General features: G+C 63.4%; 220 protein-coding genes, 1 tRNA gene, 2 pseudogenes and 1 riboswitch (1 of these 224 cut by a window edge). Of the genes and pseudogenes, 85 read left to right on the top strand and 138 right to left on the bottom strand.

The genetic code is table 11. The annotated features are described in order from the left end of the window. From ACX36O_RS05670 to ACX36O_RS05660, 3 genes are all read left to right on the top strand, one after another. Positions 1-1,385, top strand: the 3' portion of a protein-coding gene (locus ACX36O_RS05670; RefSeq protein ID WP_371686419.1) for a cytochrome D1 domain-containing protein. 154 nt of this gene lie to the left of the window's left edge; the window shows 1,385 of its 1,539 coding nt (coding positions 155-1,539); its start codon lies off the left edge, out of view; it ends in the stop codon at positions 1,383-1,385. 38 nt (positions 1,386-1,423) lie between these two features. After that, positions 1,424-2,128, top strand: a complete 705-nt coding sequence (locus ACX36O_RS05665; protein WP_213360410.1) for a Crp/Fnr family transcriptional regulator — start codon at positions 1,424-1,426, stop codon at positions 2,126-2,128. 72 nt (positions 2,129-2,200) lie between these two features. Further along, positions 2,201-2,461, top strand: a complete 261-nt coding sequence (locus tag ACX36O_RS05660; RefSeq protein WP_213360408.1) for a sulfurtransferase TusA family protein — start codon at positions 2,201-2,203, stop codon at positions 2,459-2,461. 134 nt (positions 2,462-2,595) lie between these two features. Here the strand turns inward: ACX36O_RS05660 and cobA are convergent, their stop codons facing one another. Next, a complete protein-coding gene (cobA, locus tag ACX36O_RS05655) occupies positions 2,596-3,423 on the bottom strand; it encodes a uroporphyrinogen-III C-methyltransferase (RefSeq protein WP_213360405.1) in 828 nt (275 codons plus the stop codon). Positions 3,424-3,569: 146 nt separating this feature from the next. Here cobA and ACX36O_RS05650 point away from each other — a divergent pair, with 146 nt between their 5' ends. The 6 genes from ACX36O_RS05650 (at position 3,570) to ACX36O_RS05625 (ending at position 9,292) form a co-directional block, all read left to right on the top strand. Beyond that, positions 3,570-3,995: a c-type cytochrome gene (locus ACX36O_RS05650; RefSeq protein ID WP_213360403.1), complete on the top strand. Its 426-nt coding sequence runs from the start codon at positions 3,570-3,572 to the stop codon at positions 3,993-3,995. Between the two features lie 43 nt (positions 3,996-4,038). Next, complete coding sequence (locus ACX36O_RS05645; RefSeq protein ID WP_213360401.1) at positions 4,039-5,499, top strand: cbb3-type cytochrome c oxidase subunit I; 1,461 nt, start codon at positions 4,039-4,041, stop codon at positions 5,497-5,499. A 108-nt stretch (positions 5,500-5,607) separates the two neighbouring features. Then, positions 5,608-6,243: a cytochrome c oxidase subunit 3 gene (locus ACX36O_RS05640; RefSeq protein WP_371686366.1), complete on the top strand. Its 636-nt coding sequence runs from the start codon at positions 5,608-5,610 to the stop codon at positions 6,241-6,243. Positions 6,244-6,303: 60 nt separating this feature from the next. Further along, complete coding sequence (locus ACX36O_RS05635; protein ID WP_213360396.1) at positions 6,304-6,567, top strand: cytochrome C oxidase subunit IV family protein; 264 nt, start codon at positions 6,304-6,306, stop codon at positions 6,565-6,567. Positions 6,568-6,603: 36 nt separating this feature from the next. After that, positions 6,604-7,407 carry an AAA family ATPase gene (locus ACX36O_RS05630; protein ID WP_488360178.1) on the top strand — a complete coding sequence of 268 codons (804 nt, stop codon included), beginning with the start codon at positions 6,604-6,606 and terminating at the stop codon, positions 7,405-7,407. 25 nt (positions 7,408-7,432) lie between these two features. Next, positions 7,433-9,292: a nitric oxide reductase activation protein NorD gene (locus ACX36O_RS05625; RefSeq protein ID WP_488360177.1), complete on the top strand. Its 1,860-nt coding sequence runs from the start codon at positions 7,433-7,435 to the stop codon at positions 9,290-9,292. 44 nt (positions 9,293-9,336) lie between these two features. Here ACX36O_RS05625 and ACX36O_RS05620 read toward each other — a convergent pair whose 3' ends face one another. The 12 genes from ACX36O_RS05620 to uvrB form a co-directional block, all read right to left on the bottom strand. Further along, complete coding sequence (locus ACX36O_RS05620) at positions 9,337-10,698, bottom strand: TAXI family TRAP transporter solute-binding subunit (protein ID WP_371698885.1); 1,362 nt, start codon at positions 10,696-10,698, stop codon at positions 9,337-9,339. 174 nt (positions 10,699-10,872) lie between these two features. Beyond that, a tRNA-Val gene (locus ACX36O_RS05615) sits at positions 10,873-10,947 on the bottom strand. Between the two features lie 66 nt (positions 10,948-11,013). Next, complete coding sequence (gene dnaQ, locus ACX36O_RS05610) at positions 11,014-11,736, bottom strand: DNA polymerase III subunit epsilon (RefSeq protein ID WP_213360386.1); 723 nt, start codon at positions 11,734-11,736, stop codon at positions 11,014-11,016. A 64-nt stretch (positions 11,737-11,800) separates the two neighbouring features. Then, positions 11,801-12,139, bottom strand: a complete 339-nt coding sequence (gene fdx, locus ACX36O_RS05605; protein WP_213360385.1) for an ISC system 2Fe-2S type ferredoxin — start codon at positions 12,137-12,139, stop codon at positions 11,801-11,803. Between the two features lie 18 nt (positions 12,140-12,157). After that, positions 12,158-14,029, bottom strand: a complete 1,872-nt coding sequence (hscA, locus tag ACX36O_RS05600; RefSeq protein WP_488360176.1) for a Fe-S protein assembly chaperone HscA — start codon at positions 14,027-14,029, stop codon at positions 12,158-12,160. Positions 14,030-14,185: 156 nt separating this feature from the next. Beyond that, positions 14,186-14,713, bottom strand: a complete 528-nt coding sequence (hscB, locus tag ACX36O_RS05595; RefSeq protein WP_213360382.1) for a Fe-S protein assembly co-chaperone HscB — start codon at positions 14,711-14,713, stop codon at positions 14,186-14,188. Positions 14,714-14,719: 6 nt separating this feature from the next. Continuing rightward, the gene (iscA, locus tag ACX36O_RS05590; protein ID WP_213360380.1) at positions 14,720-15,043 is read right to left on the bottom strand and encodes an iron-sulfur cluster assembly protein IscA; all 324 of its coding nucleotides are present in this window, start codon (positions 15,041-15,043) and stop codon (positions 14,720-14,722) included. Between the two features lie 72 nt (positions 15,044-15,115). Further along, positions 15,116-15,508 carry a Fe-S cluster assembly scaffold IscU gene (gene iscU, locus ACX36O_RS05585; protein ID WP_213360379.1) on the bottom strand — a complete coding sequence of 131 codons (393 nt, stop codon included), beginning with the start codon at positions 15,506-15,508 and terminating at the stop codon, positions 15,116-15,118. Then, positions 15,495-15,920, bottom strand: a complete 426-nt coding sequence (locus tag ACX36O_RS05580) for a hypothetical protein (protein ID WP_213360378.1) — start codon at positions 15,918-15,920, stop codon at positions 15,495-15,497. The genes iscU and ACX36O_RS05580 overlap by 14 nt, the downstream gene beginning before the upstream one ends. Beyond that, complete coding sequence (locus tag ACX36O_RS05575; protein WP_213360377.1) at positions 15,920-17,134, bottom strand: IscS subfamily cysteine desulfurase; 1,215 nt, start codon at positions 17,132-17,134, stop codon at positions 15,920-15,922. Before ACX36O_RS05575 ends, ACX36O_RS05580 begins: the two co-directional genes overlap by 1 nt. A 51-nt stretch (positions 17,135-17,185) precedes the next feature. Then, on the bottom strand, positions 17,186-17,725 hold the full coding sequence (locus ACX36O_RS05570) for a Fe-S cluster assembly transcription factor (RefSeq protein ID WP_213360375.1): 540 nt from the start codon (positions 17,723-17,725) through the stop codon (positions 17,186-17,188). A gap of 237 nt (positions 17,726-17,962) precedes the next feature. Beyond that, positions 17,963-20,062 (bottom strand): excinuclease ABC subunit UvrB, encoded by a 2,100-nt coding sequence (uvrB, locus tag ACX36O_RS05565; RefSeq protein ID WP_250130989.1) that lies wholly within the window; start codon positions 20,060-20,062, stop codon positions 17,963-17,965. Positions 20,063-20,374: 312 nt separating this feature from the next. On the opposite strand from uvrB, the gene ACX36O_RS05560 reads away from it, so the two are divergent. From ACX36O_RS05560 to ACX36O_RS05550, 3 genes are all read left to right on the top strand, one after another. Continuing rightward, positions 20,375-21,571, top strand: coding sequence for an amino acid aminotransferase (locus ACX36O_RS05560; protein ID WP_213360373.1), 1,197 nt, complete (start codon positions 20,375-20,377; stop codon positions 21,569-21,571). A gap of 335 nt (positions 21,572-21,906) precedes the next feature. After that, complete coding sequence (locus ACX36O_RS05555; protein ID WP_488360175.1) at positions 21,907-23,769, top strand: polyhydroxyalkanoate depolymerase; 1,863 nt, start codon at positions 21,907-21,909, stop codon at positions 23,767-23,769. Between the two features lie 85 nt (positions 23,770-23,854). After that, positions 23,855-24,568 (top strand): RnfABCDGE type electron transport complex subunit B, encoded by a 714-nt coding sequence (locus ACX36O_RS05550; protein ID WP_488360174.1) that lies wholly within the window; start codon positions 23,855-23,857, stop codon positions 24,566-24,568. Positions 24,569-24,574: 6 nt separating this feature from the next. On the opposite strand, the gene ACX36O_RS05545 is transcribed toward ACX36O_RS05550, so the two are convergent. The 10 genes from ACX36O_RS05545 to scpA form a co-directional block, all read right to left on the bottom strand. Then, positions 24,575-25,084 carry a VOC family protein gene (locus ACX36O_RS05545; protein WP_213360370.1) on the bottom strand — a complete coding sequence of 170 codons (510 nt, stop codon included), beginning with the start codon at positions 25,082-25,084 and terminating at the stop codon, positions 24,575-24,577. 39 nt (positions 25,085-25,123) lie between these two features. Further along, complete coding sequence (locus ACX36O_RS05540; protein WP_213360369.1) at positions 25,124-26,350, bottom strand: cytochrome P450; 1,227 nt, start codon at positions 26,348-26,350, stop codon at positions 25,124-25,126. 14 nt (positions 26,351-26,364) lie between these two features. Continuing rightward, positions 26,365-27,135, bottom strand: coding sequence for a dethiobiotin synthase (bioD, locus tag ACX36O_RS05535; RefSeq protein WP_488360173.1), 771 nt, complete (start codon positions 27,133-27,135; stop codon positions 26,365-26,367). A gap of 11 nt (positions 27,136-27,146) precedes the next feature. Further along, complete coding sequence (bioF, locus tag ACX36O_RS05530; RefSeq protein WP_250130987.1) at positions 27,147-28,358, bottom strand: 8-amino-7-oxononanoate synthase; 1,212 nt, start codon at positions 28,356-28,358, stop codon at positions 27,147-27,149. Then, positions 28,352-28,651 (bottom strand): DUF167 domain-containing protein, encoded by a 300-nt coding sequence (locus tag ACX36O_RS05525; RefSeq protein WP_213360366.1) that lies wholly within the window; start codon positions 28,649-28,651, stop codon positions 28,352-28,354. The genes bioF and ACX36O_RS05525 overlap by 7 nt, the downstream gene beginning before the upstream one ends. Before the next feature lie 66 nt (positions 28,652-28,717). Next, complete coding sequence (gene pncA / locus ACX36O_RS05520; protein ID WP_213360363.1) at positions 28,718-29,362, bottom strand: bifunctional nicotinamidase/pyrazinamidase; 645 nt, start codon at positions 29,360-29,362, stop codon at positions 28,718-28,720. Between the two features lie 73 nt (positions 29,363-29,435). Next, entirely contained in the window at positions 29,436-31,496 is a 2,061-nt protein-coding gene (locus ACX36O_RS05515) for an acetyl-CoA carboxylase biotin carboxylase subunit (protein ID WP_213360361.1), read from the bottom strand. A 48-nt stretch (positions 31,497-31,544) separates the two neighbouring features. Next, positions 31,545-33,077 carry an acyl-CoA carboxylase subunit beta gene (locus tag ACX36O_RS05510; protein WP_213360358.1) on the bottom strand — a complete coding sequence of 511 codons (1,533 nt, stop codon included), beginning with the start codon at positions 33,075-33,077 and terminating at the stop codon, positions 31,545-31,547. 83 nt (positions 33,078-33,160) lie between these two features. Next, positions 33,161-34,186, bottom strand: a complete 1,026-nt coding sequence (meaB, locus tag ACX36O_RS05505) for a methylmalonyl Co-A mutase-associated GTPase MeaB (RefSeq protein WP_213360355.1) — start codon at positions 34,184-34,186, stop codon at positions 33,161-33,163. A 97-nt stretch (positions 34,187-34,283) separates the two neighbouring features. Further along, the gene (gene scpA / locus ACX36O_RS05500) at positions 34,284-36,458 is read right to left on the bottom strand and encodes a methylmalonyl-CoA mutase (protein WP_213360352.1); all 2,175 of its coding nucleotides are present in this window, start codon (positions 36,456-36,458) and stop codon (positions 34,284-34,286) included. Between the two features lie 262 nt (positions 36,459-36,720). On the opposite strand from scpA, the gene ACX36O_RS05495 reads away from it, so the two are divergent. Next, on the top strand, positions 36,721-37,422 hold the full coding sequence (locus ACX36O_RS05495; protein ID WP_213360351.1) for a GntR family transcriptional regulator: 702 nt from the start codon (positions 36,721-36,723) through the stop codon (positions 37,420-37,422). A 29-nt stretch (positions 37,423-37,451) separates the two neighbouring features. Here the strand turns inward: ACX36O_RS05495 and ACX36O_RS05490 are convergent, their stop codons facing one another. Continuing rightward, on the bottom strand, positions 37,452-38,750 hold the full coding sequence (locus tag ACX36O_RS05490; protein ID WP_250130986.1) for a Glu/Leu/Phe/Val family dehydrogenase: 1,299 nt from the start codon (positions 38,748-38,750) through the stop codon (positions 37,452-37,454). 158 nt (positions 38,751-38,908) lie between these two features. On the opposite strand from ACX36O_RS05490, the gene dnaG reads away from it, so the two are divergent. Next, positions 38,909-40,903, top strand: coding sequence for a DNA primase (gene dnaG, locus ACX36O_RS05485; protein WP_371698809.1), 1,995 nt, complete (start codon positions 38,909-38,911; stop codon positions 40,901-40,903). A 34-nt stretch (positions 40,904-40,937) separates the two neighbouring features. Here the strand turns inward: dnaG and orn are convergent, their stop codons facing one another. Then, positions 40,938-41,573, bottom strand: a complete 636-nt coding sequence (orn, locus tag ACX36O_RS05480; RefSeq protein WP_213360348.1) for an oligoribonuclease — start codon at positions 41,571-41,573, stop codon at positions 40,938-40,940. A gap of 103 nt (positions 41,574-41,676) precedes the next feature. Here orn and ACX36O_RS05475 point away from each other — a divergent pair, with 103 nt between their 5' ends. Together ACX36O_RS05475 and rsgA are read left to right on the top strand one after the other, a co-directional pair. After that, the gene (locus ACX36O_RS05475) at positions 41,677-42,960 is read left to right on the top strand and encodes a M48 family metallopeptidase (protein ID WP_213360347.1); all 1,284 of its coding nucleotides are present in this window, start codon (positions 41,677-41,679) and stop codon (positions 42,958-42,960) included. A 4-nt stretch (positions 42,961-42,964) separates the two neighbouring features. After that, positions 42,965-43,942 (top strand): ribosome small subunit-dependent GTPase A, encoded by a 978-nt coding sequence (rsgA, locus tag ACX36O_RS05470; protein WP_213360346.1) that lies wholly within the window; start codon positions 42,965-42,967, stop codon positions 43,940-43,942. 7 nt (positions 43,943-43,949) lie between these two features. Here rsgA and ACX36O_RS05465 read toward each other — a convergent pair whose 3' ends face one another. The 3 genes from ACX36O_RS05465 to rplS form a co-directional block, all read right to left on the bottom strand. Then, positions 43,950-45,002, bottom strand: a complete 1,053-nt coding sequence (locus ACX36O_RS05465; protein WP_213360345.1) for a cobalamin biosynthesis protein — start codon at positions 45,000-45,002, stop codon at positions 43,950-43,952. An 89-nt stretch (positions 45,003-45,091) separates the two neighbouring features. Beyond that, on the bottom strand, positions 45,092-45,865 hold the full coding sequence (locus ACX36O_RS05460) for a CoA pyrophosphatase (RefSeq protein WP_488360172.1): 774 nt from the start codon (positions 45,863-45,865) through the stop codon (positions 45,092-45,094). A 153-nt stretch (positions 45,866-46,018) separates the two neighbouring features. Then, the gene (gene rplS, locus ACX36O_RS05455) at positions 46,019-46,396 is read right to left on the bottom strand and encodes a 50S ribosomal protein L19 (protein ID WP_091816450.1); all 378 of its coding nucleotides are present in this window, start codon (positions 46,394-46,396) and stop codon (positions 46,019-46,021) included. A gap of 299 nt (positions 46,397-46,695) precedes the next feature. On the opposite strand from rplS, the gene ACX36O_RS05450 reads away from it, so the two are divergent. After that, entirely contained in the window at positions 46,696-48,762 is a 2,067-nt protein-coding gene (locus ACX36O_RS05450; RefSeq protein ID WP_488360171.1) for a bifunctional 2',3'-cyclic-nucleotide 2'-phosphodiesterase/3'-nucleotidase, read from the top strand. 154 nt (positions 48,763-48,916) lie between these two features. Here the strand turns inward: ACX36O_RS05450 and ACX36O_RS05445 are convergent, their stop codons facing one another. Beyond that, entirely contained in the window at positions 48,917-51,070 is a 2,154-nt protein-coding gene (locus ACX36O_RS05445) for a c-type cytochrome (RefSeq protein WP_371698813.1), read from the bottom strand. Between the two features lie 441 nt (positions 51,071-51,511). After that, on the bottom strand, positions 51,512-52,039 hold the full coding sequence (ppa, locus tag ACX36O_RS05440; RefSeq protein ID WP_213360338.1) for an inorganic diphosphatase: 528 nt from the start codon (positions 52,037-52,039) through the stop codon (positions 51,512-51,514). A 227-nt stretch (positions 52,040-52,266) separates the two neighbouring features. Here ppa and prfB point away from each other — a divergent pair. Next, positions 52,267-53,389, top strand: a protein-coding gene (prfB, locus tag ACX36O_RS05435) for a peptide chain release factor 2 (protein WP_371687142.1) whose coding sequence is annotated in 2 segments (ribosomal slippage) — positions 52,267-52,347 and positions 52,349-53,389 — 1,122 coding nt in all. Because the reading frame shifts where the segments join, the coding sequence is not laid out codon by codon here. A gap of 174 nt (positions 53,390-53,563) precedes the next feature. Further along, positions 53,564-56,269, top strand: a pseudogene (gene pepN / locus ACX36O_RS05430) (aminopeptidase N). A gap of 178 nt (positions 56,270-56,447) precedes the next feature. On the opposite strand, the gene infA reads toward pepN, so the two are convergent. Together infA and ACX36O_RS05420 are read right to left on the bottom strand one after the other, a co-directional pair. Further along, positions 56,448-56,708 carry a translation initiation factor IF-1 gene (gene infA / locus ACX36O_RS05425; protein WP_213360331.1) on the bottom strand — a complete coding sequence of 87 codons (261 nt, stop codon included), beginning with the start codon at positions 56,706-56,708 and terminating at the stop codon, positions 56,448-56,450. Between the two features lie 355 nt (positions 56,709-57,063). Further along, positions 57,064-57,546: an Lrp/AsnC family transcriptional regulator gene (locus ACX36O_RS05420; RefSeq protein ID WP_213360329.1), complete on the bottom strand. Its 483-nt coding sequence runs from the start codon at positions 57,544-57,546 to the stop codon at positions 57,064-57,066. A gap of 168 nt (positions 57,547-57,714) precedes the next feature. Here ACX36O_RS05420 and hppD point away from each other — a divergent pair, with 168 nt between their 5' ends. The 4 genes from hppD to ACX36O_RS05400 are packed head-to-tail and all read left to right on the top strand — an operon-like array spanning position 57,715 to position 61,145. Beyond that, on the top strand, positions 57,715-58,803 hold the full coding sequence (gene hppD / locus ACX36O_RS05415; RefSeq protein ID WP_213360327.1) for a 4-hydroxyphenylpyruvate dioxygenase: 1,089 nt from the start codon (positions 57,715-57,717) through the stop codon (positions 58,801-58,803). A gap of 22 nt (positions 58,804-58,825) precedes the next feature. Beyond that, on the top strand, positions 58,826-59,125 hold the full coding sequence (locus ACX36O_RS05410; protein ID WP_213360325.1) for a 4a-hydroxytetrahydrobiopterin dehydratase: 300 nt from the start codon (positions 58,826-58,828) through the stop codon (positions 59,123-59,125). Between the two features lie 32 nt (positions 59,126-59,157). Further along, positions 59,158-60,078 (top strand): phenylalanine 4-monooxygenase, encoded by a 921-nt coding sequence (gene phhA / locus ACX36O_RS05405; protein WP_371699208.1) that lies wholly within the window; start codon positions 59,158-59,160, stop codon positions 60,076-60,078. Between the two features lie 35 nt (positions 60,079-60,113). Beyond that, entirely contained in the window at positions 60,114-61,145 is a 1,032-nt protein-coding gene (locus ACX36O_RS05400; protein ID WP_371698788.1) for a class 1 fructose-bisphosphatase, read from the top strand. 135 nt (positions 61,146-61,280) lie between these two features. Here ACX36O_RS05400 and ACX36O_RS05395 read toward each other — a convergent pair whose 3' ends face one another. Genes ACX36O_RS05395 through ACX36O_RS05380 form a run of 4 tightly spaced genes read right to left on the bottom strand, consistent with a single transcriptional unit; the run spans position 61,281 to position 66,462 of the window. Next, positions 61,281-62,399: an ABC transporter permease gene (locus ACX36O_RS05395; RefSeq protein ID WP_488360170.1), complete on the bottom strand. Its 1,119-nt coding sequence runs from the start codon at positions 62,397-62,399 to the stop codon at positions 61,281-61,283. A 4-nt stretch (positions 62,400-62,403) separates the two neighbouring features. Further along, positions 62,404-63,543: an ABC transporter permease gene (locus tag ACX36O_RS05390; RefSeq protein WP_488360169.1), complete on the bottom strand. Its 1,140-nt coding sequence runs from the start codon at positions 63,541-63,543 to the stop codon at positions 62,404-62,406. Next, the gene (locus ACX36O_RS05385; protein ID WP_488360168.1) at positions 63,540-65,414 is read right to left on the bottom strand and encodes an ATP-binding cassette domain-containing protein; all 1,875 of its coding nucleotides are present in this window, start codon (positions 65,412-65,414) and stop codon (positions 63,540-63,542) included. Before ACX36O_RS05385 ends, ACX36O_RS05390 begins: the two co-directional genes overlap by 4 nt. A 4-nt stretch (positions 65,415-65,418) precedes the next feature. Continuing rightward, positions 65,419-66,462 carry an HlyD family secretion protein gene (locus ACX36O_RS05380; protein ID WP_488360167.1) on the bottom strand — a complete coding sequence of 348 codons (1,044 nt, stop codon included), beginning with the start codon at positions 66,460-66,462 and terminating at the stop codon, positions 65,419-65,421. 105 nt (positions 66,463-66,567) lie between these two features. Between ACX36O_RS05380 and ACX36O_RS05375 the strand changes: the two genes are divergently transcribed. Further along, entirely contained in the window at positions 66,568-66,891 is a 324-nt protein-coding gene (locus ACX36O_RS05375) for a c-type cytochrome (RefSeq protein WP_213360315.1), read from the top strand. Between the two features lie 90 nt (positions 66,892-66,981). Here ACX36O_RS05375 and acs read toward each other — a convergent pair whose 3' ends face one another. Beyond that, positions 66,982-68,976 carry an acetate--CoA ligase gene (gene acs, locus ACX36O_RS05370; RefSeq protein WP_488360166.1) on the bottom strand — a complete coding sequence of 665 codons (1,995 nt, stop codon included), beginning with the start codon at positions 68,974-68,976 and terminating at the stop codon, positions 66,982-66,984. Between the two features lie 310 nt (positions 68,977-69,286). On the opposite strand from acs, the gene ACX36O_RS05365 reads away from it, so the two are divergent. Beyond that, the gene (locus ACX36O_RS05365) at positions 69,287-69,568 is read left to right on the top strand and encodes an oxidative damage protection protein (RefSeq protein WP_213360310.1); all 282 of its coding nucleotides are present in this window, start codon (positions 69,287-69,289) and stop codon (positions 69,566-69,568) included. A gap of 35 nt (positions 69,569-69,603) precedes the next feature. Further along, a complete protein-coding gene (gene mnmC1 / locus ACX36O_RS05360) occupies positions 69,604-71,412 on the top strand; it encodes an FAD-dependent 5-carboxymethylaminomethyl-2-thiouridine(34) oxidoreductase MnmC1 (protein WP_488360165.1) in 1,809 nt (602 codons plus the stop codon). Here mnmC1 and dut read toward each other — a convergent pair. Continuing rightward, positions 71,396-71,851, bottom strand: coding sequence for a dUTP diphosphatase (dut, locus tag ACX36O_RS05355; protein ID WP_488360164.1), 456 nt, complete (start codon positions 71,849-71,851; stop codon positions 71,396-71,398). The genes mnmC1 and dut overlap by 17 nt on opposite strands. Before the next feature lie 265 nt (positions 71,852-72,116). Here dut and efp point away from each other — a divergent pair, with 265 nt between their 5' ends. From efp to ACX36O_RS05340, 3 genes are all read left to right on the top strand, one after another. Next, positions 72,117-72,671, top strand: a complete 555-nt coding sequence (efp, locus tag ACX36O_RS05350) for an elongation factor P (protein ID WP_091816406.1) — start codon at positions 72,117-72,119, stop codon at positions 72,669-72,671. 126 nt (positions 72,672-72,797) lie between these two features. Continuing rightward, on the top strand, positions 72,798-73,733 hold the full coding sequence (locus ACX36O_RS05345) for an LOG family protein (RefSeq protein ID WP_213360307.1): 936 nt from the start codon (positions 72,798-72,800) through the stop codon (positions 73,731-73,733). An 86-nt stretch (positions 73,734-73,819) separates the two neighbouring features. Further along, entirely contained in the window at positions 73,820-74,098 is a 279-nt protein-coding gene (locus tag ACX36O_RS05340; RefSeq protein WP_213362830.1) for a hypothetical protein, read from the top strand. Positions 74,099-74,172: 74 nt separating this feature from the next. On the opposite strand, the gene ACX36O_RS05335 is transcribed toward ACX36O_RS05340, so the two are convergent. Together ACX36O_RS05335 and ACX36O_RS05330 are read right to left on the bottom strand one after the other, a co-directional pair. Further along, complete coding sequence (locus ACX36O_RS05335; protein WP_488360163.1) at positions 74,173-75,810, bottom strand: DNA recombination protein RmuC; 1,638 nt, start codon at positions 75,808-75,810, stop codon at positions 74,173-74,175. Positions 75,811-75,828: 18 nt separating this feature from the next. Then, positions 75,829-76,824, bottom strand: coding sequence for a 2-hydroxyacid dehydrogenase (locus tag ACX36O_RS05330; RefSeq protein WP_488360162.1), 996 nt, complete (start codon positions 76,822-76,824; stop codon positions 75,829-75,831). Positions 76,825-77,201: 377 nt separating this feature from the next. Between ACX36O_RS05330 and ACX36O_RS05325 the strand changes: the two genes are divergently transcribed. Then, entirely contained in the window at positions 77,202-77,768 is a 567-nt protein-coding gene (locus ACX36O_RS05325) for a phasin family protein (RefSeq protein WP_213360304.1), read from the top strand. Positions 77,769-77,931: 163 nt separating this feature from the next. Here the strand turns inward: ACX36O_RS05325 and ACX36O_RS05320 are convergent, their stop codons facing one another. Then, the gene (locus tag ACX36O_RS05320) at positions 77,932-78,927 is read right to left on the bottom strand and encodes a patatin-like phospholipase family protein (RefSeq protein ID WP_371698785.1); all 996 of its coding nucleotides are present in this window, start codon (positions 78,925-78,927) and stop codon (positions 77,932-77,934) included. A gap of 235 nt (positions 78,928-79,162) precedes the next feature. Between ACX36O_RS05320 and ACX36O_RS05315 the strand changes: the two genes are divergently transcribed. Further along, a complete protein-coding gene (locus ACX36O_RS05315; RefSeq protein ID WP_213360303.1) occupies positions 79,163-79,921 on the top strand; it encodes a 3-hydroxyacyl-CoA dehydrogenase in 759 nt (252 codons plus the stop codon). Positions 79,922-80,188: 267 nt separating this feature from the next. Beyond that, a complete protein-coding gene (locus ACX36O_RS05310) occupies positions 80,189-80,797 on the top strand; it encodes a hypothetical protein (RefSeq protein ID WP_371687089.1) in 609 nt (202 codons plus the stop codon). 15 nt (positions 80,798-80,812) lie between these two features. Here ACX36O_RS05310 and ACX36O_RS05305 read toward each other — a convergent pair whose 3' ends face one another. Next, positions 80,813-82,438 (bottom strand): 3-(methylthio)propionyl-CoA ligase, encoded by a 1,626-nt coding sequence (locus tag ACX36O_RS05305; RefSeq protein WP_213360298.1) that lies wholly within the window; start codon positions 82,436-82,438, stop codon positions 80,813-80,815. 179 nt (positions 82,439-82,617) lie between these two features. Here ACX36O_RS05305 and ACX36O_RS05300 point away from each other — a divergent pair, with 179 nt between their 5' ends. The 6 genes from ACX36O_RS05300 to ACX36O_RS05275 all read left to right on the top strand — a co-directional run bounded on the left by ACX36O_RS05300 (position 82,618) and on the right by ACX36O_RS05275 (position 88,591). After that, positions 82,618-84,093 carry a protein adenylyltransferase SelO gene (locus ACX36O_RS05300; RefSeq protein ID WP_213360297.1) on the top strand — a complete coding sequence of 492 codons (1,476 nt, stop codon included), beginning with the start codon at positions 82,618-82,620 and terminating at the stop codon, positions 84,091-84,093. Positions 84,094-84,220: 127 nt separating this feature from the next. Next, a complete protein-coding gene (msrB, locus tag ACX36O_RS05295; RefSeq protein ID WP_213360296.1) occupies positions 84,221-84,667 on the top strand; it encodes a peptide-methionine (R)-S-oxide reductase MsrB in 447 nt (148 codons plus the stop codon). A gap of 52 nt (positions 84,668-84,719) precedes the next feature. Continuing rightward, positions 84,720-85,262, top strand: coding sequence for a septation protein A (locus tag ACX36O_RS05290; RefSeq protein ID WP_213360295.1), 543 nt, complete (start codon positions 84,720-84,722; stop codon positions 85,260-85,262). A 114-nt stretch (positions 85,263-85,376) separates the two neighbouring features. Next, the gene (locus tag ACX36O_RS05285; RefSeq protein WP_213360294.1) at positions 85,377-85,655 is read left to right on the top strand and encodes a BolA family protein; all 279 of its coding nucleotides are present in this window, start codon (positions 85,377-85,379) and stop codon (positions 85,653-85,655) included. Between the two features lie 34 nt (positions 85,656-85,689). After that, positions 85,690-86,502: a SurA N-terminal domain-containing protein gene (locus ACX36O_RS05280; protein WP_213360292.1), complete on the top strand. Its 813-nt coding sequence runs from the start codon at positions 85,690-85,692 to the stop codon at positions 86,500-86,502. A 121-nt stretch (positions 86,503-86,623) separates the two neighbouring features. Next, entirely contained in the window at positions 86,624-88,591 is a 1,968-nt protein-coding gene (locus ACX36O_RS05275) for a peptidase U32 family protein (RefSeq protein WP_213360290.1), read from the top strand. A 30-nt stretch (positions 88,592-88,621) separates the two neighbouring features. Here the strand turns inward: ACX36O_RS05275 and ACX36O_RS05270 are convergent, their stop codons facing one another. Beyond that, positions 88,622-88,984, bottom strand: coding sequence for an excalibur calcium-binding domain-containing protein (locus tag ACX36O_RS05270; protein WP_213360288.1), 363 nt, complete (start codon positions 88,982-88,984; stop codon positions 88,622-88,624). Positions 88,985-89,017: 33 nt separating this feature from the next. Between ACX36O_RS05270 and aat the strand changes: the two genes are divergently transcribed. Then, the gene (gene aat / locus ACX36O_RS05265) at positions 89,018-89,776 is read left to right on the top strand and encodes a leucyl/phenylalanyl-tRNA--protein transferase (RefSeq protein WP_371687095.1); all 759 of its coding nucleotides are present in this window, start codon (positions 89,018-89,020) and stop codon (positions 89,774-89,776) included. 28 nt (positions 89,777-89,804) lie between these two features. Here aat and ACX36O_RS05260 read toward each other — a convergent pair whose 3' ends face one another. Together ACX36O_RS05260 and ung are read right to left on the bottom strand one after the other, a co-directional pair. After that, positions 89,805-90,287, bottom strand: coding sequence for a GNAT family N-acetyltransferase (locus ACX36O_RS05260; RefSeq protein WP_213360284.1), 483 nt, complete (start codon positions 90,285-90,287; stop codon positions 89,805-89,807). 4 nt (positions 90,288-90,291) lie between these two features. Next, positions 90,292-90,975: a uracil-DNA glycosylase gene (gene ung, locus ACX36O_RS05255; protein WP_371687096.1), complete on the bottom strand. Its 684-nt coding sequence runs from the start codon at positions 90,973-90,975 to the stop codon at positions 90,292-90,294. A gap of 82 nt (positions 90,976-91,057) precedes the next feature. Here ung and ACX36O_RS05250 point away from each other — a divergent pair, with 82 nt between their 5' ends. Both ACX36O_RS05250 and ACX36O_RS05245 read left to right on the top strand, forming a co-directional pair. After that, positions 91,058-91,786 (top strand): arginyltransferase, encoded by a 729-nt coding sequence (locus tag ACX36O_RS05250; protein WP_488360161.1) that lies wholly within the window; start codon positions 91,058-91,060, stop codon positions 91,784-91,786. A 69-nt stretch (positions 91,787-91,855) separates the two neighbouring features. Next, a complete protein-coding gene (locus ACX36O_RS05245) occupies positions 91,856-92,668 on the top strand; it encodes an IclR family transcriptional regulator (protein WP_488360160.1) in 813 nt (270 codons plus the stop codon). Between the two features lie 92 nt (positions 92,669-92,760). On the opposite strand, the gene ACX36O_RS05240 is transcribed toward ACX36O_RS05245, so the two are convergent. The 16 genes from ACX36O_RS05240 to ACX36O_RS05165 all read right to left on the bottom strand — a co-directional run bounded on the left by ACX36O_RS05240 (position 92,761) and on the right by ACX36O_RS05165 (position 107,589). Continuing rightward, the gene (locus ACX36O_RS05240) at positions 92,761-94,839 is read right to left on the bottom strand and encodes a serine hydrolase (protein WP_371687100.1); all 2,079 of its coding nucleotides are present in this window, start codon (positions 94,837-94,839) and stop codon (positions 92,761-92,763) included. A 406-nt stretch (positions 94,840-95,245) separates the two neighbouring features. Further along, positions 95,246-95,437 carry a 2-hydroxymuconate tautomerase gene (gene thmT, locus ACX36O_RS05235; protein WP_091816366.1) on the bottom strand — a complete coding sequence of 64 codons (192 nt, stop codon included), beginning with the start codon at positions 95,435-95,437 and terminating at the stop codon, positions 95,246-95,248. A gap of 13 nt (positions 95,438-95,450) precedes the next feature. After that, positions 95,451-96,239 carry a 2-oxo-3-hexenedioate decarboxylase gene (gene dmpH / locus ACX36O_RS05230; RefSeq protein ID WP_213360274.1) on the bottom strand — a complete coding sequence of 263 codons (789 nt, stop codon included), beginning with the start codon at positions 96,237-96,239 and terminating at the stop codon, positions 95,451-95,453. Next, positions 96,236-97,273, bottom strand: a complete 1,038-nt coding sequence (dmpG, locus tag ACX36O_RS05225; protein ID WP_488360159.1) for a 4-hydroxy-2-oxovalerate aldolase — start codon at positions 97,271-97,273, stop codon at positions 96,236-96,238. Before dmpG ends, dmpH begins: the two co-directional genes overlap by 4 nt. Before the next feature lie 22 nt (positions 97,274-97,295). Next, the gene (locus ACX36O_RS05220) at positions 97,296-98,207 is read right to left on the bottom strand and encodes an acetaldehyde dehydrogenase (acetylating) (RefSeq protein ID WP_371687102.1); all 912 of its coding nucleotides are present in this window, start codon (positions 98,205-98,207) and stop codon (positions 97,296-97,298) included. 34 nt (positions 98,208-98,241) lie between these two features. Continuing rightward, positions 98,242-99,024 carry a 2-oxopent-4-enoate hydratase gene (gene dmpE / locus ACX36O_RS05215; protein WP_488360158.1) on the bottom strand — a complete coding sequence of 261 codons (783 nt, stop codon included), beginning with the start codon at positions 99,022-99,024 and terminating at the stop codon, positions 98,242-98,244. Positions 99,025-99,037: 13 nt separating this feature from the next. Continuing rightward, a complete protein-coding gene (locus ACX36O_RS05210) occupies positions 99,038-100,498 on the bottom strand; it encodes a 2-hydroxymuconic semialdehyde dehydrogenase (protein WP_371687104.1) in 1,461 nt (486 codons plus the stop codon). A 251-nt stretch (positions 100,499-100,749) separates the two neighbouring features. Beyond that, positions 100,750-101,175 carry a GlcG/HbpS family heme-binding protein gene (locus tag ACX36O_RS05205; RefSeq protein ID WP_213360267.1) on the bottom strand — a complete coding sequence of 142 codons (426 nt, stop codon included), beginning with the start codon at positions 101,173-101,175 and terminating at the stop codon, positions 100,750-100,752. After that, the gene (locus ACX36O_RS05200; protein ID WP_213360266.1) at positions 101,175-102,101 is read right to left on the bottom strand and encodes a catechol 2,3-dioxygenase; all 927 of its coding nucleotides are present in this window, start codon (positions 102,099-102,101) and stop codon (positions 101,175-101,177) included. The genes ACX36O_RS05205 and ACX36O_RS05200 overlap by 1 nt, the downstream gene beginning before the upstream one ends. Before the next feature lie 45 nt (positions 102,102-102,146). Beyond that, on the bottom strand, positions 102,147-102,470 hold the full coding sequence (locus ACX36O_RS05195; RefSeq protein WP_213360265.1) for a 2Fe-2S iron-sulfur cluster-binding protein: 324 nt from the start codon (positions 102,468-102,470) through the stop codon (positions 102,147-102,149). Positions 102,471-102,796: 326 nt separating this feature from the next. After that, positions 102,797-103,858, bottom strand: coding sequence for an NADH:ubiquinone reductase (Na(+)-transporting) subunit F (locus ACX36O_RS05190; RefSeq protein ID WP_213360263.1), 1,062 nt, complete (start codon positions 103,856-103,858; stop codon positions 102,797-102,799). Between the two features lie 109 nt (positions 103,859-103,967). Beyond that, positions 103,968-104,324 carry a phenol hydroxylase subunit P4 gene (locus ACX36O_RS05185; RefSeq protein WP_488360157.1) on the bottom strand — a complete coding sequence of 119 codons (357 nt, stop codon included), beginning with the start codon at positions 104,322-104,324 and terminating at the stop codon, positions 103,968-103,970. Positions 104,325-104,395: 71 nt separating this feature from the next. Next, positions 104,396-105,943: an aromatic/alkene/methane monooxygenase hydroxylase/oxygenase subunit alpha gene (locus ACX36O_RS05180; RefSeq protein WP_488360156.1), complete on the bottom strand. Its 1,548-nt coding sequence runs from the start codon at positions 105,941-105,943 to the stop codon at positions 104,396-104,398. Between the two features lie 39 nt (positions 105,944-105,982). Next, on the bottom strand, positions 105,983-106,252 hold the full coding sequence (locus ACX36O_RS05175) for an MmoB/DmpM family protein (RefSeq protein WP_213360256.1): 270 nt from the start codon (positions 106,250-106,252) through the stop codon (positions 105,983-105,985). 25 nt (positions 106,253-106,277) lie between these two features. Then, complete coding sequence (locus ACX36O_RS05170) at positions 106,278-107,270, bottom strand: aromatic/alkene monooxygenase hydroxylase subunit beta (protein WP_213360254.1); 993 nt, start codon at positions 107,268-107,270, stop codon at positions 106,278-106,280. Positions 107,271-107,301: 31 nt separating this feature from the next. Continuing rightward, entirely contained in the window at positions 107,302-107,589 is a 288-nt protein-coding gene (locus ACX36O_RS05165) for a phenol hydroxylase subunit (RefSeq protein WP_213360253.1), read from the bottom strand. 281 nt (positions 107,590-107,870) lie between these two features. On the opposite strand from ACX36O_RS05165, the gene ACX36O_RS05160 reads away from it, so the two are divergent. Both ACX36O_RS05160 and ACX36O_RS05155 read left to right on the top strand, forming a co-directional pair. Next, complete coding sequence (locus tag ACX36O_RS05160) at positions 107,871-109,625, top strand: sigma-54-dependent Fis family transcriptional regulator (RefSeq protein WP_213360251.1); 1,755 nt, start codon at positions 107,871-107,873, stop codon at positions 109,623-109,625. Between the two features lie 17 nt (positions 109,626-109,642). After that, entirely contained in the window at positions 109,643-110,398 is a 756-nt protein-coding gene (locus ACX36O_RS05155; protein WP_488360155.1) for a GntR family transcriptional regulator, read from the top strand. A gap of 41 nt (positions 110,399-110,439) precedes the next feature. Here the strand turns inward: ACX36O_RS05155 and ACX36O_RS05150 are convergent, their stop codons facing one another. The 6 genes from ACX36O_RS05150 to ACX36O_RS05125 all read right to left on the bottom strand — a co-directional run bounded on the left by ACX36O_RS05150 (position 110,440) and on the right by ACX36O_RS05125 (position 117,501). Next, the gene (locus ACX36O_RS05150) at positions 110,440-111,981 is read right to left on the bottom strand and encodes a 2-isopropylmalate synthase (RefSeq protein WP_488360154.1); all 1,542 of its coding nucleotides are present in this window, start codon (positions 111,979-111,981) and stop codon (positions 110,440-110,442) included. A 207-nt stretch (positions 111,982-112,188) separates the two neighbouring features. Next, entirely contained in the window at positions 112,189-113,064 is an 876-nt protein-coding gene (gene pssA / locus ACX36O_RS05145; protein WP_488360153.1) for a CDP-diacylglycerol--serine O-phosphatidyltransferase, read from the bottom strand. A 57-nt stretch (positions 113,065-113,121) separates the two neighbouring features. Further along, positions 113,122-113,766: a phosphatidylserine decarboxylase gene (locus tag ACX36O_RS05140; protein ID WP_213360243.1), complete on the bottom strand. Its 645-nt coding sequence runs from the start codon at positions 113,764-113,766 to the stop codon at positions 113,122-113,124. A 157-nt stretch (positions 113,767-113,923) separates the two neighbouring features. Beyond that, positions 113,924-114,940, bottom strand: coding sequence for a ketol-acid reductoisomerase (ilvC, locus tag ACX36O_RS05135; protein ID WP_213360240.1), 1,017 nt, complete (start codon positions 114,938-114,940; stop codon positions 113,924-113,926). Positions 114,941-115,081: 141 nt separating this feature from the next. Further along, a complete protein-coding gene (gene ilvN, locus ACX36O_RS05130; RefSeq protein ID WP_213360238.1) occupies positions 115,082-115,573 on the bottom strand; it encodes an acetolactate synthase small subunit in 492 nt (163 codons plus the stop codon). A 155-nt stretch (positions 115,574-115,728) separates the two neighbouring features. Further along, positions 115,729-117,501: an acetolactate synthase 3 catalytic subunit gene (locus ACX36O_RS05125; protein WP_213360237.1), complete on the bottom strand. Its 1,773-nt coding sequence runs from the start codon at positions 117,499-117,501 to the stop codon at positions 115,729-115,731. Positions 117,502-117,981: 480 nt separating this feature from the next. Between ACX36O_RS05125 and ACX36O_RS05120 the strand changes: the two genes are divergently transcribed. The 3 genes from ACX36O_RS05120 (at position 117,982) to ACX36O_RS05110 (ending at position 119,688) form a co-directional block, all read left to right on the top strand. Further along, positions 117,982-118,554, top strand: coding sequence for an RDD family protein (locus ACX36O_RS05120; RefSeq protein WP_213360236.1), 573 nt, complete (start codon positions 117,982-117,984; stop codon positions 118,552-118,554). Further along, complete coding sequence (locus tag ACX36O_RS05115) at positions 118,539-118,967, top strand: diacylglycerol kinase (protein WP_213360235.1); 429 nt, start codon at positions 118,539-118,541, stop codon at positions 118,965-118,967. Before ACX36O_RS05120 ends, ACX36O_RS05115 begins: the two co-directional genes overlap by 16 nt. Positions 118,968-119,118: 151 nt before the next feature. Further along, a complete protein-coding gene (locus tag ACX36O_RS05110) occupies positions 119,119-119,688 on the top strand; it encodes an LOG family protein (RefSeq protein WP_213362650.1) in 570 nt (189 codons plus the stop codon). Positions 119,689-119,730: 42 nt separating this feature from the next. Here the strand turns inward: ACX36O_RS05110 and ACX36O_RS05105 are convergent, their stop codons facing one another. The 4 genes from ACX36O_RS05105 to ACX36O_RS05090 all read right to left on the bottom strand — a co-directional run bounded on the left by ACX36O_RS05105 (position 119,731) and on the right by ACX36O_RS05090 (position 124,888). After that, positions 119,731-120,069 (bottom strand): P-II family nitrogen regulator, encoded by a 339-nt coding sequence (locus tag ACX36O_RS05105; protein ID WP_213360234.1) that lies wholly within the window; start codon positions 120,067-120,069, stop codon positions 119,731-119,733. A gap of 74 nt (positions 120,070-120,143) precedes the next feature. Beyond that, positions 120,144-121,862, bottom strand: coding sequence for an NAD+ synthase (locus ACX36O_RS05100; protein WP_213360232.1), 1,719 nt, complete (start codon positions 121,860-121,862; stop codon positions 120,144-120,146). A 163-nt stretch (positions 121,863-122,025) separates the two neighbouring features. Further along, positions 122,026-123,450 carry a GTPase/DUF3482 domain-containing protein gene (locus tag ACX36O_RS05095; protein ID WP_488360152.1) on the bottom strand — a complete coding sequence of 475 codons (1,425 nt, stop codon included), beginning with the start codon at positions 123,448-123,450 and terminating at the stop codon, positions 122,026-122,028. Beyond that, positions 123,443-124,888 (bottom strand): DUF2868 domain-containing protein, encoded by a 1,446-nt coding sequence (locus ACX36O_RS05090; RefSeq protein WP_488360151.1) that lies wholly within the window; start codon positions 124,886-124,888, stop codon positions 123,443-123,445. The genes ACX36O_RS05095 and ACX36O_RS05090 overlap by 8 nt, the downstream gene beginning before the upstream one ends. A 282-nt stretch (positions 124,889-125,170) precedes the next feature. Between ACX36O_RS05090 and ACX36O_RS05085 the strand changes: the two genes are divergently transcribed. The 5 genes from ACX36O_RS05085 (at position 125,171) to ACX36O_RS05065 (ending at position 131,666) form a co-directional block, all read left to right on the top strand. After that, positions 125,171-126,340 (top strand): GNAT family N-acetyltransferase, encoded by a 1,170-nt coding sequence (locus ACX36O_RS05085; protein ID WP_488360231.1) that lies wholly within the window; start codon positions 125,171-125,173, stop codon positions 126,338-126,340. 101 nt (positions 126,341-126,441) lie between these two features. Then, positions 126,442-126,933: a Fur family transcriptional regulator gene (locus ACX36O_RS05080; protein WP_213360221.1), complete on the top strand. Its 492-nt coding sequence runs from the start codon at positions 126,442-126,444 to the stop codon at positions 126,931-126,933. Between the two features lie 128 nt (positions 126,934-127,061). Next, positions 127,062-129,158: an AAA family ATPase gene (locus tag ACX36O_RS05075; protein ID WP_488360150.1), complete on the top strand. Its 2,097-nt coding sequence runs from the start codon at positions 127,062-127,064 to the stop codon at positions 129,156-129,158. 44 nt (positions 129,159-129,202) lie between these two features. Then, positions 129,203-130,714 carry a DUF2779 domain-containing protein gene (locus ACX36O_RS05070; protein WP_213360216.1) on the top strand — a complete coding sequence of 504 codons (1,512 nt, stop codon included), beginning with the start codon at positions 129,203-129,205 and terminating at the stop codon, positions 130,712-130,714. Beyond that, positions 130,707-131,666, top strand: coding sequence for a helix-turn-helix transcriptional regulator (locus tag ACX36O_RS05065; RefSeq protein WP_488360149.1), 960 nt, complete (start codon positions 130,707-130,709; stop codon positions 131,664-131,666). The genes ACX36O_RS05070 and ACX36O_RS05065 overlap by 8 nt, the downstream gene beginning before the upstream one ends. A 202-nt stretch (positions 131,667-131,868) precedes the next feature. On the opposite strand, the gene ACX36O_RS05060 is transcribed toward ACX36O_RS05065, so the two are convergent. From ACX36O_RS05060 to rph, 4 genes are all read right to left on the bottom strand, one after another. Beyond that, the gene (locus ACX36O_RS05060; RefSeq protein WP_488360148.1) at positions 131,869-132,789 is read right to left on the bottom strand and encodes a PP2C family protein-serine/threonine phosphatase; all 921 of its coding nucleotides are present in this window, start codon (positions 132,787-132,789) and stop codon (positions 131,869-131,871) included. Between the two features lie 180 nt (positions 132,790-132,969). Then, positions 132,970-134,172, bottom strand: coding sequence for a radical SAM family heme chaperone HemW (gene hemW, locus ACX36O_RS05055; protein ID WP_488360147.1), 1,203 nt, complete (start codon positions 134,170-134,172; stop codon positions 132,970-132,972). A 12-nt stretch (positions 134,173-134,184) separates the two neighbouring features. Further along, entirely contained in the window at positions 134,185-134,799 is a 615-nt protein-coding gene (rdgB, locus tag ACX36O_RS05050) for an RdgB/HAM1 family non-canonical purine NTP pyrophosphatase (RefSeq protein ID WP_488360146.1), read from the bottom strand. Between the two features lie 9 nt (positions 134,800-134,808). Next, positions 134,809-135,543 carry a ribonuclease PH gene (gene rph / locus ACX36O_RS05045; RefSeq protein ID WP_371686351.1) on the bottom strand — a complete coding sequence of 245 codons (735 nt, stop codon included), beginning with the start codon at positions 135,541-135,543 and terminating at the stop codon, positions 134,809-134,811. 210 nt (positions 135,544-135,753) lie between these two features. Between rph and ACX36O_RS05040 the strand changes: the two genes are divergently transcribed. The 7 genes from ACX36O_RS05040 (at position 135,754) to ACX36O_RS05010 (ending at position 141,747) form a co-directional block, all read left to right on the top strand. Continuing rightward, entirely contained in the window at positions 135,754-136,713 is a 960-nt protein-coding gene (locus ACX36O_RS05040) for a YicC/YloC family endoribonuclease (RefSeq protein ID WP_213360199.1), read from the top strand. 19 nt (positions 136,714-136,732) lie between these two features. Continuing rightward, positions 136,733-137,371, top strand: a complete 639-nt coding sequence (gmk, locus tag ACX36O_RS05035; protein ID WP_213360197.1) for a guanylate kinase — start codon at positions 136,733-136,735, stop codon at positions 137,369-137,371. A 21-nt stretch (positions 137,372-137,392) separates the two neighbouring features. Next, positions 137,393-137,596 carry a DNA-directed RNA polymerase subunit omega gene (gene rpoZ, locus ACX36O_RS05030; RefSeq protein WP_213360194.1) on the top strand — a complete coding sequence of 68 codons (204 nt, stop codon included), beginning with the start codon at positions 137,393-137,395 and terminating at the stop codon, positions 137,594-137,596. 184 nt (positions 137,597-137,780) lie between these two features. Beyond that, entirely contained in the window at positions 137,781-139,994 is a 2,214-nt protein-coding gene (locus ACX36O_RS05025; protein ID WP_250130982.1) for a RelA/SpoT family protein, read from the top strand. Between the two features lie 65 nt (positions 139,995-140,059). Beyond that, positions 140,060-140,707, top strand: coding sequence for an FMN-binding negative transcriptional regulator (locus tag ACX36O_RS05020; RefSeq protein ID WP_213360190.1), 648 nt, complete (start codon positions 140,060-140,062; stop codon positions 140,705-140,707). Between the two features lie 93 nt (positions 140,708-140,800). After that, entirely contained in the window at positions 140,801-141,238 is a 438-nt protein-coding gene (locus ACX36O_RS05015; protein WP_213360189.1) for a CopD family protein, read from the top strand. A gap of 110 nt (positions 141,239-141,348) precedes the next feature. Next, entirely contained in the window at positions 141,349-141,747 is a 399-nt protein-coding gene (locus ACX36O_RS05010) for a nuclear transport factor 2 family protein (protein ID WP_488360145.1), read from the top strand. Positions 141,748-141,756: 9 nt separating this feature from the next. Here the strand turns inward: ACX36O_RS05010 and greB are convergent, their stop codons facing one another. The 3 genes from greB to thiS all read right to left on the bottom strand — a co-directional run bounded on the left by greB (position 141,757) and on the right by thiS (position 143,440). Further along, on the bottom strand, positions 141,757-142,311 hold the full coding sequence (greB, locus tag ACX36O_RS05005; protein ID WP_488360144.1) for a transcription elongation factor GreB: 555 nt from the start codon (positions 142,309-142,311) through the stop codon (positions 141,757-141,759). A gap of 87 nt (positions 142,312-142,398) precedes the next feature. Then, positions 142,399-143,184, bottom strand: coding sequence for a thiazole synthase (locus ACX36O_RS05000; RefSeq protein WP_213360186.1), 786 nt, complete (start codon positions 143,182-143,184; stop codon positions 142,399-142,401). A gap of 4 nt (positions 143,185-143,188) precedes the next feature. Further along, positions 143,189-143,440: a sulfur carrier protein ThiS gene (thiS, locus tag ACX36O_RS04995; protein WP_488360143.1), complete on the bottom strand. Its 252-nt coding sequence runs from the start codon at positions 143,438-143,440 to the stop codon at positions 143,189-143,191. A 144-nt stretch (positions 143,441-143,584) separates the two neighbouring features. Then, positions 143,585-143,698: riboswitch (TPP riboswitch) on the top strand. 72 nt (positions 143,699-143,770) lie between these two features. On the opposite strand from thiS, the gene thiC reads away from it, so the two are divergent. From thiC to ACX36O_RS04975, 4 genes are all read left to right on the top strand, one after another. Further along, positions 143,771-145,663 (top strand): phosphomethylpyrimidine synthase ThiC, encoded by a 1,893-nt coding sequence (gene thiC, locus ACX36O_RS04990; protein ID WP_488360142.1) that lies wholly within the window; start codon positions 143,771-143,773, stop codon positions 145,661-145,663. An 80-nt stretch (positions 145,664-145,743) separates the two neighbouring features. Then, positions 145,744-145,938 carry a YgaP family membrane protein gene (locus ACX36O_RS04985; RefSeq protein WP_323030879.1) on the top strand — a complete coding sequence of 65 codons (195 nt, stop codon included), beginning with the start codon at positions 145,744-145,746 and terminating at the stop codon, positions 145,936-145,938. Between the two features lie 10 nt (positions 145,939-145,948). After that, positions 145,949-146,302 carry a carboxymuconolactone decarboxylase family protein gene (locus tag ACX36O_RS04980; protein WP_323030878.1) on the top strand — a complete coding sequence of 118 codons (354 nt, stop codon included), beginning with the start codon at positions 145,949-145,951 and terminating at the stop codon, positions 146,300-146,302. A gap of 138 nt (positions 146,303-146,440) precedes the next feature. Further along, positions 146,441-147,661, top strand: a complete 1,221-nt coding sequence (locus ACX36O_RS04975; protein ID WP_488360141.1) for an FAD-dependent oxidoreductase — start codon at positions 146,441-146,443, stop codon at positions 147,659-147,661. A 91-nt stretch (positions 147,662-147,752) separates the two neighbouring features. Here the strand turns inward: ACX36O_RS04975 and ACX36O_RS04970 are convergent, their stop codons facing one another. Beyond that, the gene (locus tag ACX36O_RS04970; RefSeq protein ID WP_323030876.1) at positions 147,753-148,367 is read right to left on the bottom strand and encodes a class I SAM-dependent methyltransferase; all 615 of its coding nucleotides are present in this window, start codon (positions 148,365-148,367) and stop codon (positions 147,753-147,755) included. Beyond that, positions 148,367-148,687 (bottom strand): heavy metal-binding domain-containing protein, encoded by a 321-nt coding sequence (locus tag ACX36O_RS04965; RefSeq protein ID WP_488360140.1) that lies wholly within the window; start codon positions 148,685-148,687, stop codon positions 148,367-148,369. Before ACX36O_RS04965 ends, ACX36O_RS04970 begins: the two co-directional genes overlap by 1 nt. 235 nt (positions 148,688-148,922) lie before the next feature. On the opposite strand from ACX36O_RS04965, the pseudogene ACX36O_RS04960 reads away from it, so the two are divergent. Beyond that, a pseudogene (locus ACX36O_RS04960) lies at positions 148,923-149,024 on the top strand (IS481 family transposase); the annotation flags it as partial. A 73-nt stretch (positions 149,025-149,097) separates the two neighbouring features. Here the strand turns inward: ACX36O_RS04960 and ACX36O_RS04955 are convergent. The 14 genes from ACX36O_RS04955 to ACX36O_RS04890 form a co-directional block, all read right to left on the bottom strand. Continuing rightward, a complete protein-coding gene (locus ACX36O_RS04955; RefSeq protein ID WP_488360139.1) occupies positions 149,098-149,640 on the bottom strand; it encodes a hypothetical protein in 543 nt (180 codons plus the stop codon). A gap of 70 nt (positions 149,641-149,710) precedes the next feature. Continuing rightward, positions 149,711-150,067 (bottom strand): hypothetical protein, encoded by a 357-nt coding sequence (locus tag ACX36O_RS04950; RefSeq protein WP_323030870.1) that lies wholly within the window; start codon positions 150,065-150,067, stop codon positions 149,711-149,713. A 467-nt stretch (positions 150,068-150,534) separates the two neighbouring features. After that, the gene (gene tnpC / locus ACX36O_RS04945) at positions 150,535-152,088 is read right to left on the bottom strand and encodes an IS66 family transposase (RefSeq protein WP_488360230.1); all 1,554 of its coding nucleotides are present in this window, start codon (positions 152,086-152,088) and stop codon (positions 150,535-150,537) included. 80 nt (positions 152,089-152,168) lie between these two features. After that, positions 152,169-152,501 carry an IS66 family insertion sequence element accessory protein TnpB gene (tnpB, locus tag ACX36O_RS04940; RefSeq protein ID WP_213362054.1) on the bottom strand — a complete coding sequence of 111 codons (333 nt, stop codon included), beginning with the start codon at positions 152,499-152,501 and terminating at the stop codon, positions 152,169-152,171. After that, positions 152,498-152,890 (bottom strand): IS66-like element accessory protein TnpA, encoded by a 393-nt coding sequence (tnpA, locus tag ACX36O_RS04935; RefSeq protein WP_488360138.1) that lies wholly within the window; start codon positions 152,888-152,890, stop codon positions 152,498-152,500. Before tnpA ends, tnpB begins: the two co-directional genes overlap by 4 nt. Before the next feature lie 331 nt (positions 152,891-153,221). Continuing rightward, entirely contained in the window at positions 153,222-153,959 is a 738-nt protein-coding gene (locus ACX36O_RS04930) for a hypothetical protein (RefSeq protein WP_488360137.1), read from the bottom strand. Positions 153,960-154,249: 290 nt separating this feature from the next. Beyond that, positions 154,250-154,912, bottom strand: a complete 663-nt coding sequence (locus ACX36O_RS04925) for an HNH endonuclease (RefSeq protein WP_488360136.1) — start codon at positions 154,910-154,912, stop codon at positions 154,250-154,252. Positions 154,913-154,987: 75 nt separating this feature from the next. Continuing rightward, positions 154,988-155,515, bottom strand: a complete 528-nt coding sequence (locus tag ACX36O_RS04920; RefSeq protein WP_488360135.1) for a hypothetical protein — start codon at positions 155,513-155,515, stop codon at positions 154,988-154,990. A 75-nt stretch (positions 155,516-155,590) separates the two neighbouring features. Further along, positions 155,591-156,088, bottom strand: coding sequence for a TspO/MBR family protein (locus ACX36O_RS04915; protein ID WP_488360134.1), 498 nt, complete (start codon positions 156,086-156,088; stop codon positions 155,591-155,593). 114 nt (positions 156,089-156,202) lie between these two features. Then, positions 156,203-156,682, bottom strand: coding sequence for a cupin domain-containing protein (locus ACX36O_RS04910; RefSeq protein ID WP_488360133.1), 480 nt, complete (start codon positions 156,680-156,682; stop codon positions 156,203-156,205). A gap of 94 nt (positions 156,683-156,776) precedes the next feature. Then, entirely contained in the window at positions 156,777-157,325 is a 549-nt protein-coding gene (locus tag ACX36O_RS04905; RefSeq protein WP_488360132.1) for a hypothetical protein, read from the bottom strand. Between the two features lie 573 nt (positions 157,326-157,898). After that, positions 157,899-158,396 (bottom strand): TspO/MBR family protein, encoded by a 498-nt coding sequence (locus ACX36O_RS04900; protein ID WP_488360131.1) that lies wholly within the window; start codon positions 158,394-158,396, stop codon positions 157,899-157,901. A 184-nt stretch (positions 158,397-158,580) separates the two neighbouring features. Further along, a complete protein-coding gene (locus tag ACX36O_RS04895) occupies positions 158,581-159,192 on the bottom strand; it encodes a hypothetical protein (protein ID WP_488360130.1) in 612 nt (203 codons plus the stop codon). 95 nt (positions 159,193-159,287) lie between these two features. Beyond that, positions 159,288-159,872, bottom strand: coding sequence for a hypothetical protein (locus ACX36O_RS04890; RefSeq protein WP_488360129.1), 585 nt, complete (start codon positions 159,870-159,872; stop codon positions 159,288-159,290). Positions 159,873-159,985: 113 nt separating this feature from the next. Between ACX36O_RS04890 and ACX36O_RS04885 the strand changes: the two genes are divergently transcribed. Further along, the gene (locus ACX36O_RS04885) at positions 159,986-160,987 is read left to right on the top strand and encodes an integron integrase (protein ID WP_488360128.1); all 1,002 of its coding nucleotides are present in this window, start codon (positions 159,986-159,988) and stop codon (positions 160,985-160,987) included. Between the two features lie 105 nt (positions 160,988-161,092). Here ACX36O_RS04885 and aceA read toward each other — a convergent pair whose 3' ends face one another. Next, positions 161,093-162,409 carry an isocitrate lyase gene (gene aceA / locus ACX36O_RS04880; RefSeq protein WP_091817939.1) on the bottom strand — a complete coding sequence of 439 codons (1,317 nt, stop codon included), beginning with the start codon at positions 162,407-162,409 and terminating at the stop codon, positions 161,093-161,095. 566 nt (positions 162,410-162,975) lie between these two features. Here aceA and ACX36O_RS04875 point away from each other — a divergent pair. Beyond that, on the top strand, positions 162,976-163,899 hold the full coding sequence (locus ACX36O_RS04875) for a DMT family transporter (RefSeq protein WP_323030868.1): 924 nt from the start codon (positions 162,976-162,978) through the stop codon (positions 163,897-163,899). Positions 163,900-163,979: 80 nt separating this feature from the next. On the opposite strand, the gene rraA is transcribed toward ACX36O_RS04875, so the two are convergent. After that, a complete protein-coding gene (gene rraA, locus ACX36O_RS04870; protein WP_323030867.1) occupies positions 163,980-164,480 on the bottom strand; it encodes a ribonuclease E activity regulator RraA in 501 nt (166 codons plus the stop codon). 260 nt (positions 164,481-164,740) lie between these two features. Between rraA and ACX36O_RS04865 the strand changes: the two genes are divergently transcribed. Continuing rightward, the gene (locus tag ACX36O_RS04865; protein WP_371686967.1) at positions 164,741-165,040 is read left to right on the top strand and encodes an SWIB/MDM2 domain-containing protein; all 300 of its coding nucleotides are present in this window, start codon (positions 164,741-164,743) and stop codon (positions 165,038-165,040) included. Between the two features lie 104 nt (positions 165,041-165,144). On the opposite strand, the gene ACX36O_RS04860 is transcribed toward ACX36O_RS04865, so the two are convergent. After that, positions 165,145-165,732 carry a Spy/CpxP family protein refolding chaperone gene (locus ACX36O_RS04860; protein ID WP_371686966.1) on the bottom strand — a complete coding sequence of 196 codons (588 nt, stop codon included), beginning with the start codon at positions 165,730-165,732 and terminating at the stop codon, positions 165,145-165,147. A 175-nt stretch (positions 165,733-165,907) separates the two neighbouring features. Then, positions 165,908-168,505 (bottom strand): ATP-dependent chaperone ClpB, encoded by a 2,598-nt coding sequence (gene clpB, locus ACX36O_RS04855; protein ID WP_488360127.1) that lies wholly within the window; start codon positions 168,503-168,505, stop codon positions 165,908-165,910. 119 nt (positions 168,506-168,624) lie between these two features. On the opposite strand from clpB, the gene ACX36O_RS04850 reads away from it, so the two are divergent. Both ACX36O_RS04850 and ppsR read left to right on the top strand, forming a co-directional pair. Beyond that, positions 168,625-169,215 carry a hypothetical protein gene (locus tag ACX36O_RS04850; RefSeq protein ID WP_371686964.1) on the top strand — a complete coding sequence of 197 codons (591 nt, stop codon included), beginning with the start codon at positions 168,625-168,627 and terminating at the stop codon, positions 169,213-169,215. 64 nt (positions 169,216-169,279) lie between these two features. Then, on the top strand, positions 169,280-170,110 hold the full coding sequence (gene ppsR / locus ACX36O_RS04845; RefSeq protein ID WP_488360126.1) for a posphoenolpyruvate synthetase regulatory kinase/phosphorylase PpsR: 831 nt from the start codon (positions 169,280-169,282) through the stop codon (positions 170,108-170,110). 10 nt (positions 170,111-170,120) lie between these two features. Here the strand turns inward: ppsR and ACX36O_RS04840 are convergent, their stop codons facing one another. Further along, entirely contained in the window at positions 170,121-171,224 is a 1,104-nt protein-coding gene (locus ACX36O_RS04840) for a patatin-like phospholipase family protein (protein WP_488360125.1), read from the bottom strand. Between the two features lie 241 nt (positions 171,225-171,465). On the opposite strand from ACX36O_RS04840, the gene ACX36O_RS04835 reads away from it, so the two are divergent. Both ACX36O_RS04835 and ACX36O_RS04830 read left to right on the top strand, forming a co-directional pair. Continuing rightward, entirely contained in the window at positions 171,466-171,912 is a 447-nt protein-coding gene (locus ACX36O_RS04835) for an RNA-binding S4 domain-containing protein (protein WP_213360161.1), read from the top strand. A gap of 8 nt (positions 171,913-171,920) precedes the next feature. Beyond that, positions 171,921-172,586: a Smr/MutS family protein gene (locus ACX36O_RS04830; protein ID WP_213360159.1), complete on the top strand. Its 666-nt coding sequence runs from the start codon at positions 171,921-171,923 to the stop codon at positions 172,584-172,586. Positions 172,587-172,658: 72 nt separating this feature from the next. Here the strand turns inward: ACX36O_RS04830 and ACX36O_RS04825 are convergent, their stop codons facing one another. The 6 genes from ACX36O_RS04825 to hisB form a co-directional block, all read right to left on the bottom strand. Beyond that, positions 172,659-173,081 carry a group II truncated hemoglobin gene (locus tag ACX36O_RS04825; RefSeq protein ID WP_213360157.1) on the bottom strand — a complete coding sequence of 141 codons (423 nt, stop codon included), beginning with the start codon at positions 173,079-173,081 and terminating at the stop codon, positions 172,659-172,661. An 18-nt stretch (positions 173,082-173,099) separates the two neighbouring features. Further along, the gene (locus tag ACX36O_RS04820) at positions 173,100-175,787 is read right to left on the bottom strand and encodes an ABC transporter permease (RefSeq protein WP_488360124.1); all 2,688 of its coding nucleotides are present in this window, start codon (positions 175,785-175,787) and stop codon (positions 173,100-173,102) included. 164 nt (positions 175,788-175,951) lie between these two features. Then, positions 175,952-176,812 (bottom strand): D-hexose-6-phosphate mutarotase, encoded by an 861-nt coding sequence (locus ACX36O_RS04815; RefSeq protein ID WP_371686959.1) that lies wholly within the window; start codon positions 176,810-176,812, stop codon positions 175,952-175,954. A gap of 9 nt (positions 176,813-176,821) precedes the next feature. Beyond that, a complete protein-coding gene (hisA, locus tag ACX36O_RS04810) occupies positions 176,822-177,571 on the bottom strand; it encodes a 1-(5-phosphoribosyl)-5-[(5-phosphoribosylamino)methylideneamino]imidazole-4-carboxamide isomerase (protein ID WP_213360152.1) in 750 nt (249 codons plus the stop codon). 52 nt (positions 177,572-177,623) lie between these two features. Then, positions 177,624-178,271, bottom strand: coding sequence for an imidazole glycerol phosphate synthase subunit HisH (gene hisH / locus ACX36O_RS04805; RefSeq protein ID WP_213360151.1), 648 nt, complete (start codon positions 178,269-178,271; stop codon positions 177,624-177,626). Beyond that, positions 178,271-178,882 (bottom strand): imidazoleglycerol-phosphate dehydratase HisB, encoded by a 612-nt coding sequence (hisB, locus tag ACX36O_RS04800; protein WP_213360150.1) that lies wholly within the window; start codon positions 178,880-178,882, stop codon positions 178,271-178,273. Before hisB ends, hisH begins: the two co-directional genes overlap by 1 nt. A 259-nt stretch (positions 178,883-179,141) precedes the next feature. Here hisB and hisC point away from each other — a divergent pair, with 259 nt between their 5' ends. Continuing rightward, positions 179,142-180,224, top strand: coding sequence for a histidinol-phosphate transaminase (gene hisC, locus ACX36O_RS04795; protein ID WP_213360149.1), 1,083 nt, complete (start codon positions 179,142-179,144; stop codon positions 180,222-180,224). 159 nt (positions 180,225-180,383) lie between these two features. Next, on the top strand, positions 180,384-180,941 hold the full coding sequence (locus ACX36O_RS04790) for a superoxide dismutase family protein (protein ID WP_488360123.1): 558 nt from the start codon (positions 180,384-180,386) through the stop codon (positions 180,939-180,941). Positions 180,942-181,128: 187 nt separating this feature from the next. Here ACX36O_RS04790 and hisD read toward each other — a convergent pair whose 3' ends face one another. From hisD to apbC, 7 genes are all read right to left on the bottom strand, one after another. After that, on the bottom strand, positions 181,129-182,451 hold the full coding sequence (gene hisD / locus ACX36O_RS04785) for a histidinol dehydrogenase (protein WP_371686956.1): 1,323 nt from the start codon (positions 182,449-182,451) through the stop codon (positions 181,129-181,131). A gap of 4 nt (positions 182,452-182,455) precedes the next feature. Further along, positions 182,456-183,121 carry an ATP phosphoribosyltransferase gene (gene hisG, locus ACX36O_RS04780; protein WP_213360144.1) on the bottom strand — a complete coding sequence of 222 codons (666 nt, stop codon included), beginning with the start codon at positions 183,119-183,121 and terminating at the stop codon, positions 182,456-182,458. 25 nt (positions 183,122-183,146) lie between these two features. Continuing rightward, positions 183,147-184,427, bottom strand: a complete 1,281-nt coding sequence (gene murA / locus ACX36O_RS04775; protein ID WP_488360122.1) for a UDP-N-acetylglucosamine 1-carboxyvinyltransferase — start codon at positions 184,425-184,427, stop codon at positions 183,147-183,149. A 51-nt stretch (positions 184,428-184,478) separates the two neighbouring features. After that, the gene (locus ACX36O_RS04770; protein WP_213360142.1) at positions 184,479-184,721 is read right to left on the bottom strand and encodes a BolA family protein; all 243 of its coding nucleotides are present in this window, start codon (positions 184,719-184,721) and stop codon (positions 184,479-184,481) included. Between the two features lie 27 nt (positions 184,722-184,748). Continuing rightward, positions 184,749-185,489: an ABC transporter permease gene (locus tag ACX36O_RS04765; protein WP_250131105.1), complete on the bottom strand. Its 741-nt coding sequence runs from the start codon at positions 185,487-185,489 to the stop codon at positions 184,749-184,751. Between the two features lie 80 nt (positions 185,490-185,569). Further along, positions 185,570-186,517 (bottom strand): ABC transporter ATP-binding protein, encoded by a 948-nt coding sequence (locus tag ACX36O_RS04760; RefSeq protein ID WP_213360140.1) that lies wholly within the window; start codon positions 186,515-186,517, stop codon positions 185,570-185,572. 51 nt (positions 186,518-186,568) lie between these two features. Continuing rightward, the gene (gene apbC / locus ACX36O_RS04755; protein ID WP_488360121.1) at positions 186,569-187,669 is read right to left on the bottom strand and encodes an iron-sulfur cluster carrier protein ApbC; all 1,101 of its coding nucleotides are present in this window, start codon (positions 187,667-187,669) and stop codon (positions 186,569-186,571) included. Positions 187,670-187,945: 276 nt separating this feature from the next. Between apbC and metG the strand changes: the two genes are divergently transcribed. Together metG and ACX36O_RS04745 are read left to right on the top strand one after the other, a co-directional pair. Beyond that, positions 187,946-190,102: a methionine--tRNA ligase gene (gene metG / locus ACX36O_RS04750; protein ID WP_488360120.1), complete on the top strand. Its 2,157-nt coding sequence runs from the start codon at positions 187,946-187,948 to the stop codon at positions 190,100-190,102. A 51-nt stretch (positions 190,103-190,153) separates the two neighbouring features. Beyond that, positions 190,154-191,887 (top strand): SulP family inorganic anion transporter, encoded by a 1,734-nt coding sequence (locus ACX36O_RS04745; RefSeq protein WP_488360119.1) that lies wholly within the window; start codon positions 190,154-190,156, stop codon positions 191,885-191,887. Between the two features lie 6 nt (positions 191,888-191,893). Here ACX36O_RS04745 and bamE read toward each other — a convergent pair whose 3' ends face one another. After that, positions 191,894-192,427, bottom strand: coding sequence for an outer membrane protein assembly factor BamE domain-containing protein (bamE, locus tag ACX36O_RS04740; RefSeq protein WP_213360130.1), 534 nt, complete (start codon positions 192,425-192,427; stop codon positions 191,894-191,896). A 127-nt stretch (positions 192,428-192,554) separates the two neighbouring features. On the opposite strand from bamE, the gene ACX36O_RS04735 reads away from it, so the two are divergent. Further along, entirely contained in the window at positions 192,555-192,761 is a 207-nt protein-coding gene (locus ACX36O_RS04735; protein WP_213360127.1) for a DUF3460 family protein, read from the top strand. Between the two features lie 96 nt (positions 192,762-192,857). After that, positions 192,858-193,655, top strand: a complete 798-nt coding sequence (locus ACX36O_RS04730) for a segregation and condensation protein A (RefSeq protein WP_213362645.1) — start codon at positions 192,858-192,860, stop codon at positions 193,653-193,655. A 102-nt stretch (positions 193,656-193,757) separates the two neighbouring features. Here ACX36O_RS04730 and ACX36O_RS04725 read toward each other — a convergent pair whose 3' ends face one another. The 5 genes from ACX36O_RS04725 to ACX36O_RS04705 all read right to left on the bottom strand — a co-directional run bounded on the left by ACX36O_RS04725 (position 193,758) and on the right by ACX36O_RS04705 (position 197,338). After that, positions 193,758-194,891 carry a succinylglutamate desuccinylase/aspartoacylase family protein gene (locus ACX36O_RS04725; protein ID WP_213360124.1) on the bottom strand — a complete coding sequence of 378 codons (1,134 nt, stop codon included), beginning with the start codon at positions 194,889-194,891 and terminating at the stop codon, positions 193,758-193,760. A 57-nt stretch (positions 194,892-194,948) separates the two neighbouring features. Next, positions 194,949-195,983: an NAD(P)H-dependent glycerol-3-phosphate dehydrogenase gene (locus ACX36O_RS04720; protein ID WP_213360120.1), complete on the bottom strand. Its 1,035-nt coding sequence runs from the start codon at positions 195,981-195,983 to the stop codon at positions 194,949-194,951. Positions 195,984-196,112: 129 nt separating this feature from the next. Then, the gene (secB, locus tag ACX36O_RS04715) at positions 196,113-196,577 is read right to left on the bottom strand and encodes a protein-export chaperone SecB (RefSeq protein ID WP_213360117.1); all 465 of its coding nucleotides are present in this window, start codon (positions 196,575-196,577) and stop codon (positions 196,113-196,115) included. A gap of 74 nt (positions 196,578-196,651) precedes the next feature. Then, the gene (gene grxC, locus ACX36O_RS04710; RefSeq protein ID WP_213360113.1) at positions 196,652-196,912 is read right to left on the bottom strand and encodes a glutaredoxin 3; all 261 of its coding nucleotides are present in this window, start codon (positions 196,910-196,912) and stop codon (positions 196,652-196,654) included. Between the two features lie 66 nt (positions 196,913-196,978). After that, positions 196,979-197,338, bottom strand: coding sequence for a rhodanese-like domain-containing protein (locus tag ACX36O_RS04705; RefSeq protein WP_371699368.1), 360 nt, complete (start codon positions 197,336-197,338; stop codon positions 196,979-196,981). Positions 197,339-197,518: 180 nt separating this feature from the next. On the opposite strand from ACX36O_RS04705, the gene gpmA reads away from it, so the two are divergent. From gpmA to ACX36O_RS04690, 3 genes are all read left to right on the top strand, one after another. Then, the gene (gene gpmA, locus ACX36O_RS04700; protein ID WP_213360108.1) at positions 197,519-198,262 is read left to right on the top strand and encodes a 2,3-diphosphoglycerate-dependent phosphoglycerate mutase; all 744 of its coding nucleotides are present in this window, start codon (positions 197,519-197,521) and stop codon (positions 198,260-198,262) included. 207 nt (positions 198,263-198,469) lie between these two features. Further along, entirely contained in the window at positions 198,470-200,011 is a 1,542-nt protein-coding gene (locus tag ACX36O_RS04695) for a S41 family peptidase (protein ID WP_488360118.1), read from the top strand. 72 nt (positions 200,012-200,083) lie between these two features. After that, positions 200,084-200,839, top strand: a complete 756-nt coding sequence (locus ACX36O_RS04690; protein ID WP_213360104.1) for a HesA/MoeB/ThiF family protein — start codon at positions 200,084-200,086, stop codon at positions 200,837-200,839. Between the two features lie 4 nt (positions 200,840-200,843). Here the strand turns inward: ACX36O_RS04690 and ACX36O_RS04685 are convergent, their stop codons facing one another. Then, positions 200,844-201,404 carry a thermonuclease family protein gene (locus tag ACX36O_RS04685; RefSeq protein ID WP_488360117.1) on the bottom strand — a complete coding sequence of 187 codons (561 nt, stop codon included), beginning with the start codon at positions 201,402-201,404 and terminating at the stop codon, positions 200,844-200,846. 167 nt (positions 201,405-201,571) lie between these two features. Here ACX36O_RS04685 and ACX36O_RS04680 point away from each other — a divergent pair, with 167 nt between their 5' ends. Beyond that, entirely contained in the window at positions 201,572-201,946 is a 375-nt protein-coding gene (locus tag ACX36O_RS04680) for a response regulator (protein ID WP_488360229.1), read from the top strand. A gap of 29 nt (positions 201,947-201,975) precedes the next feature. Here the strand turns inward: ACX36O_RS04680 and ACX36O_RS04675 are convergent, their stop codons facing one another. Beyond that, positions 201,976-202,608, bottom strand: coding sequence for a response regulator (locus tag ACX36O_RS04675; protein ID WP_371686969.1), 633 nt, complete (start codon positions 202,606-202,608; stop codon positions 201,976-201,978). A 109-nt stretch (positions 202,609-202,717) separates the two neighbouring features. Here ACX36O_RS04675 and ACX36O_RS04670 point away from each other — a divergent pair, with 109 nt between their 5' ends. The 4 genes from ACX36O_RS04670 (at position 202,718) to ACX36O_RS04655 (ending at position 205,777) form a co-directional block, all read left to right on the top strand. Further along, positions 202,718-204,061: a sensor histidine kinase gene (locus ACX36O_RS04670; RefSeq protein ID WP_213360099.1), complete on the top strand. Its 1,344-nt coding sequence runs from the start codon at positions 202,718-202,720 to the stop codon at positions 204,059-204,061. Between the two features lie 129 nt (positions 204,062-204,190). Further along, a complete protein-coding gene (locus tag ACX36O_RS04665; RefSeq protein ID WP_488360116.1) occupies positions 204,191-204,559 on the top strand; it encodes a glycine zipper domain-containing protein in 369 nt (122 codons plus the stop codon). 176 nt (positions 204,560-204,735) lie between these two features. Next, entirely contained in the window at positions 204,736-205,113 is a 378-nt protein-coding gene (locus tag ACX36O_RS04660; RefSeq protein ID WP_213360094.1) for a hypothetical protein, read from the top strand. Continuing rightward, on the top strand, positions 205,106-205,777 hold the full coding sequence (locus tag ACX36O_RS04655) for a hypothetical protein (RefSeq protein WP_213360091.1): 672 nt from the start codon (positions 205,106-205,108) through the stop codon (positions 205,775-205,777). Before ACX36O_RS04660 ends, ACX36O_RS04655 begins: the two co-directional genes overlap by 8 nt. Before the next feature lie 90 nt (positions 205,778-205,867). Here the strand turns inward: ACX36O_RS04655 and ACX36O_RS04650 are convergent, their stop codons facing one another. The 18 genes from ACX36O_RS04650 to ACX36O_RS04565 form a co-directional block, all read right to left on the bottom strand. Beyond that, positions 205,868-206,290 carry a BLUF domain-containing protein gene (locus ACX36O_RS04650; RefSeq protein ID WP_213360088.1) on the bottom strand — a complete coding sequence of 141 codons (423 nt, stop codon included), beginning with the start codon at positions 206,288-206,290 and terminating at the stop codon, positions 205,868-205,870. 44 nt (positions 206,291-206,334) lie between these two features. Further along, positions 206,335-207,042 (bottom strand): GTP cyclohydrolase I, encoded by a 708-nt coding sequence (gene folE / locus ACX36O_RS04645; protein WP_371686952.1) that lies wholly within the window; start codon positions 207,040-207,042, stop codon positions 206,335-206,337. Positions 207,043-207,151: 109 nt separating this feature from the next. After that, on the bottom strand, positions 207,152-207,964 hold the full coding sequence (locus tag ACX36O_RS04640; RefSeq protein ID WP_213360084.1) for an endonuclease/exonuclease/phosphatase family protein: 813 nt from the start codon (positions 207,962-207,964) through the stop codon (positions 207,152-207,154). A gap of 15 nt (positions 207,965-207,979) precedes the next feature. Continuing rightward, a complete protein-coding gene (aspS, locus tag ACX36O_RS04635; RefSeq protein WP_213360082.1) occupies positions 207,980-209,788 on the bottom strand; it encodes an aspartate--tRNA ligase in 1,809 nt (602 codons plus the stop codon). Between the two features lie 49 nt (positions 209,789-209,837). Continuing rightward, entirely contained in the window at positions 209,838-210,578 is a 741-nt protein-coding gene (locus tag ACX36O_RS04630; RefSeq protein ID WP_213360079.1) for a DUF502 domain-containing protein, read from the bottom strand. A gap of 21 nt (positions 210,579-210,599) precedes the next feature. Beyond that, complete coding sequence (locus tag ACX36O_RS04625) at positions 210,600-210,872, bottom strand: FmdB family zinc ribbon protein (protein ID WP_213360077.1); 273 nt, start codon at positions 210,870-210,872, stop codon at positions 210,600-210,602. A 190-nt stretch (positions 210,873-211,062) separates the two neighbouring features. Further along, positions 211,063-212,535 carry a high affinity choline transporter 1 gene (locus ACX36O_RS04620; RefSeq protein ID WP_213360075.1) on the bottom strand — a complete coding sequence of 491 codons (1,473 nt, stop codon included), beginning with the start codon at positions 212,533-212,535 and terminating at the stop codon, positions 211,063-211,065. 182 nt (positions 212,536-212,717) lie between these two features. Next, entirely contained in the window at positions 212,718-214,289 is a 1,572-nt protein-coding gene (gene ubiB / locus ACX36O_RS04615) for a ubiquinone biosynthesis regulatory protein kinase UbiB (RefSeq protein ID WP_213360073.1), read from the bottom strand. Beyond that, positions 214,286-214,873 (bottom strand): hypothetical protein, encoded by a 588-nt coding sequence (locus ACX36O_RS04610; RefSeq protein WP_371686949.1) that lies wholly within the window; start codon positions 214,871-214,873, stop codon positions 214,286-214,288. Before ACX36O_RS04610 ends, ubiB begins: the two co-directional genes overlap by 4 nt. A gap of 59 nt (positions 214,874-214,932) precedes the next feature. Next, complete coding sequence (locus ACX36O_RS04605) at positions 214,933-215,934, bottom strand: Tim44 domain-containing protein (protein WP_371686948.1); 1,002 nt, start codon at positions 215,932-215,934, stop codon at positions 214,933-214,935. 89 nt (positions 215,935-216,023) lie between these two features. Then, entirely contained in the window at positions 216,024-216,755 is a 732-nt protein-coding gene (ubiE, locus tag ACX36O_RS04600; RefSeq protein WP_091818034.1) for a bifunctional demethylmenaquinone methyltransferase/2-methoxy-6-polyprenyl-1,4-benzoquinol methylase UbiE, read from the bottom strand. Between the two features lie 61 nt (positions 216,756-216,816). Beyond that, positions 216,817-217,245 (bottom strand): gamma-butyrobetaine hydroxylase family protein, encoded by a 429-nt coding sequence (locus ACX36O_RS04595; protein WP_371686947.1) that lies wholly within the window; start codon positions 217,243-217,245, stop codon positions 216,817-216,819. A gap of 30 nt (positions 217,246-217,275) precedes the next feature. Then, on the bottom strand, positions 217,276-217,866 hold the full coding sequence (gene recR / locus ACX36O_RS04590) for a recombination mediator RecR (RefSeq protein WP_371686946.1): 591 nt from the start codon (positions 217,864-217,866) through the stop codon (positions 217,276-217,278). 16 nt (positions 217,867-217,882) lie between these two features. Further along, entirely contained in the window at positions 217,883-218,218 is a 336-nt protein-coding gene (locus ACX36O_RS04585) for a YbaB/EbfC family nucleoid-associated protein (RefSeq protein WP_091818040.1), read from the bottom strand. 58 nt (positions 218,219-218,276) lie between these two features. Further along, positions 218,277-220,535, bottom strand: a complete 2,259-nt coding sequence (gene dnaX, locus ACX36O_RS04580) for a DNA polymerase III subunit gamma/tau (protein ID WP_488360115.1) — start codon at positions 220,533-220,535, stop codon at positions 218,277-218,279. A gap of 50 nt (positions 220,536-220,585) precedes the next feature. Further along, positions 220,586-220,729, bottom strand: coding sequence for a DUF2474 domain-containing protein (locus tag ACX36O_RS04575; protein WP_213360065.1), 144 nt, complete (start codon positions 220,727-220,729; stop codon positions 220,586-220,588). Position 220,730: 1 nt separating this feature from the next. Then, a complete protein-coding gene (cydB, locus tag ACX36O_RS04570; protein ID WP_213360063.1) occupies positions 220,731-221,738 on the bottom strand; it encodes a cytochrome d ubiquinol oxidase subunit II in 1,008 nt (335 codons plus the stop codon). Between the two features lie 15 nt (positions 221,739-221,753). Further along, entirely contained in the window at positions 221,754-223,175 is a 1,422-nt protein-coding gene (locus ACX36O_RS04565; protein ID WP_488360114.1) for a cytochrome ubiquinol oxidase subunit I, read from the bottom strand. Between the two features lie 115 nt (positions 223,176-223,290). Here ACX36O_RS04565 and ACX36O_RS04560 point away from each other — a divergent pair, with 115 nt between their 5' ends. Continuing rightward, positions 223,291-224,682, top strand: coding sequence for an aminotransferase-like domain-containing protein (locus ACX36O_RS04560; RefSeq protein WP_488360113.1), 1,392 nt, complete (start codon positions 223,291-223,293; stop codon positions 224,680-224,682). The last annotated feature ends 71 nt before the right edge of the window (positions 224,683-224,753 follow it).

Genomic DNA, 224,753 nt, shown 5'->3' with positions numbered 1-224,753 from the left:
AGCCCGCCGAAGTACTGCGCGTGATCCGCGAAGGCCGCCCCGCCACGCAGATGGCAGGATACGCCGGAAAACTCAGCGAACCCGAAATCCAGGGCCTGGCGCGCTGGGTCCAGCAGCCCCCCGCCAAGCCGGTCGGCTGGACCGCGGCCGAAATGCGCGCCTCGCACCGCGAGTTCGTCAAGCCCGACTACTCCGACAAGGTCAAGCCCGCCTTCAAGGTCAATGATCCGCACAACCTGTTCGTGGTGGTGGAAGCCGGCGACCACCATGTCAGCGTGATCGACGGCGACACCTTCACCCCCATCACGCGCTTCCAATCGCATTTCGCGCTGCACGGCGGCCCGAAATTCACGCCGGATGGCCGCTTCGTCTACTTCGCCAGCCGCGACGGCTGGGTCAGCCAGTACGACCTGTACACGCTGAAGAAGGTGGCGGAAATTCGCGTCGGCATCAACACGCGCAACGTGGCGGTCTCCTCCGACGGCAAGTGGGTGCTGGCCGGCAACACCCTGCCGCAGAATCTGGTACTGCTGGACGCACGCGGCCTCAAGCCGGTGCGCACCTACCCGGTGAAGGACCGCGAAGGCAAGTCTTCTCGCGTCTCCGCCGTGTATGACGCCGCCCCCCGCAACAGCTTCGTCGTCGCCCTCAAGGACGCCCCCGAACTCTGGAGCATCTCCTACGACCCCAAGGCCGAGCCCTTCTACTCCGGCTTCGTGCACGATTACAAGATGAAGGAAGGCATCCCCACCAAGGGCTTCCTCAATCCGCGCGTCACGCCGCTGCAGATGGTGCTGGACGACTTCTACTTCGACCCCGACTACAAGTACGTCATGGGTGCCTCGCGCGACGGCAAGGCGCAGGTCATCTCGCTGGTCTCGCGTGGCAAGGTCGCCGAGCTGCCGTTGCGCGGCATGCCGCACCTGGGCTCGGGCATCACCTTCAAGGCCAACGGCCGCCTCTACATGGCCTCCACCAACCTGAACACGCCCACGGTCACCGTGATCGACATGCAGAGCTGGAAAGTGGCCAAGGAGATCCCCATCCCCGGCCCCGGCTTCTTCCTGCGCAGCCATGAAGACACCCCCTACGCCTGGGTCGATTCCATGATGTCGCCGACGGCGAAAGACACCATCTCCATCATCGACAAGCGCACGCTGGAAGTCGTGCGCCAGCTCAGGCTGCGCCCCGGCAAGACCAACGCCCACGTCGAATTCACGCGCGACGGCCGCTACGCGCTGGTCAGCATCATGGAAAATCCCGGAGAACTGGTCATTGTCGACGCAAAGACCTTCCGCGAGGTCAAGGCATTGCCCATGTCCAAGCCGATTGGCAAATACAATGTCTACAACAAGGTCACGCGATCGGAGGGCACCAGCCACTGATTGGCGGCCAGTCCCAACCCCCCTGTCAGATCCGAGGCATGAGAAAAGAAGTCGACGTCCGCAAGCTGGTTCGCTACCAACCCCTGTTCCAGGAGCTGAACGACGCCCAGATCGAGTCCCTCATGCCCGGCATCCGGGAAATCCGCATCGAAAAAGGCCGCGACCTGTTCCACCGCGACGACCCCTGCGACGGGCTCTGGCTGGTGGTCTATGGCCGCGTCAAGCTCTTCATCACCTCGCCGCAGGGCAACGAGAAGGTCATCGAGATCGTGCAGACCGGCCAGAGCTTCGGCGAAGCCGTCATGTTCCTGCGTCGCCCCTATCCGGTCAGCGCCCATGTGCTCGAAGACAGCATGCTGCTGCACGTGAGCGAGAGCGTGATTTCCGACGCCATCGAAACCGACAAGTCCTTCGCGCGCCACCTGCTGGCCGGCCTGTCCATGCGCCTGCACACCTTCGTGCAGGACGTGGAGCGCTACTCCATGGAAAACCCGCTGCAGCGCGTTGCGGGCTATCTGGTACAACTGAGCGAGACGCCGGAAGCAGAGGCTTTCACCGTCAGCCTGCCCGTCAACAAGAACCTGATCGCTTCGCGCCTGAGCCTGGCACCCGAGACCTTCTCGCGCGTGCTCAACCAGCTCACCACGGCCGGCTTCATCCAGGTCGACGGCAAGGACATCACCGTCAGCAACCCCTCGGGCATGCTGCTGTTCGCACAAACCTCTGCCAAGACCAAATCCTGACCCCTGCCGGATGTCCGGCAGGTCCGGGCCATCCAGCCCACCAGCCAATAACAACATTCCCCGGGAGCCTCCATGACTGACAGCCACGCATCCGAACCGGTCAAGCCGATCGACCTGCGCAAGTTGCCGCCGCCAGAACCCATGCTGGTCATCATGGACGCCATTGCCGACCCCGTGCCCGCCTGCGGCTACTGGGCCTTCCTGCTGCCGCGCTTTCCGCAGCCGCTGGTGTCCATGCTGGCCGATCGCGGGCTGGATTATCGCGTCGAGCCCGAGGAGAATTACGACGGCGTGCTGATGCGCATCGCGCCAGAATTTCCCGAGGAAGACTGACGGGGCGCGCACGCGTGTCCAACATAAAGCGGCGCCACTGTTCCGCCTGCCGATTGCCGCCAGCCGAGTGACCGTGTGCTGCGCTGGGCGGTCATCCGCCCGAACACTCCGAGCAGGGCAAGCAAGCTGGCTGCTCAGGCCATTTCCGGCATGCCCCGCTTCGCCTGCTCGATCAGCGGGTAGAGATCCCCATGCAGCGTCACCACGCTGCCGATGATCAGCAGCACCGGCGACTCCAGTCCTGAGCCTGCCAGCGTCTGCGCCAGCGCACCCAGCGTGGTCGTCACCACGCGCTGCTGCGGCGTGGTGGCACTGGCCACAGCCGCCACCGGCGTTTCGGCAGCGTGGCCGTGCGCCATCAGCTCGGCCGCAATGCGCGGCGCCTCGCCCAAACCCATGTACACCACCAGCGTGGACGCCGGGTTGAGGTGGCGCACCCATTCCAGATCATCACAGTCCTTCTTGCGGTGTCCCGTCACGAAACTCACCATCTGCGCATGATCGCGGTGCGTGAGCGGAATGCCGGTGCTGGATGCCGCCCCCATGGCCGCCGTCACACCCGGCACCACCTCGCAGGGAATGCCCTCGCTGGCCAGTTCCTGCATCTCCTCGCCGCCGCGGCCGAACATGAACGGATCGCCGCCCTTGAGGCGAACCACCCGCAAGCCCTTACGCGCCTTGTTGACAATCATGCGGTTTGTCTCTTCCTGTGGCAACATATGCCTGTTTGCACGCTTGCCTACGCAAATGCATTCGCACCGTTCGGGAATCAAGTCGAGGATCTCTTGCGAAACCAGCAGATCGTAAAGCACCACGTCTGCCTCGCGCAGCCGCCGTAGCGCCCGCAGCGTCAGGAGCTCCGGGTCGCCCGGGCCTGCTCCTACCAGGCTGACCAGCGGCCCCGATTCGGGCCGCGAAGCACCGGTGGTCTCCACTGTGCATGCATTCTTGGTGTTCTTCATGAATAACCATCCTTGTACTGCCGATTTCGAGGCTCCAGTGTACAAACGGACCGGCCGGTTTTTGATTGATTGGGGTCAATGCCTCCGGAGCCGCGTGAAACTTACATTACATCGTGTTGCAAAGGCACTTACAGAAAGGATGTGGCATGGCAGCTAGCTTCACCAAGTCGACGGCCCGTAATATCTTTTACGGCGGATCGACGTTCTTCTTCCTGCTCTTTCTGGCACTCACATTCCAGACCGAGCGGAGCTTCCCCCAGTACGACAACCGCGCCGCCATTACCGACCAGGTGGTGCGCGGCAAGAAGATCTGGGAAACCAACAACTGCATCGGCTGTCACACCATGCTGGGTGAAGGCGCGTACTTCGCGCCCGAACTCGGCAACGTGTACCCGCGCCGTGGTCCCGAGTTCATCAAGGCCTGGATGAAATCCCAGCCGAGCAAGGTTCCCGGCCGCCGCCAGATGCCCAACTTCCACCTGACCGACGCCCAGCTCGACGATCTGGTGGCATTCCTGAAATACAGCTCCGAAATCAAGACCCACAACTGGCCGCCCAACAAGGAAGGCTGACCCCCGGTCCGGAACTATTCTTTAAACGATTGAGGAGAAAAGCATGACAAGCGTAACCTTGCCTGTGGATGCCGAAAGACTGGCACCCGTGGCGCCGGCCGACGTGGCTCCCAGCCCGGCCAAAGTTAAGTACGCCTCACAGGCGGTCGCCAAGCCGTATTTCATCGCCGCCATCGGCCTGTTCGTCGGCCAGATCATCTTCGGCCTGATCATGGGCGCGCAGTACATCTGGGGCGACTTCTTGTTCCCGGCGATTCCGTTCAACATCGCCCGCATGGTGCACACCAACCTGCTGATCGTGTGGCTGCTGTTCGGCTTCATGGGCGCAGGCTACTACCTGATTCCCGAAGAGTGCGAACGCGAGTTGCACAGCCCGAAACTGGCGCTTGCGCTGTTCTGGATCTTCCTGGTTGCCGGTGCGCTGACCATCGTCGGCTACCTGATGGTGCCCTACTCCACGCTGGCCGAGATGACCGGCAACGACCTGCTGGCCACCATGGGGCGCGAGTTCCTGGAGCAGCCGCTGATCACCAAGATCGGCATCGTGGTCGTGGCCCTGGGCTTCCTGTACAACCTGTCCATGACCATGGCCAAGGGTCGCAAGACCACCATCAGCCTGGTGATGATGATCGGTCTGTGGGGCCTGGCCATCTTCTTCCTGTTCGCGTTCTACAACCCGCACAACCTCGCCCGTGACAAGTTCTACTGGTGGTGGGTGGTGCACCTGTGGGTGGAAGGCGTGTGGGAACTGATCATGGGCGCCATGCTGGCCTTCGTGCTGGTGAAGGTGACCGGCGTCGACCGCGAAGTGATCGAAAAATGGCTGTACCTGATCATCGCCATGACGCTGATCTCCGGCATCATCGGTACCGGCCACCACTACTTCTGGATTGGTACGCCCGGCTTCTGGCTGGTGTGGGGTTCCGTGTTCTCCGCCCTGGAGCCGATCCCCTTCTTCATGCTGACGATCTTCGCCTTCAACGTGGTCAACAAGCGCCGCCGCGAGCACCCCAACAAGGCCGCCGTGCTGTGGGCTCTGGGCTGCGCCGTGATGGGCTTCCTGGGCGCCGGCGTGTGGGGCTTCCTGCACACCCTGTCCTTCGTCAACTACTGGACGCACGGTACGCAGATCACTGCCAGCCACGGCCACATGGCCTTCTACGGTGCCTACGCCATGGTCGTGATGTGCATGATCTCCTACACCATGCCCATCATCAACGGCCGCGAAGCCAACAGCAACCGGTCGCAGATCTGGGAAATGTGGGGCTTCTGGCTGATGACCGTCTCCATGGTGTTCATCACCCTGTTCCTGACGGGCGCCGGCATCGTGCAGGTCTGGCTGCAGCGCTATAGCGACACGCCGCTGAACTTCATGATGACGCAGGACAAGATCGTGATCTTCTACTACCTGCGCCTGATTGCCGGCTTCACCTTCCTGGCTGGCCTGGGTGCCTATGTCTGGAGCTTCTTCAACGGAGGCGAGAAAGCCAAGGCCCTGCGCTGATCACCGGATTTTCACCCAGCCGCTTTCCGGGGCGGCTTTGGGGCGGCGCGGCAACGCCGCCCCTTTTTATTTCTGCCGGGCCATGCTCCGGCTTTCAGGAGGCATTGCATGCAGTCCGACGCAAGGTCCACCCCCCTTCCCCCCGACACCACGCCCCCGGCTCCACGCCGTATCCCCGGCGAACGCCACATCCCCGGCGACATGGCGATGTGGATCTTCATCATGATCGAGCTGGCCGTGTTCGGCTTCTTCTTCGGTGCCTATGCCTGGTCGCGCGCGAAGCAGCCCGAAGTCTTCCTGCAGGGCCAGGCGCAACTGGATCTGACGCTGGCCCTGATCAACACCGTGCTGCTGATTCTCGGCAGTGCCGCTGCCGCCTGGGCCGTATCGCTGGCCACGCGGCCGCAGGCGCAGCCGGCTCAGGTACGCAAGGCGCTGATGACGGCGCTGGCCTTCGGCGCCGGCTTTCTCATGCTGAAAATGACCGACTTCGTGGTGAAGCTCAATGCCGGCTACGACATGGCCACCGACGACTACTGGATGTTCTATTTCTCGCTCACCTTCTTCCACTACCTCCACGTCATTCTGGGCATGGTCTTTATCGGCATGGTGTGGGTGCGCCTGCGATCCGTGGCAAGCTGCGGCGAAGAGCAGGCCTACTGGGTGGAAACCGTGGCGTCCTACTGGCACATGGTCGACCTCGTCTGGCTGGTGCTGTTTGCACTGGTCTACATCGCCCACTGAAGCCCCGTTTTCTTCGCCGGCGTCAATGCGGCGCCTGCCTGTTCAGGAGATAGTGCCCCCATGCGCAGTTCCAGTTTTCCCGTCGGGATCGCCATCATCACGGCGATTCTGCTGACCCTCACGGGCGTCGCGGCCTTTCTTGCCGAGTCCGGCATTGCCTGGCCCTTCCGCCTTGGCATCGTCGCCCTGGCCATGGCCTGGATCAAGGGCTTTCTGGTGGCCGAGCATTTCATGGAATTGCGCCACGCCCCGCTCTACCTGCGCCTTTTCGTGCAACTCTGGCTCGCGCTGGCCTGTGGCGGCCTGATGCTGGCCTTCTGGTGAACGCCGGCGCTTCGCAACGATTATGGAGTACCCCTGATGAACGCCATGAACGAACCCGTCTTCGATATCCCCTACTACCAGCCCACCGGCCAGGAATGCGAATTGTTCGAGGAGGCCTGGAAGCAGCACCTGCCCATGCTGATCAAAGGCCCCACCGGCTGCGGCAAGACCCGTTTCGTGGCCCATATGGCAGCGCGCCTGAAGCTGCCGCTGTACACCGTCAGCTGCCATGACGACCTCACCGCTGCCGACCTGATCGGCCGCCATTTGATCACCGCCGGCAGCACCGTGTGGTGCGACGGCCCGCTCACGCAAGCCGTACGCACGGGCGGCATCTGCTATCTGGACGAAGTGGTCGAGGCGCGCAAGGACACCACCGTGGTGCTGCACCCGCTCACCGATGACCGCCGCATCCTGCCGATCGAGCGCACCGGCGAGGTGCTGCATGCACCCGACAGCTTCATGCTGGTGGTGTCGTACAACCCCGGGTACCAGCACGTGCTGAAGACGCTCAAGCCGTCCACGCGCCAGCGTTTCGTCGCCATGTCCTTCGATTTTCCGCCGCCGCAGGTGGAAATCGGCGTGGTGCAGCAGGAAGGCGGCGTGAGCGCCGAAGTGGCCCAGCGCCTGGTCGGCCTGGCCACCAGCCTGCGGCGCCTGCAGGGCTACGACCTGGAAGAATCGGTCAGCACGCGTCTGCTGGTGTACGCCGCCAAGCTGATCGCCGCCGGCATGCCGCCGCGCATGGCCTGCAGCGCCGCGCTGGTCGAGCCGCTGTCGGACGAAGCCGATACGGTTGCCGCACTGCAATCCATTGTCGACACGCAGTTTCCGGCCTGACTGATCGCCTGAAGGAAGTACGGCCATGGAAGAGAAAGTCGGCAGCTGGTGGGACTCACTGATCCGGAAAGCCGCCTATCGCGGCTATCCGCAGGCCTCCGTGCGGCTGGACAGCATGGAAAAACTCGCGCCGGTATTTTTCCGCGCCATGGGCGGCAACCCTGCGCTGGGCCTGCGCAGCACGGTGGGTACCGAGCACCAGGGCAAGCGCTCCTTGCTGGAACGCATCGCCGGCACCAATGACCGGGTGGAACTGGCGTGGGCCGACGACAAATCGCTCTTCCTGCCCGAGCAGATCGATCTGTTTCCGCAGAAGGATCTGAACCGCAAGCTGTACTTCTGGCTGCTGGCACTCAGCGCCGAATACGTGCCCGAGCTGAGCGAAGCCCGAAGCGACTGGTTGCGCACCAACCAGGAGGCCACGCAGCGCTGCCTGACGGCCATGCCCGGGCTGGCAGAGGTGTATCGGGAACTGGTAGCAGCCTATCTTCCGCTGCGCGGCAACCTGGCCATGATGCCGGCCGCCCAGGCCGACACGGAAAAGGCCATCCGCGCGGCGCTGGAGCATCCTGGCCAGCCCGTCGCAACCCCGGTCAACAGCCTGGAAGGTATCATGCCGGTGCATCTGTGGTCGCACCCTGCGCCGCCGTCCATGCCGACACCCCAGCGCAAAAGTGACGACGAGGATACCGACCCCGAAGCAGTCCAGCACCAACAGGCCGAGTCGAAGAAGAAGCGCCGCTACCGCGCCAAGCAGGCCGAGCAGGACGAGCGCAAGAACGGCCCGCTGATGATTTTCCGCGCCGAATCCATCTTCACTTGGGACAATTTCGTCAAGGTGAACCGGCACGACGACGATGACGAGTTGGGCGACCTGCGCGCCGCCGACGATATGGACGAACTGGCCATTGCGCGCGACACCAAGAAGCGCTCCTCCCGCCTCAAGCTCGATCTGGACCTGCCGGCCAGCGACTATGATGACACGCCGCTCGGCCCCGGCATTCTGCTGCCCGAGTGGAATTACCGCACCCAGCAACTGGTGCCGGAACATTGCTGCGTGCAGCCCATGCTGCCGAAGAACTCGCACCCCACCGAGCTGCCGGAACGCCTGCAGCGCAGCGCACACCGCCTGCGCCGCCAGTTCCAGGCGCTGGCACCGCAGCGCAACCGCCGCTTCGGCCAGATCGACGGCATGGACCTCGATCTGGATCGGGTAGTGCGCTTCTTTACCGAAGTGCAGTCCGGCAAGGCCGAATCCACCGGCAACTTCTATCTGGATACCCCGCGCAATGAGCGCAGCCTCGCCTGCCTGCTGCTGGCAGACGTGTCGCTATCGACCGAAGCCTGGGTCGGCAAGGGCCAGCAAGCCAGCTCGGTGATCGATGTGGTGAAGGACAGCCTGATGCTGTTTGCCGAGGCGCTGCAGGCCTCGGGCGATGCGTTTGCGCTGTACGGTTTTTCGTCGCTCAAACGCAAGCAGGTGCGCTACCTCACGCTCAAGGGCTTTGACGAATCCTACAACGAAGTCACGCGCGGCCGCATTGCTGCCCTGACTCCGGGGTTCTACACCCGCATGGGCGCGGCCATCCGCCAGTCCACGGAGATCCTGCTCAAGCAACCCGCGCACAAGCGCCTGCTGCTGCTGGTGACCGATGGCAAGCCGAATGACCTGGACCACTACGAAGGCCGCTACGGCATCGAGGATACGCGCCAGGCCGTCCTGGAAGCGCGCAAGGCCGGGCTGGTGCCCTTCTGCGTGACGATCGACCGCGAGGCGGGCGAATACCTGCCGCACCTGTTCGGCACGCACCATTACGTGGTGGTGCCGGATGCGACGCGCCTGCCCAAGGTGCTGACACGGCTGTATTCGACGCTGTCGCAGTAAGCGCCAGCATGTCCAAGCGGTTGTGACCGGCCCTGTGCCGAGCCCTAGCGCCGCAACGCCTCCCGAATTTTGGCCTCGAGCTCCATGCTGGCCGTCAGCAGCGTGCCGAACTTCTGCTTTGCGCCCTGAGGCAGCCACATGGATCGCAGCCGCTCCTGCAGGGCGTGCACCCGCTTGAGCAATGCCAGCAAGTCGCTGCGCCCGCGTGCCCGGCTCAGTGCCGCTTCCAGTTCCAGCAGATCGTGATAACGCTCGCTCTCCAGTGCCGAGTAATACAGGCTGCGGTTGTTCGGCAAACTCTTGAACAAGGGGAACAGCAGCCCCAGCAACGCCAGCAGCCCCAGCCAGGCCGAGTCGATCAGCGTGGCCAGCCAGTATGGCAGGTAATTCCAGGCCGTGGGCAAGCCGCTCTCGTAGTAGCGCCGCGCCACCTTGCCATGCTCCAGCCCATCCCTCGCCAGCACCGGAAAATCCCCCGGTTCCGTAAACGGATCGAGTTCCTCCGCCGCAAGACGCCGGCTGATGTCCAGCAGCAGATACTTGGTTGCGCTGTGCAGTTCAGGTCGCACCACCAGCGTCATGGTGCCCGCCACCATATGGATATCCTGCGCCGGCAAGGGCGGCTCCAGCATGGCCGTACCGGACGGCATCACCACCGGATAGATATTCGGTTCCAGCCTGGCATGGCCATCCATGTGGGAAAAATTCCACATCCCCAGCCCCCGATTGCGCAGCAAGGCCTGCACATGACCCGCCTCATAGCTGGACGCAAGAAGTCCCGCATCCACCGCCCCCGATTGCAGCGCTGCCACCATCTCGGCATTGCTCAGCGGCACCGTCTCGATGGACTGCCGGATCTCGGGCGCCAGATGCTCCATCAGGCGCCTTGCCATCAGCTGCGTACCGCTTCCCGACGAGCCGATCGCCACCCGCTTGCCGCGCAAGGCGGTACCCAGGCTCTCCCCGGACACCACGGACGGACGATGGAACAGCCACAGCGGCTGGTAGGCAACGCTGCCCAGGCTTTCCACCTCCTTTACCGGCGGCAGTCCCGCCTGCGAAAAACCCACCTCCGCCCGATCCTCGCTCACCAGCCGCAGATTGTCGGGGGCGCCCTGGGAATCGACAAACTCCACCTTGACGCCCGTCAGCGCCAGCTCCGCTGCATAGCGCCGGGCCATGGCCTCGATGCCGGAATCCGGCTGTCCCCTGGCGATACGCAGCGTATCGGGCGGAAACGGCAGCAGCAGGAAGGCCAGCACCAGCAACACAGCCAGCGGCACCAGCCACAGCACCCACTCCCGCCGCATCACCCACAGCGTCGCCATGACTTCGTGCCGCACGGCATTGCCCAGATAGCGCCCGATGCGCGGGTTTTCCTGGCGGGGATGGTTGTCTGCGCTCATACACCCTCTTTGTGCGCCTTGCTGGCGTCTTGTCTGAAGCACAGCCGTTTCTGCCGGTCCAGGGTTTGGAGATGGAAGTGAGGCAATACTACACGCAGCATCCCGCCTGCCGATGTCGCCGGGATTGCGCGCCAAAGAAAAAGGCACCTGATGTCGCCATCAAGTGCCTTTACATGGTGGGTGATACATGGATCGAACATGTGACCCCTGCCGTGTGAAGGCAGTGCTCTACCGCTGAGCTAATCACCCTTGTCTTGTTTGCCGCTGAAGAACTTGTGTTCGTCAACCGCTGAAGCCGCTATTATGGCACGGTTTTCAGCTTGTCTGCAAGCCCGTCGAAATTTTTTTCCAGATGGTCTTGTCGCCACTGGCCTTGTCGATCACCAGCAACATGGCGGCATGCGCCTCCAGTTCATGCGCACTGGCGCGCAGCACCGGCAGCTGGATGCCGCTCAGATCCACCAGCACCGCACCCGGGCCCTGGCTGTCGTCGCCCGGCCCCGTCTCCATCATCAGTGATTCCTGCCCGCGCGTGAGGCTGATGTATACATCCGCCAGCAGCTCCGCGTCCAGCAAGGCGCCGTGCAGCGTACGGCTGGAGTTGTCGATGCCGAAACGGTCGCACAGCGCATCCAGCGAATTGCGCTTGCCCGGAAACTGCTCCTTGGCCAGCGCCAGCGAATCGACTACGCCGGTCACATGCGCGCGGAACGGATCGCGGCCCAGCAACTGCAGTTCGTGGTCCAGAAAGCGCGTATCGAACGCCGCGTTGTGGATGATGACTTCCGCATCCTGCACATAGGCGAGAAAGTCCTCCACGATCTGCGCAAACTTCGGCTTGTCGCTCAGGAACTCGGTCGTCAGCCCGTGCACCCGCAGCGCGCCCTCCTCGCTGTCGCGCTCGGGGTTGATGTACAGGTGCAGGTTGTTGCCGGTAAGCTGGCGGTTGATCAGCTCCACGCAGCCGATCTCGATGATGCGGTTGCCGTCGGAAACTTCCAGGCCGGTGGTTTCGGTGTCGAGAATGATCTGGCGCATGGGGCAATGATAAGGGCTGCACGCGGCAGCCCTGGGTGAAACATGCAGGGTGAGTACCCGCCGCTCAGTGGTTTTCCTTGGCGTGGTTGATCGAGTACTTGGGGATCTCGATCGTCAGGTTCTGCGTGCCCACCATGGCCTGGCAGGACAGGCGCGAGTTGGGCTCCAGGCCCCAGGCACGGTCCAGCATGTCTTCCTCGCACTCGTCCTGCTCGCTCAGGCTGTTGAAGCCCTCGCGCACGATGACGTGGCAGGTGGTGCAGGCGCAGACCATGTCGCAGGCGTGCTCCATGTTGATGTTGTTGTCCAGCAGCCCCTGGCAGATGGTGGTGCCTGTCGGGATCTGGACTTCGGTGCCCTCGGGACAGTATTCCGCGTGGGGCAGGATCTTGATGATAGGCATGGGTGCCGCTCCTGAAAATCAGATTTCTTCGATATTGTGGCCGGCCAGCGCCTGCTGGATGCCGCGGTTCATGCGCATGGCGGCAAAGGCTTCGGTGCCGGTAGCCAGCGCCTTGGTGGCTGCCTCGATGTCGGCTGGCTGGCTGCCCTTGGCCGTTTCCTGCAGGGCCACGATCAGCCATTCGATGGACTGGCGTTCGGCTTCTGTGAGCAGGTCGCCATCGGCCGCCAGGGCGCTGCGCGTTGCCAGCACCATGCGGTCGGCATCGACGCGGGCCTCTGCCAGCGCACGCGCGGCCATGTCCTGTTCGGCGGTAGTGAAGCTTTCCTGCAGCATGGTGGCGATGGCGTCATCGCTCAGGCCGTAGCTCGGCTTGACCTCGATGCTGGCCTCCACGCCACTGCCCTGCTCGCGGGCGCTCACGTGCAGCAGGCCGTCGGCATCCACGGTAAAGGTCACGCGGATGCGCGCTGCACCGGCCGCCATGGGCGGAATGCCGCGCAGCGTGAAGCGCGCCAGGCTGCGGCAATCCTGCACCATGTCGCGCTCGCCCTGCACCACGTGCAGGCTCATGGCGGTCTGGCCGTCCTGATAGGTGGTGAAATCCTGCGCCATGGCCACCGGAATGGTCTGGTTGCGCGGGATGATGCGCTCCACCAGCCCGCCCATGGTCTCGATGCCCAGCGAGAGCGGAATCACGTCCAGCAGCAGCAATTCGCCGTTGGTGCTGTTGCCGGCCAGCTGGTTGGCCTGGATGGCGGCGCCCAGCGCCACCACCTCGTCGGGATTCAGGTTGGTCAGCGGCGTGGTGCCGAAGAAGCGGCCCACGGCCTGCTGGATGTGCGGCATGCGGGTGGAGCCGCCCACCATCACCACGCCCTGCACATCCGACGGCAGCAATTGCGCATCGTGCAGCGTGGTCTGCACCACCTGCATGCAGCGCTGCGTCAGGGCTGCGGTAGCGGCGTCGAAGTCCGCACGGGTAACGGTCTGCTGCAGCGTTCCGGTGGACAGCTCGGCGATGAACTCTGCGCTTTCGCTTTCCGTCAGCGCATGCTTGCAGGCTCGCGCCGCCACCATCAACGCCGCGCGGTCTTCGGCAGTGCCGACCGACACGCCGGCGCGCTCCAGCACCTGTTGCACCAGCGCGCGATCATAGTCATCACCGCCCAGCGCGGAATCGCCGCTGGTGGCAATCACCTCGAACACGCCTTGCGCCAGGCGCAGGATGGAAATATCGAAGGTACCGCCGCCCAGGTCGAACACGGCATAGACGCCTTCGCTGGCGTTGTCCAGCCCGTAGGCAATGGCCGCCGCGGTCGGTTCGTTGATCAGGCGCAGTACCTGCAGGCCGGCCAACTGGGCCGCATCCTTGGTCGCCTGGCGCTGGGCGTCATCGAAATAGGCCGGCACGGTGATCACGGCACCGTACAGGTCGTCATTGAAAGTATCTTCCGCGCGATAGCGCAGCGTAGCCAGAATCTCGGCGCTCACCTCCACCGGAGATTTGTCGCCGCCGCGCGTGCGGATGCGCACCATGCCCTTGGCCGGATCCTCTGCCACAAACTCGTAGGGCAGATGCTCGCCATGGCTGGCGCGGATATCGTCCAGGCTGCGCCCCATGAAGCGCTTGACCGACACGATGGTGTTCTGCGGATCATCTGCCAGATGGCGCAAGGCCTCGGCGCCGATCTGGCGGCCACCGTTGTCCAGATAGCGCACCGCCGAAGGCAGAATCACCTTGCCATCCGCATCCGGCAGGCACTCGGCCAGGCCGTGGCGCATGGAGGCCACCAGCGAGTGCGTGGTGCCCAGGTCGATGCCGACGGCAATGCGCCGCTCGTGCGGATTGGGCGATTGCCCGGGTTCGGAGATCTGGAGGAGTGCCATAAAGAAACTGTTTCTGTGCAACGCCGGTTTGCGCTGCACGAGGGGAAAACCGGCCGCCTTCTGGAGGCAGGCCGTATTGTCCCAGACTTGGAGCCCCGCCCCACCCTGCCCATCGGCAGCCTTACCGGCGGTGCGTGAATGCCACCGACAGAACGATCAGCCCTGCTGCAATTGCTGCTGCAACTGCCGCTGACGCACTTCCTGTGCAAACTTCTGGATGAACATCATGCGGCGCACCAGCGCAGCCGCGGCGGGCATGTCCTGCTGTTCGTCGATGGCGCTCGTCACCTGCTGCAATGCATCGCGCCGTGCCTGTTCCACTTCGCCGGCCAGGCTCTGCAAGGCTCCTGCATCGTCCGCATCATCCAGCGCCTCGCGCCATTCCATCTGCTGCATCAGGAAGTCCGCCGGCATGGCCGTGTTGCTGTGCGCTTCCACCGGCACACCCGCCAGTTCGCACAGATAGGCCGCGCGCTTGAGCGGATCCTTCAGCCGCTGGTAGGCTTCGTTGATACGCACCGACCACTGCATGGCCACCCGCTGCGCCGCAGCCCCCTGCGCCACGAAGCGGTCCGGGTGCACCTGGCGCTGCAGCGTCTTCCAGCGCTGGTCCAGGTCGGCCAGATCCAGCTGTTGCCGAAGCGGCAACTGGAACAGTTCGAAATCGTTGTCCTGCAGGTTCATGCTGCGTCAGACGCGGAAGCTCTCGCCGCAACCGCAACGGTCGCGCTCGCGCGGATTGAGAAACTTGAAGCCCTCGTTCAGGCCTTCGCGCACATAGTCGAGCTCAGTGCCGTCGATGTACGACAGGCTCTTCGGATCGACCAGCACTTTCACGCCGTGCTGTTCGAAGATCACGTCTTCCGGCTCGGCCTCGTCCACATATTCGAGCTTGTAGGCCAGGCCGGAGCAACCCGTGGTCTTCACGCCGAGGCGCACTCCCAGACCCTTGCCGCGTTTGGTGAGCGAGCGGTTCACGTGGCGGGCCGCCGCTTCAGTCATTGTGATTGCCATGTCTTTGTCCATTGCAGAAGCCCACCCAAAGGGCAAGCCGCCAGTCAGATCGCGCTGTTCCCGTTCAGGAAATCAGGCAGTTGCGTCGTGCTTCTTCTTGTAGTCGTTCACGGCCGCCTTGATGGCGTCTTCCGCCAGGATGGAGCAGTGCACTTTCACCGGTGGCAGTGCCAGTTCTTCGGCAATCTGGCTGTTCTTGAGCGCCGCGGCCTCGTCCAGCGTCTTGCCCTTGACCCACTCGGTCACCAGCGAGCTGCTGGCAATGGCAGAACCACAGCCATAGGTCTTGAAACGCGCATCCTCGATCACGCCGGTGCTCGGGTTGACCTTGATCTGCAGCTTCATCACGTCGCCACAGGCCGGTGCACCCACCATGCCGGTACCGACGGACTCGTCGGACTTGTCAAAGGAGCCGACGTTGCGGGGGTTCTCGTAGTGGTCGATGACCTTGTCACTGTATGCCATTTTTTCTCTCCAGATATTTGCCCAGCGGGATGGATTCATACTTCCGCCAGACGGTGCCGCTGCGGTCATCGCCGTAGCGAAAGCTCAGCCAGATGCGGTCGCCCGCCCGGGGCAGCTTGGTGTTGTCATTGGTGCGCACATCCAGGCTCACCCACAGGGAGTCGCCGGTGCGGAACTGCTTGCTGCATTCCACGTCGTTGCGCACGGTGTTGTCGTCCTTCACCTGCTGCAGTTGCACACGCACCATACGCTCGTTGAGCGGCTGCTGCTGCACCTGCTGCACCTTGCCGGCGAGCAGGCAGGCCACCTGGGTGGAAGCCTGCGCGGGCTGCGCCATCCACGCGCCGGCCAGCAGCACCACCGCCGGGGCGGTGCGCAGCAACGCGCGTGGGGCAAGGACGAGGTGGCTCATCAGTGGGCCGCCCATTCGATGGTGCTCAGGTCGATGCCTTCCTGGTGCATCTCCCACAGCGGGCTCAGTTCGCGCAGCTTGGCGACGTTTTCCTTGATGGTATTGATCGCATAGTCCACCTCCTCTTCCGTCGTGAAACGGCCAAAGGTCATGCGCAGGCTGCTGTGCGCCAGCTCGTCGCTGCGGCCCAGGGCGCGCAGCACGTAGCTGGGTTCCAGACTGGCGCTGGTACAGGCAGAGCCGCTGGACACCGCCAGGCCCTTGATGCCCATGATGAGCGACTCGCCCTCGACGAAGTTGAAACTCATGTTCAGGTTGTGCGGCACGCGGTGCTCCATGTCACCGTTGACGAACACCTGATCGATGCCGCTCAGACCGTCCAGCAGACGTTTCTGCAGACGGGCGGCATGCTCGTGGTCCTTCTGCATCTCTTCGCGTGCGATGCGGAAGGCCTCGCCCATGCCCACGCACTGGTGGGTGGGCAGCGTGCCGCTGCGCATGCCGCGCTCGTGGCCACCGCCGTGCATCTGCGCCTCGATGCGCACACGCGGCTTGCGGCGCACGTACAGAGCGCCAATGCCCTTGGGGCCATAGGTCTTGTGGCTGGCCAGGCTCATCAGGTCGATCGGCATGGTCTTCACGTCGATCTCCACCTTGCCGGTGGCCTGCGCCGCGTCCACATGGAACACGATGCCCTTCTCGCGGCACAGTGCGCCGATGGCCGGAATGTCCTGGATCACGCCGATCTCGTTGTTCACGAACATCACGCTGATCAGGATGGTGTCGGGACGGATGGTGGCCTTCAGCACGTCCAGATCCAGCAGGCCGTTTTCCTGCACATCCAGATAGCTCACTTCAAAGCCCTGACGCTCCAGCTCGCGCATGGTGTCCAGCACGGCCTTGTGCTCGGTCTTGACGGTGATGAGGTGCTTGCCGCGGCTCTTGTAGAAGTGTGCAGCGCCCTTGATGGCCAGGTTGTCGGATTCGGTCGCGCCGCTGGTCCAGACAATCTCGCGCGGATCGGCGCCGATCAGTTCGGCCACCTGTTCGCGCGCCTTCTCGACAGCCGCTTCGGCTTCCCAGCCCCAGGCATGGCTGCGCGAGGCCGCGTTGCCGAAATGCTCGCTGATCCAGGGAATCATGGCTTCGGCCACGCGCGGGTCCACCGGCGTGGTGGCGCCGTAATCGAGGTAAATGGGGAAATGAGGCGTCATTGTCGTACTCGTGATTGCAGAAGAGCGGGCCCGCGAAGGCCCGCATTGTATTTATTTGGAAAGCGGCACGGTGCCCAGGGCGAAAACCGAGTTGGGCGCATTCACGCGCACCGGCTTGAGCACGGGCGCGGAAGAGATGGCGCGCTTGATCATGGGCTTGTCCTCGATGCGCACGCCCTTGGCGATCTGTTCGTCCACCAGCTTCTGCAGCGAGACGGAGCGCAGGAAGTCGAGCATGCGGTCGTTCAGGCTGGTCCACAGGTCGTGCGTCATGCAGGGGCCGTTGTTCTCGCCCATGCAGTTGGCCTTGCCGCCGCAGCTGGTGGCATCGAGCTGCTCGTCCACCGACACGACAATGTCGGCCACGGTGATGTCGCCCGCCTTGCGCGCGAGCGTATAGCCGCCGCCCGGGCCACGGGTGGATTCGACCAGTTCATGACGGCGCAGCTTGCCGAACAGCTGCTCCAGATACGACAGCGAAATCTGCTGGCGCTGGCTGATGGCGGCCAGTGTCACCGGGCCGCCGCTCTGACGCAGGGCCAGATCGATCATGGCGGTAACGGCGAAGCGTCCTTTGGTGGTAAGTCGCATGGCATTCTCTCTGTTGAAGGGTGAGCGGGCAGCCTGGGGCCGGCGTGCGGCCGGGCTGAAATAGCCTCTAACCCGACTATTTAGGTCAAGTATAACCGATAACCTTGTACCTTGCTAGGGTACAAGGTGATTTTTTGCCATCCGGGCGACAAAGGACCGGTTCCGCGCTCCAAACATGGCGTCGCGTACGCCGCTCCGCGTGTGCCATCCACGCGCCTCGGAAGCGCGCATGTGCCCTCAATTGACCACGTCGTGCCCCGCCCCGCCCAGCACGCGCTCGCGCAGCGCCGCCAGCTGGTCGCGCGTACGCGCCGCCTGCTCGAACTCCAGGTTCTTCGCGTGCTCCATCATCTGCCTCTCGAGCCGCTTGATTTCCTTCGCCAGATCCTTCTCGCTCAGCTCTTCGGCATAGGCGCGCTGCATTTCCTGCTGCTGCGCCGCCTTGCTGGCCTTTTCGCTGTAGACGCCATCGATCAGGTCGCGCACCTGCTTGACCACGCTGCGCGGCGTGATGCCGTGCGCCTCGTTGAAGGCCATCTGCTTGGCACGGCGACGCTCGGTCTCGGAAATGGCGCGCTGCATGCTGTCCGTGATGCGGTCGGCATACAGGATGGCCTTGCCGTTCACGTTGCGCGCGGCGCGGCCGATGGTCTGGATCAGGCTGCGCTCGCTACGCAGAAAGCCTTCCTTGTCCGCATCCAGAATCGCCACCAGCGACACTTCCGGAATATCCAGTCCCTCGCGCAGCAGGTTGATGCCCACCAGCACATCGAAACTGCCCAGGCGCAGGTCGCGGATGATCTCGACGCGCTCCACGGTATCCACGTCACTGTGCAGATAGCGCACCTTCACGCCGTTCTCGGTCAGATAGTCGGTCAACTGCTCGGCCATGCGCTTGGTCAGCGTGGTGATCAGCACGCGGTCGCCCTGCTCCGTGCGGTTGCGGATTTCCTGCAGCACATCGTCCACCTGGCTGGTGGCCGGGCGCACTTCCACTTCGGGATCGACCAGGCCGGTGGGACGCACCACCTGCTCCACCACCTGGCCCGCATGGGTCTTTTCGTAGTCCGCCGGCGTGGCCGAGACGAACACCACCTGCCGCATCTTGCGCTCGAATTCCTCGAACTTGAGCGGCCGGTTGTCCAGCGCACTCGGCAGGCGAAAACCATACTCCACCAGCGTGGTCTTGCGCGAACGGTCGCCGTTGTACATCGCGCCGAGCTGGCCGATCATCACGTGGCTCTCGTCCAGGAACATGACGGTATCAGCCGGCAGATAGTCGGTCAGCGTGCTCGGCGCCTCGCCCGGCAGCGTGCCCGCCAGATGGCGTGAGTAGTTTTCAATGCCCTTGCAGTGCCCCACTTCGGCCAGCATCTCCAGGTCGAAGCGCGTGCGCTGCTCCAGCCGCTGCGCCTCCACCAGTTTGCCTTCGTCGTAAAAGTACTTCAGACGATCCGCCAGCTCCAGCTTGATGCCCTCCACGGCGCTCAGCACCTGCTCGCGCGGCGTGACGTAATGGCTGCTCGGATACACCGTAAAGCGCGCCAGTTTCTGCCGCACCTTGCCGGTGAGCGGGTCGAACAGCTGCAGCGTCTCGATTTCGTCATCGAACAGCTCGATGCGCAGCGCCAGTTCGCTGTGCTCGGCAGGAAACACGTCGATGGTGTCGCCCCGCACGCGGAACTTGCCGCGCGTGAATTCCATCTCGTTGCGCTGGTACTGCATGCGCACCAGCTGCCCGATGATGTCGCGCTGGCTGTACTGGTCACCGGCGCGCAGCGTCATGATCATGCGGTGGTAGCTCTCGGGCTTGCCGATGCCGTAGATGGCCGAGACGGTCGCCACGATCACCACGTCGCGCCGCTCCAGCAGGCTCTTGGTGCAACTCAGTCGCATCTGCTCAATGTGCTCGTTGATCGCGCTGTCCTTCTCGATGAACAGGTCGCGCTGCGGCACATAGGCTTCCGGCTGGTAGTAGTCGTAGTAGCTCACGAAGTATTCCACCGCGTTCTTCGGAAAGAACTCGCGGAATTCGCTGTAAAGCTGCGCCGCCAGCGTCTTGTTCGGCGCAAACACGATGGCCGGACGGCCCAGGCGGGCAATCACGTTGGCCATGGTGAAGGTCTTGCCCGAGCCGGTCACGCCCAGCAGGGTCTGGTAGGCCTCGCCATCGTGGATGCCCTCCACCAGTTCGTTGATGGCCGTGGGCTGGTCGCCTGCCGGCGGATACGGCTGGAACAGCTGGAACGGCGAATCGGGAAACTGCACGAACTCTCCCGCAGGTGCGGTAGCCTGGGCGGGATCGGCAAGGATTTCGGTGTGGGGGCTTGCGGACATGGCAATCAGGTGGGGACCAAACGTGCAATGTAAAGCATCCGGCCCGCACGGATGCCGGCAATCGCATGGAAGGCCACACAGCATCGCCCGGATCCCCGGCGCGCGCTGGCTGTCGACTGTGATCCGTGCCAGCCAGCGTTTTGCCGTGCCGCCACAGGTGCGCCCTGCTCCTGCGATTAAGTTGCCCCATCCTCCACGCCGCGCTTTTCGAATGACAGGCCACGCTCTTACAATAGAAAAGTTGTCCGCAATACTGCTGCGAGTGTGGTGTGCGGGCCTGTTTTCTCCCCAAACACCAGCCAGAGGTACCTCATGTCCCTTTTCTCCGCCGTCGAAATGGCCCCCCGCGACCCGATCCTAGGCCTGAACGAACAGTACAACGCCGACACCAACCCCAACAAGGTCAACCTGGGCGTGGGCGTGTACTTTGACGACAACGGCAAGCTGCCCCTGCTGCAGTGCGTGCAGGCTGCAGAGAAGGCCATGATGGACAAGCCCGCCGCCCGCGGCTACCTGCCGATCGACGGCCTGGCCGCCTACGACAACGCTGTCAAGGCGCTGGTGTTCGGCGCCGACAGCGCCGTGGTCAAGGACGGCCGTGTGGCCACCGTGCAGGCCCTGGGCGGCACCGGTGGCCTGAAGATCGGCGCCGACTTCCTGAAGAAGCTCAACCCCAACGCCAAGGTGCTGATCAGCGACCCGAGCTGGGAAAACCACCGCGCCCTGTTCACCAACGCCGGCTTCACGGTCGAAACCTATGCCTACTACGATGCCGACAAGCTGGGCGTGAACGTCGACGGCATGCTGGCCAGCCTGAACGCGGCCGAAGCCGGCACCATCGTGGTGCTGCACGCCTGCTGCCACAACCCCACCGGCTACGACATTACCCCCGAGCAGTGGGACAAGGTCGTTGAAGTGGTCAAGGCCAAGGGTCTGGTTGCCTTCCTCGACATGGCCTACCAGGGCTTCGGCCACGGCATCGCCGAAGACGGCGCCGTGATCGGCAAGTTCGTGGCCGCCGGCCTGAACTTCTTCGTCTCCACCTCCTTCAGCAAGAGCTTCAGCCTGTACGGCGAGCGCGTAGGCGCCCTGAGCGTGGTGTGCGAGAGCAAGGAAGAAGCCGCCCGCGTGCTGAGCCAGCTCAAGATCGTGGTGCGTACCAACTACAGCAACCCGCCCACGCATGGCGGCACCGTGGTTGCCACCGTGCTGAACAACCCCGAGCTGCGCGCCCAGTGGGAGCAGGAGCTGGGCGAGATGCGCACCCGCATCAAGGCCATGCGCCAGGCCCTGGTCGACGGCCTGAAGGCTGCCGGCGTACAGCGCGACATGTCCTTCATCACCAAGCAGATCGGCATGTTCAGCTACTCCGGCCTGACCAAGGACCAGATGGTGCGCCTGCGCAACGAGTTCGGCGTGTACGGCACCGACACCGGCCGCATGTGCGTGGCTGCGCTCAACAGCAAGAACGTCGCCTACGTCTGCGAGAGCATCGCCAAGGTGCTGTAAGGCGCTCCTGTGCCACAGCCGCAAAGCCACCGTCCGCAAGGCCGGTGGCTTTTTTTCATGGTGCTGGCATCGACAAGCTGCACTTTCGCCCGCCGCTTCGGCGGGCCAGATCCGGCTTTATATCAATTACATGAAACTCATGTGACAGAACCGCGTGATTCTTCGCATGACCGTGCCAAAAACTAGGGTTGCTGCTATGGTGCAGGGGCAAAACGCAGTTGCAAAATGTGACATTGCTGCGCCTGCATCCGTAGTGGATACAGTCTGACAGCTGGCATTTGATAATTACTGATAAAATTGCTGCACTGCAGCATTACACGCCCGAAGGTTTCTCCATGCTTTACCAGATCTACGAGACTCAACGTTCTCTGATGGAACCGTTCGCGGAACTTGCCCTGGCGGCATCCCGCATGTTCACCAATCCCGTGCTCCCGTTCAGCCACGCCCCGGGTGCCAACCGCATGGCGGCCGGCTACAACCTGCTGCACCGTCTGGCCAAGGATTACGAAAAGCCCCGCTTCGAAATCGAATCGGTGGACGTGGACGGCGCCGAAGTCACCATCCATGAGCGTGTCGAGATCAACAAGCCCTTCTGCGAACTGCGCCGCTTCAAGCGCTACGCCGACGACACCGAAACCCTGGAAAAACTGCTGCGCAACCCGGTCGTGCTGATCGTGGCGCCGCTCTCCGGCCACTACGCCACCCTGCTGCGCGACACCGTCCGCACCATGCTGAAGGACCACAAGGTCTACATCACCGACTGGAAGAACGCGCGTGACGTGCCGCTGTCCGAAGGCGGCTTCAACCTGAACGACTATGTCAACTACGTGCAGGAATTCATCCGCTATCTGCAGAAGGAAAACGGCGAGTGCCACGTTGTGAGCGTGTGCCAGCCCACCGTTCCGGTGCTGGCGGCCGTTTCGCTGATGGCTTCGCGCGGCGAGCAGACCCCTGCCACCATGACCATGATGGGCGGCCCGGTGGATGCCAGCAAGTCCCCCACCGCCGTGAACGATCTGGCCGTCAAGCGCAGCATCGAGTGGTTCGAGAACAACGTGATCTACCGCGTGCCCTCCGGCTATCCGGGCGAAGGTCGCCGCGTGTATCCCGGCTTCCTGCAGTTCGCCGGCTTCGTGGCCATGAACCCCAACCGCCACGCCACCAGCTACTACGACTACTTCAAGGATCTCGTTCGCGGCGATGGCGAAAGCACGGAAGCGCACCGCAAGTTCTACGACGAGTACAACGCCGTGCTCGACATGGATGCCGAGTATTACCTGGACACCATCGAGACCGTGTTCCAGGAGTTCAAGCTGGTCAACGGCACCTGGGACGTGAAGGGCGTGGACGGTCAGATCGAGCGCGTGCGCCCGCAGGACATCACCAGGACGGCCGTGATGGCGATCGAAGGCGAACTGGACGACATCGCCGGCCTCGGTCAGACCCAGGCATCCCTGGAAATGTGCACTGGCGTTCCGGACAGCGAAAAGCTCTATTACGAAGTCAAGGGTGCCGGCCACTACGGCATCTTCAGTGGCCGCCGCTGGCGCGAAATGGCCTACCCGGTGCTGCGCGACTTCATCCTGAGGCACCACAGCGGCATCGTCACCGCCAAGCGCCGCAGGGCCTCGCAACCCAACCTGGATGACCTGGCCAAGCGCGAGGAAATCTACGAACAGCTGCAGCTGGCCCACGAATCGGCCTACAAGCAGCCGGGTGCAGCGGTTACCGAAGCAGCCGTTCCGGCCGCCGAGCCGGCTCCGCAGGCGCGCACCACCACGCGCAAGGCGGCCGCAAAACCGGCAGCCAAGCCCGCAGCCACCCGCACGCGCAAACCGGCTGCCAAGGCCACCGTGGCCGAAACGCCTGCTGCTCCTGCAAAGACCGCTGCCCAGACAGCCTCTGCTGTGGCAGGCGAAGCGGTGGCCAAGGCCGCTGCCGCAGTCGCAGCGACCCAGGCTCCCGAAACCACCCAGGGCGCAGCCGGCAACGAGGCCGCTGCCAAACCCGGGCGCACGGCTGCCGCCACGCCGCAGGCAGACAGCAAGCCCGCTTCTGTCGAAGTGCCGCCGCAGCAGGCAGCCAGCAGCGCCCTCCTCCAGCAGGCGGACGCTGACAAGCCGGTCACCACCTGGCGCCACCCTGGTGCTGCCGAGGAACAGACCGAGCAGGCCCTGGCAGACAGCCAGCAGTCCTGATCTGCCCTGATCCCGACCGCCAAAGCCCGGTGCCGATGCACCGGGCTTTTTCCATTCCGGCCTGTCGGAAAGGCATAATTCCGCCATGCCATTGCAGCCCCCCGTTTCTCCCGACCTGTCCGTTCCGCTTTCCGGCCACGCGCTTGCCGTGCATCGCGTGCTGCCGCAAACCCAGTGCCAGCGCTGCGGTTATCCGGATTGCGCCGGCTATGCGCAGGCCGTGGCAGACGGCAGCGCCGACATCAACCAGTGCCCGCCCGGCGGTGAAGACGGCATTCGCCGCATTGCGCAAGCGCTGGGCGAACCGGCGCGCGCCGAAGGCGTAGCACTGAATCCGGAATTTGGTGCCGAGGGACCGATGACGGTTGCCGTCATCGACGAGAACTGGTGCATCGGCTGTACGCTGTGCATCAAGGCCTGCCCGACCGATGCCATCCTGGGCAGCAACAAGCGCATGCACACGGTGATCGAGCCCTTTTGCACCGGCTGCGACCTGTGCGTGCTGGCCTGCCCAGTCGACTGTATTGCGATGGAGCCCGTCAGCGGCACGCTCACGGGCTGGGATGCCTGGTCACCCGCGCTGGCGGAGCAAGCGCTGCAGCGCTATGCCTTTCACCAGTTCCAGACGGCACGGGCGGAACAGGAAAACGCCGCCCGGCTGGAAGACAAGGCGCGCCACAAGCTGGCGCACCTGGAAGAACAAAGCCAGCACACCGACCCGGCCGTGCTGGACAAGAAACGCGCCATCATCGCAGCCGCGCTGGCCAAGGCCAAGGCGCGCCGCGAAGGGCAAGGCTGACAGAAATCAGCAGCAGCCGTTGGCCAGCGCCGCAAAGGCCTTGACCACCTCTTCGGGCGCCTGCACCAGCTCGATCAGCACGCCTTCACCGCCGATGGGCAGTTCTTCATTGCCCTTGGGGTGGATGAAGGTGATGTCGAACCCGGCAGCGCCCTTGCGGATGCCGCCCGGGGCAAAACGCACGCCCTGCGCCGTCAGCCATTCCACGGCCACCGGCAGATCGTCGATCCACAGGCCGATGTGGTTGAGCGGCGTGGCGTGCACGGCCGGCTTCTTCTCGGGATCCATGGGTTGCATCAGGTCCACTTCCACCTTGAACGGGCCGCTTCCGATGGCGCAGATGTCCTCGTCCACGTTCTCGCGCTCGCTCTGGAAGGTGCCGGTCTTTTCCAGGCCGAACATGTCCACCCACAGGGTCTGCAGGCGCTCCTTGCTCGGGCCGCCGATGGCGATCTGCTGGATGCCCAGCACCTTGAACGGACGCGGGCTGCCTTTGGCGATGGGGGCTGTGGTCATGGGTTTTTCTCCTTGTTGCATGGTTTGCTGGTTCATATTTTAAGTAGTGCCCTGCACCGGCAGCGACAGAATCCCGCGATACACCGGATTGCCATTGCGTACCACCGGCCCGGCCTGTACCAGGTCGGGGCGCTTCTGCACCAGCTGGGTGAACAGGGTCTGGGCTTCCATCTGGGTCAGCGCCGCGCCGATGCAGATATGGGCCCCACTGCCGAAGGACAGCGCTCCCGGATTGGCACGACGCACGTCGAGGCTTTCGGCCTGTTCATGGCGGCGCGGATCATGATTGGCCGAGCCGATCAGCGGCAGCACCAGATCGCCGCGGCGCAGCGGCTGGCCGTGCAGCACCATGTTGCTGATCACGCGGCGGCCGGTCCACTGCACGGGGCTGTCGAAGCGCAGCAGTTCGCGCACGGCTCCTGGCACCAGCGCCGGGTCCTGGCACAGCAGCTCCCATTGGTCGCGGTGCTCCATCAGCACCAGCATGCCGTTGCCCAGCAGGTTGCGTGTGGTTTCGTAGCCGGCAAACAGCAGCATGGCGCATTGCGCCAGCAATTCCGTGTCCGACGTGATGCGGCCATCGTCACGCGCCTGCACCAGTTCGGTGACCAGATCGTCCTCGGGCTTGCGGCGCCGGCGCGGCAACAGGTCCTGTTCGAAATAGGCGGCCATTTCCAGCAGGCTTTTCTGCGCCACGCGCGCCTGCTCGGCAGTGGGCTTGACGGCCCCGATAAAGGCCGCCAGATCGTCTGCCCAGCGCATGAAATCGCTTTCGAGCGCAAGATCCACGCCCATGATGCGCGCGATCACACGCACCGGCAGCGGGCGCGCAATGCGCTCCATGAAATCAAAGGTTTCCGCTGCCGGCAGCGCATCGACCAGCTCGGCCGCAAACTGCGCAATCTCGGGCTGCAGGGCCTGCAAGCGCTGCGGGCGGAATGCCGGCATCAGCACCTGGCGCAGGCGCGGGTGCTCGGGCTGGTCGAGGAACAGCAGCGCCCGCGCAAACAGGCGCTGGAACGGACCCAGCGCGGCCCGGTCACCTTCGGCCACATCCATCACCCAGCCACCGGTGCGCTGGGCCGACAGGCGCGGGTCGCGCAGGGCGGCCTCCACATCGGCATGGCGCGTCAGCAGCCAGGCGCCGCCAAAAAAGGCGTCGCTCCACACAATCGGTGCCGCCTCGCGCCAGAGCGCATAGGTGGCATAGGGGTTCACATCAAAGTCCGGCAGCAGTTCTGCAGGTTGTTCAAGTACGGCACTCATGGCAAGGGTATTGTCTACCGGTTCAGGGTTTTCACGGAGTTTGCTTCCGGAGAAACCTGTGGTTCCTGATCGAGCGTAAACACGCGGCACAGCTGCCGGGTATCCAGATTGTCGGCCACTGCATCGGCCGTTAAGGGTGTCAGGTACGGCACCACCCCCAGGCAGGGGGCGTCGAAGCGACGCTCCATCTGCTGCGTCAGGGTCTGCAGGTTTTCCTCGAAGAACGGCATGGACGGCTGCACGCTGTTGGCCACCCAGCCCGCCAGCGTGAGTCCGCGGGCGCACACTGCTTCGGCCGTGAGCAACGCATGGTTGATGCAACCCAGGCGCATGCCCACCACCAGCACCACGGGCAGGCCCAGATCGGTCATCAGGTCGGCACTGTCCCAGTCGTCACCGAGTGGCACGCACAGGCCTCCGGCGCCCTCCACCACCACGCGGTCGGCCAGCGGGGCCAGCGCATGGGTACCCGCATGCAGCGCAGTGCGATCAATCTGGCGACCTTCGCGCTCCGCCGCAATATGCGGCGCACAGGCAAGCCGGAACTGCGCTCCGCAAATCTGGTCAGCCTCCAGAGCTACTGATGCTGCTGCCTGCAGTTCGCGCACATCCTCGTTCGACCAGCGGCCATCTGCATCCTGCTCCATGCCCGCCGCCACCGGCTTGTAGCCGGCGGACCGCACGCCCTGGCGCGCCAGCCAGCGCAGCAGCCCGGCAGTGATGCGCGTCTTGCCAACCTCGGTATCGGTCCCGGTGACAAAACAGCCGCGCAGGACGGGTTTCACCGTCACATCCATCACAACTTTTCTCGCGATTCTTCGAGCAGGCCGTTCAGCACGCCAAGCAGACGATCCAGCTGTTCGCCGGTATGGGCAGCGCTGAGCGTGAAACGCAGCCGCGCCGTCCCCGCAGGCACCGTGGGCGGACGGATGGCCGGCACCCAGATGCCCGCGCGCTCCAGCGCCGCAGACAGACGCAAGGCCTCGGCATTGCTGCCCACCACCAGCGGCTGGATCGCCGTGGACGACTCCGGCAGGCTCCAGTGCGGATGCGCCGGCAGCAAGGCAGCCAGCCCTGCACGCAGGCGCCCGATCAGCGCCTGCAGGTGCGCCCGTCGCGCCATGCCCTCCTCCGACTCGACCAGCACCATCGACGCCAGCAGCGCCTGCGCCAGCGAGGGCGGCATGCCGGTGGTGTAGATGTAAGGCCGCGCACGCTGCACCAGCCAGTCGATGATGGTTTCATGCGCCACCACCACGGCACCGCCCACGCCCATGGCCTTGCCCAGCGTACCCATCCAGATCAGGCGTTCGCTGTGCAGGCCGAAATGTTCCAGGCTGCCATGTCCGTGCGCTCCCAGCACGCCCAGTGCATGGGCATCGTCGATCACCAGCCACGCATCGTAGGCCTCGGCCAGACGCAGCAGCGCCGGCAGGTCCGCGATATCGCCATCCATGCTGAACACTGCATCGGTCACGATCAGCTTCACCGGCGTGCTGCAGCGCTGCAGCAGGCGCTCCAGCTGCTGCACATCGCCATGGGGATAGCGCCGCACCTCGGCCTTGGCCAGACGGCAGCCGTCGATCAGCGAGGCATGGTTCAGCTTGTCGGCAAGAATGGTGGTGTTGCCGTCGCCCAGCGCCGTCATCAACGCCATATTGGCCATGAAGCCACTGCCAAACAGCAGCCCCTGTGCCTGCGGAATATGGGCTTGCTGCCACCGCGCAAAGGCGTTTTCCAGGTCCTCGTGCACCTGCATGTGTCCGCTCACCAGATGCGAGGCTCCGCTGCCGGCACCCCAGCGCTGCGCGCCTTCCGCCAGGGCCTGAATCAGCACTGGATGCTGTGCCAGGCCCATGTAGTCGTTGCTGCAGAAGGACAGCAATTCGTCCTGTTGTCCCGCCAGCCGCTGCTCCGGTCCGCAGGGCATCTGCACGACGCGACGCCGTCGCTGCAGGCCTTCGCCCGCCAGCCGGTCCAGCTCCTCACGCAAGTGCGCAATCAACACGTTGTTTCTCCACGCAATCGGGCCAGCAAGGCCTGGCCCTTGTTCAAGGCTGCCGCATCGGCAAATGCCACCGCCAGCACCTTCTGCCGTCCTGCCGCGCCGTGCAGCAATTCCACCTGCTTGCGCACCACGCCGAAAGTCTCGGCCGCCCAGGCGATCAGCGCCTCGTTGGCCTTGCCATCCACCGGTGGCGCGCCCAGGCGGACGCGCAGCGCGTCGCCATACAGGCCGGCGGCCTCTGTGCGCTTGGCCCCTGGCGTGGCGTGGATGGCAATCTTGAGAATGTGGGACATGCAGGAGGATTCAGTCAACAGGAGGCGGTTGCAGCCACAGCAGCGGCCGCATTCCGTGCAGCAAGTTCAGCCAGTCAGGTCCGCAGAGAGGATGCGCTGCACCCCTGCTGCCTCCATGTCGGCCCTGGCCCTGGCCAGCGAGCCGTCCAGATCGATGGCACGGCAGGCATCCTCGATCACGGTCGCTGCAAAACCGGCCTTGCGCGCATCCAGTGCGCTCCAGGCCACGCAGTAATCCGTTGCCAGCCCGCACAGGTACACATGGCGGATGCCGCGCGCCTGCAGATAGGCGGCCAGGCCGGTCGTCGTCGTGCCGTCCGCCTCGACAAAGGCAGAGTAGCTGTCCACCTCGCGATGAAAACCCTTGCGGAGGACGAGCTGCGCCTGCGTCACGCGCAGGCCGGCATGCAGTTCGGCATCGGGTGTGCCCTGAACGCAATGCGTGGGCCACAGCACCTGCGTGCCGTAGGGCAAGGCAATCGTCTCGAACGGAGCGCGCCCCGGATGGTTGGCAGCAAAGGACACATGGTCCGCCGGATGCCAGTCCTGCGTGAGCACGGCATTGGCAAACAGCGGCGCCACACGGTTGATCACCGGCACCACGGCATCGCCGTCGGCCACTGGCAGCCCGCCACCCGGCATGAAGCCGTTCTGGGCATCCACCACCAGCAGGCAGCAGCTTTCATCGATGCGGGATTGCGAACTGGGCATGGCCACCTCCCCCTCGGGCACGCTACAAAAACAAAAGGCCGGCGCTCGCGCGCCGGCCACCACGGGCTACAGCTTACTCGAATTCAACGATCGGCTGGTCCACCCACAGGCTTTCGCCTTCCTTGGCCATGATGGCCTTCACCACGCCGTCGGCAGTGGCGAACAGGATGTTTTCCATCTTCATGGCTTCGATCACGGCCACGCGCTCGCCCGCCTGCACCTTCTGGCCGGGCTGCACAGCCACGTTCACCAGCAGGCCCGGCATGGGCGACAGCACGTACTTGCTCATGTCTGGCGGTGCCTTGTAGGGCATCAGCTTGTGCAGTTCGGCCGTGCGCGGGTGCATCACCACGGCATCGATCTGGGAACCGTTGTGCGTCACGCGGGTAGCCAGCGGATTCTTGTGGTTGCCGCGCTCCATCTGCAGCACGAAGGGCTCGCCGTTGACCATGCCGGTGATGCGGGAATCGCCCAGCATGTACTCGGCCAGCACCTCGTACACGCGCTCGCCTTCGGGCGTATGCACAGTCACGGTGCTGGGCTTGCCCAGTTCCACTTCGCCCAGATCCACAGCGGTGTAGGTGTTGTTGCCGTCCTTGTCCAGCGTGCAGACCACGAACTCGCGGCTGGGCAGGCGCTTGTAGCCTTCCCAGAACTTGCCCTGCAGGCCCTGTGCACGGTTGCGGTACCACATGTGCAGGCGCGCAGCCATGGCCACCATGAAGTACGGATCGGAGTGCGGCACGTCTTCGGAACGGAAGCCGTCGGCGTAGTTCTCGGCGATGAAGCCGGTATTGAAATCGCCGCTCACGAACTTGGGATGTGCCAGCAGCGCGGCCTGGAACGGGATGTTGCTCTGCACGCCCTTGATCACGAAGCCGTTCAGGGCTTCACGCATGCGCGCGATGGCGTCGTTGCGGTCCTTGCCGTGCACGATCAGCTTGGCGATCATGGAATCGTAGTACATGGAGATTTCGCCGCCATCGACCACGCCGGTGTCCACGCGCACGCCATAGTCGGTCGTGGCTTCGCCCTGGAACAGGTTCTGCTCCGGCGGCACAAAGCGCACCAGACGGCCAGTCGAGGGCAGGAAGTTGCGGAAGGGATCCTCGGCGTTGATACGGCACTCGATGGCCCAGCCTTCCTTCTTGACATCAGCCTGGGTCACGGTCAGCTTTTCGCCGGCCGCCACGCGGATCATCTGCTCGACCAGGTCGAGGCCGGTGATCAGTTCGGTGACGGGGTGCTCCACCTGCAGGCGGGTGTTCATTTCCAGGAAGTAGAAATCCTGGTTCTTGCCGACCACGAATTCCACCGTACCGGCAGACTGGTACTTCACGGCCTTGGCCAGTGCCACAGCCTGCTCGCCCATGGCCTTGCGCGTTTCGTCGCTGATGAAGGGGGACGGAGCCTCCTCGATCACCTTCTGGTGGCGGCGCTGGATCGAGCACTCGCGCTCGTTCAGGTAGATCACGTTGCCGAAGCTGTCGCCCAGCACCTGGATCTCGATGTGGCGCGGCTGCTCGACGAACTTCTCGATGAAGACGCGGTCGTCGCCGAAGCTGTTGCGGGCCTCGTTACGGCAGGAAGCGAAACCTTCGTGTGCTTCCTTGTCGTTGAAGGCCACGCGCAGGCCCTTGCCGCCGCCGCCGGCGGAGGCCTTGATCATCACCGGGTAGCCGATGCCCTTGGCAATCTCGACGGCCTGCTCGGGCGTGTCGATCGGGTCGTTGTAACCGGGGATGGTGTTGACCTTGGCTTCGTTGGCCAGCTTCTTGGAAGCGATCTTGTCGCCCATGGCGGCAATGGCCTCAAACTTGGGACCGATGAAGGCAATGCCCTCTTCCTCGCAGCGGCGGGCAAAGGCCTCGTTCTCGCTCAGGAAGCCATAGCCGGGGTGGATACCCTGGGCGCCGGTGGCCTTGGCAGCCTCGATGATCTTGTCAGCCAGCAGATAGGACTCGCGGGAAGGCGGCGGGCCCAGGCGCACGGCCTCGTCGGCCATCTGCACGAAGCGCGCGTCCTTGTCGGCGTCGGAATACACCGCCACGGTGGCGATGCCCATTTTCTTGGCAGTGGCGATCACGCGGCATGCAATCTCGCCGCGGTTCGCAATCAGGATTTTGGTAAACATGAAGTGCTCTTCCAATAATGAATTCGAAACGGTTCGCGGTGGGACGGATTACAGCGGAATGTTGCCGTGCTTGCGCCACGGGTTTTCCAGCTTCTTGTCCTTGAGCATTGCCAGGCTGCGGCAGATGCGCTTGCGCGTTTCGTGCGGCTGGATCACGTCGTCGATGAAGCCACGGGCACCGGCCACGAACGGGTTGGCAAAACGGGCCTTGTACTCGGCTTCGCGCGCGGCCAGCTTCTCGGGATCGTTCTTGTCTTCGCGGAAGATGATTTCCACCGCACCCTTGGCGCCCATCACGGCGATCTCGGCGTTCGGCCAGGCCAGGTTGACGTCGCCGCGCAGGTGCTTGGAAGACATCACGTCATAGGCGCCGCCGTAGGCCTTGCGGGTAATGACGGTGATCTTCGGCACCGTGCACTCGGCGTAGGCGTACAGCAGCTTGGCGCCGTGCTTGATGATGCCGCCGTATTCCTGGCTGGTGCCGGGCATGAAGCCGGGCACGTCCACGAAGGTGAGGACCGGAATGTTGAACGCATCGCAGAAACGCACGAAACGCGCGCCCTTGATGGAGCTCTTGATGTCCAGGCAGCCGGCCAGCACCAGCGGCTGGTTGGCCACGATACCGACCACGTTGCCGTCCATGCGGGCAAAGCCGATCACGATGTTGGCTGCATAGTCAGGCTGCAGCTCGAAGAATTCGCCATCGTCCACGGTCTTGGTGATGAGCTCCTTCATGTCGTAGGGCTTGTTCGCGTTGTCGGGAACCAGGGTGTCCAGGCTCTTGTCGGCGCGATCGACCGGATCCAGCGTCGGGCGGTAGGGAGCCTTTTCGCGGTTGTTGGACGGAATGTAGTTGTACAGGCGGCGCAGCATCAGCAGCGCTTCCACGTCGTTCTCGAAGGCCAGGTCGGCCACGCCGCTCTTGCTGGTGTGCGTCACGGCACCGCCCAGCTCCTCGGCCGTCACGGACTCGTGCGTCACGGTCTTGACCACTTCGGGGCCGGTCACGAACATGTAGGAGCTGTCCTTGACCATGAAGATGAAGTCGGTCATGGCAGGGGAATACACCGCACCACCGGCACAGGGGCCCATGATCATGGAGATCTGCGGCACCACGCCGGAGGCCATCACGTTGCGCTGGAACACCTCGGCATAGCCGGCCAGGGAGGCCACGCCTTCCTGGATGCGGGCGCCGCCGGAGTCGTTCAGGCCGATCACCGGCGCACCGACCTTCATGGCCTGGTCCATCAGCTTGCAGATCTTCTCTGCATGGGCTTCGGACAGGGCGCCACCGAACACGGTGAAATCCTGGCTGAACACGAACACCAGGCGGCCATTGATGGTGCCGTAGCCGGTCACCACGCCGTCGCCGGGGATGTGGTTCTCGTCCATGCCGAAGTCGGCACAGCGGTGCTCCACGAACATGTCCCATTCCTCGAAGCTGCCACTGTCGAGCAGCACCTCGATGCGCTCACGTGCGGTCAGCTTGCCCTTCTTGTGCTGGGCGTCGATACGCTTCTGGCCGCCGCCCAGGCGGGCCGCAGCACGCTTCTGTTCGAGTTGTTCAAGGATTTCTTTCATCACAAGTCCTTCTGAAAGGTTGCATTAACTAAATCAAACTGGTTGGCGCCCGCCCTGGGGGCAAGCGCCGCAATTCCTGCGGATTACTGCCCCGCCTGGCCCTGGAATGCCTGCAGCAACTGGCGCGCGGCCGTGGATGCAGCCATCTTGCCGTCGCGCACCTGCTCGGTGAACTGCGGCAGGGTGTCTCGCACGCCGGCATTCTGGCGGAATGCCTGCTTGAGGCCGGCATCGATGCGTTCCCACATCCATGCGAGCGACTGATCCTGACGCCGCTGGCCGATATGGCCGTTGTCGGCATTGATCTGGCGGTACTCCTGCACCGTATTCCAGAAATTATCCACCCCGCTGCCCTGCAGAGCACTGATCTGGAGCACTTTAGGCTGCCATTGTGCTTTCTGGCTGGCAGCATCATGGGCGCCATGCTCGGGATTGCCGTGCATGGCGAACAGGCGCAGGCTGGAGGTAATCTGCGCCTGCGCGCGCGTGGCGGCCACCGGGTCGATGTCCGCCTTGTTGATGACGACCAAATCGGCCATCTCCATCACGCCTTTCTTGATGGCCTGCAGGTCGTCACCCGCATTGGGCAGCTGCAGCACCACGAACATGTCGGTCATGTTGGCCACGGCGGTTTCGCTCTGGCCCACACCCACGGTCTCGATGATGACCACGTCGTAGCCGGCGGCTTCGCACACCAGCATGGCTTCGCGCGTCTTCTCGGCCACGCCGCCCAGGTTGCAGCTGCTCGGGCTCGGGCGGATATAGGCGTTGATCTCGGTGCTCAGGCGCTCCATGCGGGTCTTGTCGCCCAGAATGGAGCCGCCGGACAGGCTGGAGGACGGATCGATGGCCAGCACGGCCACTTTCAGGCCCTGCCCGATCAGGTACAGACCCAGGGATTCGATGAAGGTCGACTTGCCGACGCCGGGCACGCCGCTCAGGCCCAGCCGGAAGGCTTTGCCGGTATGGGGCAGCAAGGCGGTCAGCAGCTCGTCGGCCAGCACGCGATGGTCGGGGCGCGTCGATTCGAGCAGCGTGATGGCTTTCGCCACTCCGCGCCGCTCGCCACGCACCACACTCTCCGCCATCTGCGGGACATTGATTTGCATGAACTCTCTTGTCCAGAAACTAGGTGGCAAGAAGCCAGGCGATGGCCTGGCCGCGTAACAGACCGGGCAGCGCAGGCGCCGCCCGGAGTTGTCGATCTCAGGCGTTGGCCTTCTTGATCTGCTCCAGCACGTCCTTGGCGCTGGCCGGGATCGGCGTGCCGGGGCCATAGACGCCCTTCACGCCGGCTTCGAACAGGTAGTCGTAGTCCTGGCGCGGAATCACGCCGCCGACGAACACCACGATGTCGTCCGCGCCCTGGTCCTTCAGCGCCTTGATGATGGCCGGCACCAGCGTCTTGTGGCCGGCAGCCAGCGTGGACACGCCCACGGCATGCACGTCATTCTCGATGGCTTGGCGTGCACACTCTTCCGGCGTCTGGAACAGCGGGCCGATGTCCACGTCAAAGCCCAGGTCGGCAAAGGCGGTAGAGACCACCTTGGCGCCGCGGTCGTGACCGTCCTGGCCCAGCTTGGCGATCATCACGCGCGGACGACGGCCCTGCTGCTCGGCGAATTCGGCGATTTCGGACTTGAGCTTTTCCCAGCCCTCGGCGGAGTCATAAGCGGCAGCGTACACACCAGTCACCTTTTGCGTATCCGCACGATGGCGGCCAAACACCTTCTCGAGGGCGTCAGAGATTTCGCCACCGGTGGCGCGCAGGCGCGCGGCCTTGATGGACAGGTCCAGCAGGTTGCCCTGGCCGGATTCGGCAGCGGCAGTCAGCGCGTCCAGCGCGGCCTGCACGGCAGCGTTGTCACGCGAAGCCTTGATGCTGTTGATGCGGGCGATCTGCGCCTCGCGCACCTTGACGTTGTCGACTTCCAGGATGTCGACGTTGTCTTCCTTGGCCAGCTTGTACTTGTTGACGCCGACGATGACGTCCTTGCCGCAGTCGATGCGCGCCTGCTTCTCGGCAGCGGCGGCCTCGATCTTGAGCTTGGCCCAGCCGCTGTCCACGGCCTTGGTCATGCCGCCCATGGCGTCCACTTCCTCGATGATCTTCCAGGCGGCATCTGCCATTTCCTGGGTCAGCTTTTCCATCATGTAGGAACCGGCCCAGGGGTCGATCACGTTGGTGATGTGGGTTTCTTCCTGAATGATCAGCTGCGTGTTGCGGGCAATGCGGGCGGAGAATTCGGTCGGCAGCGCAATCGCCTCATCGAGCGCGTTGGTGTGCAGCGACTGGGTGCCGCCGAACACGGCTGCCATGGCCTCGATGGTGGTGCGCACCACGTTGTTGTACGGGTCCTGCTCGGTGAGCGACCAGCCGGAAGTCTGGCAGTGCGTGCGCAGCATCAGGCTCTTCGGGTTCTTGGGGTTGAACTCCTTCATGATGCGGCACCACAGCAGACGTGCGGCGCGCATCTTGGCGATTTCCAGATAGAAGTTCATGCCGATGGCCCAGAAGAAGGACAGGCGGCCGGCGAAGGCGTCCACGTCCATGCCCTTGGCCAGCGCCGTCTTCACATACTCCTTGCCGTCGGCCAGCGTGAAGGCCAGCTCCAGCGCCTGGTTGGCGCCCGCTTCCTGCATGTGGTAGCCGGAGATCGAGATCGAGTTGAACTTGGGCATGTTCTGGCTCGTGTACTCGATGATGTCGCCGATGATTTTCATCGACGGCTGCGGCGGGTAGATGTAGGTGTTGCGGACCATGAACTCCTTGAGGATGTCGTTCTGGATGGTGCCGCTGAGCTTGTCCTGCGAAACGCCCTGCTCTTCGGCCGCCACCACGTAGCCGGCCAGCACGGGCAGCACGGCGCCGTTCATGGTCATGGAGACGGACACCTTGTCGAGCGGGATGCCGTCGAACAGGATTTTCATGTCCTCGACGCTGTCGATGGCCACGCCGGCCTTGCCCACGTCACCGGTGACGCGCGGATGGTCGGAATCGTAGCCGCGGTGCGTGGCCAGGTCGAACGCCACGGACACGCCCTGCCCGCCGGCAGCCAGTGCCTTGCGGTAGAACGCGTTGGATTCTTCTGCGGTGGAAAAGCCCGCGTACTGGCGGATGGTCCAGGGGCGCACCGCGTACATGGTGGCCTGCGGGCCGCGCAGGAAGGGCTCGAAGCCGGGCAGCGTGTTGGCGTAGGGCAGATCCTTGATGTCCTCGGCCGTGTACAGCGGCTTGACCGTAATGTGGTCGGGCGTGATCCAGTTCAGCGCATTGACATCGCCGCCGGGTGCCGACTTGGTTGCAGCCTTGTGCCAGTCTTCCAGCGTGCTGCTGGCGAAGACGGGAGCTTGGGAGGAGGTTTGGTCTGACGATGCCATAACGACGTTCCTTCTGGTACTAAATCTAAGGGCCCTGTTTACTGAACACCCCGCTCCGGCACGCAGGCACAAGGCCGCGAACGCTAGCAAGGGCTGGCACAAATAGGCATGGCACGACTGCAGTCGGCGTTTACCCGCATGACTGCATGTCTGTGCGTATGCTACCCATCCTTACCAAGGGCAACAATTCATAATTATGAATGCAAAATCCTCCATCACGCTTACAATCCGAGCGTAACCGTCATCTAAATTTCACATTCGCATGCAGAGTACTGCCCGTCCCTTCCAGCGTTCGGCGGCCGACGTCCGGCCGGGCTCGGCACGTCCGCTCTATGCCGAGGTGGCGGACCTGTTGCGCCAGCGCATCCTGCAGCAGAAACTGATGCCCGGCGCCTGGATCGACGAGATGAAGCTGGCCGAGGAAATGGGCATCAGCCGCACGCCGATGCGCGAGGCCATCAAGGTGCTGGCGGCCGAAGGCCTGGTCACCATCAAGGTGCGGCGTGGCGCCTATGTGACAGAAATCCCCGAGGACGAGGTGCGCGAAATCTACCACCTGCTGGGCCTGCTGGAAAGCGACGCGGCCGCCGATGTGGCGCGCACGGCCACGGAGTCCGAATTGCAGCACCTCACGCGCCTGCATCAGCAGCTGGAAGCCCAGGGGCGTCAACTGGTGGAGCTGCCCGGCGATACCGCGCTGATCGACCAGTTCTTTGCCACCAACCAGGCGTTTCACCAGTTCCTGCTCGATGCCAGCCGCAACCGCTGGCGCACCCAGATCGTGAATGACCTGCGCAAGGTGATGCAACTGGGCCGCCACCACTCCCTGTTCAAGCAGGGGCGGGTGCAGCAGTCCATGGAAGAACATGCGGCCATCCTGCTGGCGCTGGTGGCACGCGATCCGCAGGCGGCGGCCCAGGCCATGCGCATGCACTTCGCGCAAGGCCTGCAGGCGATTGGCTGAGCGGCGGGCGCCGCTCCCCGTCTACCCCATCAAGGATACAGGCCGCGCATTTCGCGGGCCTGCAGGATGCGTGTGCATGCCACGATGAAGGCCGCCGTGCGCAGGCTGACATTGTGCTCGCGTGCCGTCGCCGCCACAGACTTGTAGGCCTCGCGCATGATACGCGTGAGGCGCTGGTTGATTTCGTCCTCGTTCCAGAAGAAGTTGGAGAAATCCTGCACCCATTCGAAGTAGGACACCGTCACGCCGCCGGCGTTGGCCAGCACGTCGGGCACCATGTGGACGCCGTTTTCCTGCAGGATGTCGTCCGCCTCGGGCGTGGTCGGGCCGTTGGCGCCTTCCACCACCACCTTGGCACGCACGGTGCCGGCGTTGCCGGCATGCAACTGGCCTTCCAGAGCCGCCGGAATCAGGAATTCGCATTCCAGCGCCCAGAACTCTTCCGGCGTGATGTTGGTCGCGGCAAAGCCTTCCAGGCTGCCGTTCTGTGCCACATGCGCCAGCGCCGCCGGGATGTCCAGGCCTTGTTCGGCATACACCGTGGCCTTGTGGTCCTGCAAGGCAATCACCTTGGCGCCCGCTTCATGGAACAGGCGTGCCGCCGTTCCGCCTACGTTGCCGGCACCCTGCACCACCACGCGCGCACCCTTGAGTTCCATGCCCAGGTCGTGCGCCGCTTCGCAGGTGACCACGAACACGCCGCGGCCGGTGGCATCGCGGCGGCCCAGGCTGCCACCCAGCGAAATCGGCTTGCCGGTAACAACGCCGGTGGCTGTTTCGCCGAGGTTGACGGAATAGGTGTCCATCATCCAGGCCATGACCTGCTCGTTGGTGTTCACGTCCGGCGCGGGAATGTCCTTGCTGGGGCCGATGATGATGCCGATCTCGCTGGTGTAGCGGCGCGTCAGGCGCTCCAGCTCGCCACGCGACAGCTGGCGCGGATCGACACGGATGCCACCCTTGGCACCGCCATAGGGCACGTTGACGGCCGCGTTCTTGATCGACATCCAGGCCGACAGCGCCATCACTTCGGACAGGGTCACGTCCTGGTGGAAGCGCACGCCGCCCTTGCCGGGGCCGCGGGAAATATTGTGCTGCACGCGATAGCCTTCGTAGTGCATGATGCGGCCGTCGTCCATCTCGATCGGCACATCCACCACCAGGATCCGCTTAGGCCTCTTGAGCGTCTCCACCCAGCGCGACAGGTGGCCCAGGTAGGGCGTGACGCGGTCGACCTGGCGCAGGTAGGTGTCCCAGGGACCGAGATGGGCCGGATCCAGATAGGACGGCAGCGCGTGGGCGGATTGTGCGGACAATTGTTCTGTCATTTTGCGAAGTCTCCTTGTATGTAACACCCTCTCGTGAAGGGCTTTGCCAGTATGCCAAAGCGGTTTGCGCAAAGCGATTGAAATTACGCAAAGAGCCCTTCCGCACCATGGGCATCCGCGGCGGCAACCCGGCCGCGCCCACCCTATAAAATCCCCGCATGGCAATTCCCCACGGCTTCATCCAGGATCTGCTCGCCCGCGTCGACGTGGTCGAGGTGGTGGGCCGCTACGTGCAATTGCGCAAGACGGGGGCCAACTTTCTCGGGCTCTGCCCCTTCCATGGCGAGAAATCGCCCTCCTTCACCGTCAGCCCGACCAAGCAGTTCTACCACTGCTTCGGCTGCGGCAAGAACGGCGATGCCATCCGCTTCCTGATGGAGCACAACGGCATGAGCTTCGTCGAGGCCGTGCAGGATCTGGCCCAGCAGCATGGCCTGCAGGTGCCCGATGACCATGCCAGCCCGGAAGAGCGTGCGCGTGCCGCCGAGCGCAAGCAGAAGCAGGCCACGCTGACCGACGTGCTGGAAAAGGCCTGTGATGACTACCGCAAGCAGCTGCGCACGGCGCAGGTGGCCATCGACTATCTCAAGCAGCGCGGGCTGACAGGCCGCATCGCGGCCCGCTTCGGCCTGGGCTATGCCCCGCCTGGCTGGCACCACCTGGCCAGCGTGTTTCCCGATTACACCGAGCCGCTGCTGGAAGAAGCCGGCCTGGTGATCCGGCACGAGAAAGACGGGGAGCATGGCGAAGACAAACGCTATGACCGCTTCCGACATCGCGTCATGTTCCCCATCAGGAATATCAAGGGTGAATGCATCGGTTTTGGCGGGCGCGTGCTGGGCGACGACAAGCCCAAATACCTGAACTCGCCCGAAACGCCGGTCTTCAGCAAGGGGCGCGAGCTGTACGGTCTGTACGAGGCACGCGATGCCTTGCGCGAGCAGGGTTTTGCCCTGGTGACCGAAGGCTATATGGACGTGGTGGCGCTGGCCCAGCTCGGATTTGCCAATGCCGTGGCCACGCTGGGCACGGCCTGTACGCCCGACCATATGCACAAGCTGTTCCGCTATACCGATCAGGTGGTGTTCAGTTTCGACGGCGACAATGCCGGGCGCCGGGCCGCGCACAAGGCGCTGGTAGCCGCCCTGCCCTATGCCACCGACACACGCAGCATCAAGTTCCTGTTTCTGCCGCCCGAGCACGATCCCGACAGCTATATCCGCGCCCATGGGCCGGAAGCATTTGCCGCGCTGATCAGGCAGGCGACGCCGCTGAGCGTGTTCCTGCAGCAGGTGGGCAGCGAGGATTGCGATCTGGATTCGGCCGAGGGGCGTGCCCGCATGGCGAGCCAGACACGGCCGCTGTGGCAGGCGCTGCCGGAAGGGGCACTGCGCAGCCAGCTGCTGGCCGAGCTGGCGGCCAGGACGCAATTGCAGGTGGACGAGTTGCGTTCGCTCTGGCAGACCCAGGCGGCCCACGCCAGCCCGGCGCCACGACGGCATGAGGAGCCTTCCAGGCCGCCCGAGTTTTCCGGCGATTACGGCACTCCGCCATCCTCGCAGGAGCCGCCCTGGATGCAGGGAGGCTGGGATGCTCCCGAACCTGCCTCCCGCCAGCGCAGCTGGACACCGGGCCGCTCCGGCACCGGCGGCGCCAAACGCTCCGGCAGCTGGAACCGCAACTCTTCGCCACCGGCACCGCGCGGCCGCGTGCGCCCCACCAGCGGTGCCGACCATGCCTTGCGCCTGCTGCTGCTGCACATGCCGCTGTGGGAGTCGCTGCCGCCGGACAGCCATGCCCTGCTCTGCGGCCTGCCGGCCCCGCACGGTCCGCTGTTCGTCTGGCTAGACAGCCAGTACCAGGAACATGGCGCCCTGGCCTGGGGTGCACTGGAACAGGCCCTGCCGCAGGCGCCGTTCGGGGACACAGGACTGAGTCTGGTGAAACAGTATCAGGCGCTGGGCCTGTCGCCCGAACTGCAGGAAGTGCGGGTGGACCTGCGCTCGGCCTTGCGCGGCCTGCAACTGGAAGAACTCAAGCGCCAGGAAACCCAGGCAGCGCAGGAAGGCGATCTGGCACGCATGCGGCAACTGCAGCAGCAGCGCGCTGCGCTGTCCGGGCCGCCCGGACAGGAAGAAGCGGATCGCGACTGAGCCCGCCAGCGCGCACTGGCCGCCAACGCAGTGATCAGGCGGCGCCTTCCTGCACCGGTGTGGCCGCCTCCAGGCGCAGGAAAGTATCCCGGTAATAAACCAGTTCCTGGATCGATTCCTCCACATCGGCCAGCGCCGTGTGCTTCTGGTGCTTCTTGAAAGCCGCGTGCAGTTCGGGGCGCCAGCGGCGGGCCAGCTCCTTGAGCGTGCTCACATCCAGGTTGCGATAGTGGAAATACGCCTCCAGTCTGGGCATGTACTTGACCAGAAAGCGCCGATCCTGCCCGATGGTGTTGCCGCACATGGGCGACTTCGATTTGCTCACGTACTTCTTGATGAACGCCAACAGCTGCTTCTCGGCATCGGCCTCGCTGGTGGTGCTGGTCTTGACCTTTTCCGTCAGGCCGCTGCGGCCATGCGTGCCCTTGTTCCAGGCATCCATGGCATTGAGCACCGCATCGTCCTGATGGATCACCACCACAGGGCCGGGCACGCGAATGGACAGATCCGGGCTGGTGATGATGACGGCAATCTCGAGCAGTCGCTCCTTCTCCGGGTCCAGGCCGGACATCTCGCAGTCGAGCCAGATCAGGTTGTCATCGTTCTTGGGCAGGTGAGGCACGGGCTCGGCCGGGGTTTCGGCAGTGGCAGGCAGATGGTCGGATTTCATCCCCGTATTGTCTCGCAAGCGGGACGGTTTCGGCGCCTGCATTGCTGCGGCAACCAACTGTTTGATACGCGCCGGGAGCCTGTCGGCCGTTACACTTGCGGGCATGGATGCCCAACTCTTCGATATCAGTTACCTGAACGGCTTTACCGGACTGTTCGTGATCGTTCTGCTGGCCGGACTGCTGGTGCGCTTCTGGCTGGCCACACGCCAGATGCGCCACGTAGCCTGGCGCCGCGAACAGGTTCCGGAAGCATTTGCCGGCGTGATCAGCCAGGCCGCCCACCAGAAAGCCGCTGCCTACACCATCGCCAAGAACCAGTTCGACCTGTGGCAGTCGGTGTATTCGGCCGCCATCCTGATTGGCTGGACGCTGCTTGGCGGACTGGCGCTGCTCAACTACACCCTGTTGAGCCGCATCGAGCACCCGATGTGGCAGCAGCTGGCCCTGCTGGCGGGCTTCTTCCTGATCAACGGCCTGCTGGAGTTGCCGCTGGGCTGGTACCAGACTTTCAGACTGGAAGAGCGCTTTGGCTTCAACAAGAGCACGATCGGCCTGTGGCTGGCCGACCTCGTCAAGGGGACGTTGATGGCTGCCGTGATCGGCCTGCCACTGGCCGCCCTGTTCCTGTGGCTGATGCAGCAGGCCGGCAGCCTGTGGTGGCTGTGGGCCTGGGGCATCTGGGTGGTGTTCAACCTGCTGCTGATGGTGATTTTCCCGACGTTCATCGCGCCGCTGTTCAACAAGTTCAAGCCGCTGCAAGACGGCGAACTGGCCCAGCGCGTGAAGGCGCTGATGCAGCGCTGCGGATTCAACGCCAAGGGGCTGTTCGTGATGGATGGCAGCAAGCGCAGTGCGCATGCCAACGCCTACTTTACCGGGCTGGGCAGCTCCAAGCGGGTAGTGTTCTTCGATACGCTGCTGGCTCGCCTGCAGCCGGACGAGGTGGAGGCCGTGCTCGCCCATGAGCTCGGCCATTTCCACTTCCGCCATATCGCCAAGCGCCTGGTCGCCATGTTCGCATTGAGCCTGGCCGCCTTTGCCCTGCTCGGCTGGCTCTACAGCAGGGTGTGGTTCTACACCGGTCTGGGGGTGGTGCCCAACATGATGTCGCCTAACGCCGCGCTGGCGCTGATCCTGTTCATGCTGATGGCACCGGTGTTCAGCTACTTCCTGTCGCCGTTGATGGCGCAGCTCTCGCGCAGGCACGAGTTCGAGGCCGATGCCTATGCCGTGCGCCAGACCGGCAAGACCGCCCTGCCCGCCGCCCTGCTCAAGCTCTACGAGGACAATGCCTCCACGCTCACGCCGGATCCGCTGTATGTGAAGTTCTACTACTCGCATCCTCCCGCCAGCGAACGGCTGGCACGCATGGCGCAGGCGGCCTGAGACCATGGCCAGGCCCTCCCGCTCCCGCAACGCGCCCGCCGCCTCAAACGCCTTGCAGCAAGGTCTGGTGGTTTCCAGCCATGGCCGTCACAGCGTGATCGAATGCCCGGACGGCAGCCGCCGCATCGTGCATCCGCGCGGCAAGAAGAACCAGGCCGTGGTAGGCGACCGCATTGCCTGGGCGGCGCAGCCCGAGGGCCAGGGAGACGACGGCACCATCGAGCGCGTGGAAGAGCGCCGCAACCTGTTCTACCGGCAGGACGAGATGCGCACCAAGGCCTTTGCCGCCAATATCGACCAGGTGCTGGTCTGGCTGGCGGCCGAGCCGGAGTTTTCGCACAAGCTGCTGGCACGGGCCCTGATCGCGGCCGAAGCGGCCCATATTCCTCCGCTGATCGTGCTGAACAAGTCCGATCTGGGTGAACTGCATGCGCGCGGCTGGGAACGGCTGGCGCCCTACCGCGCCATGGGCTACCCGGTGCTGGGCCTGTCGCTGGCGGATGCCGGGCACCGCCCGGACGATGCCGCGCTGCAGGCGCTGCGCGAGGCACTGCAGGGCAAGGCGACGCTGGTGCTCGGCCCCTCCGGCACAGGCAAGAGCACGCTCATCAACTGGCTGCTGCCCGGCGCCAATGTGCAGACGGGAGAAATCTCGCAGGCACTCAATTCGGGCAAGCACACCACCACGAGCACGCACTGGTACTGGATCGGCCGCGACAACCAGACCGCCGTGATCGACTCACCGGGCTTTCAGGAGTTCGGCCTGCACCATGTGCAGCCGACCGATCTGGCCTCCTACATGCCGGACCTGCGCCAGCATGTGTCGCAGTGCAAGTTCTACAACTGCACCCATCTGCACGAGCCGGGCTGCGGCGTGCTGGCGCAGGTAGGCGCACCGCTGGACGATGGCGGCATCCATCCCTTGCGGCACAAGTTTTATGCCGAGCTGTTCGCGGAACGGGTGGCGGACCAGCGTTATTGATCCGGCCTCAGCTGACCCAGGAAGTAAACCCCACCAACGCAATCAGGCCGCCCCACATCAGGATGGCGCGCCAGACCAGGCCGACCAGCAATTGCAGGTGCTGCATGCCCACGGTGATCGCCGCCGGTGCAGCCTGCGTGACCTGCGGCGCTCCATAGGCCTCCACGCCCGTTTCCGAAACGCCGTCCTCTGCCACCGCGGCATCACGCTCGCGCCCGGCAGGTGCGGGCAGGCGTGCCAGATCCTGCTGGTTGTCCAGCGCCAGCGGCCAGGGCAGATCCACCGCACCCATGGCCGATGCCAGCACCACAGCTTCGGCATCGGTGCTGGCGATGGTGCCGGGGGTACTGGCCGCCTGGCGCCAGTTGTCCACCGCCTGCTCGAAGTTGCCGGCTACTGCAAAGCTCGCAGCCGTGGCCCGGGCAGGAATCCAGTTGATCCAGTTCCAGGCGGCCTGCGCCTGATCCGGCAGCCTGTCGGCCATCTGGCCATCGCCGGCATTGCGCTGCTCGCGCCAGTAGCGCGCCACGTATTCGGACGCGCGGAACAGCACGGCACCAGCCGGGCCCAGCCCCAGGGCCGCCCCGATCAGGAAAGCCACCAGCACGCCGAATACATGGCGATGCGCATCGAGCACGGCATGCTCGATCACCTGCCGCATGATGCCGCTGCGCGGCAGATGTGCCGTTTCCACACTCTTCCACTCCGCCAGCAACTGGCGTGCACGGATTTCGTCGCCCATGTCCAGCGCGTCACGGATACCCGTGATGTGATGGCTGAACTGGCGGAATCCCAGGGTGACGAACAGCACTGCCGTGCTCCACAGCCACGCCAGCAACCAGCCCGCTTCATGCAGGGTGGCATAGACGAGCGCGACCATGATGGTGGGCAGCGCCACGGCTGCCCCCCAGGCCAGCCAGCCCTGGCCGGGCTTGCCGGCGGTCAGGTTGCGCGCAGCCCAGTCCGCCAACTGGCGGTAGAGGTGGTAGACCGGGTTGTGCAGGGGCAATGGATAGACCTGCTCGATCAGCAGGGCACAGACGATTGCAAAGAATGCCATGGAGCGTAGAAAGCGATCATTGACGCGGGACCAGGCCCGCAACTATCCGGCAGGATAGCACCGATTTCGGCATGACGCGTGAAGGCCGCTCATGCGGCAAGAAAGCGATACAGATTGCGCAAGATGCCGGCAGTTACGCCCCAGATGTAACGTTCGCGCCCCGCCTGCAGGTCGTAATACGGCATGGAAAACCACTCGCGCCGGTGGTTGTGCGCCGGCTGCCACTGATGCAGGCGGTGATGCTGCGGATCCATCAGGAAATCCAGTGGAACGGTGAACACTTCGTCCACCTCGAAGGGATTGGGGGCAAATTCGAGCGTGGGCGGCAGCACGGCCACGACCGGCGTCACGTGGTAGCCGGTGCCGGTGATATACATCGGCAGCTGGCCCAGCACCTCCACGCCCTCCGACGGCACGCCGACCTCTTCATGGGCCTCGCGCAAGGCCGCAGCCACGGCATCCGGGTCTTCGTCGTCGATCTTGCCACCGGGAAAGGCGATCTGGCCGCCATGCGATCGCAGGTGCGGCGTGCGCTGCGTGAGCACCACGCGCAGGCCGGATGTGGGGGCCGTGATCTCGGGCGGCTGCCAGGGCTGCAGGCCGATCAACACGGCAGCATCGCGCGGCGAATGCTCCTTCGGATACAGCTCGCGGCGCAGTTCCTGCTCCCAGGGGGGCGGCTCGGCAAAGCGCTGCTGCAGCGCCGGCACGGACAGGCGCTCGCCCGGCACCGCGATCTGACGGTGCACGTTCTCGGTCGCCTCCTGCCATATCGGCACGTCGCGCGGATCGAAAATGCCCGGCTGCACGGCGCGGTCATTGTCGGGAGAAACTTCCTGGGACTTCTTTGTGGAGCTTGTCATTGATGCCACCCTGGATACCCCGCTGCCAGGCGGCTGGCACGGAGCACTTGCGCCACACAGTGTAGCGCCAAGAAAAAACCGCTTGCAGCACAGGGCGGCAAGCGGTTCCTTCTGCGGCTGCACGAGGCAGCCACAATGCCAGGTTGCGACAGATTACTCTGCAGCGACCTTGACGCGAGACGGCAGCTTTTCCTTGATGCGGGCCGACTTGCCGCTGCGCTCGCGCAGGTAGTACAGCTTGGCACGACGCACGTCACCACGGCGCTTGACTTCAATACCGGCAATCAGCGGGCTGTAGGTCTGGAAGGTACGCTCCACGCCTTCGCCGCTGGAGATCTTGCGCACGGTGAAGCCGCTGTTCAGGCCGCGATTGCGCTTGGCAATCACCACGCCTTCGTAAGCCTGCACACGCTTGCGCGTGCCTTCAACCACGTTCACGGACACGATCACGGTATCGCCGGGGGCGAACTCGGGGATTTTCTTGCCGAGACGCTCGATCTCTTCTTTTTCCAGGGTCTGGATCAGGTTCATTGTCAGTTCCTAATGCTTTCCGATCGTATTCAAGCTGCACAAAAGGCCTCTTCACACAACCATCACGGCGATGGCTGGCTGCTGCTGGCGGCTCCTGCCTGACAGGATGGCTCGCCCAGCGAGGCGGCTAACAGAGGATCGAAACCGCGCATTATAGTCCGGCCTCGCGGTACCGGTCAAGAAAAAGCGCAATGTTGGCGCGCAGATACAGGCTGCGTCATGGGCGTGCCATGAAAGCTTCAATGAAGCTTCACATGCGCTTTCTAGACTGCGGACTTTTCCCGTCATGGAGTCGCCCGATGCCCCTGCCCCAATCCCTGTTCCGCTGGGTCCTGCCCCTCGCCACTGCTGCCGTACTGGCAGCCTGCGGTGGCGACAGCAACACCTCCGAGAAACCTGTTCCGGCACCGCAGATCGCCGATGGCACGCGTGCCACGGTAGCGCTGCTGGAAACCAGCGACCTGCACAGCAACATCCGCAGCTACGACTATTTCAAACTCGCCGAAGACCAGAGCTACGGTTTCGAGCGAACCGCCACGCTGATCCAGCAGGCGCGCAGCGAATTTGCCAACAACGTGCTGCTGGACAATGGCGACACCATCCAGGGCACGGCATTGGCCGACTACGAGGCCACGGTCAACCCCGTCAGCTGCGAGCAGACCCTGTCGATGTACAGGGTCATGAACCATTACAAGTACGACGTGGGCACGCTGGGCAACCATGAGTTCAACTACGGCCTGCCGTTCCTGAGCCAGGTGCTGGGCGGCGGCCTGAACGTGGGCGGCGTCGACCCCGGCCAGAAGTGCAAGGGCCCCGAGTTTCCCATGGTGCTGGCCAATGTGTACAGCCTGAAGACAGGCCAGCCGCTGGTGCAGCCCTACACCATCCTGCAGCGCGAATTCACCGCCACCACGCCCGATGGCAAGACCGTGAAAGTGCCGGTCAAGGTCGGCGTGATCGGCTTCACCACGCCCGGCATCATGAACTGGGACAAGCGCTTTGTGGAAGGCAAACTGCGCATCGACGGTGCCGTAGAAACGGCGCAGAAATACCTGCCCGAAATGCGGCAGAAAGGCGCCGACGTGGTGGTGGCACTGGTGCACGGCGGCCTGAGCAGTGTCCCCTACTCTGCCACGATGGAAAACCCGGCGCTGCATCTTTCCAAGGTGCCCGGCATCGATGCCATGTTCATGGGCCACTCGCACAGCCTGTTCCCCGATCGCGGCGCCAACCCCGCCTACACCATGGAAGGCGTGGACAACGCCGCCGGCACCATCCATGGCGTGCCGGCTACCATGCCCAGCTTCTGGGGCAAGGCACTGGGCGTGATCAAGCTCGAACTGGTGCGCGATGCCAAGGCCAAGGCCTGGGTGATCGACAAGAGCAAGACGCTGGTCGAGGCGCGCGAGACCGTGACCGAGCGCGATGCCAAAGGCAAGGCCACCGCCTATGTGGCTCCCGATCCGAAGGTAGCCGAACTGGTGGAAGCGCAGCATCAGGCCACCATCACCTACGTGAAAACACCCATCGGCAGCTCCGACTTCCGCATGAGCACCTACTTCGCCGACGTGGGAGACCCGACCGCCATCCAGATCGTGAGCCAGGCACAGCAGGACTACGTGGCCCGCTACGTACAAGCCAACCTGCCGCAATACAAGGATCTGCCGGTGCTGTCGGTGAGCGCGCCGTTCAAGTCCGGCTTTGGTGGCGGTGCCGACTTCACCGATGTGGCAGCCGGCCCGATTGCCATCTACAACGCGGCTGACCTCTACCTGTACCCCAACACGGTCTATGCCGTGAAGGTGACCGGCAGCGAGATCAAGGGCTGGCTGGAAGGCGCTGCCAAGCGCTTCAACCGGATCGACCCTGCCGTGGCCACGCAGCAGAAGCTGATCAGCACCTTCCCCGGCTACAACCACGACATGTTCACCACGCCGGACGTGAGCTATATGGTCGATGTGACACAGCCGGTCGGCCAGCGCATCGTCGACCTGCAATACAAGGGTGCCCCGATCGACCCGGCAGCCAGCTTCATCATTGCGACCAACAACTACCGCGCCACCAGCGGCAAGACCTTCATCGCCGCCCTGGATGGCCGCTCGACCATCTATGCATCTCCCGATGCCAACCGCGATGTGCTGATCCAGTACATCAAGCAGGTGCAGAGCATGACGCGCGCCGCCAATGGCAGCGCCCGCAGCTGGCGCTTCAAGCCGGTGGCGATTGCCGGCAAGGTGGTATTCAGCTCCGGCCAGGACAAGCTGCAACTGGCAGTGGATGCGGGCCTGAACAACATCATGCTCGAGCAACAGGACGATGGTTCGGGCAAGAACATGTCGCTGTACAGCATCGACCTGAGCAAGTAAGTCGGGAGACCGCATCCCTACGCGCACGAAAAAGCACCCCATGAAAACCTGTCTCATGGGGTGCCAATGCGCGCCGGAAACCGGCTGGCAGGGGACTTGTGTGTTGGCCCAGTTGGCAAGTCACGCAAGACTGCCACCCGTCCGGAGAACACACTCAGTAGCGTGCGTCAGCCGGCTTGCCGCCCTTCGGCCAGTCCTTCACCTTGTCCGGGAAGTCCGGGCGCGGCATGTGGCTGAAGTATTCGGCCACGTCCACGGCTTCCTGGTCCGTCAGGCCACCCTGGCCCAGCGGGAACTTGCCATGGAAACCGATCGGCATGTTGCGCTTCACGAAGGCGGCAGCCGTGTAGGTACGGGCCATGCCGGCACCGATGTTGAAGGACATGTCGCCCCACAGCGGCGGGTAGACCCACTTGCCGGCCGCGTCCTTGATGCCTTCGCCATCGGCTCCGTGGCAGGCTGCGCACTGGTTGTCATAGATACGCTTGCCGTTGTCCACATTGGGCTTGATGTCGCGGCTGATCTTGCCGACACCACGGCCTTCCACCTTGTCTTCCGGCTTGGTTTCGCGCTTCATCCAGTCGAAATAGGCCACCATGGCTTTCATCTCTTCGGACTGCAGCGGCAGCGGCTTGCCGTTCATCGAGCGGCGGAAGCAGCCGTTGATCCGGTCTTCCAGCGTGATATCCCGGCCGGCACGTGCGCCATAGCTCGGGAAGAAGGCAGACACGCCCACGTACGGAGAGCCATCGGCCACCGTACCTGCGTTCATGTGGCAGCTGGTGCAGTTGAGCGCGTTGCCCACGTTCTTCGGCAGCAGTTCATGCGTCTGGATGTTCAGGCGCGCGCCCTGCACCAATTGGTCGGCGTTCTTTTCCTTCAGCATGTCGGCCAGGCGCGGGGTCTCGAACTTGCTCTGGTCCACCTTCACGTCCAGGCTCTTGCGCAGGGATGCCACATCCTTGGCGGTAATCTCCTTCGATGCCTGGCCCCAGCTGGAGCGGGTGAAGTTCAGGATTTCCGCGATTTCCTCATCGTTCAGGCGGGCGAAGCCGGGCATGGTCCAGACGCGGGCATGTGCCATGGTCTGGGCCGACCTGGAGCCGGTCAGCATGATGTGAATCAGCGTCGACGGGTCTTCCGACTGCAGAGTAGCGTTGCCGGTCAGCGGCGGGAACACGTTCGGTACGCCGTTGCCATTGGTGCGGTGGCAATCCACGCAGAACTGCAGGTAGCCGAGGCCGCCGCGCGTGGTGTGGATGGAGGCCGGAATGCCGCCTGTTGTGGCAACAGCAGCGCCCGATGCCGGCGTGGACGCGCCTGCAGCAGGAGCCGATGCGCCCGGAGCGCCCATGCCGGAAGCGCCGCCGGCAGCAGCCACCACCATCGGCTTGTCATGCTTGCCGGGCGGCAGCGCCTTCAGGAAGGTACCGATGGCGCGCAGGTCTTCGTCCGTCATGTACTGGGTGCTGTGCTGCACCACGTCCACCATGTTGCCCGAGACGGAGCCGTAGCTGTTTTGGCCGGTCTTGAGCATCTTCACGGTTTCGTCCACTGTCCACAGGTTGCGCAGGCTCAATGCGCGCCAGCCTTCCACCGTCTCGCCGGCGAGGAAGTATTCGCCCTTGGGGCCGGTTTCGGTCATGGTCTTTTCCTGGAAGCCCCAGCCACGCGGGGTATGGCAGGCGCCGCAGTGGCCGAGACCCTGCACCAGATAGGCGCCACGCTGGTAGAGCGGGTCCTTGCCGGCATCGGCCTGGTACGGAGTGTCATCCAGGAACATCCAGTTCCAGAGCTTCAGGCCCCAGCGCTGGTTGAACGGGAAGCCCAGGCCCAGCGGCTCGTTCGCCTGATGGACCGGTGCCACGCCCTTCATCAGGTAGGCATACAGATCCTGCATGTCGTCCTGCGTCATCTTGGCATAGGAAGGGTACGGCATAGCCGGATACAGGTTGTGCCCGTCGGCAGCCACGCCCTTGCGCATGGCGCGGTCGAACTGTTCGAAGGTGTACTTGCCGATGCCGGTTTCGGGATCGGGCGTGATGTTGGTGGAGTGCAGCTGGCCGAATGGCGTTTCGAGCGCCAGACCGCCTGCCATGGGCTTGCCGCCCTTGGCGGTGTGGCAGGCCACGCAATCGCCGAGGCGCGCCACATAACGCCCGCGCTCGACCTGCGCGCGCGTGGCGGGATCCATGTTGGCGGCGTAATTGGCCGGAAGGTCATCGATCACCGTGGGCGCCACGGCATTGACGGTGGGCGCTGTGACCACCATGGCCGAAGCGGCCGAGGCCGGGGCTTGTGCCGCCATCGAAGCGGCTGCGGTCGGCAGCGACGCGGGTGCGCTGGCTACCGATGCCGCAACAGCGGCCGCCGAAGCCGCACCGGCGGGAGCGGGAGCAGAAGCTGCAGGTGCGGAGGCCGATGTTCCCACACCCTGCGCGACCGCAAGGGCTCCACCCAGCGCCAGCGGTAAAACCGCCAGGACAAAACGTCTCATGAAACTCTCCTTCAAATCTCCAACTGCTTGAGAAAGAAGGGGCAGACACGACAAGGCGGTCGTGTACTTACCCGCCAGGCATCACTTGGATGACATGTGCCAGCATACCTTCAGTTTCATGACAAACAAACTGTACGAGCATGCAAATCCGCCGCGAGTTTGCGCCACCTCAAAGGAGCAGGATGTTGAGCGGAAGGCAGGTACGAAAAAGGCGCCCGCAGGCGCCCTTGGCAAGAATCGAATGGATTCCGATCAGCCCTTGTAATTGGCCACGCCGTCGGTCACTTCCTTGGTGGCGGCTTCCAGGCCTTCCCAGCCCAGCACCTTGACCCACTTGCCCTTTTCCAGGTCCTTGTAGTGCTCGAAGAAGTGGCTGATGGTCTGCAGCGTCAGCGGGTTCAGGTCTTCCAGCTTGTTGATGTGGTTGTACTGCGGGCAGATCTTGGCGGTGGGCACGGCCAGCACCTTGCCGTCCACGCCGGCTTCGTCTTCCATCTTCAGGATGCCCAGCGCACGGCAGGGAACCACCACGCCGGCCTGCAGCGGAAACGGGGTCATCACCAGCACGTCGACCGGGTCGCCGTCGCCGGACAGGGTTTGCGGCACGTAGCCGTAGTTGACCGGATAGTGCATGGCGGTCGTCATGAAACGATCCACGAACACGGCGCCGGATTCCTTGTCGACCTCGTACTTGACCGGTGCGGCATCTGCCGGAATCTCGATCACGACGTTGAAGGCTTCGGGCAGCTTGGAACCGGGAGTCACTTTGTCGAGGGACATGGGATTTCTCTTTCGTTAAGGATGAAACTGGAAGAAATGTAATCGATTGATTTTAGCCGAAACCTCCCTACGGCTGGCTTACGGCTGCATACGCCGGCACGGCAAAGCATGCGACAATAGCCCTCTTGCTGCCGCGCTGACGGCAGCCCCTCATCCTGCCTGCTGCCATGGATGCGGCAGGCCCGCCATCCGGGGCCTTCGCCCCTACAAAATACAAGGAAGATTTCATGGAAGCAGAACGCATCAACGCCATTGGCACCGCCCTGGAAGACCTGTCCGAGCGGACGCAGGAACTACGGGGGTATCTTTGACTACCCTGCCAAAGCCGAACGCCTGAGAACCGTCAACGCTGCGCTGGAAGATCCCGCGGTCTGGAACGATCCGAAAAAAGCCCAGGAGCTGGGCAAGGAAAAGAAATCGCTCGATGACGTGGTCGTCGTGCTGGACGAGCTCACGCAGGAACTGGCAGACAGTACCGAGCTGTACGAAATGAGCTGCGACGAAGACGACTACGCCAGCCTCGAAGCGATCGAGGCCGACGTTGCCGCGATCACCGAGCGCGTGGAAGCGCTCGAGTTCCGCCGCATGTTCAGCCAGCCGGCCGACCCGAACAATGCCTTCCTCGACATCCAGGCCGGCGCCGGCGGCACCGAGGCCTGCGACTGGGCCGGCATGCTGTTGCGCCAGTACGTGCGCTATGCCGAACGCAAGGGCTTCAGCGTCGAGATCCAGGAAGAAACCCCGGGCGATGTGGCCGGCATCAAGAGTGCCAGCCTGAAGATCGACGGCGACTACGCCTTCGGCCTGCTGCGCACCGAAACCGGCGTGCATCGTCTGGTGCGCAAGAGCCCGTTCGACTCCTCGGGCGGCCGTCATACCAGCTTCGCCAGCATCTTCGTCTACCCGGAAATCGACGATTCGATCGAGATCGAAGTCAACCCGGCCGATGTGCGCGTGGATACCTACCGTGCCTCCGGCGCGGGCGGCCAGCACATCAACAAGACCGACTCCGCCGTGCGTCTCACGCACGTGCCCACCGGCATCGTGGTGCAGTGCCAGGACAGCCGCAGCCAGCACAGCAACCGCGACGTGGCCTGGCAGCGCCTGCGCTCGCGCCTGTACGAGCACGAAATGCGCAAGCGCATGGAAGAGCAGGAAAAACTGGAAGCCAGCAAGAGCGACGTGGGCTGGGGCCACCAGATCCGCAGCTACGTGCTGGACAACAGCCGCATCAAGGACCTGCGCACCAACGTCGAAATCAGCAACACGCAGAAGGTGCTGGACGGCGATCTCGATGCCTTCATCGAAGCCTCGCTGAAGGCCGGCGTGGGCAGCGTAAGACCCGCCTGATACAGTGATCCCGTCGCAACCATGATCCGCTCACGGCGGATCATGGCATTTCATGGAGTGGCCGCAACGCCAGTGGCACGTGCGCCTCTCACCGGGTTTGCCTGTGGCACACCCCATCCCTTTCATGTCCTGACGCCATGTGCAGGGCACTGAGTATGACCGGAGATTTCACCAATGTTCCGCGAAGCCACCACCCCCTCCCCCACCATCTACCGCCACGATTACCAGGCACCGGCGTTCTGGATCGACACGGTAGACCTCACTTTCGACCTGGACCCGGCCAAGACGCGCGTGCTGAACAGGATGACGCTGCGCCGCAACCCCGATGTGCCGGCACAACCGCTGCGCCTGGATGGCGAGGAGCTGAACCTGGCGCGTGTGCTGGTCAACGGCCAGGGCACGTCCTTCAAGCTGGAAGGCGGCCAGCTGGTGCTGGAGAACCTGCCCGAAGGCAGCGAGCCGATCGCGCTGGAAATCTTCACCACCTGCAACCCCAGCAAGAACACCGAGCTGATGGGCCTGTACACCAGCGAAGGCGGTTTCTTCACGCAGTGCGAGGCGCAGGGCTTCCGCCGCATCACCTACTTCCTGGATCGCCCCGACGTGATGGCCACCTACAAGGTCACGCTGCGCGCCGACAAAAAGGCGTATCCGGTGCTGCTTTCCAACGGCAACCTGCTGGAACAGGGCGAGCTGGAAGATGGCCGCCACTTCGCCGTCTGGCACGACCCGTTCAGGAAGCCGAGCTACCTGTTCGCGCTGGTGGCAGCCCAGCTGGTGGCACGCGAGCAGCGCATCGTCAGCCGTGGCGGCAAGGAGCACCTGCTGCAGGTGTTCGTGCGCCCCGGCGACCTGGACAAGACCGAACACGCCATGCAGGCGCTGTTGCAGAGCATCGCCTGGGACGAAGCCCGTTTTGGCCTGGCGCTGGATCTGGAGCGCTTCATGATCGTGGCCACCAGCGACTTCAACGCCGGCGCCATGGAGAACAAGGGCCTGAATATCTTCAACACCAAGTACGTGCTGGCCAAGCCTTCCACCGCCACCGATGAGGACTATGACGGCATCACCAGCGTGATCGGGCATGAGTACTTCCACAACTGGACCGGCAACCGCATCACCTGCCGCGACTGGTTTCAGCTGAGCCTGAAGGAAGGCCTGACGGTATTCCGCGACCAGGAATTCAGCGAGGATCTGGCCGGCAGCCCGAGTGCGCGCGCCGTCTGCCGCATCGGCAACGTGCGCGGCCTGCGCGCCGTGCAGTTCAGCGAGGATTCCGGCCCCATGGCCCATCCGGTACGCCCCGACCAGTACCAGGAAATCTCCAATTTCTACACCGCCACCGTTTACGAAAAAGGCGCCGAGGTGGTGCGCATGTACCAGACGCTGGTGGGCCGCGACGGCTTCCGCAAGGGCATGGACCTGTACTTCCAGCGCCATGACGGCCAGGCCGTGACCTGCGACGACTTTGCCCAGGCCATGGCCGATGCCAATCCGGACAGCGCCCTGGCAAGCCGCCTCGAGGTATTCAAGCGCTGGTACAGCCAAGCCGGCACACCCACGCTGCATGCGCGCAGCAGCTACGATGCCGCCGCGCAAACCTGCACGCTGACGCTGCGTCAGACCTGCCCAGCCACGCCCAATCAGCCGGCCAAGCAACCCTTCCTGATTCCGGTACGCATGGGCCTGATCGGCCGTAGCGGCCAACCCCTGCCGCTGCAACTGCAGGGTGATGCCGCGCCGCCCCTGCTGGAACGGGTACTGGTACTGGATGATGCAGAAGCCAGCTTCACCTTCACCGGCATCACCGAAGAACCGGTGCCCTCGCTGCTGCGCCAGTTCTCGGCACCCGTCTGGCTGGAGCTGGAGGGCGAAGACGAAGCCGCCCAGCTGCACCGCCTGGCGCATGACAGCGACGCCTTCAACCGCTGGGAAGCTGCCCAGCGCCTGATGATGACGCAGGCCGTGGCCGCCGTGCAGGCCACCGAGCCGCCTGCACAGGTCCTGAATGCCTCCACGCTGGAAGCCTTGCGTGCCGTGCTGCGCAACCCGGCGCTGGATGCCGCCTTCAAGCAGCTGGTGCTGACCCTGCCGGATGAGCTGGAAATCGCGGAAGAACTCGACACCGTCGATCCGCAGCGCATCAAGCTGGTGAGCGAGGCGCTGTGCCAGCAAGTGGCACACGCGCTTGCCGAAGACTGGCTGGCGCTGTACGAGGCCCACGAGGATACCGGCGCCTATGTGCCCGAACCGGTCAGCGCCGGCCGCCGCGCGCTGGCCAGCCTGGCGCTGGAAAACCTGTGCCGCATCGCACGCGATACCGGTGACGTGGTGTGGCCGGGCAAGGCCTACCAGCGCTTCAAGGATGCTGCCAACATGACCGACCGCATCGGCGCCCTGCGCGCACTGCTGGAAGGCCAAAGCCCGCTGGCCGCGCAGGCGCTGGAGCGCTTCCACGCCATGTTCCAGAACGAGCCGCTGGTGCTGGACAAATGGTTCCGCCTCCAGGCCACGCGCAACGACCTGGACGGCAAGGTGCTGGCCCAGGTGCGCGCGCTGCTGCAACACAAGGATTTCCAGCTCTCCAACCCCAACCGCGTGCGCAGCCTGATCACCGCGTTCTGACATGCCAACCCGGGCGCCTTCCACCGCAGCGATGCGGCGGGCTATGTGTTCTGGGCCGACCAGGTGCTGGCGCTCGACGGCATCAACGCCCAGATCGCCGCCCGTCTGGCGCGTGCGATGGACCACTGGAAGCGTCTGGCCGAACCCTACCGCAGCGCCGCATGCGAGGCGATCCGCCGCGTGGCCGCCAAGCCGGACCTGAGCGCCGATGTGCGCGAGGTGGTGACGCGCGCGCTGCAGGACAGCGCGGTGTGAGGGGGTAACGAGCCAGCGTCATTGGTGAGCGTTCAAGGGACAAGCTCCATCGGACTTGCTGCGCGCTCCGCCCTTGCCCCTCCTGGCGTCAAGCCAGCCATGGCTGGAAACCTGAAAAAAAATGGCCCGGAATTTTTCGGGCCATTTGCTTGCGCAGTGTATCCCTGCGCTGAAGCGATCAACGACGACGCGGAGCGCCACCGCCACCACCGGAGCGCGGCTCCAGGCGACGGAAGGTGATGCGGCCCTTGTCCAGATCGTAGGGCGACAGCTCCAGCAGCACGGTATCGCCTGCCAGAATGCGGATGTGGTGCTTGCGCATCTTGCCGCTGGAGTAGGCAATGATGGGGTGACCATTTTCCAGCGTGACGCGATAGCGCGAATCGGGCAGGACCTCGTCGACCTTGCCTTCCATCTCGATCAAATCTTCCTTGGCCATAGTTACCTCCTTGCCTATGCTTGAAAACTGGCCGGGCAGCGCTTTGTGGGCACGGGCCGGCGAAAACCATCCATTGCCGCTCTCAGCCGAATTGCAGGCAGCCAATGGAAAAACGGGTAAACACATGATGGCCGCTGCAGCAATGCGTGGTGCAGGGCCGGCGCGCGACGGTGTGCGGAATCAGGGTTGGCGGTGCGTGAAACGCGCCAAACGGATGGAGAAGGTGGCGCTTCCCGATCTGTGGTTCATGCGCGCAATGGCGCGGCACACCGCTTGCATGCCGCCTCAATCGGCGCTGCAATACGCGGTATCTTTAAATTTTACATCTTTCGTACCTAGCTGTCAAGGCCGCCACTCACACCGGCAGTGCCGTGGTGCGCTTGACCCAGTCCAGCACGAAGCTGGTACGGCAATCCTGCACGCTGGGATGCTTGAGCAGGGTTTCCAGCACGAAGCGGGAATAGTGCTGCATGTCGGCCACCACCACGCGCAACAGATAGTCCATTTCGCCCGAGAGCGCCGCGCATTCGACCACCTCCGGCCAGGTCTGCACGGCAGCGCGGAAGGATTCCATCGGGTCGCGCCGCTGGCTGTCGGGCTGGCGGGCGATGCGCACGTTGAGATAGGCGGTCAGGCCCAGACCGACGCGGGCCGGATCCAGCACGGCCACGTAGCCGTCGATGGCACCGCCCTCCTCCAGCTTGCGCACGCGGCGCAAGGCGGCCGAAGGCGACAGTTGCACCTGCTCTGCAAGCTGATCGAAGGTCATGCGCCCGTCTTGCTGCAGTGCACGAAGAATGCGCCTGTCGATATTGTCGATATCGGATTCGTTGCCCATACGACGAATTATGCAGGAAATCTGCAATCCGCACAGCATTCACGATGGATTTTGCAACAATCCTGCGCGCCCATACCCCTACAGTGCATAGGTTCGTGCAGCGAATGCCACCCATTCGCATCGCCAGACGCATGCACACTAGGCAAAACACAAAAGCAGGAGACAACAATGGCAGATCTTTTCGACAACCCGATGGGCCTGATGGGGTTCGAATTCGTGGAGTTCGCATCGCCCACGCCGGGCGTGATCGAGCCCGTGCTGGAGAGCATGGGATTTACCGAAGTGGCGAAACACCGCTCCAAGGATGTGGTGCTGTACCGCCAGGGTGACATCAACTTCATCGTCAACCGCGAACCGCGCAGCGTCGGCGCCTATTTCGCCGCCGAGCATGGCGCCAGCGCCTGCGGCATGGCCTTCCGCGTGAAGGATTCGCACCACGCCTACCAGCGCGCGCTGGAGCTGGGCGCGCAGCCGGTGGACATTCCTACCGGCCCGATGGAGCTGAAGCTGCCTGCCATCAAGGGCATTGGTGGCGCCCCGCTCTATCTGATCGACCGCTTCGAGGATGGCAAATCCATCTACGACATCGACTTCGTCTTCCATGAAGGCGTCGACCGCCATCCGAAGGGCCATGGCTTCCGCCTGATCGACCACCTGACGCACAACGTGTACCGCGGCCGCATGGAATACTGGGCCAAGTTCTACGAGAAGCTGTTCAACTTCCGCGAGATCCGCTACTTTGACATCAAGGGCGAATACACCGGCCTGACCTCCAAGGCCATGACGGCGCCGGACGGCCTGATCCGTATTCCGCTGAACGAGGAATCGTCCAAGGGCGGCGGCCAGATCGAGGAATTCCTGATGCAGTTCAACGGCGAGGGAATCCAGCACATCGCCCTGCTGACGGACGACCTGCTGCCCAGCGTGGACGCGCTGCGCAAGGCCGGCGTGGAGCTGATGACGGCCCCGCCCGCCACCTACTACCAGATGCTGGACGAGCGCCTGCCCGGCCACGGCGAAAACCCGGCCGAGCTGCAGGCTCGCGGCATTCTGCTCGATGGCAGCACGGGCGAAGGCCAGCGCCGCCTGCTGCTGCAGATCTTCTCGCAGACGCAGTTCGGCGGCCCGGTGTTCTTCGAGTTCATCCAGCGCAAGGGCGACGAAGGCTTTGGCGAGGGCAACTTCAAGGCCCTGTTCGAGTCCATCGAACGCGACCAGATCCAGCGTGGAGTGGTCGGCGAAAAAGCCACTGCCTGAAACCCAGTATGAGGAGTACGCCATGCAACCCCTGACCACCGACCAGATCGCTTCCGCCGCCCTGCCCGACTGGAGCTACAGCTCCGAGCGCGGCGGCTGCCTGAGCCGCAGCTTCGTGTTTGCGGACTTCGTGCAGGCCTTCGGTTTCATGACCCAACTGGCGCTGCACGCCGAGAAGATGAACCACCATCCCGAGTGGAGCAATGTCTACAACCGCGTGGATATTGTGCTGACCACGCACGACGCGGGCGGCCTGACCGAGCGCGACGTGACGCTGGCCCGCATTGCGGATGGCCTGGCACGGCAGTTGCTGCCCGCCTGATGAACTGAGTCCCTCTTTCCTGGAGGCTTGCCATGATGGAGCCCCGACCCGCAAGCTATTCCGGTGCCGAACCCGTGCGCACCAAGCACGGCCTGGCCGCCGGCGATGCCGCTGCACCCCCCAGTGCCGACTGGACCATCGACCAGGGCTGGTCGGCCTATACCGAAGCCGAGCACGCCGTCTGGAAGACCCTGTTCGAGCGTCAGACGCGCCTGCTGCCTGAACTGGCCTGCGATGCCTTCGTGCAAGGCATGCGCGCCCTGCCACTCGAGCCCGACCGCATCCCCGATTTCCGCCGCCTGAGCGAGGTGCTGATGCGCAAGACCGGCTGGCAGATCGTGGCCGTGCCGGGTCTGGTGCCGGACGATGTATTTTTCGACCACCTGGCCAACCGGCGTTTTCCATCCGGCAACTTCATCCGCAAGCCGGACGAGCTGGACTATCTGGAAGAGCCCGATGTGTTCCACGACGTGTTCGGCCATGTGCCCATGCTGATGCACCCGGTGATGGCAGACTTTATCCAGGCCTACGGTCAGGGCGGCCTGCGCGCGCAAAGCCTCGGCAAGCTGCCGCAACTGGCGCGGTTGTACTGGTATACGGTGGAGTTCGGCCTGGTCATGCAGGAAGGCGCGCCGCGCATCTATGGCGCCGGTATCGCCTCGTCCTTTACCGAAAGCCGGTTTGCCGTGCAAAGCCCCTCGCCCAACCGCATCGGCTTCGAGCTGGAACGCGTGATGCGCACCAATTACCGCATCGACGATTTCCAGGAAAGCTACTTCGTGCTCGACAGTCTGGACGACCTGCTGCACCTGGCCGATGTGGATTTCGAGCCGCTCTACCAGCGCCTGGGCGAAGGGCCGGAATATGCGCCCGGCATGGTGTTGCCGCAGGACCGCGTGATCCAGCGCGGTGACGGCAGCTACCATGCCGCACGCCGTGGGGAAAATTTATAATCGGAGGGTTTATACCAACCTGAAACGAGTTCTCCATGCCCTCACGCATCAGTCTGACCCGCTATCTGGTCGAACAACAACGCCTGCACAATCGCATCCCAGCCGAGTTGCGCCTGCTGCTCGAAGTGGTGGCACGCGCCTGCAAGCGCATCAGCCATGCCGTCAACAAGGGTGCGCTGGGCGAGGTGCTGGGCACGGCCGACAGCGAGAACGTGCAGGGCGAGGTGCAGAAGAAGCTCGACATCATCGCCAACGAGGTGCTGATCGAGGCCAACGAATGGGGCGGCCACCTGGCGGCCATGGCTTCCGAGGAAATGGACAGCATCTACGTGGTGCCCAACCGCTTCCCGCAGGGCGAATACCTGCTCATGTTCGATCCGCTGGACGGCTCCAGCAACATCGACGTGAACGTGAGCATCGGCACCATTTTCTCGGTGTTCAAGAAGCACCATGATGATCCCACCCTGATCGACCCGGTGTGCGAGAAGGATTTCCTGCAGTGCGGTAATCAGCAGGTCGCCGCCGGCTACTGCGTGTACGGCCCGCAAACCACGCTGGTGCTGACTGTGGGTGACGGCGTGGCCATGTTCACGCTCGATACCGAACTGGGCAGCTTCGTGCTGACCCAGGACTGCGTGAAGATTCCGGAAGACACCAAAGAGTTCTCCATCAACATGAGCAACATGCGCCACTGGGATGCCCCGGTCAAGCGCTACATCGACGAATGCCTGCAGGGCAAGGAAGGCCCGCGCGGCAAGGATTTCAACATGCGCTGGGTGGCCAGCATGGTGGCCGATGTGCACCGTATCCTGACCCGTGGCGGCATCTTCATGTACCCCTGGGACAAGCGCGAGCCCTCCAAGCCGGGCAAGCTGCGCCTGCTGTACGAAGCCAACCCCATGAGCTGGCTGGTGGAACAGGCCGGCGGCGCCGCGGTGAACGGTCAGCAGCGCATTCTGGATGTGCAGCCCGGCGCGCTGCACGAGCGCGTGAGCGTGATTCTGGGCAGCAAGAACGAGGTGGAGCGCGTGCAGCAGTACCACCTGGAGGCTGCGCAACAGGGCTGATGGCCTATTGAAAGCCGCAGGAGAGGGTCGTCTTGGGACGGCCCTTTTTGTTTCATGCCTCTGACTACCGTCCGAATCCAGCGGAACCACACACGCTGGATTCGGGCTGCGCTTGTCATCTGACCGTGCAATACCTCACTGCATCCGGTGCCGGAACAACCAGGCCGCCCCCGGCAAGGTCAACACAGCCATCAGCATCAGCGGCCAGATATCGCGCCACACGGCCGCCAGCCCCGCCCCTTCCAGATACACCCGCTGGATCAGCTCGATCGCATAGCGTACCGGATTGATCAGGGTGAGCGTCTGCATCGCCTCCGGCATGTTGCGGATGGGCGTGGCCAGCCCCGACAGCATGATCATCGGCAGGATCAGCAGGAAGGTATACAGCATGGCCTGCTGCATATTGGCCGAGAACGCAGACAGCGCCAGCCCGATACCCACGCTGGCCAGGGTAAACAGGAACACGCCCAGCAGCAGCACCACCGGACTGCCGGCCATCGGCACCTGGAACCAGAAGCGCGAGATCAGCACCACCAGAATCGCCTGCATCATGCCCGCCAGCACCGGCGGCACGGCCTTGCCGATCATGATCTGCGCGGGCGATAGCGGCGTGACCAGCAGCTGATCGAAGGTACCCTGCTCGCGTTCGCGCGCCACCGACATGGCTGTGAGCAGCAAGGTCTGCAGGATGCTGAGCGTGGCAATCAGTCCCGGCAGAAACTGCCAGCGCGTTTCCAGTTGCGGGTTGAACCAGGCACGCGTCTCGATGCGCAAGGGCTCGGCCACACCGCCATGGTCCTGCCGCCACTGCGCATTGAAGGACTGCACCGCCGCCTGCGCGTAGCCCATGGCGACCGCCGCCGTGTTGCTGTTGCGGCCGTCCAGAATCAGCTGCACCGGCGCCGTCTCGCCCGCATGCAGTTGCTGGGCAAAGCGCGGGCCGATGTGCAGGACCAGCATCACGCGCTCGTCGGTGATCGCATCGGCGATGGCGTTGGCATTGGCGAGATTTTCGGTGCGCACAAAGGTGCCGCCGCCCTCGAAGCGCGCCACCAGCGCCGCCGATTCGGCACTGCGGCTTTCATCCAGCAAGGCGTAGCTGGCGCGCGTGATGTCGTAGGTGGCCACGTAGCCGAACAGCAGCGATTGCACGATCACCGGCATGAACAGCAGCAGCCGGCTGCGCGGATCCTTGACGATGGCCAGCAGCTCCTTGCGGCACAGGTAAAGCAGAGACAGTATCCAGTCACGCATGGCTCTATCCCTTCAGTTGCTTGCGCGTATGGCGCAGCGCCAGCAGCAGGAACAGCGCGGCATAGCCTGCCAGCACCGCCGAGTTTTTCAGAATCACCGGCCAGACATTGCCGGCCAGAAACAGGTTCTTGAGCAACTCCACGTAGTAGGTCGCCGGCAGCAGCTGGCCGATCAGCCTCACCACCGTAGGCACGCTGCGCAGGTCGAACAGAAAACCCGACAGCATCAGCGCCGGCAGAAAGCTCAGCAGCAGCGCCAGCTGGCTGGCCAGGAACTGGCTGCGCGTGATCGACGAAATCACCAGCCCCATGCCCAGCGCCACCAGCAGGTACAGCATCGACACCCCCAGCAGGATGGGCAAGGAACCATGCACCGGCACATGAAACAGCCAGCGCGCCGCGCCCATGCACAGCACCAGCCCCACCATGCCAACGCCGAAATACGGAATGATCTTGCCCAGCAGGATCTCGATCGGCCGCACCGGCGTGACGAACAGCGACTCCAGCGTGCCGCGCTCCCATTCGCGCGCCATTACCAGCGCGGTGAGAAAGGCGCCCACCAGCGTCATGATGATCACCACCAGCCCCGGCACCAGATACCAGGTGCTGCTGTTGGCCGCGTTGAACCAGACGCGCGGCTCGATGCCGGCCTGGCCGATGCGCCCGGGCAGCGTGGCGGGATCGGCACCGGAGCGGTCCAGCTGGCGCAAGGCCGCCTGCGACAGCGCGGTGTGCACATAGCCCATCACCAGCCGCGCGCGGTTGGCATCCACTCCATTGACGATCAGCTGCGCACTGCCCTGCCCGGCCTGCGCGCGGGCCGCATAATCCGGCGGAATCTGCACGATGGCGTCCACCTGCTGGGCATTGAGCAATTGCTCGGCCTGCGCCATGCTGCGCACCACCACCGGATGCAGGATCGGGCTGCCGCCCAGGCCCGCGATCAGTTCCTGGCTGGCCGAGGAGCTGTCCTGCAGCACCACCGCCACCGGCGCATCGCGCACATCCATCGACAGGCCGTAGCCGAACAGCAGGATCAGGATGATGGGCAGGCCCATGCCCACGCCCAGGTTGCCGGGGTCGCGCAGCAGTTGCCGCACTTCCTTGCGCACCAGGGCCCAGATGCGGCGCCAGAAGCCGTTCATGCCGCCACCTCCACCTGCCGTCCCGCCTCGCGGCGCCGCTGCTCGACGATGGCGATGAAGGCGCTGTCCATGTCGCTCACTGCCGCGCCTCCGGCTGCCGCCTGCTCGCGTACCTCGCGAGGAGTGCCCAGCGCCAGCATCCTGCCGGCATCCTGGATCAGGATGCGATCGCAGTATTCAGCCTCTTCCATGAAATGCGTGGTCACCACGATGGTGGTGCCCTCCTGTGCCAACCGCGTGATGCGGCGCCAGAAGTCGCGACGCGCCGCCGGATCGGCGCCGCTGGTGGCTTCATCCAGGAACAGGATCTCCGGCTGGTGCAGCAGCGCCGCGGCCATGGCCAGGCGCTGCTTGTAGCCTCCGGGCAGCTTGCCGGCCATCTGGTCGAGCTGGACCTGCAAGCCGAACTCCTCCACCACGGCCGCCATGCGCCGGCGCAGCTCTGCGCCAAACAGGCGATATGCGCCGCCAAAAAACTGCAGGTTCTCGCGCACCGTCTGGTCGCCATACAGGGAGAACTTCTGCGCCACGTAGCCGACGTGGCGGCGCGCCTCTGCGCGGGCGGTGCGCAGGTCCACACCTGCCACACGCAAGCTGCCACTGCTGGCTGGCAGCAAGCCACAGAGCATGCGGAAGGTGGTGGTCTTGCCGGCACCGTTCGGGCCGAGCAGGCCGAATATCTCGCCGCGATGCACCTCGAAAGTCGTATGGTCCACCGCAACGAAATCGCCAAAGCGGCGCACCAGATCATGCACTTCGATCACTGCAGAACCCGTCTGCTGCGGTACATGCGGGCCCGAATCTCCCGCTTCGCCCAGTTGCTCCATCGCGGAAACACCGTTCAAAAACGACTCCTGCTCCGGCGCGACGCCAGACTCGGCGGGTGCGCCAGCGACCACCTTCGCAACGTGTCCAGCATCCCCCTTGTGGCGCAGCATCAGCATGAAGGCATCTTCCAGCCTTTCCGGCACGCGCTCCACGGCCACTACCGGCAAGCCGGCAACTCCGCGCTCCATATCCACCCGATCGGCACGCAACCAGCGCACATCGCCGCCCTGCGGCACGGCATCCATGGTCGCCGACAAGTCCATCAACTGCGCCTGCAACAGCCGTGCCGGCAAGCCCTGCCGCGGCTTGGCCATCCACACACGCCCCTGCGCCGGCAAGCGCAACTCGCCGGGACTGCCCTGCGCCAGCACCTGCCCCTGATGCAGCACCACCACCTGCTCGCAACGCTCTGCTTCATCCAGATAGGAGGTACTGATGACCACGCTCAGCTTTTCCTCCTGCACCAGCTGCTGCACGATCTGCCACAGCTCGCGGCGCGACAACGGATCAACGCCAACGGTAGGCTCATCCAGCAACAGCAGTTCCGGCGAGCGCACCAGCGTGCAGGCCAGACCCAGCTTCTGCTTCATGCCACCCGAGAGCTTGCCCGCCAACCGTGCAGTGAACTGCGTCAGGTCGGTCATGTGAAGCAAGCGCTCATAGCGACGGCGCCGCTCGTCCAGCGGCACCCCGTGCAGGTCGGCATACAGATCGAGGTTCTCCTGCACCGTCAGATCTTCATACAGGCCGAAACGCTGCGGCATGTAGCTGATACGGTCCTGCACCTGCTGCGACTGCGTGACAGGATCGAGCCCGAGCACGCGCAAAGTGCCCCCATCAGCCGGCATCAGCGCCGCAGCCAGCCGCAGCAGCGTGGTTTTGCCTGCACCGTCCGGCCCGACCAGCGCCACCAGGCTGCCATGCGGCACCTGCAGGCTCACGTCGGCCAGTGCATGCACTTCGGGCTCGCCCTTGCGGCCGCCAAAGCGCTTGTACACCCCGCGCACGTCCAGCGCGAAGTCGGGCAATGCTTGCGCTGTCATGGGTTTACTTTCCGGATGCCGCCACCCCAGGCGCGCCCTTCAGGTCAATCGTCACGGTAGCGGGCATGCCCAGCCGCAACTGGTTCTGCGGATCCTGCGCATGTACGCGTACCTCATACACCAGTGCGCTGCGCAACTCCTCGGTCTGCACCGTCTTGGGCGTAAATTCGGCCACCGAGGCGATATAACCCACCCGCCCCGCCAGCGGCTGTTGCGGCGCACTGTCGATGCGGACCCGCGCGGCCATGCCCTCGCGCACCTTGCCCAGTGCCGGCTCGGGCACATACACGCGCACCCATTTGGCATCATCGAGCGCCAGGGCATACACCGGCTTCTGCGGCGAAGTCAGGTCGCCCACTTCCTGCAGGCGGCTGCGGATCACACCGCCGCTGGGCGCCAGCAGCCGCGTGTCCTCCAGATTGCGGCGCAGCAGATCAAGCTGCGCCCGGGCCGCATCGGTCTGCGCCGATGCTTCGGCAATATCCTCGGTGCGCGCCCCGGCACGCAGCAAGGAACTGGCCTGCCGCGCGGAATCCCGCCGGGCCTGCGCCATTTCCAGCCGTGCACGCGCCGCATCGATCTCGTTACGGCTGACCGCTTCGCCGGCACTGCCGGCATTGGATTGCTGCATGCGTCGCAATTGCTTGCCGGCCAGATCCACCTCGATCTCGGCCGCACGCACATTGGCATTGGCCTGCGCCAGCTCCTGCGGGCGCGCGCCTGCCTTGAGCTTGCGTACCAGCTGCTCGCGCGCGGCCAGTTGCGCCTCGGACTGCTTCACCTGCAACGCCAGCGTGGTACTGTCCAGCTCGCCCAGCAACTGCCCCTGCTGCACCCGCTCGCCTTCACGCGCCGGCAGGCTGGCAATGCGCCCACTGCCATTGAAGGCCAGCGACACCTGGCGCATGTCCACATTGCCCTGCAGCACCAGGGTGTCCGGATCCTCGCCCTGGCTGCGGCCATTGAAATACCAGAATCCGCCCGCCACCAGCGCCAGCCCCACGGCTGCGGCCATCAGCAATTTCTTCTTCGAGGCAGTAGGCTCCATGCGGGCTCCAGCTAGCTTGCGACAGACTTTAGTCTAACCTCCTGCATGCAGCGAAGCAGATTCACTAGAATGGAAGCAACGGGCATTACCACAAGGAGTCACCCCATGAAGCAAGCAAGCGCCTGGCTGATGGCTGCAGTATTCGGCACCCTTCTGGCTGCACAGCCCGCACAGGCCGCCGACGAACTCAAGCTCGCCACCTCCCGCAACTGCATGACCTGCCACACCGTGGAGCGCCGCGTGGTCGGGCCTTCGTACAAGTCGGTGGCGCAGAAATACCGCAATGATCCCGCAGCGGTCGACAAGCTCGCGCCGTTGATTCGTGCCGGTGGCAGCGGCAGCTTTGGCGCCGTGCCCATGCCGGCCAGCCCTCAAGTGACGGATGCCGAGGCGCGGCGGCTGGCGGTGTGGATTCTCGGCCTGAAGTAAACCCATGAATGACAAAGCCACCCTTGCGGTGGCTTTGTCGTGGCTGATTGTCCGTCCCGCCACAGCATGGCGGGATGGGCACTTCATCGATCAGTAGGCATCACCCAGCTGATCCAGAATCGCCGGGTTCTCCAGCGTGGACGTATCCTGCGTGATGGTCTCGCCCTTGGCCAGGCTGCGCAGCAGGCGGCGCATGATCTTGCCGGAGCGGGTCTTGGGCAGGTTGTCGCCGAAGCGGATGTCCTTGGGCTTGGCGATGGGGCCGATCTCGTGGGCCACCCAGTCGCGCAGCGCCTTGGCGATCTTCGGAGCCTCTTCGGCAGACGGACGGCCCTGTTTGAGCACCACGAAGGCGCAGATGGCTTCGCCGGTCAGGTCGTCGGGACGGCCCACCACGGCAGCTTCGGCCACCAGGTCGCTCTTGGCCACCAGGCAGGATTCGATTTCCATGGTGCCCATGCGGTGGCCGGAGACGTTCAGCACGTCGTCGATACGGCCGGTGATGCGGAAGTAGCCACGGTCTTCGCTGCGCACGGCGCCGTCGCCAGCCAGGTAGGCACCCTGCAGTTCTTCGGGGAAGTAGCTCTTCTTGAAGCGCTCGGGGTCACCCCAGATGGTACGGATCATGGACGGCCAGGGACGCTTGATCACCAGGATACCGCCAGAGCCGTTGGGCAGCTCATTGCCGGCCTCGTCGACAATGGCAGCCGTGATGCCCGGCAGCGGCAGCGTGCAGGAACCCGGCACCAGCGGCGTGGCGCCCGGCAGCGGCGTCATCATGTGGCCGCCGGTTTCGGTCTGCCAGAAGGTGTCCACGATCGGGCAGCGCTCGCCGCCGATGTTCTTGTAGTACCACATCCAGGCTTCGGGGTTGATCGGCTCGCCCACGCTGCCCAGGATACGCAGGCTGGACAGGTCGAAGTTCTTCGGATGGACGGCCTCGTTGCTGTCGGCTGCCTTGATCAGCGAGCGGATGGCGGTGGGAGCCGTGTAGAAGATGGTGACCTTGTGGGCTTCGATCATCTTCCAGAAGCGGGAAGCGTCCGGATAGGTGGGCACGCCCTCGAACACCACCTGCGTGGCGCCGGCAGCCAGCGGGCCGTAGGTAATGTAGGTGTGGCCGGTAATCCAGCCGATGTCGGCAGTGCACCAGAACACGTCTTCGGGACGCACGTCGAAGGTCCACTGCATGGTGGTGTTGGCCCACAGGATGTAGCCGCCGGTGCTGTGCTGCACGCCCTTGGGCTTGCCGGTGGAACCGGAGGTGTAGAGCACGAACAGCGGATGCTCCGCGCCCACGGACACCGGCTCGCACACGGTGCTCTGGCCTTCCAGCACCTGGCTGAAGGTCTTGTCACGGCCTTCGACCATGTTGCACGGGGTGGCCGTGCGCTCGAACACCAGCACGCTCTTCACGCACTCGGTGCCGCCTTCGGCCAGGGCCTCGTCCACGATGGACTTGAGCGGCAGTTCCTTGCCGCCACGCATCTGGTAGTTGGAGGTGATCACGCAGACGGCGCCGGCGTCAACAATGCGCTCGTGCACGGCCTTGGCAGAGAAGCCGCCGAACACCACGCTGTGGGTGGCGCCGATACGGGCGCAGGCCTGCATGGCAACGATGCCCTCGATGGTCATCGGCATGTAGATGATGACGCGGTCGCCCTTCTTGACGCCTTCGGCCTTGAGCGCATTGGCAAACTGGCTGACGCGCTCCAGCATCTCCTTGTAGGTGACCTTGGTGACCTTGCCGTCGTCGGCTTCGAAGATGATGGCGGTCTTGTTCTCGACCGGCGTGCCCATGTGCTTGTCCAGGCAGTTGGCGGAAGCGTTCAGCTCGCCGTCTTCGAACCACTTGTAGAACGGCGCGTTGGATTCGTCCAGCACCTTGGTGAAGGGCTTGGTCCAGACCACGTTTTCGCGCGCCAGGCGTGCCCAGAAGCCTTCATAGTCTTTTTCTGCTTCGTCGCAGAGTGCCTGATAGGCTTCCATGCCCTTGATGCGCGCACCTTCCATGGTGGCTTCGGAAGGGGGAAAAACGCGGTTTTCGACCAAAACGGACTCAATCGATCCAGGCTGCGCTGTCATATATGTCTCCTCGCATTAGGGGGTGTGTTCAATACTGTGCGGGTTGTTTCCCGCATCACCAAGCAATGTGCATGCTAGCACTTACATTCCTCTTACTCTTCTATTGACGTAAACGTCAATACAAGTACAAACCCTTGAGATTTCCCCTGTTCCGAGGCTGTGCGGCTGACTGGCTTCCCCGCCTGTCCCTTGATTGCAGGCATCTCCCGACAGGATGCAAGCCCCTGCCCGCCTCAAGGCTGCCCGGGCCCGGCTTAAAATGCCCCATCCGGCCGGCTGTGCGGCCAATCACACATATTGAGGAGTTTCCATGACTCGCATGGTTCAATGCATCAAGCTGGGCAAGGAGGCCGAAGGCCTGGATCGCGCCCCCTACCCCGGCGAACTCGGCAAGCGCATTTTCGACAACGTGAGCAAGCAGGCCTGGGCCGACTGGATCCGCCACCAGACCATGCTGGTGAACGAAAACCGCCTGAACCTGGCCGACGCCCGCGCCCGCCAGTACCTGGCCCGCCAGATGGAAAACCACTTCTTCGGCGCCGGCGCCGACCAGGCCGCAGGCTACGTGCCGCCGACGCAGGAAGAATCCTGATTCTCCGGAGGCCCGCCTGAACACCCTGCTGCCCCATGTCCCATAGCCTCTGCCTGTCCGTACCGGACATCGCGCTGTTTCTGGATTGGTGGCAGCAGCATCGCGCCGCAGCAGGCATCCATCATTTTGTCTGGCAAGCCGACCGGCTTCCAGCATGGAGCGAGGTGGCCCGTGCCATCGAAGCGCGTCTGGGCGCGGATGGGGAACCGCTGGCCCGGCAGCTGCAGGCGCACTGGTGGGGGCTGATTCCCGGATGGCATCGTCTTCCACTGGAGGATGAGCGGCTGATCCTCCAGCTCGCGCTGGTGCCCGTGCGCGAGGCACTGGCAGGCTGTACCGGTGTTTTCGATTCCATCCACGCAGGCTCGGGGCTATTCCGCACGCCCGGGCTTGAGCCAGCACATCTGGCCGCTGCACTTGCCGCACTCAGCCGGCATGGCACGCGGCTGCATCTCGGCACCGCATCCTGTCCTGCAGACATCGCGGATGCTGTGCATGCTGCCGACATCACAGACGCCGACTGGCGCCACGCCCTGCGCAGCAAAGGATGGCAAACGGCCGACGGCCAACCGAATGGATACTTTTATAGCCCGCACTGGATAGATGAAAGTTCCCGATCCAGCGTTGTACCATCAACTGCCATCGTTATCGGCGCAGGTCTGAGCGGCGCTGCCAGTGCCTGGAGCCTGGCGCGCCGCGGCTGGGAGGTCACCGTGCTGGATGCCGGCCCGGCACCGGCTGCCGGCGCGTCCGGCCTGCCCGTGGGCCTGGTCGTGCCGCACACCTCGGCCGACGACACGCGCATTTCCCAGATCAGCCGGGCCGGCGTACGCTGCATGCTGCATCGTGCCGAGGCGCTGCTGGAGCCGGGCCTGGAATGGTCGCAAGGCGGTGTGCTCGAACACTGTGTGGATGGCGACAGCAAACTGGCCCGCGCCTGGCAAGCGCCGGATGCCCCCGGCGCCCTCCGGCCCAGCAGCGAATGGGCGCACCGCGCCAGCCCGCAAGACATCGCCCAAGCCTGCTTGCCCCAAGACATCACCGCCATCCTGCATCCCGGTGCTGCCTGGATCAAGCCGGCAGCACTGGTGTCCGCATTGCTCAGGCGTCCGGGCATCCGCTTTCAGGGCAACGGCCGCGTCGCCGCCCTGCAGCGCGCGGATAGCGGACTCTGGCAGGCGCTGGACGCCGACGGCCAGGTGCTGGCGCAGGCCCGGCATGTCGTCATTGCGGCGGCCTACCATTCTTCGGCGCTGCTGCAGCAACTCGCTGCAGCGTCAGGCCAACCGGCGTGCACGGACGCGCCGTTCGGCATCGCCTTCAAACCCCTGCGCGGGCAGATTGCCTGGGGCTGGCAGGACGATCTGCCCCACCCGGATGCCCTGCCGCCCTTCCCCGTCAACGGCAAGGGCAGCATGGCTGCACACATTCCCCACGCCACGCCGGAGCGGCAGGGGCCGATGTGGATTACGGGATCAACCTTCAATCGCGGCGATACCGACCCCAGCCCGCGCGAGAGGGACATGGGCGAGATTCTGGCCAAGCTGCAGATCCTGCACCCCGCTGCCGGCAAGGCGCTGGCCCCGGCCTTCGCCCAGAGCCAGGCCCGTGCCTGGGCCGGCGTGCGCACCACGCTGCCGGACCGCCTGCCCGTGGTCGGGCCGCTGCCTGTTCCGGGCCTGGAAGGCATCTCGCTCTGCGCGGGCATGGGCGCACGCGGGCTGGCGCTTGCCATGCTCTGCGGCGAACAGCTGGCCGCGCTGCTGCACGACGAACCCTGGCCGTTGGAGCACAAGCTCGGCCAGATGCTGTCGGCCAGCCGCTGGCTCAGGAACGCCCGGTAGAACCGTAGCCCCCCTCGCCCCGCGCACTCACATCTGCAAATGCGTCCACCACATTGAAGTGCGCCTGCATCACCGGCACGATCACCAGCTGTGCAATGCGCTCCATCGGCTCGATGGTGTACGCGGTGTCCGTGCGGTTCCAGGCGCTTACCATCAGCTGGCCCTGGTAATCGCTGTCGATCATGCCGACCAGGTTGCCCAGCACAATGCCGTGCTTGTGGCCCAGCCCCGAGCGCGGCAGGATCATGGCTGCATAGCCCGGATCCTGCAGGTAGATGGCCATGCCGGTGGGCACCAGTTGCCAGGCATTGGGTTGCAAGGTGAGCGGCGCATCGAGGCAGGCGCGCAAATCGAGGCCCGCGCTGCCGGCCGTTGCGTAGGCAGGCATTTGCGTTTTCAGGCGTTCATCCAGCAATTTGAGATCGACGTGCAGGGACATGGCGGGCAATGACAAGGAAAAAACAAAAACGCTATTGTGCCTGCGCGCCAATAGGACTGCGCGATGCGGCATGACCCTGATCAGGCATTGGCGCCTCGCGCGGCTGCGGCTGGCTCGCCCCTCCATTTGCGGCTAGAATGAGCGCCTGCAGTAAAAACCCTGCATCTTCAGCCGTGCGCGAGCCTCTGCAGATTCCCGCCATGGCCTACGCCGCCAGCATGCTCCGGGCATGCCTTGATGCGGCACTAACCTGATACACCTGAACATGAAAATCGCTCAAGAAATCCGCGCCGGCAACGTGATCATGCACGGCAAAGACCCGATGGTCGTGCTGAAAACCGAATACGCCCGTGGCGGCCGCGGCGCTGCCACCGTCCGCATGAAGCTCAAGAGCCTGCTGAGCAACTTCGGCACCGAAGTGGTGTTCAAGGCTGACGACAAGATCGACAACATCGTGCTCGACAAGAAAGAGTGCACCTACAGCTACTTCGCTGATCCCATGTACGTGTGGATGGACACCGAGTACAACCAGTACGAAGTCGAGTCCGAGAACATGGGCGACGCCCTGAACTACCTGGAAGAAGGCATGGAAGCCGAAGTGGTGTTCTACGAAGGCAAGGCCATCTCCGTCGAACTGCCCACCAGCGTCGAGCGCGAAATCACCTGGACCGAGCCCGCCGTCAAGGGCGACACCTCCGGCAAGGTGCTCAAGCCCGCCAAGATCGCGACCGGCTTCGAAGTCGGTGTGCCGATCTTCGTGGCCCAGGGCGACCGCATCGAGATCGACACCCGCACCGGCGAATACCGCAAGCGCGTGTAATGGCGCTGCAGGCTGGCCCTGCAACCCGGCAAGAAAGGCTTTCCGTGTGACGGGAGGCCTTTTTTGTTTGTGTACACTGGAAATCAAGCCGGCGCGTGCCGGAACACCCGGAACAAGAAGGACATTATGAAGAACAAGGGCAACCTGAGCGAACAGCGGCTGGCACATGCCTGGGAGGAACTCCAGGAACTTGCAGACCAAGGCATCGCCCTTCCCCCCGAATCCAACCGCCTGGCCTTTGCCGATCCCGAATTCCTGCTGCGGCGCGAAACGCGCAGCATCCGGCTGCAGATCGAGATGCTCAAGCCCGAGCTGGAGCTGGAGCGCCGGCAGATCGACCACACCGTCGTCGTCTATGGCAGTGCACGCGTGCCCTCGCCCGAGTTCGCCGCCCAGGTCATTGCCGCTGCCGAACGCACCGGCGATGCCGCCTCGCTGGCCCAGGCCGAGCGCTGGCGGCGCGGTGCAGCGTCATACGAAGCGGCACGGCAATTCGGCCGCCTGGTAGCCGAATACAGCGTGGGCAAGCCGCGCCAGAGCCATGTCTACATCTGCACGGGTGGCGGCCCCGGCATCATGGAAGCGGCCAACCGCGGCGCCAGCGAAATGGGCGAGCCCACCATCGGCCTGAACATCACGCTGCCGCACGAGCAGCAGTCCAACCCCTATGTCACCCCGGACCTGAACTTCAAGTTCCACTACTTTGCGCTGCGCAAGATGCACTTCATGGTGCGCGCCGTGGCGCTGGTGGTGTTTCCGGGCGGTTTCGGCACGCTGGATGAACTGTTCGAGGTGATGACGCTGGTGCAGACGCGCAAGTCGGCCCAGGTGCCCATCGTGCTGTATGACAGTGCCTACTGGAAGAAACTGCTCAACCTGGAGCTGCTGGCCGAGGAAGGCATGATTTCGCCGGAAGATCTGAACCTGCTCACCTATGTGGACACACCGGAAGATGCCTGGCGCGAGATCCGCGATTTTTACCTGGCCAAGTGTTCCGATCCCAAGAAGGTCGCAGTCGCCAACGGCCCCTGCCTGGTGTTCAACTCTCACGAGCCGGCCTGATACAGGCTGCGACAAGGTTTGCAAGGATCTACAGCACATTCCGGAAAGGGCGCAACAATACAGCCATAACCGGAAAGGAGCACACCATGAAAACGATTGTGTCTGCGCTGCCCCTGGCGGCGCTACTGCTGCTTGGCGGTTGCGCAGTATCGCTGGGCGATCCCTACTACGATGGCAGTTACGGCGCCGGCAACGGCTCGCACTGCCCGCCGGGACAAGCCAAGAAAGGCAACTGTCTGCCAGGGGGCGGCTTCTGCCCTCCAGGGTTGAAAAAACAGGGGCGCTGCGGACCTTCGACGGGTAGCGGCGCGGTGGTTGTCGACCCCGGCATCCGCGTTGAGCCTGTGCGGGTGGAGGTGCGTTAAAAGACGCCGACTCCAGACCATGCAAGCGCCCGCAATAGCGGGCGTTTGCACGTGAGAACGCCCCAATTCCGGATTCAGTCTGCGTCTTCGTCGGTAGCCGTCAGACTGGTGCCGGCTTGCGGCAACCCCAGAATGCCCTGTGCTTCCGGCTCCGGCAGCGCCTCGGCGCTGCGCAGACTGCGGTGCATGGCACGGTTGCGTCGCTCGGCTTCGTCCAGCGTGTTGAGCACGGTCTGGGTCTGCTTCTTGACTTTGGCGAGCACGTCGCCGAACTTGCCGAACTCGGTCTTGACGGCGCCCAATACCTGCCACACCTCGCTGCTGCGCTTTTCCAGCGCCAGCGTCTTGAAGCCCATCTGCAGCGAGTTGAGCATGGCCATCAGCGTGGTCGGGCCGGCCAGCGTGATGCGGTGGTCGCGCTGCAGGCTTTCCATCAGGCCGGGGCGGCGCAGCACTTCGGCGTACAGGCCCTCGGTTGGCAGGAACAGGATGGCGAAGTCGGTGGTGTGCGGCGGCGCGATGTAACGCTCGCTGATGGACTTGGCCTCCATGCGGATGCGTGCCTCCAGCTGGCGCGCGGCCAGTTCGGCACCTTCGGCGTCGGCACGGTGCTGGGCAGACAGCAGGCGTTCGTAATCCTCGTTCGGAAATTTGGCATCGATCGGCAGCCAAAGGGGCGTGCCATCCTCGCTCTTGCCTGGCAGGCGGATGGCGAAATCCACTGCGTGGCGGGCGTTGGGGTGCACGGTGACTTGCGCGGCATACTGGTCGGGTGCAAACACCTGCTCCAGCAAGGCGCCCAGTTGTGCCTCGCCGAACATACCGCGCGTCTTGACGTTGCTGAGCAGGTGCTTGAGGTCGCCCACGCCCTGGGCCAGCGTCTGCATCTCGCCCAGGCCCTTGTGCACCATCTCCAGCCGGTCGGCCACCTGGCGGAAGCTCTCGCCCAGGCGCTGGTGCAACGTGGACTGGAGCTTTTCGTCCACGGTCTGGCGCATTTCGTCGAGCTTGGCGCTGTTGGTGTGCTGCATCTGCGCCATCTGCGTTTCCAGCGTGCCGCGCATTTCCTGCAGGCGGCGCGCGTTGGATTCGCTCAGGGCATCGAGCTGGCTGGTGAGCGTGTCGGACACCTGCTTCTGCATACTGGCAAGGCCGCCCTGCACGCCCTGCAATTGCTGCTGCAGCAACTGGGCGTTTTCGGCCAGACGGGACTGCAGCGTGCTGTGCAGCGTTTCGCCCACCAGGCTGCGCACCTGGTCGAGCTGCTGCGCATTGCCCTGCGCCAGGCGAGTAATCTGCTCGTCCAGCGTGCTGCGTACCTCGTTCATGCGCTGCTGGTTGCCTTCATGCAGGCTGGCCAGGCGCTGGTTGAGCGTGTCCTGCACGATGCGCTCCATCTGCGCCAGCTGCTTGGCAAAGCCCTCGAGCTGCGCCCCCTGCGTACGTGCAGACTCGGCGGCATGCTGCACCAGCGCGCCCTGGAAGGTACCCAGCGTCTGCGCGTGCTCCTGCCGGCTGGTGCGCGCCGTCTCGGCCAGCTCGCGGCGCAGCTCACGCTCCAGCCGCTCATTGCTTTCGCCGATGCGGTCGTCAAGCGCATCGCGCAGCGACTCCAGCGCCTCGCGCTGCGGACGGTCATCGGGCTTGCGCAATAGCAGGACCAGCAGCAACAGCAGGTTCAGGCCCAGCAGGATCAGGGCCACGGTCAACATCAGGGATTCGGACATAACTCAGCGGGTCAGCACTTCGGGGTTGAGCGGCGTGAGCGCCTCGCCGCGCGTGAAAAAGGCAATCAGGTTGTCGGCCGCCAGATTGGCCATGGCGCGGCGCGTGGCCTCGCTGGCACTGGCGATATGCGGAGTGAGCACCACATTGTCGAGCGTGAGCAGATCGGGATGCACCTGCGGCTCGCCCTCGAACACATCGAGGCCGGCAGCGGCGATCACGCCTTCGCGCAAGGCACGGGCCAGTGCCGCATCGTCCACGATGCCGCCGCGCGCGATGTTGATCAGGCTGGCGCCTGGCTTCATCTGGCGCAGTTCGGCCATGCCGATGCTGTGGTGGGTGCCGGCCGAGTAAGGGAGCACCAGCACCAGGTGGTCAGCCTCGCGCAGCAGGGTTTCGCGCGAGACATAGCGCGCCCCGCACGCCTGCTCGGTGGCGGCATCGAGCTGGCTGCGGTTGTGGTAGATCACCCGCATGCCGAAGCCGTGCGCGCCGCGGCGGGCAATGGCCTGGCCGATGCGGCCCATGCCGAGGATGCCCAGCGTGCTGCCATGCACGTCACAGCCCAGCAGGGTGTCGTAGCGCCATTTGGTCCAGTGGCCGTCCCGCAACCAGCGCTCGGCCTCGGTCACGCGGCGTGCGGTGGCGAGCAGCAGGGCAAAGCCGAAATCGGCCGTGGTTTCGGTGAGCACGTCGGGAGTGTTAGTAGCCAGAATGCCGCGCGCCGTCAGCGCCGGCAGATCGAGATTGTTGTAGCCCACCGCCATGTTGGCGCACATGCGCAGACCGGGGCTGCGTGCAAGCAGTTCGCCGTCGATGGCCTCGGAGGGGGTGGTGAGCACGGCGGCACAGCCTTGCAGGCGGTCACCCATCTGCTCGCGCGTCCACAGCGCGTCCTCCGGGTTGTCGATGACCTCGAAATGCTGGCGCAGGCGATCGACCACATCGGGAAAAATGGCACGCGTGACCAGCAGGCGCGGTTGCGGTGAGCTTGTATGCATTGGAAACAAGGTTTGTGCTGGCGCGATTACGCCGCTATATATATGGGTCAGCCACAGGCATGGCCTGCGCGTGATCATAACGGAGCGTCTGGAGCCACTCAGGAATGGCACTCCTTCAGCCTGTGCCCGGGCAGGCGCCGCACATCCCGCATCCGCCCGCCACTTCAATACAACTTGTTGCAATTTGACCGCAGCTTTTTTGCTGCGCTGCACAAAAAGATATTGCAATGCAGCAAACTGGTCTTATACTAGAGCCCATGTTGCAGTGCAACAAAAGTGCCGGCGAGGGCTGCGACGCATGGCACAGGGGCTGAAAGGCCCCACCAACAAGCGCAGTGTTATTTTCACCTGTAGTGTAATTTTTTGGAGGAACTCCCATGCTGACCGCTGAACAAATCGCCGCCGCCCACAAAGCCAACCTGGAAACCCTGTTTGGTCTGACCAACAAGGCTTTCGAAAGCGTCGAGAAGCTGATCGACCTGAACGTGAACGCTGCCAAGGCCGCCCTGACCGACGCCGCTCAAACCACCCAGGCTGCCATGAACGTGAAAGACGCTCAGGAACTGCTGGCCCTGCAAGCTTCCCTGTTCCAGCCCCTGGCCGAGAAGACTGCTGCCTACAGCCGTCATCTGTACGACATCACTTCCGGCGCTGCTGCTGAATTCACCAAGGTTCTGGAATCCCAGGCTGTTGAAGCCCAGCAAAAAGTGAACGCCGTTGTGGACAACATGAGCAAGAACGCTCCTGCTGGTTCCGAAGCTGGCGTGGCCATGATGAAGAACGCCGTTTCCGCTGCCAACTCTGCTTTCGAATCCGTGCAGAAGGCCGTGAAACAAGCTTCCGACGTTGCTGAAGCCAACTTCAACGCCATGACCAACACGGCCATCAACGCCACCAAGACGGCCGCTGCTGCTGCCAAGAAGCCTGCTGCTCCCCGCGCCTGATAGGCCCTGAGCAAGACTGGCTGGCCAGATGCCAGCCAGCACAACAAGTTGTCTCCTTGTGTCTCGTTACCGGTGCAATGCCGGACTAGCAGATGCAATTTGCCCCACCTCGGTGGGGCATTTTTTTTGTCTCAAAGGTCTGGCGGCAGCACAGGGATGCGCCTCACACCCCTTTCGCAAGCAGGGCGCGGATCCGCGGCAAAGCCTGGCGCATGGCAGCGCGGCCGGCCTCGATCGAGCGCTCGCGGTTGCTGAAATCCGCACTGGAAACACCCGCCAGCGCCGGACGCAGCACCACATCAGCGTTTTTCAGTTCATTGGTATTGATGTTGCGCCCCATGATGGAGAAGGTTTTCAGCACCACCTGGGCCTGGCTACTGGCCGCTTCGGCCGTCGGCTCGCTGCTGATGTCGATGGCCACCACCACCTCGCCGCCAAGCTGGCGCGCATAGTTGACCGGCACCGGCGCCACCAGACCGCCATCCACATATTCGCGGCTGCCGATGCGCACCGGCTCGAACACGCCCGGCACGGCACTCGATGCGCGCACCGCCTGCCCGGTATTGCCACTGCGAAACAGGATGCCCTGCCCCGATTTCAGATCCGTCGCCACGATGCCCAGCTTGACCGGCATGGCCTGGATCGGGCGGTTGCCCACCTGCTGGTTGATGAAGCGCTCCAGCGCCGCTCCGCGCAGCAGGCCCCGGTTCAGGAAAGGCACCTGCCAGTCGGTAATGGCGTTCTTGTCGAGCGCCTGGGCAGCATCGCGTAGCGCCCTGCCGCGCAAGCCGCTGGCGTAGATGGAGCCGACCACGCTGCCCGCCGAGGTGCCGACCACGATGTCGGGCCGGATGCCGGCTTCTTCCAGCACTTCCAGCGCCCCGACGTGGGCGAAGCCACGTGCCGCGCCGCCCCCCAGGGCCAGCGCCAGACGCGGCTTGCGCCGGGCGACCGGCGGGGCCGCGGGCTTTTGCGGGCTCGGTGCCGGCGGCGCGCTGCCGCAAGCCGTCAGGCCAAGCAGTGTCGCCGCGCCCATGCTGCCTCCCAGCAGACGCAGGGCCTGGCGGCGTTGCAGGTGGAGATGCAGGGAATCAGCAGACGGCACTTCGGATGGCGACATGGCGGTAAATACAGAGGGATTCTGGATCGGACATGGCATGGTAAGCCGCCGGCAATTCACCGTGCAAGCAAAAGTAAACAGCCGCCTGTGCCGCCTACAATGATCCTGCGCGGATGAAAGCAGCGGCGGCCGCAGTGCAAGCCCTGCCCCGCTCCGCGTGCGGATCCGGAATTTTTCTCGCGTACGGCCCCGCGTTCGCCCTACAATGCGGTATTCCGTTGACGTCAACGTCAACCACAGCGACCCCATTTCAATTCGACATAAGGAGCTCGACATGGAGATTCAAGGCAAGTCTTTCATCGTGACCGGCGGTGCTTCCGGCCTGGGTGAAGGCACGGCGCGCATGCTGGCAGCCAATGGCGGCAAGGTCGTCATCGCTGACATGAACGAAGAGCGCGGCCAGCAAGTGGCGCAGGAAATCGGTGGCGTGTTCGTCAAGGCCAACGTGGCCGACGAGGCCGATGGCCGCAAGGTGGTGGAAGCTGCCACGGGCCTGGGCAAGCTGATGGGTCTGGTGAACTGCGCCGGCATCGCTCCCGCCGAGAAGATCGTCGGCAAGAAAGGCCCGCACAGCCTGGAGCTGTTCCAGAAGGTCATCACCGTCAACCTGATCGGCTCCTTCAACATGATGCGCCTGGCGGCCGAAGCCATGAGCGCCAACGAGCCTGAAGCCACCGGCGAGCGCGGCGTGATGATCTCCACCGCTTCCGTGGCCGCCTTCGAAGGCCAGATCGGCCAGGTGGCCTACAGCGCCTCCAAGGGCGGCGTGGTGGGCATGACGCTGCCCATTGCCCGCGATCTGGCCCGTACCGGCATCCGCAACATGACCATCGCTCCGGGCATCATGGGCACGCCCATGCTGTTCGGCATGCCGCAGGAAGTGCAGGATTCGCTGGCTGCAATGGTGCCCTTCCCCAGCCGTCTGGGCCGTCCCGAAGATTTCGCCAAGCTGGCCAAGCACATCTTCGAAAACGACCTGCTGAACGGTGAGGTGATCCGTCTGGATGGGGCGATCCGCATGGGCATGAAGTAATCTCGCCCAGGCTCGAGAGGAACGGCGCTGCGGCGCCGTTTTTCGTGCCTGCGCCGCTGTCCTGATGTGTTGCTTTCCTGCCGCGGGCATGCCTGGGCTATTCGTAAGCAATAGCAGCTACACCGGCGGCCATGCAACATTCATCGGTGGCAACCGTTAACGGCCTGGCAATTGGTTACGTATGGTCAACGCCTGGCTGGGTTGCGCCGTCTCCAAGGGCCCACAATCGGGTTGGGCGCCTGTATGGCGCAGCAGAAGGAGACCTCCATGAACATCCGTCATTCGATTGCCACCGCGCTGGTGGGCGCAGCCAGCCTGTTGGGCCTGGGGGCTGCCCAGGCGCAAGTCACGGTCAACGCCAATCCCTGGTACAACAACATCACCGTCGGTGCGCCCCTTACCCAGGGCGTGTACGGCCAGATCGTGCTGGGCGACGCCGCGGTGCCGCCGCCGGTTTACAGTTCGCGCCCGGTCATCATCCACCGCACTGCCGTCGGCTACGACCCGATGTACCTGTACGTGCCGCCGGGCCACCGCAAGAAGTGGAGCAAGCACTGCAGCCGCTACAACGCCTGCAACCGGCCGGTGTACTTCGTGAATGCCGCCTCGCCGCGTGCCTATGCGATCCATCGCCCGGGCAGCAGGGTGATCGTGCGTGATCCGGTGGTGGTGCATCGTCCGGTGGTGATCCGCGACCGGGACGACGGCCGCTACGACGAACGTCGCGAGCGCCGTGAAGTGCGCCGCTACCGCAACGAATACGAGCGCCAGTACCGCAGCAATGATCGCCGCCACAAGGGCTGGGAGCGTGGCAACGAAGGCCGCGGCAAGCAGCTGGGCTGGGACCGTGGTCGCGGCAATCCGCACCGCGACTGATCTCGCCTGCCCTGCTTACAGCGAGGGCAGCTTGTAGTCGCCCAGCATCTGCCGCACCTTGGTCTTGAGCATCTTGCCGGTGGCGCCCAGCGGAATGGCGTCGACAAACACCACGTCATCCGGGATCTGCCACTTGGCGAGCTTGTCTTCGTAAAAGGCCAGCAGTTCCTCGCGCGTGAGCTGCGCATCGGGCTTGAGCGCCACTACCACGATGGGGCGTTCGTCCCATTTGGGATGCGGCATGCCGATGCAGGCGGCCATGGCCACGGCCGGGTGGCCCATGGCGATGTTTTCCACGTCGATGGAGCTGATCCACTCGCCGCCGGACTTGATCACGTCCTTGCTGCGGTCGGTAATCTGCATGAAGGCGTCCGGGTCGATGGTGGCCACGTCGCCGGTGTGGAACCAGCCGCCGTCGATGACGGCCGATTTGTCGAACTTGAAGTAGCGCTCGATCACCCAGTTGCCGCGCGCCATCAGGTTGCCGTAGGTGGTGCCGTCATGCGGCAGGTCTTCGCCGTTTTCGTCGATGATCTTCAGGTCGACCCCGAACACCGGGCGGCCCTGCTTGGCCAGCAGGCGGCGCTTTTCCTCGGCCGGCAGGGACTCGTTCTTGAGCTTGAGTGTGCTCAGTGCGCCCAATGGCGACAGCTCCGTCATGCCCCAGGCATGGATCACGCGCACGCCCAGTGCGGCAAAGGCGTCGATCATGGCCGGCGGGCAGGCCGAGCCACCGATCACCGTGCGTTTCAGGCTGCTGAAGCGCAGGCCCTTGGATTGCACGTGCATCAGCAGCATCTGCCAGATGGTGGGCACGCCGGCACTGAAGGTGACCTGCTCGGCCTCGATCAGGTCGTACAGCGACTTGCCATCGAGCTGCGGGCCCGGGAAGACCACCTTGCAACCCGTCATCGCCATGCTGAAGGGCGTGCCCCAGGCATTGACGTGGAACATGGGCACCACAGGCATGACGGCATCGCGCGAACTCAGCGCCATGGCATCGGGCATGACAGCAGCGTAGGCATGCAGGATGTTCGAGCGGTGCGAATACAGTGCACCCTTGGGGTTGCCGGTAGTGCCGCTGGTGTAGCACAGGCCGCTGGCGGTGTTTTCGTCGAGCTGCGGCCAGTCGTAGTCGGTATTCTGGTTGGCGATCAGCGCTTCGTAACTCGCCAGGTTCGGAATGCCGCTGTCGGCTGGCAGTTTGTCGGCATCGCACAGGGCAATCCAGTGCTTCACCGTGGGGCATTGGCCGTGAATCAGCTGCACCAGCGGCAGGAAGCTCATGTCGAAGCAGAGCGCTTCGTCTTCGGCGTGGTTGACGATCCAGGCCATCTGCTCGGGATGCAGGCGCGGGTTGATGGTGTGGATGACCCGGCCGGTGCCGCTCACGCCGTAGTACAGCTCCAGGTGGCGGTAGCCGTTCCAGGCCAGGGTGCCGACGCGGGCATCGGCGGCCAGGCCGAGGCCATCGAGCGCATGGGCCAGCTGGCGCGAACGCCGTGCCGCATCGGCCCAGGTGTAGCGGTGGATGTCCCCCTCCACCCGGCGCGACACGATTTCGGTATCGCCGTGGTTGGCTGCCGCAAATTCGATCAGCGACGATTGCAGCAGGGGTTGGTTCTGCATCAGGCCCAGCATGTCTGTCTCCTTGTAGGTGTTTCGGGTCTCACAAGGCATTGTGCCCGCAAAAATGCGCACGACCGCAGGGGATTTCATGGAATCGTGTGAACATGCGCGCCGGTGTCCACCCGGCCTACCCCTTGGCGGCAAAGCCCTGCCCCGCCTCACGGACTTGACAGCTCCCGCACAATCGACACATGTCCGAACACGCGCCACACCCCTCTTCGCAAGCCACATGGCAGCCCGGCCTGGGAGCCTTGGGCGAGGCCTTCGTCACCTTCCTCAATCCGGTACCGCTCACGCAACCGCACTGGATCGCGCACAGCCCTGCGGCTGCCGCCTGGCTGGGCCTGGACGAAGCCTGGCTGGCGCAGGACGATGCGCTCAAGCTGTTCTCGGGCAATGCCCTGCCGGAAGGCGCGCGGCCTTGGGCCAGCGTGTACAGCGGTCACCAGTTCGGCGTGTGGGCCGGCCAGCTGGGAGACGGACGCGCACTGACCCTGGGCGCCCTGCCCGCTGCCGACGGCACGCTGCAGGAAATCCAGCTCAAGGGCAGTGGCCTGACCCCCTACTCCCGCATGGGGGATGGCCGTGCGGTGCTGCGTTCCTCGATCCGCGAGTTCATCGCATCGGAGGCCATGCAGGCACTGGGCATTCCCACCACGCGCGCGCTGTGCCTGACGGGGTCGCGCGATCCGGTCTACCGCGAGCAGGTGGAAACCGCCGCGGTGGTGACGCGCTTTGCCCCCAGCTTTGTGCGCTTTGGCCACTTCGAACATTTCGCCTCGCGCCAGCATGACATCCCCCTGCGCACCCTGGCGGATTACGTGATCGAACAGTTCTACCCGCACTGCCGGCAGGCGGCCAACCCCTACGCAGCGCTGCTGCAAACCGTTGCCGAAGGCACGGCCGACCTGATCGCCCAATGGCAGGCCATCGGCTTCTGCCATGGCGTGATGAACACCGACAACATGAGCATGCTGGCACTCACGATCGACTACGGCCCCTACCAGTTTCTGGATGCCTACGATCCCGGCCATATCTGCAACCACAGCGACGAGCGCGGCCGCTACGCCTACGACCAGCAGCCCGATGTGGCCTACTGGAACCTGTATGCACTGGGCCAGGCCCTGCTGCCGCTGATCGGCGAAGTGGCCGATGCCAAGGCCGCGGTGGACGTGTACCCGGCGCGGCTGGCAGAGAGCATGGCCAGCTGCTGGGCCGCCAAGCTGGGCCTGCTGGACCCGGCCACTGCGACCGGACTGCTGCAACCCCTGCTGAAACAGCTGAGCGTGAACCAGGCCGACTTCACGCTGTTCTGGCGACGCCTGTCGCTGGCGGTGGCCGCAGGCAAGGCGGACTTTGACGGCGTGCGCGCTCTGCTGATGCGCGGCGATGCCCTCGACCCCTGGCTGGCAGACTATCTGCGCGCCCTGGACGAGCATGCCCTGCCCGACACCGGCGCCGCCATGCTGCGCGCCAATCCGGCCGTGGTGCCGCGCAACTATCTGTGCCAGAACGCGATTGCCACGGCCGAGAAAGGCGACTTCGCGGAAATCCACCGGCTGCTCGAGGCCTGTACCACACCATTCGACACACGCTGGGACGAACACCCCTATGCCGGACTGCCGCCCGACTGGGCAGCGGGCATTTGCGTGAGCTGCTCCTCGTAAGCCGCTGCCCCGGCCACCATGCCCTGGCAGCTCTCAGGGCTACCCTGCAGCATGGCTGCCATCAAAACCCTCTACACTCGGCGCATGCGGGCACCATGCCCGCCCACTACAACCAGGAGACAAGGTCATGGAATTTCCGGTCCAGAAAACCCCGATCGAATGGGAAGCCGTGCTCAACGCCAAGAACGCCGAGCCCGTCGCCATGCAGGTCACCCGTTTTGCGGCGACCGAACATCCGTTTACCGGCATCTACACCGACCACTATGCCGAAGGCGTATACCGCTGCATCTGCTGCGACCAGCCCCTGTTTGCCAGCGCCACCAAGTTCGATGCCGGCTGCGGCTGGCCGAGCTACTACCAGCCCATCAGCGCCGAAGCAGTGGTCACGCGTGAAGACACCAGCCATGGCATGGTGCGCACCGAAGTGCTGTGCAGCAACTGCGGCGCTCACCTCGGCCATGTGTTCCCCGACGGGCCGCAGCCCACGGGCGAGCGCTTCTGCATCAACTCGGCTTCGCTCGAATTCGTGCCCCTCGGTGAGCCCGGCCAGGACGTGGATCCGCAATACCCGTAACCTTGCGCAAGACCTGTGCGCATGCCGCGCGCAGGCCGCATAATGGCTGCCGATGAAACAACTGCTCGACTTTCTCCCCATCGTCCTGTTCTTCGCAGCCTACAAGCTGTACGGCATCTACACCGCCACCGCGGTGCTGATGGCGGCGACCACGGCGCAGATGGCCATCCTCTACTTCATCGACCGCAAGCTCGGCACCATGCACAAGGTGACGCTGGCGCTGATCCTGGTTTTCGGCACGCTCACGCTGGTGCTGCAGGATGAACGCTTCATCAAGTGGAAACCCACCGTGCTGTACGGCGCCATGGCGCTGGCTCTGGCCGTGGCCCTGTGGGGCATGCGCAAGAATGTGCTGCAACTGATGCTGGGCACCCAGCTCAATCTGCCGCAACCCGTGTGGCACCGCCTGACCGTGGCCTGGATCGGCTACTGTCTGTTCATGGCCGCCATCAATGCCTATGTGGCCGTGTATTTCAGTACCGAGCAGTGGGTGAACTTCAAGCTGTGGGGCTATGTGTTTCCGCTGATCTTCCTGGTGGGGCAAGGGGTCTATATTTCGCGCCACTGGCAAGGGGACAACAGCCTGCCGCGCTGATTGTGCGACCGTGGTTTTCTGCGACTTCCGCCATGAATGATCGTCGCAGGCCTTGACCATCCGGCATCCCTATCCTGCCTGCCATTGTTCACAACCCTGCAACAAGTTCCTCCCATGAATGACTTCACCATCCCCACCGCCGCGCTGCTCCAGTCCCGCCTGGAACAGGCCCTGCAGCCCACCGTGCTCGAAGTGATCGACGAAAGCGGCCACCATGCCGGACATGCCGGTGCCAATGGCCTGGGCTATGGCACCCACTTCCGCGTGCGTGTGGCTGCGCCGGCTTTTTCCGGCAAGACACGTGTGGCCTGCCACCGGCTTGTGTATGATGCACTGCAACAAGAAATTACCGCGGGGCTGCATGCGCTGGCCATCGAAATCGTGCGCGACTGAAGCAGCCCCTGTCCTGATCTAGCGAGTTTTCACCATGTCTTTCCGTCTTTCCGCCCTGATCGGCGCCCTGCTGCTGGCCGCCTCCGTTGCCGGCCACGCCCAGAACCTGGCCATCGTCAATGGCAAACCCCTGCCCAAGGCCCGTTTCGATGCCGTGATGGCCAGCATGAAGGAGCGTGCCGCCCAGATGGGCCAGCCGCTGCCCGCCGGCATGGAGGAACAGGTCCGCCAGAAGCTGATCGGCGATGCCGTGATGGTGCAGGTGGCCGAGCAGCGCGGCCTGCATCGCACGCCGGAATACCGCCAGCAGATGGATGGCGCACGCAGCATGATCCTGTCGGGTCTGCTGGCCGAGCAGTACCGCAAGCAGAACCCGGTGTCGGACGCAGCCGCCAAGGCGGAATACGACAAGATCGTCGCCGGTCTCGACCCGGCCGCCAAGGAGCAGGTGCCGCCCTTCGAGCAGGTGAAGCAACAGGTCAAGGATGATCTGGCCGAACAGCAGGTGGGCAAGCTGGAGGCGGAGCTGAATGCCAAGAACGTGACGCCGGTGCAGGCAGCCGTGCAGCGCGGCCTGCAGCTTACGCCTGAATACCGCAACCAGATGGACGGCGCCCACGGCATGGTGCTGATGGGCCTGCTGTTCCAGCAGTACGGCAAGAACAATCCCGTCTCCGACGCCGATGCCAAGGCCGAATACGACCGCATCGTGGCCGGCATGGGCCCCGCGGCGCACGGCCAGGTGCCGCCGTTCGAGCAAGTCAAGCAGGAAGTGAAGGACGGCATGGTCGAGCAGCAGATGGTCAAGCTGCAGGACGAACTGCGCGCCAAGGCCCGCATCCACTGAATCCCTTGACGGAGCGCCGGGCCAAAGCCCGAGTGCTATCGTTTTTCCGGGCGAATCGCTACCATTGGCGCTTCGCCCTTTCCGTTTTTGCCGCGCGCCCTCGCTGGCGTGCCGATTTGCCATGCTCCCGCACCAGCTCGAACTGCTCAGCCCCGCCCGTGACGCCGATATCGGCATCGAGGCCATCAACCATGGCGCCGATGCCGTCTACATCGGCGGCCCGGCCTTTGGCGCGCGCGTGAACGCCGCCAACAGTGTGCAGGACATCGCCCGCCTGGTACAGCACGCCCACCGCTACCATGCGCGCATCTTCGTCACGCAGAACACCATCCTGCGCGACGACGAGCTGGAGCCGGTGCGCAAGCAGATCTGGGAACTGTACGACGCGGGCGTGGATGCGGTCATCATCCAGGACATGGGCCTGCTGGAAGTGGACCTGCCGCCGATCCAGTTGCATGCCAGCACGCAGGCAGATATCCGCACGCCGGAGAAGGCGCGCTTTCTGCAGGATGCGGGTTTCAGCCAGATCGTGCTGGCGCGCGAGCTGGATTTGGAGCAGATTGCCGCCATCCGCGCCGCGACACGGCCGGAGACGATCCTGGAATACTTCGTGCACGGCGCGCTGTGCGTGGCCTACAGTGGCCAGTGCTATATCAGCCATGCCAGCACCGGCCGCAGCGCCAACCGGGGCGACTGCAGCCAGGCCTGCCGCTTGCCCTGGCAGGTGACGGACAGCCAGAACCGCATCGTGGCGCATGACAAGCATGTGCTCTCGATGAAGGACAACGACCAGAGCGCGAATCTGGCCGCGCTGGTGGACGCGGGCGTGCGCAGCTTCAAGATCGAGGGGCGCTACAAGGACATGGGTTATGTGAAGAACATCACCGCCCACTACCGCAAGCTGCTAGACGAGCTGCTGGAGCAGCGTCCCGAACTGGCGCCCGGCAGCAGCGGCCGCACGCGCTTTGCCTTCGAGCCCGATCCGCGCCAGAACTTCAACCGCGGCAGCACCGACTATTTCACCCACGGCCGCCAGCAGGACATCGGCGCCTTCGACAGCCCGAAGAACCCCGGCCAGCCCATCGGCTACGTGCTGCAAGTAGGCAGCAACAGCGTGGACCTGATGACGGACGACCACGCCACCGAACTGCACAACGGCGATGGCCTGTGCTATTTCGACCTGCACAACAATCTGGTCGGCCTGCAGATCAACCGTGCCGAAAGCCTGGGCAAGCCGGGGCAATGGCGGGTGTTTCCCAAGGATCCGGTGGCGGGCTTCAAGGATCTGCGACGCGATACGGTGGTGAACCGCAACCGTGACATGGAATGGGTGCGCTCACTGGAGCGCCCGAGCGCCGAGCGCCGCATCGGCTTGTGGCTGCGGCTGGAAGACACAGCCGATGGCGTGCAACTGGTGCTGAACGATGCCGACGGTTTCAGCGCCACGGCGCAGCTGGTATGCGACAAGACCCCGGCGCGCGATGCTGCCAAAGGGGAACAGGCCTTGCGTGACAACCTGGGCAAGCTCGGCACGACCATTTATGAAGTCGAACATCTGGACATCGCCACCGCACAACCCTGGTTTATTCCCGCCTCTCAGGTCAACGCACTGCGCCGCCAGGCTGTGGAAGCGCTGGACGCTGCGCGCCTGCAGGGCTGGCAGCGTCCGCAGCGTGCAACGCCGGTCGAACCGCCGGCGCCGTATCCGGAAGACACCCTCACCTATCTGGCCAATGTGTTCAACCACAAGGCGCGCGACTTCTATGCGAAGCATGGCGTGCAGGTGATTGCCGCCGCCTACGAAGCGCACGAGGAAGAGAACGAAGTGCCTTTGATGATCACCAAGCACTGCGTGCGCTACTCGCTCAGCCTGTGCCCCAAGCAGGCCAAGGGCGTGAAAGGCGTGCAGGGCCAGGTGCGTGCCGAGCCGCTCACCATCACCCACGGCGACCAGAGCTACACCCTCAAGTTCGACTGCAAGCCCTGCGAGATGCACGTGATGGGCAAGCTGCAACCGCATATCAAGCGGCGTGGCGTGGTGCCGGCGGGAGAGCTCGCGGAAGTGCCGGTGCGGTTCTTCAGGGGGTGACGCGATAGTTCCGCGGAGTAGGCAGCGGCACTACTCGCATGCCACCCCGTCGCCATCCCGATCCAGCCTCCGCGCATAGCCGGGTTCGCCAGCGCGAATGGCTGCCGCACCTGCCGCCCTGGCAGCGGCGCAATTCGGGTAATACACCCGACTGCCGGCAGGCGCAGCGCGGCGGGGCGATGGTTCGGCCATGAAGCGCTGAACGCCGGGACCCGCCGAGCCACCCGTGCCCAAGGCCGGGTTGCGAGCGCCTCCACCACCGCGATGACAGTGGTAGTCCCCCGTCTTGCGGTTGTGGTGGCAACCCTGGGCATCCAGGCCGCCACCATGGGCTTCGGCATCCGTGCCGGAAAGCAGGAACAGCATTCTCGCCAGTACATAGCGCAAAACCATGGCGTTAGGATAACATCGCTTTACAAATCGCCCATGACCTACCACCCCAAGACCACCCTGCCCTGGCTCGAGCCGCACCAGCCCTTTCCCCCCGTGGAGCAGGCGCTGCAGGACGATACGCCCTGGCCAGGTCTGCTGGCGGCCGGCGGCGTGCTGGATGCCGATACGCTGGAACAGGCCTATCGCCAGGGGATTTTTCCGTGGTATAGCGACAACCAGCCCATTCTGTGGTGGAGCACCGATCCGCGCATGGTGCTGCGGCCGGACAACTTCCGTCTGCACCGGTCGCTGCGCAAGACGATCCAGCGCTTTGCGGCATCGCCGCAGTGCGAAATCCGCATCGACACGCAGTTTGCGGACGTGATGCGTGCCTGCGCCGGCCCGCGGGCGCATCAGTCCGGCACCTGGATCACCGACGATGTGCTGGACGCCTACACCGCCTTGCACCGGCGCGGGCTGGCCCACAGCGTCGAGACCTGGGTCGACGGCACGCTGGTGGGTGGCCTGTACTGCGTGGCGCTGGGGCGGGCCGTGTACGGCGAAAGCATGTTCACCCGTGTGCCCGATGCCTCCAAGATTGCGCTGGCCGCACTGGTGGCCCTTTCACGCACGCATGGCGTGGAGATGATCGACTGCCAGCAGGAAACGGCCCATCTGGCCAGCCTGGGCGCCAGCGCCATTGCGCGCGAGGTCTTTGTGGAGTCCATTGCGCAGGCGCAGCAAAAGCCCGCCATGCAGTGGCAGTTCAGCGCCCGGCTATGGGGTAGCCTGCTGCAGAAAATCCAGCAATAACATGGTGTTACCGATGGTTTCCGACAAATTACATCAACCTGCGCAACTTGCGTCCGCCAGTGACGGCAAAGCCCTGACACTGGTAGAAGTGCATGATGCGCTCGAACTCCGGCAGCGGCGGCGTGGTGACTTCCACGCGGCGCCAACCCTGGTTGCGGGCGAGTGCAAAAATGCCGGCCAGCAGCTCGCGGCCCACGCCTTTTTCGCGCCATTCGGGCTTGACGAAGAGTTCGGTAATCGTCCCCAGCGCACCGCCAGCATACAGCGCATGGCCTTCGAACAGACCGGCAAAGCCGATCTGCTCGCTGCCCGAATCGGCTACCAGCACGCGGTAGCTGCCGCGCTCGAGCAGGTTTTCCAGATGCCGGCGCACCGGAAGCGGCTCGACCTCGAAATCCAGGTCATGGGTGGCGAGCTGGATTTCCTGCAGCAGCTTGGCTGCCATGCCGGTCAGGGCCGGAATGTCGGCTTCGACGCCCTTGCGGATGCGGATGGGGGGTTTTGTCTCCATGGTTTTATACCTGCCAGTCGATAGGCGCCAGACCCTGTTGCTGCAACCAGGCATTGGCGCGGGAAAAATGCCGGCATCCGAAAAATCCGCGATACGCCGATAGCGGCGACGGATGCGGCGCTTGCAGCACGAGGTGGCGCTTTCTGTCGATGAACGCGCCTTTTTTCTGTGCGTGGCTGCCCCATAGCAAGAATACCAGCCCTTGACGGTGATCGTTGAGCTGTCGCACCACGCGATCGGTAAAGGTTTCCCAGCCCCAGTTGGCATGCGAGTGCGCCTGTCCGGCCCGTACCGTGAGTACGGCATTGAGCAGCAGCACGCCCTGCTCCGCCCAGTGCTGCAGGTAGCCGTGGCGCGGAATCGCGAAACCGGGAATATCCTCGGCCAGCTCCTTGTAAATATTCTGCAGCGAGGGGGGAATATCGACCTCGGGCCGCACGGAAAACGCCAGCCCGTGTGCCTGGCCCTCGTTGTGGTACGGATCCTGGCCGAGAATGACGACACGCACCCGGTCGAACTCGGTGGCGGTGAAGGCGCTGAACACATCGGCCGATGGCGGGTAGATGGTCTGCCCTTCTGCCCGCGCCTGCTTCACGCGCTGCCACAGTTGCTGGAAATAGGGCTGCTGCCTTTCGGCACCGATGGCATCGTGCCAGGTGTGCAAGGCCGTGTCAGCGGTGGGTGTCATCAGGGAGTCCATAGACTGCATCATAAAGCGCCTGCACACGCTGAAACAGCGCATGCGCCCACCTTGCGCTACCATTATCGCCATGTCCGACCTGCGTTGCCCGCCCCTGCCGGAACGCGTACTCCAGTTGTACGCCACGGCCGCCTATCCCTGCAGCTATCTGCCCGAGCAAACCGCCCGCTCGCAAGTGGTGGTGCCCCTGGATGTGGTGGATACCGACATCTACGCGCAACTGATTGCCAAGGGCTTTCGCCGCAGCGGCAGCACCACCTACCGGCCCTGGTGCGACAACTGCAGCGCCTGCGTGCCGCTGCGCGTGCCGGTGGCGGATTTCCGGCCCAACCGCAGCCAGCGCCGGGCGCAACGCCAGCACCAGAATCTGACGGTGCGCCTGCTTCCCCTGCAGGAATACCCGGACCATTACGCGCTTTACCGCGACTACCAGCTCGCGCGCCACGCCGGCTGTGGCATGGACAAGGACGATCCAGAGGACTACCGGAGCTTCATCCTGCAGAGCCCGGTAGATGCCATGCTGGTGGAATTCCGCCAGGGCGATGTGCTGAAGATGGTGGCCCTGGTGGATGTGCTGCCGGATGCGCTGTCGGCCGTGTATACCTTCTACGCCGATGACGCGGGCGCGGCCTATGGCACCTATGCGGTGCTGTGGCAGATTGCGTTTGCGCAGCAGACAGGCAGGCGCCATGTGTATCTGGGCTACTGGATCGCCGAGAGCCGGAAGATGCAATACAAGACACGCTTTCGGCCCTGCGAGGTGCTGGAGCGAGATGTCTGGCTCACGCACCTGCTGTAGGCAGGACATGATTTCACATAGTAGAATTGAGTTGCTTTCACACAAACGGAAAGCAGCGAAGTAAATATCATGTCCGACACTCCTCTCCCCCACGTGCCTGATCCCGCGTACGCTGCAATCAGCGTTCAGGTACTGCAGCGCATGTTCGCCCTGCTCGACATTGTTGCCTCACGCGACGAACCCCTCAGCCTGAAGGAAATCAGCGAAAAGGCAGGACTGCACCCCAGCACCACGCACCGCATCCTGAATGACCTGGTGATCGGCCGCTTTGTGGAACGGCCGGATACCGGCAGCTACCGTCTGGGCATGCGCTTTCTGGAGCTGGGTAATCTGGTGAAGGCGCGCCTGAGCGTGCGCGATGCAGCCGTGAGTGTGATGCGCGAACTGCATCGCCAGGTCCAGCAGCCGATCAACCTGAGCGTGCGCCAGGGAGACGAGATCGTGTATATCGAACGTGCCTTCAACAGCGAGCGCTCCGGCATGCAGGTGGTGCGCGCCATTGGCGGCCATGCGCCGCTGCACCTCACTTCCACCGGCAAGCTGTTCCTGTCGATGGACGACCCGCAGAAGGTACGCGCCTATGCCACGCGCACCGGCCTGCAGGGCAATACGCGCAACAGCATCACGCAGCTGCCGCAACTGGAGCGCGAACTGAGCCATGTGCGCCAGTCCGGCGTGGCGCGCGACAACGAGGAACTGGAACTGGGCGTGCGCTGCATGGCGGCCGGCATCTACAACGACCAGGGCACCATGATCGCCGGCCTGTCGATTTCGGCTCCGGCGCATCGCATCGATGAAAGCTGGATCGAGAAACTGCGGGATGCGGCCAACCAGATTTCGACATCGATTGGCTATCGGGGCAAGGATTTGATGCGGCGCTGAGCCTGTTTCCGGCCCGGGAAGATGGCCCCATGAAAAACACCCCAAAAGCGGCGTACGCGTTTGGGGTGTTTGTTTTTTGAGGGGGCGCTGAATCAGTAGGCCTGTGCCACCACGCCGCCGTAGCTGCGGCTGCCGCCGCGGCCCAGGTTGTTCTGCACCCAGTAGCGGATGGATTCGGCATCCTTCACGCGCAGCGAGCTGTTGTTGGAATCGAGCAGCACGATGATGACGTTGCGGCCATCGATGTTGCTCTGCATCACCACGCAGCGGCCGGCTTCGGAGATGTAGCCGGTTTTCTGCAGGCCGATGTTCCAGTTGTTGCTGTGCACCAGGCGGTTGGTGTTGTTGAAGCGGCGGGTTTGGCCGGCCACATCGAACGACTGGCCCGGATGCGTGGTGTAGCTGCGGATCAGCGGGAAGCTGTAGGCGGCGCGGGTGAGCAGCGCCAGGTCGCGGGCGCTGGAGCGATTGCCGCTGTTCAGGCCGGTGGGTTCGACGTAGTTGGTGTCACGCATGCCGAGCATGGTGGCGCGCATGTTCATGGCGCGCACGAAAGCAGGCATGCCACCCGGATAGGTGCGACCCAGCGCATGGGCCGCACGGTTTTCGCTGGACATCAGCGCCAGGTGCAGCAATTCCTGTCGGGTGAAACTGCTGCCCACCGACAGACGCGAACTGCTGCCCTTGAGCTGGTCGACATCGTCATAGGTGATGGTGATGCGCTCATCCATGGGCAGTGCGGCATCCATGGTGACCAGCGCCGTCATCAGCTTGGTGATGGAGGCAATGGGAGACACCTGGCCACCGTTCTTGTTCAGCAGCACTTCGCCGGTGTTCTGGTCCATGACGAGGGCCACGGCCGAGTTGAGTGCCAGCGGCGAGCCGGCGGTGCTCATGCCGCGGATCTGGCCCAGCGTGTTGTTGGCGGGGACGGAGACGCGCACGAAGTTGGAGCGGTCGACCGGCGCCACACGCTGCACGGGCGCAGCGCTTGCGATCAGCGAAGCGGCTACCGGGGAGCTGCTCTGCGCCACATAGGAGCGCGTGACCGGCGCACGTGCGGGGGTGGCTTGCGGTGCAATCAGCGCCGCCGCGACCGGAGAGTCGGGGTTGGGCGTATACACGTAGGGACGGTTGGGAACGCTTTCCACCTCGCTGCCGATCAGGGCTGCGGCCACGGGCGACGAGGCGCTGACTGTGCTGGTCTTGCGCACTGGAGCCGCGCTACGAACCGGTGCCGGGGCAGCCGCAACCGGCGTGGTCATGGCTGGCGCAGCCACCGGAGTGGATGGCACATAACTCACGGGAGCGGGGGTGAGGCTGCTCTGAACGGTAGCCGGGGTGGCAGCCACGGCAGGAACTGCAGCGGCCGCGGCAACTGCAGTTGTACCAGCCACGGCAGCGGGAGTCATCACGCGCACGCCGGCACTGCGTTCGGCGGCCAGCGTGGCAATACGGTCTTCCTCGAGGGCGCGCTCGCGGGCGTCGCGCGCTGCAGCCATGCGCTTCTGGCGCGCCAACTCCTGCTGGCGCTCCTGCCGGGCGATTTCCTGCTGGCGCTTTTCGCGGGCGATCTGCTCCAGGCGGGCCTGCTCGGCTGCTTCTTCTTTTGCCTTGCGTTGCGCCTGCAGGCGCTTGTCGCGGGTGGAGTCGATGCGCTTCTGGCGGGCTTCCTCCTCGGCATCCAGACGCGCCTGGCGTTCTGCCTTGATGCGCTCGGCCTTGGTCAGCTTGCGGCCCTTGGGACCGAGCTCTTCATCGGCAGTGCCCTTGAGCTTGCCGGCGATCTTGTTGGCGGCCCTGGAAGATCTCGTTTCGTCATCGGCGGCCTTGGCCAGCTTGGCAGCCTTGCCCTTGCGGCCGGCGGGTGCAGCCTCTTCCACTTCAGCCTTGGCGTTGCGGCCGGCCTTGGCATTGGCCAGCTTGAGTTTCTTGCCGCGGGGCGAGGCTTCTTCCTCGTCATCCAGCGGCTTGGCCAGGCCCTTGACGTGCTTGACCTGCAACACCGACTTGTCCTTGGCGGCGGCGCGCTTGAGCACTGCTGCCCGGGTTTCGTCTTCACGGCTGGCCTTGGTCTTGACCTGCTTGACAGCCACCTTGGCCGGCGCCGGGCGCTCGGTTTTTGCCTCTACCGGCAGGGCCACGGCAACGCACGCGGCTCCAACGAACATGGCGCTCTGTGACAAGTATTTCGAAATACCTCTGGTCACAAATTCTGTTGGTGTAGACATGGCGAAGTCCTGCTCTTTGATAATCACGCGAATGCCGTAAGTTTACACCCCTGGAAAATCCGCACAATATCAACGACTTGGTGGGACTACTTAATTTCCCCTTTATTTTGTAATAAAAAGCCACCATCTTCTTGCAAAACGCTGACAACTGCTGGCAGACAAAGAAGAAAAGCCATTCCGGCAGCACTTTACAAGCGGGGTGTAAGTACTTGTTTTTGCTGCACCGCATCACCCTCGTGAAAGTACCGGAACGACAAAAAAAATCCGCATGCAGGCAAAGCCTGTCATGCGGAGTGAAAAGCATGGCGGACAAGCCATGCTGCAGATTGCCCTGTGCAGGTGCTTGTCAGCGGCCCAGATCCTTGGCGCTGACTCCGGCGATGCCCCAGTTTTCCTTGGGCACGTCGTGAATCCAGACGCGCACGTTCTGCTGGGGTGCACCCACCGCTTCCACCAGAGCCTGCGTGACTTTCTCGATCACGGCTTTCTTCTGCTCTTCGGTGCGGCCTTCAATCATGTAAATCTGTGCGAACGGCATAAGGTTCTCCTTGTCAGACGAAACGCAGGCTGCAGGAGCCCATGCCCTGCACGCGCAGCGTCACATTGTCGCCGGCCTTGACGGCCACGGCTTCGGTGATGCCGCCGGACAGGATCATGGTGCCGGCAGGAATTTCCTCGCCACGTGCGCCCAGGTGGTTGGCCAGCATGGCAATGGCTGCGGCCGGGTGGCCCAGCACGGCAGCGCCGGCGCCGAAGGCCATGGGCACTCCGTTCACTTCCAGCACGATGCCGGTGGTGCGCAGGTCCAGCCCTTCCACGCCAACCGGCTGGCCGCCGACGACGAAGCGGGAGGCCGAGGTGTTGTCGGCGATCACGCTCTTCAGGTCGAACTTGAAGTCGCGGTAGCGGCTGTCGATCACCTCGATGCCGGGCATGACGAAATCGGTGGCAGCCAGCACGGCGCCGATATGGCAGCCGGGGCCTTTCAGCGGGGCCTTGGTGACGAAGGCGATTTCGGGCTCGACCTTGGGATGGATCAGTTCAGACACCTTGACTTCACCTCCGTCCTGCACGGTGTAGTCGTCGGTCATGAATCCGAACACGGGCACTTCCACGCCCATCTGCTTCATTTTGGCGAAGCTGGTCAGGCCGGCTTTCAGGCCGACGACCTTGAGGCCGCGGGCCAGCTTGCGCGCGCGGATCTCGTCCTGGATCGCGTAGGCATCATCCCAGTCCATGTCGGGATGCTGCTCGGTGATCTTCAGCGTGTCCTGCTGGTTGAGCTGGCAGTTGTCCAGGTGCTCGGCGAGTTGCTTGATGGTGTTCTGGTCGAGCTTCATGCCTGGGCCTCCTTGCGCTGGCGTGCCATGGTCATGGCGGTGTCTTCGATCATGTCTTCCTGGCCGCCGACCATGCCCTTGCGGCCGAGTTCGACCAGGATGTCGCGGGCGGGAATGCCGTATTTCTGGCTGGCGCGCTTGGCGAACAGCAGGAAGGAGCCGTACACGCCGGCGTAGCCCAGCGTCAGGGCATCGCGATCGATGCGGATCGGGAAGTCCATGATCGGGAACACGCGGTCTTCGGCCACGTCCTGGATCTTGGCCACGTCCACGCCGGTTTCGATGCCCATGCGGTCGCACACGGCCACCAGCACTTCCATCGGGGTGTTGCCGGCACCGGCGCCCAGGCCGGCAGCAGCGGCGTCGATGCGGTTGGCACCGGCTTCGATGGCAGCGATGGAGTTGGAAACGCCCATGGCCAGGTTGTGGTGGCCGTGGAAGCCCAGTTCGGTCTCGGGCTTGAGCGCGGCACGCACGGCGGCGATGCGCTCCTTGACCTGGTGCGGCAGCAGATAGCCGGCCGAGTCGGTCACGTAGATGCAGTTGGCACCGTAACCTTCCATCAGCTTGGCCTGCTGGATCAGCTTGGCGGAGTCGGCCATGTGGGCCATCATCAGGAAGCCGACGGTGTCCATGTCCATCTTGCGGGCCATCGTGATGTGCTGTTCGCTCACGTCGGCCTCGGTGCAGTGGGTGGCCACGCGGATGGTGTGCACGCCCAGCTCACGCGCCATTTTCAGGTGGTCGACGGTGCCGATGCCGGGCAGCAGCAGCGCGGAAACCTTGGCCTGCTTCATCAGCGGGATCACGGCGCTCAGGTATTCCTCATCGGTGTGGGCGGGGAAACCGTAGTTGACCGAGCTGCCACCCAGGCCGTCGCCGTGCGTCACTTCGATCAGCGGAATGCCGGCTTCGTCCAGACCGGTGGCGATGTCCTTCATCTGCTCCAGCGACATCAGGTGACGCTTGGGGTGCATGCCATCGCGCAGCGTCATGTCATGCAGGGTGACTTTCTTGCCTTTGAGTTGTTCCATCTGTATTTCTCCTTGATCGGGCTCAGGCAGCCACGGGTTCGAGCGTGAGCTTGCCCGCCAGGATTTCCTCGGCAAACATTTCGGCGGTGCGGGCGGCGGCGGCGGTCATGATGTCCAGGTTGCCGGCGTACTTGGGCAGGTAGTCGCCCAGGCCTTCCACTTCCAGGAAGACGGAGACACGGTTGCCGTCGAACACGGGGCCGTTGACCAGCTTGTAGCCCGGCACGTATTTCTGCACTTCCTTGATCATGTCATGGATCGAAGCGGTGATTTTTTCCTGATCGGGCTCTTCTTCCGTCAGGCAGTGCACGGTATCACGCATGATCAGCGGCGGCTCGGCCGGGTTGATGATGATGATGGCCTTGCCCTTCTTGGCGCCGCCCACCTTCTCGATGGCACCGGCGGTCGTGCGGGTGAACTCGTCGATGTTCTTGCGTGTGCCGGGGCCGGCGGACTTGCTGGACACAGTGGCCACGATCTCGCCGTAGGCAACAGGCTGCACGCGGGAGATGGCCGCTACCATGGGGATGGTGGCCTGGCCGCCGCAGGTGACCATGTTCACGTTCATTTCACGCTTGCCGACATGCTCGACCAGGTTGACCGGCGGCACGCAGTACGGACCTATGGCGGCGGGCGTCAGGTCGATCATCAGCGCGCCTTCGGCGTTGACCTTGCGGCTGTTTTCGGCATGCACGTAGGCGCTGGTAGCGTCAAAAACGATCTGCACGCCATCGGCCTTCATGTGGGGAATCAGGCCATCCACGCCTTCGGCGGTGGTCTTGATGCCCATGTCCTTGGCACGCTTGAGACCGTCGGATTCAAGGTCGATGCCCACCATCCACACGGGTTCGAGCACGGGGCTGCGCTGGAGCTTGGCCAGCAGATCGGTACCGATGTTGCCGGGGCCGATCAATGCACACTTGATTTTTGCCATTTCGGATTTCCTTTGAGTATCTTGTAGGGGACTGTCAGCCAAAGCGCACCGAGCAGGAGCCGATCCCGCCAATGCTGACGCGGAAGTTGTCGCCAGCAGCGCAGGGAAACATGGCGGCCAGCGCACCGGACAGCACCACTTCGCCCGCCTTGAGCGGCACGCCCAGGCTGCCCAGCGTGTTGGCCAGCCAGGTGATGGCATTGACCGGCGAGCCCATGGCCGCCGCGCCGGAACCGGTGGCGATGATCTCGCCGTTCTTCTCCAGCACCATGCCGCAGGTGGACAGGTCGACCTTGCGCGGGCTGACCGCGTTGTCGCCCAGCACGAACAGGCCGCAGGAGGCGTTGTCAGCGACGGTATCCTGGATCTTGATCTTCCAGTCGCGGATGCGCGAATCGACGATCTCGAAGCAGGGAATAACGGCCTCGGTGGCGGCCAGGATGTCGGCATTGGTCAGGCCCGGGCCCATCAGGTCCTTCTTCAGCAGGAAGGCGATTTCGCCTTCGGCCTTGGGCTGGATCATGCGGCTCATGGCGATGGTTTCCCCCTCGTTCACGATCATGCGGTCGGTCATGTAGCCGAAGTCGGGCTGGTACACGCCCAGCATGTTCATCACGGCACGCGAGGTCACGCCGATCTTCTTGCCGACGATGGTCTCGCCATCGGCAACGCGGCGGTCGGTCATGCGCTTTTGCACCTGGTAGGCGTGCTCGATGGTCATCTCCGGGTATTTGTCGGAAATCGGATCGATCACGGTGTTGGCACGCAGCGCCTCAAACAGGCTGTCGCCCAGTTGTTCAATCAGTTTGGCTTCCATTTGTTGTTTCCCCTCAGAACTTCACCATCACGTTGCGCAGCTCGGTGTAGAACTCGAGCGAGTGCACCCCACCTTCGCGGCCAATGCCGGACTGCTTGGAGCCACCGAAAGGCGTGCGCAGGTCGCGCAGGAACCAGGCATTGATCCAGCACAGGCCCACTTCGATCTGGTGCGCCAGACGGTTGGCACGGCTGATGTCCTGCGTGAAGATCGCGGTGGCCAGGCCGTAGCGGTTGGCGTTGACCTTGCCCAGCACTTCCTCTTCGCTGTCGAAGGGGCTGATGTGGCAGCAGGGGCCGAAGATTTCTTCCGTCACCACGGTAGCGGTTTCGGGCAGGCCGGTCCAGATCGTGGGCTGCACCCAGGAGCCGCCCTTCAGCTCTTCCGGCATATCGGGCACGCCGCCGCCGGTCACGATGGTGGCGCCTTCGTCCTTGGCCGTCTTGTACAGGCCGAGGATCTTGTTCTGGTGTTCCTTGCTGATCACCGGGCCGATCTTGGTGTCCTTTTCAAACGGCAGGCCGGGCTTCATGCTCTCTGCGCGCTCCTTCAGGGCGGCAACCACCTTCTCGAAGATCGGACGCTCGACGTAGACGCGCTCGGTGCCCAGGCAAACCTGGCCGGCGTTCTCGAAGCAGGAGCGGGTCAGCGTGTCGATGGCAACCTGGAAGTCGCAGTCGGCAAACACCACGGCGGCGTTCTTGCCGCCCATTTCCAGGGAGACAGGACGTACGCCGTCAGCGGCAGCCTTCATGATGGCGGAACCGGTGCGGGTCTCGCCGGTAAAGGTAATGCCGTTCACATCGGGGTGGCTGGTCAGGAAGGCACCGGCGGAATCCGGGCCGAAGCCGTGCACCACGTTGTACACGCCCTTGGGCATGCCGACGGCGTTCATCACCTCGCCCAGCAGCGTGGCGGTGGCGGGCGTTTCTTCGGAAGGCTTGACCACCACGGTGTTGCCGCAGGCCAGCGCCGGGCCGACTTTCCAGGTCATCAGCAGCAGCGGCAGGTTCCAGGGGCAGACCACGGCAATCACACCGCGCGGCACGCGCACGCCGTAGCTCAGTGCTGTCTTGCCGTCGGGCGTGCGCATGTTGAACGACTCGGTCGCCGTGCTCTTGATGGTGTCGATGAAGATCTGGAAGTTGGCCGCACCGCGCGGGATGTCGATGTGCGAAGCCAGCGTGGCGGGCTTGCCGGTGTCGGCAATCTCGGCTTGCAGGAAGTCGTCGAAGCGGCGGTTGATTTCACCGGCCACGGCATCGAGCAGCTTGCTGCGCTCGACCACGGACATGCGGCCCCAGTCGCCCTTGAGGGCAGACTTGGCGGCAGCCACGGCAGCGTCCACTTCCGGACGGCCGGCTTCGTAGATCTTGCCGATCACCTGGCCGTTGACCGGGTTGATGTCGTCAAACATCTTGCCGCTGACGTTCTTGACGTATTCGCCATTGATGAAGTTCAGGAATTCTTTCATATACCCTCTCGACTTGAATGCAAAAAACATGTTCGCCTCAACTGCCTAAGCAGTCCTGATGCGTCGAAGCACCGAGCCACCGCGGATGTGCCGAAGCTCGTGGAATCCGCTGTGCAGGCGATTCCTCTGCGTCAAGGCAAGCTCCCTAACAGGGGGCTTGCCTGGACGGGCTCGGCGGGCGAGCCACCCAGGTCGTGTTGATCAAGGCGTGCACCGCATCCCTGCCGGATCGGGATCAAACTCTCGTTGGATCAAGCTTCCATCCCGATTGCGCGTAAACCTGCCCTGGCACAGGCTTCGTCCTGTTCAGCAGAGCCGCCCGACACGCCGATGCCACCGATCAGCACACCGCCCTGACGGATCGGCACGCCACCACCAAAGGCCACCAGGCGCGGGCGGTGCGCAATGGTGCGCAGCGCTTCGTCCTCCGCAAAGATGGCCGGCCATTGGGAGGTCGGAAAGCCGAAGCTCGCCGCCGTATAGGCCTTGTCGATGGCGATCTCGATGGAGTGCAGGAAAGCCCCCGGCATGCGCAGAAAGCCTGCCTGCACGCCGCTGCTGTCTGCCAGCGCCACGTTGATGCGGATACCCAGCGATTCGGCATGGGCCACGGCAGCATGCAGGGCAGTTGCCGCGGCCTCGGCCGTCAACACGAATTGCTGCACAGCCACCTGCATCAGGTCACCACGCTCAGGAAGGCGTCGTTCAGCTTGCGATCATGGTAGAAGATGCCGCGGCCGACTTCTTCCCAAGTCCAGGTAACCGGGTGCATGTCGGGATAGTGGTCGTAACCACCGCAGAACACTTCCAGGCGGTTGCCGGACGGGTCGAAGAAGTAGATCGTCGTGCCCTGGGTAATGCCGTGGCGGGTCGGGCCGATGTCGATGGAGACGCGGTTGCGGCTCATGATGTCGGCCGCGCGCAGCACCTGCTCCCAGCTTTCCAGCAGGAAGGACACATGATGCAGCTTGCCGTCTTCGCCGTGGCGCACCATGGCGATGTCGTGCGCCTTGGCGCTGCAGGTCAGCCAGGTGGCCAGGTCGGTCTGGCCGTCTTCCAGCTTGACGCGCTCGACCAGCGTGAAGCCCAGCACCTTTTCGAACAGTTCGCGGTTGCCGTCGATGTCGCCACCGTAGATCAGCGCGTGGTCCATGCGAATCGGGCTGATGCCCTTGTACTCGATCACTTCCACTTCCGGATCGGTGTAGCCGTGGCCGTTGCCGACGTCCTTCTTCTCGGCATACAGCTCGAGGGTGTGGCCGGTGGGCAGCTGGAAGCGCACGCGCTCTCCGGTTTCCAGCATCTCGCCGGCAGGAATGCGCTCGGTCTTCACGCCATGGGCCTGCAGCTTTTGGTCGAGGTCGTCCAGCGTAGCCTTGTCGAGCACCTTGAAGGCGAAGAAGTCGATGCCGGCACGATCGGCCTGACGCAGGATCACGCTGTTGTGATCACGCTCCTGGCGCGTCTTGAAGTAGACGCGGCCCGAGCTGTCGCGCCCGGTTTCCACAAGGCCCATCACCTCGGTATAGAACTTGACGGATTCGTCCATGTCGAGAACGCGAATCTGGGCATGGCCCGGACGCAGCACACCAGTCATTGCCATGATTTGTCTCCTGTTGGCTTTAGTGATAGTTAAAACGGTTGTCAATCACGCGCCGCCGGGCTGGCGGCACACGTTCTTCTTCATCTTGCCCACCACCGACAGCGTGAGGTCGCTGGTGGGCTTGACGCGGCAGGACAGCAGGCAACCCTGCTGTTCCTCTTCCTCGGTCACGTATTCCCGGCTCATCACGCGCTTGGTGAAGCTTCCTTCGGAAATGTGCACCTTGCACACCCCGCAGCCCCCATTGCGGCACCCCACCGGAATCCCCCTCTTGCCCAAGGCCTCCATGCCTTCCAGCAAGGTGCGGCTCTCGAGGCAGCGGAAGGTTTCGCCGGTTTCGGCAATCGTGACCTGGTAATACGTGGCCATGTCTCTCTGCTTTCGGGCCGGATCCGTCCGGCCTCTTGTGTTGTCTCTTGCATGCCCTTGCCTATTGACTCGGGTCGATGGAAGCAATTCTAGAAGCAGCACATGCATTCCATTCAAAAATCTCGATATTCAAGGGAAAGCCCCTAGTGTTCGATGGATTACAGAGGAAAGCGAGCAGTGCTCTTCAGGCTTTTGTTTATTATTTGATAAATAAAAAATGGTGTTTTTTATTAATTGATAACGTTTGACCCCTATGTAAAACAGATTTTCGAGCTTTTCTGCAAGGTCTTATGAGAGGTTTGCATGAAATCTCGATATTTAATGCTCTACAGCTTGCGGAACAGCGGGCTGCGCACCTGCTGCGCATCGGCCGCAGAGATGAACTTCTCGGTGTAGATGTCGCGCTCGAACAGGCGCCCCTGCATCAGCGTGGCAATGCAGGCCTCGATCATCATTGGCGGGCCGCACAGATAGGCCTTGCGGCCACGGAAGTCGTTCTCGAAGTGCGCCTTGGCCGCCTCGTGCACGAAGCCGCGTGCCCCCTGCCAGCCGCTGCCATCCGGCTCATTGCTCAGCACCGGCACATAGGTGAAGTGCGGATGGCGCTCGGCCAGTGCGCGAAACTCGGCATCGTGATACAGCTCGGACTGGTCGCGCGCGCCGTTCACCAGCACGATGGGCAGCTCGCTGTTCTCGGCCAGCAGGTCGAGAATCATGGAACGCGGGCTGGACAGGCCGGAGCCGCCGGCCAGGAACAGGCTGGGCTGGTTCTCGCTCTTGCGCACGAAGAAGCGTCCGTAGGGGCCGGAGAATGTCACCGTGTCGCCCTGCTTGAGTTGCTCGTGCACCCACGCTGTCCCCTTGCCCCCCACCACCTGGCGGATGTTGAGTTCGATCTCGTTACCGTCCTGCGGTGCACTGGCAATCGAGAAGGCGCGCGAAGCGGTCTCGCCCGGAATGTTCAGATTGATGTACTGGCCGGCCTGGAACTGGATGTTCCGCCCTTCCGGCAGCTTGAGCCACACGCCCTTGATGGTGGGCGTGAGGTTTTCGATGCGCGAGACGGTGGCGGTGTAGTCGTGCACCGGCAGGTTCTGCGCATCGACCTCTTCCTCGATCTCGGCCTCGATCGTCACGTCCGATTGCAGCGTCGCGCAGCAGGCCAGGCATTTGCCTTCCTCACGCTCGTAGTCCATCAGGGCAAAGTTGCTGGCTTCGCCATGGTCGATCTCGCCATCCGTCACCTGGATCTTGCAGGTGGCGCACAGGCCGTGACAGCAGGCGTGGGGAATGTACAGGCCGGCACGCAGCGCGGCATCCAGGATGGTCTGACCCTCTTCCACGTCAAGGGTCTGACCGATGGGTTCGATGGTGAGTTGATAGCTCATGATGCAAGACTGGCAAACAGCACGGACGCTGGGCGGCCGCGGAAATAAAAAGAGGCAGGGCTGCGTCTGACGGCCGCCCTGCCTGACAGGCCCTCTGGCGAGAAAAATGTCAGAAGTAGGAACCGCCCAGGCCGGTCAGGCCCGGAGTGCGGAAGCGGATCACGTCCTTGTGGCCCAGGCCGTTCTCGGCCATGGACTTGTCGTTCTCGGGCTTCCACGGCTGGCCAGACTTGAACCACTCGGTGGTGGTCCAGTCGATCCTGGCGAAGTCGGGATGCGCGCTGTACATGCCGGGCAGCATGTTCTTCACCAGGTCGCCGAACTTCATGTCGGGCGGCACCGGCACGCAGAACGGCGCGCAGAACATCTTGTGGTCTTCCCAGCCGATGTAGAGCAGCGGTGCGGGAAACTTGTCCGCCGTATCCTTGGCGGGAAACTCATAGGTGGTAAGGGCAGCAACGGCCATGGTCTTTCTCCGGAATTCAACAGTTGGTCTCGGTGCGGACTGCCGCCGCAAGGCAGGCAGTCCGCAGGCCATCAGTTCTTGGTGGCCATCTCGCGCCACATCTCGAAGTTCCTCTTGTCTTCGGAATCGGCGTAATCCATGTTGTCGCGGCCCTGCTCCATGCGGTACCAGCGCAGCACCTCGGCCAGCGGGTTGAAATCGGGCTTGGTCGGATCCGCGTCGGGCTCGAAGCAGTTGCCCTGGTAGATCTGGTGCACCGGCAGCCAGCTCTGGCTGTACTTCTCCGGCTCGTCGTCGAAGATGTCCTTGCAGCCGTCGGAGCAGAAGTGGTACTTCATGCCGTGGTAGGTGCTCTCGCGGTAGGCCACCTTGGTCGGATCATCCGGTTCGGTGAAGAACATCGGGATCTGGCAGGTCTGGCAGAGCATCGGCAGCGTGGTGTTGTAGAAGCGGCGGCCAGCCTTCTGCTCTTCGGTGTAGTGCTCCCACAGCGGACGATAGTACTTGTCGAAGGTGTCCGGATACTTGGCAGACAGCCAGTCCATGTCTTCCTTGCTCGGCACCCAGGTGTGGAACGGAGCGGCCGCGCCATAGTTGTAGAACACGTTCCAGGCCTGGTGGCTCAGGTGGTCCTTGTCCTTGCAGGCCTGCTCCCAGCCCTTCGGCACCTTGATGCCATAGCGTGCCAGGTCGTTGAACAGCGCACCGCCGTTCTGCTCGGCATACACTTCCCAGGCCTCTTTCCAGCTCATCACGCGCTTGGGCAGCATGTAGTCCATCATCATGGCGACCAGCGTCAGCACGCGGTAGCCGCGCCAGAACCACTTGTCCATCCACTTCTGCACGATCGGCAGGTTGTCCGGATCCTGTTCCAGGATGAACTTGATCATCTCCAGGCCCAGCGTCATGTGGCGGGATTCGTCGGACTGGGCCGAGAAGCCGAAGGCCATGGCGCCCATGTCGCCGTTGTAGGCGGCCCCGGAAATGAAGGGCACGAACAACAGGTTGGTCAGCACGTACTCGAACGCGAAGCCGATGGCAACCATGAACTCGAACGGGCCGGCAGAGACGGCATCATCAAAGAAGCTCTTGGGCACCGACAGGTACCACACGCGGTCGTGCTGGTGGCGCCAGTTCTGGAAGCCGTTGTAGTGCTTGTTGTAGTTGGAGAGCGAATGCACCTGCGTCTGGAAGTGGCGGATCTCGTCCACCGCCTGCATCTGGCAGGCCACGCGCGGGCCGGCGCCGGCAAACTGGCGGCCGACGTGGGCAAAGCCGCGGTGCGCCATGTATTCCAGCGGGGAAACCCCGGTCAGGAATAATTTCAGCGAGTTGATGTATCGCGCATCCGTTACGCCCAAGTGGCCATTGTTCTGGTTGAACGCATCGATGATGGCGTAGAGCTTGCGCTCCTTCTCGGCCTGGTACTTCCAGTATGCATCCATCGTCATGCGGAAGGGATCCTCGAACTTGCTCCAGTCGTGGATCTTGATGCCTTCGTACGTCAGGTACGGGAACACGTCTTCCGGCTTCTGGTAGGTGGGGGTCCAGTCCAGATCGCGCGTCATCAGGTTGTAGCGTTCCTTCAGGCTCAGCTTTTTCTTGACAATCATGTCCATGGGAATGTCTCCGTTCTAATAGGGTGAGGCGGTTGCGGCTCAGTTGCCCCAGCTCAGGGCGAACTGGTCTTCGTCTTCGTCGATGTGGCCGCTGAGCGTGATCAGGTTGACGTGCAGTTCCTGCAGGTCGAAATCGCGGCCCATTTCCTGCTCAATGCTTTCGCGCTTGATGACCAGGCGGTTGGGGCAGTCCACCTTCACCATGGCGGGCTGTTCGTTGAGGATGGCGTCCGGGTTGTCGGCCATGATGGCGTCGACGATGGCGCGGGTTTCCTCGTTTTTCTGCAGGGCGATGAATACGTTGGACATGGGTTTGCTTCCGGTAAGAGGTTGATCAGGCAGGAATGCCGGCCTTGGCCATGCGCGCATTCAGGGCAGCGCCCACGTTGTCGAGGGCTGCACCGCCCTGCTCGCCCAGGGCGATGCGTGCCACGGGCTCCAGCGCGGTACGGGCGCGGGCATGCCACTTGGCCAGCCACTCGCGCAGTTGCGCCTTGTTGGCATCGCTTTCGGCAGCGCTCACCTTCATCACGGCGTCGACCCACTTGTTGGTGTCGTCGAACCACTCGGCCTGGAAGCGCGTCAGCATGGACACCACCGGGCCGGCCTTGGCGGTCAGCGCCTTGTCGACTTCCTTGTAGGCCAGCGCAAACAGCATGCCGTCCAGCACCACGTTCTGGGCCACGAACAGTTCGAACCAGTCTTTCAGCACCAGCGTGTCTTCCACATAGCGGCGCAGCTCCTGCCACTCGGGCGCTTCCAGCCAGGCCTTCTTGGCCGCTTCCAGTTCACCCTGGTGGCCGAGCAGCAGGCCCAGGCGCGTCAGGTACTGGGCAATGCCGAGCTGGTCCATGCCGGAATACAGGCAGGGCTGGGTGATGGCGGTGCCGAAACCGTAGGCGCAGATGGCAGAACCGTTCATGTTGGCGCCCCAGGCCACGTGGCGCAGCGGCAGGTAAAAATCGAGTGCCAGCTTGCGGGCGTCATCGTTGTAGGTATCGGCCAGGCCGCGCGTCTCGACGAACTCGAAATCGGCCTCGGCGGTTTCCTGCATGCGGGCACGCGCCTGGGTGTAGGTGCCGTAGTAGAGCTGGCGCGGATCCTTCAGCGCATACCAGTCCTTCATCACGATGGCGGTGCGGCTGGCGTCGAACAGCTCATACTCGGGCGCCCAGGTCGGGCGGTAGTGGAAGCTGGCCGAGGGCTGCACGTCCATCGTCGCTTCCAGATAGCGCGACGCGGGCTTGTCTGCACCCTGGCGCGCCGCGATGTTGTTGAAGGTCTGCCGCAGCGGCGTGATGCTGACGGTGCGAAGATCGATCTGCATGTGCGTTGTCTCCTGGTTGCTTTCGTGAAAATCAAGGCTCGTGACGGAAATGACGATCGCGCGCCGCGCGCAGGTTCCAGTCCCATTCGTGCTCCTGGCTGCCCTGCTCCGCGTCCTCCAGTCCGCCCACCGTGGGCGTCACGCCCTGGTCGGTGCAGAACTGCTCGAACTCGGCGCGCGCCATCACCATTTCCACGTACAGGTGCGGCTCGCCCACCGCAAACTCGAACTCGACCATGCCGTTTGCATGCTCTTCCCTGATGCGCACATAGCGCTTGCGGGTGTCGAAGGAATCGGGGGTGGTGTTTGTCTGTTCCATGCCGCAAATTCTAGGAATGGGGGCTGCGGAAGACCTTTTAATCTCGATATTCAGGGGAAAGTCCCTAAGCGGAGCTGGCTTCACTTCATTGATCGGCAATATGACGACAATTGCGGCTGATGATTTCGGCCAGCACATCAGCATCAGTTGATCAAATAATCAATTTTTTCGCGCAAATCGCTTAAAATTCAGGCAAACAGGACGCACCCGTGATTTCTTCCCGGGCCTGCAGGGGATTGCCATAGCCCTTCATATCTCGATATTCGGAGACAATGCCTTTCATGGCCTCACCTCCCAAGCTCCCGCCCGACCACGACCTGCGCCAGCTGCTGCGCTTCTCGCTAGACGAGGGCAGCATCTGGCTCGGCTCGCGCCGCATGGTGCTGGTGCATGCCGAATCCCTGGGCCGGCTGCGCAAGGCCCTGCTGGCCCGCCTCGGCCGCGACGAAGCACGCAGCATGCTGCTCAGCACCGGCTTCAGCTCCGGCCTGCGCGACGCCGAATTCGCCCGTCAACTGCGTGGCGGCCAGTCGGGCGACGACATCTTCCTGGTCGGTCCCCAGCTGCACATGATCGAAGGCGCCGCCCAGGTGCGCCCGGTCAGGCAGGAGATCGACAGGGACAGTGGCCAGTTCGTGGGCGAATTCACCTGGCACCATTCCTGGGAAGCCTATGCCCACCTGCAGATGATGGGACGCTCCGACGAGCCGGTCTGCTGGCTGCTGCTGGGCTACGCCAGCGGCTATACCAGTGGCTTCATGGGCCGGCTGGTGCTGTTCCAGGAAACCGGCTGCGCTGCCACCGGGGCGCCGCATTGCCACATCCTGGGCAAGTCGGCGGAGCTGTGGGACGAAGGGGCGCAGGTGTTCCAGCTCTACGACGTGGAGCAGCTCGAATCGCTGCTGCAGGCCAGCGGCCGCCGCATGGCCGATCCGCTCACCCCAGGCCTGCACCAGCCCATGGACAGCGGCCCGACCACCACCGTGATCGATCCCGCGGCCGACCTGTCGCAGACCATGGGCGAATACGGCCTGCTGCCAGCCCAGCTCACCATGCTGGAGCGCGCCGCCCACGCCGGCATCCCGCTGCTGCTGCAGGGCGAATTCGGCACCGGCAAACAGACGCTGGCGCGCCGCCTGCACAAGCTCGCGGCCAGCGGCAGGCCCTTCGTCATGCTGGACTGCCAGGGCCTGGATCCTGATGCACTCGACATCCAGCTGTTCGGCGAGAAGATGCGCAGCGACCTGGGCAGCACCATGCACGCCGCCACCCATGCACTGGCCGGCACCACCGGGCGCACCGGCCGCATCGAGCAGGCCGAAGGCGGCATGCTCTACCTGCACAACATCGAACACCTGCCGCTGTTGCTGCAGGACAAACTGCTCGATTTCCTGCGCCACGGCGAATTCCTGCGCCATCAGGGCCAGATGCCCGTGGCAGCCCACTGCCAGCTGATCGCTGCCAGCTCCGCCAATCTGGAGCAGCTGGCCCAGCAAGGCCAGTTCCGCCGCGAACTGCTGCTGCGGCTGCAGACCGTGCAGGTTACGCTGCCTCCCCTGCGCGAGCGCATGCACCAGCTGCCGGTACTGGCCGAAACCCTGCTCATGCAGTATGCCGCCAAGTACAAGGCACTGCCCCCTTCCCTGAGCGAGCATGCGCTGCAGACGCTGATGCACCAGCCCTGGGCCGGCAACCTGTCCGAGCTGGGCCGCGTGCTCGAGCGCGCCGTGCTGCTCACCGGCGGTCAGGACATGATCGACACGCGCCACCTGTTCCCGCTCATGCCCGAGCATCCGCACACCGCCCTTACCCGCCACGGAAGCCTGACCGAAGTCGATGTGCGCCGGCTGCCGGGCGAGCTGTGCGCCACCCTGCTTTCCAGCGGCGTCACCCTGCCCGACATCGAATCCCAGTTGCTCGAGTTTGCCGTGCAACAATCACGGGGCAATCTGGCCGCAGCCGCGCGCCAGCTTGGCCTGACGCGCCCGCAACTGGCCTATCGGCTGCAACGCAGCGCCCAGAATCCCTCTTCCTGAAGCCAGCGAGCCTCACCATGACTTTCGTTGCCTCCCAGCATTACCTGACCCAGACCGAAGCTCCCGCACCGCGCACCCTGGTCGAAAAAGCCTACCGAGCCATGCGCGCCGACATCATCGAGGGCCGCCTGCCACCGGGCTACAAGCTGCGCGTGGAGCATCTCAAGGAAGACTACGACGTCGGCGCCGGTACGCTGCGCGAGGCGCTGTCGCTGCTGGTGTCCGATGCCCTGGTCTATGCTGAAGGCCAGCGCGGCTTCCGCGTCAGTCCGATCTCGCTCGACGATCTGGAAGACCTGACCAACCAGCGCGTGCTGCTCGAAACGGAAGCACTGCGCCAGTCCATCCGGCACGGCGATGCGCGCTGGGAAGCCGAGCTGCGTGACTCCTACGATGCGATGACACGCCTGCGTGACAGCAGCGGTCATATCGACACCCAGCAATTCGAGCAATGCAACAAGCGTTTCCACGAGGCGCTGATTGCCGGCTACCATTCGCCGTGGACCAAGTACCTGCTCGGCCTGCTCAACCGCCACTCCGAGCGCTACCGCTACATGACGCTGCAGCTGGTGGCCGAACACACGGTCGAGCGCAATGTGGACGAGGAACACGAAATCATCTTCCGCGCCGCCATCGCCCGCCGGGATGCCCGCGCCGCGCTGGCGCTGGAAACCCATGTCCGCACCACCTGCGACCTGATCCGCCAGGTGGCGCGCAGCCAGGCGCTGCCGGGGTTCGAGGACGCGAAAACCCAGCTGCTCGCCAGGGAATGAAACAACACGGCCCCCGCTGTCGAAGCGGAGGCCGCGTCAAATCAAACGCCCTGCGCGTGCACGCGCTCGACCTTGCTGTGCAGCTTGTTCAGCGCGCTCAGGTAAGCCTTGGCCGACGCCACCACGATATCAGGATCGGCACCCACGCCGTTCACGATGCGGCCGGCCTGCTGCAGCCGCACCGTCACCTCGCCCTGGCTTTCGGTGTTGCCGCTGATGGCGTTCACCGAATACAGGATCATCTCGGCACCGCTCTTCACGTGCGACTCGATGGCCTTGAGTGAGGCATCGACCGGACCGTTGCCGGTCGCCTCGCCCTTCACTTCCTTGCCTTCCACGGTGAACACCACGCTCGCGCTCGGCTGCTCGCCGGTCTCGCTGTGCTGCGCCAGCGACACCAGACCGTACTGCTCCTTCTCGGCAGTCACGCTCTCGTCGCCCACCAGCGCGATGATGTCCTCATCGAAAATCTCGCTCTTGCGGTCAGCCAGTTCCTTGAAGCGGGCAAAGGCGGCGTTGATTTCGGCTTCGCTCTCGAGCTCGATGCCCAGCTCCTGCAGGCGCTGCTTGAAGGCATTGCGGCCGCTGAGCTTGCCCAGCACGATCTTGTTGGCGCTCCAGCCCACATCCTCGGCGCGCATGATCTCGTAGGTGTCGCGCGCCTTCAGCACGCCATCCTGGTGAATGCCGCTGGCGTGGGCGAAGGCGTTGGCGCCCACCACCGCCTTGTTCGGCTGCACCACGAAACCGGTGATCTGGCTCACCATGCGGCTGGCCGCAACGATCTGCTGCGTGTCGATGTTGACGTTCAGGCCGAAATAGTCGCGGCGCGTCTTCACCGCCATCACCACCTCCTCGAGCGAGCAGTTGCCGGCGCGCTCGCCCAGGCCGTTGATGGTGCATTCCACCTGGCGCGCGCCGCCAATGGTCACGCCGGCCAGGCTGTTCGCCACGGCCATGCCGAGGTCGTTGTGGCAGTGCACGCTCCAGATCGCCTTGTCACTGTTCGGCACCTTTTCGCGCAGGCTCTTGATGAAATTGCCGTACAGCTCGGGCACGGCATAGCCCACGGTGTCGGGAATGTTGATGGTGGTGGCACCCTCGTTGATCACCGCCTCGCACACGCGCGCCAGAAAATCCAGGTCGCTGCGGTAGCCATCCTCGGCGCTGAACTCGATATCGGCCATCAGGTTGCGCGCAAAGCGCACCGAACGGCGGGCCTGCTCCAGTACCTCTTCGGGCGACATGCGCAGCTTCTTCTCCATGTGCAGCGGGCTGGTCGCGATGAAGGTGTGGATGCGGCCACGGTTGGCGTTCTTCAGCGCCTCGGCCGCGCGGCTGATGTCGCGGTCATTGGCGCGCGACAGCGAGCACACGGTCGAATCCTTGATGGCGTTGGCAATCGCCTGCACGCACTCGAAGTCGCCGTTGGAGCTGGCCGCAAAACCGGCCTCGATCACGTCCACGCGCAGACGCTCCAGCTGACGGGCGATGCGGATCTTCTCGTCGCGCGTCATGGAAGCGCCGGGCGACTGCTCGCCATCGCGCAAGGTGGTATCGAAAATGATGAGTTGGTCGGTCATGGAAAGCCCCTTGGGTGATGAAGTTTGGTGGTCCGCTGCCACCTGCCACGATGCAAAAAACAAAAAGCCCGCTGCAGGTGCAAACGGGCTCAGTGTGAGAGGTTTTTGCGCGCGCTACTTACCCCGCCCGTCGGACGTCAGCCAGTAGCAGGGATAGTGCAAAAACCTTCATGAGATTCAATGTAGCACAATTCTTGCGGCGCTGCATCAATCGTGCAGGCCTTTTTCGTCCGGCTCATCGGTGGATGTGGCAACGATGCTCACATACTGCCCCGTCGCCTTGCGCCACACATACAGCACATAGCCGCTCAGCGCATACAGCACGAACAACAGGAACAGCATGGTCGGCGGCTCGATGCTGATCACGGCCATCAGCAGCACCACACCGATCAGCAGCGCAAACGGCACGCTGCGCTTGCCACCGAAATCCTTGAAGCTGTAGTACGGCACATTGGTCACCATGGTCAGTCCGGCCAGCAGCGTGATGGCGAACATGAACCAGGACAGGTCGGTACGCACGATGCCGCCGCCGGTAAACAGCTCGATAAAGGCCTTGAACCACGGAACATCGCGGTGCGCGTTGATGATTTCATTGGTCAGCCAGATAAAGCCGGTCACCAGCGCCGCCGCTGCGGGTGACGGCAGCCCCTGGAAGTAGCGCTTGTCCACCACACCAGTGTTGACGTTGAAGCGCGCCAGGCGCAGCGCTGCACAGGCACAGTAGACAAAGGCAGCGATCCAGCCCCAACGGCCCAGCGGGCGCAGCGCCCACTCGTAGGCAATCAGCGCCGGCGCCGCGCCGAAGCTCACCATGTCGGAGAGCGAGTCCATCTGCTCGCCAAAGGCGCTCTGCGTATGCGTCAGGCGCGCCACACGGCCATCGAGGCTATCGAGCACCATGGCGGCAAACACGCCAATGGTGGCCAGATCGAAGCGGCCGTTCATGGCCATCACGACGGAATAGAAACCGCCGAACAGTGCCGCCAGCGTAAACAGGTTGGGCAGCACATAAATGCCCTTGCGGCGCTTGCGCACCGGCTGCCCCTGTGCTTCCTGTTCCGGGTCGATCGGAAAAATATCCATGCTGCTCCTGGGTTGGTCGCGGAAGATGCCTGGCAAGGACATCAGCGAACCTGCATCTTACAGGACGGCCAGAATCGTGGTCGTGGCCGACACCTTGTCGCCCGGCGCCACCTTGGGCTGCGCCGTCAACGGCAGATACACATCCACGCGCGAACCGAAACGGATGAAGCCGTAGCGCTGGCCGCGCGTCAGCACATCGCCGGGCTTGACGTAGCACAGGATGCGTCGGGCAATCAGGCCGGCCACCTGCACCAGCGTGATGGTCGTGCCATTGCTGTCGATCACCACCGCATTGCGTTCGTTCTCGGTCGACGCCTTGTCCAGATCGGCGTTGACAAAGGCACCGGGGAAATACTGCACCTTGGTCACGGTGCCGTCGACCGACGCACGGTTGCTGTGAACGTTGAACACGTTCATGAACACGCTGATCAGCAGCGCATCACGGTCGGCGTAGGGATCGCGCACCTTCTCGACCTTGACGATGCGGCCATCGGCCGGCGACAGCACGGCATTGGCATCCTGCGGGATCGGACGCGCGGGATCGCGGAAGAACTGGATCACGAAAGCGGCGATCAGCCAGAACGGCAGCGCCGCGCCACCGCCAAATACGGCATGCACCAGCAGCGCCACGACCAGGCTGCCACCGATGTAGGGCCAGCCTTCGCGCGCCAGAATGGGGTGAGGATAGTTGTTGTTGCTCATTGTGCAATGATCCCATGAAAGTGCCTGCCCCACCAGAGGGAGGCTGCAGAAACGCGAAAAGCCACCGAAGTGGCTTTTGCTGCCCATCCGACCGCGGCACGGGCCGCAGAGGATGGGTATTGTGCACGATCTGCAGACCGTGCAACGCAGGAACCAATCAGTTCTTGCTCTGGTCCACCAGCTTGTTCTTGGCGATCCAGGGCATCATGCCGCGCAGCTGGTTGCCAACGATCTCGATCTGGTGCTCGGCGTTCTGGCGGCGGCGGGCCGTCATGCTGGGGTAGTTCAGGCGGCCTTCGTTGATGAACATCTTGGCGTATTCGCCGTCCTGGATGCGCTTGAGCGCAGCGCGCATGGCCTTGCGGGACTCTTCGTTGATTACCTCGGGGCCGGTCACGTACTCGCCATACTCCGCGTTGTTGGAGATGGAGTAGTTCATGTTGGCGATGCCGCCTTCGTACATCAGGTCGACGATCAGCTTCAGTTCGTGCAGGCACTCGAAGTAGGCCATTTCCGGAGCGTAGCCGGCTTCTGTCAGGGTTTCGAAGCCCATCTTCACCAACTCGACGGCGCCGCCGCACAGCACGGCCTGCTCGCCGAACAGGTCGGTCTCGGTCTCTTCCTTGAAGTTGGTTTCGATGATGCCGCCCTTGCCGCCGCCGTTGGCCATGGCATAGGACAGGGCCAGGTCACGGGCCTTGCCGGACTTGTCCTGGTAGATGGCGATCAGGGACGGCACGCCGCCGCCCTTCAGGTATTCGGAACGCACGGTGTGGCCGGGGCCCTTGGGAGCGACCATGATCACGTCCAGGTCAGCGCGCGGCACGACCTGGTTGTAGTGCACGTTGAAGCCGTGGGCAAAAGCCAGCGTGGCGCCCTGCTTGATGTTGGGCTCGACGTTGTTCTTGTACACCTCGGGGATGTTCTCGTCCGGCAGCAGGATCATGACCAGATCGGCGGCCTTGACGGCGTCGTTGACTTCCATCACGGTCAGGCCGGCCTTGGCGACCTTGTCCCAGGAAGCACCGCCCTTGCGCAGGCCGACCACCACTTTCACGCCGCTGTCGTTCAGGTTCTGGGCGTGGGCGTGGCCTTGCGAGCCGTAGCCGATGATGGCAACGGTCTTGCCCTTGATCAGGCTCAGGTCACAGTCCTTGTCGTAGAAAACTTTCATCGCTATCTCCAAAAATCAGAATAAGGTGGCGAAACGCCCTTCGGAAGGCTCAGGGCGAACAATCGATGCTTTCGCCGATAGAAGCCGTCTGCGCTGAGCCCACCGAGGCGCAGACAGCCAAACTTGTCTATTGTAGGACGCTCAGACGCGCAGGATGCGCTCGCCGCGGCCCAGGCCACTGGAGCCGGTACGCACGGTTTCCAGAATGGCGCTGCGTTCGATGGCGTTCAGGAAGGCATCGTTCTTGCTCTTGTCGCCGGTCACCTCGATGGTGTAGCTCTTGTCGGTGACGTCGATGATGCGGCCACGGAAGATGTCGGCCATGCGCTTCATCTCCTCGCGCTCCTTGCCGACGGCGCGCACCTTCACCATCATCAGCTCGCGCTCGATGTAAGCGCCTTCGGTCAGGTCGACGACCTTCACGACTTCGATCAGGCGGTTCAGATGCTTGGTGATCTGCTCGATCACGTCATCGGAGCCGGAGGTTTCGATGGTCATGCGCGACAGGCTCTCGTCCTCGGTCGGCGCCACGGTCAGGCTCTCGATGTTGTAGCCGCGGGCAGAGAACAGGCCCACCACGCGCGACAGCGCGCCGGCTTCGTTCTCCAGCAGGATGGCAATGATGTGTTTCATGATGGTTTCCTCTTTTCGCTGCCCTCCCCCGCAGCCGGTAAGCGGCGGGCTTGGCAGGCAATAGATTCACTCGGACAAATAAATTCGGGGCAACCGGGCGGGCCGGAACGGGCTGAGCGTGCAGCCCGCACAGGCAGCGCCCGGCGGCAAATGGCTTACAGCTCTTCCGAGCCCAGCAGCATCTCGGTGATGCCCTTGCCGGCCTGCACCATCGGGAACACGTTCTCGGTGGGATCGGTGCGGAAGTCGAGGAACACGGTGCGGTCCTTCAGCTTCTTGGCTTCGCGCAGCGCCGGTTCCACATCCTTCGGATCCTCGATCAGCAGGCCCACGTGGCCATAGGCCTCGGCCAGCTTGACGAAGTTGGGCAGCGCGTCCATGTAGCTGTGGCTGTAGCGGCCGGAATATTCGATTTCCTGCCACTGGCGCACCATGCCCAGGTAGCGGTTGTTCAGCGCCACGATCTTGATCGGCGTTTCGTACTGCAGGCAGGTGGACAGTTCCTGGATGTTCATCTGCACCGAGCCTTCGCCCGTCACGCAGTACACATCGGCCTGCGGCTTGGCCAGCTTGATGCCCATGGCGTAGGGAATGCCCACGCCCATGGTGCCCAGACCGCCGGAGTTGATCCAGCGGCGCGGACGGTTGAACGGGTAGAACTGCGCCGCGAACATCTGGTGCTGACCCACGTCGGACGTGATGTAGCAATCGTCGTCCCTGGTCATCTCGTACAGCGTCTCGACCACTTTCTGCGGCTTGATCACGTCCTTGTTGTCGCGGTCGTACTTCAGGCAGTCGGTCTTGCGCCACTTGTTGACGGTTTCCCACCAGGGAGCCACCGCCTCGGGGTTGGGCTTGACTTCGGATTCGTTGATGGCGTTGAGCAGCTCGACCAGCACATCCTTCACGTCACCCACGATCGGCACGTCGACCTTGACGCGCTTGGAGATGACAGACGGATCGATGTCGATATGGATGATCTTGCGCTCATTCTGCGCGAAGTGCTTGGGGTTGCCGATCACGCGGTCGTCGAAACGGGCGCCCACGGCCAGCAGCACGTCGCAGTGCTGCATGGCGTTGTTGGCCTGCACCGTGCCGTGCATGCCCAGCATGCCCAGGAATTTCGGATCGCTGGCCGGATAGGCGCCCAGGCCCATCAGCGTGCTGGTGCAGGGTGCGCCCAGGGTATCGACCAGGGTGCGCAGTTCGTCGCAGGCGTTGCCCAGCAGCACGCCACCACCGGTGTAGATGTAGGGACGCTTGGCGTTCAGCAGCAATTGCAGCGCCTTGCGAATCTGGCCGCCGTGGCCCTTGCGCACCGGGTTGTAGGAGCGCATGGCAACCGTCTCGGGGTAGCCGTGCCAGGCCACTTTCTGGAAGGACACGTCCTTGGGCACATCGATCACGACCGGGCCGGGACGGCCGGTGCGCGCGATGTGGAAGGCGCGCTTGACGACGCTCGGGATGTCCTTGGGATCCTTCACCAGGAAGTTGTGCTTGACCACCGGGCGCGTGATGCCCACGGTGTCGCATTCCTGGAAGGCGTCCTGGCCGATGGCGCCGGTCGGCACCTGGCCGGCGATCACCACCAGCGGAATGCTGTCCATGTAGGCGGTGGCAATGCCGGTGACAGCGTTGGTCAGACCGGGGCCGGAAGTGACCAGCGCCACGCCCACTTCACCGGTGGCACGGGCAAAACCGTCGGCCGCGTGCACGGCTGCCTGCTCGTGACGCACCAGCACGTGCTGGATGGTTTCCTGCTTGTACAGGGCGTCGTAGATGTAGAGCACGGCGCCGCCGGGGTAACCCCAGAGATGCTTGACGTTCTCGGCCTCGAGGCACTTGATGAGGATTTCGGCGCCCATGAGCATGGGAGCGCGGGAAGAGGAAGACTTGGCTGCTGCAGCCGTATTCTGTTGGATATCCATGTGATGAACCTTTGTGATTTTCTATACAGAAAAACCTTGGGTGCCTCTCGGCGGCATCCTTGTGAGATGGCTTCGAGACTTAAGGCCAAAGCCATGGGCGCTTCTTGTAACGCGCCGGACAGTGACCCGTTTGCCGAATGAGTTGTGCAGAGCGTCATTATGGCATTGCTGCAATGCAAAAGTGAAAAATTTTTACAAATCAGGAGCTTGGGCAAGCTGCCCTCCGGCTTGCGATGCGCAGATGCGACATGGGTCTGCATGCCGGGCTGCCCGATCACCTGCGCCGTGCGGGCGTCGTGCGCACCTGGGTGGGCATCGAAACGCACGGATCGCAAACCGCCCCGGCAGGAAACATTCCCGCAATCGCCCGATCGTCTGGCAGTTTCACCGGGTGCCGCTATACTCGCGCGAGTCCTCTGCCCAGCCTGTTTTGTGCCCGCTGGCGCAGCTTGTGCCCATCGCGCCAGCGCCTGAACCTGAATGAACGCCTCCTCCCTTCCCGCCGCCGGCCAGCCGGCTCCCCCGCTCTCGCTGCAGGCTCCGCCGCTGTGGCGCCGTCTGTCCTGCTGGCTGTATGAAGGCATGCTGCTGTTCGGCGTGGTGTTCCTGGCCGGCTACCTGTTCAGCGCGCTCACGCAGACGCGCCATGCCCTGCAGAACCGGCATGGCCATCAGATCTTCCTGTTTCTGGTGCTGGGCGCCTATTTCGTCTGGTTCTGGAGCAAGGGCCACACCCTGGCCATGAAGACCTGGCACATCCGCATCGTCGACCGCCTGGGCCAGCCCATCAGCAAGCTGCGTGCCCTGGCGCGCTACCTGCTGAGCTGGCTCTGGGTGCTGCCGCCACTGGGCGTGCTGTCGGTGACGCGCCACTGGCAGGAATCGCCCGGCCTGGCTACCGCTGCCTTCATGCTCTGGGTGGTGTTCTGGGCCCTGCTCAGCCGCGTACTGCCGCAGCGCCAGTTCCTGCACGACGTGCTGGCCGGCACCTACCTGATCCACCAGGCTCCGCCGCCCAAGGCCGAGCAGACGCGCAAATGGTGGCAGCTGTGATCGAGAAAATTCCCAAGCCCGATCCACGCCAGCACCCGCAGAAGTCGCGCCGCGGCCTGTCGCGGCTGTGGCATGCCACGCTCTACTCCATCGACGGGCTGAAGGCCGCCATCCGCGAATGCTCGGCCTTCCGCATGGAGCTGACGCTCGCAGCCTTCGGCATTCCGCTCTCGTTCCTGGTGGGACGCACCTGGGTCGAGATGGTGATTCTCTCCGGCTCGCTGGTGGCTCTGCTGGTAATCGAACTGCTCAACAGCGGCATCGAGGATGCAATCGACCGCATCGGCTACGAACTGCACCCGCTGGCCAAGCGCGCCAAGGATTTCGGCAGCGCTGCGGTGTTTCTGGGCAGCGTGTTTTGTGGCATCGTGTGGCTGTCGATGGTGGCGATCCGGCTGCATGCGCAGTTCTGATGCGGGGTGACTTGTCATGGATTGCCCCACCGCCGACCTGCAGTGCTGAACAGTCTGCCTCCTTGCGCCATTCCATTTTCCTGCGAGAAAAATCATGCATCCGTCCTCTCCCAGTGCACCCGCTCCTGCCCAGTCCGCCGGCGTGCGCTCCATGTTTGCCGATCCGGAACCGCGGTTTTCGGTGTGCGTGTATTGCGCCTCGCAGCCGGGCGAGAATGAGGCGTTCCGCACCACGGCGCGCGAAGTAGGCAGCTGGATCGCGCGCAATGGCGGCCAGCTGGTGTACGGCGGCGGCCATACGGGGCTGATGGGCATCGTGGCCGATGGCGCTCTGCAGGCCGGCGGCCGCGTGGTGGGCGTGATTCCGAAGGCGCTGGTGGAGCGCGAGTGGGCACACGAGGGCTGCACCGAACTGCACATCGTCGAGACCATGCACCAGCGCAAGCACATGATGGCCGAGCGCTGCACCGCTTTCCTGGCGCTGGCGGGCGGCATCGGCACCTTCGAGGAGCTGTTCGAAGCCTGGACCTGGAAGCAGCTGGGCTATCACAACAAGCCGGTGGCGATTCTCAACACCGGGGGCTATTACGACGATCTGCTGAAGTTTCTGGGCGGAGCAATCCGCCACGGCTTCATGCGCGACCACCAGATGGACATGATCCACGTCGGCACCGAGGTGGAGCCGACGCTGCGCTACCTGGCTGGCGGGGCTGCGGCCTGATCAGGCCGCTGGAACGCGTAGCCCTGCTGCCAGCATCAACGCTCAGACGGCGGTTTCGTCCTGCTCGCCGGTACGGATGCGGATGATGCGCTCGACCGGCGTGACGAAGATCTTGCCGTCACCAATCTTGCCGGTACGCGCCGCGCCAACGATGGCATCGACGCAGGCATCGACATCTTCAGCCTTGACCACCACCTCGATCTTCACCTTGGGCAGAAAGTCGACCACATATTCGGCGCCGCGGTACAGCTCGGTATGGCCCTTCTGGCGGCCGAAACCCTTCACCTCGGTCACGGTGAGGCCGTTGACACCGCATTCAGCCAGTGCCTCGCGGACTTCTTCCAGCTTGAACGGCTTGATGATGGCGGTGATCTGTCTCATGAAAAAATGCTCCTCGAAGTGCGGCAGCAAGCCGCAACTGGCATTGTGCAATAAAACGGCAGCCCTCGAACAGCTCAGGGCGTTTCACGGAAGCCGTTGATCAGCGGATAGCGCCAGTCCTTGCCGAAGCTGCGGTGCGTGATGCGAATGCCGATCGGCGCCTGCTGGCGCTTGTACTCGTTGATGCGGATCAGGCGCGTGACCTTCTCGACGGCGGCCTGGTCCAGCCCCTGGGCCACGATGTCGGCCAGCGGCACGTCATTTTCCATGTAGCGCATGACGATGGCGTCCAGCACTTCGTAGGGCGGCAGGCTGTCCTGGTCAGTCTGGTCGGGACGCAGTTCGGCGCTGGGCGGACGCGTGATGATGCGCTCGGGAATCGGGTTACTGCCGGTGCCGAAGGGGTCGTTGGCGTTGCGCCAGCGCGCCAGCGCAAACACCTGGGTCTTGAGCACGTCCTTGATCGGGCCGAAACCGCCAGCCATGTCGCCGTAGAGCGTGCTGTAGCCCGTGGCCATCTCGCTCTTGTTGCCGGTGATCAGCACCAGCGAGCCCATCTTGTTGGAAATCGCCATCAGCAGCGTGCCGCGGATACGGGCCTGGATATTTTCTTCTGTGGTGTCTTCCGGGCGGCCCTCGAACAGCGGCGCCAGTGCGGACTTGAAGGCCTCGAATGGGGGCAGGATGGCGATTTCGTCGTAGCGCACGCCCATGCGTCCGGCCATGTCGCGCGCGTCGATCAGGGAGATATCAGCCGTGTAGGGTGACGGCATCATCACGGCGCGCACATTGTCGGCGCCCAGCGCATCGACGGCAATCGCCAGCACCAGCGCCGAATCCATGCCGCCGGAAAGACCGAGCACCACCTGCTTGAACCCGCTCTTGCGCACATAGTCGCGCGTACCCAGCACCAGCGCCTGCCAGACCTCGGCACTGCTGTAGGCGTACTGGTACGGCGGCAGGCCGATCAGGCCGTCGCGTTCGGCCTCGGGCGTAGTCTCGCCCTGCAGGCGAACGGCGGCACCGGCCTGCGGCTCGAGCGTGAGCATCCAGTTCTGCTCGACGAAGCTGCGGGCGCGGCCGGCCAGGCGACCGTCTGCCTGCATGGCAAAGGAGCCGCCATCGAACACAACTTCGTCATGGCCGCCGACCATATGGGCGTAGATGATGGGGGTGCTTATTTTCTGGCTTAGTGCAGACTGACGTTTCTCCCGATCGCGCGCTTTGCCCATGTGATAGGGAGATGCATTCATGATCGCAATCACCTGCGCGCCCGCAGCCAAGGCAGCCTGGGCCGGCTCGTCGAACCAGCCGTCCTCGCACACCAGCAGGCCGATGCTCACGCCTTCCACCTCCAGCACACAGGGCTCGGTACCCGGCGTGAAGTAGCGCAGTTCATCGAATACCTGGTAGTTGGGCAGCTTCTGCTTGGCCACGCTGGCAATGCGCTGGCCGGCGCGCAGAGCGGTAACGCGGTTGGTGTGCTGCGGTAGGCTCACGCAGCGCGTGCGGTAGTCGGCGTTGCCAGTGGGGTGGCCCACAACCACCGTCAGATCAGGAAGGTCCGCCAGTTGGGCAGCGATTTCGTCCACCGTTTTTTCGCAGGCCTGGATGAAGGCAGGACGCTGCCACAGGTCGCCGGCAGAATAGCCGCAGACGGACATTTCTGCCGTCAGCACCAGGCGTGCACCCTGGGCGTAGGCTGCGCGTGCGGCATCAACGATGGCACGCGCGTTGCCGGACAAGTCGCCCACGACGGGGTTGAGCTGGGCTACACAGACAGTCAGGGACATGGTGATTCTTCTTCGAGAAAGGAAGGAGCTGCGCAGGGTGGCAGCGTTTTGACGATTATGGCTTAGGGAGTACCGGGCATCCGTGCAGGAATCGCTGCCGGAGCAGACGAGATAGCTGGCCCCCGGTTTGGCACACGGCGGACTGGCGGGCTCGATACATGGCTCAGGATTCCAGCCGCGGCAGCACATCCTGCAAGGCGCGCGCCGTGTCGGCCAGGCATTCCTCGCGGTCGCCCTGCCCTTGCCAGGCGTTGCGCCAGCCGCGGCTGCTGCCCTCCCATTCGGGATGCCCGCGTGCGGGAGTGAGTGCGCGCAGCACCGGGAACAGGCTTTCGGCCAGCGAGCGGTCATGTTCCGTATCTGGCTGATCGAGGTAGTGCACCTTGTCCATGGCGGCATGGCCGCGATGTTCGAGCGCCTGCAATAGCAGCAGCAGCTGGTCGGCAAGCACGACCAGCACGGTGTCTTCCAGGGTGAGTTCCTGCACGCCCTGCATGCGGTTTTCGAGCTTGCGCCACAGGGGGCGCCAGCCCTGGCTGGCCAGGCCGCCCAGGGTCGCGCCCAGCGTGGTGGCAGCGCCGAACGACAGACCGGCTAGGGCCACATCGGCGACCACGCCCAGGCCAGCCCCGACCATGGCGCCCAAGCCCAGCTTCTTGCCCGCCTCCATCAGCACTTCAGGGTTGAACAGGTCATCCTCCCAGCGGCCCTGCAGGCCGGGCAGGCTTTCCAGTTCGGCATCATCGGGGCGGAAGGCGAAGACGGCCAGCAGTTCATCCACGGCCTTGCGGCCGCGCTTGAGCACATCTGCCTGGAAGGCGCGGACGAAAGCCGCCTGCTGCACCGGATCGGAAAAGGCCTCGGCATCGAGTTCGCGCCGCATGGCGGCCAGATCAACCAGCGCGCCGGCGACGCTGCGGCAGGCGGCCTGGCGGCGCTCGGCCTGCTCCTGGGCAAGCCAGTGGACAATCTCGTTGAGTTGCTCTCGGCGCGGGCGCAGCAACGTCGCCAGATCGCCATAGAGCATGCGCTCGGCGCCGATGAAAGGCGCCACGGCATCGAACTCGACCTGGGCGTGCAGGTTGGCATCCAGCAGCGCCTGGCGCCATTCTGCCTGCCGGCTGTTGGCTGCGGCGACGAAGTTCAGCACCGGCATGACCGGGCGGGCGCAGTAGGTGAGAATCTCGAATTCGGCCCGGTACTTGGGCAGCACGGCTTCGCGGCTGTCAATCACGTACATGGCGGCGTCGGCTTCGTCGAGCAGCGCGCGCAGCACCTTGGCCTCCTGCTCGAACACGCCGCGCGCCTCGGGACCGGCCAGGAAGGCGCGCACGCGCTCGGGGCGCGTGCTGCCGGGCAGGCTGTTGAGATAGTCGAGCAAGGCAATGGAGTCTTCCAGGCCCGGCGTATCGAAGAAGCGCACCGCGGTCTGGCCGTGCATGCGCAGGTCGATGCTTTCGGCGTGGCGCGTGGTGCCGGGGCGGTCGGACACTTCGCCAAAGTCGACGTTGCGCGTCAGCGTGCGCAGCAGCGAGGTTTTGCCGGCGTTGGTGTGGCCCACTACGGCGATGCGGATCGGATCAGTCATGGTGGGAATTATCTTCACCGGAATGCGCGCCCGCCAGCCAGGCATCAGCTGCGGCCATGTCGACAAATACCGGAATTTGCGGGAATCCGCTGGCTTGGAGCCAGGCTTGCCAGCGGTCGGTGCTGCCGGTGCCGGTGCCGGTCAGCAGGATGGCGGTGCGGCTGGCAGTGGCGGCGGCCTCGCGCAGGAAGCGGGCCGTGCCGCGATCCGGGCTGCTGGCGCCCCAGGTGGCGATCAGCAGGGCATGGGGGCGCTGCTCGAGCAGGCGCTGGACCACGGCTGTGCGCTCGAGGCTGCTGCCGGCGATGCGTTCCAGCCATTGCACGGCGGGATGCCAGGCGGGCTGCCAGCGCTCCGGTGGCCAGGGCTGCTCCGGCGGCAGTTCGAAGCCCACCAGCGCGGGGGCGCCGGGCTGCGTCACGGGGGGCAGGACGTGCGCTGCGTGGCCGGAGCCGGCTCGCTCCGGATCTACCACCACGGCCGCGTCGAGTGCATCGAAACGGGCCAGCAGGCGGCGCACATAAGGATCGGAGCTGTCCAGCGCCAGGCGTCGCTGCCCGGCCTTCCAGGCCAGCCAGCACAGCAGCACCAGCAACAAGCGCGGCAGCAGGCCATAACAGAACACGCAGCCCATCAGCCACCAGGCCCAGGCCCGTTGGTCGCTTTCCAGACCGCCGCCGGCCGCGCGCACGGCGGCCGCATCGGGGACAGGGAAACCCAGTTGCGCCGGCAGCCAGCCGGTGACGTGCACAAACTGCTCGAAGAATGCCGGACTGAGAATGGTGGTTTCCCAGCTCAGGCGGTAGGCATGGAAAGAGAAGCCGAACCACAGCGCCAGCAGGATCAAACCGAAAGCCAGCGCCCAGATGGCGTGGCTGAGCAGGCCAAAGGCCCAGGGCGCCAGCCGGAAACGCTGCAGCACACGCCTTACGCCCTGCAGCAATGCCGCCGCATGCGGGCCGCGGTCCAGCGGCATTCTGGCGGTAAGTCGCAAGGCCAGCGCACCCAGCGACCAGCCCGAGCCCACCGCACTGCCCGATCCGGCATAGGTCCAGATCACGCCCAACACCCACAACACCAGCATCAACGCATGCGGCCCCAGCACGGTCACGAACGCGGCCATGGCATTGATGGAGCGCCCTTCGCCCATCACGGTCTGTGCCAGCCCCCAGGCCGACAGCGCCATCGCTCCGGCCAGACCCGGCATGACCCACAGGCCCAGATGGCGCCAGCGTTCCCATTCGGCGGGCAGTCCCAGACGCTGGCCCAGCAGCCAGGCGCGCTCAAGCACGCGCTCCATGCGATCGCTGCGCGCGGCATGGGCCGCCGGCAGGATGGCGCTGTCGTCCAGCGGGCCATCGGACTCGATTGCCTGGATGGCATGCGCCACGCCGAGGCGGGCGAGCGGCGATGCGGAGGGCGGCACACTCGTCACCATGCGCAAGACACTCCTTGAAGCAGGGCCAGTGCGAAAAAACCCCAGTGGTCTCGGTCAGGAAACAGGATGCGGATAATGCGTGGCATGACGAATGGGCGACTACACATCGACGACACTTCCGGGGCTGACGCAAGCACGGCGCAGGCTCCGGAGCGTCCGGATGCGATCCATTATGGCGCACAAACCCGGCGCGTCCTGGAGCGTCTGCAGGGCGTGGTCGCCGCAGAATCCGGAGGCCGTCTGGAGTTGCAACTGGTGCTTGATCCGGCAGACATCGAGGCCATGGCCTGGGATGGTCTGCTCGCCGTGCAGCAGTCGCCCACCCCATTCACGCGGCATGCCTATCTGCACGCGCTGCAGGCCAGTGGCAGTGCCACTGCCGAAACGGGCTGGCAAGCGCTGTTTCCCCTGCTCTGGCTGCAGGGTGCGCAAGGCCGCAAGCTGCTCGCAGCCTGCCCGCTCTATGTCAAGTCGCATTCCTATGGCGAATATGTGTTCGACTGGGCCTGGGCGCGCGCTTATGCCGAGCACGGCCTGGAGTACTACCCCAAGGCCCTGATTGCAGTGCCGTTCACGCCCGTTCCGGGCAGCCGCCTGCTGGCGCAATCGGCGCACTGGCGGCTGGCGCTGCTGGAGGTGGTGCATGCGCTGTGTGTGGATTACGGACTCTCCAGCCTGCATCTGCTGCTGGGAGACGACGCCGACCAGGCCGCAGCGCGGGAGCATGGGCTGATGCTGCGCGATGGCGTGCAGTTTCACTGGCAGAACCGTTCGCAGTTGCAGCCGGATGCCACCGACTGGAAAAGCTTCGATGACTTCCTCGCCAGCCTGCGCCAGGACAAGCGCAAAAAGATCCGCGCCGAGCAGCGCAAAGTGCGGGAAGCCAGCGTGCGATTTCGCTTGGAGCAAGGCAGGGACATTCAGGCCGGGGACTGGGCGTTTTTCTACCGCTGCTACAGGCGCACCTATCTGGAACACGGCAATGCGCCCTATCTGACCCCTGCCTTCTTTGCCCGAATGGCAGACGCCATGGCGGAAAACTGGCTGCTGTTCATTGCCGAGCGGGATGGTGAGCCCATCGCCTGCAGCCTGATCGGCCTGCATCTGGACGACGGGGGCCGGCCGCAAGTCGCCTACGGCCGCTACTGGGGCGCGCTGGAGCGCGTGGATTGCCTGCATTTCGACGCCTGCTACTACCAGCCGCTGCAGTGGTGCATCGCCCATGGCGTGCAGCGTTTCGAAGGCGGTGCACAGGGAGAACACAAGATGGCGCGGGCCCTGGTGCCCTCGGCCACCTGGAGTGCGCACTGGCTGGCACATCCAGGATTTGCCAAGGCGGTGGAGCGCTTTCTGGACCGCGAGAAGGACGGCGTGGCGGCCTATCAGGATGACTTGCAGCAGCGCAGCCCTTTTCGCGTTGCTCTGCGGCCTCCCGCGACAGACGCCGACTGAAAAAACATCGCGAGCGGCAGCACCTGATTCAGTTACGGTAGGCCAACAGCAAAACTGCGATAATTTCCCCGCAGGCTGTCTCTAGCACCCTGCCTTCCGCCATGATCCAAGCAGTCCATCCTCCCTCCACCGAAGCTACCGGCAACCGCTGGGCCGAAGTGGTGCGCGCCAAGGGCCTGCGCGCCACGCGCGACGTACTGCGGGTGCTGGACGTGCTCGAATCCTCCAGCGTCCCGCTCAGCCACGAAGGCCTGATGCGCGGCCTGCTGGCCGATGCCTCCGGCCGGGACATTGACCGGGTGACCCTTTACCGCGTGTTGGACCGCCTGGTGCAAGCCGGGCTGGTGGTGCGCACGCAGGACAGCGAGCGCACCTTTCATTTTGCGCTGGCCCAAAGCGGCAGCACCGGCTTTTTCGAATGCGAGCAATGCCACGCACTCACCGCCCTGCCCGAAGATCCGCAGCTTCCGGCTCTGCTGGAGCAACTCAATGCCCGCCTGCATCAGCAGGGGCTGAATAGCACCGACATCACGCTGTCGGTGCATGGCGTGTGTGCCGATTGCGAAGAGGCACCCGCTGCTGACAAGCGCTGACATCTGAGCTCGGAACGGAATTGCAATTCAGCCCGTACCGATTGAAGATGGCAACTGGCGAACGCTGCGTCACATCTTGACGCATGCATGACCACAATAACCTTCTATTGGAACAATAGGAGGTCAGCATGGTTGTCAGAAAACGCAGTCGCCCGATTTCAAATTTCCTATCTGCCCAGGTTGGCCCGCTCATCCAATTGTGGCTGCTGCGGCTATTGGTTCCGCTCGGAGCCCAGAAGGAATACATCACCCGTCATGGATTTTGTTCAGATACGCTCTCCGAAGCCATTGGGCTGAACGCGCATATCGACCTGGAAGCGGACATTGATCCGGGCAAGGCGCGACAGGCAGTTCGTAAACTGCATGCCGAAGCAGAAATCCGATGCAAGGATGCAAAGGCCCCTGACTGTCTGACACGGAATATTGAGCGTCTTGCCAACTTGGTCGGTCTATCTGAAGTCGACTGCCGCATTCTGGAATTCGCCGTACTGATCAACAATGAACGTCTGCTTGACGACACTGCTGACTGGCTCGAAACCTTGTCAACCACCAAGGTCTATCACGTGCTTTCCGTGCTGCTGGACAAGCCGGTCGCTGACATCAAGCAGGCACTGAACATGGACGGGGTTCTGGTGAAATCCGGTCTGGTGAACCTGGACCGCCATGGCACCGCACACCTTCGCTCCAAACTGCAACTCCTTTCGGACTCGTTTTCGGATCGCATCCTCAGCTCCGATTCCGACCCGATCAACTTGCTGAAAGACACCATTGCTCCAAGCAAGAAGCCAACCCTGCAGCTGGACGACTATGGGCACATCCAAGAAACGCTCACCGTGTTGCGCGCTTACCTGGCGCACAGCGTCACCACAGCACGGCCAGGAGTCAACATTTTCATTCACGGTTCGCCCGGAACCGGAAAAACACAATTGGCCCGGGTATTGGCACAAGAACTCGGCTGTGAGCTATTTGAAGTAGCCAGCGAGGACAGCGACGGCGACCCCATCGGCGGGCTTGACCGTTTGCGTGCCTATCGTGCCGCACAGTGCTTCCTGGGGCAGCGCCGCGCACTCATCCTGTTTGATGAAGTCGAAGATGTCTTCAATGGTGACGAATTTCCCTTTGATCGCCAGCATTCCGCCCATGCCCGCAAGGCCTGGATCAACCGCGCGCTGGAAGAAAACCCGATTCCCACCATCTGGCTGTCGAATTCGATCCGGAGGCTTGATCCAGCCTATGTGCGTCGCTATGACATGCTTTTTGAGTTGCCGATCCCTCCCAAGAAACAACGCGCACGCATCCTGACACAGGCCTGCGGCAATCTGCTGGATGCGCGCAGCATTGCGCGCATAGCCGAAAGCGAACGTCTGGCACCGGCCGTGGTGACCAAGGCCAGTGCGGTCGTGCAAAGCATTCGCGGCGAGATTGGTGAACAGCGCGCCGGTCAGGCGCTCGAGCTGCTGATCAACAACACCCTGCAGGCGCAACAGCACAAGCCGATCAAGCGCGACGATAGCTCGCGGCTTTCCGAGATCTACGATCCCGCATTCATTCATGCAGATAGCGATCTGGCTGCCGTTGCGGCAGGCCTTGTCCAGGCCAAGTTCGGTCGCTTGTGCCTTTATGGCCCGCCAGGAACTGGAAAGACCGCGTTTGGCCGCTGGCTGGCGGAGCAATTGCAGATGCCTTTACTGGTGAAACGTGCCTCTGATCTGCTGTCGATGTATGTAGGCGGGAGCGAAAAAAACATTGCGGCTGCGTTCCGTCAGGCCGAACAGGAAGGCGCGGTATTGCTGATCGACGAAATCGACAGTTTCCTGCAGGATCGTCGAGGTGCCGTGCGCAGTTGGGAAGTCACCGAAGTGAACGAAATGCTGACCCAGATGGAAGCCTTCTCAGGGATCTTCATTGCCTCCACCAATCTGGTGGAAGGGCTTGACCAAGCGGCGTTGCGGCGCTTCGACCTCAAGGTGAAACTGGACTATCTGCGCCCTGAGCAAGCCTGGGAATTGCTGCTGCGCCACTGCGATTCGCTGGGCTTGCCCCTGCCCTCCGAAGCGCTGCAATTTCGCTTGCACGGACTGCGCTCACTGACCCCGGGCGATTTTGCCGCGGTTGTGCGTCAGCATCGATTCCGCCCCTTCACCTCTGCCAGCCATCTCGTCGCTGCTCTGGAATCCGACTTTGGCTTGAAGCAGGGAGGACGAGGCCCCATCGGTTTCCTCTGAATGTGTAACAAAATAACATAAGATGCCTCCAAGGAGAACAACATATGCGTACGCTTTCGAAGTCGAAGTTGCTCGCTTATCGGCAGTGCCCCAAGCGCCTGTGGCTCGAAATCCATCGGCCTGAACTGCGGGAGGATTCGGCCGCCACACAGGCCACCTTTGCAACCGGCCATGAGGTGGGTGACAAGGCACGCAGCTTGTACGACCCGGATGGCAAGGGAGCCCTGATCGACTTGCAATTGGAAGGATTCGATGCTGCGTTTGCTCGCACCCAATCCCTGCTTCAGTCGTTCCATCCCATTTTTGAAGCGGGCTTCAAAGCAGCGGGGGCAATGGCATTTGCCGATGTCCTGTTACCTGTCGATGATGTGGGGCGAAAGGGCTGGCGAATGGTGGAGGTCAAATCTTCCACCAGCGTCAAGGACTACTACCGTGATGACGCCGCCATCCAGTCATTTATCGCCCGTGCCGCAGGTGTACCGCTCACCGCCATTGCACTGGCGCATATCGACAGCAGTTGGACTTATCCCGGCAACCAGGATTATCGTCGCCTGCTGGTGGAGGAAGACCTGACCGACGAAGCCTTTGCACGGGGAGCCGAGGTTCGGGAATGGATTCAGCAGGCGCAACAGATCGCAGAGTCGCCGACAGAACCCGAAGTTGGCACTGGCTCACAATGCACCTCCCCCTATGCCTGTGGCTTCAGCGCGTATTGCACCCGGCAGGAACCAGTAGCCGAATATCCCATTGCCTGGCTGCCAGGCCAGATCAGTTCAGCATTGCGGGAACATATTGCCCTGACCGAAATCATTGAAATGGCAGATGCTCCCGATGACATGCTCAGCGACAAGCAACGACGTGTCAAAACGGTGACGCTGTCTGGAGAGGTGCACTTTGATCAGACTGCGGCCAGCCAGGCCCTGGCGCCTAACGCCCTACCCGCCTATTTCATGGATTTCGAGACGATCCAGTTTGCCGTGCCGATCTGGAAAGGCACCCGCCCCTATCAGCAAATCCCGTTCCAGTTCAGCGTGCAACAGCTCAATCCCGACGGACGTTTGAAGGAGCACGCATTTCTTGAGCTTTCCGGCGAAGATCCGTCAGAGCCATTTTGCCGCGCCTTGTTGGCCGCATGCGGGGTCACAGGCCCGATCTATGTCTATAACGCCGGCTTTGAAAACTCCCGCATGCGCGACCTGGCGCAACGCTTCCCGCAATATGCCGAAGGTCTCGATGCGTTGATAGCACGGGTAGTGGACCTGCTGCCGGTGGCCCGCACGCACTACTACCACCCTAGCCAACAAGGCAGCTGGAGCATCAAGGCCGTGCTGCCTGCAGCCTGCCCGGAACTGAGTTACGACAATCTGGACGGCGTACAGGATGGTGGAATGGCGCAGGATGCATTTTTGCAAGCCTTGGCCCCCGAGACGGAGCCGGCCCGCAAGGCTGAACTCGAACGCCAGTTGCTGGCCTACTGCGGCCTGGATACCTATGCCATGTTGAAGCTCTGGAGCCTGTTCACCAATTACACAGCAGCAGGCCAAACCGATGCCTAAACGACCGGACACCCTGGAAACCGTGATCCTGGCGCTGGAATTGTTGCGTCGCATTCCACGCAACCGAAAAATCACGGCATCAGAACTTTGGGAAGAACTCAAGGACGCCGGCATCGAGCGTGAACTGCGCACCATCCAGCGCCAGCTCCAAATGCTGAGCGAGCACTTCGAGATCGAGCGGGATGACCGCAGCAAACCATACGGCTACAGTTGGCAGGAAAGGGCCGAACCCTTGGCTGTGCCCAGCCTGACGGCGCAGGAATCGCTGCTCCTGCAACTGGCGGGAGAACAGTTGCGCAACCTGCTTCCAACCCATGTGATGAGGTCGATGAATGGCTTTTTCACTCAGGCCAGGCGTAATCTGGGTCCTGCCAGCAATGCAACGCTGGAACGCGAATGGCCGCAAAAAATCCGGGTCGTTTCAACCAGTCAACCACTATTGCCGCCCAAAATCCGGCCCGGCGTATTTGAAGCCGTAAGCGAAGCGCTGTATGCCAACCACTGGTTGCGGGTGGACTACCGGAATGCTGCGGGCAAGCGCCATGAAGCGGACGTGATGCCCCTGGGACTTGCACAGCAAGGCCTACGCCTGTATCTGGTGGGCCGCTATCGCGACTATGACAACGAGCGCAGCCTTGCGCTGCACAGAATTTTGGCAGCAGAAGTGTCAACGCGCACGTTTGACCGCCCTGCTGAATTTAATCTGAAGAAATATGATGACGATGGACGCTTCGGATTTGGTGATGGTGAGTGCATCCATTTGCAGTTTAGGATAGCCAAGCCAGAAGGTCTCCATCTTCTGGAAACACCACTATCAGTCGATCAAAAAGTGATTGAGCACGAAGATGACTATGAAATCCATGCCACTGTAGTTGATTCAGACATGCTTGAATGGTGGCTGCGAGGGTTCGGAGACTCAATCCTGGATATAAAAAAACTGAAAATAAAATAATAACATGCCCCGTAATTCCAATTAAAATTATTCACAAATAAAATGCATACATCATTCTTTGATACAGAAAGCGCAAAAATTGTAACACTGCCAGAATGGATGGCGTGGGCATCCAACCAGGCGGATGCAGCCCACCGTGTTGTGTTGCCAATGATTCAACGTGGATCGGTCTGGGCTCCGCACAGGGGAGGCCATGCAGTCCTCAGCACCCGCAGGAAGCGCTTAAAGATCCGATTATTTCAATTGCGATCATTGAACAGTCATCCAAGCGTCCTGCATAGAGATATGCCTGCTTCAAATGAGATATATTTTCGTCAAGTGAGGCTTCGCCTCGCCAAAGCGTGGACAGCCGTGCATCACCAACTGTGCCATGCAAGCCGTCTGTGGCAAGCAAATAGACATCACCTTGCGCAACACGGCCACGCCAAACATGCAACCACTCTTCCGAAGCACCAGTATGCTGCGTCAGACCAGCGTCCCATATCGGCTCGGGATCCGTGCTTTCACCGAGTGTCAGGCAGTGCAAAAGTCCATCGTAGATGGAGGCATGCTCCATGCCTGCTTCTTCCGGCTCCAATTCCTCCTGAAGAATTTGCTGCCACACCGTGTGATCCAGACTGAGCTGAAGCCATTCGATTTCACCGCTTCGCTGCCTGCGCAGACGCCAAACTCTCGAATCACCGCAGTTCACAGCACAAACCTGATCGTGAACGATATGGATACTGGCCAGAGTAGTGGACGCACCTTCAGTTCGCTCGTTTCGATATCGGAATTGCCATTCCTGTACCGCGGTACGCACGCGTTGAGGCAAGGTTTCAGGCAAGCCCTTTAACGCTGCCTCTTCAACAACATGGTGAAGCACCTCCAAAAAGCTCAAACTCGCAAGAGCTGCGCAAGGGCTGCTGGAGACACCATCAGCCACAGATGCCCAAACGGAGCCGCCAGTCAAGAGGGTCGATGGAAGTGCGCGTGATTGCTCTTGCCAGATGAAATCGTGGCTATCCGCCTGCAAGGCAAGTGCATCCTGCATACGCAAGCGCTTACCGTTGGTGCTATGGCGCTGGTAGATGGCATGCTGGTACGCTGCTATGCGAAAACCAGTTGGGATGTCATTCAAAACCATATCCACCCTTCTCGCTTGGAAACGCACTTGTGCGGATGAAGCGGCTTATCAAGTGGGCCACACGAATGATCAAGTCTTGCTGGGTCTTCATCCTGCCAGTGTACGAAGCCCCTGCGTCAAATCGTGACGCTACGCGTCTTTCGTGCAGCGGCTTGCATGTATGAGCCCGGCGACACGTGTTTAGTCTGGCAAGAACAGCGCCTGCAAGTCACTCAAAAAATCAAATCCCTGCTCCGTCGGCCACACACGCGCAAAGTCGCGCGCAATCCAGCCGCGCCGCTCGGCCTCTTCCAGCGGGCGCTGGATTACCGTGATCGGCAAGCCCGTCCGGTCGCCAAAATCCGCCAGCGCAAAGCCATTGCGCAGCCGCAGCGCATTTAGCATGAACTCGAACGGCAGATCCTCGCGCGCCACTTCGTGCTGCTGCGCCAGCGCCTCGCCACGCAGCGCCAGTTCCATGTAGCGCTGCGGCTCGCGCACCTTGACCTGGCGCACGATACGGTGCGGAAAGCTCAGCTTGCCATGGGCGCCCGCGCCGATGCCCAGATAGTCGCCAAAGCCCCAGTAATTCTGGTTGTGCACACACGCATGACCCGGGCGCGCATAAGCCGACACCTCGTAGCGTTCCATGCCAACCGCCGCCGTGCGTTCGGTGATCAGGTCCAGCATGCCATAGGCGCTGTCCTCATCCGGCAGTTGCGTGGGCGGATACTTGGCAAAGTAGGTATTGGGCTCGATCGTCAGGTGGTAGATGCTGATATGCGGCGGTGCAAACTGCAGCGCCTGGTCCAGATCCTGGCGCAAGTCGGCCAGGTCCTGCCCCGGCAGGGCGTACATGATGTCCAGGTTGAAAGTATCGAAGCTGTGCGCAGCCTCTTCCACCGCGGCCAGCGCCTGGGCGCGATCGTGCACCCGACCCAGCGCCTTCAGGTGCGCATCGTTGAAGCTCTGTACACCGATCGACAGGCGCGTAACGCCCGCCTGCGCGAACGCCGCAAAGCGCTCACGCTCGAAGGTGCCGGGGTTGGCCTCCAGCGTGATTTCGCACATGGGCGCCAATGGCAGCAAGGCGCGGATCTGGCTGAGCAGACCGTGGATGGCATCAGGCGAGAACAGGCTGGGCGTACCGCCGCCCAGGAAGATGCTGTGCACCTGCCGGCCCCACACCAGCGGCAGGGCCTGCTGCAAATCGGCCATCAGCGCATCGACATAGGCCTGCTCGGGCACCCCCGCCCCGCCCTGCACCGCATGCGAATTGAAGTCGCAATAGGGGCATTTTTTCAGACACCAGGGCAGGTGCACATACAGGCTCAGCGGCGGGAGCGCCGGCAGTTGCAGGCTGCCGGGACGCATCAGGTCCAGCACATCGGGAGCATTGGCCATGGGGATTTCCGCTCAGGCGGCGTCGGGCGCCAGCCAGGTATTGCGCAACAGGCGCACCATCTCTCGCGCCGACTGGCCGCGATGGCTGCGACGGTTTTTCTCGTCCGGATCCATCTGCGCAAAGGTTTGATTTAGTTCGGGAATGAACATCACCGGATCAAAGCCGAAACCATTGTCGCCCACCGGCTGCTGCGTGATCTGCCCGACGGCACGGCCCACCGCCACCAGCGGCTCCGGATCGTCCGGCGAGCGCACTGCCACCAGCGTGCTGACCAGCGCTGCACGGCGTTGCGTGATGCCCTGCATCTGCTCCAGCAGCGCGGTCACGTTGTTGTCATCCCCCTTGGGATAGCCAAACTGCGTGGCGTAATACGCCGTCTGCACACCAGGCTGACCCCCGAATGCATCCACGCACAGGCCGGCATCGTCGGCAATGGCCGGCAGGCCGCTGTGACGGCTGGCGTTGCGCGCCTTGGTCAGTGCGTTTTCCAGAAAAGTGTGAAAGGGTTCCTCGGCCTCGGGCACTCCCAGCGCCGCTTGCGGTACCAGCTCCACGCCCAGTTCGCCAAACAGCGCCTGCAGCTCGGCCAGCTTGCCCTTGTTGTTGGAGGCGAGCACGATTTTCATGGTCATGCCTCAGCCCGCCAGTACCTCGCGCTGCTTGTCCTGCAGGGCGAGAATACCTTTTTGCGCCAGCTCCAGCATGGTGTCGAGCTGCTCGCGGCTGAAGGCCATGCCTTCGGCTGTACCCTGCACTTCGATGAACTTGCCGGCACCGGTCATCACCACGTTCATGTCGGTATCGCAGGCCGAGTCTTCCAGATACTCCAGATCGAGCAGCGGCGTGCCTTCCATCATGCCGACCGATACGGCGGCCACCGGCTCGCGGATCGGATTGCGCGTGACCTTGAAATCGCGCAGCAGGCCGTTGACGGCATCCTGCGCAGCGACGAAAGCCCCCGTGATGGCCGCGGTGCGCGTGCCGCCATCGGCCTGGAGCACATCGCAATCGAGCACGATGGTGCGCTCGCCCAGCGCCTCCAGATCGAACACGGCACGCAGTGCGCGGCCGATCAGACGCTGGATTTCCTGCGTGCGGCCGCTCTGCTTGCCCCTGGCTGCCTCGCGATCACTGCGGGTGTGGGTGGAACGCGGCAGCATGCCGTATTCGGCCGTGACCCAGCCTTCGCCACTGCCGCGGCGGAACGGCGGCACCTTCTCGTCCACGCTGGCGGTGCACAGCACCTTGGTGTTGCCGAACTCCACCAGCACCGAGCCTTCGGCGTGGATGGTGAAGTTGCGGGTGATGCGCACCGGGCGCAGCTCGTCGTGGGCGCGGCCGGACGGGCGCGCGTAGCTGTTCGTGGTCATGATGGTCTGGATCCTTCAGTATGAGACGCCCGAAGAGAGAAATGCGGACAGGTTGACAAACGCACGCAGCGGGAATATCAGTCACGATCATGCCGACTGGATCGACGCCTGTTTTGGCCGGTACAGCACGCGGCTGGCAAAGCGAGCGTCTATACTTCCGGCACGCCGCAGCCCTTGCTGCCAACCGTTTTTCCCCTCCCGAGGTAATGCATGCCAGTTTACAGCATGACCGGCTACGCCAGCCTGCAGTCCACCCCCGGCCAGATGCAGGCCGATGCCAACCAGGGCTTCGATCCCGCCCTGCCGGACGACTGGCGCCTGAGCCTGGAACTGCGCGCTGTCAACAGCCGCTTTCTCGACCTGACCTTCAAGCTGCCGGAAGAACTGCGCCCGCATGAAGCCGCCCTGCGCGAACTGCTGCAAAAGCAGCTGCGCCGCGGCAAGGTAGAGCTGCGCGCTTCGCTGGAGCACCAGTCTTCCGCCCCTGACCAGATGCAGGCCCCTTCCGTCGCCCTCTTGCAGCGCCTGGCCGCCGCGCAGGACGCCGTGCGCAGCTGGCTGCCCCAGGCAGCGCCGCTGTCGGTGGCCGACGTGCTGCGCCTGAATACCGCGCCTTCCTCCCTCGCGCTGCCGCCCGAGCAGATGCAGCAGTGGCTGCTGCAATCCATGCGGACGCTGTTGGAGCGTTTCCAGCATGCGCGTGAAACCGAAGGTAGGCAACTCGCCGACAGCCTGCTGCAGCGCGTGCAAGGCCTGCGCGCGCTGGCCAGGGAAGCCGAGCCGCTGATCCCGCAACTGGTAGAGCAGCAGCGCCAGCGCTTTCTGGACAAGTGGAATGACGCCTTCCAGCAGGCATCCGCCCAGTCCACAGCAAACCCTGTGTCGGCCGAAGCCGCCCAGGAGCGCGCGCTGTCCGAAGCCACCGCCTTCGCCATCCGCATCGATGTGGCCGAGGAAATCACCCGCCTGCAATCGCACCTGGACACCATCGAGAACCTGCTGAACAAGGGCGGCGAGCTGGGCAAGCGCATGGAGTTCCTGATCCAGGAACTGCACCGCGAAGCCAACACGCTGGGCTCCAAATCGGCCGCACTGGATACGTCGCGCATTTCGGTCGACATGAAGGTGCTGATCGAGCAGATGCGCGAGCAGGTGCAAAATATCGAATAAATCTTCCAAGCTCCGACCTATGCAGCAGAACACCCCCACCGAATACCCTGGCAACCTCTACGTCGTAGCCGCCCCCAGCGGCGCGGGCAAGTCCAGCCTGGTCAGAGCCCTGATGGAAGTAGACGCCGGCGTCAAGGCCTCCGTGTCGCACACCACGCGCGCCCCGCGGGGCCAGGAAGTGGATGGCCGCGAATACTTCTTCGTCGACAACGCCACCTTCGACACCATGATCGCCAACCAGGATTTCCTGGAGTGGGCCCAGGTGCACGGCAACCGCTACGGCACCTCGCGCCAGGCAGTAGAGCAGCGCCTGGCCGAAGGCGGCGACGTGCTGCTGGAAATCGACTACCAGGGCGCGCTGCAGATCAAGCAGATCTTCCCGCATGCGGTGCTGGTGTTCGTACTGCCCCCGAGCTGGGAAGAGCTGCGCTCGCGCCTGGAGCGCCGCGGCGAGGACAGCGCCGAGACCATCGAGCAGCGCCTGGTCAATGCCGAGCAGGAAATGGCACAGGCAGCAAAATTCGATTTTGTTATAATCAATGAGTTATTCGAGCGTGCACTGTTCGATCTCAAGAGCATCGTGCACGCCCAGCGCCTGAAATACGCCGCGCAAAGCCGCTCCAGGGCAACCGTGTTTTCCGCCCTGCACATCATCTGATTCCGGAGTACCTGCTTCATCATGGCACGCATCACCGTCGAGGACTGCCTCGAACAAATCCCCAACCGTTTCCAGCTGGTTCTGGCTGCCACCTACCGCGCCCGCATGCTGAGCCAGGGCCACCTGCCCAAGGTCGAAAGCCGCAACAAGCCCGCCGTTACCGCCCTGCGCGAAATCGCAGCCGGCAAGGTCGGCCTGGAAATGCTGAAGAAGGTCCCGACCTGATTCTGCGCCCCGCGCCCTGAGTGGCCCGCAGCCAATCGCAAGAAGCATCCTCCGGGGTGCTTTTTTCATGCCCGATCGCAGGCAAATGACAGGGCCTGGGCGCTGTCTTATTCCTGTCATCTCGGGTAATATGAGAGCTCCTGTTTCTTCCTCTTACAGCCGTGTCCTCCGAACGGATTGCCGCATGACTCCGTCCCCCGCCGAAACCGCCTCTGCCGCCAGCTTTGCTGCCCTGCTCAACAAACTCGACTATCTGGCCGAGAATGAGATCGCGAGCGTGCGGGCGGCCTACAAGCTGGCGGATCAGGCGCACCTGGGACAGACGCGCAAGAGCGGCGAACCCTACATCACGCACCCGATTGCCGTGGCGGCGCAGTGTGCGGAATGGAAGCTAGACACCCCGGCCCTGATGGCCGCGCTGCTGCACGACACCATGGAGGATTGCGGCGTCACCAAGGCAGAGCTGACGGAAAAATTCGGCACCCCCGTGGCCGAACTGGTCGACGGCCTCACCAAGCTGGACAAGCTGCAATTCAGCAGCCGGCAGGAGAACCAGGCCGAATCCTTCCGCAAGATGCTGCTGGCCATGGCCAACGACGTGCGCGTCATCCTGATCAAGCTGGCCGACCGCACGCACAACATGCGCACCATGTCGGACATGAAGCCCGACTCGCAGCGCCGCATTGCCACCGAAACGCTGGAAATCTACGCACCCATCGCCAACCGCCTGGGCCTGAACCGCACCTACCGCGAACTGGAAGACCTCTCCTTCAAGTACCTGCACCCCTGGCGCTACGAAACACTCACCAAGGCCATCGGCCACGCGCGCAGCCGGCGTCGCCATCTGGTGCAGGAGGTGCAGAAGAACGTGGAAGATGCCTTTGCCGCCGCCGGCCTCAAGGCCCGCATCAAGGCACGCGAAAAAACCATCTTCTCCATCTACCGCAAGATGGACAGCAAGAAGCAGAGCTTTGCCCAGCTCTACGACATCTTCGGCTTCCGCATCATCGTGCCGAGCAACTCGGACTGTTACCTCGCGCTGGGCATTCTGCACTCGCTCTACAAGCCGGTGTCGCAGCGCCTGAAGGACTTCATCGCCATCCCCAAGGACAACGGCTACCAGTCGCTGCACACCACGCTGATCGGCCCGGCAGGCATCCATGTCGAATTCCAGATGCGCACCGATGCCATGCACCAGGTGGCCGAATCCGGCGTGGCGGCACACTGGCTGTACAAGCAGCAAGGCGAGCAGGCAGCGGCCGACGACAAGAGCGGCAAGCCGGCCAACTGGCTCAAGAGCCTGCTCGATATCCAGAAGGAAACGCTGGATGCCAACGAGTTTCTGGACCACGTTCGCCTGAACCTGTTCCCCGAGGACGTGTTCGTGTTCACGCCCAAGAACCGCATCATGTCGCTGCCGCGCGGCGCCACCGTGGTCGACTTTGCCTACGCCATCCACAGCGACGTGGGTGATCGCGCCGTGGGCTGCCTGGTCAACAACCGCGAAGCGCCGCTGCGCACCGAACTGTCCAGCGGCGACGTGGTGCAGGTCATCACCGATCCGGATTCCACGCCCAAGCCGGCCTGGCTGAGTTTTGTGCGCACGGCGCGGGCACGTTCGCGCATCCGCAACCATTTGAAGGTGCAATCCAACGAGGAGGCGCTGGTGCTGGGCCAGCGCCTGTTCCTGCAGGCCTACCGCGCCGAAGGCATGGAGCACATTCCGCCACAGGACGAAGAACACAAGGCCGTCTGGGACAAGCTGCTGCGCTTTGCCAACAGCAAGAGCCTGGAGGATCTGTATCTGGACATCGGCCACGGCAAGCGCATCACCACGGTAATTGCCAAACAATTGGCCACGCTGATGACCGAACTGGGCGAAAAGCCCGACGCCGTGCTGCTGAGCATGGAGCGCTTCAACGAGGAAGCCCAGCAGTACCGCCAGATCATTGCGCTGGACGGCAGCGAAAAATCCTCCATCAAGTATTCGCCCTGCTGCCACCCGTTGCCAGGCGACGAGATCATCGGCTACCTGGGCCGCGGCGAAGGCCTGATCGTGCACACGGCCGACTGCACCGTGGCCAAGCGCCTGCGCGCCAAGGATGCCGAGCGCTTCATGGAAGTGGAGTGGGCCGAGCACATGACGCGGCGCTTCCCGACCGCAGTCACCGTCACCATCCACAACCGCGTCGGTGCTGTGGCGGGCATTACGGCGGCCATTGCCCGCTCCAACGCCAATATCGGCTACATCAGCATGTCGGACGACATGAACCAGGAAGTGCTGGATGTGCGGCTGATCCTGCAGGTGCGCGACCGGCTGCATCTGGCGAACGTGCTGCGTGGCATCCGGCGCGTGCCGGCGGCGATTCGGGCTACGCGGGTGAAGTCGGCCGGGTAAACATAGCGGCGATAGCCGTCCGATAGCCACCCTGTCATCACATTGATTCTGGAACCCAAGCACCCGTGCATATTCCCAAGCACTTCCATCAGGAAGACGTTGCCGCGCTGCATGCCTTGATGCGTAGTCACCCGCTGAGCACGCTTGTCACGCTGGGCGCTGATGGGCTGAACGCCAACCACATCCCCTTGCATCTGTCGCCTGAGTCGGGCCCTTATGGCGTGTTGCGGGGCCATGTCGCTCGTGTCAATCCGGTCTGGAATGATCTGCATGCAGACATGGATGTACTGGCGATTTTTCATGGACCGCAAGCGTACATCACTCCCTCCTGGTATCCGACCAAGGCAGAGACAGGAAAAGCCGTTCCCACCTGGAATTACACGACGGTGCACGCATACGGGAGGCTGCGCTGCATCGAATCTCCTGTCTGGTTGCACGACCATCTGGAAGCACTGACGAATGCCCAGGAGGCCGCTTTTTCCACGCCGTGGCAAGTTGCCGATGCGCCTGAGGATTACGTCGGGAGGATGCTGAATGCAATCGTGGGCATCGAAATTTCCATCACCCGCCTGCAGGGCAAATGGAAAACCAGCCAGAATCAGCCGGGACACAATCAGGAGGGCGTGGTGCGTGGACTGAGAACCCTGGGCAGCACGGATGCGGGCCTGATGGCAGACCTGGTCGCCAGTCATCTCCCTGATGGCGGCAACTGAGCCACGCCAGCAATTCGACCATTCCTTGATCACAGCCAACTCTTTGATAATGAGAATTGGTTTTATTTGTGGGATTTCGTGGATGATGGAGGCATGTACAGCTACATCCTCCTCACCCACATCCTCGCCGCGACTATCTGGACCGGCGGCCATCTGGTTCTGGCGCTGACGGTATTGCCGCGCGCACTCCGGGCACATGATCCGGGGATTTTGCTGAACTTCGAGTCCGGCTATGAAAAGATCGGCATGCCTGCCCTGCTGATCCAGATCGTGACCGGCCTGTGGATGGCACATCTGCTGCTGCCTTCGCATGCCGACTGGTTCAGCGGCGAAACACTGCAAAGCCGGCTGGTAATGCTCAAGCTGGGACTGCTGGCCCTGACTGCGGCAACGGCACTCGACGCACGCCTGCGCATCATTCCCAGACTCACAGCCGCCACGCTTCCCGCCATGGCGCGCCGGGTGACGCTGGTGACCGTGGTCTCTGTCTGCTTCGTGATTGTCGGGGTGGCGTTTCGCGGCGGGTTCTGAGATCAGGTCGGGCAATCGTCCACCAGGCGGTAACCCCCGTTACCGCCCCGTCACACCTCTCGCGCCAGCCGCATGGGAAGATGGCCCAACCTCAACCCACGGAGCGAGCCATGACGGATCCCGACGAGATTCTGGCCCTGGAAGCGAAGTTCTGGCAGGCCATGTGTGATGAAGACATCGGCAGCGCTGTCGCCATGCTCGACGAGCAAGCCGCGGTAGCGGGCATGCGCGGCATCCAACACTTTGACCACGAAAGCTATCGCAAGATGGCGGAAGAAGGCGGCGCGAAGCTGATCAGCTTCAAGTTTGCCGACGAGAAGGTGCTGTTTCCGACTCCCGATGTGGCGATCGCAACCTACACCGTCGATCAGACCTTCGAGATGAACGGCAAGCAGCAGCAGATGACGTCCTTCGACACCACCACCTGGGTGAAGAAGAATGGCAGCTGGCTGGCATCGGCCCACACCGAAACGCCCAAGCCCCAAGCGCCTGAGGATAACAACGACTGAGGCGCCGGCTTACTGGGGCTGCGGGTAGTTCACCTCGATCACTTCGATTTCTTCCACGCCCCCCGGCGTCTGCAGTTGCACCACATCGCCCACGCGCGAGCGCAGCAGCGCCCGACTGATGGGCGCAATCCAACTGACCTGGCCCTGCAGGTTGTCCACCTCGTCGACGCCCAGAATGGTGATGGTTTTTTCATCGCCGGCTTCGTTGGCATAGGTGACGGTGGCGCCAAAAAACACCTGGTCGCCCCCGTGATGCACGCTGGGATCCGCCACTTCGGCCTTTTCCAGCCGTTTGGTCAGGAAGCGGATGCGGCGGTCGATTTCGCGCAGCCGCTTCTTGCCATAGAGATAGTCGCCATTCTCCGAACGGTCGCCGTTGCTGGCTGCCCAGTGCACGGTTTCGACGATGCGCGGGCGCTCTTCGTCGATCAGCTGCATCAGTTCGCCTCGCAGGCGCGCGTAGCCCTGCGGCGTGATGTAGTTCTTCACGCCAGCCGGCATCGCAGGCATGACGTCGTCGTCATCGTCCTCGTGGTCGGTTTCCTTGGTGAATGCCTTGCTCATGTCTCACAATCCATCATTCGGCCGCCGTCCTGCAGGCGCAGGCGATTTACCTGCTCACGCATGCAGTTCATAACGAGCGGCGCCTCCTCACAGGATAAACGGCCGTCCCGTCACCGGCGTGCTCGCCACCGCCATTTCCTGAGGCGCGATGATGCCCGCCTCAAAACCCGCGCGGCCCGCAGCGATGGCGTCGCGGAAGGCGCCGGCCATCTTCACCGGATCGTGCGCCTGCGCCACGGCCGAGTTGAGCAGCACGGCATCAAAGCCCAGCTCCATTGCCTGCGCCGCGTGTGACGGCGCGCCCAGCCCGGCATCCACCACCAGCGGCACCTGCGGCAGGCGCGCACGCAGCGTGCGCAGTGCCCACGGATTGAGCAGCCCCTGCCCGGAGCCGATCGGCGCGCCCCAGGGCATCAGGATGCGGCAACCCGCGTCCAGCAGGCGCTGGCAGGTCACCAGATCATCGGTGCAGTACGGGAACACCTCAAAGCCATTGCGCGCCAGCTCCTCCGCGGCCTGTACCAACTCGTAGGGATCCGGCTGCAGCGTCTGCTCGTCGCCAATCACTTCCAGCTTGATCCAGTGCGTGCCCAGCAGTTCGCGCGACATCATGGCCAGCGTAACCGCCTCGCGCGCGCTGCGGCAGCCGGCGGTGTTGGGCAACAGGCGCACGCCGGTGCTGCGTACTACGTCGACAAAACCGTTGTCGGACTGGGAGCCCTTGTCGATGCCCAGTTGCCGGCGCAGGCCCAGCGTCACCACCTGCGCGCCCGAGGCCACGATGGCCTGGCGCAACACCTCGGGCGAAGGGTAGCCCGCGCTGCCCAGAAAGAAACGGCTCTCCAGCGTCACATCCGCAATCTGCCACGTCATCGCCTTACCCTCCGACAATCGCCTGGAAGCACATGACGGTATCGCCGTCCTGCAGGGCATGCGCTGCACGCGCATCACGCGGCACGAACTGGCCGTTGACGGCCGTGGCATGCGTCATCGGGTCGAGATCGCGCGCCTGCAGCAGCACCTCCAGCGTACTGCCGGCCGGCATCTGCAACGCCTCGCCATTGAGCGATACCTGCAACTGTCCGCCTGCGCTGCCCGGCGCGGGGACTGCCTCGGTCTGTCCAGTCATGGGAATCCATCCTTGTGCAAAAGCAGAATCATAGCGCTGCGAGAGCAATGTCACTTGCAGCGTTCCGTCCAAACGCATATGCAGGCGAAACGCGGGATTACCAGCACCCAGCCCCACGGCCTGCCGAATCTGCATACAATGCGTCCATATGCTCCGGGGTGTTTGCGCGGCATTGGCGCGCAGGCTGAGATGGCTTTTTGCCGAACCCGCGAACTTGACCCGGCTCACACCGGCGGAAGGAGAGCAGCCTGCCCTACCCGGCCCTCGCGGCCGCCATTGGCGCATCAGGCCTCCGGAGCACTTGTATAGAGATTCTTCTGGAGACAGCCCATGAACGCGCCCGACCATATCCCCGCCCCGCCCGCAGACCTGAACCAGTTGCTCACGCTCACGCGCGATCCGCTGCCTGCCTCCACCAAGGTCTACGTGCCCGGCCAGCAGGCCGGCGTGGCCGTGCCCATGCGCGAGATCGCGCTGACCAACGGCGAGCAGGTCACCGTGTATGACACCTCGGGCCCCTACACCGATCCCAAGGCCGAGATCGACGTGCGCAAGGGCCTGCCTACAGTGCGCAGCCAGTGGATCGAAGCACGTGGCGACAGCGAAACCTACGAAGGCCGCCTGCACCACATCCTGGACGACGGCGGCAAGCTGGACGAGCGCGATGCCGAGCGCATCGAGGTGCTGCGCCGCGAGGCTGCCGCCCTGCAGCGCCAGCCGCGCCGTGCCAAGGCCGGCGGCAACGTCACGCAGATGCACTACGCACGCCAGGGCATCATCACGCCCGAGATGGAATACATCGCCCTGCGCGAAAACGGCAAGCGCGAGTGGATGGCCGAGTACCAGTCCGACCTGAACCGCGAGATGCGCCTGAAGGGCAACGGCCTGGGCGCCAGCATTCCGAAGATCATCACGCCCGAATTCGTGCGCGATGAAGTGGCGCGCGGCCGCGCCATCATCCCGGCCAACATCAACCATCCGGAAATCGAGCCGATGATCATCGGCCGCAACTTCCTCACCAAGATCAACGCCAACATCGGCAACTCGGCCGTCACCTCCAGCATCGAGGAAGAAGTCGAGAAGCTGGTGTGGTCGATCCGCTGGGGCGCCGACACGGTGATGGACCTGTCCACCGGCAAGAACATCCACACCACGCGCGACTGGATCATCCGCAACAGCCCGGTGCCGATTGGTACCGTGCCGATCTACCAGGCGCTGGAAAAAGTGGGCGGCATTGCCGAAGACCTGACCTGGGACATCTTCCGCGACGTGCTGATCGAGCAGGCCGAACAGGGCGTGGACTACTTCACCATCCACGCCGGCGTGCGCCTGCCCTATATCCACCTCACGGCCAACCGCCGCACCGGCATCGTCAGCCGCGGCGGCTCCATCCTGGCCAAGTGGTGCATCGCCCACCACAAGGAAAACTTCCTGTACACGCATTTCGAAGAGATCTGCGAGATCATGAAGGCCTATGACGTGAGCTTCAGCCTGGGCGATGGCCTGCGCCCCGGCTCCAACGACGACGCCAACGACGAAGCGCAGTTTGCCGAACTGCGCACGCTGGGCGAGCTGACGCAGATCGCCTGGAAGCACGACGTGCAGACCATGATCGAAGGCCCGGGCCACGTGCCGATGCACATGATCCAGGCCAACATGGAAGAGCAGCTCAAGCATTGCCACGAGGCGCCCTTCTACACCCTGGGCCCGCTGACGATCGACATTGCCCCCGGCTACGATCACATCAGCAGCGCCATTGGCGCCGCCATGATCGGCTGGATGGGCACGGCCATGCTGTGCTACGTGACGCCCAAGGAGCACCTGGGCCTGCCCGACCGCAATGACGTCAAGCAGGGCATCATCGCCTACAAGATTGCCGCGCATGCCGCCGACATTGCCAAGGGCCACCCGGGCAGCCGCGCACGCGATTCGGCCATCAGCAAGGCGCGCTTCGAGTTCCGCTGGATGGACCAGTTCAACCTGAGCCTGGACCCGGACACGGCACTGGCCTTCCACGACGAGACGCTGCCCAAGGACAGCAGCAAGGTGGCGCACTTCTGCTCGATGTGCGGCCCCAAGTTCTGCTCGATGAAGATCACGCAGGAAGTGCGCGACTATGCGGCACAAAAAGAGGCCCAGGAGAAGGGTATGGCCGAAAAGAGTGCAGAATTCATGGCAGGCGGCGGCGAAATCTATGTGCCGGTGCCTGGGGCGAAAGCCTGATCCGTGGCAGGGGTGACACAGGGTTTTTCCGGTCACCCTATAATCTACTTGTTCGTTAATTGATTTTCAAGGAGAACGAGATGAACGTTGGTGGTATCGACCGTATCCTGCGCATTGCCGTAGGCCTGATCCTGATCCTGGGCACGCCCCAACTGCTCGGCTATATCGGCAGCAACTGGGCCTGGCTGGGCCTGCTGCCCCTGCTGACCGGCCTGCTGCGCACCTGCCCCGCCTACAAGCTGCTGGGCATGAACACCTGCCCGATGAAGAAGTGAGGCAGCATTCATGAGCGGTATTCCCAGTTACAAGGCCCACACCAAGGACATCTCCAGCCATCTGGCCGGCTTCCGATCGGCCCAGCCCGATCTGATGAAGGCCTTCGGCGAAATGTCTGCCGCCGCCACGCGCGACGGCGTGCTCGACGCCAAGACCAAGGAGCTGATCGCCCTGGCTCTGGCTGTGGCTGCGCATTGCGATGCCTGCATCGGCTTCCATGTGAAGGCGCTGGTCAAACTCGGCGCTACCCAGCAAGAAGTGGAAGAAACGCTGGGCATGTGCGTCTACATGGGTGGTGGCCCGTCCCTGATGTACACCGCCAACGCACTGGCTGCGTTCAAGGAATTTACGGCCCAGGCCTGATCTCCTGCGCTTGCGGCCATGGGTCGCAAGTCTCCACGGCCTGCGGTGCTTGCATCCAGGCCGTTTTTCTTTGCCAGGTTGGCATTTTCTTGCCCCACGACAAAGCGCCTTCTGTTCCTGTTGAAGATAATGCCCGCCATGCAAAATCATCACACCGCCCTGCTTCCCTCTCCTCGGTATCCTGCGCTGCAAGCCCCCGCCCGCATCGGCATTGCCGGCGCCGGTGTGCTGGGGCGGCTGCTGGCATGGAAGCTGGCGGCGGCTGGGTATCAGGTGACGGTGTTTGATCCTGCCTCGGGTGCCGCTCCCGATTACCAGCAACCGCGCGCGGCCGGCTTTACCGCTGCCGGCATGCTGAGCCCGCTGGCCGAACTGGAATGCGCGGACTGGAATCTGGCCGAGCTTGGCTGGATGAGCGTGGACCTGTGGCGCGCGCATGCCGAGCGGCTGCAGCAGGCCCATCAGCAAAGCGTGTACTTTGCGCAGCGTGGCAGCCTGCTGCTGGCGCACGGCAGCGACATGGGCTCGGCCCAGCGGCTGCTGGCAGGTCTGCAGAGCAAGGCGCCTGCCTCGCAACGCGACGAGCCGCTGGCCCGCCCTCTCAGCGCGCAGGAACTGCAGGAACTGGAGCCCGGCGTATCGCGCCAGCTGCGCGGCTGGATGCTCGACAAGGAAGGCCAGGTGCATACGGTGGAAATGCTGGTGGCGCTGGTCGTTGCTGCGGAGCAGTGCGGCGCCACGTTCCGCTGGAATACCGCCGTACGCGACGTGCTGCCGCACGCGATTGAGGGCGAGCGCTTTGACTGGGTGTTCGATACGCGCGGCCTGGGGGCGCGTGATGGCAACACCGACAGCACCGTCTCCCTGCCTGCGGCAGATGGTTCGCTGCCGCCATTTGTCTACCAACTGGCGGCTGGTGCCACCCTGCCCGATCAGGCCATGCGTGGCGTGCGCGGCGAAGTGTTCTGGCTGCATGCGCCCGGCGTGGAGCTGCACCGGCCGGTGCGCCTGATGCACCCGCGCCACCGCGTGTATGTGGTGCCGCGCCCGGGCGACATGATCGTGGTGGGGGCCAGCGAGATCGAAAGCGAAGACCGCAGCCCGGTGAGCCTGCGCAGCACGGTGGAGCTGCTGGCGGCTGCGCACAGCGTACTGCCTGAGCTGACCGAAGCGCGCGTGGTGCATATGGAGAGCAATCTGCGCCCCGCACTGGCAGACAACATGCCCGCCATCACGCTGGTGGACGGTCTGACCCGCATCAACGGGCTGTTCCGCCACGGTTGGCTGATTGCGCCGGCGATGGTGGAGCAGGCACTGCGCGGGAGTAGTCTGATTGAGGCGGCTGCGCCGCTGGAGTGATCAGTCGGGGCTCTCACCTGTGCACGGCAAGCAGCATGCTGAAAAAAAGCCAGCCATGCGTGCTGCGCCTTGATGGCGGTGCTTGTATGTTCTACAAAAGCCCAGACTGCAACGGGTAGCGCGTCGGCGCTTCCGCATCCGTGGTCACGGTGCGCACGGCCGCAATGCGTTGCACGAAGCGCTCGGGATCCGCTTCGAAGCCATCCTCGTAGGCAATCACACGCCATTGCGGTCCGGCTGCCGCAACACGCTGCAGCAGTTCGCCCGGTTGCAACAGAAACTCGGGGTTCGACGGCCGCCCGACCGTTTCGTTGCCCGCCGCGAAGGTTTCGTACAGCAGCACGCCACCTGGCTGCACGCTGTCGAACAGGGACGGAAACACGACACGCCACAGGTAGTTGGTGACCACCACGGCGCCAAACTGCCGCCCGGGCAAGGGCCAGGGGCTGCCGTCTTCCAGATCGGCCTGCAGGACCTCGCCGTATTGGCAGGCAGTTGCCAAGGCTTCGGCATTACGGTCAACGCCCAGCACCGGATAGCCCTGTGCGGCAAACCACTGCATATGGCGGCCGGCCCCACAGGCGACATCCAGCACGGTGGAGCCTGCCGGCACCAGTTCGGTAAACCGCCGGATCCACGGGGACGCCTGCAACACGCGCCCATTGCCGGCAGCAACGCCGGCGCCTGCCGCTGCACCAGCCGCCATCACTCGGCAACCACCGCCGTACCGCTGGCAGACACCATCAGCATGCCGTTGCCCTGCCCCAGCACCTCGTAGTCCAGGTCAATGCCAACAACAGCATTGGCCCCAAGCCCCTGTGCGCGTTCCTGCAGTTCGCGCATGGCGATGTCACGAGCCTTCTGCAGCTCGCGCTCGTACATGCCGGAACGGCCACCGACAATATCGCGCAGGCCGGCAAACAGATCCTTGAAAACGTTGGCGCCCAGGATGGCCTCGCCGGCAACCACGCCGCAGTATTGCGTGATGCGCTTGCCGTCGATGCTGGGGGTGGTGGTGACGATCATGGGATTTCTCCTGAAGGGGTGGCACAACTGGCATGCCCTGCCCCGCTGCACAGCGAGGAAGAGGCACCGCGCTTCACATCATGCCATGACGCCATGACGGACGCGAATGTCTCGAATGCCGCCTCTTCTCCGTATAAACCCCGGGTATCAAAACTCTGTCAATTCCCATTTATCGAGAATATGACATATAAAAATCCTTTTTCTACTTGCCATGAACTCCCCCGTGGGGTATAACGTAGCCAGTAAGACGCCTATGCAGGCCATGAAAGAGTGGTACCACTCGCATCCAGAGATGTTCCGAAAACGACCTTATGATCGTCCGGGATGCGACACCTAACGTTCAAGGTAACCGGCCTTGCGCGGTTTTATGCGCAAGGTCCGGGTTGACCGCAGGGTTGGGCGTCGAAGCGTCATGCGTTCGGCGCAGCCTTTCGCTCCGCCTCCGCAGCTTTACCCAAGGCGGTAAGGACGTTCACGAAAGCTTGAGTGTCGAAATGCGAAATGCGGTCTTGAGTTTCGTAGATATATCGCCAATAGACGAACGGGTCGTCGCCTTGCGCTAAGAGAGCCTGTCTGAAATCTTCAGCACTTGCCGATTGACGAATCACGTCCGCATAGGCCAAAGCAATCTTGTCTTTAGTCTGCTGCTGTAGCTGATCGAAAAGCTCTGAGTACTTGTGACACTTGAGCTTAACGCCCGCAGCTTTCAACTGATCCGTGGTACTGGCATTGGGATGGTCTATAGCCAAGAAGAACTTGAGCAGAAGTTCGATCGCAAAACTCTGGCACATGATTGCTGGCGCGGCAAAGTCGGCATCTTTTTCGGCGCCTATTGCCTGCAAGGAGTAATTGGCAGCTCTGGCATAGGCGTGAGCCACGTTGAAAAGGGTGCTTCTAAGCGATCGCTTCGGGGCGGCTTGAAGCATCTTCTCGAGGAGTTTCTTCTGTGGCATGGCCCATCAATCCTTAGACGCCCAACGCTTGAGTTAAGCGGCGCCGGAGGCGTCCGCCTTGAACGAAATGTTAGACGTATTTGAGGAGTAGGTCACCGTAGCCCCAGACGAGCGCGCCCCAAATTGTGATGACGGCGATGACCCACGACAGTACGTGATGATGAGTTTTGAACAGATGGTAGAGCGACCAGGACTCCGCGAAAGTACCGCCGCGAATAGCCTCCAAGAAGCCGCTGATTCGGTACTGCGCAAAGACGGCAAAAATCGAAGTGATTGCACCGCTGCGCTGGAACCAAGATGTGAGCGACTCGGGACTCGGCCGCAGCACTGAGCAGAGCGATAGCGGGCCGACAACGATTGCCGACACGCAAAGAAAGACGATGAGATAAAGCTCAGCTTTGAGTTTTGTGGTGACCGTAGTCGGCATTGTGGGCAACGTCTAACGTAGAGCTAACCGGCGCTGCGCAGCTTTATCGCGCAGTGTCCAGCGACCGAAGGGAGCGAGGTTGAGCGCCGAGTTAGCCTCTAGGCTTCGCCAGCCCATTGATATTTGAGCATGCACCGAAGCGCTCGCTGACCTCATGTACATGAGGTGACCTGCTTTATGAGTTCGGGCTGGGACATTGGAATGAAAGTGGTACCTGCAGATCTGACCAAAACCTTTATACCTCCATCAAGGCTGGTAATCATCAAAAGGTAGTGATGTCTGAAGCTACCCATTTGAAGGGCGCCAATGGAAATCTCGACCATCGGCGGTTGAGGATAGCTAGCAGTGAGCATTCGACCATCTCCACGAAACTCATCAAGGGCAGCAGTTAGGCAGGAGAGGACGTCATTCATGGGTAAGCGCGCGGTGATCCCATGTTGACCGCCACCGGCGGACGTGGCTGAGACTTAGATGGCGCCTGGTTGCCAGCGGTGCGGCAAGAGTTCGTCGATGCGACTGGCTTTGTGCGTGGGCAGCCGCGTGAGCACTTCCTTGAGGTAGGCATACGGGTCGTGCCCGTTCATGCGCGCCGACTGGATCAGGCTCATGACGGCGGCGGCCCGCTGGCCCGCGCGCAAACTACCGGCAAACAGCCAGTTGTTGCGACCGACGGCAATGGGCCGGATCTGGTTCTCGATCCAGTTGTTGTCCACGGGCAGTTGTCCGTCACCCACGAATCGGGTCAGCGCATCCCATCTTCGCAGGCTGTAGTCCAGCGCCTTGGCGGTTGCCGATCCGTCGGGCACCTGTCGCCGTTGCAGTGTCATCCACTCGTGCAGGGCATCCAGGATGGGCCTTGTCTGCTGCTGTCGAACGATTTGCCGTTGTTCGGCGCCCAGATCCTTGACCTCGCGCTCGATGTCATAGACCCGGGCGAACTGTTGCAGGGCGAGCTCGGCGATCTGGCTCTGGTTGGCCGCGTGCAGATCGTAGAACTTGCGCCGGGCATGCGCCAGGCAACCCACCTCGGTCACGCCGCTGGCGATCAGGGCCTTGTAGCCACTGAAGTCGTCGCAGGTCAGACTTCCCTTCCAGGCCTTGTCGGTGCCATGGCCCAGGAAGCGCCGGGCATGCTCGCCCGAGCGAGACTCGCAGAAGTCGTAGACCACGGCCTTGATGTCTTCAAACGCCCCCGGCGCATAGGCCCAGAGGTAGGCGCGGTGCGTCTTGCCATCACCGGGCTTGAGCATGGCCACCGGAGTCTCATCGGCGTGCAGCACCCGGTGGCTGAGGATCTCGTCCTTCAAGGCATCGACCAGCGGCTGCAACCGCACGCCGCAGGTGCCTACCCATTGCGCCAGGGTCGAGCGCGAGATGGCCAGGCCGGCGCGGCCGAAGATCGCCTCCTGCCGGTACAGCGGCAGGTGATCGGCGTACTTGCCCACCAGCACCTGGGCCAGCAGGCCGGCGGTGGGGATGCCTTTGTCGATGACGTGCGCGTCGACCGGCGCCTGTTGAATGCTCTGGCACTGGGCGCATGCCCACTTGCCGCGGATGTGGCGTTCGACGCTGAACACGCCAGGCACGTAGTCCAGCTTCTCAGCCACGTCCTCCCCGATGCGTTTCATCTGGCAGCCACACGAGCAGGTGGTGGACGCGGGCTCGTGGCGGATCTCGCGACGTGGCAGGTGGGCGGGCAGTGGCAAGCGCTTGGCTTGTTTCTTCTCGGGGGTAGTCGGCGTTTGCGCCTGCGACAGCCCGTCGATCTCGCTGGCCACGGCCGCCAGGTCCGCTTCGATCTCGTCGTCGAGCAGGCTCTTCTGCTCAGGGCTGAAGCGCTCTGACTGGGCGGCGAACTTCATGCGCTTCAAGAGCGCGTTCTCGTGCGTGAGCTTGTCGATGAGGGTCTGCTTGAAGGCCAGTTCCTGGTCCTTGGCAGCAGCGGCTTGCAGCATGGACAGCAGCGCCGAGCGCAGTTGCTCGGGACTCAGACTATCAAGGGATTGCGGCTCGACCACCATGGGCATGACTGTGCCAGCGCCGGCAACGCCACGCCATTGGCACATGCACCGATTGGCAGGCAGCAGGCCTGCGATCAGATTCAGAGCATGGTGATGACGCCACCATCGCCCAGGCGCTGCCAAGGCAACCCGAGCACCAGAGCGTCGAACTGCGAGCGGCTGAGATTGGCGATCAATGCCCCCTCACGCGGCCAGACGAATTTGCCGCTATTCAGGCGCCGCGCCGCCAGCCACACACCAATACCATCGTGCACCAGAACCTTCATGCGGTTGGCTCTCCGGTTGGCAAACAGGTAGGCGTGATGCGGGCGTGCAGCACCGAAGACCGCCACCACGCGGGCCAGAGCCGATTCCGTTCCGGCGCGCATGTCCAGCGGCTCGGTGGCCAGCCAAAGGGCATCAATACGGATCATCGCAGCAACTCACGCAGTGCCTGGGGGCATTGAGCAGCCACCGTCACCGGCCAGGTAATCGTGATGGTGGCGCCGGTACGCTGCAGTTCGATACGAATGAACTCGCCCTCCGCGCCCGAGGCAGCCCCTGCCGTCTGAGCAACGCGAACATCGCTGACGCCCGTCGGAACAGGTAGGGCAACGAAGGCCGGCGGTTGCTGCTGGACGTGTGTACCCGTCAAGCGCTCTTCGCGTAACCAGCGGTGCACCATATTCGGGTGCAGGCCGTGACTCAAGGCTACACCGGCCACAGATGCACCCGGCCCACGGGTTTGAGCCAACACCAGCGCCTTGAAATCAGCGCTGTACTCGCGCCGCAGTCGGCGCTGTCCATCGATCAATCGTTCCATCGTCCCCACGATCTCCTTCGTGGGGACGATCGTCGATTACCGTCCTCGACTCAAGATGGGTTCACCGAACGCATACATTCATGGACCGGTTGGATACGCTCTCATGAACTACGGGGCTGTTGCGTACATCATTCACAGGTACGCCCACACAAGCGGAGAGTAAGCACAGAGCAGCTATGCTCGGGGTTGCACGCAAGAGTCTAGGATTCATGTCTGTGGAGGCTAACGAACTAAGTAACCGGCAGTCAAAAAGCGCAGCTTTTTGACTGTCCGGTTGACTGGATTGTTAGGCAATGTGCCCCAATCGTTTGGTTGCATTTCAATGCTGAAATTACGCGTGTGGCGTTAAATGTTGCTTCGATCGCATCATTTCTCCGATGAATTCCCCTGTCTTTTGCAATGATTCGTTGCTGTTCAAACCATAAGGGCCGGAGAAGTGAGGAATAACAACCAACTTACGCCAGCCACGAGTTAAATAGAAAATTCTCTTGTTGTGGTTTTTCACTGTGATGACTTTCTCATTTAATTCTACTGCTTCACCAAATACCGCTATTGAAAAGTCGGTGCGGCAGCTAATGCCAACCCCAATGAATATTATCGGCTGATACTCATCGACCCAGTTCTTTATTGCAGGCAAGCGATGCTCTTGGCACCACCGCCGATACTCGCCCTTGTCGGTTGTTCCTGTTTCCCTCGCAGCGTCCTCGGGCCACGACCCAACATCGTGGCAGGCGAATGGGTAAAGATTTCCTTTGAAGTACCCCGTACGTCCTTTTACGAAGGGCTGATGTTCCTCTGCAAACCGCAAGAATTCTTCGGTGCCGTAGCCGTTCATTGCAGCAAGGAGCTTGAACGCCCTTTGGTTATATGGCCATCGAAGTTGGATTGGAACTGAATACCCGTCGTCTTCAGTAATTTCTGTCGACGATTCATGCTTGCTCTTATACGTGCCGTGCTCGATACCGAACAGCCAGACCGAGGGTGAAGCTGAATTTCCTGCTGCCCATTCATCACTGTCACATCCAACGAATTTCGCAAGCGCCTCTTTGGCGAAGCTGCGGTCAATCATAATTTGCCTTGGTAATGTTATTCAGCTAATTCGTTTTACTTCTCTTTTCCGGCAAACTAAACACGCTAGTTGGTTGTAATTACCTGGAGTCGAGCTTGAACTGCTTGTCGCGGGGCCCGTTCTGCCGTGGCACTTCGTGCAGCGCACATCACCGCAATTTCCGCAGCGAAATACGGATGATGCTTCTTTTCCACAATTCGGGCATTTCATAGAACTCTCCTTTTGACATAACAAACGTTAACGAAACTTTCGTAACCAAGCGCGTAGATTATGATGCCTAACGTTTGAGGTCAGGGGCGCTGCGCGGCTTTATCGCGCAGCGTCCCCTGCACCGAATTGTTAGGCGCATAGGCCAGTAGCCGTTCCAGCCCATCCCACGATGAGGAGACGACCGGAAAATCCCTTGGATCGAGCAGCCCGAGTTCCTCTAGCCGATATGACATCTTTCCGAAGTTGCACGCGGCGCAAGTGACAACCAAGTTTTCAAGGTCGTTCGTGCCTCCGCAGGAGTGTGGAACGACGTGATCATATTGAGCCCAAAGAGCTTGAAACCCCGCGTGCTGAGATGCGTTCGTGCGCCCCCACGTAACTGCGGACGGATAGAGTTCAGTCGCCCGTTTTCGCACTTCGGCACGGACAACGGGAATGCCGCAAAAGCGACAGTGATAACCGTCTCGCTTGTGAAGTTCGTCGATCTGGATCTGAGTTGGCATCCGCGCCTCGACGCGCTCCGAAACGTCCTTTGGGGGAAGTTTTTCCACTCTCACATATTCGCTGTCTTTCCCCCAAATCGACTCTAGCCAAGCGCGGACTTCGCCGTTGTTCGCAAGCGAGAACAACTCGGCAGCGACTGACGCATGACCGGCAAGGTGGGCGGATACCGCAGCATCTAGGTAGCGCGCCACATCGAAGAGTTCAGGGATGGGGGCTCGGAAGCAACGTTTCAGTGTCATAGCTGATCCATGCGCCTAACGCCTGAATTAAGCCGTGCCGCGAAGCGGCATCGGCTTGAATGAATTGTTAGGTGGTCAGCCGCGATCCCGCCAACCACCAATCACGTCTCTGATACGAACAAAATCCGGATCAGCCCGCGACGCGCCCACGAGATCATTGAGATCAGCAAGCGTAACTGTCTTAAACCGGCACCGATTGAAGTATGCAGGAAGCTTTTGCTGCTGCGACTTTGTGATCCGCGGAGAGGCTGCCACCCAATACACGATGTGTACCAATGCGTCATGGTGCTTATTCTCCAGCCTGAGAATGTTTGCCATGGGCTGACTCACGGAGGCATCAAGGGCAAGTACTTGTGCTTTGGTGAAGCCGCAACGCGACGCGTGCTGGAGGTAGTGCTGCTTTTGGTCTTGATACAGCCCCCACGCGACGTCGAACTTTCTAGAAGCTACAGCTTCCTGGGCTTTTTGTCCGGCGATGGCGGCCTTGCCTAGGTGATCATTCTTGGCGAAATCAGCTTGAAGGCGAGCGGCGAACTCCTCAAAGCTCTCCTCGGGCTCGACGGTCTGAGCAGATTTTTTCTTGAGGAAATCGAAGAGCCCCATGACCACCTAACACCTGAGTTAAGCCGCGCCGCGAAGCGGCGTCGGCTTGAACGAATTGTTAGGCAACACACCCCGCTAACCCAGAATTTGCGGATTGAGTTGCCACACAGAATAATTTAGCGCGGTGGCAAAGCTAACCCATAGCAGGTATGGGATGAGCAACGCACCGGCCAACGCACTGATACGCCAGAATGCAATCAGCGTGCCAACGATAAGCACCCAAAGAAAAACAATGTCTGCGAAAGCTAAGGCGCCTTGGTGCCAGCCGAAGAATAGCCAGCTCCACAGCGCATTGAGCGCAAGTTGCACCAGAAAGAGAGTGAGTGCTGCACGGGCAGCGCGGAACCCTCCGGAACGCCAGACAAGCCATGCCGCAATGCCCATAAGTGCGTAGAGGATGGTCCAAACGGGGCCGAAAAGATCAGGTGGCGGCGCCCACTCGGGACGAACAAGCTCTTGCGAATAGAACGAGCCAGCTCGAATTGATGCCGCGCTACCGATAGAAGCGGCAACAAAGCTGACGGCAAGCCAGCCAACGAAACCAGCAATCAGCTTGCTTTTTGTAAGGGTCACGATTCACTTCCTGTGTTATCTAACGTTTGAGATGAGAGGCTTGACCCGGCTTGCCGGGGCAAGTCCTCTCGATTGAAGGGTTAGCCCTCATTCGGTGAACCGGCGCTTGCATCGTTAGTACGGAACACCGTTCTTGTGAACGAATTTCCACTTTCCGTCGACAAGCAAGGCTTTGAGATCATCGTCTGGATAGCTCCCTTCGTCTCCTGGCGTTCTATCTCCGACCTCAAGGTAAACAACCTCTTGCGAGGTTTCGTTCATGAGGCGATGACCGTTGCCCGTTCCGGCTTTGAAGCCTGCGCACATGCCTGGCGACAGGCGAGTTAAGCCTTCGTCGGTATGCAGTGTGGGGTGACCTTGCAAGACATAGATGAACTCGTCTTGCCTGGTATGGGCGTGGCGAAGGGCCGAGGCTGCGCCTGGCTCTAGGCGCGTGAGGTTGACGCCGAAGTTGGTGAGACCAAACAGATCGCCGAGCGGTTGCTTCTGCCTCCCGGACATGCGGGAAGCGAAAGGCTCTGGATAGTTTGAAGGCTTGACGCGCTTCGGTGCTTCAGAAGCGGTGATAGCGGTTGGATATGTGTTCTCTGCCACATGAGCCTCGCGAGGTAGAAAAATGAGGGCTAACGCCTGAATTAAGCCGCGCCGCGAAGCGGCGTCGGCTTGAATGAATTGTTAGGCGCGGATCTCATTGCCAAATCCGGGCCAACGCTACTAATGCTGAGATAGCAATAGCCAGTGGGGCAATGAACTCGATAGAGAGTCGAGACCAAGAGACGACACCAACAATGCGTTGAACGAACATATATCTATCAACGTGACCAGCATTGCGCCACATGTTGCCTTGGCTTGTCTCCCACATGGAAAGCTCCTCCTTTTCCTCTGGAGTTAAGGTGCGCTCTTCCAGAAAGGAGCGGCGTGCAGCTTCGTACCCACTTGACTCTTCATCCCAAGCCTTAGAAGCATAAGAAATCCTCCACGCCGTGAAGTCAGCTGCTGCAGTGACAATGAAGGAGAGCAACATGAAACCAACAATGCCACAGAGCAAAAGAACCATTGAATTACGGTCGACTTGCGAGAACTCAATGCCCAGCGCGGCGATCTTTGTGGGGATAAGCCCAGTCAGTCCGACCGCAAGGGATACCGTGCTGGTGATAAGTAAAGTCTTGCGGACAGAACGTGTATGCGCCGATAGGGGGTCGGAGATGCGAACGACATCTGCCTCAAAGATGCTCATTACTTCACTCCGCGCCTAACGTTAAAGGTAAGGGGCGCGCCGCGTGCGGCGCGTCCAGCGACCGAAGGGAGCGACCTTGACCGCAAGGTTAGGCGGCACTACTACCATTTACGCACCGACTTATTTTCAGAAACCCAATAAACGTCAATACCCTGCCGCTTGCAGAATGGCTGGAGCAACCTCATGCGCTCCCTATACTCATTCGTATCGGGAAAAGCCATTGCCACTTCATTCGAGCTCAGTGGGTCTTCGAGCTCATTTAGAGAGGTCAATATGGCTGATGCAACATTGGGCCATGAGCGACTATGCTGACTACCAGTTTTGGCTTCTCCTTTGCATTCAATTACCAAGGTTCTTCCCGTCACGGGATTCGCCCCCTCCACATCGTACCCCTGCCTCGTACCGAGCTGCACCTTAACCGATGTGAAGCCTTGATCTTTAAGGAATGATACCATCGCGACTTTGATGTCATCTTCGATAATTGGCACAAAACCTCCTTGATGCCTAACACCTGAGTTAAGCCGCGCCGCGAAGCGGCGTCGGCTTGAACGAATTGTTAGGCAACACACCCCGCTAACCCAGAATTTGCGGATTGAGTTGCCACACAGAATAATTTAGCGCGGTGGCAAAGCTAACCCATAGCAGGTATGGGATGAGCAACGCACCGGCCAACGCACTGATACGCCAGAATGCAATCAGCGTGCCAACGATAAGCACCCAAAGAAAAACAATGTCTGCGAAAGCTAAGGCGCCTTGGTGCCAGCCGAAGAATAGCCAGCTCCACAGCGCATTGACCGCAAGTTGCACCAGAAAGAGAGCGAGCGCTGCACGGGCAGCACGGAACCCTCCGGAACGCCAGACCAGCCATGCCGCAATGCCCATAAGTGCGTAGAGGATGGTCCAAACGGGGCCGAAAAGATCAGGTGGCGGCGCCCACTCGGGACGAACAAGCTTTTGCGAATAGAACGAGCCAGCTCGAATTGATGCCGAGCTACCGATAGAAGCAGCAACAAAGCTGACGGCAAGCCAGCCAACGAAACCAGCAATCAGCTTGCTTTTTGTAAGAGTCACGATTCACTTTCTGTGTTATCTAACGCCCTAGTTAACCGGCGCCGGAGCACGAAGTGCGGAGGGTACCAATACAGGCCATGAGAATGCCGAAGGCATGGCCTGTATTGGCGTCCGCGTTGAACGACCAGTTAGGCTGGGGGCAGATGCAAACGGCATTGAGCTACTCGGGCTTTGCATTTTTAACTCAGGCTGACTTTGCATCAGTTGCTTGAACCGAAAGATCGAACTCTTCAATGGACTTCCAGTCTTGTGCCTCGATGTCTTTGGTTGACCACCACTGTGCTGCATAGTAGAGAAGATAGACAAACTTGTGGTACTGCTCATAGAACGCTGCGGTGGACATCTCTGTGTTTGGCCTGGCTCTTTTGATGCTGACATGGGCTGTTCGATTTCTAATGCGACGGAATTGGGTGCCGAAATCTTCTGGCACGTCAACTTGATAAACCGATACGTGGTTTTCCCATGATGGCGCGTAGCCATTTTCAATGGCGTGAATTCTGTTGCTAAGTTGCTTTCGAACCTCGGCGTTGAAGATGCGATCAAGGAGACGATAGTCGAGGTCCTTGAGGTTGTGCACATCTCGCTTAATACAGCCTACATAAAATTCGTACAGGTGGTGCAAGAAGCTTGTATATGCGTCATGCGACCGAATTTTTGTAAGCTTGTCTCGTTGGCCCATGATGTTCAGGCCAGCGAAGTGGGTAAAGCGCTCAAAGCTGTCTTTGCACAGAATAAATTCATGTGCAATGGTTGTCGTAAGCGCACTGTCCGTCGCATCACCAATTTCAAACTTCACGCAAGTGCCTTCCTGGTGTGGCCTAACGTAGAGGTAACCGGCCTGCGCGGCTTTTTGCGCAGGTCCGGGTTGACCGCCATGTTAGGTTTTGGCGATCAGTCGGGGTAGCTTTCATTCAGGGTGAGCCTAAGTTGTTTCGCGACGTGACGCACACCTTCAACAGTGGCAATACGGGTCTGTTCAATGTTGTCGATTGCATGGATTAGAAATTGTTCGTCGGCACGTGATTGAATGAGCCCCATTAAATGCTCTGACTTGAAATTGAGCATTCGCAGTTTGCGAGCGAGATGGAGAAGGTTCTCGCTTTCAATCTGAGTGAGAAGACCACTGAGAGCCGCTTTCTCTGTTGCTAACGGCTGAACGAACGCAATTAGGACAGAACGCGACGCCCCACTTTGGAGCTTTATATCCATACGTGATGAGTCACCGAGAATCCGAAGCAGGTCGGACAACTCGGCCGTTAAGAGCGAAAGCAGAGCCTTTCGCTCAGTTGCTTCGGCTGCACTTGTTTGAAGTCTTAGCAGGAAGATTCCGCCAAGAACAGCTAAGAAAAATGAAACACTGGAGCCTACGAGCGTATTGAACCAATCCCAAAGCTTTTCATGCTGAAGGCAGTACACCGCCAATGAGTAAGCCACTGCGGTTACAAGCGTGAGAATCGAGGCGATTGCAATGGGCATAAGAAACCTAACGTTCAGTATGCACCTCCACCGGTGCATACTTCTATAAAACCGGTATATATTAGTCATATAGCACTACAACCTGATCATAGATCAACAACATAGCCCCAGATATGACCCCGCAGACAGTATATAGCACAGAAGCCAAGCCAAAGCCCCCAAAGCTACTAGACCAGGTACGCGAAAGGCTGCGACTTAAGCACTACAGCATACGCACCGAGTCGCAGTATGTCCAGTGGATCCGCCGCTTCATACTGTTTCACCGCAAGCGCCACCCGCGTGACATGGGCGCATCCGAAGTAGAAGCCTTTCTCACCCACCTCGCCGTCGAGGGCAACGTTGCCGCTTCCACGCAGAATCAGGCACTCTCCGCCCTGCTCTTTCTCTATCGCGAGGTGCTCAATAGCAAGCTGCCATGGATGAATGAAATGGTGCGTGCCAAGCGTCCCGCCCGGCTTCCCGTCGTTCTGACGCAAGCCGAAGTGCAAGCCGTGCTGTCACGCATGCAAGGCGTGCCCCTGCTGCTGGCCCAACTGCTATACGGCACCGGCATGCGCCTGATGGAATGCATCCGCCTGCGCGTCAAGGATGTGGATTTCGATCGTCTGGAAATTCTTGTCCGCGATGGCAAGGGCGGCAAGGACCGGGTCACCATGCTGCCGCAGAAGCTGGCCGCCGCGCTGCAACAGCACCTCACATGGCGGCGCGCGCTGTATCAGGATGACCTGGGTGCCGGCAAGGCAGACGTGCATTTGCCGCACGCACTGGCCATCAAATATCCCGGCGCCTCCACTCAGTGGGGATGGCAATACATCTTTGTGGCGGCCAGCTATTCCACCGATCCGCGCAGCGGAGTCGTGCGGCGGCATCATCTGGATGAAAAACAACTGCAGCGGGCGTTCAAGCGCGCCGTGCAGGCCGCCGGCTTTGCCAAGCCCGCTACGCCCCACACGCTGCGGCACAGTTTTGCCACACACCTGCTGCAGGCCGGTTACGACATTCGCACCGTGCAGGAACTGCTGGGCCATGCGGACGTGGCAACGACCATGATTTACACCCACGTCCTGAACAAGGGAGGACGCGGCGTCTCCAGTCCTCTCGATATCCTGCAATAAGCGCCCACAAAAAAGCCACGGCTTTCGCCGTGGCCTCTGTCTCCTTGTGCCTCTTATCAGCACAGCCCCCGCACCGTTGCCGGCGCGGAGCTGCCTCTGTAGGGCTTAGTGGAACTGTTCTTCTTCGGTAGAACCGGTCAGAGCCTTCACGCTGGAAGAACCACCCTGGATCACGGTCGTCACGTCGTCGAAGTAGCCAGCGCCCACTTCCTGCTGGTGCGACACGAAGGTGTAGCCCTGCTCGCGTGCCTTGAATTCCGGCTCCTGCACCATTTCGGTGTAGTGCTTCATGCCTTCGCCGCGGGCGTAAGCGTGGGCAAACTGGAAAGTGTTGTACCAGTTGATGTGGATACCGGCCAGCGTGATGAACTGGTACTTGTAGCCCAGAGCGGACAGCTCGTCCTGGAACGCGGCAATCGTCTTGTCGTCCAGGTTCTTCTTCCAGTTGAAGGAAGGAGAGCAGTTGTAGCTCAGCAGCTTGCCCGGGCAGGCAGCGTGCACGGCCTGCGCGAATTCGCGGGCAAAGCCCAGGTCCGGCGTACCGGTTTCGCACCACACCAGGTCAGCGTACGGAGCGTAGGCAACACCGCGGCTGATGGCCTGCTCCAGACCGTTCTTCACGCGGTAGAAACCTTCTTGCGTGCGCTCGCCGGTCAGGAACGGCTTGTCATTGGCGTCGTAGTCGCTGGTCAGCAGGTTGGCAGCTTCAGCATCGGTACGGGCCAGCACGATGGTGGGCACGCCCATCACGTCGGCAGCGAAACGGGCAGAGATCAGCTTCTCGATGGCTTCCTGGGTGGGAACCAGCACCTTGCCGCCCATGTGGCCGCACTTCTTCACGGCAGCCAGCTGGTCTTCGAAGTGCACGCCGGCAGCGCCAGCGGCAATCATGTTCTTCATCAGTTCGAAGGCGTTCAGCACGCCGCCGAAACCGGCTTCTGCGTCGGCCACGATCGGCAGGAAGTAGTCCACGAAGCCTTCGTCACCGGGGTTCACGCCGCGGCTCCACTGGATCTCGTCAGCACGCTTGAAGGTGTTGTTGATGCGGCGCACCATGGTGGGCACGGAATCGTAGGCGTACAGGGACTGGTCGGGGTACATCGTCTCGGACGTGTTGCCGTCAGCGGCGACTTGCCAGCCAGACAGGTACACGGCTTCCAGACCGGCCTTGGCCTGCTGCATGGCCTGGCCAGCAGTGATGGCGCCGAAGGCGTTCACGTAGCCCTTCTTGGCACCGCCGTTGACCTTTTCCCACAGCTTTTCTGCGCCGCGCTTGGCCAGGGTGTACTCGGGCTGCAGGCTGCCGCGCAGGCGCACGACGTCAGCAGCGCTGTAGCCGCGCTTCACGAGCTTCCAGCGGGGGTTTTCGGCCCAGTCTTTTTCCAGGGCGGCGATTTGTTGTTCGCGGGTCAGTTGGGTCATGGTGCTCTCCAAGAAAAGAAAAAGTATCTAAAGCGAATCAATCTACCGGGCTGCGACTCGGCCCGTGGGCCTCGCCTTGTCTCTTTGCAGTGGTGCCTGGGGCACTCTTGGCGCCAGTCATTTCTCTCGCTGGCATGGCCTCTATCATAAGTCCTTTGGAAGCCTTGTCATCTATCTTATGTCTTATATAAGAGTTAATTTGCTCCATACAAATCAACAGCTTACACAATGATTTTTGCAATACGGAAAAATGAAGTGTGTTATGGAAAAATATGGACACCCTCTTTCAGTCGAATTTCCACAATGCAAAACGAGTTTCCAGAAATAGAAAAATCAGGCTCTTTCGCACCGCCCCGCCCCTGCCGCCGACGGTGCAAAACAAGGCGTTTTTCCTTCCCAGCATGCCAGCACGGCATGACAGCCCAACGACAATGCGTGGCGCTGGCCGCCTCTTTGGGAACCGCGCTGCGCGCGGGCACCTGCTGTGCAGGCCATCGCCTTGAAAGCGGCCAGTTGAAGATAATGACGACTTGCGCACAAGTCCGCCACCTCCGCACTTCCCGTTCATGCAAGCCCTGCCCCGCTCCCTTGCCCTGCTCTGTCTGGCTGCCAGCATGCTGCTGGTGGGCAGCTACGTCGCGCTCACCAAGCCGCTGGCGTTGGTGTTTCCGGTGATGCTGCTGGCCTGGCTGCGCTTCGGCATTGGCGGCGGCGCCATGCTGCACTGGCTGCGCAAACCTGCTGGCGAACCTCCGATGACACCGCGCACCCGCTGGCTGCTGTTCCTGGAGTCCTTCTTTGGCAACTTCCTGTTCACGCTGTGCATGATCGCCGGCATGCGGCTGACCACGGCGGTGGCTGCCAGCGTGATCATGGCCTCGATTCCGGCCGTCGTGGCCGTGCTGGGCTGGCTGATCCTGCGCGAGCGGATGACGCTGCGCATCCTGCTGTCCATCCTGTGCGCGGTGGGGGGTGTGGCGCTGCTGGCGCTGGCGCGCGGGAATGGCGCGGCCAATGCTTCAGCCCAATCGTCCTGGCTCGGCTATGTGCTGCTGTTCGCCGCCGTGGTGTGCGAGGCCAGCTATTCCATCATCGGCAAGCTGCTCACGGCCAGCCTCTCGCCGCGGCGCATCACGGCGCTGATCAATCTGTGGGGTCTGGCTCTGTCCACGCCGCTGGGCCTGTACGCTGCCTGGCAGTTCGACTTTGGCGCCGTGCCGCCATCGATCTGGCTGCTGTTGCTGTTCTACGCACTGGCAGCCTGCATGGGCAGCGTGTGGCTGTGGATGACCGGCCTCAAGGTGATTCCCGCTTCGCAGGCGGGCGTGTTCACCGTGATGCTGCCAGTGGGCACCGCCCTGACCGGCGTGCTGGCGCTGGGCGAAACCCTCAATGCCATGCAGGGCCTGGCACTGGGCATCGCCCTGCTGGGGGTGCTGATGGCGACCCTGCCCGGCCGCACCCAGGCCTTGCCGCCCGTATCAAGCTGAGAGATACACGGCCCGCAAAGGCCTTTCCGAAAACGCCGCCTCAGGTCGCAGCCATGCGGCCCGGCAAAGCGGCAAAACCGTCAGCACAAGGGCTTGTCGCTCACCACGATGCCGTCATCGTCCGCATACAGCCAGTCGCCCGGGCGCACAACCACGCCCTGCACATGCACGGGCACATCCACCAGCCCCTCTTGGCGCTTCATGGGCGGCATCGGCATGGAGGCCAGCGCGCGGATGCCGACCTGCAGCGGAGCCAGCTCGCGCACGTCGCGCACGCAGCCATCGACCACCACGCCGGCCCAGCCGTTCTTCTCGACCAGCTTGCCGATGTTGCCGCCGACCAGCGCGGTGCGCAACGAGCCGGCACCGGCCACCACCAGCACGCGGCCCTTGCCTTCGGTCTCGAGCACGGACTTGACGGTGGTGTTGTCCTCGAAGCACTGCACGGTCACGACCTGGCCCGAGAACGGTGCGCTGGAGGCATAGTTGCGGAACACCGGCGGCAGCACGGCAAAGCCGGGCGGAACGCCGTCGCGGTGGGGGTCGCAGAAGTCGCAGGTGGCAAAAGTGGCTTGGGTCATGAAAGGTCTCCCGGTCAATATGCGTGGCATGATACCGAAGCAGATGGCAGCCGGAACTGGCCTTGCATCTTCCTGCACAGGCCCTGAACCGCCGAAACCCCGCAATCAGGGGTAAACCCTCTATCGAATGGCGCGCAAATTTTCACAAACTCGCTCTCGGAGATTGTGAAATCGGCGTAATCTCCATTAGGATTGCTGGCATGCAGTCCTTGCCTGACTGCTCATTCCATCTTTTTTCCACTGCGAGAGACCACACTACCATGGCTACTGCAAAGAAACCCGCTGCCGCCAAGGCCGCTGCCCCCAAGAAACGTGAACCCAATGCCGCCTTCATGAAGCCGCTGAACCCCAGCGCAGAACTGGGTGCCGTGGTGGGCACCAAGCCGCTGCCGCGCACCGAGGTGATCAAGAAGCTGTGGGAATACATCAAGGCCAACAAGCTGCAGGACGAGCAGAACAAGCGCAACATCAACGCCGACGACAAGCTGGCCAAGGTGTTCGGCAAGAAGCAGGTCACCATGTTCGAAATGGCAGGCCTGATCGGCAAGCACCTGTCCTGACCGGTGGGTGCGACCGTTGCGGTCGCACTGCCCCAGATACGAGAAAGCCGACTCCGCGGAGTCGGCTTTTTGTTGCCCGCACCCGGTGCGGGCACGCGGCGGGTTTACTGCACCGGCTGCTGCATCATCGGGCGCATCATGCGCTGGCCTGGCTGCTTCTGCATGCCGCCCTGCCTCCAGGCCCCCATGGTGTGCATCTGGTCGAAGCTGGCGCGCTGCTCGGCCGTGAGCACATTGCGCAGGTTGCGCGTGGCGGCTGCGGCCTTTTCCATGCCGGCGGCACGCGCCTTCATCTGGTCGGCCTGGTGTTGCATGCGCTGATCGGGCGTCATGGCCTGCATCTTCTGCATCCAGTCGGCACGGTTGCCGCTCATCATGGGCTTGCTCGCGCGCATCTGCAGGTGCGCAGTCACATAGGCATCCCAGTACGGACGCTGGGCCGGCGTGATCTTGAGCAACTGGGCTTCGCGCACGAAGCGCTGCTGGAACCAGGCCTCGCGCTGCTCGGGCGTCATGCGCGGCATGCGGGCCATGCGTGCCCCTGGCGCACCCATCGTGCCCGGAGCACCGGCTTGCGGCTGCGCGGCAGCAGGCGCTGCGGGAGTGGAGGCGGTCTGGCCGGTCTGCGCGCAAGCAGCCAGCATGGCAGTCATGCCGGCAGCGATCAGGGTGGTACGAAGGCGGATAGTCATGCTGTGGCTCCTTGGTTGTTGTACCCTGATGGATTGCCGCAGGGCGGGCAGGTTCCGTCGGCGCCCGCGCCTGTTTGCAACAAAATGCAAACGTGCAGTGCTCAGCATACGAAAAAGGCTGGAACAGCCCTCGCCATTCCAGCCCTGTCTTGCCACGTTCAGTGGCGGTGCGGCATCACGCCGCCTCGAAGCGGAACTCGCCCGGCGCGTTGACCGGATCCACGCTGACCTGGATCGTGCTCTTGGGCGGGAACTTGCCCTCGAGCAGCGCCTTGGACAGCGGGTTCTCGATGCGCTGCTGGATGGCCCGCTTGAGCGGACGTGCGCCAAACACCGGATCGAAACCGACCTTGGCCAGCTCTTCCAGCGCCGCCGGCGACACATCCAGCTCGAGATCCATCTTGTGCAGGCGCTGCTGCAGCACCTTGAGCTGGATCTTCGCAATATCGGCAATATGCGCCGCGCTCAAGCCGTGGAACACCACGATCTCGTCGATCCGGTTGAGGAATTCGGGACGGAAGTTCGCCTTCAGTTCATCGAACACCGCATCCTTGATCTCGTCCTGCGGGCTGCCGACCATCGCCTGGATGATGGGCGAGCCGATGTTGCTGGTCATGACGATCACGGTGTTCTTGAAGTCCACGGTGCGGCCCTGGCCATCGGTCAGGCGGCCATCATCCAGCACCTGCAGCAGCACGTTGAACACATCCGGATGGGCCTTCTCCACCTCGTCCAGCAGGATCACGCTGTAGGGCTTGCGGCGCACGGCTTCGGTCAGGTAGCCGCCCTCCTCGTAGCCCACGTAGCCCGGAGGCGCACCGATCAGGCGGGCCACGGAGTGCTTCTCCATGAACTCGCTCATGTCGATGCGCACCATGTGCTCGTCGCTGTCGAACAGGAAACCCGCCAGCGCCTTGGTCAGCTCGGTCTTGCCCACGCCCGTGGGGCCGAGGAACAGGAAGGAGCCGGCCGGCCGGTTCGGATCGCTCAGGCCGGAGCGCGAGCGGCGGATGGCGTTGGCCACGGCGCTGATGGCCTCGTCCTGGCCCACCACGCGCTCGTGCAGCTTGGCTTCCATCATCAGCAGCTTCTCGCGCTCGCCCTGCATCATCTTGGCCACCGGAATGCCGGTGGCCCGGCTGACCACCTCGGCAATTTCTTCGGCGCCCACCTGGGTGCGCAGCAGCTGGTTGCCCTTGCCGTGGCCGTCGGCAGCGGTTTCCTTGTCCTGCGCTTCCTTCAGGCGGCGTTCCAGCTCCGGCAGCTTGCCGTACTGCAGCTCGGCCACCTTGTTGAAATCGCCCTTGCGGGTGAATTCCTCGATCTGGAACTTGAGCTTGTCCAGCTCCTCGCGCACCTGCTGGCTGCCCTGCGCGGCGGCTTTTTCGGATTTCCAGATCTCTTCCAGATCGGCGTATTCCTTCTGCAGGCTCCGGATTTCATCCTCGATGATTTCCAGGCGCTTCTGCGAGGCTTCGTCCTTTTCCTTGTTCAGCGCCTCGCGCTCGATCTTGAGCTGGATCAGGCGACGGTCGAGCTTGTCCATCGCCTCCGGCTTGGAGTCGATCTCGAGCTTGATCTTGGCCGCTGCCTCGTCGATCAAGTCGATCGCCTTGTCGGGCAGGAAGCGGTCGGTGATGTAGCGGTGGCTCAGTTCGGCCGCGGCCACGATGGCCGGGTCGGTGATTTCCACTCCATGGTGCACCTCGTACTTTTCCTGCAGGCCGCGCAGGATGGCGATGGTCGCCTCGACGGTCGGTTCGCCCACCAGCACTTTCTGGAAGCGGCGTTCCAGCGCGGCATCCTTTTCGATGTACTTGCGGTATTCATCCAGCGTGGTGGCGCCGACGCAGTGCAGTTCGCCCCGAGCCAGCGCAGGCTTGAGCATGTTGCCGGCATCCATGGCGCCTTCGGCCTTGCCGGCGCCGACCATGGTGTGCAGCTCGTCGATGAACAGAATGGTCTGGCCTTCGTCCTTGGCCAGCTCGTTCAACACGGTCTTGAGGCGTTCCTCGAAATCGCCGCGGTACTTGGCGCCCGCCAGCAGCGCCGCCATGTCGAGCGAAAGCACGCGCTTGTTGCGCAGGGTATCCGGCACTTCGCCAGAGACGATGCGCTGGGCCAGGCCTTCGACGATGGCGGTTTTGCCCACGCCCGGTTCGCCGATCAGCACCGGGTTGTTCTTGGTGCGGCGCTGCAGCACCTGGATGGTGCGGCGGATTTCGTCGTCACGGCCGATCACCGGATCGAGCTTGCCCAGGCGCGCGCGCTCGGTCAGGTCGAGCGTGTATTTCTTCAGCGCCTCGCGCTGGCCTTCGGCATCGGCGCTGTCCACGCTCTGGCCGCCGCGCACGGCGTCGATTGCCGCTTCGAGGCTCTTGCGCGTCAGCCCGTTCTGGCGGGCGATGTCGCCAATGTTGCCCTTGGAATCGGCCACGGCGAGCAGGAACAGCTCGCTGGCAATGAACTGGTCATTGCGCTTGATGGCTTCCTTCTCGGTAGCCTGCAGCAGCTTGCCCAGATCGGGGCCGGGCTGCACCTGCTCCTGGCCCTGCACCTGCGGCAGGCGGTTGACCGCGCCCTCGACGGCAGTGGCCAACCCCTGCACGTTGACGCCGGCCCGCTGCAGCAGCGAGCGCGGGCCGTCCTCCTGGCGCAGCATGGCCAGCAGCACGTGGGCGGGTTCGATATAGGCGTGGTCCTTGCCCAGGGCAATGCTCTGGGCGTCTCCCAGGGCTTCCTGGAATTTGGTGGTGAGTTTGTCAAGTCGCATCAGGAAAATCCTCCTTCATTGCCCACGTATATACGTTCCAATCGGGGGCTTTCAAGGGCTGGCGACTACTGGATGCAAGCCCTGATGCGCAAACTCCACAGCCCTGCCAAAATAGGCCCATGCATGTCCATCAGATCAGCCTCCAGTACCGTCCGCTTGATGACCGCATCCTGCTGCGCATCAGTCTGCGTGAAGGCGGCGAACAAACCGCGTGGCTCACGCGCCGGCTCCTGCTCAAGCTGTGGCCACTGCTGCGCAACAGCGTGGCCGATTTCGTGGCCAAGGTGCAGGCCACCCAGGGCACCGCAGCTTCAAGCGTGGCGCTTGCCGACGGCAACACGCGCCAGTTGCTGAGCGACCTGCGCAGCAGTGCGGCCAACGAAAAGGCCGATTTTTCGCGCCCCTATGCCGAGGCCGGGAGCTCCCTCGACAACACCCTGCTGGTGCATACCGTCAATCTCTACAGCCAGCCCCAGAAGGCCCGCTTCGCCATCGAACTGGTGGATAAACCGGCCACCCCCGATAGCCAGGCGCGCCGGCTCAAGTGGGACATGGACGAAACCACGCTGCATGCCAGCATGAAGCTGCTGGACGATGCCATCCAGGCCTCGGGCTGGGACATTCGGGCCGCCACCGCCAGCGCCGAGCCTGCACCGGCCAGCCAGACCGATTCGCTGCACGCGCTGGAACGCCCAAAATACCTGAACTGAGCCCGTCCGAAAGGGCCGCGCCGCCGCGTTACACTCGCAGCAAAACACCTTGCAGGATCGACGCATGCCCAACACCCGCCACCTCCGCACCGTATTCTTCGTCTCCGACGGCACCGGCATTACCGCCGAAACCTTCGGCAAGTCGATCATGGCGCAATTCGACATTCCGGTGCGCTACGTGCGCCTGCCGTTCATCGACAGCCTGGAGAAGGCGCGCAAGGTGGTCGAGCAGATCAACACCGTGGCCCAGAACGAGGGGGTGCGGCCCATCGTCTTCACCACGCTGGTCAACATGGACGTGGTGCACGTCATCAACGCCGACACGCACGCCGTAGTGATGGACATGTTCGCCACTTTCGTCAACCCGCTGGAGCGCGAGCTCGGCATCAAATCGCACCACCGCGTGGGCCGCTTCTCCGACGTGGCCAAGAGCCAGGCCTACCGCGACCGCATGGAAGCCATCAACTTCAGCCTGATGCACGACGACGGGCAGATGAACAAGGGCCTGGAAGAATCGGATGTGATCCTGATCGGGGTCAGCCGCAGCGGCAAGACGCCCACCTCGCTGTACCTGGCCCTGCAATACGGCCTGAAGGTGTCCAACTATCCGCTGATTCCGGAAGATTTCGAACGCCGCCAGCTGCCCCCCTCGCTGCTGCCCTTCAAGGCCAAGCTGTTCGGCCTTACCATCCAGCCCGATCGCCTGAGCGAGATCCGCAACGAGCGCCGCCCCGGCTCGCGCTACGCCAGCCTGGAAAATTGCCGCTACGAGGTGGCCGAGGCCGAGTCCATGATGCGCCGCGCCGGCGTGCGCTGGCTCTCCACCACCACCAAGTCGATCGAGGAAATCGCCACCACCATCCTGCAGGAGGTGATGCCGGATCACGACTACTGAGCCGGCCGGCTCAGTCGTGCATCACCATGTCGTCGGAATAATCCCGGTCGATATTGATGCTGCTCTTCCTGCCAACCAGCGGATAGGCTTTCTTGAGCCAGGCCTGGGCCTGCGCACGGCCGTGCTCGAACAGGCGGTTGAGCAGCGTGGTGTCGGTAGAAATCTTGCTGTAGCTGTCCAGCCCCGACAGCATTTCGCCGCCATCGATGCGGTGCATCAGCACACGCTTGAACTCCGGTTCCTGCAGCTTGCCTTCGTCGATCAGGCGGTTGACGAAGCCGATGGTGTGCATCTGCGACAGCAGGTTGGCGTTGAAGGTGATTTCGTTGATGCGATCGGTGATCTCCGTCTGGCTGGTCGGCACGCCCGTGCGTTCGAGCGGGGCGATCTGCACCAGCAGGATATCGGCCGATTCGCAGTTGGAAATCAGCGGCGTGAGCGGCGGATTGGCGACAAAGCCGCCGTCCCAGTAGTGGTGGCCGTTGAGCTCCACGGCCTGGAACGCCTGGGGCAGGCAGGAGGATGCCATTACCGCCTGCAGGCTGATCTCCTTGCCCGTGAACACTTCCGCCTTGCCCGAGCTGATGTGCGTGGCCGACAGGAACAGGTGGTGCTTGCGCATGCTTGCCAGCGCATCGAAATCCACCTCGCGGCGCAACAGTTCGCGCAGCGGGTTCAGGTCCAGCGGGTTGAAGTTGTAGGGAGACGACCACTGCTGGAAGGCGTTGGCCAGGATGCTGCCGGGGTTGGGCAGCATCGAGAGGAACGGCACCATGCTGGCCAGGTTGTCGTTCAGCGCCGTCAGGCTGCCGGCGGCCATCACGCCCTTCCAGATGTTGCGCAGCTTGCTGCGCGCAGCCTCGTGGCAATCCATGCCCTCGACATCGCAGCGGATCAGCCCGTCCACCAGGGCCACGGCGTTGACCGAGCCGGAACTCGCCCCGCTGATGCCCTCGAATTCCAGGCGGCCATCTTCCAGCAGGGCATCCAGCACGCCCCAGGTAAATGCACCATGCGCGCCGCCGCCCTGCAGGGCGAGATTGACCTTCTTGCGCCTTGGCAAAGCGGCTCGGGCGGAAGAGCGGGCAGAGGGGGATTTTTCTGGACGGGACATGCGCGGTTCTGGGTTTCCGTAAGCTACCAAACGCATTTTGTGCGCTGCAGCAAATCAGGGATATTACGGGAAAACGGTGTAATGCCTGTGCTGTAGTGGCCGGGATCTTGAAATTTCCTGTTTTGGTGTGACCTACGCGACAGGACTATTGCAGAGTTTACGCAACATACGGCGTTCGGGCATGCCATGTGCAAATCCGCACCGTACAGTAGGATCATCGCTTGCAGCATATTGAAAAAGAATGACAGATACTTCTTCCAGCGACCGCATGCGCATCGACAAATGGCTCTGGGCCGCGCGCTTCTACAAGACACGCGCCCTGGCCGTGGATGAAATCCACAAGGGACGGGTGCGTGTGAACGACCAGGAATGCAAGCCGGCACGCGACGTGAAGGTGGGCGACTGCATCAGCCTGCGCCAGGGCTACGCCACCCGCAGCGTGCAGGTATGCGCCCTCTCCAGCCGCCGCGGCCCGGCGCCGGAAGCACAAAAGCTGTATCAGGAAACGGAAGAAAGCCTGGCCCTGCGCAGCGCCCTGGCCGAGCAGCGCCGGCTGGCGCCGGAGCCTGCGCACAGCATCATGCAGGGACGACCCACCAAGCGCGACCGCCGCCAGCTGCAGCAGACGCGCGACGCCAATGCGCAAGGCCCCTGGGGCGATCGCTGGAGCGCCAGCCTGGATGACTGATTGCAACGATGAAACAGATTGCCAATTCCCTGAGCGACCTCAAGCACCTCAAGGCCACGCTCGACCAGCAGCGGGCCGAGGCAGCCGCACGCCTGCGTGCCGAGCAGGAAGAACGCCAGCGCCTCCAGGCCGAGCAGCGGCTGTTCGTACATGCCGTGGGCAAGGTTCAGCCGCTGTCCGGCAACCACCACGGCCGCGTGGCCCTGCGCGGGGAGCCCGTGGCGCCGCGCCCGGTGCAGCGCGAGCGTGATCACCAGGCCGTGCTGCAGGAGGCGCTGAGCGATGCCTTCGATATCACGACCCTGCTTGAAACCGACGAAACCCTGAGCTACCGCCGCCCCGGGGTGGGCCCGGACGTGGTGCGCAAGCTGCGCCAGGGCCAATGGAGCATCCAGGCCCAGCTCGACCTGCACGGGCTGCGCCGTGACGGTGCGCGCGATACGCTGGGCGCCTTCATCCGCGAATGCCAGCGCCACGATGTGCGCTGCGTGCGCATCATCACCGGCAAGGGACTGGGCTCACCGGGCAAGACTTCGGTGATCAAGCACAAGATGTACGGTTGGCTGATCCAGAAGAAGGAGGTGCTGGCTTTTGTGCAGGCCAAGCCCTCCGAGGGTGGTGCAGGAGCGCTGATCGTGCTGCTGGCGCCGCAGCATAGTGGAGCGGGCGGCTGAGCTATTCCTGATGGGCGACGGCCGCTCAATACCATGGCGGCACGCTGGCGCCCGCCTCCTGCGACTACGCTTTCAGCCGTGCCGGTTGCGCATCCAGTCGGCCGTCTGGAAAAAACTCTGGTTCAGCCGCTGGTGCAATTCGGGATCGATGCCCACATCGCCCATGGCCTGGTCCATGCAGGCGACCCACTGGTCGCGCTCCGTCTCGCCGATGGAAAATGGCAGATGGCGCGCCCGCAGGCGCGGATGGCCGAAGCGCTCGACGAAGTAGTCCGGCCCGCCGCTCCAGCCGCACAGGAACCAGAACAGGTGCTGGCGGGCACGATCCAGGCTGGGGCCATGGGCTGCGCGCAACTCGGTATAGGCCGGCTCCAGTTCCATCAAGTCGTAGAAGCGGTCCACCAGTTGCTGCAGCACCGGCTCGCCGCCGATCCACTCGAATACGGTTTCGGGGTGCGCGTTGCGCGTTGCGTTCGGGGTATCGGTATCAGACATGGCAATCCATCAGGCAATTCATTCCGTCGTCGCTGCCCGCAGCGTGGCCACCACCGGGCGGCGCAGCAGGCCGTGCAGGCTCCAGCGTCCGGCCAGCCACGACAGCAGCGATCCAGCCAGTGTCCCGGCAGGCAGCACCCACCAGGCCAGTGACCAGTCGAATTCAAACACATAGCGCGCCAGCGCCCAGCCCAGCGCCAGCGCCACCAGGGCCGCCAGCAGGCCGGCCAGGGCACCCGTTCCCGCCAGTTCGGCCGTCAGCATGCGGCCCAGCAACCGGTTGCCCGCCCCGAGTGCACGCATGATGGCCAGTTCGCGCGCCCGCTCCTCGCGCGTGGCACTGACGGTGGCAAACAGCACCACGACACCCGCTGCCAGGCCAAAGCCGAACAGCAGTTCCACCGCGCGGATCACCTGTTCGAGCACGCCCTGCACTTGGCGGATGGTGGCCGTCATGTCGATCTGGGTGATGTTGGGGAAAGTCTGCAGCAGGCGGTTGTCCAGGCTGGGCTGACCAGCAAGCGGCGGCGGTGTTCGGTAGGCCGTGATCCAGGTGGTGGCCACTTCGTCTCCCAGTGAGGCAACGGGATACATGGCGAAGAAGTTGACGTGCATCGAGGTCCAGTCGACCTTGCGCACCGATGTGATGGTGTTCTCGCGCTGTACGCCGCCCATGTCGAACAGCAGGCGGTCGCCCAGTTTCAGGCCCAGCGTTTCCATGATGCCCTGCTCCATGCTCAGGCCCTGGGCGTCGCCGTCGCGCCAGTTGCCGGCCACCACCGGGTTGTGCGCCGGCCGTTGCGCGCTGAAGCTCAGGTTGAATTCACGGTCCACAAGCCGGCGTGCACGGTCTTCCTGAAACTGCTCGGGCGCGATTGCGCGACCATTGATGGCCACCAGCCGTCCGCGCACCATCGGGTACCAGTCGTACTGGCGCACGCCGGCCTGCTGCAGTTCGGCGCGGAAGGCCTCGGCCTGGTCCGGCATGATGTTGATGACGAAACGGTCCGGCGCATCCACAGGCGTGGCGCGCTTCCAGTCCTCCACCAGATCCGTGCGCAGCAGCAGGAGCAGCAGCAAGGCCAGCAGGCCCACGGCCAGGCTGCTGACCTGCACCATGGCAAACACCGGCCGCGCGGTCAGCTGGCGCCAGGCCAGAGACAGCCAGTGCGGCAGACGCGGTCCGCTGCGGAGCCACCCACGCATCAGCAGCACGGCCAGCCAGCCCAGCAGCATGAACAGCAGCACGGCGCCGGCAAAGCCTCCTACGGCAATCAGACCCAGCTTGAGATCCTGGCTGGTGGCCAGCAGCAAGGCGGCGAAACCCGCAACCCCCAGCAGCACCGCGGATGCCGGCGCGGCCTTGAGCTGCCCGAGTTCGCGCCGGATCACCCGCAGCGGCGGCGTGCCGGCCAGTTGCAGCACGGGTGGCAGGCCGAATGCCAGCAACAGCGTCATGCCCACGCCCAGCCCCAGCCCGAACGGCGCCGCGCCGGGCGGCGGCAAATCGGTCTTCACCAAACCAGCCAGCAGCCAGACGAAGGCGTAATGCACCAGATAACCGAGCAACAGGCCCAGCGCACTGCCCAGTAAGCCCAACAGGGCAAATTCGAAGGTGTAGGCGAGCGCGATCTTGCGCTGCGGCAGGCCGAGCACGCGCAGCATGGCGCAATCATCCAGATGACGCGCCGCAAAGCCGCGCGCCGCCAGTGCCACGGCAACGGCACTCAGCAATGCAGCCAGCAGGGCCACCAGGTTCAGGAAATTGCCGGCGCGACCCAGCGTCTGCTGCATCTGCGGGTTGTTGCCCTCCAGCGCCTCCACCCGGATGCCATGCACATCCGGGCGCTTCAGCTCTGCCTGCGCCCAGGCGGTGTAGCTGCGCACGGCATTGGCCGGTCCGACCAGTGCCAGCCGGTAGTTCACGCGGCTGGCAGGTTGCACCAGTTGCGTGGCGGGCAGGTCTTCCAGCGCCATCATGGCGCGGGGCGCGAAGTTGACGAAGTTGTTGCCCCGGTCAGGCTCGCGCGTCAGCACTCCGCTGATGCGCAGGCGGCTTTCGCCGAGCAGCAAGTCATCGCCGATCTGCAGGCCGAGCGTATCCAGCACGGCCGGCTCGGGCCAGATCTCTCCATGCCCGGGGCCGTGCGTAACCGCCTGTTCCTGCAACGATGGCGACACGCCCCTTGGACCAGCGACTGGGTCTGGCTTGGCAGAACTTGCCGGGACGGTAGCAGCTGTGCCGGCAGGTCCTTCTGTCCCTGTGGGGCCTTCACGTGTCTTGCTGCCGGCGCTTGCGGCAGATGCTGGCTGCATCACCCCCAACGTCCCGCGCAAGGGATATCCGGCACTCACCGCCTTGAGCATGACCAGCCGCCCGGCCTCGCCCTTTTCCGGCGCGGTACGCGCCATGGTCGGGAAGGTCTGCGTCTGGATGGCGGTCAGGCCCAGCGTTCTGGCACGCTCGACAAAGGCGGCCGGAGTCGGCTGGTCGCTGCTCACCACCACATCGCCACCGAGCATCTGCGCCGCATCGCGCAGCAAGGCATTGTTCAGCCGGTCGGCAAAGAAACCAACCGCCGTCAGCGCTGCCACCGCCAGCAGCACGGCCAGCACCAGCATGCGCAACTCACCCGCGCGCACATCGCGCCAGAGCGTGCGCCAGCCCAGGCGCCAGAAGGAAATCGAAGGAGAGGAAGCTGTCATCGGATCAGAGTTTCGGTCATTGTGAAGCAACTTCCCCAACCCACGCAGGAACCCGGACAAAGCGGCCGCAAACAGCCCCTAACGGCGAGACCCCGTTCTGCTGCCATGCCCAGACAGTTTTTCCGCTCAGGACGCCCCTGCTTGTCTGGCCAATAGCCGGACAATCAGGCAACCTGCAAGGTCTGCCCGCCCTGCCAGGCTTGTTCCGGTTCCAGCGTCACCGCCGTATCGATCTGTGCTGCTTCGACACAGACAAACCGGCGATAGCCGTCAGCCGGCAGGTCCGGCAAGCTTGCGCACAAGGCGGCACCCGGATTCCACACCACGGTTTGCGCCATGCTGGCCGGCTGCGACACACGCAGCCAGTGCGAGGCTTGTTGCAGCGTGGCGCGCGGCAAAGCCGGATAGACACGGTCCACCTCGCCGGCAAATACGATGTCGCCCTGCTGTACCGGATACTCGGGATCGGCGCCCGTTACGGCATCCCAATAACGCTGGCCGTCCGCCCCGCTGATCGCCAGCGCGGCCACGTCATCCACGCCCAGATAGCTGTGCAGCGCCGTGGTGAAGGCAAACGCCTGCGCCCCGGTGTTGCGCACCTGCAGTTGCACATCCAGCCGCGCCGACAGCAGGCGTACCGTCAGGTCGGCCTCGAAGTCATGCGGCCAGGCCATGATGCCTTGCGCGTCCTGCAACAGTGCCTCCGGCACATCGGCACGCGTCAGGCGCAGGGTGACGGACGCATCCGACTGCTCCAGCACCCGCCAGGGCACCACGCGCGCAAAGCCGTGCTTGACCAGCGGCCCGCGCCGGTTGAACTGCGGCCAGCACACCGGAATGCCGCCGCGGATGGCCGCGCTGCGATCCAGCACCGCCTTCGGGCTGAGATAGAGTAATTCCTTGCCCTCGGCCAATGTCCACGACAGCACCTGCGCGCCGAACAGCGCCACCACGGCACGTTCGCCCGAGCGTGCCTGCAAGGTCACCACCGGCAGATCCGCCGGCAACAGGGAAATGTTGGACACGGCTGCCGCTTACTCGTCCGTACCGTTGAGCTCGTCGGCGCGATCCTGCGCAGCGGCAAAATCCAGATCGCCGCTGTAGATGGCACGGCCGGCAATCACGCCCACCACGCCTTCGTCCTCGACCGCGCACAGCTTCTCGATGTCGTCCATATTGCTCAGGCCGCCCGAGGCAATCACCGGAATCGTGCTGGCCTGCGCCAGGCGCACCGTGGCCTCGATGTTCACGCCGCTCAGCATGCCGTCGCGGCCGATATCGGTATAGATGATGCTGTCCACGCCCAGGTCTTCGTACTTCTTCGCCAGATCGGTCACTTCGTGGCCGGTCAGCTTGCTCCAGCCATCGGTGGCTACCTTGCCGTCCTTGGCATCCAGGCCCACGATGATGTGGCCGCCGAAAGCGCTGCAGGCGTCGGCCAGGAAGCCGGGGTTTTTCACCGCGGCAGTGCCGATGATGACATAGCGCAGGCCGGCGTCGATGTACTGCTCGATGGTGTCCAGATCGCGGATGCCGCCGCCCAGCTGCACCGGGATTTCATCCCCGAGCTCCTGCAGGATTTCCTTCACCACGCCCAGGTTCTTGGGCTTGCCGGCAAAGGCGCCGTTCAGGTCCACCAAATGCAGGCGCCGTGCGCCCTGCTCCAGCCAGTGGACGGCCTGCGCCACCGGATCGGTATTGAAGGTGGTGACGCGGTTCATGTCGCCCTGTTGCAGGCGCACGCATTGGCCGTCTTTCAGGTCGATGGCAGGAATCAGCAGCATGATGGTCTCGAAAAATCAGAAAAAGGAATGCGGGGCCCCGACCATGCGGGAATCAGGGCTTCCAGTGCAGGAAGTTGCGGTACAGCGCCAGACCGGCGTCGGCGCTTTTCTCGGGATGGAACTGGGTGGCAAAAATATTGTCGCGCGCAATCGCGGCGGTGTAGCGGCCCCCGTAGTCGGCCTCGCCCACGCTGTGTTCGGCATTGGCCGGCGATGCAAAATAGCTGTGCAGAAAGTAGAACCAGCTGTTGTCGGCAATGCCTTCCCACACCGGATGCGGGCGGGAGATGGCAACCTGGTTCCAGCCCATCTGCGGCACTTTGAAGCGGCTGCCATCGGGCTGGGTACGGCCTTCGAGCTGGAAGCGTTTGACCTCACCGGGAAACAGTCCCAGCGCCGGCGTATCGCCCTCTTCGCTGTGCTCCAGCATCATCTGCATGCCCACGCAGACGCCGAACAGCGGCTTGTTCGCCGCCGCTTCCAGCACCGCCTGCATCATGCCGCTGTCGCGCAGGTGCTGCATGCAGTCGCGCATGGCGCCCTGGCCCGGAAGCACCACGCGCTCGGCCTGCTGGATCTGCTCGGGCTGGCGCGCAATCACCACCTCGTAGCGGTCCTCTGCCACATGCAGCATGGCCTGCGCCACCGAGCGCAGGTTGCCCATTTCATAATCAACGATCGCAACGACCGGTTTTGCCATCACAGACTGCCCTTGGTGGAAGGAATCATGCCGGCCGCACGCGGATCCAGTTCCAGCGCCTGGCGCAGCGCCCGGCCAAAGGCCTTGAACACCGTCTCGCACTGGTGGTGCGCGTTGATGCCGCGCAGGTTGTCGATGTGCAGGGTGACGCCCGCGTGGTTGACGAAGCCCTGGAAGAATTCGTACACCAATTGCGTGTCCAGCGCGCCGATCATGCCGGCAGTGAACGGGATGTGATACGTCAGGCCGGGGCGGCCGGACAGGTCGATCACCACGCGGCTCAGCGCCTCGTCCAGCGGCACATAGGCATGGCCATAGCGGCGGATGCCTTTCTTGTCGCCCACGGCACGGGCCACGGCCTGGCCGAAGGTGATGCCGATGTCTTCCACCGTGTGATGGCCGTCGATGTGCAGGTCGCCCTTGCAGGCCACGTTCAGGTCGATCAGGCCATGGCGGGCGATCTGCTCCAGCATGTGGTCGAAAAAGCCAATGCCGCTCTGGAGACTGGACGTGCCGGTGCCGTCGAGGTTGATGGCAACGGTGATGTCGGTTTCGGCAGTCTTGCGCGAAACCTCGGCAGTACGGGCGCTGGGCACGATCGGGGTGGTCATGGCGTGTGGGTTCTCCATCGCTCCCGGCCACGCGGGCCGGAGCAGGTCAGTAGGGAATTGTAGGAACGTTTGCCCGCATTTGGCCGATTGCCCGCCGGGCAGCCGGCCCGGCGCGCGGGCATGATGCACCCCTGCAACGCATTGCAGCACGGCCGGGGGCGAAGCCTCTATTGTCGCATTGCTGCGCAGCCTTATGCATACAGCGCGGGCTCCCTGCTAACATTGCTGTTTTACCGCATTGCAACATCAGGCAGAACCCATGAACCGCTACTGGAGCGCGCTGGTCCACGACCTCGTCCCCTACGTGCCGGGCGAACAGCCCAAGCTCGACAATCTGATCAAGCTCAACACCAACGAGAACCCCTACGGCCCCTCGTTGCGTGCCCTCGAAGCCATCCGCAACGCCACCGGCGACAGCCTGCGCCTGTATCCCGATCCCGAATCGGACGCGCTCAAGGCCGTGCTGGCCCAGCGCTTCGGCGTGGATCCGAAGCAGGTCTTCGTCGGCAACGGCTCCGACGAGGTGCTGGCCCATGCCTTCATGGCCCTGCTCAAGCACGACCGGGCGCTCTGGTTCCCCGACATCACCTACAGCTTCTACCCCACCTACTGCGGGCTGTACGGCATCGAGCACAAGCTGATCCCGCTGGACGACAACTTCGCCGTCCGCGCCGACGACTACCTGCCGCGCGCCGACGAACGTGCCGGCGCCATCATTTTCGCCAACCCCAACGCGCCCACCGGCAGCCCGCTGCCGCTGGGCGAGGTCGAGCGCATCGTCGCCGGCAACCCGGATGCGGTGGTGCTGGTGGATGAGGCCTATGTGGATTTCGGCGGCGAAAGCGCGACGACGCTGGTCAACAAGTACCCGAACCTGCTGGTCGTGCACACCTTTTCCAAGAGCCGCTCGCTGGCCGGCCTGCGCGTGGGTTACGCGATTGGCGATGCCGGCCTGATCGAGGCGCTGGAGCGCGTGAAGAACAGCTTCAACTCCTACCCGCTCGATCGCCTGGCACAGGCCGCCGCCGTGGCTTCGGTGGAGGATGATGCGCACTTCCGCAACAGTTGCGCCAAGGTCGTCGCCACGCGCGAGGCGCTGGTCACGCACCTGCATGCGCTGGGCTTCGAGGTGCTGCCGTCCGCCGCCAACTTCATCTTCGCGCGCCACGCCGTTCGCAGCGGTGCCGAACTGGCCAAGGCGCTGCGCGAGCGCTCCATCATCGTGCGCCATTTCAGCAAGCCGCGCATCGAGAACTTCCTGCGCATTTCCATCGGCACCGATGCGCAATCCGCCGCGCTGGTGCAGGCGCTGGTGGACATCCTCGGCCAGGAAACGGCCTGATTCGGGGGACGGGCGATTATGATAATCCTGTCATGATCGCCTGCTATATTGGCCTGCCATCAGGCCGCCAGCGTGCATCCGGAGGGGTTTTGCTGACCCGGACAGGCAGGGCCCGGGCCTGAAGCCAGTTCCGTCAACACAACCCAAGGGAAACCCAGAATGTCCAAATCCGTGATTGCCCCCGCCCTGTCCCTGCTGCTGGTCGCCGCCCTCGCCGGCTGCGCCTCCAGCACCGCCAGCAAGCCGGCCGCCAAGCCCGCCGAGAAGAAGCCTTCCGGCATCACTGCGCAGCTTGCCCCCACCGAGGCCAACGGCACCGTCAAGGGCGACATCAAGTTCGTCCAGCGCGACGGCAACGTCCTGGTCAGCGGCACCATCAAGGGCCTGCCGCCCAAAACCTGGCATGGCTTCCACGTGCATGAGAACGGCTCCTGTGCCGACAAAGGCAACGCGGCTGGCGGCCACTTCAACCCCACCGGCAAGCCGCATGGCGCGCACGGCGTGGGCGAACACCACGTGGGCGACATGCCCCCGCTGTACGCCGACTCCAATGGTGAAGCCGCCGTCGACATCACCAGCACCAGCCTGGCACTGAGCGGCCCCAACAGCATCATCGGCAAGGCCGTGATCGTGCACGAGAAGGATGACGACGTGACGGCCCAGCCGGCCGGCAACGCCGGTGCGCGCATTGCCTGCGGTATCGTGACCTCCAACTGATAGCCGGAGGCCAACCCGGAACCGGACTGGCCCCCGATTTCCATCCAAAAAGACAATGACCGGCTGGCCGGTCATTGTCTTTTGAGCCTTGGGTTGCTGCTCGCCTTGTACGTTGCGCAACGCATGCCGCAACTTGTTCCGTGCCCCCTGCTGTCCGCGCTCGCTGCATTCTGCATTCAGCCGGCGCTCAATCCTTCAGGCGCATCTCCGCCGCACGCGCGTGACCCTGCAGGCCCTCGCCATGTGCCAGCACGCTGGCAATGCGTCCCAGCTCCTGCGCACCCTGCTCGCTCACCTCGATGATGCTGCTGCGCTTCTGGAAGTCGTACACGCCCAGCGGTGAACTGAAACGGGCCGTGCCGCTGGTCGGCAACACGTGGTTGGGGCCGGCGCAGTAGTCGCCCAGGCTCTCGCTGGTATAGGCGCCCAGGAAAATCGCGCCGGCGTGCTTGAGCAACGGCTCCCAGCGATGCGGCTCGCGGCTGCTCACTTCCAGGTGCTCGGGCGCGATGCGGTTGCTGATCGCGCAGGCTTCTTCCATGTTCGCGGTCTGGATCAGCGCACCGCGGCCATTCAGGCTCCTGGCGATGATCTCGGCGCGCGGCATCTCCGGCAGCAGGCGGTCGATCGCAGCCTGCACTTCGTCGATATAGGCCGCATCCGGACACAGCAGGATGGACTGCGCCAGTTCATCATGCTCGGCCTGGCTGAACAGGTCCATCGCCACCCAGTCGGCCGGCGTGCTGCCGTCGGCCAGCACCAGGATCTCGCTCGGGCCGGCAATCATGTCGATGCCCACGGTACCGAACACGCGGCGCTTGGCACTGGCCACGTAGGCATTGCCGGGGCCGGTCACCTTGTCCACCTTGGGGACGGTCGCCGTGCCATAGGCCAGCGCTGCCACGGCCTGCGCGCCGCCAATGGTGAAGGCGCGCGACACGCCCGCCACATAGGCAGCCGCCAGCACCAGCGCATTGCGCTCGCCGCGCGGCGTCGGAACCACCATGATGATGTCTTCCACGCCCGCCACATGCGCCGGAATGGCGTTCATCAGCACGGAGGACGGATAGGCCGCCTTGCCCCCCGGGACATAGATGCCCACGCGGTCGAGCGGGGTCACTTTCTGGCCTAGCAGCGTGCCGTCGGCATCGCAGTAGGTCCAGCTCTGGCCGCTGGCGCGCTTCTGGGCCTCGTGGTACGTGCGCACACGCGCCGCTGCGGCCTGCAATGCCTGCTTCTGCACGTCCGGCAGGCTGTCGAAAGCGGCTTTGAGTTCGTCCTGCTTCAGCTCCAGCTCGGCCATGCCGGTTGCCTGCAGGCCGTCGAAGCGCGCCGTGTACTCGAGCACGGCGGCGTCGCCACGCTGCTGCACGTCAGCCAGGATATCGGACACGCGCTGCTCGATGGCGGCATCGGTGTCGGCGCTCCAGTGCAGGCGCGCCAGAAAGGCGGCCTCGAAGTCAGGCTGGGAGGTGGACAGGCGAAGGGGTTTGGCTTGCAGGGTGCTCATGCGTTCAGTCTACAACTTCCGGCTTTTTCACGGCCTTGGCAAAGGTATCGATCAGGTGGCGGATCGGCTGCTGCTTGAGCTTGAGCGCGGCCTGGTTCACCACCAGGCGCGAGCTGATCGGCATGATGTGCTCGACTTCCACCAGGTTGTTGGCCTTGAGCGTGCCGCCGGTGCTGACCAGATCGACGATGGCGTCGGCCATGCCGGTCAGCGGCGCCAGCTCCATGCTGCCGTAGAGCTTGATGATGTCCACGTGCACGCCCTTGGCGGCAAAGAACTCGCGCGCGATGTTGACGTACTTGGTCGCCACACGCAGGCGCGCGCCCTGGCGCACCTTGCCGGCGTAGTCGAAGTCGGCCGGCACGGCCACGCTCATGCGGCAGCGCGCGATCTGCAGGTCCAGCGGCTGGTACAGGCTGGTTTCGCCCCACTCGGCGCAGTGCTCGATCAGGGTGTCCTTGCCGACCACGCCGATGTCGGCGCCGCCATATTGAACGTAGGTGGGCACATCGGTGGCGCGCACCAGCACCACGCGCACATCCGGCTTGTTGGTGGGCAGGATCAGCTTGCGCGATTTCTCGGGGTTCTCGAGCACCTCGATTTCGGCCGCCGCCAGCAGCGGCAGGGTTTCGTCAAAGATGCGTCCTTTGGACAGGGCCAGGGTAATCATGGGAAAAATCCGTTGGATGCCGCGCTCAGGCAACGCGCTCGATGTCGGCGCCCAGGGCACGCAGTTTCACTTCCATCTGGTCATAGCCGCGATCCAGGTGATAGATGCGGTCGACGATGGTTTCGCCCTCGGCCACCAGGCCGGCAATCACCAGGCCGGCAGACGCGCGCAGGTCGGTCGCCATCACGGTGGCGCCTGAAAGCTTGTTCACGCCCTCCACCATCGCGTTCTTGCCATCGATCTGGATATTGGCACCCAGGCGTGACAGTTCGCTGACATGCATGAAGCGGTTCTCGAAAATCGTCTCGGTCACCATGCTGCTGCCCTGGCTGACTGCATTGAGCGCCATGAACTGGGCCTGCATGTCGGTCGGAAAACCGGGATATTCGGTGGTGCGGAAACTCTGGGCCTTGAGGTGGTTCCAGGCCGGACCGGCAGCACGCACGCGCAGACCGCCCTCTTCCTTGGTGATATCGGCGCCGGCTTCGCACAGCTTGTCGATCACGGCGTCCAGATGGTCGCCGCGGCCGTTGCGCAGCAGCACATCGCCGCCCGTGGCCGCCACGGCGCACAGAAAGGTGCCGCATTCGATGCGATCCGCCACCACGGCATGCTCGCAGCCGTGCAGCTTCTCCACACCCTCGATCACGATACGGCTGGTGCCGTGGCCCGTGATCTTCGCGCCCATCTTGATCAGCATCTCGGCCAGATCGGGAATCTCAGGCTCCTGCGCTGCATTCTCGAGGATGGTGGTGCCCTCGGCCAGCGTGGCGGCCATCAGGAAGTTCTCGGTGCCGGTCACGGTGATCATGTCGGTGGTGATGCGGGCGCCCTTCAGGCGCGTGCGGCCTTCGGGCAGGCGCGCCACCATGTAGCCATGCTCCACGTCGATGATGGCACCCATGGCCTGCAGGCCCTTGATGTGCTGCTCGACGGGACGCGCGCCGATCGCGCAGCCGCCCGGCAGCGAGACCTTGGCACGTCCGGTGCGCGCGAGCAGAGGGCCGAGCGCCAGCACGGAAGCGCGCATGGTCTTCACCAGTTCGTACGGTGCCTCGGGATTGACGGGATCCCGCGCTTCGAAGGTGATGCCGCCGCGCTCGCCATGCAGTTCGATCGCCACGCCCATGTTCTCGAGCAGCTTGCGCATGGTGCTCACGTCGCGCAGGCGCGGCACATTGGTCAGCTTGACCGGATCGGCCGTCAGCAGCGCAGCACACATTTCGGGCAGCGCCGCGTTCTTGGCACCGGAGATGGCGATTTCGCCGTGCAGGCGCTTGCCGCCGCGGATCAGGAGTTTGTCCATGGTCTGGATCTTCTTTCAGGGAATCTTGTTGCTTGTTCGGAGGATGCGCGCTCAGTCCTGCGCAGCGGCCCACTCGGCCGGCGTGAAGGTCTTCATGGACAGGGCGTGCACCTCGTCCGTCTGCATGCGGTTGCCCAGCGTGGCATACACCAGCTGGTGGCGCTGGATCAGGCGCTTGCCCTCGAAGGCCGGCGACACGATGGTCGCGAACCAGTGGCGGCCATCGCCTTCCATGGTGATATGTTCGCACGGCAGCCCGGCCGTGATGAGGGAGCGCAGTTCGTCGGCAGTCATGAAAATCCTGGAAACAATCGTGAAGTATCAGCTACGCAGCTTGTAGCCGGTCTTGAGCAGGTACAGCACCAGCGCGGAAACCAGCACGAAGCTGCCTCCGGCCACGCCCAGGCTGAGCCAGGGCGAGACATCGCTGACGCCGAAGAAGCCATAGCGGAAGCCGTCGATCATGTAGAAGAACGGGTTGAAATGGCTCAGCGTCTGCCAGATGCCGGGCAGCGAATGGATGGAGTAGAACACGCCGGCGAGAAAGGTCATCGGCATGACGATGAAGTTCTGGAAGGTGGCCATCTGGTCGAACTTGTCGGCCCACAGGCCGGCCAGCATGCCGAGCGCACCCATCAGGCCGGCGCCCAGCAGCGCAAACGCCAGAATCCACAGCGGATAGGCCGCCTGCGGCGGCGCATAGAACAGCGTGATCAGATACACACCCAGCCCCACCAGCAGGCCGCGTGCGATGGCAGCGCCCACATAGGCAATGAACCAGTGGCGCCCCCCCAGCGGCGTCAGCAGCACGAACACCAGGTTGCCCATGATCTTGCTCTGCACCAGGCTGGAGGCGCTGTTGGCGAAGGCGTTCTGCAGCACGCTCATCATCACCAGGCCCGGCGCCAGGAAGGCGACATAGCTGACGCCCGGATAGACCTGCACGCGGTCGCTCAGCACATGGCCGAAGATCATCAGGTACAGCACGGCAGTCAGCACCGGCGCGGCAATGGTCTGGAAGGCCACGCGCCAGAAACGCAGGATTTCCTTGCGCAGCAGCATCTGCCACCCGTCGTTGGCGGCGGGAACGGCCTGCAGACCCTGGAATCCGGGCTGCAGGTTCACGGAAGGGGGAGACTGCGTCATGCCTGTACTCCTCGTGCGTCCACACCCGCCGGGCAGCTCGGCGCGTTCATGAGCGTGATGAACACGTCTTCCAGATCGGCCTTGCGGATTTCCAGCTCTTCCACCGACACACCGGCCTGGCGCAGCGCGGCCAGATGCTGCTCGATCTCCTGCGGATCATGCGCAGGCAGCTCCACCATGCGGCCGGTGATGCGGGCCAGCCCCGCCAGCGCGGGCGGCAGCGGCGCGTCGGTCTTGAAGTGCAGCACGTTGGCCGTGGCATTGGCCAGCAGCGTGCTGGTCTTTTCCAGCGCGATCACCTGCCCTTTCTTGAGCATGGCGATGCGGTGGCACAGGGCCTCGGCCTCTTCCAAATAATGGGTGGTCAGCAGCACGGTATGGCCCTTGCGGTTCAGGTCGGCCACGAAATGCCACAGCGTCTGGCGCAACTCCACGTCCACGCCAGCGGTGGGCTCGTCGAGCACGATGACAGGCGGACGGTGCACCAGCGCCTGCGCCACCAGCACGCGGCGCTTCATGCCGCCGGAAAGCTGGCGCATGTTGGCATTGGCCTTGTCGGCCAGGCCCAGGCCGGCCAGCAGCTCGTCGATCCAGTCGTCGTTGTGACGCAATCCGAAATAGCCGGACTGGAAGCGGAGCGCCTCGCGCACAGTGAAGAAGGGATCGAACACCAGTTCCTGCGGCACGATGCCCAGGTGGCGGCGCGCCTGCACGTACTCTGTGCGCACGTCGAAACCGTGCACCTTGATGGAACCGGAGCTAGCACGCGCCAGCCCGGCCAGGATGGAAATCAGCGTGGTCTTGCCGGCGCCGTTGGGGCCGAGCAGACCGAAGAACTCGCCGTGGCCGATGTCGAAACTGACATGGTCCAGCGCATGCACCGCCGGTGCATTGCCGCGCGGCGGGAAGGTCTTGACGAGGGATTGGATGGAGATGGCAGACATTAACCGTTCATTGTAACTTTTGCGGCCCATGCCTGCACGCAAGCTGACAGATCAGGTTCCGTGCGACACCTTGATCGTGGGGAATTTGTGCGTATAGTCACGCCCCTTCGCCGCGATGCTGGCCGCCACCTTGCGCGCAATCTCGCGATAGGTCTGCGCGGCCTGGCTGTCCGGGTCGGACACCACGGTGGGCGCCCCGCTGTCGGCCTGCTCGCGGATGCGGAGCGACAGCGGCAGCGCGCCCAGATAGGGCAGCCCCTGCGCCTCGGCCAGACGCTTGCCGCCTTCGTGGCCGAAGATGTGCTCCTGGTGCCCGCAGTTGCTGCACACATGCACGGCCATGTTTTCCACCACGCCCAGAATCGGCACGCCGACCTTCTGGAACATGTTGATGCCCTTCTTCACGTCCAGCAGGGCAATGTCCTGCGGCGTGGTCACCATCACGGCGCCCGTCACCGGCACGCGCTGGCTCAGCGAGAGCTGGATGTCTCCGGTGCCGGGCGGCATGTCCACCACCAGATAGTCGAGTTCGTCATCGGGAGCCGTGCCCCAGTGCGTCTGGTGCAGCAACTGGTCCAGCGCCTGCGAGGCCATGGGGCCGCGCCAGATCATGGCCTGGTCGGCGTCGATCAGGAAGCCGATCGACATCACGCGCACGCCGTGGCCAACCATCGGCTCCATCGACTTGCCATCCAGGCTTTCGGGCTTGCCCTGCACGCCCAGCATCATCGGCATGCTGGGGCCATAGATATCTGCGTCCAGCAGGCCGACCTTTGCGCCTTCTGCGGCCAGCGCCAGCGCCAGATTGGCCGAGGTGGTGCTCTTGCCCACGCCGCCCTTGCCGGATGCCACCGCCACCACGTTCTTCACGCCCTTGATCAGCTGGATGCCGGATTGCACCGCATGCGGCACCACTCTGGTCGTGATCTGCACATCGACCTGCTCCACGCCGGGCAGTGCCCGCGCTGCCTGTTGGAGCGCCTCGCGGATCGCCGGATGGCGGCTGGCTGCCGGATAGCCCATCTCGAGCGTGAAAGCGAGACGATTGCCAGTCCAGACCAGATCCTTGATGGACTTGTCATTCACGAGCGGAGCGCCGGTTTCGTCGGTGACAGCGGCCAGGGCCTGGAGGAGTTCTGCGGGAATAGTCATGGAATGTGATCTGTCTAAAAAAACTGGTCTGTGAGGGCGGCCCGACTGCTTGCAATCGGCATCGGTCTGTCCACGCCCGTGTGTGCTGGGTCGCCGCGCACATCGGACAATGCCCGTCAGTGTAGCCAAAGCCGCCACCCTTACGGCGCAAGCGGATTAGATGCCGAACGCCACACCTGCAGCACCGTGTAAGCCCGCTCCCGTAAAATGGGATGTTTGTCTACACTGCCTGCACCTGCTGCGTGCCGGCTTTCTGCCTTTATCATCATCCGCACCATGTCGCGCCAACTGTTCGTCACCACTGCCCTGCCCTATGCCAACGGCACCTTCCACATCGGCCACATCATGGAGTACATCCAGGCCGACATCTGGGTGCGTTTCCAGCGCATGCAGGGCCACGAGGTGAACTTCGTCGGCGCCGACGACGCGCACGGCGCACCCATCATGATCGCCGCCGAAAAGGCCGGCAAGACGCCGCAGCAGTTCGTCGCCGACATCGCCGCCGGCCGCAAGCAGTACCTGGAAGGCTTCCACATCAGCCACGACCACTGGTACAGCACCGACAGCCCGGAAAACACCGAACTTGCGCAATCCATCTACCTCGGCCTGAAGAAAGCCGGCCTGATCGAGAGCCGCACCATCGAGCAGTTCTACGACCCCGACAAGGGCATGTTCCTGCCCGACCGCTTCATCAAGGGCGAGTGCCCCAAGTGCGGCGCCAAGGACCAGTACGGCGACAACTGCGAGAACTGCGGCGCCGTCTACAGCCCTACTGAACTCAAGAATCCCTTCTCCGCCCTGAGCGGCGCCACGCCGGTGCTGCGCAACAGCGAGCACTTCTTCTTCAAGCTGTCCGACCCGCGTGCGGTCGAATTCCTCGAGCAGTGGACGGCCGGCGAGAGCACCCCGGGCGTGCCGCATGTGCAGCCCGAAGTGCTGAACAAGATCAAGGAATGGTTCCAGCCCGCCTCCGACGGCAGCAGTGGCGACCAGCCCCAGCTCGGCGACTGGGACATCTCGCGCGATGCGCCCTATTTCGGCATCGAGATTCCGGATGCCCCGGGCAAATACTTCTACGTCTGGCTCGATGCCCCCATCGGCTACCTCGCCAGCCTGAAGAACCTGCTCAAGCTGCGTGGCCAGGACTACGACGCCTATTTCGCCAACCCGGAGCTGGAGCAGTACCACTTCATCGGCAAGGACATCATCACCTTCCACACGCTGTTCTGGCCCGCCATGCTGCACTTCAGCGGCCGCAAGACGCCCAACGGCATCTTCGTGCACGGCTTCCTGACCGTGAACAACGGCGAGAAAATGAGCAAGAGCCGCGGCACCGGCCTGGATCCGCTCAAGTACCTGAGCCTGAAGATGAACCCCGAGTGGCTGCGCTACTACCTGGCCGCCAAACTCAATGGCCGCAACGAGGACATCGATTTCAACGCCGACGACTTCATGGCGCGCGTCAACAGCGACCTGATCGGCAAGTTCGTCAACATCGCCTCGCGTTCTGCCGGCTTCCTCACCAAGCGCTTCGAGGGCAAGCTGGGCACCCTGGATGCCCAGGGCACCACCCTGCTGGCCGAACTGCAGCAGGCCGGCGACGACATCGCCAAGCTGTACGAAACCCGTGACTACGCCCGCGCCGTGCGCGAGATCATGGCACTGGCCGACAAGGTCAACGTCTATGTCGACCAGCACAAGCCCTGGGAACTGGCCAAGCAGCAAGGCCAGGAGCAGCGCCTGCACGAGGTGTGCACGCTGTGCATCGAGGCCTTCCGCGTGCTGACCATCTACCTCAAGCCCATCCTGCCACGCCTGGCGGCCGAAGTCGCCAACCTGCTGATCGTGCCGCCGGAGAACTTTGCCGACGCGCGCAAGGCGCTGGGCGCCGGCCACCAGATGGACGAATTCAAGCACCTGATGCAGCGCGTGGACGTGAAGCAACTCGACGCCCTGTTCGCCCCGCCGGCCGACGCCGCCCCTGCCAAGGAGCCGGAAAAGAAGGCTGCCAAGAAGCCGCAGGCACTGGCAGCCCCGGTCAACCCCAACGCCCCCGGCGGCGAAGCGCTGGCGCCCACCATTACCATCGACGACTTCGCCAAGGTCGACCTGCGTATCGCCAAGATCCTGGAATGCAAAGCCGTGGAAGGGTCCACCAAGCTGCTGCAGCTCACGCTGGATGCCGGCGAAAAGGACGAAGCCGGCCAGCCGAAGACACGCAACGTGTTCAGCGGCATCGCCAGCATGTACCAGCCCGAGCAGCTGGTCGGCAAGCTCACCGTGCTGGTTGCCAATCTGGCGCCGCGCAAGATGAAGTTCGGCCTGAGCGAAGGCATGGTGCTGGCCGCCAGCCACGCGGACGAAGCAGCACAGCCGGGCATCTACGTGCTGGAGCCCTTCCCGGGTGCCCAGCCCGGCATGCGCATACACTGAACCAGCACAGATCCCTGATGTAGCCGTTCCCCATTCACCGCCGGAGTTCCCATGCAGTTGCCAGATTCCATCCTGATGTTCAAGCCGAGCATCCTGCAATCGATGCGAGGCTACAACCGGGAACGCTTCATCAAGGACGTCACCGCCGGCCTCACGGTCGGGGTGGTGGCACTGCCGCTGGCCATGGCCTTTGCCATCGCCAGCGGGCTGACTCCGCAGACGGGGATTTTCACGGCCATCATCGCCGGCTTCCTGATTGCGCTGTTCGGCGGCAGCAAGGTACAGATCGGCGGGCCGGCAGGCGCCTTCATCGTCATCGTCTACGGCATCGTGGAGCGCTACGGCGTTCCCAGCCTGATCATCGCCACCGCCATGTCCGGCGTGCTGCTGTTCCTGATGGGCCTGTTCCGCATGGGCACGCTGGTACGCTTCATTCCGGTCGCGGTGGTGATCGGCTTCACCAACGGCATCGCGGTGCTGATCGGCCTGTCGCAGCTCAAGGACTTTCTGGGCCTGAGCATTCCGAAGCTGCCTGCCGACTTCTTCGGCATGCTCTCCACCCTGTGGGCCTACCAGTCCACTTTCAACCCCTACGCGCTGGCGGTTTCCGTCGGCTCGCTGCTCACCATCATCGTCTGGCAGCATTTTCTTCCGGCACTCGGCCCCCGCACGCCGCTGGTGCACGGCAAGCTCACCATCATCCCCGGCTCCATCGTGGCCCTGATCCTCGGCAGTATTGCCGTGACTACCCTGAACCTGCCGGTGGAAACCATCGGCAGCCGCTTCGGCGGTATTCCGGCCGAGTTGCCGGCCTTTGCCCTGCCCGAGCTGAACTGGGAAACCGCCCGTTTCCTGTTCATTCCCGCCCTGACGCTGGCCATCCTGGGTGCCATCGAATCATTGCTGTGCGCGCGCGTGGCCGACGGCATGGTGGATGAACGGCACGACCCGAACCAGGAATTGATGGCGCAGGGCACGGCCAACTTCATCACGCCCTTCTTCGGCGGCATGCCGGCCACCGGCACCATTGCCCGCACCGTGACCAACGTCAAGAGCGGAGCCAGCAGCCCGATCGCCGGCATGGTGCACGCGCTGGTGCTGCTGCTGATCGTGCTGGTGGCCGCCCCGCTGGCGGCGCTGGTGCCGCTGCCTACCCTGGCCGCCGTGCTGATGTTCGTGGCCTGGAACATGGGCGAATGGCGCGAATTTGCGCGCCTGCGCAGCTACCGCATGCCCTACCGGCTGACGCTGCTGGCGGTATTCTTCCTCACCGTGGTGTTCGACCTGACCGTGGCGGTGGAGGTGGGTCTGGTCGCCGCCTGCCTGACCTTCATCTACCGCATCTCCAGCCTGTCGCGCTCCGAACCGCTGGTGCCGTCCGCCGCCGTCAGTGGTGCCCCCCAGTGGAACGACAGCGATCTGCGTGTCTGGCGGCTGTATGGCGCCCTGTTCTTCGGCGCCGTCAAGCTCATCGAGGACATCGAGGACCACCTGCCACGGCATGTGGCCATCGTCGATCTGAAGAACGTGATCTACCTGGATTCCTCGGGCGCGGAAGAAATGCAGCATCTGGCGCGCGCCTGCCAGAAGCGCAACATCACGCTGATCCTGTGCGGCGTGATCGAGCAGCCGCTGGACATGGCGCGCCGCGCCCGGCTGCTGGATCATCCCGGCGTCAGGCAGGAACCCGACCTGCGCGCCGCACTGGCTGCCGGCCTGGCCCTGCTGCCGCCCGGTGCAGACAACGGGCCCGCGCCGGCTACCGCCGCCAGCCCGGCGGCCTGAAGACGCTCAGGGCTTGTTGTCGGGGTTGGTCATGTCCTCCGGATCCTCGCGGTGTTCCGTGCGGATCACCGACAGGTCCGGATCGAAGGTCACCTCGAACACGCTGCTGCGGTTGTGCCCCTCGCGGTAACGCCAGGTGTAGACGGTTTCCTTCTTCAGCGGATAGGGCACCACGCGCGCCGGCTTGCCCAGCATGCGGCGCACGTCCTCCATCATCATGCCGGGCTTGACGCGGTCGAAGTTGTCGCGATTGAGCACCTGGCGCAGCGCCACCACCTTGCCATCGGGGCCGATGGTGATCTGGTAGTTGGTCGTGCCCTGCGGCTGGCGGTTGTACTCGAGGATGCGCTCGCCGTTCTGGCCTTCCCAGATGTTTTCCGGCTGGCCCCACTTGGCGTACACCTGCGCCTCGGTCGTCAGGTCTTCTTCGGTCGTTGCCACGCGCTCATTGTCGCAGCCCTGCAGCAGCAGCGCGCTACAGACGGTTGCGAGGGCCGCAGCCCACTGCCAGCGGCGGAAACGTCGGGAAAATGCCTGCATGTGTTCTCCTAAAGCATGGTTAACCGCCTGCTCGCTCCGCGAACTTGGCCGGAACGGGGCAGGAATCGCTAAAATACACGAAATTCGGCCTAACCCGCCCCACTCCCTCCATTTAGAGCGCTGCACCATGTATTTGTTCCGCCGTCCCGATTACCAGTCCGAAACCACCAAGTTCATCAACGAGCTGAAAAAGCAGCGTCCCGAGCTGGATGAGCAGCAGCGTGCCGGTCGTGCCCTGCTGTGGGACAAGGAGCTGGACCGCGACCTGCTGGCCGAATACAAGGCCGGCCGCGTCAAGCAGAAGCCCTACGTGTACCAGACCGACGCCGAATAACGCCTGCCCGGCATCCTGCCGGATGCCGTTGCAGCCCCTCACAGCCACGCCTTGGACACCCCCGACCCCGATCTTGCATCCGCCGCCGACGCGCTGATGCCCGAGGTGGTGGACAACGTGGCGGTTGCCCGTCTCTATGGCGAGCCCCTGTTCAACGTCCCCCAGGACCTGTACATTCCGCCCGACGCGCTGGAAATCTTCCTGGAGGCTTTCGAGGGCCCGCTCGACCTGCTGCTGTACCTGATCCGCAAGCAGAACTTCAACATTCTCGACATTCCCATGGCCGCGCTCACGCGCCAGTACCTGGCCTATGTCGACGAAATCCGCACCCGCAATCTCGAACTGGCCGCCGAATATCTGCTGATGGCAGCCATGCTCATCGAGATCAAGTCGCGCATGCTGCTGCCCCCGCGCAAGTCTGCCGATGGGGAAGAGGTGGAAGATCCACGCGCAGAACTGGTGCGCCGCCTGCAGGAATACGAGCAGATCAAGCTCGCTGCCGCCCAGCTGGCCACGGTGCCGCAGGCCGGCCGCGATTTCTTCCGCGCGCAGGTACATATCGAACAATCGCTGCAGCCGCGCTTTCCGGACGTGGAGCTGTCCGACCTGCAGCAGGCCTGGGCCGACATCCTCAAGCGCGCCAAACTGGTGCAGCACCACCGCATCAGCCGCGAGGAACTCAGCGTGCGCGAACACATGAGCCTGGTACTCAAGACGCTGCAGGGGCGCCGCTTCGTCGAATTCGAGCAGCTGTTCGACCCTGCACGCGGCGTGGCGGTGATGGTGGTGACCTTCATCGCCCTGCTGGAGCTGGCCAAGGAAACGCTCGTAGAGATCACGCAGGCAGAAGCCTTTGCGCCCATCTACGTGCGGCTGGCGTATACGCCGAGCTAGCCTGATTCCCCCTACAGGCCCGCCATTCCAATCAACACCCGATCTGAGTGCGATTGGACTGTGTCTTGCTGCGCAATCCCGTCAAGAAGCAGGCGCCCCCAATCAGGGCGACAGGCTGGCGTTGCCGATATCCTTTGCCCCGGAGATGCTCATCAGCTTGTTCTCGGGATGCACGAAGCGCTGCCCGCTGGTGGCGAACACCACGCCCTCGATCGGGCTGAGCACGGTGCGCTGCTCCTGGCTCACGGGATCCACCACATCGGCCAGCGGCTGGCCGCACTGCACCCAGTCTCCGGCCTGCACGTGGTACACCACGATGCCGGGCATGGGAGCATTCACATACTGCATGCCCTGCAGCGGATGCGGCGCCCGTGCCAGTTCCGGGGCCTTGCGCACTGCATGGTCGGGCAATTGCACATCGCCCAACTGGTGCAGGTATTGCAGCAAGGCATCGGCATCCTGCTGCGCCCAGGCATGGGACAGGTCACGCTCTCCGCGCAATTCCACCGTCGCGCTGTGACAAGCCAGCGGAATGGCCGCCTCCGGCCAGTGGCGTTGCAGCCTGAGCCAGGGAGTGGACAGTGATTCATCGAACGACGCCGACTGCGAATCCTCCGCCAGGATCTGGCATTCCGACCCGAGATGCCGCGCCATCGGCTCGAACGCCTGCCACAGCTGCGGCAAGGTGTAGAGGTGCAGCACGGCGTGGTTGTCGCAATGCAGGTCCAGCACCAGATCGGCATCCACCGCCAGCCCGACCAGAACCGCATGCAGGGCTTCCACGCTGGTCTGCGGCTCGAACGCCGCAATCGCCTGTTGCAGGGCCGAACGGATGGTGCGTACGTTCAATGCGGCATCGTCGCCGGGCTCGAAACCCTGCTCAAGCAGCCGCTCCAGCGCCCAGTCGAACAGGCGGATGCTGCGCAGGCGGTTGTAGTTCTGGCCGGTGGCAAAGTCGAAGCGCCCGATATGCCCGTAGAACAGGTTCTGCCGCAACCCCAGCGGGTTGCACATGGGCACCAGCACGATCTGCGCCTGCACGCGCCCTTGCGCCTCGAGCCGCTCCAGCCGCTCGAACAGGTGGTGCGCCACCAGCGAGCCCGGCAGCTCGTCGGCATGCAGGCTGGCCTGGATGTAGATCTTGCGCGATGACTGCGCCGGGCCGAAATGGAACGCCGTGACGACGGTTTCCGTGCCCGGGATGGCGTGGCGCAGGGGGTAGGTGCGTTTTTCCATGCTGCCTGCATTATCGGCCGGATGGCGCCCCACGCTCAATGTGGCAAACCCGCCCGCTCAGAAATGTTCGCTCTTGGCATTGCGGTCCAGCAGCATGCGCGCCGCATCCGTGGGCGCAATCGCCCCGTCCAGCAGCGCCACCACGCAGCGCGTGATCGGCATGTCTACGCCCAGCGAATCGGCACGCGCCAGCACGGTGCGCGCGCAGTAGACGCCTTCGGCCACATGGCCCAGGCTGTCCACCGCCTGGTCTGCCGTCATGCCTTGCGCCAGCAGCAGGCCGACCTTGCGGTTGCGACTCAGGTCGCCGGTGGCGGTCAGCACCAGGTCGCCCATGCCGCTCAGGCCCATGAAGGTGGCCGCATCGGCCCCGAGGCGCATGCCCAGGCGCGTCATCTCGGCCAGGCCGCGCGTCATCAGCGCGGCGCGGGCATTCAGGCCCGGGGCAAAGGTTTCCGCCCCTTGGGCGGCACGCTGCGACAGGCCGTCCAGCACCCCGGTGGCAATCGCCAGCACGTTCTTCACGGCGCCGCCCACTTCCACGCCAACCAGATCGTCGCTGCGGTACACGCGCATGAAGCCGCCGTGCAGCGCCTGCACGGCGCGCTCGCAGACAAGCGCGTGCGGACTGGCCACCACCAGCGCCGTCGGCTGGCTGCGCGCCACCTCCTGCGCAAAGCTCGGGCCACTGAGCACGCCTGCCAGCAATTCCGGCGCCACCTGCTGTTTGACCTCATGCGGCAGCAGGCCGAAACCTGCCCCCGGTTGCACTGCCTCGAAGCCCTTGCACAGCCAGACCAGCGGCACCGTGGAACCACGCAGCCGTTCCAGTTGCGTACGCAGCCCAGCCACGGGCGCCGCCAGAATCAGCAGATCCTGGTCCGCCACGTCGCTGGCGCTCGCCGTGCCACTCGCCACCGCCAGCTTCTCCGGAAACGGCACCCCCGGCAGATAGCGCGTATTGCAGCGCTCGGCCTGCATGGCCTGGGCATCCTCGGGCTGGCGTGCCCACAGGCTCACCTCGTGCTGTTTCGCTGCGTGGATGGCAACCGCGGTGCCCCAGGCACCCGCTCCCAGAACGGCAATCTTCATCGCGTGTTTCCCAATGCGGCGGGGCCGGCTCTGCAACAGCCTCCCCAGACAAAAACAGAGCGCTCCGGGCGCCCTGTCCAATCCTTGCAGGCAGGACGGCTGCGCGCAGCCGCCGGCTTACGGAGGGGATTACTGCACGGCAGCGCCGTCAGCCGGGCCTTCGGCGGCGGCAGCCTGCAGCTGCTGCTCGTACATGGCCTGGAAGTTGATTTCGGCCAGATGCACGGGCGGGAAGCCGGCGCGCTGCACGATATCTGCCACGTTGCCGCGCAGGTAGGGGTAGATGATCTGCGGGCAGGCCACGCCCATCACGCCGTTCATCTGCTCTTCGGGCAGATTGCGGATCTCGAAGATGCCGGCCTGCTTGGCCTCGACCAGGAATACGGTGCGCTCGCCGATCTTGGTGGTGACGGTGGCGGTCACGGTCACTTCGTACACGCCGTCGGCGGCCTGCTCGCCGCCCAGACCCAGCTGTATCTCGACGTTGGGAGCATCCTGCTCCAGCAGGATGGCGGGAGAGTTGGGCTGCTCCAGCGAGGCTTCCTTCAGGTAGATGCGCTGGATGTTGAAGACGGGTTCTTGGTTGTCTGCCATGGCGTGCTTTCGCGAAATTGAGATGTAAAGGTCAAAGTGCCATTATGCAGCACGCCATGCAGGCTTCATGACAATCAGGCTGCGCCGAGCAGCGACTGCAACTCGCCCTTGCGATCCAGGGCGAACAGGTCATCGCAGCCCCCCACATGCGTGTCGCCGATCCAGATCTGCGGCACCGTGCGGCGGCCGCTGCGCTCCATCATGATCTGGCGCTGTGCCGGATCCTGATCAACCTTGATCTCCTCGTAATCCGGCACGCCGCGCTCCTTCAGGAGCTGCTTGGCGCGGATGCAGTACGGACAATAGGCGGTGGTGTAGATGGTGACTTTTTGCATGGAAAGAAAGTATCGCTGCCGCGGCAAGCGGCAGTGTTTCAGTGTGTCGGCAGGAGCGACAGGCGCTTACGCCTTGCCGCCGCTGACCGGCATGTTCGCACTCTTCCAGCTGCGCATGCCACCGCCGACCGAATAAGCCTGTTCGTAACCCAGCTTCTTGGCGATTGCAGCGGCTCGCGCAGAGCGCGAACCATGGGCGCAGAGGAACAGCACCGGCGTCGACTTGCTCTTCACCGTCTGCGGCAGTTTCTCGCTCAGCTGCGCCAACGGAATGTTCTTGGACTGTGCAATGCGCTCGTTCGCATACTCGCCCGCCTCACGCACATCGACCAGCACCGCCTTCTCGCGGTTCATTTTCTGTACCGCGTCCGCCACGGACATGCCGCCCTGCCCCACGCCCCCGGTAAGCGCCGGAAACAGCAGCATGGCGCCGGAACCGACGGCCACCAGGATCAACAACCAGTTTTGCAACAAAAAATCCACGTGTAACCTCTCTTGCTGCGCCGCACGGCGCCAATGAACATGGCGAGATTTTATAGAATAGAGGATTGCCTGCCGCCAGTCGGTGCGCAATTCCTTCCTACTCTTTCCTGCACTGTGAGAGCCATGTACAAACTCGTCCTCATTCGCCACGGCGAATCCACCTGGAACCTCGAAAACCGCTTCACCGGATGGACCGATGTCGACCTGACGCCCACCGGCGTGTCGCAGGCCATGTCTGCCGGCAAGCTGCTCAAGGCCGAAGGCTGGGATTTCGACCTGTGCTACACCAGCGTGCTCAAGCGCGCCATCCACACCCTGTGGTACACGCTGGACGAAATGGACCGTACCTGGCTGCCCGTGGTCAAGGACTACCGCCTGAACGAGCGCCATTATGGCGGCCTGCAAGGCCTGAACAAATCCGAAACCGCGCAGAAGTACGGTGACGAGCAGGTGCTGGTCTGGCGCCGCAGCTACGACACGCCGCCGCCGCCCCTGACCGCCGACGATCCGCGCAGCGAGCGCGGCGACCGCCGCTACGCTGATCTGGCGCCCGAGCAGATCCCGCTGACCGAGTGTCTGAAGGACACCGTGGCCCGCGTGCTGCCGTTCTGGAACGAATCCATCGCACCCAGCATCCAGTCGGGCAAGCGCGTGCTGATCGCCGCCCACGGCAACTCCATCCGTGCGCTAATCAAGTACCTGGACAATATTTCCGACGAGGACATCGTCGGCGTGAACATCCCCAATGGCATTCCGCTGGTGTACGAACTCGACGCCGACCTCAAGCCGATCCGCCACTACTACCTGGGCGATGCCGCCGCTGCCGAAGCCGCCGCCAAGGCCGTGGCCCAGCAAGGCAAGAAGTAAGCACTGTTGCAGTCTGGTCAAGGGGTTTACGCCCCCTGACAACCGTTACAACCACACGAAAACCCCGCCACGCAGCAGTTGTGGGGTCCGTGTATAGTCCCTTCTGTATCACATAGACTGACGGGGCTCTGGCGCCTGCGATGGCAGGCGATCGCCCGATCAGGCACCACTGGGCCCGCAGGGAGCGGGCCGGGAGAAGGTAATTACATGGGTTCCAAGTTGAAAGCAGCCGGCTGGATGTCGGCAGGCATTCTGGCCGGTGCGCTGGCGACAGTGTCGTTCCAGACGGCCGCACGCAATGCCACTGATCCGCTGCCGCTCGAGGAGCTGCAGCAGCTTGCCGCGGTGTTCGGCATGATCAAGAGCAACTATGTGGAGCCCGTCAACGACAAGAAGCTGATCACCGATGCCATCTCCGGCATGGTGTCCGGCCTGGATCCGCATTCGCAGTACTTTGACAAGAAGGCCTTCAAGGAGTTCAAGGAAGGTACCAGCGGCAAGTTCGTGGGCGTCGGCATCGAGATAACGCAGGAAGACGGCCTGGTCAAGGTCGTCTCTCCCATCGAGGGCTCTCCCGCCGACAAGGCCGGCATCAAGGCCGGCGACCTGATCACGCGCATCGACGACAAGGCCGTGCGCGGCATGTCGCTCAACGACGCCATCAAGCGCATGCGCGGCAAGGCCGATACCAAGGTGGTGCTGACCATCTGGCGCAAGACCGAAAGCCGCACCTTCCCGGTGACCATCACCCGCGCCGAGATCCGCGCCCAGTCCGTGCGCACCAAGATGATCGAACCCGGTTATGGCTGGGTGCGCCTCACGCAGTTCCAGGAGCGCACCGTGCCCGACTTCGTGCGCAAGGTGAACGAACTCTACCAGCAGGATCCCAACCTCAAGGGCATCGTGCTGGATCTGCGCAACGACCCGGGCGGCCTGCTCGACGCTGCCGTGGCCGTCTCTGCCGCCTTCCTGCCGCAGGGCGTGCCGGTGGTCTCCACCAAGGGCCAGCTGGCAGAGAGCAACACCGTGTTCAAGGCCATTCCGCAGGACTATGCCCGCATGCTGGGCAGCGGCGATCCGCTGCGTGAACTGCCGGCCGCGCTCAAAAAAGTGCCGGTGGTGGTACTGGTGAACGAGGGCTCCGCCTCGGCGAGCGAGATCGTGGCCGGCGCGCTGCAGGACCACAAGCGCGCGACCGTGATGGGCTCGCAGACCTTCGGCAAGGGCTCGGTGCAGACGGTGCGTCCGCTCGGCCCCGACACCGGTCTGAAGATCACCACGGCCCGCTACTACACCCCCAGCGGCAAGTCGATCCAAGCCACCGGCATCATTCCCGACGTGATGGTCGATGAAACCGCCGAGGGCAGCCCCTACGCTATCCTGCGCATGCGCGAGGCCGATCTGGACCACCACATCAGCAACGGCCAGAAGGATGACAAGCTCGATCCTGCCAAGGAAAAGGAGCGCACCCAGGCGCGTGAGGAAGCATTGAAGAAGCTCGAGGCGGAAATGAAGAAATCGCCCGACGGCCTGAAGCTGCCGGAGTTCGGCAGCGAGAAGGATTTCCAGCTGCAGCAGGCGCTGAACAAGCTCAAGGGTCTGCCGGTCACGGCCAGCAAGACGCAGACCGTGCGCCCGCCCGAATCCAAGGACAAGGACGACGAAGACAAGCCGGCCGACAGCAAGGACAAGCCGGCCAGCAAGGCTCCGGCTGCCAGGCCGCCGGCCTCGGCCCCGGCGTCACGCTGACGCCCTGCTCCCCCAACGCACCCTCCGGGGTGCGTTTCCATTTTCACCCGGTGACCCCCAGAATCCTGCCCCATGAACGACGCCCAACTGCTGCGCTATTCCCGCCACCTGCTGCTCGAGGAAATCGATGTGGAAGGCCAGGAGCGGCTGCTGGCCTCGCATGCCGTCATCATCGGTGCCGGTGGACTGGGTTCGCCGGCCGCGCTGTACCTGACCAGCGCCGGCGTGGGCCGGCTGACGCTGGTGGACAACGACACGGTCGACCTGACCAACCTGCAACGCCAGATTGCGCATACCGAAGCGCGCGTGGGCCAGGCCAAGACCGAATCCATGCGCACCGCGCTGCAGCAGATCAACAGCGAGACGCAGATCCGCACGCTGAGCCAGCGCGCCGACGCCACGCTGCTGCGTGAACTGGCCGCCGGGGCCGACGTGATGCTGGACTGTACCGACAACTTCGCCACGCGCCAGCTGGTGAACCAGGCCTGCGTGCAGGAAGCTACCGATCTGGTCTGGGGCGCGGCCATCCGCTTCGATGCGCAGATCGGCGTATACCGCGCCAGCGATCCGCTCAGCCCCTGCTATGCCTGCACCTTCGACCCGCGCCACGTGCCCGAGGAAGAGCGCTGCGCCACCATGGGCGTGTTCGCACCGATTACCGGCATCGTCGGGTCGATCCAGGCGGCAGAGGCAATCAAGCTGCTGTGCGAATTGCCGAGTGAGTTGCACCATGCCATGCTGCTGATCAACGCCCGCCGCATGGCCTTCAGCAGCATCGGGCTGCAGCGCCAAGCGGCGTGCCCGGTGTGCGGCAAGGCCCACGCCTGAGGGCTCAGCGACGGGGCATGGGCGCCTGCCTTGGCGTGACGAAGCACGGGCCATGCTCGGCCCGGAAATCGCGCGGATAGCGCGCCTGCGGATCGGCAAACAGGCCCAGCCTCTCCTTCTGCGCGGCACGCTCCTCGGCCGCATAGGCCCCGCGCGTCCAGCGCGTGCGATAAGACCAGGCCTGCCCTTCGCGCACCATTACGGCCGCAATGTCCTGCCCGTCAGGAGCGTGTACCTGCGCGAGCTGGCGCCGGTAGCGGTCCTGCCCCTGCGCCCGCACGCGCACCGTGGCATGCAGCACCCAGCGTTCCAGAAAGCGTTGCGATTTCGCACCATGCGCCTGGCAGATTTCCGGCGCATCGATGCCCTCGATGCGCAGCTTGATGCGGCGCACTGCAGGCGGCGGCACCGCACCGTCCTGCGACGCGGCGGGGATAGCCAGCGGCAACACCCAGAGCGTATCCCCGTCTACCACACGCAACACCGTGGCATCGAAGGGCTCCGCAGCCTGCGCAGCCCCTTGCACCAGCAGCGCCAGGCAGGCATGACGCCAGCCTTTGCGCACAATCTCGAAAATCGAACTGTTGTGCTGTAATCCTTCTCCGACAGCCCGCGTTGCATCCTGATGGCATACTTGAAAAAAGGCGCGGGATATCCTGTGCATCATTGTTCAATTTCCGGGCTCGCTGCTCAACAGGCAGGCGTTCCCCTTTCATAGTGAGCCAACCGCAAGTGGGCCTGAAGGTTTACATCGTAGAAGACAACCCGGTCATCCGTGAGAATCTGGTGGATACGCTCCAGGAACTCGCCGATGCCGAAACCGTGGGTGTCGCCGCCACCGAGAAGGAAGGAGTCAACTGGCTGACTTCGCATCTTCCCGAGTGGGACTTGGCCATCGTCGACCTGTTCCTGCAGCAGGGAACCGGGCTGGGTGTGCTCGAGGCCTGCAAGGACCGGCCCGAGGACAAGAAGGTGGTTGTGTTCAGCAACTACGCCACCAACGACGTACGCGACCGCTGCGTACAGATGGGTGTCGACAAGTTCTTCGACAAATCCCGCGAGATCGATGCCCTGATCGATTACTGCATCGAGATTTCCGAGCAGTAGTCAACCAGGGCCGGCATACAGCAGGCTGATCAGTCGATCAGCTTGTTTTTCAGTGCGTAATAGGTCAGGTCGCTGTTGGTATGGAGGTTCATCTTCTCCATCAGGCGGGTACGGTAGGTGCTCACCGTTTTCACGCTCAGTGACAGCTCGTCGGCGATATCGCTGGCGGTCTCGCCCTTGGCGAGTTTGAGGAAGACCTGGAATTCGCGTTCGGACAGCTGCTCGTGCGGCAGCAGGTCATCGCCCTTGCCCAGTTGCTGGGCCAGCAGCTCGGCCACGCTGGCGCTGATGTAGCGCTTGCCCATGGCAATCGTGCGGATCGCCTTGACGATCTCCTCAGGATCGCATTCCTTGTTCAGGAAGCCGCTGGCCCCCTGGCGGATCAGGTTGGTGGCGTAATGCTCCTCGGGATAGCCGCTCAGGATCAGCACGCCCACGTCCGGCGCCTTGGCGCGGATCATGCCCAGCGCGTCCATGCCGCTTTGGCCGGGCATGGACAGGTCCATCACCAGCACATCCATGGGCTCGTTGCGCACCAGATCGATGGCCTCGCGCCCGCTGGCGGCTTCCCCGATCACCCGGAGATCCACCTGTTCCGCAAAAAACTGTTTCAGACCCGCACGGACAATGGCGTGGTCGTCTACGATACCTACCTTGATCATCAAGCCCTCCAGCGTGGTGATGACGGGTGCAACCGGAGATGGTGCACCCATGAACCAGCCGCCCATGTTAACTGTAGAGACCTTCACCAAGGGGTTCATGCACCCCTTTATGCGAAAAATTCTTACAGCACTGGTCTTCCTGACCTGTGCTGCGCTGCTGGTGATCAATGAAATCAACTTCCGTGCCACCAGCCTCGCCTTCGATGATGCGGCCGCCGCACGACGCGCCAATCTGCAGCTGCAATCGCTGATGCTGGCCGTTTCGGACGCGGAAAGCACCCAGCGCAGCTACCTGCTCACGGGCGACGAACGCTACCAGGCCGATTTCATCCAGCACATGAGCGACATCGACACGCAGGCCGGCCAGCTGGCGGCGAGCGCGCAGGTAGGCGTGCGCGACAGCGTCAATGCCCTGCTCGGACAGGTGCGCGAGAAGCAGAAGGTGATGAACGAGACGGTGCAGCTGCAGATGGCCGGCAACGTCGCGGGATGGCGCCGCATCGTCGACAGCGGCGTGGGCCGCGAGCTGATGCGCAAGATCCAGGCGCAGGGCGCACATGTGATTGCCTTCAACAACCTGCGTCTCAAGCGTTTCGACGTGCAGGCCCGGCAATCGCTGCACATGGCCCGGCTGGCCATGGCCGGCATGCTGCTGTTCGCGGTCGGCATGATCATCCTGATCTGGCGCCAGACCGTCACCAAGGAGCGGCGCGAGGCGCGCGTGCAACAATTGCTGGAGGCCGAGCGCACCCAGCTCGAAAAGACCGTCGAACAGCGCACGCACAGCCTGCGCCGGCTGGCCGCCCACCTGCAGCTGGTGCGCGAGGACGAACGCGGCCGCCTGGCACGCGAACTGCACGACGAACTGGGCGCCCTGCTCACCACGGCCAAGCTGGACGTGGCCCGCATGCGCACCAAACTGGATCGGAACAGCGAGGGAGCGCAGGACATGCTGGAACGCCTGGCCCACCTGGCGCAGATCCTCAACAACGGCGTGGCCCTCAAGCGCCGCATCGTGGAAGACCTGACGCCCAGCGCGCTGGGCAATCTCGGCCTGGTGCCGGCGCTGGAAAACCTCACGCGCGACTACGCCAGCAGCGCCGGCATCGCCGTCATCACGCGGCTGGAGCCGGTGCAGCTGGGCAAGGACAAGGCGCTCACGGTGTACCGCCTGGTGCAGGAGGCCCTGACCAACTGCAGCAAGTACGCCAGGGCCAGCCAGATCAGCGTGGAATTGTGGACCGTGGACGATCAGGCCCATGTGCGGGTGCGTGACGATGGCTGCGGCTTCGACACCAGCCAGCTGGCCACCGGCTCGCACGGTCTGGCCGGCATGCAATACCGGGTGGAAACCCAGCAGGGCTGCATCCGCATCGATTCGGCACCGGGGCGTGGCACCACCATCGCCGCGCAACTGCCGCAGGATCCCGTGCCGGAAAATGGCACCGTGTAGGGCGATTCCTACAGTCTGTCGTCCGCCGCATACAAATCGTTTGGTGCCGCGACTACCCTTGTAATCCTGCAGGCGGTTACCATATGAGTGTCGTCCCCACTATTCTTTCCAAAGGAGATACTCATGGACATGAACAACGTGCAAAATACCACTGACAAGGTCATCAACGAAGCTGCTGCCACCACCCATGAAGTGGCCGACAAGACCTTGAGTGCTGCCGGCGCCGCCATGGAAAATGCCAGCGACCGCCTGGGCGCTGCACGTGCCCGTGCCACCGAGGCCATCGACCATCTGGCCGAGCGCGCACAGCAATATGCCCGTGTCGGTATCGACAAGGCCTCCGACGCCCGCGACTACGCCAAGCGCAGCCTGCAGAACGCCGGTGACGCCACCAGCAGCTACGTCGAAGACCAGCCGCTGAAATCGATCGCCATCGCCGCCGGCGTGGGCGCAGCCACTGCTGCCCTGCTGATGATGCTGCGCGGCCGCGATCGCTGAGCCTGAGCCCGCCGGAGAGGCAGGCTCGGGACGGCCTCCAGGGAGGCAACTGATCAGCTGGCCCTGCCTTTTTCCGATGCGATCGCCGCAGTCGTGAGCCGCACCCCGGTGCGTGCCCGCTGCGGCTTTTTCATACCGTCCCCGCGGGCGGTCCTCTTTTCGATACAGGCGATCCCATGCTCCACCCCCTTCTCAAGGTCATGATCAAGAAGCCCGATCTGATCGTGACCCATATCGGCAACTACCTCGACCTGTTCCGCGAGGAGTCGATGGACGTTGCCGGCAATGCCGTACGTCGTCTGGTAGCCTGGGTGGTCGTCGCCATCACGCTTTCGCTGTTCCTGGTCTTTGCGGGCGTAGCCCTGATGCTCGGCCTGCTGCAGAACCAGTTCCACTGGGCGCTGGTCGCCGTGCCGGCCGTGCCGCTGCTGCTGGCACTGTTCGCCTTCGGCATGACGCGCAAGCCGGTGCTGAGCGCCGAAGTCGGCGAAGTCAAGCGCCAGTTCATGGCCGACATCGAAGCCTTCCATGTTGCTGGAGAGAAAGATGCCTGAGAACAATCCCGGCACCACAGAAACCCTCACCCCCTCGCAGCGCTTGGAACAGTCCCGGCGCGCTCTGCTGGAAATGATGCGCCCCGGCGCCACGGCCAGCCTCAAGGCAGCCCGGCAGGCTGCAGAGGGCGCCACCGTGCAGGCGCAGATGCCGGACGCTCCCAGTCCGGTCGTGGCCCAGGCCCCTTCCTTCGTGACTGCGGCAGCCACCGGGCCGGTACCACCGACGACGGCCGATGTCGAGGCGGCTGCCGCCTCCGACGCACTGGCACGTGAACTGCCGCCGCGCACCCCGCGGGTCGCCCGCCGCCCGGCACGTGCCTGGTCGCTATCCGGCCTGGTCGACAGCGACACCGGCCGCGCCCTCTCCACCGGCGCATTGGCCGCCCAGCGCCTGCTCAATGCCTGGTGGCGCCGCCATCCCATGCACATGGCCATCGAAATCGGCGAGCCACTGGTGCAGAAGTATGCGCGCCGCCATCCCTACCGCCTGCTGGCCATCGCGGCTGCGCTCGGTGCTGCCGTGGTGGTGCTCAAGCCCTGGCGCTGGAACGGCACGCGCCGCTGGGCTCGCAACAGCTTCAACCGCGAACTGCAGGGCATGAATTTCTCGCGCCTGTCGCAGATGGTGGTGGACAGCCTGCTGCACAACGGCAAGCGCTGAACTGAACGCTCTTGCGGCACCAGGCAAAACAGGCAGCTTCGGCTGCCTGTTTGTCATTGGAGAGCAGAAAGGGCCTGAGGCCCCGGCCGCTCAGGCGCGGCCGATGATGTTGGCCGTCGCTACCAGTTCCTGCAGCATCGCCAGCGCCATCTTGCCGGAGTTGGCATAGGGATTGAAATCCGCATGCTCGGAATACTTCAGCACGGTGGAGGTATTGAGGCGGGAGATGTCCACGCGCCCCATGGTCCAGCCGCTGTAGCTGCGCTCGCTGATTTCCTCGTAGTGCAGCAGCTCCACGTCGCTATGGTGCGGATCACGCAGGATGGTGGCGTACAGGCGGTTCACCTCGGTGCGGCTGCCTTCGAGCACCTGCATGAAGATGTTGCTGCTGTAGCACAGCGCACCGGTGATGCCGTGCTCGGCGTTGTAGTTGCGCGCGTGCTGCAGGATGTTGTCCAGGTCGTTCAGGGCGGCATCGGCGGCACGGCTCACGTATAACAGTCTGACCAGCATAAAAACTCCGTTGAATTAGGGGCGACAGCGGCGATCCCGGCCGCTCAGTTCTTGCGCGGAATCAGCGAGAGGAATTCGCGCCGCAGGTTGGGATCCTTGAGGAACACACCGCGCATGACCGAGTTGATCATCTTGCTGTCCATGTCCTTCACGCCGCGCCAGGCCATGCAGTAGTGCGTGGCCTCCATCACGATGGCCAGGCCATCGGGGTGCGTCTTGTCCTGGATCAGATCGGCCAGCTGCACCACGGCCTCTTCCTGGATCTGCGGGCGGTTCATCACCCACTCGGCCAGGCGCGCGTACTTGGACAGGCCGATCACGTTGGTGTGTTCGTTCGGCATTATGCCGATCCAGACCTTGCCGATCACCGGCACCAGATGGTGCGAGCAGGCGCTGCGCACGGTGATGGGGCCGACGATCATCAGCTCGTTCAGGCGCTCGGCATTGGGAAATTCGGTCAGCACCGGCTGCGGCACGTAACGGCCGCCAAATACCTCCTTCAGGTACATCTTGGCCACGCGGCGCGCGGTAGTGTCGGTGTTATGGTCGTTCTCGGTGTCGATCACCATGCTGTCGAGCACGCCCTGCAGCTTTTCCTCGACTTCGTCGAGCAACTGCTCAAGCTCTCCGGGCTGGAGAAACTCGGAGATGTTGTCATTGGCATGGAAGCGCTTGCGCGCGGCCAGGATGCGCTCGCGGATCTTGACCGATACCGGCGTGCCTTCGCCTTCGGCGGGAGAGGAGGATGTCATGAGGGTCTGGATGAATTCGGACTGCTGAAGCTGTAGAAGCATACCATCTGTAACCCGTGTCACCGCGAGGGATGACAATCAGCCCTGCTAGGATTGGGGCTGCCCGTGCTCAGCGGTCGAGTTCGAACTCGGCCACCAGCGGCAGGTGGTCGGACAGACGCGACCAGGAGCGGATGCCGGTGCTGCGCACCACCGAATCGAGCTGGGGCACGAACTGGCGCACACGGTGCAGGCCGCGCGAATAGACATGGTCCAGCTGTGCCAGCGGCAGGCGTGCCGGATAGGTGAAATGGGCGGCCGACTGGCATTCGCTGTGCAGGCCGCATTCGGCCATGATGGGCACCAGCTGCTTGCCCCAGTCGTTGAAGTCGCCCGCCACCACCAGCGGCTCGTTCCAGCCGATTTCGCGGTCGATGAATTCCTGCAACTGGCGAATCTGCCGCACGCGGCTCGCGGCGATCAGGCCCAGGTGCACCACGATCACATGCACCGGCTTGCCCTGCAGGTTGACCTCGCCATGCAGCAGGCCGCGCTGCTCGAAGCGGTGGTCCGACATGTCCTCATGCTTGTGCCGCACCACCTCGAAGCGGCTGAGCAGGGCATTGCCGTGCTCGCCGTGCTTGGTGATGGCGTTGGTCATGTACAGGGCGTGGTAGCCCTGCGGCTTGAGGAAGTCGGCCTGCCCCAGCTGCGGCCAGTTGGCGAAGCGGCGCTCGCCCTGGCGGTTCATCTTGCGCACTTCCTGCAGGCAGACGATGTCGGCATCGAGCTGCTGGATGGCCTGCTGCAGGTTATGGATTTCCAGCCGCTTGGCCGGGCCCATGCCCTGCACGCCCTTGTGGATGTTGTAGGTCGCCACCCGCAGCGTGCGCTGCGGCTCGTCGGTCGGCAGAATGCGCTCGGGAACCTGCGGGGGCGACATGCTTCAGGGCTCCGGTCAGGCGCTCTTGGCTTCGGCTGCAGCCGGGTTGCGCAGGCGGATGTGCAGTTCGCGCAGCTGCTTCTCGTCGACCATGCTCGGGGCCTGCGTCAGCAGGCACTGGGCACGCTGGGTCTTGGGGAAGGCAATCACGTCGCGGATGGATTCGGCGCGCGTCATCAGCGTGATCAGGCGGTCCAGACCGAAGGCCAGGCCACCGTGCGGGGGCGCGCCGTACTGCAGCGCATCCAGCAGGAAGCCGAACTTGACCTGGGCATCTTCCGGCGTGATCTTCAGTGCGCTGAACACCTTGCTCTGCACTTCGGCGCGGTGGATACGGACGGAGCCACCACCCAGTTCCCAGCCGTTCAGCACCATGTCGTAGGCCTTGGCCACGCACTTGGACGGGTCGCTGTCCATGTAGTCCTCGTGACCGTCCTTGGGCGAGGTGAAGGGGTGGTGCATGGCGTTCCAGCGGTCGTCTTCCTCGTCGTATTCGAACATCGGGAAATCGACCACCCACAGCGGCGCCCAGCGGTCCTCGAACAGGCCGTTCCTCTTGCCAAACTCGCTGTGACCCACCTTCAGGCGCAGTGCGCCGATGGCGTCGTTGACGATCTTGGCCTTGTCGGCGCCGAAGAAGATCAGGTCGCCGTCCTGGGCGCCGGTGCGCTCAAGAATCACGTTCAGGGCGGCATCGTGCAGGTTCTTGACGATCGGGCTCTGCAGGCCTTCGCGGCCCTTGGCCTTCTCGTTGACCTTGATCCAGGCCAGGCCCTTGGCGCCGTAGATCTTGACGAACTCGGTGTAGCCGTCGATCTCGCCGCGGCTCATCTGGCCGCCCTGCGGCACGCGCAGCGCCACTACGCGGCCACCCGGGGTGGTTGCCGGCGTGGAGAACACCTTGAAGTCCACATCCTTCATTACGTCGGTCAATTCGGTGAACTGCAGCTTCACGCGCAGGTCGGGCTTGTCGGAACCGTACAGGTGCATGGCGTCGGCATACTGCATGACCGGGAACTCGCCCAGATCCACATCCATGGTGTTGCGGAACACCTGCTTGATCATGTCCTGGAACAGTGCGCGGATCTCGTCTTCGCCCAGGAAGGAAGTCTCGATGTCGATCTGCGTGAATTCGGGCTGACGGTCGGCGCGCAGGTCTTCGTCGCGGAAGCACTTGGTGATCTGGTAATAGCGGTCGTAGCCGGCCACCATCAGCAGCTGCTTGAACAGCTGGGGCGACTGCGGCAGCGCGAAGAAGTGGCCATCGTGCACGCGGCTGGGCACCAGGTAGTCGCGCGCGCCTTCGGGCGTGCTCTTGGTCAGCATCGGCGTTTCGATGTCGATGAAGCCGTTGGCGTCGAGGAACTTGCGCACTTCCATCGCCACCTTGTAGCGCAGCATCAGATTGCGCTGCATGTAGGGGCGGCGCAGGTCCAGCACGCGATGCGTCAGACGGGTGGTTTCGCTCAGGTTGTCGTCATCGAGCTGGAACGGGGGCGTGACGGAGGCGTTCAGCACGTTCAGTTCGTGGCAGAGCACCTCGATCTTGCCGGTGGTGATATTGTCGTTGGTGGTGCCTTCGGGGCGTGCGCGCACCAGGCCCTTGACCTGCACGCAGAACTCGTTGCGCAGGTCTTCGGCCACCTTGAACATCTCGGGGCGGTCCGGATCGCAGACCACCTGCACATAGCCTTCGCGGTCGCGCAGGTCGACGAAGATCACGCCACCGTGGTCGCGACGGCGGTTGACCCAGCCGCACAGGGTTACAGTCTGGCCCAGCAGGGCTTCGGTCACCTGACCGCAATAGATCGAACGCATTGCCATTTTTTCTCAGTCTTTCTGGTCCCGCAGACGGCGCGGGACATGCTTGATGTTAATCGGTCTTTTCAGGGCTTGCGGGCGGCGCCGGGGGAGCGGGCGCAGCGGGGGGTGCAGCAACCGGCAAAGGCTTGCCTGCAATCCCGCCCTTGCGCGACAGACCGCCCACGTGCTCGGGCGGCACCACCACACCCATGGAAATGATGTATTTGAGCGCCTCGTCCACCGTCATGTCGAGCTCGATCACGTCTTCGCGCGCCATCATCAGGAAGAAGCCCGAGGTGGGGTTGGGCGTGGTCGGCACATAGACGCTGACGTGCGCGCCGGGCAGGTGGTGCGCCACCTCGCCGCCGGGATGGCCGGTGAGGAAGGCCACAGTCCATGATCCATGGCGCGGATACTGCACCAGCAGCGCCTTGGAGAAGGCCTTGCCGCTGCCGGAGAACAGCGTGTCGGACACCTGCTTGACGCTGCTGTAAATGGAGCGCACCACCGGAATGCGCGCCATCAGCGCGTCCCACTGGCGGATCCACCACTGGCCGACGATGTTGGCCGCCAGCGTGCCGGTGAGCAGAATGAGCAGACCCAGCGCGAGCACACCGATGCCGGGAATCTTCATCACGGCCTGCGCCATGCCGGTCAGGCCGGGCACCACGGCCTCGATGGTGGCCAGGATGCTGACGAAGATACCGTCCAGCATGCCGAGCAGCCACATGAGCACCCAGACGGTGATCACCAGCGGCAGCCATACCAGCAGGCCGGCGATGAAATATTGTTGGAGCTTGCTCTTAAACATGCTGGGTGCGGAAAAAGGGAATCAGTCCTTGGCGGTGGATGCCGGGCAGGACGCGCAGGCGCTGCTTTCGGCTGCAGGCTGGCTGGGAGCTGCAGCGCTGGTGCCGCCCTGGCCGCCACGGAAATCGGTTGCATACCAGCCGGAACCCTTGAGCTGGAAGCCGGCCGCAGTTACCTGCTTGCGAAAGCTGTCGGCGCCGCAGGAGGGGCAAATGCTCAGGAGAGGGTCATTGATTTTCTGCAGGACATCGGCGCTGTGGCCGCAGGCTTCACAACGGTAGGCGTAAATCGGCATGGCTCTTCAGGAAGGGAACAGACAGGGACACCTGCCGGAACTGGCAGGGCAACTTGTGATTATAAAGTCCGGCCATGACTTGCGCTTGAAGATGACTCGGGCTGGCACCCCTGAAGCAGCGTACGCACCACATGGGCCGATCAGGGCAAGGTCCGGAACGCCCCATGCGCTTGAACGCATGGGCACCCCATCAGGCGATCAGGCGCCCTTCCACTTCGGGCGAGCCCTCGAAGTGCGGCACGCGGCCACGGTCCTGGTCAATCCACTGCGGCAGCAGCGAGCCGGCCACCATGCCCACGCCCGAGGCGATCACGCCGGCCAGCTGCTGCGGGAAGGCCTCGCCCCAGCCCCGCACGAAGATGAACAGCAGCCACACGCCCACGCCCAGCACCACCGAAAAGATGCCGCCCTGGGTGGAGGCACGCTTCCAGTACAGGCCGGCCACCAGCGGAACGAAGGCGCCGACCAGCGGCACCTGGTAGGCACCGGACACCATCTCGTAGATCGAGGTGCCTTCCATCAGGATGGCGTACACCAGCACGATGCCGGCAAACACCAGCACGGAGATGCGCATGGCAAACAGCGTGGCCTTGTCGCCCATGTTGCGCACGAAGTGACGCAGGATGTTTTCGACGAAGGTCGTGGTGGGCGCCAGCAGCGTGGCCGAGGCGCAGGACTTGATGGCAGAGAGCAAGGCACCGAAGAACACCACCTGCATGATGAAGGGCATTTTCTGCATCACCAGCGTGGGCAGCACCTTCTGCGGATCGTCGGCGATCAGCGCGCTGGTCTGCTCGGGCATCACGATCAGCGCCGTGGCCACCAGGAAGATCGGCACCGCGGCAAACAGGATGTACATGCTGCCGCCAATCACCGGCCCCCAGGTGGCGGCACGCACGTCCTTGGCCGACATCACGCGCTGGAACACGTCCTGCTGCGGGATGGAGCCCAACATCATGGTGATGGCCGCGGCAAAGAAGAAGATGATGTCGTGCCACTTCGGCTCGGGCCAGAAGCGGAACAGGTCCTTGCTGGTGGCCAGATCCAGCACCGGCTGCACGCCGCCGGCCATGTCGCTGGCGTAATAAGCCAGCAGCAACAGGCCCACGATCAGCACAATCATCTGGATGAAATCCGTCACCGCCACCGACCACATGCCGCCAATGAGGGTGTAGATCAGGATGGACAGCATGCCCAGCACCATGCCCATCTGCACCGACACCGAGCCTTCGCTCAGCAGGTTGAACACCACGCCCAGTGCCGCCACCTGAGCCGACACCCAGCCCAGATAGCTGATCATGATGATGATGGAGCAGAAAACCTCGACGAAGGTGCCGTAGCGCACGCGGTAGTAGTCGCTGATGGTCAGCAGATCCATCTTGTAGAGCCGGCCCGCGATGAACAGGCCGACCAGGATCAGGCAGGTGCCAGCGCCGAAGGGATCCTCGACGATGCCGCCCAGGCCATCCTGCATGAACTTGGCCGGAATGCCCAGCACCAACTCGGATCCGAACCAGGTGGCAAAGGTCAGCGTGATGATCATCGCCAGCGGCAGGTGGCGGCCGGCCACGGCGAAGTCGGCCGTGTTCTTCACACGGCGCGCCGCATACAGGCCGATGCCGATGGTGATCAGCAGGTAAACGAGGACCAGGGTAATCAGCACAGGGGGTGTCTCCGCGAGGCTTCAGACGTTGCAGCGTGCAACAAAATCAGCGCATTATCGCGGCAAAGTGGCTCTGTGCGGGCGTGCTAGCGTAGCAGTCTGCCCTGCCCCGCCTTGCACTTTTGGATATGCGGCACATTTGCCACACTGCTGGGCCCCCGCAGGCACGGCTGAGCGCCCGATCAGCCCAGTTGTACGCGGATGAACACCTGCATGGCCAGCATGCCCAGCGCAAAGCCAACGGCGCCGTACACCAACCCCTGCAGCAGGCGGTTGGTACGCTTCTGCTCGGCCAGCAGGGCCAGCAGCTCGCGGTTCTGCACCGGCTGGCTTTCGGCGCCCTGCTTCAGGTAGCCGTGCAGCAGGCGCGGCAGGTGCGGCAGCATGCGCGCCAGATGCGGCACCTCGTTCTTCAGCTCGGTCAGGAAGCGCTTGGGGCCCAGCTCGTCCAGCATCCACTTCTCGAGGAAGGGCTTGGCGGTGCTCCACAGATCCAGATCGGGGTCGAGTTCGCGGCCTAGGCCCTCGATGTTGAGCAGCGTCTTCTGCAGCAGGGTGAGCTGCGGCTGGATCTCGACGTTGAAGCGGCGCGAGGTCTGGAACAGGCGCATCAGCACGATGCCGAGCGACAGCTCCTTGAGCGGACGGTCGAAATACGGTTCGCACACGCCGCGCACCGCAGCCTCCAGCTCGTCCACGCGGGTGGTGGCAGGCACCCAGCCACTCTCGATGTGCAGCTCGGCCACGCGCTTGTAGTCGCGGCGGAAGAAGGCGATGAAGTTCTGCGCCAGGTATTCCTTGTCGTTCTCGGTCAGCGTGCCGACGATGCCGAAATCGAGCAGGATGAACTGGCCGAAGCTGCCCGGCTCCACACTCACCTGCAGGTTGCCCGGATGCATGTCGGCATGGAAGTAGCCGTCGCGGAAGACCTGCGTGAAGAAGATGTTGACGCCGTCGCGGGCCAGTTTCTTGATGTCCACGCCCAGGGCGCGCAAACGGTCCACCTGACTGATCGGAATGCCGTTCATGCGCTCCATCACCAGCACGTCCTGCGAGACCAGGTCCCAGTACATCTCGGGAATGCGCACCAGATCCAGGCCTTCCATGTTGCGGCGCAGCTGCGCGGCGTTGGAGGCCTCGCGCACCAGATCCAGCTCGTCGTGCAGGTACTTGTCGAACTCGGCCACCACTTCGCGCGGCTTGAGGCGGCGTCCGTCCTCGCTCAGGCGCTCGACCCAGCCGGCCATCATGCGCATCAGGCTCAGATCGCTTTCGATCACGCCCAGCATGCCGGGACGGAGCACCTTGACCGCGACGTCCTTCTCGACGCCCTGGCGCGTGCGCACCTTGGCAAAGTGCACCTGCGCGATGGAGGCGCTGGCCACGGGCACGCGGTCGAACTCGGTGAACAGCGTGTCGATCGGCTTGCGGAAGGCGCGCTCGATGGTCCCTACCGACACCTCTGCCGGGAACGGAGGCACGCGGTCCTGCAGTTGCGACAGCTCGACCGCCACATCGGGCGGCAGCAGGTCACGCCGGGTGGAGAGCACCTGGCCGAACTTGATGAAGATGGGGCCCAGGCTTTCGAGCGCCATGCGCAGGCGCGCGCCGCGCGGCGTGTTGTAGCGGCGGCCCAGCGTGAGCACGCGCGAAAGCAGGCGCAGACCGCCGTGCGGGGCGGAAGACAGCAGCAGATCGTCCAGTCCGTAGCGGAAGAACACCCAGACGATGTACGCACCACGGAAAAATTTCATGAACTGTGGCTTTCGCGTTTCTGTTCGTCCGCGGTCTTGCTACCAGGCATGGCCGGGGCCACCTTGTTGACCACGCTGCGGGCCGCATCGGCAATGCCGCGCACGCCGCGGGCGATGGTGTGGGCCGGCACATCGCCGATCACACGCGCCAGGTCTTCTTCCACATCCCAGCGCAGGTGGTCGGCCATCCAGTTGATTTCGGCAGCGAACTGCACATCGCCCTCGATGCGCACGGTGGGCTTGTCACCCTTCATGGCCGATTGCGCCATGGCCCAGGGAGACTGCTCCTCGACGGTGATGGTCAGATCCGGCACATGCCCGGCTTCCGCCAGATCGAACAGGCCTGCGGGAGTGACCTGCAGACGCATCTCGAAATGGCGCCAGCGCGCCAGCACCACCCGCTCCTTCTGACGGGCCAGGCGGTTCTGCGCCTCGGGCTCCTGCATCACCACATGGTTGAGCAGCAGCACCATGCGACGCTGCCCTTCGTGCATCAGCCATTGCGGCGGAGCCAGCTTGCCCAGCAGGCCGGAAGCGGAATCGGCCAGACGGCCCAGAAAAGAAAAGGGAGACTGTGTATCCATAGTCTCCCATTCTCCCCGATTTTCAGGCGCGCACCGCAAGATGCGCGTTGCAATTCGTATTAGTGCGAGGCCTGCACTCCGGCCACCTGCATGGCCTGCACGCCTGCCACCAGCCAGCCGGCCCCGCCACTCTTGGCCTTGCTCATGTTCCACACTTCGTGGAACGGGCTGGCCCCGGCGGATTCGTCCTCCTTGACCAGGCCGGAGAACTCGACGCTGGCCAGGTAGTCGGTCGGCGTTTCCTCGATGCCGAGCAGTTGCGCTTCGAGCATCTGCACCTCGGTCTTGTTCGGCTTGCCGGCCGCTTCGGCCTCGCGCTCGGCCAACTGCTGACGGATCTCGCCCAGCATTTCGTCGGTCATCATGGCGCGCAGGCTGCTGACGTCGCCGCGATCCCATGCGTCTTGCAGGGTGACGAAGTTGCGCTTGGCAGCGTCCAGGAAGCCCTGCACGTCGAAACCGGCCGGAATGCCCCAGTTCTGCGAGCCGGCCAGGCCGGAGCCGATCATGCTGCCACCGGCAGCCTGCTCGGCCTGAAAGGCTACGCCCTGGCTGCCCTGGCTTTCCCAGGGGCGTGCGGATGCGTCATTGCCCACATTCTTGGGGTTGTAGCCCTGCGGGGCTGCTGCACCACCCTGGTAGGCGGGCACCGGGCCGCGCGCTGCAGGAGCGGACGAGGAGCGGCGGAACATGCGGAACAGCATCAGGCCGCCCATCACGAGCAGCAGGATCATGAGCATGTTGGCAAAGCCTTCGCCAAAGCCCAGCGCGTTGGCCAGCCAGGCGAGGCCCAGGCCGGCGGCCAGACCACCCAGAATGCCGCCCCAGGGCTTGCGCTGCGGCGTGGTCTGTGCCGGAGCCGTCTGGTTGGCCGTGCGGCCGGGCTGCGTCTGCTGCATGCCGGCGCCGGGCTGGCCGGGCGCGGTCGGGGTGGATTGCTGCTGCGTCACATTGGACGATTGGCGGCCGAACGACTTGCCGCCGCCCATGCGCTTGGCTTCGGCATGCAGGCTGGTGACGGACAGGACGACTGCCAACAGGACTGGCATGAGTCTTCGCATGGAATGGCTCCTTTGAGTGGGGTTTGAAAAACTGCTTTGCCCCACGTGGGGACGCATGCACCGATTGCAATGGCTGTGTTACCGATGCATCAGCATTTGATGCCGACGTGCAGAGCCACCACACCCGCCGTCAGGTTGTGGTAGTCCACATGGCCGAAGCCGGCCTGTTTCATCAGGCCCTTGAGTTCTTCCTGGCCGGGGTGCATGCGGATGGATTCGGCCAGGTAGCGGTAACTGTCGGCATCGCCGGCCACCAGCTGGCCCAGGCGCGGCAGGATGTTGAAGCTGTACCAGTCGTAGGCTTTCTCCAGCGGCTTGGCCACCTTGGAGAATTCCAGCACCAGCAGCTTGCCGCGCGGCTTGAGCACGCGGTTCATTTCCTTCAGGGCCGCATCCTTGTGCGTCATGTTGCGCAGGCCGAAGGCCACGCTGACCACGTCGAAATGGTTGTCGGGGAATGGCAGCTTTTCGGCATCGCACACCACCGTGGGCAGCACCAAGCCCTTGTTCAGCAGGCGGTCGCGGCCGGTGCTGAGCATCGCAAAGTTGATGTCGGTATGCACCACCTGGCCGCTGCTGCCCACTTTCTTGGCAAAGGCCAGCGACAGGTCGCCGGTGCCACCGGCGATATCGAGCGCGCGATCGCCCTCCTTCAGGTTGGCCACCATCAGGGTGTAGGCCTTCCAGGCGCGGTGCAGGCCGCCCGACATCAGGTCGTTCATGACGTCGTACTTGGAGGCGACGGAATCGAACACGCCGCGCACGCGCGTGGCCTTGTCCTTCTCGTCGACGGTTTCGAAACCGAAATGGGTCTGGCTCATGGGGGGAGTTCCTTGGCGGAAAATGGGGGCTAAGGGCGATTCTACGCTGCGAGGGGGCCTGTCAGTGGCCGCAGCCGCCGCTGCCGCAGCCCTGGGCGGGCTTCAGGGAAGGCAATTCCTCGTCGCGCGAGGCGCCGGCCGCCTGCAGGCGCTGCTCGTATTCGGCCCACAGGCGCGGCTGCTCGGTACCGAGCCAGTAAAGATAGTCCCAGGAAAAGATGCCACTTTCATGCCCGTCGCTGAAACGCGGCTGGATCGCGTAGTGGCCGACCGGCGCGAGATCGACGATGTCGACCAGGCGCTTGCCGGTCTGCAGCACTTCCTGGCCGGCGCCATGACCCTTCACCTCGGCAGACGGCGAATAGACACGCATCAGCTCGAAGGGCAGCAGAAAGGTCTTGCCGTCGGCAAAGGCCACCTCGAGCTGACGCGAGCGGGCGTGGACGGTGATGTTGGTGGGTTGCGGCGTATCGGGGGTCAGGCCAGCCATGGAAAGCTCCGGTCAACAGGGAAGACCGCCTCAGCGGCGGTCGTGCAGGGCATGGGCAATGGTACCGAGATCGACATATTCGAGTTCGCTGCCGGCAGGAACCCCGCGTGCCAGGCGGGTCACCTTGAGGCCGCGCGCCTTGAGGCGCTCGCTCAGCACATGGGCTGTGGCCTCGCCTTCGGCGGTGAAGTTGGTGGCCAGGATCACTTCCTGCACCAAGCCGTCACTGGCGCGGTCGAGCAGACGATCCAGGCCGATGTCCTGCGGGCCGATGCCATCGAGCGGGCTGAGCTTGCCCATCAGCACGAAATACAGGCCCTTGAAGGCCTGGGTGCGCTCCAGCGCGGACTGGTCGGCCGGGGTTTCGACCACGCAGAGCTTGCTGCGGTCGCGGCTGGCATCCAGGCAGGTGTCGCACACCTCCTGTTCGGTGAAGGTGTGGCACAGACGGCAATGGTGCACGCTGTCGCACGCATGCTGCAGCGCCTGCGCCAGCTGGCGTGCACCGGCGCGGTCATGCTGCAGCAGATGAAAGGCCATGCGCGAGGCCGACTTGACGCCCACCCCCGGCAGGCGCCGCAATGCCTCGACCAGTACCTGGAGCGCGTGTGCCTGGGCCACTACTTGTGTCGCCCGTTCAGAACGGGAACTTCATGCCGCCGGGCAGACCGGGCATGCCGGCCGGCATGACTTTGGACATCTTCTCCTGGCTGACTTCCTCCGCCTTGCGCACAGCGGCGTTGAAGGCGGCTGCCACCAGGTCTTCCAGCATGTCCTTGTCGTCTTCCAGCAGGCTGGGGTCGATCTCGATGCGCTTGACGTCGTGCTTGCAGGTCATGGTCACCTTGACCAGACCGGCGCCGGATTCGGCCTGCACCTCGACGTTGGCCAGTTCATCCTGGGCCTTCTTGAGGTTGTCCTGCATGGCCTGGGCCTGCTTCATCAGGCCGGCGAGTTGTCCCTTGTTGAACATGGAATTGCCTTTCGTAGCTTGTGTGTGTGGATGGGAGACTGGTGCCCTTGGCTGGCGCTCAGGCGCCTTGCGGACCAGGCTCCCGGGTAAACCGGATGGACCCCGCAACAGGCTGCGCGTCCAAGTCGCGCATCATAGCCTGAACATACGGATGTCCGATGAAGGTCTGTTCGGCGCGCTCCTGCTCGGCGGCGCGTGCCTTGGCCAGACGCAGGCCGGGCGTATCGACGACACGGCCGCACTCGATGCGCAGCAGCACCGCGTGGCCCAGCTCGGCCAGCGCACCTTCGAGGCGCTTGCGGCTGCCTTCGTGGTTGAGGGTCTCGTTTTCGACACGGATGGTCCAGAGGGCCTGGGTGGCATCTGCCTCCTGGGCTGCCTGCTGCAGCAGTTGCGATTGCAGCAGCAGTTCGCGGGCGATGCCGGTCAGCAGGCTGCGCTCGATCAGGGTTTCGGCCAGGGCGTGCCAGGTTTCTCCGAGCTCGGTGGGAACCAGGCGGCGGCCGCTGGGCGGGGTCGCGGTGCTAGGCGGACGCTCGATGCGGGGGGCGGGAAGCTCCACGACCGGGAGCACCAGGGTAGCCTCGCCTTGCTGCGGGAGCGGCATGCGGTCCGGCTGGGGATGGGGCTGTGCCAGCGGCTGGCCTTCGTCCTGCGCCTGGTATTCGGGGGGAATGTCCTCCCAGGGGGCGATGGAGACCGGGGCTGACGGCGGGGCAACCTGCCGCGTTGTCGCTGGCGGACTGTCTTGCGTGCCTCCTTCTGCCTCGGGCGGCATGGCTGCAGGTTCGTGCGGTGTTGCCCCGGTGGCGCCGTTTTCACTGCAGGATTCCGGGTCTTCTGCGCTGCGGGTTTGGGCCTCCACCGACTGGGCGGCATGCTCCGATACGGCTGGCATCCGGACCTCTGTCGATCCGGATTCGGCTCGCGGCGCAATGCCGGGCGCGGGCATCACCTCTGCTGTGTCCGACTGCGTTCCGGCCGGAACGATGCCAGCTCCCGAGGCAGGTGCAGGTGCAGGTGTAGGTGCAGGTGCAGGTGCAGTTGCAGTTGCAGTTGCAGGTGCCGGAGCCGGAGCCGGAGCCGGAGCCGGAGCCGGAGCCGGAGCCGGAGCCGGAGCCGGAGCCTCCAGATTATTCAGAGTTTTTTTTTCAGCCGTGCTGCCAAGCGCAGCAGCCGGTACCGTCTGCACACCCTGCCCCTGGGGCTGCTGGAACGCCAGCAGACGCAGCAGGATCATGGTCAAGGCGGCATATTCGTCGGGCGCCAGACCCAGTTCGTTGCGGCCATGCAGGCACAGGCTGTAGAGCAGCTGGGTCTCGTCCGGGGGCATGAGTGCCGAGAGGCGGCGGATTTCGGCTTCATCGGGGTTTCCGTCATCGCCGGCCTGGGGCACCATCTGCCACACGGCCATGCGCTGCAGGATGCGCGTCATGTCTTCGAGCGCATGTGCCGCCGACAGGCCATGCATCTGCAGGGCCTCTACCACTTCCAGCACCTGGGCCGGGGCGCGCCCTGCCAGTGCCTCGATCAGGCGGAATACATAACTGCTGTCCACGCTGCCGAGCATTTGGCGAATCGACGCGAGTTGCAGGCCTTCCGCCCCGCCCTGCCCCGCGCTGAAGGCAATGGCCTGGTCGGTTAACGACAGGGCATCGCGCATGGAGCCACGCGCAGCACGCGCCAGCAGGTGCAGCGCACCGGGATCAGCAGTGATCTGCTCCGCCTGCAGCACGTGCTGCAGATGCTGGAACACGGTCTCCGGCACCATGGGCCGCAGATTGAACTGCAGGCAGCGGCTCAGCACCGTTACCGGCACCTTCTGCGGATCGGTGGTGGCCAGCACGAATTTCAGGTACTCCGGCGGCTCTTCCAGCGTCTTGAGCATGGCGTTGAACGCCGTATTGGTCAGCATGTGCACTTCGTCGATCATGAAGACCTTGAAGCGCCCCTGCACCGGCTTGTAGACAGCCTGTTCAAGCAGCCCCTGTACCTCGTCCACGCCGCGGTTGGAGGCGGCATCAAGCTCGGTGTAATCGACAAAACGGCCGGCATCGATCTCGGTACAGGCCTGACAGACGCCGCAAGGCTGGGACGTGACGCCGCCCTGCCCGTCCGGCCCCGTGCAGTTGAGCGACTTGGCCAGGATGCGCGAGACGGTGGTCTTGCCGACGCCGCGTGTGCCGGTGAACATGTAGGCGTGATGCAGGCGCCCGGTCGTCAGCGCGTTCGTCAGCGCCTGCACGACATGCTCCTGCCCCACCATTTCGGAGAAGGTCTTGGGACGGTATTTGCGGGCGAGCACCAGATAGGACATGGCGCTATTCTAATCGCGGGGATGACGGCCGCCGGCGCGCCCTGTACTGCTCATCGCGTCATGCCGGCAGCCTGCATGATGAACCGCATGAGCAGCGCCGCAGCGCCCAGCGCGGCAATGCTGCATGCCCAGATCGCTGCCAGCCAAAGGAGGCGTCTGGTCCATCCATATGCAGGCGGGACAGGCTTCTTCATCTCAGTGGTACCCCTCGCCTGCCTTCACCTTGCCACGGAATACGTAGTAGGACCAGGCTGTATAGGCCAGGATAAAGGGAATGATCAGCAGTGCACCAACCAGGGCGAACCCCAGACTCTGTGCTGGTGCGGCAGCGTCCCAGATGGAAATCTCCGGCGGCAGGATATTGGGCCAGATGCTGATCACCAGCCCGGAGTAGCCCAGGAATACGAGGATCAGCGACCAGACGAAAGGAGCTGCATGCGGGGTGCCGGCCAGCGATCGCAGAATCGCCCACACCGCCACTAGCACCAGCACGGGAACCGGCGCAAAGTACAGTATCCGTGGCCAGCCAAACCAGCGCTCGGCGATGGCCGGATGCGCCAGCGGGGTCCAGATGCTGACGATCAGGATGATCGCAAGCGTGGTCAGGAGGATAGGACGCGCCATGGCCTTGACGCGTTCCTGCAGCCGGCCTTCAGTCTTCAGGATGAGCCAGGCAGCACCCAGCAGCGCATAGGCCACCACGACGCCCACGCCGGTGAACAGGCTGAACGGGCTCAGCCAGCTCATGGCATCTCCGACGGCAACGCCATTCACCACCCGGTGCCCTTCCAGGAAGGCGCCCAGTATCACGCCCTGGAAAAATGCCGCCACGAACGAGCCCGTCATGAAGGCCTTGTCCCAGAACGGCTTGTGGGCTTCGTCCGCCTTGAAACGGAATTCGAAGGACACGCCACGCAGGATCAGTCCGGCCAGGAAACACAGGGCCGGAATGTAGAGCGCGCTCAGGAGAATGGCATAAGCCTTGGGGAAGGCGGCCATCAGGCCGGCGCCGCCCAGCACCAGCCAGGTCTCGTTGCCGTCCCAGACCGGAGCGACGGTATTGACCATGGTGTCGCGGTCTTCGCGGCCCGGAATAAAGGGAAACAGGATGCCGATGCCCAGATCGAAGCCGTCCATGATGACGTACATCATGATGCCGAAACCGATGATCAGGAACCAGATGAGGGGGAGATCGATGCCCATGGTGTGCCTCTCGCTTCAGGGTGCCTTGTGGTTGGGGAACAGCGGTTCATCGACCGCGGAAAGTGGGCGTGCAGGCCGGTGCAGAAGCACAGACGCGTCTGGCGCGGCATGCTCGTCCAGCCTGTCGGGCCCCTGTTTTACCAGTCTCAGCATGTAGGCAATGCCCATGCCGAAGATGGCGAAATACATCACGACCAGAATCAGCAGCCCGATGGACAGGGTCATGGGCGAGTGGTTGGACACTGCGTCCCGCGTACGCATCAGGCCATACACCACCCAGGGCTGGCGACCCACCTCGGTCACGAACCAGCCTGCCAGCAGGGCGATCAGCCCGGACGGCCCCATCCAGAGCGCGAACCGGCTCAGCGCCGGACTGTCATACAGCCGGTCGCGCCAGCGCGCCCAGGCGCCATGCAAGCCGAGCAGCAGCATCAGCATGCCCAGACCCACCATGATCCGGAACGACCAGAACACGACGGGGGAGTTGGGACGGTCTTGCGGCGCGAACTCCTTGAGCCCGGGAATCTGGCCGTCCAGCGTGTGGGTCAGGATCAGGCTGCCCAGATGGGGCACCTCCAGTTTGTAGCGGGTGGTTTCGGCCTGCATGTCAGGCATGCCGAACAGGATCAGCGGCACGCCTTCCCCCGGCTTGTTCTCCCAATGGCCTTCCATGGCGGCAATCTTGGCCGGCTGGTGCTCGAGGGTGTTGAGACCATGCAGGTCGCCGATGAAAACCTGCAGCGGCGCGGTGAAAAACACCATCCACAGCGCCATGGAGAACATGCGCTTGACGGCGGGCTGCCGGTTGCCACGCAGCAGGTGCCATGCACCGGATGCGCCAACGAATAGCGCCGTCGAGAGCATCGCGGCTGTCACCATGTGCGCCAGACGATACGGGAAGGAGGGATTGAAGATGACCGCCATCCAGTCCACCGGGACCACCACGCCGTTGATGACCTCATGGCCTTGTGGCGTTTGCATCCAGCTGTTGGAAGCCAGAATCCAGGTGGCCGAAACCAGCGTGCCGAGCGCCACCATGACTGTGGCGAAAAAGTGCAGGCCGCGCCCCACCTTGTTCCAGCCAAACAGCATGACACCGAGAAAACCGGCTTCGAGAAAGAAGGCCGTGAGCACCTCGTAGGCCAGGAGCGGGCCGGTAATGCTGCCGGCAAACTGGGAATAGAAACTCCAGTTGGTGCCGAACTGGTAAGCCATGACCAGACCCGAGACCACGCCCATGGCGAAGTTCACCGCGAAGATCTTCGACCAGAAATGATAGAGCTCCAGATAGGCGTCATCCTTCTTCCATAGCCAGAGGCCCTCCAGCACGGCCAGAAACGCGGCCAGGCCGATGGTGATGGCCGGAAAGAGGATGTGAAAGGAAATCGTAAACCCGAACTGAATACGGGCAAGGTCGAGTGCGCTGAGATCCGTCATGATATATACATACACAGTTAAATTGTATGGATTTTGTATGGTAGACTTCAGCCATTGTAGTGGCATCCGCATCCATTGACAACCCATAACTCGCGGCAAGATCCGCTCCGATGACATGAAAGATGCAATCGAGATTCCCTGGCTCAGACCGCTGTCGGAGGGAGCCGGCCCGCGCTACCTGCAAATTGCCGATCTGATCGATGACGCCATCCACTCGGGCAAATTGGGAGCCGGCGACCCGGTACCCTCCCAGCGTTGGCTGGCGGCCAAGCTCGGCGTCGACCTCACGACGGTGACGCGCGCCTACACGGAAGCACGCAACCGCGGCCTGATCGCCTCCTTCAGCGGCCGCGGCTCTTTTGTGGTCGGCCCCGCCGATCCGGCGCAATCGGGCCGCATCGACCTGAGCATGAACACGCCGCCGCAGCCGGCAGACCATTCGATGGCGGAACACATCCGCAAGGGGTTGCAGGAAGTTCTGGCGCATCAGCCCATCGACACCCTCTCGCGCTATCCGAGCGAGGGCTCACGCCGCTGCGCCATTCAGGCAGCCCAGGCGTGGCTGCGACCGGCGCTCGGCGACTTGGACAGCGCTCATCTGATGCTGTGCGAAGGGGCTCAAGCAGCCCTCTTTGGCATCCTGCTGACCGAGGCACGGCGTGGCGAAACGGTGTTGTGCGAAGCGCTGACCTACCCCGGCTTCCTGCAGGCCGCCCGCCGGCTCGGCCTGCGCATAGTGGCACTCGAAGGGGACGAGGACGGAGTATTGCCCGATGCCATCGAGCGGGCGCACAGCGCGTTCGACGCCCGATGGCTCTACCTCAACCCGACCCTGCACAATCCCACCACGCGGACCATGCCTGAAAGCCGGCGCAAGGATGTCGCCAACACAGTGCAGCGGCTGGGGATGACCCTGATCGAGGATGATCCCTACCGGTACCTGCTGGGCGACGCGCCACCGCCAATCGCCGCACTGAACGGCGGAATCGGGACGTATTACCTGGCATCCTTATCCAAATGCCTCTCCCCCGCCCTGCGTACCGCCTTCGTACTCCCCCCCAGGGGACAGGAGAGCAGCTCGCTGCAGGATGGTCTGCTGGCCGCCAGCATGGGCGGCTCCCCCCTGCTGACAGCCCTCGCCGAACACTGGTTGCGCAGCGGCGCAGCCCGGCACCTCGTGCAGGAAATCCAGCGCGAGGCGCGCGCCCGCCAGAGCCTGGCGCGCGCTTTGCTTCCGGCGGGCGTACAGGCCCATCCCACTGGGCTGCACGTCTGGTTGACGCTGCCGGACCATTGGAATCAGCACCTGTTTGCCCATGCCCTCGATGGGGCCGGCATCAGCGTGGCCTGCGCCGAGGCTTTCAGCGCCGAAGCCGGAGCAGTAGACCATGAGGTACGCCTCTCGCTGGGCGGCGCCAACGACCACGCGGCGCTGGCCAGGGCATTGCGAACCATTGCCGACCTGCTTCCCAAAAACATCCGCCGAGGCTCCCATGGCATTGTCTGACCGGCTTCGAACCTGCGCTTGCGGAAAAGCAAGCAGAACCCCTCGGGAGCCAAGACCATGATACGCGCACT

The organism is Brachymonas sp. KE5 (assembly GCF_057773645.1).
The sequence above is the reverse complement of the archived record's forward strand: the minus strand, read 5'-3'. Positions and strand labels throughout refer to the sequence as shown.

Coding starts and splice junctions, on each gene's coding strand:
- ACX36O_RS04585 (WP_091818040.1), bottom strand. CDS start 218,218: ATGTTCAACAAGGGACAACTCGCCGGCCTGATGAAGCAGGCCCAGGCC.
- pncA (WP_213360363.1), bottom strand. CDS start 29,362: ATGCCCAGTTCGCAATCCCGCATCGATGAAAGCTGCTGCCTGCTGGTG.
- ACX36O_RS05570 (WP_213360375.1), bottom strand. CDS start 17,725: ATGCGACTTACCACCAAAGGACGCTTCGCCGTTACCGCCATGATCGAT.
- ACX36O_RS05315 (WP_213360303.1), top strand. CDS start 79,163: ATGGAGATTCAAGGCAAGTCTTTCATCGTGACCGGCGGTGCTTCCGGC.
- ACX36O_RS04625 (WP_213360077.1), bottom strand. CDS start 210,872: ATGCCGATTTACGCCTACCGTTGTGAAGCCTGCGGCCACAGCGCCGAT.
- ACX36O_RS05660 (WP_213360408.1), top strand. CDS start 2,201: ATGACTGACAGCCACGCATCCGAACCGGTCAAGCCGATCGACCTGCGC.
- bamE (WP_213360130.1), bottom strand. CDS start 192,427: ATGCAGGCATTTTCCCGACGTTTCCGCCGCTGGCAGTGGGCTGCGGCC.
- ACX36O_RS05555 (WP_488360175.1), top strand. CDS start 21,907: ATGCTTTACCAGATCTACGAGACTCAACGTTCTCTGATGGAACCGTTC.
- ACX36O_RS05465 (WP_213360345.1), bottom strand. CDS start 45,002: ATGGCATTCTTTGCAATCGTCTGTGCCCTGCTGATCGAGCAGGTCTAT.
- ACX36O_RS05300 (WP_213360297.1), top strand. CDS start 82,618: ATGTCCGAACACGCGCCACACCCCTCTTCGCAAGCCACATGGCAGCCC.
- dut (WP_488360164.1), bottom strand. CDS start 71,851: ATGTCCCTGCACGTCGATCTCAAATTGCTGGATGAACGCCTGAAAACG.
- pssA (WP_488360153.1), bottom strand. CDS start 113,064: ATGGATATTTTTCCGATCGACCCGGAACAGGAAGCACAGGGGCAGCCG.
- ACX36O_RS04985 (WP_323030879.1), top strand. CDS start 145,744: ATGAACGTTGGTGGTATCGACCGTATCCTGCGCATTGCCGTAGGCCTG.
- ACX36O_RS05165 (WP_213360253.1), bottom strand. CDS start 107,589: ATGGAACAGACAAACACCACCCCCGATTCCTTCGACACCCGCAAGCGC.
- ubiB (WP_213360073.1), bottom strand. CDS start 214,289: ATGAAATTTTTCCGTGGTGCGTACATCGTCTGGGTGTTCTTCCGCTAC.
- ACX36O_RS04850 (WP_371686964.1), top strand. CDS start 168,625: ATGCATGTCCATCAGATCAGCCTCCAGTACCGTCCGCTTGATGACCGC.
- ACX36O_RS04875 (WP_323030868.1), top strand. CDS start 162,976: ATGCAAGCCCTGCCCCGCTCCCTTGCCCTGCTCTGTCTGGCTGCCAGC.
- greB (WP_488360144.1), bottom strand. CDS start 142,311: ATGAGCAAGGCATTCACCAAGGAAACCGACCACGAGGACGATGACGAC.
- aspS (WP_213360082.1), bottom strand. CDS start 209,788: ATGGCAATGCGTTCGATCTATTGCGGTCAGGTGACCGAAGCCCTGCTG.
- ACX36O_RS05155 (WP_488360155.1), top strand. CDS start 109,643: ATGACTTTCGTTGCCTCCCAGCATTACCTGACCCAGACCGAAGCTCCC.
- ACX36O_RS05180 (WP_488360156.1), bottom strand. CDS start 105,943: ATGGACATGATTGTCAAGAAAAAGCTGAGCCTGAAGGAACGCTACAAC.
- ACX36O_RS04980 (WP_323030878.1), top strand. CDS start 145,949: ATGAGCGGTATTCCCAGTTACAAGGCCCACACCAAGGACATCTCCAGC.
- ACX36O_RS05625 (WP_488360177.1), top strand. CDS start 7,433: ATGGAAGAGAAAGTCGGCAGCTGGTGGGACTCACTGATCCGGAAAGCC.
- gmk (WP_213360197.1), top strand. CDS start 136,733: ATGCAGCAGAACACCCCCACCGAATACCCTGGCAACCTCTACGTCGTA.
- ACX36O_RS05375 (WP_213360315.1), top strand. CDS start 66,568: ATGAAGCAAGCAAGCGCCTGGCTGATGGCTGCAGTATTCGGCACCCTT.
- ACX36O_RS05175 (WP_213360256.1), bottom strand. CDS start 106,252: ATGTCCAACGTATTCATCGCCCTGCAGAAAAACGAGGAAACCCGCGCC.
- hisG (WP_213360144.1), bottom strand. CDS start 183,121: ATGATTACCCTGGCCCTGTCCAAAGGACGCATCTTTGACGAAACCCTG.
- hisA (WP_213360152.1), bottom strand. CDS start 177,571: ATGCTGCTGATTCCTGCCATCGACCTGAAAGACGGCCAATGCGTGCGC.
- ACX36O_RS05110 (WP_213362650.1), top strand. CDS start 119,119: ATGTTTGCCGATCCGGAACCGCGGTTTTCGGTGTGCGTGTATTGCGCC.
- rsgA (WP_213360346.1), top strand. CDS start 42,965: ATGGCCAGGCCCTCCCGCTCCCGCAACGCGCCCGCCGCCTCAAACGCC.
- ACX36O_RS05575 (WP_213360377.1), bottom strand. CDS start 17,134: ATGACGCCTCATTTCCCCATTTACCTCGATTACGGCGCCACCACGCCG.
- ACX36O_RS04790 (WP_488360123.1), top strand. CDS start 180,384: ATGTCCAAATCCGTGATTGCCCCCGCCCTGTCCCTGCTGCTGGTCGCC.
- ACX36O_RS05245 (WP_488360160.1), top strand. CDS start 91,856: ATGTCCGACACTCCTCTCCCCCACGTGCCTGATCCCGCGTACGCTGCA.
- ACX36O_RS05550 (WP_488360174.1), top strand. CDS start 23,855: ATGCCATTGCAGCCCCCCGTTTCTCCCGACCTGTCCGTTCCGCTTTCC.
- scpA (WP_213360352.1), bottom strand. CDS start 36,458: ATGGCATCGTCAGACCAAACCTCCTCCCAAGCTCCCGTCTTCGCCAGC.
- dmpG (WP_488360159.1), bottom strand. CDS start 97,273: ATGGAACAACTCAAAGGCAAGAAAGTCACCCTGCATGACATGACGCTG.
- ACX36O_RS04695 (WP_488360118.1), top strand. CDS start 198,470: ATGGGTTCCAAGTTGAAAGCAGCCGGCTGGATGTCGGCAGGCATTCTG.
- ACX36O_RS05320 (WP_371698785.1), bottom strand. CDS start 78,927: ATGCCATGTCCGATCCAGAATCCCTCTGTATTTACCGCCATGTCGCCA.
- cobA (WP_213360405.1), bottom strand. CDS start 3,423: ATGAAGAACACCAAGAATGCATGCACAGTGGAGACCACCGGTGCTTCG.
- ACX36O_RS05385 (WP_488360168.1), bottom strand. CDS start 65,414: ATGACAGCGCAAGCATTGCCCGACTTCGCGCTGGACGTGCGCGGGGTG.
- ubiE (WP_091818034.1), bottom strand. CDS start 216,755: ATGAGCCAGACCCATTTCGGTTTCGAAACCGTCGACGAGAAGGACAAG.
- ACX36O_RS05205 (WP_213360267.1), bottom strand. CDS start 101,175: ATGCAGGTGGCTGTGCAGCAATTCGTGTTGACGGCCGAGGCCGCGGCA.
- iscA (WP_213360380.1), bottom strand. CDS start 15,043: ATGGCAATCACAATGACTGAAGCGGCGGCCCGCCACGTGAACCGCTCG.
- ACX36O_RS04690 (WP_213360104.1), top strand. CDS start 200,084: ATGAACGACGCCCAACTGCTGCGCTATTCCCGCCACCTGCTGCTCGAG.
- hscA (WP_488360176.1), bottom strand. CDS start 14,029: ATGGCACTCCTCCAGATCTCCGAACCCGGGCAATCGCCCAATCCGCAC.
- ACX36O_RS04825 (WP_213360157.1), bottom strand. CDS start 173,081: ATGTCTGATACCGATACCCCGAACGCAACGCGCAACGCGCACCCCGAA.
- ACX36O_RS04725 (WP_213360124.1), bottom strand. CDS start 194,891: ATGGAAAAACGCACCTACCCCCTGCGCCACGCCATCCCGGGCACGGAA.
- ACX36O_RS05270 (WP_213360288.1), bottom strand. CDS start 88,984: ATGGTTTTGCGCTATGTACTGGCGAGAATGCTGTTCCTGCTTTCCGGC.
- ACX36O_RS05650 (WP_213360403.1), top strand. CDS start 3,570: ATGGCAGCTAGCTTCACCAAGTCGACGGCCCGTAATATCTTTTACGGC.
- thiS (WP_488360143.1), bottom strand. CDS start 143,440: ATGACTGGACAGACCGAGGCAGTCCCCGCGCCGGGCAGCGCAGGCGGA.
- ACX36O_RS04965 (WP_488360140.1), bottom strand. CDS start 148,687: ATGATCGTCACCACCACCCCCAGCATCGACGGCAAGCGCATCACGCAA.
- folE (WP_371686952.1), bottom strand. CDS start 207,042: ATGACATCCTCCTCTCCCGCCGAAGGCGAAGGCACGCCGGTATCGGTC.
- ACX36O_RS04595 (WP_371686947.1), bottom strand. CDS start 217,245: ATGGCTGGCCTGACCCCCGATACGCCGCAACCCACCAACATCACCGTC.
- rph (WP_371686351.1), bottom strand. CDS start 135,543: ATGACCACGAACAGCTACGCGCGCCCGTCCGGCCGCGCCCACGACGAG.
- ilvN (WP_213360238.1), bottom strand. CDS start 115,573: ATGAAACACATCATTGCCATCCTGCTGGAGAACGAAGCCGGCGCGCTG.
- ACX36O_RS05075 (WP_488360150.1), top strand. CDS start 127,062: ATGGTTGTCAGAAAACGCAGTCGCCCGATTTCAAATTTCCTATCTGCC.
- ACX36O_RS05210 (WP_371687104.1), bottom strand. CDS start 100,498: ATGAAAGAATTCCTGAACTTCATCAATGGCGAATACGTCAAGAACGTC.
- uvrB (WP_250130989.1), bottom strand. CDS start 20,062: ATGTCCGCAAGCCCCCACACCGAAATCCTTGCCGATCCCGCCCAGGCT.
- clpB (WP_488360127.1), bottom strand. CDS start 168,505: ATGCGACTTGACAAACTCACCACCAAATTCCAGGAAGCCCTGGGAGAC.
- ACX36O_RS05190 (WP_213360263.1), bottom strand. CDS start 103,858: ATGAGCTATCAACTCACCATCGAACCCATCGGTCAGACCCTTGACGTG.
- ACX36O_RS04975 (WP_488360141.1), top strand. CDS start 146,441: ATGCAAAATCATCACACCGCCCTGCTTCCCTCTCCTCGGTATCCTGCG.
- ACX36O_RS04670 (WP_213360099.1), top strand. CDS start 202,718: ATGCGAAAAATTCTTACAGCACTGGTCTTCCTGACCTGTGCTGCGCTG.
- dnaQ (WP_213360386.1), bottom strand. CDS start 11,736: ATGCGCCAGATCATTCTCGACACCGAAACCACCGGCCTGGAAGTTTCC.
- ACX36O_RS04610 (WP_371686949.1), bottom strand. CDS start 214,873: ATGGATACACAGTCTCCCTTTTCTTTTCTGGGCCGTCTGGCCGATTCC.
- ACX36O_RS05040 (WP_213360199.1), top strand. CDS start 135,754: ATGCCAGTTTACAGCATGACCGGCTACGCCAGCCTGCAGTCCACCCCC.
- ACX36O_RS04605 (WP_371686948.1), bottom strand. CDS start 215,934: ATGCGAAGACTCATGCCAGTCCTGTTGGCAGTCGTCCTGTCCGTCACC.
- ACX36O_RS05305 (WP_213360298.1), bottom strand. CDS start 82,438: ATGCTGGGCCTGATGCAGAACCAACCCCTGCTGCAATCGTCGCTGATC.
- ACX36O_RS05640 (WP_371686366.1), top strand. CDS start 5,608: ATGCAGTCCGACGCAAGGTCCACCCCCCTTCCCCCCGACACCACGCCC.
- ACX36O_RS04630 (WP_213360079.1), bottom strand. CDS start 210,578: ATGTTTAAGAGCAAGCTCCAACAATATTTCATCGCCGGCCTGCTGGTA.
- ACX36O_RS05645 (WP_213360401.1), top strand. CDS start 4,039: ATGACAAGCGTAACCTTGCCTGTGGATGCCGAAAGACTGGCACCCGTG.
- ACX36O_RS05460 (WP_488360172.1), bottom strand. CDS start 45,865: ATGACAAGCTCCACAAAGAAGTCCCAGGAAGTTTCTCCCGACAATGAC.
- ACX36O_RS05070 (WP_213360216.1), top strand. CDS start 129,203: ATGCGTACGCTTTCGAAGTCGAAGTTGCTCGCTTATCGGCAGTGCCCC.
- ACX36O_RS05065 (WP_488360149.1), top strand. CDS start 130,707: ATGCCTAAACGACCGGACACCCTGGAAACCGTGATCCTGGCGCTGGAA.
- dmpH (WP_213360274.1), bottom strand. CDS start 96,239: ATGAAGCTCGACCAGAACACCATCAAGCAACTCGCCGAGCACCTGGAC.
- ACX36O_RS04950 (WP_323030870.1), bottom strand. CDS start 150,067: ATGCCGACTACGGTCACCACAAAACTCAAAGCTGAGCTTTATCTCATC.
- ACX36O_RS05275 (WP_213360290.1), top strand. CDS start 86,624: ATGCTCCCGCACCAGCTCGAACTGCTCAGCCCCGCCCGTGACGCCGAT.
- rplS (WP_091816450.1), bottom strand. CDS start 46,396: ATGAACCTGATCCAGACCCTGGAAAAAGAAGAGATCGAGCGTCTCGGC.
- ACX36O_RS04920 (WP_488360135.1), bottom strand. CDS start 155,515: ATGGGGCTCTTCGATTTCCTCAAGAAAAAATCTGCTCAGACCGTCGAG.
- secB (WP_213360117.1), bottom strand. CDS start 196,577: ATGGCAGACAACCAAGAACCCGTCTTCAACATCCAGCGCATCTACCTG.
- meaB (WP_213360355.1), bottom strand. CDS start 34,186: ATGCAAATCAATGTCCCGCAGATGGCGGAGAGTGTGGTGCGTGGCGAG.
- ACX36O_RS05150 (WP_488360154.1), bottom strand. CDS start 111,981: ATGACCGACCAACTCATCATTTTCGATACCACCTTGCGCGATGGCGAG.
- ACX36O_RS04905 (WP_488360132.1), bottom strand. CDS start 157,325: ATGAGCATCTTTGAGGCAGATGTCGTTCGCATCTCCGACCCCCTATCG.
- gpmA (WP_213360108.1), top strand. CDS start 197,519: ATGTACAAACTCGTCCTCATTCGCCACGGCGAATCCACCTGGAACCTC.
- ACX36O_RS04735 (WP_213360127.1), top strand. CDS start 192,555: ATGTATTTGTTCCGCCGTCCCGATTACCAGTCCGAAACCACCAAGTTC.
- ACX36O_RS05400 (WP_371698788.1), top strand. CDS start 60,114: ATGCCCTCACGCATCAGTCTGACCCGCTATCTGGTCGAACAACAACGC.
- ACX36O_RS05115 (WP_213360235.1), top strand. CDS start 118,539: ATGGTGGCAGCTGTGATCGAGAAAATTCCCAAGCCCGATCCACGCCAG.
- ACX36O_RS05025 (WP_250130982.1), top strand. CDS start 137,781: ATGACTCCGTCCCCCGCCGAAACCGCCTCTGCCGCCAGCTTTGCTGCC.
- ACX36O_RS04745 (WP_488360119.1), top strand. CDS start 190,154: ATGCAGTTGCCAGATTCCATCCTGATGTTCAAGCCGAGCATCCTGCAA.
- ACX36O_RS05140 (WP_213360243.1), bottom strand. CDS start 113,766: ATGAGCAACAACAACTATCCTCACCCCATTCTGGCGCGCGAAGGCTGG.
- ACX36O_RS05380 (WP_488360167.1), bottom strand. CDS start 66,462: ATGGAGCCTACTGCCTCGAAGAAGAAATTGCTGATGGCCGCAGCCGTG.
- ACX36O_RS05100 (WP_213360232.1), bottom strand. CDS start 121,862: ATGTCCCTGACTGTCTGTGTAGCCCAGCTCAACCCCGTCGTGGGCGAC.
- hppD (WP_213360327.1), top strand. CDS start 57,715: ATGGCAGATCTTTTCGACAACCCGATGGGCCTGATGGGGTTCGAATTC.
- ACX36O_RS05220 (WP_371687102.1), bottom strand. CDS start 98,207: ATGGCAAAAATCAAGTGTGCATTGATCGGCCCCGGCAACATCGGTACC.
- ACX36O_RS04660 (WP_213360094.1), top strand. CDS start 204,736: ATGCTCCACCCCCTTCTCAAGGTCATGATCAAGAAGCCCGATCTGATC.
- ACX36O_RS05310 (WP_371687089.1), top strand. CDS start 80,189: ATGAACATCCGTCATTCGATTGCCACCGCGCTGGTGGGCGCAGCCAGC.
- mnmC1 (WP_488360165.1), top strand. CDS start 69,604: ATGTCCCATAGCCTCTGCCTGTCCGTACCGGACATCGCGCTGTTTCTG.
- ACX36O_RS05330 (WP_488360162.1), bottom strand. CDS start 76,824: ATGCATACAAGCTCACCGCAACCGCGCCTGCTGGTCACGCGTGCCATT.
- msrB (WP_213360296.1), top strand. CDS start 84,221: ATGGAATTTCCGGTCCAGAAAACCCCGATCGAATGGGAAGCCGTGCTC.
- ACX36O_RS05420 (WP_213360329.1), bottom strand. CDS start 57,546: ATGGGCAACGAATCCGATATCGACAATATCGACAGGCGCATTCTTCGT.
- ACX36O_RS04835 (WP_213360161.1), top strand. CDS start 171,466: ATGACAGATACTTCTTCCAGCGACCGCATGCGCATCGACAAATGGCTC.
- dnaG (WP_371698809.1), top strand. CDS start 38,909: ATGGCAATTCCCCACGGCTTCATCCAGGATCTGCTCGCCCGCGTCGAC.
- hisC (WP_213360149.1), top strand. CDS start 179,142: ATGAACCGCTACTGGAGCGCGCTGGTCCACGACCTCGTCCCCTACGTG.
- apbC (WP_488360121.1), bottom strand. CDS start 187,669: ATGACTATTCCCGCAGAACTCCTCCAGGCCCTGGCCGCTGTCACCGAC.
- ACX36O_RS05120 (WP_213360236.1), top strand. CDS start 117,982: ATGAACGCCTCCTCCCTTCCCGCCGCCGGCCAGCCGGCTCCCCCGCTC.
- ACX36O_RS05170 (WP_213360254.1), bottom strand. CDS start 107,270: ATGCAGATCGATCTTCGCACCGTCAGCATCACGCCGCTGCGGCAGACC.
- ACX36O_RS05060 (WP_488360148.1), bottom strand. CDS start 132,789: ATGGTTTTGAATGACATCCCAACTGGTTTTCGCATAGCAGCGTACCAG.
- ACX36O_RS05250 (WP_488360161.1), top strand. CDS start 91,058: ATGTCCGACCTGCGTTGCCCGCCCCTGCCGGAACGCGTACTCCAGTTG.
- cydB (WP_213360063.1), bottom strand. CDS start 221,738: ATGGGCATCGATCTCCCCCTCATCTGGTTCCTGATCATCGGTTTCGGC.
- ACX36O_RS05200 (WP_213360266.1), bottom strand. CDS start 102,101: ATGGCAATGACTGGTGTGCTGCGTCCGGGCCATGCCCAGATTCGCGTT.
- ACX36O_RS05260 (WP_213360284.1), bottom strand. CDS start 90,287: ATGGAGACAAAACCCCCCATCCGCATCCGCAAGGGCGTCGAAGCCGAC.
- iscU (WP_213360379.1), bottom strand. CDS start 15,508: ATGGCATACAGTGACAAGGTCATCGACCACTACGAGAACCCCCGCAAC.
- ACX36O_RS05510 (WP_213360358.1), bottom strand. CDS start 33,077: ATGAAAGAAATCCTTGAACAACTCGAACAGAAGCGTGCTGCGGCCCGC.
- ACX36O_RS05000 (WP_213360186.1), bottom strand. CDS start 143,184: ATGACGTGGCAGATTGCGGATGTGACGCTGGAGAGCCGTTTCTTTCTG.
- ACX36O_RS04860 (WP_371686966.1), bottom strand. CDS start 165,732: ATGACTATCCGCCTTCGTACCACCCTGATCGCTGCCGGCATGACTGCC.
- ACX36O_RS05095 (WP_488360152.1), bottom strand. CDS start 123,450: ATGACTGATCCGATCCGCATCGCCGTAGTGGGCCACACCAACGCCGGC.
- ACX36O_RS05160 (WP_213360251.1), top strand. CDS start 107,871: ATGGCCTCACCTCCCAAGCTCCCGCCCGACCACGACCTGCGCCAGCTG.
- ACX36O_RS04925 (WP_488360136.1), bottom strand. CDS start 154,912: ATGACACTGAAACGTTGCTTCCGAGCCCCCATCCCTGAACTCTTCGAT.
- tnpB (WP_213362054.1), bottom strand. CDS start 152,501: ATGATCCGTATTGATGCCCTTTGGCTGGCCACCGAGCCGCTGGACATG.
- ACX36O_RS05085 (WP_488360231.1), top strand. CDS start 125,171: ATGGCCTGGGATGGTCTGCTCGCCGTGCAGCAGTCGCCCACCCCATTC.
- ACX36O_RS05475 (WP_213360347.1), top strand. CDS start 41,677: ATGGATGCCCAACTCTTCGATATCAGTTACCTGAACGGCTTTACCGGA.
- ACX36O_RS05445 (WP_371698813.1), bottom strand. CDS start 51,070: ATGGCGGCACAAGCCCCGGCCTCGGCCGCTTCGGCCATGGTGGTCACA.
- ACX36O_RS04955 (WP_488360139.1), bottom strand. CDS start 149,640: ATGCCACAGAAGAAACTCCTCGAGAAGATGCTTCAAGCCGCCCCGAAG.
- rdgB (WP_488360146.1), bottom strand. CDS start 134,799: ATGAAAATCGTGCTCGCCTCCAACAACAAGGGCAAGCTGGCCGAGCTG.
- ACX36O_RS04765 (WP_250131105.1), bottom strand. CDS start 185,489: ATGCTGCTGCGCAAGGAAATCCTGCGTTTCTGGCGCGTGGCCTTCCAG.
- ACX36O_RS05345 (WP_213360307.1), top strand. CDS start 72,798: ATGAAGAACAAGGGCAACCTGAGCGAACAGCGGCTGGCACATGCCTGG.
- metG (WP_488360120.1), top strand. CDS start 187,946: ATGTCGCGCCAACTGTTCGTCACCACTGCCCTGCCCTATGCCAACGGC.
- ACX36O_RS05280 (WP_213360292.1), top strand. CDS start 85,690: ATGTCTTTCCGTCTTTCCGCCCTGATCGGCGCCCTGCTGCTGGCCGCC.
- ACX36O_RS05560 (WP_213360373.1), top strand. CDS start 20,375: ATGTCCCTTTTCTCCGCCGTCGAAATGGCCCCCCGCGACCCGATCCTA.
- ppsR (WP_488360126.1), top strand. CDS start 169,280: ATGCCCAACACCCGCCACCTCCGCACCGTATTCTTCGTCTCCGACGGC.
- ACX36O_RS04665 (WP_488360116.1), top strand. CDS start 204,191: ATGAACAACGTGCAAAATACCACTGACAAGGTCATCAACGAAGCTGCT.
- ACX36O_RS05630 (WP_488360178.1), top strand. CDS start 6,604: ATGAACGCCATGAACGAACCCGTCTTCGATATCCCCTACTACCAGCCC.
- ACX36O_RS04865 (WP_371686967.1), top strand. CDS start 164,741: ATGGCTACTGCAAAGAAACCCGCTGCCGCCAAGGCCGCTGCCCCCAAG.
- tnpC (WP_488360230.1), bottom strand. CDS start 152,088: ATGGTGGTCGAGCCGCAATCCCTTGATAGTCTGAGTCCCGAGCAACTG.
- fdx (WP_213360385.1), bottom strand. CDS start 12,139: ATGCCTATCATCAAGATCCTGCCCCACGCGGAATACTGTCCCGAGGGC.
- ACX36O_RS05450 (WP_488360171.1), top strand. CDS start 46,696: ATGCCCCTGCCCCAATCCCTGTTCCGCTGGGTCCTGCCCCTCGCCACT.
- ACX36O_RS05395 (WP_488360170.1), bottom strand. CDS start 62,399: ATGCGTGACTGGATACTGTCTCTGCTTTACCTGTGCCGCAAGGAGCTG.
- ACX36O_RS04885 (WP_488360128.1), top strand. CDS start 159,986: ATGACCCCGCAGACAGTATATAGCACAGAAGCCAAGCCAAAGCCCCCA.
- tnpA (WP_488360138.1), bottom strand. CDS start 152,890: ATGGAACGATTGATCGATGGACAGCGCCGACTGCGGCGCGAGTACAGC.
- efp (WP_091816406.1), top strand. CDS start 72,117: ATGAAAATCGCTCAAGAAATCCGCGCCGGCAACGTGATCATGCACGGC.
- ilvC (WP_213360240.1), bottom strand. CDS start 114,940: ATGAAAGTTTTCTACGACAAGGACTGTGACCTGAGCCTGATCAAGGGC.
- ACX36O_RS05010 (WP_488360145.1), top strand. CDS start 141,349: ATGACGGATCCCGACGAGATTCTGGCCCTGGAAGCGAAGTTCTGGCAG.
- ACX36O_RS05495 (WP_213360351.1), top strand. CDS start 36,721: ATGCAGAGTACTGCCCGTCCCTTCCAGCGTTCGGCGGCCGACGTCCGG.
- ACX36O_RS04565 (WP_488360114.1), bottom strand. CDS start 223,175: ATGACGGATCTCAGCGCACTCGACCTTGCCCGTATTCAGTTCGGGTTT.
- ACX36O_RS04770 (WP_213360142.1), bottom strand. CDS start 184,721: ATGACTGCCGACGAACTGCGCTCCCTCATCACGGCCGGGCTGCCGTGC.
- hisD (WP_371686956.1), bottom strand. CDS start 182,451: ATGAGCACCCTGCAAGCCAAACCCCTTCGCCTGTCCACCTCCCAGCCT.
- ACX36O_RS04705 (WP_371699368.1), bottom strand. CDS start 197,338: ATGCTGCTGTTTCCGGCGCTTACCGGGGGCGTGGGGCAGGGCGGCATG.
- acs (WP_488360166.1), bottom strand. CDS start 68,976: ATGACAGCGCAGCCTGGATCGATTGAGTCCGTTTTGGTCGAAAACCGC.
- ACX36O_RS04560 (WP_488360113.1), top strand. CDS start 223,291: ATGAAAGATGCAATCGAGATTCCCTGGCTCAGACCGCTGTCGGAGGGA.
- murA (WP_488360122.1), bottom strand. CDS start 184,427: ATGGACAAACTCCTGATCCGCGGCGGCAAGCGCCTGCACGGCGAAATC.
- ACX36O_RS04820 (WP_488360124.1), bottom strand. CDS start 175,787: ATGACAGCTTCCTCTCCTTCGATTTCCTTCTGGCGCCTGGGCTGGCGC.
- ACX36O_RS04575 (WP_213360065.1), bottom strand. CDS start 220,729: ATGAAGAAGCCTGTCCCGCCTGCATATGGATGGACCAGACGCCTCCTT.
- rraA (WP_323030867.1), bottom strand. CDS start 164,480: ATGACCCAAGCCACTTTTGCCACCTGCGACTTCTGCGACCCCCACCGC.
- ACX36O_RS04640 (WP_213360084.1), bottom strand. CDS start 207,964: ATGTCGCCCCCGCAGGTTCCCGAGCGCATTCTGCCGACCGACGAGCCG.
- hisH (WP_213360151.1), bottom strand. CDS start 178,271: ATGGCAAAACCGGTCGTTGCGATCGTTGATTATGAAATGGGCAACCTG.
- ACX36O_RS04830 (WP_213360159.1), top strand. CDS start 171,921: ATGAAACAGATTGCCAATTCCCTGAGCGACCTCAAGCACCTCAAGGCC.
- ACX36O_RS05635 (WP_213360396.1), top strand. CDS start 6,304: ATGCGCAGTTCCAGTTTTCCCGTCGGGATCGCCATCATCACGGCGATT.
- ACX36O_RS04840 (WP_488360125.1), bottom strand. CDS start 171,224: ATGTCCCGTCCAGAAAAATCCCCCTCTGCCCGCTCTTCCGCCCGAGCC.
- ACX36O_RS05290 (WP_213360295.1), top strand. CDS start 84,720: ATGAAACAACTGCTCGACTTTCTCCCCATCGTCCTGTTCTTCGCAGCC.
- ACX36O_RS05340 (WP_213362830.1), top strand. CDS start 73,820: ATGAAAACGATTGTGTCTGCGCTGCCCCTGGCGGCGCTACTGCTGCTT.
- ACX36O_RS05285 (WP_213360294.1), top strand. CDS start 85,377: ATGAATGACTTCACCATCCCCACCGCCGCGCTGCTCCAGTCCCGCCTG.
- ACX36O_RS05410 (WP_213360325.1), top strand. CDS start 58,826: ATGCAACCCCTGACCACCGACCAGATCGCTTCCGCCGCCCTGCCCGAC.
- ACX36O_RS04675 (WP_371686969.1), bottom strand. CDS start 202,608: ATGATCAAGGTAGGTATCGTAGACGACCACGCCATTGTCCGTGCGGGT.
- rpoZ (WP_213360194.1), top strand. CDS start 137,393: ATGGCACGCATCACCGTCGAGGACTGCCTCGAACAAATCCCCAACCGT.
- ACX36O_RS05540 (WP_213360369.1), bottom strand. CDS start 26,350: ATGAGTGCCGTACTTGAACAACCTGCAGAACTGCTGCCGGACTTTGAT.
- ACX36O_RS04970 (WP_323030876.1), bottom strand. CDS start 148,367: ATGGCGGCTGGTGCAGCGGCAGGCGCCGGCGTTGCTGCCGGCAATGGG.
- hscB (WP_213360382.1), bottom strand. CDS start 14,713: ATGAACCTGCAGGACAACGATTTCGAACTGTTCCAGTTGCCGCTTCGG.
- aceA (WP_091817939.1), bottom strand. CDS start 162,409: ATGACCCAACTGACCCGCGAACAACAAATCGCCGCCCTGGAAAAAGAC.
- ACX36O_RS05665 (WP_213360410.1), top strand. CDS start 1,424: ATGAGAAAAGAAGTCGACGTCCGCAAGCTGGTTCGCTACCAACCCCTG.
- ACX36O_RS04890 (WP_488360129.1), bottom strand. CDS start 159,872: ATGCCCATTGCAATCGCCTCGATTCTCACGCTTGTAACCGCAGTGGCT.
- orn (WP_213360348.1), bottom strand. CDS start 41,573: ATGAAATCCGACCATCTGCCTGCCACTGCCGAAACCCCGGCCGAGCCC.
- ACX36O_RS05490 (WP_250130986.1), bottom strand. CDS start 38,750: ATGACAGAACAATTGTCCGCACAATCCGCCCACGCGCTGCCGTCCTAT.
- hisB (WP_213360150.1), bottom strand. CDS start 178,882: ATGACCACCCCGATCGTGCCCAGCGCCCGTACTGCCGAGGTTTCGCGC.
- ACX36O_RS04930 (WP_488360137.1), bottom strand. CDS start 153,959: ATGATTGACCGCAGCTTCGCCAAAGAGGCGCTTGCGAAATTCGTTGGA.
- ACX36O_RS05080 (WP_213360221.1), top strand. CDS start 126,442: ATGATCCAAGCAGTCCATCCTCCCTCCACCGAAGCTACCGGCAACCGC.
- dnaX (WP_488360115.1), bottom strand. CDS start 220,535: ATGTCCTATCTGGTGCTCGCCCGCAAATACCGTCCCAAGACCTTCTCC.
- infA (WP_213360331.1), bottom strand. CDS start 56,708: ATGGCCAAGGAAGATTTGATCGAGATGGAAGGCAAGGTCGACGAGGTC.
- ACX36O_RS05125 (WP_213360237.1), bottom strand. CDS start 117,501: ATGGATATCCAACAGAATACGGCTGCAGCAGCCAAGTCTTCCTCTTCC.
- ACX36O_RS05325 (WP_213360304.1), top strand. CDS start 77,202: ATGCTGACCGCTGAACAAATCGCCGCCGCCCACAAAGCCAACCTGGAA.
- ACX36O_RS04760 (WP_213360140.1), bottom strand. CDS start 186,517: ATGTCTGCCATCTCCATCCAATCCCTCGTCAAGACCTTCCCGCCGCGC.
- ACX36O_RS05105 (WP_213360234.1), bottom strand. CDS start 120,069: ATGAGACAGATCACCGCCATCATCAAGCCGTTCAAGCTGGAAGAAGTC.
- ACX36O_RS05545 (WP_213360370.1), bottom strand. CDS start 25,084: ATGACCACAGCCCCCATCGCCAAAGGCAGCCCGCGTCCGTTCAAGGTG.
- ACX36O_RS05185 (WP_488360157.1), bottom strand. CDS start 104,324: ATGGCCGTTGCTGCCCTTACCACCTATGAGTTTCCCGCCAAGGATACG.
- thiC (WP_488360142.1), top strand. CDS start 143,771: ATGAACGCGCCCGACCATATCCCCGCCCCGCCCGCAGACCTGAACCAG.
- phhA (WP_371699208.1), top strand. CDS start 59,158: ATGATGGAGCCCCGACCCGCAAGCTATTCCGGTGCCGAACCCGTGCGC.
- dmpE (WP_488360158.1), bottom strand. CDS start 99,024: ATGGAAGCCAAACTGATTGAACAACTGGGCGACAGCCTGTTTGAGGCG.
- ung (WP_371687096.1), bottom strand. CDS start 90,975: ATGACACCCACCGCTGACACGGCCTTGCACACCTGGCACGATGCCATC.
- ACX36O_RS05620 (WP_371698885.1), bottom strand. CDS start 10,698: ATGAGCGCAGACAACCATCCCCGCCAGGAAAACCCGCGCATCGGGCGC.
- ACX36O_RS05580 (WP_213360378.1), bottom strand. CDS start 15,920: ATGAGCCACCTCGTCCTTGCCCCACGCGCGTTGCTGCGCACCGCCCCG.
- ACX36O_RS04720 (WP_213360120.1), bottom strand. CDS start 195,983: ATGAAGATTGCCGTTCTGGGAGCGGGTGCCTGGGGCACCGCGGTTGCC.
- ACX36O_RS05515 (WP_213360361.1), bottom strand. CDS start 31,496: ATGTTTACCAAAATCCTGATTGCGAACCGCGGCGAGATTGCATGCCGC.
- ACX36O_RS05525 (WP_213360366.1), bottom strand. CDS start 28,651: ATGTCCCACATTCTCAAGATTGCCATCCACGCCACGCCAGGGGCCAAG.
- thmT (WP_091816366.1), bottom strand. CDS start 95,437: ATGCCGTTCGCACAGATTTACATGATTGAAGGCCGCACCGAAGAGCAG.
- ppa (WP_213360338.1), bottom strand. CDS start 52,039: ATGTCCCTCGACAAAGTGACTCCCGGTTCCAAGCTGCCCGAAGCCTTC.
- ACX36O_RS05015 (WP_213360189.1), top strand. CDS start 140,801: ATGTACAGCTACATCCTCCTCACCCACATCCTCGCCGCGACTATCTGG.
- ACX36O_RS05365 (WP_213360310.1), top strand. CDS start 69,287: ATGACTCGCATGGTTCAATGCATCAAGCTGGGCAAGGAGGCCGAAGGC.
- hemW (WP_488360147.1), bottom strand. CDS start 134,172: ATGGCCAATGCTCCCGATGTGCTGGACCTGATGCGTCCCGGCAGCCTG.
- aat (WP_371687095.1), top strand. CDS start 89,018: ATGACCTACCACCCCAAGACCACCCTGCCCTGGCTCGAGCCGCACCAG.
- ACX36O_RS04650 (WP_213360088.1), bottom strand. CDS start 206,290: ATGCTGGTCAGACTGTTATACGTGAGCCGTGCCGCCGATGCCGCCCTG.
- ACX36O_RS05335 (WP_488360163.1), bottom strand. CDS start 75,810: ATGTTGACCGTGGCCCTGATCCTGCTGGGCCTGAACCTGCTGTTGCTG.
- ACX36O_RS04655 (WP_213360091.1), top strand. CDS start 205,106: ATGCCTGAGAACAATCCCGGCACCACAGAAACCCTCACCCCCTCGCAG.
- ACX36O_RS05195 (WP_213360265.1), bottom strand. CDS start 102,470: ATGGCCACGTATTACCAGGTCACGATTGCCGAAACCGGCGAAACCTTC.
- ACX36O_RS05240 (WP_371687100.1), bottom strand. CDS start 94,839: ATGTTCGTTGGAGCCGCGTGCGTTGCCGTGGCCCTGCCGGTAGAGGCA.
- grxC (WP_213360113.1), bottom strand. CDS start 196,912: ATGCAAAAAGTCACCATCTACACCACCGCCTATTGTCCGTACTGCATC.
- ACX36O_RS04730 (WP_213362645.1), top strand. CDS start 192,858: ATGCCCGAGGTGGTGGACAACGTGGCGGTTGCCCGTCTCTATGGCGAG.
- ACX36O_RS05090 (WP_488360151.1), bottom strand. CDS start 124,888: ATGGTGACGAGTGTGCCGCCCTCCGCATCGCCGCTCGCCCGCCTCGGC.
- ACX36O_RS05390 (WP_488360169.1), bottom strand. CDS start 63,543: ATGAACGGCTTCTGGCGCCGCATCTGGGCCCTGGTGCGCAAGGAAGTG.